The following is a 230,686-nucleotide window of genomic DNA, read 5'->3' on the forward strand; positions in this document are numbered from 1 at the left end:
GAGGCGACCACGCCCGGGGTCACGGGAATACGTCCGGCGACCTGGTCCATGACGATGTCCATGCATCGGCACTTTTCCTCGAAGCTCATGTGCAGACCTTCGCCGACGGAACTGACGGGAAAGAGGCCGTCAAGTCCCTTCTGGATGCAGAACTCCACTATGCGGCGCAATTCCGTTTCGTTGATTCGGTGGTCTTCGTCGAACGGGGTCAAGAGTGCGGGGTAAATCCCCTCGGGACGGAACATGATATGTAAATCTCCTTGTCGCTATTGTTGCGGAGCGGCGGACCGTTCCGCCAAGCCGAGCTTGTTGAGCAATTCTTCCGTGGGCCGCCCCTCGGAATCCCATTCGCGCAGGCAGTAATAGGCGCTGACGAGCTGCGCCACGTCGACGGTTTCCCCCTTGCAGGGGCCGTCGGGCAACGGGTCCGTGCGGAAGCGGTCGGGAATGGTGTCTTGGGCGGCGGTCAGACCTTCGCGTAGGTTGAACAGCCTGACGAGCGTGTTGATGCGTTCCCCGGCCGCGATCAGCTTGTCCGCGGAATTCAGTCCCGGCAGCCCCGTGGCGTACTCGATGAGCGGGGCGATCTGTTCCATGGTCAGGACGAAGGCCGCGAACAGGCAAAGGCCGCTGCTGTTTATCAGGCTGTAGAAATCCTGCTGGCCCTTCACCACTTCGGGCTTGAACTCAAGCGTGTGCTGGCCCAGCGGGTTCTGCACCATGACCTCTTCGGAGATGGGCCAGGAGCGCAGATGGCAGCCGCCCCGGTCGCTTGTGGCGTAGGCGAGCGCCATGGCCTTGCTGGCCCTGGGGTCGTAGGCGGGCAGCTCAAGCCCTTTGACGTGGCCGCCCAGTCCGGCGGCTCCGGGAATGATCTCTTCGAGGTGACGCACGCCCATGGACCAATCCATGCCGGGACCTTCCCGTTTGCCCATGAGATGGACCGCCTCAATCATGGCTTCCACGTTGCCCCATGTGAATTCGAGGCCCGCCGTATCGGCGGCGGTGATGAGGCCGCGCTCCCAGCAGTCCATGAGGAATCCGATGACGTTTCCGACGGACACGGCGTCCAGGCCGTAGGCGTCGCAGACATGCTCCGCCTCGATGATGGTCGGGATGTCCTTGTTGGCGCAGTGCCCGCCGAAGGCCCATACGGTTTCGTATTCCGGGCCTTCGGTGAAGGCTCCCTTGAAGCGGCCTTCCTTGACGCGGGCGATCTTGCTGCACCGGATGGGGCAGGCGAAACATGCCCTGCTTCTTTCAAAATACTTGCTGACCTGGAGTTCGTTTACCGGCTCGCCTTCAAGGGTGGACTGCTGGAAGTTCTTGTTGGGATGAATCCCGGTATACTCCATGAGGGACAGGAGCACGTTGGTGCCGAATTCAGGCCGCGCCGAGCCGGTGTCCGGCGAGTTGGCCAGCTCGTTGGCGGCCTCGCGGATCATCATGTCCAGCTTCTGGGTTTCCGCTGCGCGGAGGCCTCCCGATCCGCAGACCACGACGGCCTTGAGCTTCTTGCTGCCCATGACCGCGCCGGCTCCGCCCCTGCCGAAGGAACGGTATTCCGTCTGCACGGACGCCAGCGGGGAAAGCAGTTCTCCGGCCTGGCCGATGCAGGTCACGCGGTGGTCGTTGCTGAAATCGGCCTTGAGCCGTTGGCTGGTTTCCAGAGTGTCCAGGCCCCAATATTCGTTCGCCGCGACCAGCCGGACGTTTTCGTCCTCGATGACGAGCATGACCGGTTCGGCGGCGGCTCCGGTGACGATCAGCACGTCATAACCGGCGTATTTCAGCTCCGGGCCGAAACTGCCGCCCGCATTGCAGTCCAGCCAAAGGTTCGTGGCCGGTCCCTTGGTGCACAGCTCCAACCGCCCGGAAGCCGCGACGCTGGTGCCGGTCAGGGGGCCGGTGGCCAGGACAATGATGTTGTCAGGGGACAAGGGGTCGCATCCTGCGGGCAGCCTGTCGTACAGGATGCGCGCTCCGAATCCCTTGCCGCCCACGTACAGCTCGGCCATGTTTCTGTCGAGCTCGGTGGTGGTAATGGCACCTGAGGTCAGGTCCACTTCGAGCACTTTTCCGGCATATCCACTCCACTTCATGGCTATCTCCTCGAAATGGCCCCTGTGGGGCAGGCTTTGATGCAAGAGTAACGACCGTCACAGGTGTCGCACACCATGGGGTATCCGTCCGTGGGATGCCTGCGGACGCCGCCGAAGGGGCAAGCTTCGAAGCAGGCGCCGCAATCGGTGCACTTGTCCCTGTCGAGAACCACATGTCCGTCCCAGGACAGCGCCTCGCTCGGGCAGGCCTTGATACAGAATTGTTTGGTGCAGGAGACGCAAACGTGGATGGCCCCGATTTCGGGCCAGGCGTCCTCGATGTGGACGCGCGAAAATTTCGAGCTGTGAAGGCCGGGTTCATGGGCGGCCGTACATGCCAACATGCAGAGCCGGCAGTTGGTGCATTCCGTTTTTCGTGTCTTGAGCATGGTTCCTTTTCTCCGAGTAGCTTGTTCAATATACTGAACTGGAAGTTATATTATCAGATCAAACGCCTTATTCAAGGAGTTGAGTCAAAGTTTATTATATTGAACCAGCCTCGAATACGGTCGAAAAAAGTATCACATCTTCTTGATTTAATGAGTTTTATTTTGTGGTGAGGAGAGGCGAAAAATTAAGTTTCCAACCGGTATGATGCAAAAAACGAAAATTCTTTTTGCCCGGATGCAAATGTGCGCCGCCTTCAGAGGCGGGTGAACGGCGAGCGTCCAATACATATTATTATGGTGTGGGCTGCCGTAGACCGCCCGCGTATCCGGCTTCGTTTTTCCCCTGCTCCAAGGAATGGAGCAGGGGGGCGGGGTCGGGCAATGCGGCGGCGGGTTGGACCATGCTGCTCAATCCTGGATAAAGGGTGCCCATTCGGAGAAGGCGCGCCAGGGAACATTTCGTCTGCTGGGCGAGCTGCGGCAAAACAAAAAGCCGACCATTGCCGGTCGGCCTTTTGTTTTGCCGCATCAGGAATGCGCTCTGGGGCTATTCGCGTAACCCGCTTTCGCGGCAGCGGGGCGCGGAGTTGCCTTCCACGGCTGATTCCCTCTTCGGGGAATTGGAGGGGCGGTTCCTGATTTATCCTCCGAACCAACCGGGCGCGATAACCTCGAGCGCCTTCGTGTAATGTACCCGAAGGTCTTCGAGCTTGCCGCCGATGACCTTTTCCTGGTCGCCCAGACTGCTGGGGCAGGTGTCTTGCATTTGCTCTGCGATGGCTTGGATTTCCTTTACCGTCGATTTGATCAGGTTGATCTCATCGGCAAGGTCTCCGCTTTTGTCGGATGCCAGGACATCATAGAGGCGCGCCTTCCACGTGTTGAGTTCCATCTCCAGTCCCTTGCAGTAATGAGCCACCGCCTCCTGCTTGCCTGCATCGGTAGGGCAGCCGTCAATCCCCATACAACTTGGACACGGTCCGGGATAATCCATATTCGGCATAATGGTCTCCATATGGTTGAGGGTTTACGCTGCTCAAAACATATCATAACAAAATTATTTGTTATGTTATAATTTGAATAAAAAAGAGTCCAAAAATCTGGCAACACATATTGTTATTGCGGAAACGCACATGAACCGAACCTGCCCGTGATATGCCTCCGCACATGGGTTCTGAAGACCGGAACCAGGCTCCCAGGGAGACCTTTTCCGGCATGTTTCGAGCCGTGAAATGAAGGACCAGGTTGCCGTTCTTGAATTCCTGAATTTCCTGATCGTCGCTCCGTTTTCGTCCACGAATGGAAACTGCCGTCTGCTTGTCTAATTGAATCTTCCCCCGAATTTTTTCGCGAACCATAAAGCCGAACGGGTCGGCCTTTTTCCCGGGGCCATGGGAATGTTGAAGGCAGGGGTTGCTTTTGCGCGTGCCCATGCGCAAACCCCCGGCCCGCAGTCCATCGCCCGAAGGGGTATATCCGTTCGATATGGATTCGTGTTGCAAACAGTATTTTCATTTGCGGGGCGATTCTGGTCTATATCCGTAAATCTGGACCTGTGCATGTGAACAATATGTAGAATGGGGGTATTGATGGCCGAATCACAAGGAATGAATGAAAACATTGCCGCAAAGTCCGTTGCGGGCGGTGGCGAGACAATGCAACTGTTTGCGCAGGGGGCCGGAGCCTTTGCAATAATACTGGGTGTTGCTTTCCTGATTTTGTACGCTCTCGGACACGAGCTTCTCTCCACATGGGGGGCTTTCCTCTTCATGTGCGCCGTGCCTGTGCAGTTGGTCGTCTCGGTGCTGTGGGGCTGCGGCTACCCGGCCTCCATTGCGGCCCTGCCGCAACCGGCCAAAGGTGCGGCCCTGACCCTGATGACGGCTGGAGGGGCCATGCTCGCGGCATTGGCCGTCTTCACCCTGGTGGGGCGGAGCGTTGCCCCGCCCACGCCGATGCTGCTGCATTACTCGATCCTGAGCATTGTCGTGACCTTCTGGATGATCCTGCTCATGCGGGGCTGGCCGCTGAACCTGTTCCTCAGACACCCTCTGTGGCTGGGAGTCGGGACCCTGGCGACATGCTACGCCATCGCATACGCATTGTTCCGGCTCCTGTTCGACTATTCCTTTCTGATCGGCACGCACGTCTATGTGCAATCGCTGGACCCGCAAGGGCTGCTGGACGCCTGGTCCGCCATCTCGTTTTTCGTGACATTGGGCGGGGCGATTCTGATTCTGACCCTTTCGGACATGACCCTTGTGACCGGTTTGGTCGGCAGGGGGCAGCCCCATGTGGTGAAGCTCGTCGCGACCCTCATGGCCCTGCTCATGTCGCTGGTTTGCTGGGTCGTGTTCGTGAAGGGCCTGGGCATGGACACGGTGGTCTATCTGGTCAAGGTCCCGGTCGGTTTCACCTTCGGGGTCTTTCTGGTCGACAACCTCATGCAGCACCGGCTGTTCGTCGGGGTGGCCCAGCCTTTGCGGGGGATTCTGCTGACCCTGCTGGCCTCGGTCTACGCATATCTTATGTATTACGTATTCGCGGCCGCCGGTCCGTATCTGACCGGGATGGCCCTGTCGTCAGGCGCACCCGCCTACACTCTCGAATTGTGGCTGTCCAGTGCCCTGTTGTCCGTCACGTTCCCGGTGATCGTGACCATGACGGCGTATTTCGGATTCTGGCCGGTCCGGCGCTAGTTCCTGGGAGTCTTCCCCGACCTTCTGTTGCCCATGTCCGGCCATCGCCGGATGTGGGCATTTTCGTGTCCACGGGGTTTAACCGGTACTTTCCGGGGATGCGATTTCCAGTCCGGGGTCGGTCCGGCTGACGAAGGCGCACAATTCCTTCCAGGCGGTCCTGGAGGCGCGGGGCAGGTAGCGGTTATCGACCCGTGCCAGGCAGGGGTGAACCTTCGGGAAGAAGTCCGGCAGGTTGCATAGAACAAAGTTTTTGCGGATGTGTTCCGGTATTTCGCTGCCGGGGACCATGGCCATGGCCTCCAGCCCCTGTTCCAGCATGTCTAGGAGAATGCGCCCGTCCGGGCTGTCCATGATGATGCGCGGTTTGACCTCGTATTCATGGAAGAAGTCCATGGTCTTCATGTAGGTGCCGCCGCCGTCGAAACGCCGGAAGATGACGAGGGGCTTGTCGTGGAGTTCCCGGATGTCCAGCTGCGCGCCGGGAGCCGAAGCCCTCGTGAACGGTGGTTCGGCCATGGACGGGGGGACCACGAGCATGGACGGGGTGGGCTTGAGCGGTGCCAAGTGCAGCCGGGTTTCCGTGTACGGCAGGATGGTCACGCAGAAGTCGATGGCGTGCTCAAGCAGCTTGTGCTTCAGCACAGTGCTGTCGTCGATGAGCAACCGGGTGCGGATGCGGGGGTGGAGCTTGTTCAGATGGAGGATGAATTCGGTGAGCAGGGTGATGGACAGGGTGGTGCAGCCGATGGTGACCAGCCCCTCCACGCCCAGCCGCGATGCCTGGATTTCGTCGGGGATGCCGTTGACCAGGTCCAGGATGTCCAGGGCGCGCTGATACAGGGCCTTGCCCTCGCTGGTGACGGCCCAGTTGGTGCCCGAGCGTTCGATGAGTGTGACGTCCAGTTCCTCTTCCAGCTCCTTGAGGCGCTGGCTGAGCGGCGGTTGGGACATGTGCAGGACGCGGGCCGCGCGGCTGATCTGTCCCTGTTCAACGATCGTCTTGAAGTACAGCAGCTTGGTGAAGTTCATCGTCGTTCTTCCGGTGGTGTAGGTTCTGGCGCGCAATCGAATCCGAACGAAAAGAAACCGTACTATATCATTTTGATATAACCTATACGACAAATGGTATTTTACCCAAGGGATATTTTCTTCGTAGTTTCGGAAGCGGTGGAATGAACCCGGCCGCCGCAGGGCGGGAGAACCGGGCTGTTCCCGGAATGAAGAATGAAACACCCGGAGAGGGAGTATATGAAGACCGTACCTGTTCAAGACGCCGTGGGCATGGTCCTGTGCCATGACATGACCCGCATCGTGCCCGGTGAAACCAAAGGCCCGGCCTTTCGCAAGGGGCATGTGATCACCGAAGCGGATATCCCCGGTATGCTGGAGATCGGCAAGGAGCATGTCTACGTCCTCGATTTGAAGGAAGGGCAGGTCCACGAGGACGAGGCCGCCCGGCGCATCGCCGAAGCCGCCGCCGGGCCGGGCATCACCCTGTCCGGAGTCAGCGAGGGGCGCGTCAACTTCGAGGCGGCGCCGGGGCTGCTCAGCGTCAACGTGGAGGCGTTGAATCGGATCAACTCCATTGAGGAGGTCGTCCTGGCCACCATGCACGACGGTCAGCAGGTGACCGAACCGCGCGCCGTGGCCGGGACCCGCGTGGTGCCGCTGGTGGTTCGGGAAGAAAAGATACTCCGGGTGGAGGCCATTTGCGCCGAGTACGGCCACGTGGTGTCGGTCCGTCCGTTCCGGTCCCTCAAGGTCGGAGTGGTGACCACCGGAAACGAGGTCTTCAGCGGCAGGATCAAGGACCGTTTCGGCCCCGTCATCCGCAAGAAGTTTACCCGGCTCGGCTCTTCGGTCATGGGGCAGCGGCTGACCTCGGACGACCCGGCCATGACCCGCGACGCGATCCTGGCCTATGCCGCCGAAGGGGCGGAGATGATCGTGGTCACCGGCGGCATGTCCGTGGACCCCGACGACCAGACTCCGACGGCCATCCGGGCGACCGGGGCGGAGATAGTCACCTACGGCTCCCCCACCTTTCCGGGCGTGATGTTTCTTCTCGCCTACCTGGACGGCGTTCCCATTCTCGGGTTGCCGGGCTGCGTCATGTACTACCGCGCCTCGATCTTCGATCTGGTGGTCCCCCGTCTGCTGGCCGGGGAGACCGTCGCCAGGGAGGATATAGTGGCCTTGGGACACGGCGGCTTCTGCGCGGCCTGCGATGTCTGCCGCTACCCCGTCTGCCCCTTCGGCAAATAGGCCGGGAGGGCAGGGCAACGTATATCGGTTCGATATATGCGGGGCCGCCAAATGATATTTCCGGAAAGTCCCTTTTGTTGCCTACAGTATTCTAATGGTTCCGAGATCATGACCGGTCAAGCCCCGGCGGAAAGTGGTGTTGCGGACACTCTGCCGGTTGCATTCAAACATTATGGAGGAATTGGCTGATGTTGAAAAAAATGGTGCTTAACATCAACAACGTTGATCGCATGATCACCTTCGACCCGGAGGACACCCTGGCCAATACCCTGCGCAAGCTGGGGTTGACGGGTACCAAGGTCGGTTGCGAGGCCGGACAGTGCGGCATCTGTTCCGTGATTCTGAACGGCAAGGTGATCCGCTCCTGCGTCAAGAAGATGGACAAGGTGCCGGAGAACAGTCTCGTCACGACCATCGAGGGCGTGGGGACGCCCGGCCATCTGCATCCGCTGCAACTTTCCTGGATGGTGCATGGCGGCGCGCAGTGCGGCATCTGCACCCCCGGATTCATCGTTTCCGCCAAGGGATTGCTGGACACCAATCCCGATCCCACCCGGGAGGAGGTACGCGACTGGTTCCAGAAGCACCGCAACGCCTGCCGTTGCACGGGGTACAAGCCCCAGGTGGATTCGGTTATGGACGCGGCCAGGGTGTTGCGCGGTGAAATTTCCATGGACGATCTCGCCTTCAAGCTTCCCGAAGGCCAGACCCTCTACAACACGAAAAGCCCCAAGCCCACGGCTCTGGCCAAGGTTACCGGCCTGTGCGACTACGGCGCGGACATCAACATGAAGCTGCCCGACGGCGTGCTGCACCTGGGGCTGGCCCACGCCCGGATATCCCACGCCAACCTGCTCTCCGTGGACACCTCCGAGGCCGAGAAGATGCCGGGCGTGTACCGCGTGCTCACGGCCAGGGATATCGAAGGGACCAATCGGGTCAACGGGCTGACCTTTTCCCCGACCAACAAGAGCGACGGGCTGGAGCGCGCTCTGCTGGCCGACACCAAGATATGCCAGTACGGCGACGTGTTGGCTATCGTCGCGGCGGACACCGAGGCTCACGCCCGCGCCGCCGCCGACGCGGTCAAGGCGGAGTACGAACCGCTGTACGCCTACATGAACGGGCTGGAAGCCGTGGCCGAGGACGCCGTGGAAATCCATCCCGGCACCCCGAACCTGTATTGCGAGATGCCCTGCATCAAGGGCGGGGAGACCGGCGGGATCATGGAAAAGGCGGCCCATGTGGTCGAGGGCGGCTTCTACGTGCAGCGCCAGCCCCACCTCGTGCTCGAACCCGACGTCGGGCTGGCCTATCCCGACGCGGACGGCGGCTTCGTGGTCCAGTGCAAGCATCAGTTCCTTCAGGCCGTGCCGCTGATGGTCGCCGACGCCGTGGGCATCGAGCCGGACCGGATCAGGATGATTCTCAACCCGGCGGGCGGCAGCTTCGGCTCCAAGATGAGTCCCATCACCGAGGCCCTGCTTCTGGCCGCGGTCAAGGCCACCGGCAAGCCCGTGTGCCTGCACATGGACTACGCCCAGCAGTCCTTTTTCAGCGGCAAGCGTTCCACCGGCTTCTTCAACTGCCGGTTGGCCGCCGACGAGAAGGGATATCTCCAGGCCATGGAATACGACTTCCTGTTCGACCACGGAGCGTATCACGACGGCACCTCGGACCCGCTCATAGAAAAGGGCTTCCGCTGGTGCGGCGCGGGGCTGTATATTCCGAATATTCGCGGAGTGGGCCGCATCTGCGCGTCCAACCACGCCTGGGGTACGGCCTTCCGCGCCTTCGGTTCGCCCCAATCGTACATGGCCAGCGAATCTCTGGCCGACATGTTGGCCGAGAAGATCGGCATGGACCCCCTTGAGTTCCGTTACATAAACACCTACCGGCCCGGGACGACCATGACTTCCGGCTGCGAGATGGACGTGCACCCCTTCCCCACGCTCATCGACATGATGCGGCCCAAGTACAAGGCCGCGCTGGAACGGGCCAGGAAGGAGGACACCCCGGAGAAGCGTCGCGGCGTGGGCATTTCGCTCGGCATGTACGACTGCTCCTTCGCGGCCCACGATACGGCGGAGATCGACGTGGAGCTGAACTCCGACGGGTCCATCACCCACTATAGCGGCTGGCACGACATGGGACAGGGAGCCGACGCGGGCGCCATGGCCCTGGCGCACAAGGCGTTCGAGCCGCTGGGTCTCAAGCCGGAAAATATCCGCCTCGTCATGAACGACACGGCGATCACCCCCTTCACCGGGGCGGCGGCGGGCAGCCGGTCGCACTATATGGCGGGCAAGGCGACCATCGACGGCGCGAACAAACTCATGGACGCCATGCGCAAGCCCGACGGCACCTACCGTACCTACCAGGAGATGGTGGACGAGAACATCCCGGTGAAATACCGGGGCAATGCCTCCACAGTGGGCTATTCCGAAGCGTGCGACTACAACACCATGCAGGGCGACCCCAACCCGACCCATACCTACGGGGTGTTCATGTCCGAGGTCGAGGTGGACGCAGCCACGGGCAAGACCAAGGTGCTCAAGATGACCCTGACCGCCGACTTCGGCGTCATCGGCAACAAGCTGGCCGTGGACGGACAGGTTTACGGCGGCCTCGCCCAGGGTGTGGGGCTGGCCCTGTCCGAAGACTTCGTCGATCCGTCCCGGGACGTGACCCTCAAGGCCCAGGGCTTCCCCTACATCAAGGACGTCCCGGACGACATCGAGGTGGAGTATCTGGAAACGCCGCGTCCTTCGGGGCCTTTCGGTTCCGCCGGTTGCGCCGAACTCTCCCTGACTTCGCCGCATGTCTCCATCGTCAACGCCATCTACAACGCCACGGGCGTGCGCATTTTCGAGCTGCCCGCCACTCCGGACAAGGTGCTCGACGGCATCAAGGCGCTGGAGAGGGGCGAGAAACTGCCCGTGCATGAATGGTACTACCTCGGCAGCGAGATGAACGAGAAGCTGGAGGAATTGCGCAGCAACCCCGTCGTGGGTCCGGCGCATTAATCTTCCTCCATATTGAAAACCCATTGCAGGGGGCCGGTCCCCGGACCGGCCCCTTTTTTCTTGCGCGGCTTTCCGGATAGCCTTGACCCGGTTCCGGAAGAGCGGGAATGATGCGGGAGATTCACATGTTGAATCCCAACCCGCACTAAATCCGTCACACCCTCTTGTGGTTCCAGCCAAAGCCTTTGACGTTGCGCAAATACAAAAAGCATAATCCAACTCCCTAATTGCGCTGGTTATGCGTCAAACGTATCAGCCAATCGGCAACAAGTCCGTTTTCAGCCGGGAGCTTCGGCTCGTGGCGATAGCATGTCCGACTGATGTCGAATGTCGCGCAACCCATTTGGATATTGACTGTTTTCTCCTGTACGGCTCTTTTGGCGATCGCGGACGGGACGGCCTTATCAATTTTCGGCAAGAGCCTCAGCGGCGATTCCGGCCTTCATTTTTTCTTCGGCATACATCCGTTTGAGCAGCCTATTACGATCAAGCCCTTTCATGCGAGCCGTCAGCGAGGCGTGCCACCGTATTGGGGTCGCCACTTGTAAGACGTAGCGCTACTCATGCCGAGCTCTCGGCAAAGTCGGGCGACGGCAATTCCGAACTCGCCTGCTTCAAACGATTGAGGATCTGCGCGTCGCGGTGCCTTGACTCTCACCTGTAGAATCCCCCTGATCTGGCTAGTGGGAAATCCTACTTTTCAGAACAAGTTGTTTCGGGGGGATCACCGGCACGCTGCCTGAAATAAGAAATGCCGATCATTGCTGATCGGCATTTTTGTTAGCGATTGGCGGAAGCGTACAGGAGTCGAACCTGCCCGTGACATCACTGCCACACATTGGTTTTGAAGACCAAGCGACACACCGGTGCCGAAACGCTTCCTCTCTGGAAACAGACCCCTATCAAGTTTGTCCAGGCGGGACAAGGGGGTTGTGTTTGAGCGTGGTTTTGCACCGGGCTAGGGAAAGCTCGGGGGCGGCGGGGGCGGCAGGCGGAAAAAGCTGAACGGTTTCCGACGGTTTTGCCGGATGAGCGTATCGAGTTCGCTCCGTTGCGAGTCGTTCAGGTGGCTCTTCACCCGGGCTATGCCGTCGTCGATGATGGCTTGCGCCTTGGGGCGCAACTCGGCGTGAACGGTTTCAAGGCGGTCGAGGGTGACCTCCACTTCGCCACGTACCGCGTCGGCGGTTTCATCCGCCAGATTCAGTTCGCTTCTGAGGGTCTCCGACACCCGGGCCGTCATTCTCGCCCGAAAGTCCTCGCGATCGCGGGGCGGAGCGAAATGGAGCTTCAGGAACAGGCCGGTTCCGGCCACGCCGGTCAGGGCTCCGGCCAGAAACACCGCGAGAAAGGCGGTCCAGATCTTCCATTTTCGCATGGCGGCTCCTTAAAGGCCCAGGCCGGACGCCCCGAAGTGCAGGGCCTGGCTGGTCATGACCGAGAGTATTTGGGCGGACAGATCCCTGAGGGACCAGACGGCGGTAAGCAGGCTCACGCCGGATACGGCTGCGGCCGCCAGGGTGAATCGGGGGGCCAGCCTGTCCAGCTCCCCCGCTAAGGGGAGGCGCAACAGGATCGCCTCGCGGAGGACGGCGTCGCGCCAGTTACGGTCGGGCCGCCAGTCCGGGCGGGCCGCATGGATCTTGCCTAGCAGCGTGCGAAATGTATCGTCGATGGATTTACGCTTCATGCTCCTCTCCTTGGATGCCGTAGCGTTTGAGAAAGCCCTTGAGTTTACGTTTGGCCCGGAAGGCGCGCACCTTGACGTTGGGCACGCTGATGCCGAGCATCTCGGCCGTTTCCCTGGTCGGCCGTTCCTCCAAATAGCTTAAGGTCAGGACCATTCTGTCCAGGGGCGAAAGCATGGCCAGGACCGCTTCCAGGATTTCTCCGAGTTCTCGCCTCCGAGCCAGGGATTCGAACTCCTCACTGGATTTCGCGGCAAGGGCGGTGTCCAGCCAGCGTTGCCCGTCCTCACTCAATTCGCATACCGGAGCTTCCTTGTTTCGGTACGTTCTGCGCCAGAAATCCTTGCAGCAGCGCAGGGTCACAATGGTCAGCCAGTTGCGGAACGGCTTTACGGGGCGGTACCTGTGCAGCCCCTTGAAGGCCCGGATAAACGCCTCATGGGCAACTTCGGCCGCCTGCTCGGCGGGCACATGCGCGGCCACCAGCCGGGAGACAAGGCTCTCGTGCCGCTTGAGCAGGAGCGCGAAGGCGTCCCGGTCGCCATCGAGAATCCGCTCGATGACTTCTGTGTCGTCCATGTGTTCGGGCATTCGACCCTTTCATCGTTTGCGTGTCGTCAATGTCCGTAACATGCCTGATCCAATGCGCCGCCACAAGCGGGAGCGCATTGTCTTTCCCGTTGCGGGGCCGCGCAAGGCGCGGCCCCCGGGAGATCGATCCGCCCGTGCAGAGGCGGGAGACGGTGCCCTGCGTTTGGGCGATCGAAATACCGGCCATTGGGACGATTGGGGAAAGCGCCGCATTGACGTCGTGCCGTCCTATGGCCCGAGGACGGCATCAGGCTGCCCACAACAAGAGTATCGTGCGTTGCGCGGAAACGGTTACATGATTTGCGCTTCGAATAGACCTTCCCCGGCAGTTCGGTGCAGGGGCGGCAGTCGTCGGGGCGCGTGGTCATTTGCGGGTTGTCGGAAGGGCTGTTTGGACCTGGGCGAACACAGGCACCCGGCGAGGTTGGTCGGCGCTGGGCATGAAAAAAGGGAGGCGGTTGTCAGACAACCTCCTCCCGGTAATTCCTTGGCGTCCCCAAGGGGATTTGAACCCCTGTTAACGGCGTGAAAGGCCGTCGTCCTGGACCAGGCTAGACGATGGGGACGCATTTGCGGCGGTCGTTTCGGCCGGGGATGCTCCCCTGAGATCGATTTGAACCACTCGCGGAATGGAGCTTTTTACATAAAGCGAGGCTCAGGGCAAGTCTTTTTCGCATGGGATGACCGGTTGCGGAAGCTCCGTGGTCGGCGGCAAGGGGCGCTATATACGGTTTTCACAAATGAAAATGTCGATTTTTGGGCGAACCGCAAGGAAGGGTTAAAACATTGTGAAATTTTGGACAATATTAAACTTATGTGACTCAACTAGTTGTAACGTTAGGAGGGTATGTTACGCTAGAGAGAAGAGGTGTATCAATTGTCCTGAAACATGCCCCTGACACAGGGGGCGACTGTATGCAATTCGAGAGATGATTCATCGTGGGGAGTAAGGGAAAGATGAGTATCAAGTACAAGATTTTGTTGCCTTCGGCAGCTCTGGTGCTGCTGATAGGCTGCATAGGGGTTTATCTGCTGACTGGGCGGTTCGGTGAGTTGCGGACATCCTTCGCCGAGATGCTTGTGGGTAATGCGGCCAAGACCCTGACGTTAAACACTGAGGATGCGGCGCTTCGGGCTCAGGAAGAAGCCGCCCTGTTCGGCAGGATGCCTGCCGTGATCCGGGCTTTTTCCTTGGCGCATCAGGGGAATGTCGACGATGAAAGCGACCCGGTCGTGCAGAGCGCCCGCGAGGCCCTGCGAGCCGAACTCGGGCCTGTGCTCGACGGGTATGAGGCCGCGCTTGGCGAAAAGTTGAGGCTCCACTTCCATTTGCCCAATGGGCGCAGCCTGGCGCGCATGTGGCGTGACAAGCAGGCCAAGCGCAACGGCAAGTGGGTGGACGTTTCGGATGATATCTCCAGCTTCCGCAAGACGGTTCTGGACGTGAACCGGGACGGCAGGCCCCGGCGGGGCATAGAGCCCGGCCGCAGCGGTTTCGCCATCCGCGGATTGGTGGCGGTCAAGGACGAATCGGGCAGGCAGCTTGGTTCCGTCGAGGTCCTCAAGAGCTACGAGGATGTCTTCAAGCTTTTCGAGGGCGAGGCGGGCAGCTTCTATACATTATATATGGACGCCTCCCTGCTTTCGACCACCACCAACCTTCAGGATCCGAAAAAATATCCCCTGGTCGGCAAATCCTTTGTCCGCGTGGCGGGCAAGGAAAACGCCGATCTGGACGCCGGAGTCACGGCGGACCTGTTGCATAAGGCCGCGGGCGGGCGGTTCGTCACCCTCGTGGGGAACTATGCCGTGGTTTACCTGCCGGTGGAGGATTATCAAGGGCAGCCTATCGGAGTGATTACCCTGGCCCGCGATATTTCCGTGCAGAACGCCATTCTGGACAGTGCAGTGGTCCTGGTCCTGGTTCTTTTCGGCCTGGCCGTGCTCCTGCCCTTGCTTTCTCTGCTCGGAGTCATGCGCTACGCCGTTTTCCGGCCTTTGGAAAAAATCCGGGCCCTGTCCGAGCGGGTGGCCAGGGGAGATCTGAGTCAAGGCGAAGCCGTGACAAGCCGCGACGAGATCGGTTCCATTCATCGCTCCGTCAGCCGAATTCCGGTGACCCTCACCGAGCTTATCGACGACTGCGAGGCCGCCGCCCGCGAGGTGGCGCACGGCGTTGTTCGGTCCCGGGGTGACGCCAGCCGTTACGAGGGAGCCTATGCTCAGCTTATTCAGAGCATGAACCGCGTGGCCGACACTTATACGGCGACCTTTGACTCTTTCCCGTTCCCGATTTTCACTGTTGACCGCGACCATAATCTGCTTTTCGTCAACCGCAACGCCAGCGAGATCGCGGGGCGGGAGATGAGCGAGCTGTTGGGCAAGCCGTGCAGCGAGGTGTTCAATACCGACATTTGCCGGACAAAGGACTGCGTCTGCACCCGGGCCATGCAGGTCATGGAGCGGGTCGTGGGCTCCACCCGGGGCAAACTGACGTCGGGGGAGGTGGATATCAAGGGATACGCCAGCCCTCTTCGCGACGGGAACAACAGGGTTGTGGGCGCGCTTGAGGTCATCGTTGACCAGACGGACATTCTCGATTCCCAGCGCAAGATGCAGCGCGTGGCCGATCAGGCCGGCTTGCTGTCCGAGCGCATGACATCCGCTTCGGAACAGCTTTCCGTGAGCGTGGAGGAATCCCGCGACGGCGCCGAGGAACAGAGCGCCCGCGCCACCGAAACCGCGACGGCCATGGAGGAAATGAACGCCACGGTTCTGGAGGTGGCGCGCAACGCCAACGAGGCCGCCTTGAACGCGGAGCAGGCCGAGGGCCAGGCCATGGCCGGGCACGACGTCGTGACCAAGGTGGTCGCCTCGGTCAACGAGGTCAGCGAGCTGGCTTCCAGGCTCAAGGCCAACATGGGCGAGCTCGGCGGCCAGGTGGACGATATCGGCCGGGTCATGACCGTCATCAACGACATCGCCGACCAGACGAACCTCCTGGCGCTCAATGCGGCCATCGAGGCGGCCAGGGCGGGCGATGCCGGGCGCGGATTCGCCGTGGTTGCCGACGAGGTCAGGAAGCTGGCCGAGAAGACGATGGTGGCCACCACCGAGGTGGGCAGCGCCATCGGAGCGATCCAGACCATGTCCCAGCGAAACGTCGCCGAAACCGACAAAGTGGCGCAAGTGCTCGATACCTGCACATCCCTGGCCGAGGAGGCCGGTCAGTCCCTGGCCGAGATCGTCGAATTCTCGCGCGGTTCCGCCCGCCAGGTGCAGGGTATCGCCACGGCTGCGGAAGAGCAGTCGGCCACATCGGAACAGATAACCAGGGCCACAGAGGAGATGCATCGCATTTCCGAGAACACCAGCCGGGCCATGACGCAGTCGGCGCAGGCCTGCCATGAATTGAACGCCATCGCCCAGGAGCTCGACGGGCTCATCGGCGAACTCGGTTCCGCCTAGCGCTCCGGGGGGCGCTCCCCGCCCAAAAGGAAGGGGGCTATATGTTTAACTCTCTGCTTTCACAGCAGAATGCTGCGGAGCGAAAAAACCGCGCCGGAGGCGAAATCATCCGACTATTGCCGCAAAGCGGCTTTCAACGCCTGATTTTCGTCTCCAGGGAGTTGAAGGGATAGTGCCCATAAGAAAGGGGGAAGGAAAAGTCTTTCAAAACGGCTTTTCCTTCCCTTTTCCTTTTGTTGTACGCTTTCCCCCTGCATGATTGTGCATACGTATCGCGGTCGGCCCTTTGCGCATGTACTCCGGGCGGCCGCTGTGGTACGCATATCCAATGAAAATCATGCAAGGTGGGCCGCCATGGCGTTGCGGGTGATCGAAGTCGTCACGCCCCGTTCGGACAAGGACGAGGTCAAGAAGTCCCTGGAGGAGCGGCAGCCGGACGAGGGGTACGTATTCTGGGCCTCGCCCCTGGACGACGGGGAGTCCCTGTCCTTCCGCGTGGTCCTCGATATGGAGGAGACCGAGGACGTCCTGGACAGGCTGGAACGGCTCTTCGCCTGGACCGCCAAGTATCGCATCGTGGTGTATCCGGCCGAAGCGACGTTGCCCAGGCTCGACAAGCTGGCCCTGGAAGAGGGGCGGGAGAAGGACCCATTCGGCGACAACGGTAACCCCCGCAACGGTCGCATCAGCCGCGAGGAGTTGTATGCCGACGTTCTGGATACGACCCTTCTTTCAAGATATTATGTCCTGCTCGTGCTGCTTTCCACTCTGGTGGGCGTCATCGGCCTGTTGCGGGACAATGTGGCCATCATCATAGGGGCCATGGTTCTCGCCCCGTTGCTCGGTCCCAATGTGGGGCTGGCCCTGGCCACCACCCTCGGCGACGCCCGGCTCAGCCGGGAGTCCCTCAAGACGCTGGCCGTCGGTGTGGTTCTCTGCCTCGCCCTGTCGGCGTCCGCAGGGCTGCTCCTGGGCGTTCCCGAGCTGACTCCCGAGCTGGCCGCCCGCAGCGAGACCTCTTATTCGGATATCATTCTGGCGATGGTTTCCGGCGCGGCGGGCATCATTTCCGTCACTCTGGGTGTGCCCACTTCGCTCGTCGGGGTCATGGTCGCCTTGTCTCTGCTTCCTCCGCTCATCGCCTGCGGCCTGTTCCTGGGGGCTGGTTTGTTGCCCCAAGCGGGCGGAGCAGGGCTGCTCTTCGCGGTCAACGTCATTTGTCTCAACCTGGCCGGAGTCGGCACCTTCCTGGCCCAAGGCATCCGCCCCCTGTCCTGGTACGAGAAGGAACGCGCCCAAAAGGCCACCCTGCGCGCGGCCCTCATCTGGACCGCGCTCCTGGCCGTGCTCGTTGGGTTGATGTTCCTCAGGGCGCGATAACGGATAAGCGCGGTTGGGCCGCTTTTCGTCGTATGGGCGTTGGGGTGGTCCGGCAACGAACCTTCAGACACGGTTTAGCTGGAAGGTGTGGCCATCTCGTCGGGCCATGTCGGCCTTCATAAGAGGAAGATGGTGGGGTGAACCCGGTGGGGCATGAGGAAGGCCCGGCGGCTATTGCCTCCGGGCCTTCCTCATACCCTCCGTCGGGCAATGAAAAACGGGCTGCGGTGTACCGCAACCCGTTTAACTGTCTCTTGGCGTCCCCAAGGGGATTTGAACCCCTGTTAACGGCGTGAAAGGCCGTCGTCCTGGACCAGGCTAGACGATGGGGACATATGGTTGGCTGGGCTGCAAGGACTCGAACCTTGATTAACGGAGCCAGAACCCGTCGTCCTGCCAATTGAACGACAGCCCAGCAGCGAGAAGATGATTTAAGGGCAATGCCTCTTTATGTCAACTTCTTTTTTAAAGAAATTTACACAGCCCGGGCGAGACGGCGGGTGCGCTTCTTCAGTTTGTTGATTTTGCGGCGCAGACGGTCACGCTGGGCGCGGTCTTCGAGTTCGCCACGCAGCACGCGCATGGCGCGGATCTGCTTCTTGATCTCGTGGATCTGGCGCTTGTACGGGGAGACCTGCTCCTCGTCGACGATGCCGAAGACTTCCTTGATCTCCTGGACCAACTCGTCCTTTTCCTTGCCGGAAGCGCCGGTGATCATGGGGAGCTTCTCCATGCACAGGGCACGCAGCTCCTTGGAGGTCATCTTCTCAAGGGGCTTGGTCAGGCCAAGCTCGTCAAAGGAAATTTCTTTTACTTCTTCACTCACGGTGTACTCCTTAAAAAGGATCCTGAAGCGGATGTGGGTTACGAGTCGTCAAACAATCGCTGATAGGCCCGGTAACATTTGCCAACCGGCGAATCCGGGTCCAGCTTATCATTCAGGCTGCCTAACGTCTCAGGTTTTTTAAGTTTCCTCGGAGGCTCAGGGGCCTCCGGCCGGACTTCTCCGTCCAAAGGAACTCTGCCGTTTAGCAACTCGAACACCACTTTGTCAAAGACTTCTTTGCCTAAAAATCCATTTACCCGTTCAAGGATCATCGGGCCGAGGTAGTGGGCCTCCTGCATGACGATGGGATCGTCGGCCGCCAGGACAAGCCGTCCGCCCCGATGCCCCAGCGGCCGGGCCATCTGGGCCACGTCGCCGAGGAGTTCGTCCCAGGACCGCCACAGGCGGACCAGGTCGCGCCCGCCGCTCCTGTCCAGTCCGTTCAGGAAGCGGGGCAGGGCGTCGCTCACGCTCTTGGCCTTGTTCAGCCGTTTGGGCCGGTCGGTAGTACGCCGATATACCATGGATCAGATTCCCGCGCCCGCAGGCGTCAGTTTGATGGTCACGATGGGCGGGTCGAGTTCGTAGGCCTCGCCGCTGCGTTCCTGCTCGTCCACCTCCCGGGCCGTTTCCGAGGCGACGTCCTGAGGGTCCGCGCCCTTGATGATTCCGGAGATGACCCCGTCCCGAATGGCCCGGTCCGGTTTGAAACGGCGGCGGATCACGATCTCTTCCTGCTCGTACCCGTCCTTGACGATGGTCAGGAGGTGGTCGGACTGCTTGTCCAGGCTGACCGAGCAGGGTGTCGATGCGCACGCCTTCCCGCCGTCCGCGTACACGGTTGCGCCCAGCGGATCGGTGGATACGGCGATTCTTTGCTTGGGAACGCCGCAGGCGGAGACCAGCAACAGGCAGGCGAGGGCGCTCAGGGCGGCGGCCGTTCGAACCATATGTTCTCCTAAATGCATGTGCGCACGCGGTAGTTGACGAGAACGGCCGGGCAGCCCGGGGAAAGCGCCACTTGGATGGTGGTGGACCCCACCGAGGGCTTTGCGTGGTCCTCGCTCGACGAGTATTGGGCCATAACGACCATGTCCGCATTCTGTTGGCGGGCGTGCTTGAGAATTTCCACGTACGGCAGTCCCTCCCAGCAGTGGAATTCGTGACTGATACCGTCCAAGGCCTTGGCGTAGCGGGAACGCATACGGTTCAGGGCCTTGTCGATGAAGACGTCCATGGACTGCATATAGTATTCCGGGTTGGGCTTGGTCTGTCCAACGTCGAGCACATGGAAGATGTCCAGGTGCGCATTGAAGGAGGCCGCCATGTGGACGGCGTAGCACAGGGCGGAGTCCGAGGGGGTGGAGAAGTCCGTGGCCATGATGATGCGCTTGATGTCGGCTCCGTCGGGCATGGGATTGGTCACCACCATGACCGGGCAGAACACGTTTGCGCAGACCTTGCGGATGGTCGTGTCCACCAGTCCCCACATGCGGTCGCCACGGGGCGCCGGGTTGGTGTGATGACCCATGACGATGAGGTCGACTCTTTCGTCATGGATAATCCGCAGCATTTGCTCGTGTGCGACGCCCGTCGCCACCCGTATGGAATGCCGGACGCCTTCGAGATCCTTTTCGTAATACGCCGCGATCTTGGCCTTGGTTGATGCCAGCAGCTCTTCGCGGATCGCCGGGTCGTCGAAGGAGCACCAGTTGTCGCGGTCCAGGGGCAGCGTATGGAACAGGATCACTTCCGCATTTCGCGACCGGGCCAGGTCGAAGGCCGCCTTGGGCGCGGTCCGGGTGTCGATCTGGGGAGTCGCCGCCAACAGTATCTTATTGAACATGTCATGCTCCTTGTCAGCCGGTGGGGTTCGTGCAGTTCCGTCAATCGGCTTGGCGAATGCGCCTAGCATACTATCGCAAAAATCGTCCGGCCTCCGCAAGTATAATCCAAATCGCCCGCATTTCGCAAAAGAAGATCAGTCGGCCTTCCGTCAAATCTTGGGGCCTCGGCGGATGCAAGACACGCCGCCTGGATAAAAGTCATGTGGAAACAGCCGGTTCACGGGGATTCCCGCATGGCCCTATTTCCCCTGATGCGCGATGCGCGTCCCGCTTGCCGCCCGAATACGTGAAACGCGCGCTAGTCCGGGCTTGACGGGGACGGGGCGCATAAGCTAGGTAACGATTGTTCAGTATATCAAGATATCCTGATATAGGCGAAAGGCAATGGAAATAATAAAGTATTGCAAAGCGTTGTCGGATGAAACCCGTGCGCGGCTGGTCAATGTCCTGATGGAGTGCGAGCTCAACGTAGGTGAGATCGTCCAGGTCATGGAGATGGGGCAGTCGCGGATTTCGCGGCATCTCAAGATATTGTCCGAGTCGGGGCTGGTGGACGTGCGCCGGGAAGGGCTTTGGGCCTTTTACCGGGCGAACGAGGACGGCCAGGGCCGGGCGTTTCTGAACGGCGTGCGCGAGCTCATGTCCGGCGAGCCGGAGCTTGAGCGGGACCGCAACCGCGCTGAAAAGGTAATCCTCGAGCGCACGGCGGCCACCCGGCAGTTCTTCGACGACATCGCGCCCGAATGGGACCGCATGACCGCCGAGGTCCTGGGCGATCTGGACCTGGGCCGCGAGATTCAGGCCCGGCTGCCCGAATGCGACTGCGCCGCGGACATCGGCTGCGGCACCGGCGACATGCTTGAAATTCTGTCCCGCTCGTCGCGTTCCGTCATCGGCGTGGACAACTCGCCCAAGATGCTGGAGCTGGCCGAGGAGCGCTTCTCGGGCAACGGCAGCATGAGCCTGCGCATCGGCGAGATGACGCACCTGCCCCTTCGCGACTGGGAGGCGGACTGTACGGTCATGTCCCTGGTGCTGCACCATCTGGCCATGCCGCTGGACGCCATCCGCGAGGCGGGGAGGGTGCTCAAGGTCGGCGGCAGGCTGATTATCGCCGAATTCGACCAGCACGAAAACGAGCTCATGCGCACCGAGTACGGCGACCGCAGGCTCGGCATTCCCCGTGAAAGCATGTGCAGCTGGCTTGAGGAAGCCCGCTTCGACGTCCGCTCCGTTACTGAATTTGAGGTCAACATGGGCCTCGTCGTAGTCCTTTACGAGGCTGAAAAACGATAACAATCCAATCTGTTAGTTGGAGGTATTTATGTCCAAGAACGTCATGCCCGTCGATCCCGAATGCGAGATCAAAGTGGCCGACATGTCGCTGGCCGAATGGGGCCGCATGGAAATGCAGCTCTCCGAGCGCGAGATGCCGGGCCTCATGGCCATCATCGAGAAGTACGGCAAGGAAAAGCCGCTCAAGGGAATGAAAGTCACGGGATCCCTGCACATGACCATCCAGACCGCCATGCTCATCAAGTGCCTGTATGAGCTGGGCGCGGATATCCGCTGGGCGTCCTGCAACATCTTTTCCACCCAGGATCACGCCGCCGCGGCCATCGCGGATTCCGGCATGGCCAAGGTCTTCGCCTGGAAGGGTGAAACCCTTGAAGAATACTGGTGGTGCACCGAGCAGGCCCTGACCTGGCCCGACGGCTCCGGCCCGGACCTCATCGTGGACGACGGCGGCGACGCCACCCTGTTCATCCACCAGGGCGTCAAGGTCGAGGCCGATCCGTCCCTGGCGGACAAGGAATACGACGTCCACGAGTTCCAGATCATCATGGACCGCCTGGCCGCTTCGGTCAAAGCCAACCCCACCAAGTGGACCGAGATCGCCAAGAAGGTGCGCGGCGTTTCCGAGGAGACCACCACCGGCGTGCATCGTCTCTATGAGATGCAGCGCGCCGGCGAGCTGCTGTTCCCGGCCATCAACGTCAACGACTCCGTGACCAAGTCCAAGTTCGACAACCTCTACGGCTGCCGCGAGTCCCTGGCTGACGGCATCAAGCGCGCCACCGACGTCATGGTCGCGGGCAAGGTCGTGGTCGTGGTCGGTTACGGCGACGTGGGCAAGGGCTGCGCCCAGTCCATGCGCGGCTTCGGCGCCCGCGTTCTCATTACCGAGATCGACCCCATCTGCGCGCTCCAGGCCGCCATGGAGGGTTACGAAGTGACCACCATGGACGACGCCGCTTCCCGCGGCGACATCTTCGTCACCTGCACCGGCAACTATCACGTCGTCACCGGCGAGCACATGGAACGGATGAAGGACGAGGCCATTCTTTGCAACATCGGACACTTCGACTCCGAGATCGAGATGATCTACCTGGAGAAGAATCCGGCCTGCACCAAGAAGACCGTCAAGCCGCAGGTGGACAAGTGGACCATGGAGTCCGGCCGTTCCATCATCATCCTGGCCGAAGGCCGACTGGTCAACCTCGGCTGCGCCACCGGCCATCCGAGCTTCGTCATGTCCAACTCCTTCACCAACCAGGCCCTGGCCCAGATCGATCTGGCCAAGAACGACTACGAGCCCAAGGTCATGATCCTGCCCAAGAAGCTCGACGAGGAAGTGGCCCGTCTCCATCTGGCCCGCCTCGGCGTCAAGCTCGAAAAGCTCACCAAGGCGCAGGCGGATTACATCGGCGTGGATGTCGAGGGCCCCTACAAGCCCGATCATTACCGCTACTAAGCCCAACTGCATAAAAATGAAGAAGGGGAGTCCAAGGGACTCCCCTTCTTTTTTGGGGAACTCTCCCTTTAACTTTCTGAAGACGAAAATCAGGTGTTGAAAGCCGCTTCGCGGTAATAGTCGGGTGATTTCGCCTCCGGCGGGCAAGGGGTCGCACCCTTGCATCCCCTGTATGCGCCTTCGGCGCGGGCTGTTTTTCAGCCTGCGGCGGTTTCACGAGCTGTGTGTTCGGTTGCGGTTTGTCCATCCGTGGGGCGGCGAAGGGTGGTTTTTCTGCGGGACTGCGGGCGGGCGGGTATGGTATGGGGGCTTATGCCGCGATCCTGCCGACTATTCCTCCCGTCATTCGTTTTGCTTCTGGCCTTGTTCATGGGGCTTCTTTGGACCTGCCCCGCGTTCGCCCTGAACGTGAACGTGGCCGTATCCAGCTTCAAGGTGGACCTCGGGCTTGCGTATTTGCCCGAAAGGCTGATGGACGGCGACCCTTCCACGGCTTGGGCCGGAGGAAGCATATCCTCGGGCGAAGGGCAGTGGATGGAGTTCTCTTTCGACATGCCGGTGCGGGTCACGGGTCTGGGCGTGTACAACGGCAATCAGGGCGAGGGGCAGTTCGAAAAGTTCCGGCGCATCCGTTCGGGGAGAATCGTCTACCCCGACGGCTCGGAGTTCCCATTTTGGTTGCGCGATGAAAAAGGCGAACAGGTGATCCGTTGCCCGGGCAGGCCGTTCAAGTCCATTCGGATCGTGGTGGATTCCGTGTTCCCCCAGGGCGTGCCTCTGGCGCGCATGAAGCTGGCCGTGTCCGAGGTCAAGCTGTACCTGACGCTGATGACCGCGCCGGAGAGCGATGCCGCGACGGGGGAAGCGTTTGTGCCCCAGGTCCCTCCGGCGGACATGTCCAATCCGGTGCCTTCGGAGATGCAGGCGTTGCTCAGGGATTTCTACGTCAAGCAAGCGTCTCTGGACGACGACTACCGGTTTTTGTTCGCGCCGCACGTACGCGACAAGTTCGATTTCCAGTTCGAGGTGTTCAAGGAAATCCAACGGCAGCGCGGGACGTTCAGCATGTTCAGGGCGGCCAGGGTTGACCCGTCCGGGCTTGGTTTCGAACTGGTCTACATGGACAGGGACGTGGCCGAAATCCGGGTCTTCGGGACCTACCGGGTTCAGGTTGGCAAGCTCGACACGAACCTGGAAGAGGATTCCGTCTTCGTGCTTATGAAGGGAACGGAAGGCTGGAAGATTTACGAACTGGACGGACAGGAAGACAGTTTCTAATCAAAAGTCAACAACAGCAAGTTGTTAGACAATCCATACATCAATCAAATCATCGGCGTAGAGGCCTTCGGACTCGGCCGGGATCGTGGCGAGGCCATGGGCCTGGACAATGGTCCGCAGAAGGCCCGACTTGCCGAGCACGGGGTGTGCCAGGGGAAGTTCGCCGTCGCGTTCTTCCAGTCTGATGCGCACATAGTCCTCGCGGCCCGGCTTGGAGGCCACGTTGCGGGCGAGTTTCGCCTTGCGCAGGCAACGCCTGGAACGGGAAAAGGCGCTCGGATCGCCCTGAAGGTGGCGGATGAGCGGCAGGATCAGGACGTGGACCACCACCAGGGCCGATGTCACTTGGCCGGGCAGTCCCAGCACGGGCTTGCCGTTCACGTGGCCGAGAATGGTCGGCTTGCCGGGGCTTATGGCCACCCCGTGGGCCAGTATTTCGGCATCGTCCATGGCCTCGATGGCCTGGACCGTCAAATCCCGTACGCCGATGGAGCTTCCCCCGGACAGAAGAACCGCGTCGTTTTCGGCCAGGGCCGTTTCCAGGGCGCGGCTCAGGCTTTCCAGGTCATCCTTGATGATGCCGTAGGGCGCGGGAATGCCGCCCGCCTGTTCCACAAGGGCGGCCACGGTGTGGGTGTTCACATCGCGCACCTGGCCCGGTTCCGGAGTCCGGCTCACGGGAATCAGTTCGTCGCCCGTTGACAGGATGCCCACCCTGGGGCGTTTGCGCAGGGAAAGCTTTTCAAAGCCCAGGGCCGCTGCGAGGCCGACTTCCTGCGGGCGCAGGGGCGTTCCCGCGGGCAGGGCGACGGCATCCTTGCGGGCGTCTTCGCCCCGCTGCATGACGTTGTCGAATGGAGCGACGCTCTTCCTGATTTCAATGGTTCCGCCCTCGTGCCCGTCCTGCATGGCCTGGGTGTGCTCGACCATGACCACGGCGTCCGCGCCCTCGGGCAGCACGCCGCCCGTGGCGATGCGCGCGCATTCCCCGGGATTGAGGACGATGTCCGGCAACTTGTCGATAGGCAAGGCGGCCACGCATTCCAGGTAGCCCGGGTTGGACTCTCCGGCCCCGAACGCATCGCGGGCGTTCACCGCGTAGCCGTCCATGCACGAGCGGTCGAGCAGGGGCCAGTCGTGCGGCGCGATCAGATCGTCGGCCAGGACGCGCCCCGTCGCGTGGGCAAGGTCTACGGTCTCGGCCGCGAGCGCGGGGAAGCCTCGCAGCAGCGTCTCGAATTCGATGCGCGGGATAATGGTGAAGAATCCGTGTTGCATGATCTAGTAGATGATTTCCGTGCCGATGCCGGATTTGGTGAACAGTTCGAGCAGGATGCAGTTTTCCACCCGGCCGTCGATGATGGCCGATTTCTCCACCCCGGCCACGGCTTCCAAACAGCATTTGATCTTGGGAATCATGCCGCCCGTGACCACGCCGGAGCGGATGGCCTCGAAGGCCTCCTTGGCGGTCAGGGAAGTAACCAGCTCGCCGTTGGCATCGAGCAGGCCGGGCACGTCGGTCAGCAGATAGAGGCGCTTGGCGCGCAGGGCCGTGGCCACGGCTCCGGCCACGGAGTCGGCGTTGATGTTGTAGGTCTCACCCTGGTCGTCCACGCCTACGGGCGCGATGACCGGGATGAACCCGTCGCCGAGAAGGGATTCGATGAGCTTGGTGTTCACCGAAGTGACTTCGCCCACCTTGCCCAGATCGATGATCTCGGGCGGGGCGTCCTTTTTCTCGATCGCAAGCTCCTTGGGCTCGGCGGTGATGAGCCGCCCGTCCTTGCCGGACAGTCCCACAGCCTGGCCGCCGTTCAGGTTGATGAGGTTGACGATTTCCTTGTTGACCTTGCCCACCAGGACCATCTCGACCACGTCCATGGTGGCCTGGTCCGTGACTCGGTAGCCCTGGCGGAAGTGCGATTCGATGTTCAGGGCCTGGAGCATACGGCCGATCTGCGGTCCGCCGCCGTGTACGACCACCGGGTTGATGCCGATATATTTGAGAAGAAGGATGTTGAGGGCGAAGGCTCGTTTCAGGTGCTCGTCGATCATGGCGTTGCCGCCGTACTTGATGACGATGGTCTTGCCGTAGAATTCAGTGATGAACGGCAGGGTCTCAATGATGGATTTGGCCTGAAGCTGATACCGCTTCATGTCCCGTTTGCTGATGGACTCGTGTTTCATTAAAGGCTCCTGTATGCCGGAAAGGTGCCGGAATTGGGCCGAATTGTCGTGGAAAGAAGGCGGGAAGTCAACAGATTGCGGTTGCGTCCATTGTGCCGAGTCTGTTAAATCCTCCTAAAGTCCGAGGAAATAAACCGGGAGACTGGCTTATGAAAATTCGCTTCGACAGGATGGAATGGGCAGGGTCAATGGGCGACCTCGGCACGCTGCTGCCGCTGGCGTTCGGTATGATAATGATCAACGGGCTGTCGGCCACGGGATTGTTTCTGGCCGTGGGGCTCATGTATCTCGTGGGCGGGTCCTACTACCGCGTGCCCATAGCCGTACAGCCCATGAAGGTCATCTCGGCATACGGTATCGCCATGGCCCTTTCGCCCCAGGTCATCACCGCCTCGGGCATCCTTCTGGCCGTCATGCTTCTCTTTCTCGGCGGCACAGGCCTGGTCGACAAGGTGGCCCGCCTCGTGCCCAAGCCGGTCATCCGGGGCGTGCAGCTTGCCACCGGCATCCTGCTCCTCGCCAAGGGCGTCCATCTCATCGTGGGGCAGAATCCCCTCCAGGTCATGCGCGGCGCGGTTGAGCCTTTTCTCGCCGTCCAGTCCATCGGGCCGGTGCCCATGTCGGTGGTGACGGGCGTGATTTTCGGGCTGGCCGCGCTGTTGCTGTTGCGCAGCAGCCGTTTCCCGGCCGGGCTTGTGGTGGTCGTGGCCGGAGCCGTTTTCGGGGCCGTGTTCGGCGCATGGCGTGAACTGGCCGATATCCGGTTCGGTTTGCATTTCCCGGAAATTCTGCCTTTCGGCATCCCGGCTCTGCCGGACTTCAGTTTCGCGCTGCTCGCCCTGGTTGCGCCCCAGATTCCCATGACCATGGGCAACGCGGTCATCGCCAACCGGGATCTCAGCTTCGAATACTTCGGCAATGAGAGCCGCCGGGTCACGGATCGGGCCCTGTGCATCTCCATGGGGCTGGCCAACGTCGTCTCGGCCCTGGTGGGCGGGATGCCGCTTTGCCATGGAGCGGGCGGACTGGCCGCCCACTACGCCTTCGGGGCGCGCACTGCGGGTTCCAATCTCATCATCGGCGGGTTGTTCGTGGCCCTGGCCGTACTCCTCGGCTCCCAATCCATCAACGTCCTGCATCTGCTGCCCATGGGCGTACTCGGGATGCTCCTCTTCTTCGCCGGGGCGCAGTTGGCCCTGACCATTCAGGATGTCCAGACCCGTTCGGGCCTGTTCGTCATGATGGTCATGCTCGGCATCACCATGGCCTCCAATCTGGCCTGGGCGTTCGGCGTGGGGTTGTGCCTTACCTGGGTCATAGACCGGGGCAAGATCAACATCTAGGCATGATGCTCGATCGAGCCTGATTCCAGTTGGCTTGCCATTTTTCTCCCGGCAGGTACAATGGCTTGAAATCCATAAACAGATCTCGGAGGAAAACCGCATGGGCAAGCTGATAAAGGAACAGGATGAGAAGGGCAGGCTGCATATCGACACTCCGCTCATGGGCGAGTCGCTGGTGGACCGCAAACTGCTCAAAAGCACCGAGGCCGGCGAGTATTTTCGAATGCAGCCGGACGTGAACGTCATCAAGATTGGCGGCCAGTCCATCATGGACCGGGGCGCCAAGGCCCTGTTCCCCATCCTGGATGAACTGGTCAAGGCCAAGGAAAAACACAAGATTCTGCTCATGTGCGGCGGCGGCACCCGCGCCCGCCACGTCTACTCCATCGGCGTGGACCTGGGAATGCCCACCGGCGTACTGTCCAAGCTCGGCGACAAGGTCTCGGCCCAGAACGCGGAGATGCTTTCGGTGTTGCTCGCCAAGCACGGCGGGGCCATGATCGGGCACGGCGCGCACCTTGAGCAACTGCATATGTACTGCCAGCTCGGCTACCTGCCGATCACCACGGGCATTCCGCCCTACGGCTTCTTCGAGCACCCGGCCGAACACGGCTCCATCCCGCCCCATCGCACCGATTCCGGCGCGTTCCTGCTGGCGGAAAACATCGGGGCCAAGTCGCTCATTTATCTCAAGGACGAAAAGGGCATGTACGAGAGCGACCCCAAGAAGGCCAAGGATCGGGATGCTCTCAAATTCTACGACCGGATTCATGTGGACGACCTGCTCAAGCTCGATCTCGATGATCTCATCGTCGAACGTCCGGTCCTGACCTTCCTCAAGAACGCCAAGACCCTCAAGTCGTTCCAGATCATCGATGTGCTCAGGCATCCCGAACACCTTCACGCCGCCCTGGACGGCGAGCACGTGGGGACCATCGTGTACAAGGATTAGCTGTCGCCGAAGCACGGACGGAAAAGGAAGGAAAGCGCATCGGCGCAGGCCGGTCACGGACCGCGCCCGTTCCGGGGCGGCCTGGAACCGTTGCCGTGCGGACATGGCGAGCGGGCTTGATCGTCCGCCTCCCCCGCTTTTCGTTGCCGAATCTTCGACATGAAAAAGGCCCCGGCTCTATGATGAGCCGGGGCTTTTGCTTTTCGAAACCTTGGCGAATAGCCGGTCAAAGCGTCCCGGATGCGCGCATCGGAGTCCAGCCTTCAGCGTGGGGAGCGAGGTCCCCGAAACAAGCTGGCGCGTAGACGCCCCACGCCCCTAAGCGTTCTTGTTCGAGCCTTCTCCGTCGCGCGGGAGGTACACTATCTCGGCACCGGTCTGCTCGGCCAGCACGTTGAGCTCGCACTTGCGCACCCGCTTGGCGTAAATCTTGAGATCGCCGCCCTGGACGCCGACCACGCGGAATCTGGGCCTTCTGGTTCCTTCCTCGGACCTCGAACGTTCACGTACGAATATCTTCATGTTGGCCTCCTTGGCTTGTGCCTTGATGGATAATGATCTATACTGAACATATATCCTTTAAACACATATAGTCAAGAAGGACTTTACAATAATGTCGCAAAAAGTCGGCGGCTCCAAGCCGCAAAGATACGTGCAGCCTTCCCTGCTCATGGCGTTGCGGGGCGGGCCTTCCTATGGATACCAGCTTATCCAGTCCATTGGAGAGTATGGATTTTTACGGGAGGACGCGCCTCCGGGCATGATCTACCGGCACCTGCGCCAGATGGATGACGAGGGATTGGTTTCCTCCACCTGGGACGCGGAAGGGGACGGACCGGCCAAGCGGGTCTATTCGGTGACGGCGGAAGGCCTCGAAGTTTTGGAGGCGTGGATTCTGCACATGGAGCGTCAGCGCGGCAAGCTGGACGCCTTTATCCGGCGATACCGGGAGTCGTAGCCTCCATCTTGCGCATTCCCTGCCCATGGCCCGCCTTGGGGCGTTTGCCGTGGGCGGGTTCCCACACACCTGCTCCCGAGGCGCGAACCTGAAGCACGGGCCGTCCTCCCCACAGGGAGGGGCGCAGCCAGGCCGCGTTTTCAACGATGTCGCCGGGCCGGGGGACCAGCGGATCGCGGTCCACGGAAACAACGTCGATACCTGTCGCGAAGAGGTCCCCCACGGTCAGGGGATTCGGCAGGTCCCGCAATTTACCGTATTCGATGAACCGGCCGCACCAACCGAAACGGGTCAGGCCCACCGCGGCCAATGCGCCGATGATTCCGTCGTTGGTTCCGCCCAGCCCGAGCAGTTCCACGGAGTGAGCCGAGTGCATGGCCTCGCCTTGGGTCAGTTTGGCGGCTGTGGCTTGCTTACCGAATTCGACGATTTCCGGCGTGACGGCTTCTTCCCGCGCCAGACACAGGCCCGGGTCGCTGCCAGGCGCGCAATGCGTGACGAGATGCCGTGTCGCCAGCTCCAGCAAGGTTTCCGTGGACATGCCGTCGTGCATGTCGATCAGGGCACAGGCCGAGCTGTTGTTGGAGGTGAAGGGGATGTCGCGCAGCCGTGGAAGCTGGTGTCGGACGATGCCCCGCAGGTCGAATCCTTCGGGCAGCAGTTGGGCGAATTCACGTACCAGCCGCCCGGTTCCCATCGGCGAATCGTGATCGTCCGTGTCGTCGAAGCCTAAATATATCAGCATGTCCCTGTCCCTCTCTTATGCCGTTTAAAGCATAATGGCATGGGCTGTGGCGGCAGGCAAGGATTCGGAACCTACGGACGCATTGGCACCAGGAGGATCAGGAAAGGATATGGCGGTAGAGGGCGCGTTCCCAACAGTTTGAAACCAGGAAGGCGGTTTTATGGGCCATGCCCATGGAGCGGAGCCTGCAATAGACGTGCAGGGGGTTCAGGCGGTGTTGCAGGCGCGATCTGAATGAGGTCATGTTCTCTTATCGGTCTGAATTTACCGGAGGGTTAGAGGTCGGGACGGTGTTGACGATGCATAGCCTGGCCAGGACCAGAATGGCGACAGCGCAGACGAATCCGCCCCAGTAGACGGCGGACATGCCGGACAGGGCGTAGAGGCCGCCCATTATCATCGGCGCAATGGTTTGGGCGAGGCGCAGGAGCAGGCCGTTGGCGGCCATGAACGCTCCGCGCTGCTCCATGGGCGCGATGGTGGTCAGCATGGTCATGACGGTGGGGATGTTCAGCCCCTGGGCCAGGCCGAAGCAGATGACGGGCGGGATGGTCATGACGAGCGACGGGGCGTACGGCGTGAGCGCCATGGCCAATCCGTAGAGCACGGCGGCGGTCATGAGCAGGGAACGCTGGCCGAAACGCTGTGTCAGCTTGCCGAGTTGGAAAGAGGCGATGCCCGTGAAGCCCGAGGCGACCAGGAAGACCAGGCCGATGGTTGCGGGCGAGGCCGAGAACCTGTGGTTGAGCAGGATGGGCAGGTAGGTGACCAACGGCCCGTACAGGATGATGAAGGTCAGCAGGGTGGTGGCGAACAGGGCCATGGTCTCGCGCGTCTTCATCCGCCGGAAGGCGTCGGTGAAATATTCCTTGAGGCTGCCGGTCTTCTGGGGCTCGGGGGTGTTCATGAAAAAGAGGATGGACAGCCCGAGGGGAACGGCCAGCAGGGGAAGAAGGAAGGGGTAGTTCCAGCCGAGCAGGGCCAGGAATCCGCCCAGGGCGGGGTATCCGGCCGTGCCCATGGCCAGCACCGAGGCGTTGTACCCCATGGCCTGTCCGCGTTCCTGGCCGTGGTACAGGTCTCCGATCATGGTCGAATAGAGCACGCCCAGCGGAGCCGCGCCCACTCCCTGGAAGAAACGCAGGATCAGGAGCTGCTGCATGGTCTGGGCGAAGAAACAGGCGAAGCCGAAGCCGCTGAATATGAACAGCGAAGGCACCAGCAGCACCTTGCGGCCCATGCGGTCGGCCAGGATGCCGACAAGCGGGGAGAAGAGCACCCCCGGGAGGGTGAACGCGGAAATGACCAGGCCTATCTGCACCGGCCCGAGGTGGAGGCCCTTCATGATGTCCGGCAGCGCGGGGATGATGGACGACACCCCGAGCACGGCCATGAGCGTGACCCCGAATACGAATTGGAGGTTGCGGTCGAGATAGAGCCTGCGCATCAGATGGCCGCGTCAAGGAGCATGTTGTCGCGGTGAACGGCCTCGTCGGAGACCGTGGGACCGATGACGGCAGCCAGCTCGTCGGTGCGTTTGCCTTTGATGCGGTTCAGTTCGTCCGCGGAGTAGTTGGTTTGGCCCACGCCGAGTTCGTTCCCGTCCGTGGTCTTGATGAAAATGAGCGCCCCACGGTCGAAACAGCCTTCGACTGCGGTGATGCCGATGGGCAGGAGCGAGGTCCCCTTGGTCATCAGGGCGTTGGCCGCGCCAGCGTCGACCAGGACTGCTCCGCATGGGTTATCGTGGTAGGCCAGCCAGAATTTTTTGCTGGAGACCACCCGGTCGTCGGGCAGGACGAGGGTTCCGCCCTCGCCGCCGTTCAACACCGCGAGGATGTCGAATTGGCCCTTGCCGGAAACGATCAGGGTGGGGACGCCCAACTGGGCCGCCCGCCGCGCCGCGCGAAGTTTGGAGTACATGCCGCCCGTGCCCACGTTGGTCTTGCCGTCGCACATGGCTTCGAGGTCCATGGATGCGATGTCCTCGATGAGCGGGATGGGCCTGGCGTCCGGGTTGCCGTCCGGGTTCCTGTCGAAGACGCCGTCGGCGGAGGTCAGGTTGATGAAGATGTCGGCGCAGACAAGCCCCAGGCACATGGCGCCGAGGGTGTCGTTGTCGCCGAATTCCAGCTCCCGGGTGGACACGGTGTCGTTTTCGTTGACGATGGGGATGACGCCCCATTCCAGAAGCCGCTCCATGGTGTTGCGGGCGTTGAGGAACCGTTCGCGGAGCTTGAGTCCGCTACGGGTCAGCAAAACCTGGGCCGTGACCTTGCCGTGGCGGGCGAACGCCTCGTCGTAATCGTGCATCAGGCGTCCCTGGCCCACGGCGGAAGCGGCCTGCCGGGAGGCCATGTCCTTGCCGTTGTGCCGTTGCCTGCTGGTCCGTTCGAAGATGCGCTGCCTGCCTGCGGCCACCGCGCCCGACGTGACCAGGACCACGTCGAGGCCCCTGTCGGACAAGGCGGAAATCTGGTCCGCGAGCCGGTTGATTGCGGAATTGTTCAGGCCGTCGCCGGTAGTGACCACTGCGGAGCCGACCTTGATTACCACACGCCGGACGTCGTCGAGGAGATTATCTCTGGTTATGCGCGATTTTGTCATGGGGCGCACGGTACTCCAACTGGTTGCGGCCTGCAAGGAGGGACTTGCCGGGCCAGGACCCGTTCGGCGGCGGGAGGGCGTGTTTTTCCGGCCCATAAAAGGAAGCCCCGGCATATCCGGGGCTGTGTATCGTCGAAAAGCCGCCCGTGCGGGCGGGGGAGGGCTGAGCGTACCGGCGTGACGCCGGGGAGGACTAAGCTTCTTCGAGCAGGGCGAGTTGCCGCCACATTTCGGCAACCAGTTCGTCGATGCCTTCGCCGGTCAGGGCGGAGATGAAGAAGATGCGTTCGCCCGATGCTTCGACCTTGGCCTTCATGTCGGCAAGCTCTTCCTCGGACAGGGTGTCGATCTTGTTGATGACCTTGATCTGCGGCTTGTCTCCCATCTCGGCGTTGTACTGGCGCAGCTCCTGATTGAGCATGGCGTAACCGCCTGCGGGGTCGTCACGGTTGACGTCCTCGGCTGCCAGGATATGGACCAGGAAACGGGTGCGTTCCACATGCTTGAGGAAGGTGATGCCCAGGCCGCGTCCCTCGCTGGCCCCTTCGATGAGTCCGGGGATATCGGCGATGACCATGCGGGTGAAGTCGTCGTTTTCGATGACGCCGAGGTTGGGCACCAGCGTGGTGAACGGGTAGGCCGCGATCTTGGGCCGGGCCGCGGACACCTTGGAGATAAAGGTGGACTTGCCTGCCGAGGGCAGGCCAAGCAGGCCCACGTCGGCCAGGATCTTCAGTTCCAGGCGGATCTGTTTTTCCTCTCCGGGGAAGCCGGGTTCGGCATAGCGCGGAGTGCGGTTGACGGAGGATTTGAAGTGCAGGTTGCCGCGTCCGCCTCGTCCGCCTTCGCAGATGACGATTTCAGTGCCGTCCTCAACCAGGTCGGCAATGAGTTCTTCTCGGGTGGCGCCGTCCTCATCTTCGATGATCTCGAAGACGAGAGTGCCCACGGGCAGATCTACGATCAGGTCTTCGGCGGCTTTGCCGTAACGGTCGCGGCCCATGCCGGGCTGGCCGTTTCTGGCCGCGTAGTGGCGTTTCAGGCGGAAGTCGTAAAGGGAAATCAGCCGTTCGGAGCCGCGAAAAATCACGTCGCCGCCCTTGCCGCCGTCGCCGCCGTCAGGCCCGCCCTTGGGCAGGTTGGCTTCGCGCCGCAGGCTGGCGCAACCGTTGCCGCCCTTGCCGGACGCCACTTTGATGGTCGCTTCGTCTACGAATTTCATGATTTTCCTCTTGCAGCCCTCGATAGGATACGCGTCATTTCAGCACAAAAAACGGGCAGGGAGCAATTGAGCTCCCTGCCCGGCAACTATGCTTGCGCAATCGGGAACTATCCCTCGGCGGGCGTAACACTCACGCGAGTCTTGACGATCTTCTTGCGAGTGAACTTTTCAAATTTGACAACGCCGTCGACCAGGGCGAACAGGGTGTAGTCCTTGCCCATGCCGACACCATCGCCGGGATGAAATTTGGTTCCGAGCTGACGCACGAGGATGTTTCCGGCGAGGACTTCCTGTCCGCCGAAACGCTTCACACCGCGCCGTTGTCCGGCACTGTCGCGACCGTTTCTGGAGCTACCACCAGCTTTCTTATGAGCCATTTTATCCTCCCTTCCAGGCCTTAGGCCTTGATGGAATTGACTTTCAGTTTGGTGTAATCCTGGCGGTGACCCTGAGTCTTGCGAGCGTCTTTCTTGGACAGCTTGTGGAAGACCACGACTTTTTCGCCGCGGAGGTGGCCCAGAACTTCGCACTCGACCTTCGCGCCCTCGACATAGGGGGCGCCGATCATGGTGTCGCCGTCCTTGTCAACCAGGAGAACGGAATCGATGCTCAGCGCGTCGCCGGCATCAGCCTTCAGCAAATCTACATTGAGTTCAAGACCTTCCTCAACGCGGTACTGTTTTCCGCCGGTCTCGATGATAGCGAACATAATAAAAACCTCCAATTCGTAAGAGGAGGCAAACTAGCCGCAATCCTCGGAGGAAGTCAAGCCCCGCGTTGCATTATTTCGCAATTTTTTTATCGTATCACCGTGGGCCGCGTAATATCAACGCTATTCCCGGCTTGCGGAGTCGCGCTTTGTCCGGGCAAGGACAAGAACGTCCACTCCGGCGCAGCCCGCGTGCAGGAGGGTTCGGGCGCATTCCCGCAGGGTTGACCCGGTCGTGTAGACATCGTCCACCAGGAGCACCCGCCTGCCTTCGACCCTGTCCGGGTTGGCGGCGAAGGCTCCTTTGATGTTGGTTTGACGCTCCTTGAAACCGAAGCTGGTTTGGGGCGGGGTGTTCCGGGTGCGTTCAAGGCCGTCGAGCAGAAGGGGGCGTTTCAGCCGCCGGGCCAGCCCCCGCGCGATTTCGGCGCTCTGGTTGAAGCCGCGCCAGGCGAGCCGCCTGCCGTGCAGGGGCACGGGAACCACTGCGTCGGGAGTGCGCGCCCGGCGCGCCTCGAAGGCCTCGATTCCCAGCGTGGCCAGGAGCCGGTTGCGGTCGTACCTGTTTCCGAATTTGTAGCCGATGATGAGTTCGCGCATCCGCCCCGCATAGGGACCGTGAAAATAGAGTTCGTCCCAGGGCGGCGGTTCCAGCCGGCAATCCGGGCACTGACAGGGCGGGTCGCTTTCCCGGCCGGACATGGTGCCGCATGTCGGGCACAGGCCGCCGATGCGCAAGGGCAGTGCCCCGGCGCAGGTTTCGCACAGCGCGCGCGAGCCGTCCGCCATGACGGTGCCGCATACGGGGCAGCGTCCGGCCCCCAGGCCGAGTCCCCGGAAAAGGCGCAGGATTGTTTGGCGCATGGACTCGTCAGGCTTCTTCCAGGGCAGAAATCCAGGCCCGTTCGCCCAGCTCCGCGATGCGCCGTCCGGCGTCGGATTCGACGTGGAGGTCGTCGCGGGTGTCCAGTCCCCTGAACGTCAGGGGGGCGGCCAGGTCCATGTTGAAATTCTGCACGAAGTATTTGAGCGTCAGCCGCGCTCCCTCGAAGAGCTTTTCCCCGGAAGGCTGGCCTGCGACGAGGACAGCATGGGCCGTGCGCCGGGGCAGGTCCGCGATCCACGGCTCCTTGTCGAGTCTGGCCCGCCAGAACTGCTGGCCCCGGTCTATCCACACCTTGAGCCGGGACGGCAGGTGGTAGAAGTAGATGGGCGAGGCGAAGAGGATGGTCCGCGCGGTCAGACAGGGGGTGAACAGGTCCCAGGCCTGGTCCTTCGGTCCCAGGACGCATCGCTCGATTCCCTGCCGGTCGGCGACGTCGCAGTAGCCGCAGGCCAGGCAGGGAATGACCTCGTGGTTGCGTACATAGTAGACATCGGCCTCGCCCCCGGCCCGGCGCACGCCTTCGGCCAGAAGTTCGGCGGCCCTGTCGGAGTTCCCTCCTCGGCGGTGGGAGCAGGCGAAGACGGCGGCTCGGGGCATTTACGGCTCCTTGTCGTATACCGGGTTCTTTCTGGTCATGACCGCCCTGGCGTGGTCCTCGAATTCTTCGATCTCGAAGGCCCAGTCCGGGAAGACATGTTCCTCGTGGCGGACCTGGGAGACTCCCCTGAGGGATATCAGGGCTTCAATCCTGTCGGTCCGGGCAAAACGGAGGTACCAACCTACCTCCAGTCCCACCCCTCAACACTTGTCGCGGATGTCGATGCGTACGGGTTCGCTCATCGCTAGAATCCCCCGAAGAACGGGTTGTGGTTGCGCTCGTCCCCGACCGAGGTTTCCGGTCCGTGGCCGGACAGCAGCCGGGTCTCGGGCGGCATGGTGAATATGTGTTCGTTGACAGACCGCTTGAGCGCTTCGATGTCCCCGCCCGGGAAGTCGGTGCGGCCTATGGAGCGGTAGAAGATGAGGTCGCCCACGAAGGCGGCACCGGCGTCCGGGAAGTGGAATGTCAGGCTGCCCGGCGAATGCCCGGGCGTATGGAGGACGCGGCAGGCCGCTCCGGCGAAGACGGTTTCGCCCTGTTCGAGGTTTTGCCATTTGTAGGGAGCGATGGACGGCAGGCCCATGTCTCCGCCCGCGCCCAGCCAGTTGTCCAGAAGGTAGCCGTCCGCGTCGTTGGCCATGACGGGCGCGCCCGTGGCGTCGGAAAGAGCCTTGTTGCCCGCGGTGTGGTCGAAGTGCAGGTGCGTGTTCAGGATGACGGTCAGGGTCAGCCCCTCGTTTTCAAGGTGCCTGAGTACGGGCCCGGGATCGCCGCCGGGGTCCACGACCAGGGCTTCCTTGCCGTTGGCCAGCACGTAGCAGTTGGTTTGCAGGGGGCCCAGGGGGAAGGTGGCTATATTCATTAAAAGTCCTCCAGCATCAGTTCGGAGAGAGGTTTGCGGGTGGATTCGCCCTTCTGGTCGGGGCGTCCCAGGGCGATGACGGCCTGGAGTTCGAGTTCGGACTCGGAAAGCCCGAGGGCCGCCAGGGTCGTGGGCTGGTCGTTGACGATCTGGCCGAGCCAGACCGCGCCGAGCCCCAGGGCGTGAGCGGCGAGAAGCATGTTCTGGATGCACGCGCCCGCTCCCTGGTGGTCCTTCATCTCGCTGTACATGGCCGCCTTTTCGAGCAGCACGCATACGCAGGCGGCCGAAGAGCGGACGATGCGCGCGTATTTGGTGCATTCGGCCAGCTTATCATGGCGCGGGTCCTCGCGGGCGATTACCATGAATCGCCATGGCTGGTTGTTCAGGCCGCTGGGCGCCCACCGGCCCGCCTCAAGGATGGCTGCGAGCTCCTCACGGGCCACAGGATCGCCTGTGAACCGGCGGATGGAGCGGCGTTCGCGCATCGCATCGAGTACCGGGTTGTCATGTAAGTCCACGGTTGTTTTCTCCTTTGGTCTTCGTGTAGAGTTTTAGCCTAGTCCAAAACTCCGGGCAAGAGCCTGTGACTCGATGCGGCGCGGGGGCGTATATGAAGGTGCAGATGAGTTGCGGGCCGTACAGGACTCGCCGGAAAGGAAATGAAAGACAAGCGCGAAGCGGAAATCATACGGGAAATACTGCTGGGCGACGTTCATGCGTATGGCTCGCTGGTACGCGATTACCAGCGGCCTGTGTTTAATCTTATGCTTCGCATGACGGGCGACGAGGACATCGCCGCCGATCTCGCCCAGGATGCCTTTGTCCGGGCCTACGAGAAACTGGGCTCGTTCAATCAGCGTAGGCGGTTTTTCCCATGGCTGTACACGCTGGCGTTGAATGTGGCCCGGGACTGGCGCCGCCGGGAAGGCAGGGACAGGCATGTGTTCGTCGAGGATGCGGCGGTTCTCGTCCGCGAGCAGGACAGGCTTGACGAGCCGAAGGCCGTGAATGACCGAATCGACGGGGCCAAGGCCTTCGAGGCCGTGATGGACCTTGATCCGAAATACCGCGAGGCGCTCATTCTCAGGTTTCGCCATGATTTTTCCATGCAGGAGATCGCGGAGACCCTGGGAATCGGAATCAGCGCCGCGAAGATGCGCCTGAGCAGGGGATTGGACCTGGTCAGGCGGCAGTTCGACGGGGGAGTTCATGACTGAAAAACAAGACAAAACCCATATGGAAGACATTATCCTCAACGCCGTGCGGAACGGCCCCGAGGTCGATCCTCCGGCTGATCTGACCCGCCGGATCATGGGCAGACTGCACCCGAAGCGGCCGTCCGTTTGGACCCGGCTGCGGCTGTGGCTCCTGCAACCCTGGGTGGTGGCCGTCAGGCCCGTTACGGCCATTCCGGCCATGACGCTGGCGGTGGCCCTGCTTGTGCTGGGCTTCGCGGCCGTCCGCGAACCTGCGGGAAACGGCTTGCCCGGGCTCGCCCCGGTCAGGTTCATCCTGCATGATGCGGGGATGCACGCCCGCAACGTCTCGGTTGTAGGTTCTTTCAACCATTGGCAGGCCGATCGTTCGGTCATGTGGTACAGCCCGGAAGCACGGGCCTGGGTGCTCGAAGCCCAGCTCCCTCCGGGCGATTACGAGTACCTTTTCCTGGTGAACGGGAACCAGTTCGTGCCCGATCCCAACGCCCCCATGTCCAGCGACGACGGGTTCGGCCACAAGAATTCCATAGTGTTCGTGAACGGCAAAAATGAACAAGCTCTGTAGCCTCCGTACCCTGGCTCTCCTGCTGGCGCTGTGCCTGTCCTTCCCGGCACGCCCGGCAGGTGCCGGGGATGAATTCGTCGCCATGTCGGAACGCGCGCTCGAATGCGGCGTCCATGCCGAAACGGTCGAACGCGTTTACGCCGCCGTGGACTCCGGCGAGATCAACGGGCCTCAAGGAGCCGATCTGCTTCTGCCCCTCGTCGAGGCCTGCGACCTGGAACTTCCCCTGGCCCCCTTCGAGGACAAGCTGGAGGAAGGGCTGTCCAAACACGTCCGGCCCGAAGCCATCGCCCGCGCTCTTCAGGAGAAGGTCGAGGACTACGTCTTCGTCCGCAATCTCCTGCCCGAACCGAGGGAAAAGGTTGATCCCCGCGCTCTGGAGGCCCTGGCCGATGGAGTGGGCCGGGGAGTCCCGCGCGAGGACGTCGAGGCCTACGCCGCCGAGTTCGGCGGGGTTTCCGTGCAGCGGCGCATCCCGTTCCTGGTCGGAGCCGAGGTGGTTTCCCTGCTCGGCCAGGTCAGGTTCGATTACGATCTGACCCGAACCATGCTGGAGGCCGGGTTCGCTTCGGATTCCCTGACCCCGGAGTGGAAGTACCTCATCCGTCTTGTGCTTCTCGCCCGGGAGCGGGGCATTAGAGACAAGCACGTCGCGGCACACGCCGTCATCGTGCTGTCCGACCGAGGTTCCCTGAGTGATCTCTACGCCCGTCTCGGCCTCACCGGCCGCAGCCTGACCGGGAGTCCTGGTTCCAATTAACTTTTTTCGATTCGCATGTGACCTCGTGGTCACGTCCGCAGTATATCCGTTTGATGGGTCGCAAGGCCCGGAAACCCATGGGAGCCTTTGAGTGAAGAAGTTCATCGCGGTGCTGCTTGCCGCATCCGTTCTGGCCGCCGCCGGATGCGCCAAGGTGGTTGGGCCTTATTACCTGCAGCAGGAAGAGTACAAGGAAGGAGTCAGGGTTATGGGCGAGCGCCTCAGGGAGAACCCGGAGGATGCCGATTCGGCCTATTATACGGGGCGGTATTACCTGGCCCTGAACGAACCCCGGAAGGGCCTTGTCTATCTGGAAAAAGCGGTGGAGCTGGCCCCGGGCAACGCGGATTATGTCTTCTGGACCGGGGTGGCGTACTGGGCCTTGATGGATTTCGACCGGGAACGGGCCGCCTACGAAAAGGCCGTCAGCCTCGACCCGAATCATATTTCCGCCCACCTCTATCTGGGGCACGGCTACGTGGACCGGGGGCAGTGGGCGCAGGCGCTTAAGGAGTACGACGTGGTTCTCGGACTGGATCCGTACAACCCGGAAGCCCTGTACAACAGGGCGCGCGTCCTTGGCGAACTTGACAGGAAGAGCGGCGAGATTGCGGCATGGAAGCGGTTCCTTGAGTATTATCCCGACGGGAGCATGGCCATGACGGCCACGGAGCAACTCAATCTGCAAGGGGACTTCTCCTACCGCAATCACATAATCGGGCGGCGCAACGTCACGTTGAAAAGCTTGACGTTCAAGCCCGGAACCAGCGTCCCGGATGCCGGCGGCAGGGACTCGCTGGCGGTGCTCGGCGCGATGATGAAGGTCAACAGCGACCTGACGGTGCACATAGTCGCCTACGTGAAGGGCGACGCCACTCTCGCGAAGGCCCGCGCCGTGGCCTTGCGGGACTACATGCTCAACGGCAACCCGGGCATAGGCCGGGAAAGGCTGCCGCTGAGCTGGTTCGGAACGGCTGAAAAGGTCGAAGTGGGCGGCGGCGTGGTCGCCCTGGACCAGGCGGTGAACTTCATTACCGAGGTTCGGTAATCAATCGGAGTAGAATACTATGTCAATCATATGGAATAAAATTGGTTTTCTGGCCCTTATTTTGGTTCTCGCCCTTGCTGTCGCGGCTCCCCGCGCCATGGCGCAGACGGACGATCCGACCGCGGATACAGGCTCCCAGGTGACCGGCGACACGGGCGACACCGCTGATGCCGGCGACACTGGCGACACTGGCGATACTGCCGACACGGGCGATACCGGAGAAACCGGAGACGAGGCCGAGGCTCCGTCCTTCGCCAATCCGGCCCAGGCCGCCAAGGCCGAAGCGCTTGCCGAGGCCGTGGCCGAGGTTTCGGCCCGAAACGTGGCCGAGGCCGAACAGGGCGTGACCGATGCGCAGACCGCCGTGGACGAAGCCGCCGCCGCGGTTGAAGCGGCCCGTCAGGCCGAGGATGCGGAGGCCGAGGCCCAGGCGCAGGCCCAGCTCGATGCGGCCATGGCCGATCTCCAGAAGGCGCAGGAGAATGCCGAACAGGCCATCTCCGACGCGGCGTCCGTGTCCGTTGAATCCATCGCGTCCATGCGCGCCCAGGATATGGGCTGGGGCGTGATCGCCCAGGAACTGGGTGTGCACCCGAGCACGCTTGGCCTCGGACACAAGAACCGGCATCAGGACAAGACCCAGGCCCGGTCCAAAAACCGTGAGCACGGCCGGGCCATGACCGCCATGGCCGCCCAGCCCGACAACGCCACCGGCCGCAACCTCAAGGCCGGAGTGTCCCGGACCCCCGGCGTGAGCGGGGGCAAGGGCTCCAAGGCCGTGGGATTGAGTCGCGCCTCGGACAAGGCCAAGACCGGAGCCATGAATTCCCAGTCCGCCAAGGGCAAGGATTCTTCAGGCCGCGGCAATTCGGGCAACTCCAACGCGGGCGGCAACGGCAAGGGCAAGGGCAACTCCAATGCGGGCGGCAACGGCAAGGGCAAGAGCCATTAGTCTTTCTTGAAACGGAATGCGACGAGGCGGGCCCCGGTTATCGGGGCCCGCCTTTTTTTTTGGGGGGGGGACTTTCTCCTTATCTCCCTGAAGAGGGAAATCAAACGTTGAAAGCCGCTTTGCGGCGATAGTCGAGTGATTTCGCCTCCGGCGGGCAAGGGTTCGCACCCTTGCATCCCTTGTGAGCGCCTTCGGCGCTGGTTTTAACTTTGCGGTATTTTGCAGTAAAAGCGGTGGGTTAAATGTGGAGCTCTCCTTTTTGGGGGCCGCAGTCTTTCCTCGCTCTTCAAAACAGGGGGAAATCCGGGTATGGATCGGGTTCATGGCGAAACAAACCAAGGTGAATGCATGGCGGAAAACATCGATTCAGCTTCCCTGTCAGAGACCTATCTCCAGATAAGCCCGAATATCCTGGCGAGCTTTCCCAAGTTCAGGCCGCCGGTTGATCTATATTTCTACGATCCGGACGTGGCCCGCACCGGCCGTTTCCATCGTGCCGGGGAACGCCTCTCCCGGGAGGGACAGGATGAGGTCGCCCGTTTCGCCGAAGAGGGACGGCTCTATCTGCTGCGGGACGATTACCGCGTCTATGCCGAGCACTTGAGCCGGGAACTCGGTCTGCTGCTTGTAGAGGAGGGCTTTCTGCCCCTGGAGGTGGCGGAAATATTCTTCATCGCCTTTCGGAACCGCATGAATGAGTTTCTGAACCGGCCGACGGAGGACACCTACGAAGCCTTGTGCAAGGATGTGAGCATCCTGGCGGAATATATCTGGATCGACCCGAGCCGGGTGGATTTCCTGACCCATACCCTGGAGCGGGAGTATGACCTGTCGGTCCATTCGGTGAACACCATGTTCATCGGCCTCGCCCTGCACTTGCGCCGGACCGGCGGTCTGGTGGAAAAAGCCGGTCTCGTCAGCCTTGGCCTTGGCCTGTTGCTGCACGATCTCGGCATGGTCATGGTCCCGAAGTTCATCCGCGACAAGGAACAGTATCTGGTGCGCCGGGACCGCGAGTCCCTCGAACGGCATATAGAGGCCGGGCTGAACATGCTCAGGCGGCTCAAGATCCGCGATCAGGTCATCCTTGATTGCGCCGAGCAGCACCATGAGCGGTTGGACGGCTCGGGCTATCCCGCACGCCGGTTTGACAAGGATATCTCCGCAGCGGGCAGGCTCTGCGCCGTTGCGGACTCCTTTTCGGCCATCATAGGAGACAGGCCCCATCGCTCGGCCCGGGACATGGCCGAGGCCGTGCGGATGCTGACGGATGACGGCAGGCGCTACGATTCGGAGCTGACCGCGCTGCTGGCGGGGATCATGGCCGAGCGGGTCACAGAGTAATGTAGCCCTGCGCTGCCGACCGTTCGGGGTTTTCAAGGCGGGCCATGGCCGTGCGCATGGGGTTGAACCCGAAGCGGGCGTAGAACGGCTCCTTGCCCGGAACGGACCAGAGGACGACGTTGGGCGTGTTCAGCCGCTCCAGCATGGCCTCCATCATCCGCGTTCCCAGTCCTTGGCCCTGGCATTCCGGAATCATGCAAAGATCGTAGATCACCGAGTGCGCCACGCCGTCGCTCAGGGCGCGTCCCAGGCCCACGAGAGTCTCTCCCCGCCAGGCGAAGCAGGTAAGGCCGCTGTTCTCGAAAGTCCGGCGCAACACATCCGGTTCGCGGGTGCCCAGCGGAGCTTTTTCGAAGACTTCCGCGGCATTGGTCCAATCCACGCCTTCGGTGTCGAATCGGAGGGCTATATTCATGGTCACGGCTGTTTCCACCAGGAACGCATACGCACAATCTCCTTGTCGTCGGAAAGCCGGGTCAGGGTGTGCAGGAAGGTGTCCATTCCCTGGTCCGGGGCGTCCATGGTGCAGGCCGACACATACTCGTCGCCGGGAAAGGACTCGCTGCGGAACTGGATGTCCACTCCGTGGCAACGATTTTCGCGGAGCCATTCCATGGGCACGGCTTCAAAGCAGTATTCCAGATACTTCACATTGTTGACATGGCCATTGATATCCATGTCGGCGCGTCTGGCCGTCAGTTGCGCGGTGTGCTCGCCGTTTTTGAGCCGGGTCACGGATTTGGTCGGGAAGGCCAGGGCGTGCTCGCGTTCCGGAATATTCCTTTCATGGAGAACGGTGTCGGGCGGATCGGGACGGTGGGTCCGGGTGTTCAGCGTTACCCAGGATGTGGTGGCCGCTCCCATTTGCCCGTTCCCGTCGGAGATCACGAAGTCTCGCAGGGCCACCAGCCGTTCCTTGCCCGAAGGCCAGGTCAGGATAGAGGTGCGTTCGCCGAAGCCGGGCAGCCTGTCCACCATGAGGTGGAGGCGGGCGAGAATCCAGAAATGTCCGCTCTGCTCCAGGTCGTGGTAGCCGAAACCGAGCTTGTCGGCATGGCGCGAGGCGATGTCCTGGAGCTGGTCGCAAATGGCGGTGACGGACACGCGGCCGTCCGGGCGCGGCTCGTAGGAGCGGATGTCATAGCCGTGTTCGAAGGTGAATGCTGAATTGGTTGTCATGGCAACCAATTCCTATGGCAGATACGGCCCGGTGTAAAGGGGGGGCGAGCCCGCGCGTGTGGCGGGCGGCCCCATTACCCGGAGAAATCAGGACAGGAAGTTGCGTACGCCCGCGAAGATGATCTGGGCGGCCATGGCCGAGAGGACCAGACCGGTGATCTTGGTCAGCACGTTGATCCCCATCTTGCCGATGATGCGCATGGCCGTGGAGGCCATTATCAGAAGCAGGCCCACAGACAGGCAGGCGGAGATAAGGGCCGCCGCGCCGATCAGTTTCTGCTGGGTGGTGGACAGCTCCGCGCCGAGAATGAGCAGGGTACCGATGGACGCCGGGCCCACGGTGATGGGGATGGCCAGCGGCACCACGGCCACGTCCGATTCGTCGTCCGTTTCGGGCCGCTGGCGTTTGCCTGAGACCAGGGAGACGGCGGACAGGAACAGCAGCGCTCCGGCGCCCACCCGGAAGCCGTCCAGAGTGATGCCCAAGGTGGAGAAAATCGGGTTGCCTGCGAAATAGAGGGTCAACGCGATGACCAGCACCGCCGAGATGGTCCGCAAGGCCAGCTTGCGTTGCTCCTTTTTTTCCATGCCTTCGGTCATGGACAAGAACACGGAAAGCACGAAAAACGGCGTCAGGAGGAAGAAAAGTTTGATATACAGGGAGATAAACAGGTTGCTCACGACATACCCCGCGCGATGCGCGTACTAAAAAGTTTCGGAGGAAGAGGGGATGGGGGTATGGGAGCCCCCTCTACCTGCACAGTTTCTCGGCCAGGGCCGCACCCTGTTCGCCGCCGCCGGCCATACGGGCCAGCTCGCATTTGATTTCACCGCCTTCAAGCCGTTCGCAACGGGTGTAGGTGGCGTTGTCGACGACTTCCTTCTTGATGAGGAAGTGCCGGTCGGCCATGCGGGCGAGCTGCGGCCAGTGGGTGATGAGCAGCATTTGCTGGCGGTCGGCCAGCGCGCGCAGCTTGTTGCCCACAGAGTTGAGCGTCAGTCCGCCGATGCCCGCGTCCACTTCGTCGAAGATGAGCGAAGGAGCGGCGTCGGCCTCTCCGCCGTCCTGGCCGCGCATGGTCACGAGCGCCAGCAGGAACCGGGAGAGTTCGCCGCCCGAGGCTATCTTGTCCAGGGGCTGAGCGGGCTGGCCGGGGTTCGGAACCCACATGAGGCGGCCGCGCATGTCGTCACAGCCCGGATAGAGTTCCCGGGCGTCGAAATCGAAGTGGACCTTGACGTGTTCCGAGAAGCCCAGGTCGGTCAGCTCGTCCACGATGCGGATGGCAAGCTCCCCCGCGGCCTTCTTGCGGGCGTGGTTGAGCTTGGCCAGGGTTTCCTTGAGAGCCGCAGCGGCCTCGCTCTCCTCATGGCCCAGATTCTTCATGTCCAGGGCGCAGGCGTCGAGGAAGGAGAGGCTATCGTCGATTTCGGACTTCATGTCAACGATCTCGTCCAGGCCGCGCCTGAGTTTTCGCTTGAGCTTGGCCAGCTCGAAAAGGCGGGCCTCGATGTCGTCCAGGGACATGGGATCGTCGTCGTCGAAATCCGTTGGGCCGCGTCGCAGCCGGGAGTCCAGGTCATGCAGCCGCATCCGCAGTTCCCCGATGGCTTCGCGGTCCTCGTCGAAGCCCGGAAAGAGCCGGGCGATGATCTCCATCTCGCGGCTGAGCAGGGTCATGGCGTCCAGCAGACCGATCTCGCCGTGCAGGACGTTCAGGGCGTTTTGCAGGCACTCGCCCGCCTGTTCGCGGTCCTTGAGGATTTTCTTGCGCTCTTCGAGCTCGTTTTCCTCGTCCGGCTGCGGGTCGACGGTTTCGATCTCCTTCTTCTGGTATTCCAGAAATTCCCGCTGCTTTTGCAGATCATCGAATTTTTCGGAGAGCCGTTTCTTGCGTTCGAGCACGTCGTTGAGCGCGGCGAGCCGATCGTTTCGTTCCGCCGGGAGGGATTGGTCCGGCAGGAACGAGTCGAGAATTTCGGACTGGAAGGCCGGGGAGAGCAGCTTCTGCTGGCCGTGCTGCGACGTATGGATGACCAGCCTCGCGCCCATGTCGCGGATGGTCGGCTGGGAGGACAGGATATCGTTGACGTACACCCTGCTGCGCCCGGTTTCTGCGGAGAGCTCGCGCCGGATTACGGTTTCGCCTTCGGGCAGGACGAAGAGCGCCTCCACCGTGGCCTTGTCGGCGCCGGGGCGGACAAGCTTCTTGTCCATGCGCTCGCCCATGAGGAAGTCCACGGCCCGCAGGATGAAGGATTTGCCTGCGCCGGTTTCGCCGGTCAGAGTGTTCAGGCCGGGCGAGAATTCCAGTTCGGCGTCCTCAATGAGCGCCAGATTTCGGATGCGCAGCAGTTCGAGCATGTGATGCCTCCGGCGGCCGGGGAGAAGGCGGAAAAGGTTCGTCCTTCTCCCGACCTCCATTCCCTTCCCTCGTTTGTCTTTGGCTGCTTGTCAGGGGAAAGGGGCGGTCGGTTGGTTCGTGTCAGTACGCAATGAAACACGGCTGCCTGGCGAGGCGGCCTCGTCCGGGCGAGCCGGATAACGAGTGTCGTTATACACCAGAGCCGCGCGGCGGAAAAGGGGAACCTGCGCCCGGAAGGCGAAGCGTTCGGTTCAGGCGGCCGACAGCGATTTGACCAGACTGCATGTGTTTTCGCCGGGCATGTACTCGGCGGCATCGCGGGTCAGCGTCACACGAAAGCCCTTGCTTCGATAAAAGGCCAGCGCCTTTTTGTTCTTTTCGAAGCAGTCCAGGGTGAGCCTGTCGAATCCGTCTTTCGCGGCGCGTTCCTCCGCATGGGCGAGCAGCGCGGAACCGACGCCTTGTCCCATGAACTCGGGCCGGACCCACAAGTGGTCCACATAGTCGCCCTTGAGGAGCAGAATCCCGGCCGGGGTGCCGTTCGCCTCGGCCACGGTGAAGCGGGCCGCGTCGGTTCTCGCCACCTGGCCCGGCCTGTCCATGTCCAGAATCCTTTGGAAGCGGTGCGCGGGCAGGAACCGGGCGTAGCTGGCCAGCATGGAGGCGAGAATGATGTCCGCGACGAGTTGCTCGTCCGCGTGCGTGGCCGGGCGCAGAACGATCACTGTTTGAGCCTCGGGTCGAGGAGGTCGCGCAGGGATTCGCCGAGCAGGTTGTAGCCGAGGACGGTCAGCAGGATGGCCAGGCCCGGGAAAACGGAAAGCCACCAGGCGATGCCCAGCACTTCCTTTCCTTCCATCAGGATATTGCCCCAGGAGGCGTCCGGCGGCTGCACGCCCAGTCCCAGGAAGGAGAGGGATGATTCCGTCAGAATGGCCCCGGCCACGCCCAGGGTGGCGGATACCAGCACCGGGGCCAAGGCGTTGGGCATGATGTGGCGGAAGATGATCCTTCCGGGTCCGGCTCCGGCGGCCCTGGCGGCCAGGACGTAGTCCCGTTCGCGGATGGACAGGGTCTCGGCCCGTACCAGTCGCGCCACGCCCATCCAGCCGGTCAGCCCGATGACGATCATGATGTTCGTCAGGCTCGGTTCCAGAAAGGCGATGACCGCCAGGATGAGAAAGAAGGACGGGAAGCAGAGCATGACGTCCACGCCGCGCATGATGATTTCGTCCACTACGCGGCCGAAGTAGCCTGCGACGAGTCCCAGCACGAGGCCGATGGAGGTGGCGAGGCCCACGGCCACGAATCCGACCCAAAGGGATACGCGCCCGCCGAAGAGGATGCGTGAAAACACGTCGCGGCCCAGCGCATCCGTGCCCATGAGGTGGGCGGCGCTAGGCGGCAGGAGAAGGGCGTCCACGTTGATGAAATTCGGGTCGTAAGGCGCGATGAACGGGGCGAAGACGGCGCCGATGGACATGACGCCGACGATGAGCGTGCCGATCAGGAGCAGGGCGTGTCGCGCCCACGGCGGGACGCGTTTGAGCGGGCGGCGCTTCATCGGCTTCCTCCCTTGCCCAAGCGGATGCGCGGGTCGGCCAGGCCGTAGCCCACGTCGGCGAGCAGGTTGCCCGCCAGGGTCAAGACCGCGCCGAATACCAGGCTGCCCATTATCAGGGGGTAATCCCGGGCCATGACCGCCTGATAGAAAAGTTGTCCCAGGCCGGGCAGGGCGAAGATGGACTCGATGATGACCGAGCCGCCGATGAGGGCCGGGACCGACAGGCCGAGGATGGTGATGACCGGCATGAGCGCGTTGCGCAAGGCGTGCTTGAACAGGACGACCCGGCTGGGCAGCCCCTTGGCCCTCGCCGTCATGATGTAGTCCTGGCGCAGGACTTCGAGCATGGAGGAGCGCATGAACCGGGACATGCCCGCCCACGAGCCCGAAGTATAAATGAAGATGGGGAGGATCAGATGTTTGGTCACGTCCCACCACTGCTCCGGGCCGGACATGGATTCGAAGCCCATGGAGGTCAGCCCCGAGATGGGCAGAATCGGCCAGGCGATGCCGAGCCAGAGCATGAGCAGGAGCGCCAGCCAGAAACCGGGCATGGCGAATCCGATGAAGACGATGACAGTGGAAATCTTGTCGAAGGCGCCGCCCCGCCACCAGGCGGCGGCCACGCCTATGGGCACGGCGATGAGAAGGGTCAGGATCATGGAGGCCACGTTCATGCCGAAGGTGAGCGGCAGCCGTTCACGAATCTTGTCCCAGACGGGCCTGTGGTCGCCGGACATGGATTGGCCGAAGTCGAGATGGACAAGCCGGTTGAGCCAGTTCACGTATTGCACGTGCAGCGGCTGGTCGAGGCCGTAGAGCTTTTCGAGCTGCAACCGCGCCTCCACGCCCGCCTCGGGATTCAGCGTGGTCTGCAAATCCGTGGGCGACCCCGGAGCCAGATGAATGACCCAGAAACTGATGACCGTGATCCCCAGAAAGACCACGCATACCCACAACAGTTTGATGAATATTTTCTTGAGGACCTGCCCCATGGATTCTCCCAATGATTCCAACAGTCCTCATTTCTTACTGCAAGACCGCTCCCGAATCAATCAACAAGAGATTTCCATAATTTTTCCGGTTGACATCCATACGCCCCTTGGATAAATACCCCTCCACCCAACGACGTGGGGCTGTAGCTCAGTTGGGAGAGCGCTTGAATGGCATTCAAGAGGTCGTGGGTTCGATTCCCTCCAGCTCCACCAATGATTATAAAGGCTTAGAAGGTTTTCCTTCTAAGCTTTTTTTCGTGGAATATACAAAAGAGTATACAAATTGAATTGGGGTGATTTTCAAAGCTAATAGGCGTAAGTCCTACGCGGGCCGGGAGTTTGGGCCTCGCCCGCTTTGCCTCCCAGAGAACTAGAACATAACTCATTTAGCTCAATCTATTTTTTGAATTGATTCATAGGTTGTTGATTGTCACTACAAAGGTATATGGTTAATGGCGACTAATTATATTGTTTTAGACTCAACATGCTTTTTCAGCCAGCAACGGTTATTGTCATGCATAAATAACCCAACTGATGATGTGTTAGTCATGTTGTGTCATGCTAACGATCATGTTTGGTTTAAAAATCAGATTCAAGAATTTTCTATTGGAATGCACAAATTGTATCCACAGCTTGGGACTCCATCTGTGCGAGACTTGGTGTCTTTGAAAAGTCCTGTTGCACGTGTGATTCTTAAGGAAGAAGAAAAAGTTTATAAAACGATTGGTTACTTAAAAGAGCAAGGTCTGTTGAAGGTAATCGATTTTGATGGACTTTATGAGCCTCTAGAACCTCTAAGACGGTGTTTTGGCGACGCTGAACTTCTTGATTTTGTCGAAAGTGACGAACTCATAAGAGCCGTCTACTTTGACACCAAACCTTGTGATATAATAGATCGTTTTGCGTACAAAGTTGAAGAGAGAATGATAGAAGTGAGTGTGCGCAATCTGAAGATAAAGGCTTTGTCGTTGCCTAGGGATAAGCAAGAAGAGTTGAAAACAGTCAATGCTGATTTGGATGCAGTTGCATATGGAATTGCAAATAAGATTCCTTACAAATCATATAACGAAAAAATTGAAGATGGGACTTTGGCTCGTCTCATAGGGCATAACAAGGTAGATTTACTGTCATATGTTATGGAGTTCCCGTCTGATATATCAGAGAATGATTTGACAGAATACCTTTGCGATCCAGATGGATATATACAAAGTAAATCAAAATCTAATACAAAATTGGTTTGTAAATTAGCTGTTTCTGGCACAAACACAGCTCTTAATTTTGTGCCAGGCATAGGTCAGATTAAAGCAGGAATTGAAGGTGTACAGGATTTAGTGAAGATCTATAACGAGCATAAAAAAATGGAGGAACTTGCACTTATTCAAAATATGGGGAGGATGAATAAGGCCGCTAAAACTGTTATTGATTGTTTTAATGAGTACCGTATGAATCCCATTAAACACACTAGAGATATGTGATAAAGTGATGTGTTTAGAATTTACAAATGGGATTAAATAAGGTCCATTCGGTTAAAGCGTACTTGGATTCATGAATGCCCATGATCCTGAGCTTGAAAAACTCCGTATTCCGGTAACCGTTGCCTTCCGTTTCAGCGTTTTGATTTTGTTGTTTGTTTCTTCGATTGGTCCTGAATTAGGTGGACACCATACCAATTCAATGAATAACCCACCATATTATCCTATGGAATTCATCTGAGTTGATACTGAGTCCGATTCTGGCTATCTGTGAGGACTCCCTCACCATCCAACGAGACGAGACCAGGAATATGCCTTACATCGGATGTACTCAAAAGCTCTTAAATGAGATCAAGCCAGCACAAATCCTAGAGCCTATCAGTCAACGCGGGCTACAAGGTTGGCATGGCAACATCTTCCGATTCTTCCGTAGAAAATCCGTTCTTTTGGTCAACGATGAAACCCGGTTTGCCGTGTTCATGCCTGGATTGGTCAAGAAGGACTTCATGGACTTCGATAAGGTATTAATCAAATATTTCGAGATAGCTCTTCAGGGCATTGGGGCAACTTCAGCTCAAATAGCCCAAGCCAAATTGCTGCTTGGGCTATTCTCTTATGGCAAGACCCATAGTCGAAGTGTCCTTGGAACGATGAACGATATGAAGTTCAACATGGAGTACATGCTGAAAAATCGTCTTGGTCATTTACCGAGGACTCGTAGTGAGATCCAATGGATTTCGGGGTTGCTCAACGAAACACCCTATAGCGGCAAAGACATTGCTGGCTGTGTGTTTGCTGAGAGGGATATGTTGCGACTGATAGATGGAGCAGAGAAGTCGTGAGATGGGTTTTTGTCAGGCTAGAAGCCCAGTTGTCTCGGTAATTTCTCGGAAAATTCGCGGGAAGTAAGCTGAAAATATTGAAAAATGATCGCTTGGTTGCTTTTGGTCAACTACCCGTTAGGCGAGTAAATACGACAGGTCATATTCTTCGAGAATTGGCATCAGTGAATCAATTACTTCTCCTGAATTAATGGCTAGGCTGGCGAACTCGGCTACCCGAGTAAGCTCTTTTTTTAGCAGCGATCTTTCGTATTTGTTCGTTTCTTCGCTTGGATTAGGGAGTTTGACTATGAAGTCGTATATCTCAGCAAAATTTTTACCATGAGCCTTTCTTAAGATACGCCCCCTACGCTGTACCTGCTGGCGTGGATTTGTGCTGCTCGCCAAGATGTATGCTGTTCTGCAAGCCGGGACGTCGATGCCTTCATCAAGACACCTGATAGCGACTAAAGAGTCTATGACTCCAATTCTAAAATGGTTAAGCAATTGGCTTCTTGTCCAGTTTGGTTCATATGACGTAAAGCGCGATGTGCGCCAACCGTTCTTATATAGAAGCTCTGAGAGTTGCTCTATTTGGCGGTTCTCTTCGCCGGTTACTTCGTCTTCCACGGTCCCATCTCCGCAGTAGAAAAGGGAAAAGGGAGCGGCTGAGCCTTGTCCTTGGATAAGTTGTTCTAATTCTACAAATTTATTTTTTGCACTGCCTATGATCCGAGCACGTTGAAGTAAAAGGGACTGAAGCCTTTTCTCTTCTTTATCTTTCTTGTTTTTTTGTGAGAATAATTGTGCGATTTGAACGCTAACGTCCAGATATTTTTCCGTTTCGACCTCTGTAAATTCGACAGGTATCACGTGATACTTATATGGGGTAAGCACTTTGTCGCTTAGTGCCTGTTCCAACGTGTATTGGTATACTGAGTCGCTGTAATATTCAGTAAGCCTGGTATTGGCATCAAGATTCATGTGGTGCCAAGGTGTTGCGGATAGTCCTAGGCGAAGTCTCGCGTGTTTAGGTAAGCTCCCAAATGTGGAGGAAGACGAGTGATGGTGGCATTCATCACCAATGAACAACATGCTATCACCTGGCACATCATTTATCAGCCTTTGAAACACCTCAGTTGAAAGCGTTCGATTAACAACAACAGCGCATAGAAAGCTAACTGATCCTGTATTGAAAAGCGTTACTAGTTCACTAAAGCGTTGATGCCATTGAGAGCGACCACCATAGCATTTGTGGGCATGGATATTGAATTGCTTAAGATCCTGGATCCATTGGTCAGCTAGGTTTTGGTATGGAACTGCGATGATGCAAAACAGCCTGTGGGTTGCTTGGTAGGTCCTGACTGCTCCTGTTATGGCAGTCACAGTTTTACCCGCACCCGTAGCTAACTCAAGAATTCCTCTAAAATCATTCCCTTTCCACGCATACAGAGCTTCCCTTTGGTGCTTGTATAGATCAAATGGATTTCCTTTAAAAAATTTGGGGATAACCGGCTCAGTGTTGAACTTTGGAGATATGTCTTCCTCAATACTGGGAGGTAGAGAAGCAAGCTCTACTTCTTCATTAACGAAAAATGGTCGAGCATGTTTAGATATTTTGATTAAGTTGTCTCGCAAAGCGTCCGGGAAAGGGGCAACGTATACATTCTTAGTTTTGCCTTCCCATAAGCGTTCAAACCCGTCTAGGTATGGCTTAAAGTGATCTTCTAGCTCTGGCCGCCAAGAAGAAAATACGTTAATCGATTCAAAGTTATACTCTGGAAGGAGAGCAAACCGTGTTTCGTTTGCAGAACCTTGAAAGATGAGTTTGTTATCTTCTCTATCCGTTAAGATACCAATCTTCTCGTGATACATCCCAATTGGTTTATATGCGATTTTTACGTCTAGTCGATCTGAGGCCACTAGCAATGATAGTGCTTCAAGCCTTTTTTTGAAAAGATTATCGACTATTGAATCTATCTCCTTGACGATCATCTCTCCAAAGGCGTCTCCAAGATTTTTGACATTGTAGCCAGTCTCTATTGCCTCCATGTCTTCCAGGCTTAATTCTCCACCGACTACCAATCGCATTCGTCCGCCATTTTCAAGAAGGGCAGAGATCCCCTGAGCTGCTGAGAATAGTGAGGCGGCAGAAAAAAAACCAACTGCCCTGTCATAACTGATGGAGTGGGCAAGTGTTGGTAGATAGAAGTCTTCTAATATGTTGCAGCTGTCGGACCTGTATACAGCTTTTATTCCTAATTGTTTAAACATTAGAATTCGACTGATTCTGAAACGTCATCTATAGTGCTTGCTGCACGTTCATCAATGTAGCCAAGTGTTGCAAGGCCATTTAGAATTGATTGATCTCCATATAAATCGTCAGGACGAGCTTTAAGCCACCTTTCTAAAATTTCGAAACCAGCTTGAGCGTATTCTTCGAATATTGTTATGAGTTGTTCGTCATCATCTGACAAGAAAATGTCCGATGATTTTGTTTCTGCCAATGCAAGCAGCAGCATAAGGTCAAAAGTTTGGTCATGCCTAGCGAAGGGACGGCCATCGCTTTCGTTAATATCTGAGTCAAGAGACTTCCTTTCACCCTGATCATAACCGAGGGTTGCGGCGAAACGCATCAATCCTCGGATTGTTGCAAAAATTGGTTTCCCCGTGTCGTAATGAGGCTGTTGATATAGAGTCTTGACCATGTCCTCAAACCGCGCGCTACGCTTTATTGGTCTCATGCGTCTAACCTCACGATCTCCGTCATCTCAGTGTTTTGCGAGAAAAGTTTGGTCTGAATCGATTTCCCACCACGAATAAGCTCTGTGACTTTTTTGTTTCCTTGATCGCCCTCAGAATGAGATAATAAAACGTATTCGGCACCTATATATGGTTCTAATGCTTCAAGAACTTTTTCGTTACCTTGTGTGCTGGATAAGAATAAAACTAGTTGCGGAGCTAGTTTAGGCAAGTAGTTCGCCATTTCTGTTTGGTAAACCTTGTCCAATTGTCCAAAAGGAGAATCTAAAACTAGTGGGGCAACTGTGCCAGGTTTTAAGATTAAACTTTTGTCGTTCAATCGAGATGAAGCATACTTGATTAGAGATGCCATGAAGACTAAACTTAATAGTTGGCTTTCTCCGCTACTTTTTGGAGTCGGGGTGCCATCGTACTTTGTCAGAGCGATTGAGAAGTTCTCATTAAAATGACATACCCTGTGGTTGTGGGCTACATACGATAAAATGTCGTTGATTTCTTTTTCGATAGACTCTCTAGCTTCATCTTCGTAGCTTTTAAGGAGTTCACTCAATTGTTCCCTTGCCTCTACTACGAGGCTTCTGCGTGATAGTAGCTTGTTTGCCAGTTTGTTTTGGTGGCTTAACGTCCTGAATTCCCTCTCGGCTGCAGCTCTTTCATTTTTTGCGCGCTTTATCTCCGATTCATGCTCTCCAATTTTTTTGGTGTCAGAATGAATCTTTTGTTCCAGGTTTTTCCTGGCTCTTTCCTTGTCCTCAATCTCAGCGATCTTGCTGTTTTCGATCCGCTCCCCAAGAGAAGCGATTTCAGATTCTATTGATGCTAGCTGTCCTTTAAGGACCCCTAAGTCCTTCTGTAGGTCGACCAGGTCATCATGGGCATCTTTTGAAACTTCTATAATCGAATTAATACGAGAGCGCGCTCTAGATATTCTGTTAACTAGGTCACTAGTAGCAGCATCCTTCAACAAATTGGCTATGGTTTGCCATTCTGTTGAGCCTGGGGGGAGCTCTCGCCCACAAATGCAGACCTTATCCGCAAGCAAGGAATTGACCAAATCTTCATTGTAGGGGCTAGGAATTTTTCTTCTTGTTTCGTCATCGTCAATGAATGCTTTGGTTTGTTCAGCAAGTCGTCTGCCGAGAAGAGAGGTGCCTGATTTGGATAACCATTTTATAAGTTTTTCATTACACTTCTTAATTCGCAGTTCGAGATCTGCCTTTTCTCTTTCCTTATTTTCCCTTTTTTCTTGGATCTTCTTTACCGCCTTAGAATCTCTCAAAGATGCGATGATATTTGCGTTGAGGCGATCATTCGCTGAAATTTTAGCGCGAAGATTCTCAATTTTACCCTCAGTCTCTTCAATGAATTCATCAGCCTTTTCAATAAATTCTGCAAGATCCTTCAGCCTTTCGCCAGAAGCCTTGGAGCCAATTTCTCTTTTTAGATCTTTATCAATATCTCCGGTATTATGTAGTATTCACACAAAGCCCCCCTTGCCCCGCATTTCCGTCGCAGCGTAGACTGCGGACATGAGCAAAAAACCCCATTCCCACACCACCGCGGCCCTGGCCAAGCGCCGGGCGGAACTGATCGCCGACAACCAAGCCATGCGGGAACGCATCCGGCTGAACGACGGCTACATCAAGTCCCTGGACACGGCCATGGGCCTGATGGACCCCGCCTTCGATCCCGGCACGGTCCTGCCCAAGCGCCAGTACACCAAGAAGTTCGACCGGGGCGAATTGAAGTCCCTGATCATCCGGACGCTGAAGGCGGCCGACGGCGGCCCGCTGTCCACCAGGGCCATCACCGACCAGGTCATGGAACACAAGGGCATGACCGATGACTGCCGGACGGAAGTCCGCCGGGCGCTGCTTCACTACGATGTCGTGGAAAAGGTCGACGGCGATCCTGACGACCATATGGAATATTGGGCCTTGGTGGGCTACGCCGCCACGACGAAGCAAGCCAACGACAAAGGGGACGAAGCAACCGACCTGCGTTTATTGAAATAGGCCTGAATTAGCCAAGTCGGAAGGATCGTTGCCGATTGCGGAAAGTCGTCAACTGGTTGAAGTAAGGTTTTCTTTTGGCCTGATCGTAAGGAAAAACCCATTACAAGGGACGACGGCAAATAGGGTAAATCGGCCCCCATCCGAGATCTATGGCTTGGGTGTCCAAATCCGGGAAATATTCATATCCATCGGAAACGATGACGGCCGGACATTCTCCCGCGGAGCTATATGTCATCACGTTTATCCAGCTTGCGGTACACCCATTGCTGGAAGAGGCCCAAAGGGTAAACCCATACTGGAGGTCAAGGGAGATGGCCGCACACTCGGCACACGCCCCACATACGGCCAATTCGGTCGCGTCGCCCGCGCACAGGGCCGCGTCGGCCGTCTGCCCGTCGCTGCGCAGGCAATCCCTGGTCCTGGTCTTCATGCCCATGCCACAACCGCCGTCCGTGCCGCCGGTACAACCGTCCCAGGCCGACCAGTCGCCAAAGACGTACGTACACGCCTCGGTCGAGACGCACGGTTCGCTGGAGGCCGGTTTCCCGCCGGGACACAGGGAATCGTCGACCACCGACCCGCCGGCGTCCTCGCACGTCACCACCCTGACCCTGGTGGAGGCCATGCCGCACTCGCCCGGACAAAAACCCCAGATGGACGTTGACCACGAATACGCCCGGGGTTTGACCGAATCAAGCGACACGGAGCCATCAACCACGTCCTGGTTGTCCTTGATCGTAAATGCGATGTCCGCCGCAACACCATTCATTATGACATAACTCGGGGAATCGAGAGTTCCGAAATTGAAGGCCTCGTGGCGATGATTGAAAGCCTTGTCCGACCTGACGTCGATGAACAACCGGATTTGGTCCGAAGCCAAAGCGTACCCCGAAAGTAGACTAATCACGAGCAAGGTTGTAAAAAGATAGCGTATCATTGGATTTTCTCCTGCCGCCAAGGGTGACGGCGTATCATCTGATGACGATAACGGCATGGGTATACATGTCGAATCGTCCTTGACTACTTGAACGATATTCGCGTGTCGGATCACCGAGAGTCAAGATTGTGGAAAGGGATTTGCGTCAAGCCGCCGCGGCCAAGCCGGCCGGTTCGTCGTCGGTCGCTACGGCCGGACTGACGTTGGTCCGGGACCAGTAGCCCCTGAAGGGCGATTCGCCATCAAGGGTCAGCATCCGCCGCATCATGTCGAAGGCGATCCTGCCGTTGTCCCAACGTCGGGTATCTTCCCGGTAGGCCACTTCGTTGGCGTAGTAGTTCAGGTAATCCGGGCTGACCTTGTGGATTTGCCCCTTGAGCATGCGGCGGAACCTGGCGAAGAATGATTCGGCCTGGTTGGTGTTCTCGCCATTGGGGCCGCAATAGCAAATCTTGTGGTTGACCCGGGTGTGCTTGAAATTGATCGCAAGGTTCCCGTAGGCCGGATGCTCGTCCGTGACCACGTTGGCGCCTCGCTGGACATTGTCCTCGACGTGATGCCGGATGTCCTTGGCGTTTTCGGTCGGGATCTTGTAGGTGAGCGTCCTGTTCGCGCCGTCCCCCTCCTCGCCGATCTGTCTGATGACCAGGATGCAGACCTTCTGCATGGACGACTTGATGTCCTTTTCGGGCCTGTCCTCGGCCTTGTTGGCGGGCCTGCTATATGGGTTCAGGTATGCCCCGTCCGCCTGGACCTCGCCCTTCATGGCGGGCTGGTCGTGCCGGGTCGCCAGCAGGGCGCTGCGCAGCTTGTGGTAGAGGGTGAAGGCGGTCTTGTACTGGACCCCCAGGTAACGCATGAGCTGGCAGGCGGAAATCCCCTTGGCCCCGTCGGCCAGCAAGGTGATGGCGAACAGGATGGTCTTCAGGGGCAGGTTGGTGGAATGCAGCCAGGTGCCGCTGGTCACGGAATAGGTGTGGCCGCAGTCCTTGCACCGCCACTGCCGTCGCCGCTTGCTGAAATAATGGGCCACGCTACCGCACTGGGGGCAACACGGCTCCCCGCCCGTCTTCGCCCACCGCATGTCGCGGAAGGCCTTGAAGACGGTTTCCTCGTCCCATTCCGCGACTTGCGGAATGGACAGGCTGCGGGCTTTCGCCGAAAGCAGGAAGTGTTGTTCGTGCATGGTTCCCCTGGTCGAGGCGATGGGCGAGGAAGGGATTCCAGAACATCGCCGTGGCGGATTTCCCCTTCTGGGAAGGACCGCCGTGGTCAGTGACTCCGATGACCATCATATGACATAAAAGTTGAATAATGTCAAGATGATAGATTGCACAGGCACGCCGTTGTGCAAATGGCGACACAACATCCTGAAAACCTTGTCGAAAAAGTCGAAAAAAGAGGTTATCTATTTCTTTTTCAATGAGTTATGTGCAAAATATGTCCCATAGGGGGACGTGAAATATTCATGTTCCCTATCGGCGACGTTGACTTGAGGCTTATGCCAAGGGTACCACTCATGCAACCGCCTATAAAAGAATGAAAAGGACGCAAAGGAGACCTCGATGTCCACAACCATTCACGATATTTTGGAAGAGTTCAAAAACCGTTCCCTGAACATGCGGGACTTGGGCGACAAGTTCGAACGGCTGATGAAGGGATACTTCCGGACCGATCCCATGTATCGGGACAGATTCAGTGATGTCTGGATGTGGACGGAATGGCCCGATCACGACGGGGCGGATGACGGAATCGACTTGGTCGCCAAGGAAAAGGACGGAAGCGGCTATTGCGCCATCCAATGCAAGTTTTATAATCCGGATCACCAACTGGCCAAGGGCGACATAGATTCCTTCTTCACCGCATCGGGAAAAAAGCCGTTTACCTCCCGTATCATTGTTTCCACCACCGACAAATGGTCGAGTACGGCCGAGAAGGCCCTGAAAGACCAAATCGTCCCCGTATCCCGCATTCGGGTCGGCGACCTTGAAAACAGCCCTGTCGATTGGTCGAACTATCGCCTGGACAAGGATGTGGACTTGGGTCTGAAGGCCAAGAAACAACTTTTCAAACACCAGTCCAAGGCCCTTGATGAAGTCGAGAAAGGCTTCTCCGAATCGGACAGGGGCAAGATGATCATGGCCTGCGGAACGGGCAAGACCTACACGTCCCTGAAAATCGTCGAGCACATGCTTCCGGAAAGCGGCTTGGCCTTGTTCCTGGTCCCTTCCATCGCCTTGCTTTCCCAGACGTTGCGCGAATGGACAGCGGAAGCCGACAGGGATATTCACCCGTTCGCCGTGTGTTCCGACACCAAGGTCGGGAAACGCAAGACGTCGGAGGATATCGAGGTCCACGATCTGCCGTTTCCCGCCACCACGGATGGAGTGCGGCTGGTATCCCAGGTGTCGTCCATGTTGGACAAGCCGGGAATGACGATCGTCTTTTCGACATACCAGTCCATCCAGGCCATCCACGAAGCCCAGAAACTCGGATTGCCGAAGTTCGACATGATCATTTGCGACGAGGCTCACCGAACGACCGGGGTGACGCTTGTAGACGAGGACGAATCCCATTTCGTGAAGGTTCACGACAATGAATATGTCCAGGCTGACAGGCGCCTGTATATGACCGCCACCCCCAGGGTGTACGGGGATCAGTCCAAGACCAAGGCGCAAGATAACGATGCCTTGTTGTGCTCCATGGATGACGTTGACTTGTTTGGCCCGGAGTTCCATCGGCTGGGCTTCTCCAGCGCCGTGGGACAGGGTCTTCTTTGCGATTACAAGGTGCTGGTCCTGGCCGTGGACGAGGGGTCGGTGGATCGGGACTTCCAGTCCATGTTGGCCGACGAAAACCACGAGCTGCGGATGGAGGATGCCGCCAAGATCGTGGGGTGTTGGAACGGGCTTTCCAAGCGGTTCCTTTTCGATGACGAAACCGACGCGGCCAGCGAAGACGAAAACCCCATGCGTCGGGCGGTGGCCTTCTCCAACTCCATCAAGGATTCGGAACGCATCACGAAGCTGTTCGCTGACGTCGTGGACCAATACCGGGACGAGGACGGCCTTACGTGCGAAATCAAGCACGTGGATGGCACGCAAAGCGTTCTGGAACGCAACGAGAAGCTGGATTGGTTGAAGGCATCGGCAGGCGACAACATGTGCCGCATCCTGTCGAACGCTAGGTGTTTGTCCGAGGGGGTCGATGTACCGTCCCTTGATGCCGTCATGTTCCTGAACCCCCGAGGTTCCGAGGTGGATATCGTCCAGTCCGTCGGACGTGTCATGCGCCGTTCCCCTGGAAAGAAGTTCGGGTACATCATCTTGCCGGTCAGCATCGCCGCCAACCTTACGCCAGAAGAGGCTTTGAAGGATCACAAGCGGTATGACGTGGTCTGGAAAGTTCTTCAGGCGCTTCGGTCCCACGACGATCGTTTCAATTCGACTATCAACAAGATCGACTTGAACAAGAACCGTCCCAAGCAGATTCAGTTGATCGGTGTTGGAGACAAGGATTCCGGGGAGGGCGCGGTACAACTCAGTCTCATGTCCTACCTTGGGGAATGGAAAGATGCCATCTTCGCCAAGATCGTCAAGAAGTGCGGGGATCGAAGGTATTGGGACAGTTGGGCAAAGGATGTCGCCGACATCGCAGGCCGTCACAAAACCCGCATCGAGAATTTGCTGGAAGACGAGGGACACCGAAAGGATTTCGACAAATTCCTAAAAGGGCTTCACCAAAACATCAATCCGTCCATATCGGAGGAGGAGGCCATCGAGATGCTTTCTCAGCATCTCATCACCAAACCGGTTTTCGATGCCCTTTTCGAGGGGTACGAGTTCACCAAGCAAAATCCGGTTTCCAAATCCATGCAGGCCGTCTTGGACCTGTTGGAAAACCAAGCCTTGGAAAAGGAAACCGAATCCCTTGAAAAGTTCTATGCTTCGGTCCGCGAAAGGGCATCGGGGATCGACAACGCCGAGGGAAAGCAGAAAATCATCCTCGAGCTTTACGATACCTTCTTCAAGACGGCTTTTCCGAGGATGACCCAGCGTCTTGGTATCGTATATACGCCAGTTCAGGTTGTCGATTTTATCCTACACAGTGCCGACTACGCATTAAAAAAAGAGTTTGGTCGGGGGCTTACCGATGAGAATGTTCATATCTTGGACCCCTTCACCGGGACCGGCACGTTTATGACCAGGCTGTTGCAAAGCGGATTGATAAAACCGGAAGATCTGGAACGCAAATACAAGAAAGAACTTCACGCCAACGAAATCGTCCTGCTGGCATATTATATAGCAGCCATCAACATCGAAGAGACGTATCACGCTTTGGCACAGGCAGACTATGAATCGTTTGAGGGTATAGTCCTGACTGATACTTTCCAGATATATGAGGACCGTTCCGCAAAGACAAGCAAACAGGCCCCAGCCCTTGAAGGCATTTTCCCCGAGAACAGTGAACGGGTTAAGCGGCAACAACGGATGCCTATCGAAGTCATTATTGGCAACCCGCCGTATTCTGCTGGACAAACCAGCGAAAACGACGACAACCAAAACCTGAAATATCCTGTTTTGGATGCCAAGATAGAAAAGACCTATGTTGAACGGTCAACGGCCACCCTGCGTAAAAACCTTTATGATTCTTACGTTAGGGCAATCCGTTGGGCCAGTGATCGCATCAAGAATCAAGGCATTGTTTGTTACGTCACAAATGGATCATTCATAGACGGCAATGCTATGGATGGCTTGCGAAAATGCTTGGCCGATGATTTCTCTAGCATTTATTGCTTCAACCTTCGTGGTAATCAAAGGACTTCTGGCGAAATTTCCAGAAAAGAAGGTGGCAAAATATTCGGCTCTGGTAGCCGTGCTCCAATTGCCATCACGATCATGGTTAAGACCGGAGGCGTAGGGAAGTGTACTCTACATTACCATGATATCGGCGACTATCTTAGTCAAGAAGACAAGTTTTCCATCATTTCCGATTTTGCAAGTATTAGGGGAATCGAGGTGGCAAACGGCTGGACAATAATAAAGCCCAACAAGCATGGGGACTGGATCAATCAGCGGGATGCATCTTTTGAAAAATTCATACCAATGGGTGATAAGAAATCAAAAGGTAAAGAGGTGTTATTCACACTGTACTCCCAAGGAGTATTAACCTCCAGAGACGCATGGTCATACAATTTTTCAAAAAACGGCTTAGAATCGAACATGAGGAGCATGATAGATTTCTATTCTGCTCAAGTTCAAGAATACAAGGAAAAATCAAAGGCCAATCCCAGTTTAAAAATACAAGATGTTATCGACAATGATAAAACAAAAATATCTTGGTCAGGACTGCTAAAAAACGATGCTGCGAAGGGAAGACAAAAGATTTTTCATCCACTTCATATTGTAGAGTGTGTGTATAGGCCATTCTGCAAACAGTGGTTATATTTCGACCGCAGCTTGATTGAGAGGGTATATCAGATGCCATCTATTTTCCCTTACCATGATTCGGAAAATTTGGTTGTTGGCATGACTGGTCGAGGCGCAACGAAGGAGTTTTCTCCGTTTATAATGAATCGACTTCCTGATTATGAAAGTGTTTCCAAGGCACAATTTTTCCCATTATTCAGATACGAAAAAACATCTTCCAAGGGCCAGGGAAGTCTTATCCACACGGTGGAAAACGGCAACAAAGCGGTACGGAAAGACAATATATCTGATGAAATGTTGTCTAGGTTTAAGAATATCTATCCAAAGGATGATTCCGCTTCTATTAAGAAAGAAGATATTTTCTATTATGTATACGGGCTACTCCATTCAAAAGAATATCAAAGCAGGTTTGAAGCAGACTTAGGAAAAGGAATCCCCCGTATTCCTTTTGCCAAGGATTTTTGGGCATTTTCAAAGGCTGGCCGGGAGTTGGCCCATTGGCATCTGGACTACGAAGCCGTGGAGCCTTTCAACCTGGATGAAAGCGATGTGTCCAAGGATATCTCTGTTGATAAGGCTTACCGGGTCGAAAAGATGCGATACGGGAAAAAAGACAAGAAGACCGATACGGGGAAACTCGTTTACAACAAGCATGTAACCCTGTCCGGCATTCCCGAAGAAGCGCAACAATATATTGTCAACGGAAAGCCCGCCATTGACTGGCTGATTGACCGATACAAGGTTACTGTCGACAAACATTCCAAGATCAAGAACGACCCCAACACCTGGTCCGACGATCCTAGATACATCATTGATTTGGTGAAGCGTGTGGTTCGGGTCAGCGTCGAGACGGTCAGGATCGTAAACGGCCTCCCTGCCATCGAAGAGTTGGACGTATAAAAAACCAAGAAGGCCGCATCAAGCGGCCTCCTTTTTTGGTGGTCAAGAGTCCAATCCCGATCGCAAATCAGAGGTAACACCTCGGAATACAGAACCATTTGCCAAACAGATGGATCCGAGCGATGGTCCCTCCCAAACCAGGGAGAAACCATGGACGTGATATGCGGATGCAAGGGCGTGGTCGACCAAATGGACCTGCGATGGGCAAGCTCGCTCACCCTGCCCGACGTCTTGGAAGTACGGGGCAAGCTGGACGTGTCCGGCACCGACCTGGTTGCGTTGCCCGACGGGTTGGCGGCCGGCTATATCGATGCCCGGTATTGCGAGAACCTTTCAAGGATCGGTTCGGTCAAGGCCGGGAAACTGAACCTGCGGGGTTGCGTGAACCTGACCGGCCTGCCATCCGGCCTGAAGGTGGCCGGGGATCTCGATTTGTCCATGACCCGGATCGACCGGCTCCCGGACGATCTGGAGGTCGATGGAGACCTGTTCCTGCTCTGGATGCCCGGGCTGACCGCGATCCCGGACGGCGTGATCGTCCGCGGCACGGTCTACCTTGATCGCGCCCATGCCCTGACGCGCATCCCGAACCATATCAGGGTCGTGATCACCCGGTAATTGAATCGAACATTTGGGGTTGTAGGTGTTTGACTTTCGAATAGCTGAAGAGCGATCCCTGGGTATGAAAAATGACAGGCACCACTGAAAAAGAACCCCAAATAGGGATCCCCATGTCTATCGCCAAAAACACCATTTGCTGGTTGATCTTGCTCGCTTTGTTTGTCCCTTCCGCATCTGCCATGGGAGAGGCAAAAACACTGCCTGTAACGATTGTCCATAAGCAATGTTCACAGCTTAGTCGAACAGCCGGGTTGATAATGCAAGCCCGACAGTTGAACATCTCCATGTCTAAATCAATGGAAACGGCCTTGATGGTCGAGGATGAAACGATTCGAACCATTCAAATGGAACTGGTCAAAGAAGCTTACAAAAAACCTGTTTACCCATCCGAACAATCCCGGCAAAAAGCAATCCGTGATTTCGAAAACAAATGGTACCTGACTTGTACAGAAGTGATGGGTGAATAGGTTTTTATTTTTACTCGCTCGACTCTTTTTTCTGGCCGAGTTATGCTTGGTTCCAGGTGTGAAAATAGTACAAAAAAATACGGCAACCTGCCGTAATCATTGATTTGTGTTAATCCTACATAATACCGATAAATACGGTGAAGGTCACTGTGAGTGTATTCAAGGTAAACTTATCGATGGAGTGTTTGGAACGCTTCATGATCCAATGATGGATTTACTTGATATTTGACCATAGAATATCACTCCTTAGATTATTGTGGCCGAGACTTTTGTCTCGGCCTTTTTCGTTAGGCGACAGGATATGTTGGGAATATTTTCAAATTATCCATTTGAGGCGGTGTACACTTGAATTCTCTCCATATAAATAACTGTAACGTGGAGCAAAACATTGCTTCCAAAATCAAGGAGGACGTCTCTATGACGATTGAAAACCAAAATGTTGATGGCTTGAGCCGGATGCGTCAGTAGCACAGCGCAGAGGGCTCCTTATGGACGACAGATGATCCGAACGGAATATCTTAACCTCAAAAATGCAGCAGCATATTGCGGGTATGGTCCGCGACACTTCGCCAGGATTACCGAAGGCTACCAACTTCCCAAATATGGGCCGAAGCTCAATCGTTACAAGATAACAGACCTCGATGACTTTATGGCTTCACCATCCGAGTTCGCTGTGAGAGCAGAGCGCAGGAGGGCGGGATTCATCCCGGTTGAAGTATGAGTGTGGGCCAGATCAAATCAACGGGAGTTTGGTACTGTCAGTACAGGCTCCCCGGCAAGAAAAGCCCGGTTAAAGAATACTTCGGCAGGGGGGAAGAGGGTAAGAAGAACGCCAAGCTTAGGGACCTCGAAGTCAAGAAATCAAAAATCAAGCAGACGCCCATTAACAGAGCAGAGGTCCACCTGGACGAGTTGGCGCAACTTTATATCAACCACGAGAAGCGTAAGAAGCGAGACCCCAGTTACCTGAACCTAGTCCGCGACAAGCTGAACAAAGAGTGGCTGCCCATTCTGGCTCCAAAGCCGATCTTCAAGCTTGGTCCCAAAGATTTTGAGAAGGTACATGCCTTGTACGATGGCAAAGCCGTTGCCACTCAAAATCGCTATATGGACTACCTCAATATCATCCTGAACTTTGGTGTGAGGATGGAGTACATACCAAGGAACCCCATGAAAAAGTGGTGGTCCGAGGTAAAGAAGCAGGAAAAACCGAGAGAACTGAATATGTCTCTTGATGACTTCCGTAGGCTGTATGATAACTCGTCTCCCCATCTCCAATTCGCCTTAGATGTCATGTGGGAGCTTGGGGCGAGGCCTGGGCCAAGTGAGCTGTTTGGGTTGCTTTGGAGGGACGTTGATTGGGAACGAAACCAAATCCGAGTAAGGGGAACCAAAACTAAGTCTAGCGATAGATTTATTCCTATCAGCGATGAGTTTAAGGAAAGGCTTAAAGCGAAGTATACCGAAGCGAAGACAGACTATTTGATCGAGTATCGAGGCAAGCGAATTAAAAGCGCTAAGTCCGCATTTAGGGGAGCCAAGAAGAAAGCCAAGTTGGACAAGTCGGTCTGCATGTATACAATCAGGCATTTGTTTACATCGATGACTCTGGCAAATGGGGCTGACGCAAAGGCAGTAGCCAATATCCTCGGACATACATCCCTTAGGATGATCATGAACACCTACTACCATGAGACCGATGGAGAGAGACGAAGAGCTATCGAGTCCAAGCCGAAGCTGATTAAATAAGTCACCATAGGAAATGGTAAAAAGGCCTCTCAGAAAGCAACTGAGAGGCCTCTTTTTATGCGCTCTGAAATCCGACAAACCATTAGCCATAAGGGTGCGCTTGGTGTAGGGAAAAGTCATAAATACGCCATGTTGGAGGTGTCTATGGCTACAAAGAAAAAGAAGATCGACCCGAGTAAAATCCATGCAGATTATGTGATCGACATGCGGGAAAATGCGAGTTGGTTTGCCGAGTTGCAATACTCATCGACGTTGAGCGGCCCGAAAGGACACAAACAAGTTAAGATGAGCAGCATTCCAACCTTTAACATTCGAGGGCATTTGTCTTTCACGCAGAGTAAAAAGGTCAAGGTTGGTAATCCGGTCGATGTCCGAATCTATGTTGATGAAGAAGGGCGGGTGCAAGAATTCATTGGAATTATCGACAAGTACAAAGAGGTGCTTCAAGTCGTCATGTGGTTGCCATGGGAGATCGTGAACCATATGCACATGACTTTTATATCAGGGAAAGCCGAGATGGTGACTGTCTTTGGGACAGAGCTTTATCGTCGCAGTGCTTCAGTGTGGGGGATTGATACGAAAGCAGAGTATGATGTACAGGACTATTTGGGGTAGTGCATTTGTGTTGTAACTATCTGGATATACGTATGATATACAAGAAATATACAATCGGTCCCAGAGTATACACTGCGCGTATACGGGCATAGGTTTTAGGTAACAGATTTAAGAACTTAGACAGTGTGTTCAAAAATGGCATTCAAGAGGTCGTGGGTTCAATTCCCTCCAGCTCCACCACACGAAAGTTAAGGCTTAGAAGGTTTTCCTTCTAAGCCTTTTTTCGTGGGATACGCATAAGAAGATACAGATGATATTGGGTAACAATTAGTGAACTGAGTGGAACGGCTTTCTGCGCTGTCCCTGTGGGTATCCCCTAAATAATTTAGGGGATTGAGCATTTGCAATGTCCTAGGTTTATTTTATGTAGGTTTACTATCATCCCGGAATGACGTAATGTTTTTTGCTCACAATAATGATGGGACTTCGCATTGAGGATCCTGCTGGGAGTGTTTAACGCAATGAAATTTAGTCATTTAGGCGTACCGACATCTGACCATTTTGACGGTGAGATAGATTTACCTCATTTGAAAATGACCGTATCAGATCACAGAAATAATCCCTATGGAATCCAATGGATGCGGTTCTGGGAGGATGCGGAGTACCCCGATTTAGTAAAGAATGTTCCTCACGTTGCCTTTGAAGTAGAGGTCATGGCGAAGGCTCTTGAGGGTAAAAAGGTCATCATAGAACCCAACTCACCAAGCGAGGGATTGCTGGTTGCATTCATCGAAGTTAATGGTGTGCCTATTGAGTTGATGGAGTATAAGATTTGATATGCGAAAACGGCATGTCGATTGTTTCACATTAATTCCCTCCATCTCCACCAATGAATATTAAAGGCTTAGAAGGATTTCCTTCCAAGCCTTTTTTTGCGGAAGATACAAAAGAATATACAAATGAAATCGGGTGGATGGCGATATTTTTTGTCAGAAGGCGTAGCTCGTAACACGTTTCATCCCCCTAAAAAACATTGTTTAGAGGAGCAACAACGTGCTCCCACGCTTTTAGTTGTTTGCAGTGTGTATGCAGTGCGTTGTTTTTGTTGGGTAACTTGTTAAAAGGCAAAAAGCTTTACTTCTTGGTGCGAATAGCTGATTATTAACCAACTCAGCGTGACTGGACGCACGATTACTTCTTAGCCCCGCTTGGGCAACATACGTTCCACGTAAGTTCTAGATTTACTCCCCGTACCAGAGTCATCCAATTATCACCCCGGTGAACCCGGGATCGACCGCTGTCACGCGTCGTCGATTTGTTCCATTTTTTTCTCCAAGGTTAATATGACTTTTACAGATTTTTCTTTTGACCGCCGCATCGACGCCGGAATCAAGGCCTGTGGCTATGACACCCCGACCCCCATTCAACGTAAAGCCATTCCGCTGATCCGGAATGGGCATGATGTGATGGGATTGGCTCAGACGGGCACCGGCAAGACTGCCGCATTTGCACTGCCGATTTTGCAAAAGCTGCTTACCAGCACTTCTTCGAAACGGGGCGCGCGCGTGTTGGTTTTGGCGCCGACCCGGGAGTTGGCGATTCAGATCAACGAGAGTTTTACCTCTCTCGCCCGACAAACAGACATTACCAGCAGCGTCATCATCGGTGGCGTCGGTATGCAGCCGCAGATCAATGCGTTTCGCACCTCGAATGTCATCGTTGCCTGCCCTGGGCGGCTTGTCCGGCTCATCGCGAGGGGAGCCGTCGATTTCAAAGCTGTTGAGGTCTTAGTCCTCGATGAGGCGGACAGGATGCTTGATATGGGGTTTCTGCCCGACATTAAGCGGGTTCTCGCTCAACTCCCGGCAAAGAGGCAGAATCTGCTCTTTTCCGCTACCATGCCGAAATCCATTCTGGATTTGACGAAGCGCATTCTGGTGAACCCCAAAACGGTTCAGATTAACGCCACTTCTCCAGTCTCCAGTGTCGAACATGTTTTCTACAAGACGCAGCCGGGCGGGAAGACCGCTTTACTCAATGAGATTCTTTCCAGGTCAGAGCATCAGAGTATGCTGATCTTCACTCGGACCAAGCACAAGGCCAAGAATCTCTCCCGCACGCTGTGCAATAGCGGATACGATACGACGTTTCTGCAAGGCAACATGAGCCAGGCCCAGCGCGAAAGGGCTTTGAATGGTTTTCGCGACGGCCGCTTCTCGATTCTGGTGGCAACGGATATTGTCGCCCGCGGCATTGACTGTGATCGTATAACGCACGTTGTCAATTTCGATATGCCGGACTCTGTCGAGACCTACACGCATCGAATCGGCAGAACAGGCCGGGCAGGGCGGTCAGGCTGCGCAATAAGCCTGGTTACGGCCGATGACGTATCGCAACTGCGGGCCATTCAAAGAGTGATGGGCGTGTCGGTTGAACAAGAAGCTCACACCGATACCGGGGCAAAAATCAAAGAAGCGAAATCCGGAAGGCCGTCTTCGCTTTCCCCGGCGAAGAAAAATCCCCGGAGGCGGGGACGCAAACCTTCGGGGGCGGCGCGACAAGCGGCCTGATGAAATTCTATTCCCCGCCTGCCTTGTCAGGCGTTCCGGGATCGAATGGGGGGAGCTGCTCCCTGTGCGAACTGTGAGCTGACACTCAATCAGAGAAATTGGCCACGTAAGTTGAGAAAACTTGCGTGGCTCATTTCTAGCTTTCCCATGGCGGAGCTCGTGTGTCGCCTGGCGGGAATATTTGTGGTGGTATTCCCCGGAGGTCCCGCTTTTTCCTCGGAGCAGCATCGTTTTTTCGAGGCCGTTGCGATGAGCGGCTTGCCTGGCTGTCACCAGCTCTTTTTCCGGGCGAAAAAGGGACGGCCGAGCAGCCAGTCTTCCATGCAATTGCGCACGCCTTTTTCCGCGCCGCCCTCCAGAAGAAGGGAAACGGCGCGGGACATGAGAAGATAGCCCGCCTCCAGGCCCAAGTCGCTTGCTCCCCGCAGGACGCCTTTCTGCAGGCTGTCGGCTACCAGCCTCGTGACCGGATGATTTTCAATGAGCGTCAGGGCATTCTCGGACAGGTTGCTTTCCAGGCACATGTTCACATCCACCGAATTCCAGCCGCGGCACGCCCAGGGGCGGGCAGGGTAGACCGAACAGTTGCCGTTTTCCAGGAACAGGCAGGGCAGCCTGTGCCGAGCCATGCCGATGTCCTGCCAGCTTTTCCCATTCAGGCTGCCAACCAGGGCCTCGGTCTTGGCGCTCAAGTCGTCAAGACGTTTGCTGTCGCGCGTTTCCAGTAAATGAAGCCCGAGAACCAAGGCTTCCGGCTCGGTCAGGGCAACCTGGTTGTAGCAGCAGTGTATGCAGCCGCTTTTGCAGGCTATGGGCGGGTCGAGGTCCAATTCGTCCAGCACTGTGTCGAAAATCGCATAGGACTCATGCACGACCTCGCGCAACGCCTGGATCCTTCGGTCCGACACTTCTCCCTGGCCTGCGTCGTCTGCTGGCCGCAGGGCCTCCCTGAATGCCTCGGTTCGCTCCAGAGAGAGCGCCGTGAGGGCTTCGTCGTGAACGGTTGATGGTGGGGAAAGGGATGGGCCACCGCGAGCGGAGCATTTGGGGGAATGCTTTGCCCGACCCGCTTTGGAACGAGAACGAGCGGCCATTGAGTACCTCCGATGTCGATAGAGGGCATGAAGGGAGATCGTCCATTTGAACATTCCGATTTCGGTGCCTTCGTTGTCAAGACAATGTTCGCGGCTACCCGGAAGCGGATTCGTTTTTCGGTCTCCGCCGATGCGGGCGGGCCCAAGTCCGTACGGCGGGCGGATTTCGGCAGGGGGAGGGGAAGTCAAATCTTCGCGACTCGCAGGGATTTGTAACATTTGTTGGCATGTAACTTGCTAAAATGGCCTTCTGAATTGTGTGGCAAAACGCTTGGAATCTCGCCCGAATGCCGGGGAGGAATACCGCAAGCCGGAAGTTCAAAGCGCTGTTGCCGTGTCCCTTTGCAGGGAGCGCCATGGATAAACGCGTTTTGGCGCGGGCCGTCGCAAGTGTGCGGACGGTGCGCGTGCCGGCGATCCGAGAATGGCAGGAGGCTCCGTTGCTTGAAGCAGGCGGCGGAGCTGGATCATTTGAAAGGTTGTATTGTTACCGCTGTGACCCGGCGAGATTCAATGGGGAGACTATGATTGCCATCACCTTGTTCAACGGTCTTTACTGTAACGCTCATCAAGTTGTTGAGAGGATCATGCACACCACGGGGTACCGTTTGGTGACCGATGGTGACGTCGTGGCTGAAGCCGCCAAACTGTCCGGCATGGACGAAGAGCGTTTGGCGGGCGTCTTCCCGATGGGTGTTTCCTCTGCGAGAGGCCTTGGGCCGGATTACGGCGAGGCCGTCGGCTGGCTGCGTCTGGCCATGGCGCAAATGCTCTCCGAAAGGCGTGACCTGATATTTCACGGGTATTCATCGCTTCTGCTGCCTCCCGGGTTGCGGCACGTCCTGCGGGTGTGCCTCGTGTCCGAGATGCGGGAGCGGATGCTGGAAGGCTCCAGAGTGGGGGAATGCCCCGAACAGGAGTTGCGCAGCCATATTTTTGCGGACGATCAAGCGCGGGCCGAGTGGGTGATAGCCCATACCGACTACAATGATCCGTGGGACAGGCGTCTTTACGATCTCGTCCTTCCCGTGCCGTCGCTGGGAATCAAGCAAAGCGCCTGCCGCATCGTCGAGCAGTTGTGCAACGCGGCCGTGCAGCACCCCGGCTCTTGCCGGGAAAGCCTTGATGACTTCCTGCTGTCGGCCCGGGCCAGGGTGAAGTTGACCCGGTGGGGGAACTGCGTTTCCGTCTCCGCCAAACGAAAGGCGCTTACCCTGTGTCTTACCGATCACAGGAAGGCCCTTGAGATGATGGTCGACGACCTGCGCGGCCTCGTGTCCGGCATCGAAGGCGTGAAACACGTATATGCCGGAACCAGCCGGGCGTATAGCGAGGTTGATGTCCACCACAGGCCGGTACGTCGTCCTTCTTCTCGAAATGACGTGGGAAGCGCGTTCGACGGTGAACGGTTCGATTCGTTTCCGTGTGAGCCGTCCGGCAAGCGGGAAGATGATGCCGCGCTGGCCGGCAAAGTGCAGGCCGTGCTGTCGCAAGAGGGATATCCCGTTTCCGTCTACGTTGATAACGGGTCGGTTTCATTGTCCCTTCTGAATCACGCAGCGATGTTGCAAATCGTTGCGCGAAAATTGTGCGATTTGGTTTCCGGCGTCGACGGCGTTGAAAGCGTTGATGTCGGGGTCGCCCAGACATATCACCAGACGTCCGCGTATCTCAGATTGAGGCGGGACATGGCGTCCCGGATTCTGCGTGCGGACGACAGGGAATTCGTCCCGTTCACGTCCGAACGGCTGCGGAAGCGCGACAGTTTGTCCATCGCCGTTTATGACGGCGAAACGCCTCTTGAGGCCGAAACGGAACGCAAGTCTGAAGTCGTCCTGCTCGACACCGATCTGCCCGGACTCGACGAAGCCGAGGCCGTGCGGCGGGTGAGACGGGCCAACCCCGGAGCAAAGGTGCTCGTCCTTTTGGGCATCGGACTAGGGCGGGATCTCGTCGGCGATCAGGACATGGACGTTTCCGCCTACCTCCGCAAGCCCGTTACCGCCGCTGTGCTGGGGGCCGCCATCAGGGGCGCCACTGCGGATATCCCTTGCACCACATCCTGATGTAGTCGGCTACGGAGCCGCACGCACTCCGGAGTGGGGAGCCTTTGCCTCAGGGCATGGCTTCCCATGTCCGGGATAGGACATGCCCTGCGGCAAATCGCGGGCAGTCGATCCCGTGAATTGCGTGTGCCGGACAAGATCTGTCGCCATGCTTCTCAATCGTGTGGAAAAAGGAATTCAAGATGAAATCGTCTATGTATGATATGAAGATATTTCGCGGGGATGTCCTTGGAGGGTTGACCGCCGGGATCGTAGCGTTGCCCCTTGCCCTGGCTTTCGGCGTGGCGTCCGGAGCCGGACCTGCCGCCGGTCTGTATGGGGCTATCGCCCTTGGCTTTTTCTCGGCCGTGTTCGGAGGCACCCAGACGCAGGTGTCCGGACCGACCGGTCCCATGACCATTGTCGCCGCCTCGGCCATCGCCGCGTATTCGTCGGACTGGCACTCTGTCGTGGCCGTATTCATGGTGGCGGGCCTGGCGCAGGTCGTTCTCGGCGCAGCCCGCCTGGGCTCTTTTGTCCGTTTCATCCCGTACCCTGTGGTTTCGGGATTCATGAGCGGCATAGGCCTTATCATCATCCTTCTTCAGATACAGCCGTTGCTTGGGTTGCCGTCCGTCAATTCGCCCATGGCGGCGCTTCTCGGCCTGGCGGATGCCTTGGGCCAAGTCCATTGGCCCGCGCTGCTCTTGGGAGGGCTGACCATATGTGTGGTATTTCTTATTCCTCCCCAGGTGACGTGCATCATTCCGTCGCCTCTCGTCGCGCTGCTCCTCGGAACGGGGATTGCCTGGTGGTTCGGCCTGGACGTCGCCACGATCGGGGAGATTCCTTCGGCGCTTCCCGTTCCCATACTGCCGAGCTTCGCCACTTCCGAGGTCGGGCGGATCGTGGGGCTGGGGTTGGTCCTCGCCGTTCTGGGAACCATCGATTCGCTTCTCACATCCATTGTCGCGGACTCGCTGACGCGGAAAAAACATAATTCTAATCGGGAGCTTATAGGACAAGGCATCGGCAACATGGTGGCGGCGGTGTTCGGAGGGCTTCCGGGCGCGGGCGCGACCATGCGAACCGTCGTGAATATCAAGGCGGGCGGCTCCACGCGCGTTTCCGGCATGGTGCATTCCCTCTTTCTCCTGGCCGTATTGCTGGGCCTCGGTCCGCTGGCGTCGCGCATTCCCCTGGCCGTTCTTGCCGGTATTCTCGTGAAAGTGGGCGTGGATATCGTCGACTACAAGCTGCTTTCGCTGGCGAGGAAAGCGCCCCGCGCCGATTTGCTGATAATGGCCGTCGTCTTTTGCGTGACGGTTTTCGTGGACCTTATCGTCGCCGTCGGCGTCGGAATGACCCTCGCGGCGGTGATGGTCGCCGTGCGCACCGCCAAACAGTGCAGCGTGAGCATCACGGAAGTCGAGAACTGTTCCGGCGTTGTCGAAGCCGAGGACACCATCCAGCGCGAGACGGACTACCGCATCCAGGTCGTGACCATACGCGGGCCCTTCTTTTTCGGCACCACCGCCAACATGCAGGACAAGCTCGCTTCGATGCTTGGAACGCGGGTTGTGGTGGTCAACTGCCTGGATGTCCCGTTCATGGACCTTTCCGCGGTGTTCGCCCTGGGCGAGACTGTGGAGAAGTTGCAATCCGCGAATGTGCGCGTCCTGCTAGCCGTCAGGGACGAGCAGCGCGACAAGCTGCAACAGCTCGGAATGGGGAAGTACCTTGGCAGGGATGCCTATTACGGGAGCCACGAGTCGGTGCTGGCCGCCGCACGCTCCATTCTGGACCCGCAACGGCTGGGAGCCGTTATGGACGGCGACAACCGGCGTCAAACCGTCTGTTAAAAATAGTCAATAAAAACAAATTGAAAGCGCCAGTCGTGGCGCGCCTTGTCCTGGGGGGAAGGGTACATTCGGCGGCTTGAGAATCGTGCGGTACTTTTCTCCCCAGTGGCACCTTTTGTATCTTTTGCTGTTTTATATTTGAAAAACAGTGTGTTGTGACACTTATCCTGACGCGGAAGCGATAATGATGGGGTACTACGCCCCATTTGCGTCCTTGATTTTTGAGGCCGTTGTACGCCTTTTCCTCTGAAAAAGGGGGCCTGTTTCATTGAAGCAGGCGTGAAAAGCTGTTTTCAGCAAATCGATGAGAATTCCACTCGGCGCGAGGACGGGGACTCGGTTCCCGGAAGCGCTGTGGGTGCTTTCAGGAATAGCCGATTCAATTGCCCCACGCCTTCAGATTCGAATCTGAAGGCGTGAGGAGGGAAGTTCGTTGATACGCAAGGCAGGGGGACACTGCCGTCCTGGCTAAATGCCGCCTTCGTCCGGTTTCGCCCGGGCGGCCTTTTTCCCTGACAGGGCTGCCCCTATCGCTCCTTGAAGGCCATGGTCTTGGCGAGATGGATGGGCTTGAGGAGGCATCCCAGGAGGGTCTTGGTCCCGGTCTTGATGTCTGCGGTCAGCGTCATGCCGGAGAATATCTGGAATGTTTTCCCGCCCGCCTCGATGGTGTTGTTGTCGAGGTGGATGATGCCTTCGTAGTAGGGTTCCCGGTTCTCAGGGACGAAGGCCGACGGGGATATGTTGGTCAGTTCGCCCTTGACCACTCCGTAGCGTCGCGGGTCGTAGGTCGTGATACGCATAACGGCTTCCTGTCCTATCTGGACGTGCCCGATATCCTTGGAGGATATCTTGACCTTGGCGACGAGGGGACGTTCAATGGGGATCAGGGACAGAAGCACCTCGCCGGGTTGGACGATTTCACCCGCCGAATGGATGTTGATGTTCTGGACAATGCCGTCGACAGGGGCCTTCACGTCCAAATCCTCGATGCCGCTGCTTGAAATGCTGATTTTCTTTTCGAGGGCAAGCAGCCTGGTGTTCACCTCGGCCAGCTCATTCGTCCACTTGTTCAAGGCCTTTGCCTCAAGATTGGCGAGCGTGGTGGTCAACTCGGCCTTGCGCTCGACCAGTTTCGCAATGCTGGTCGGGACTTGCTGCAATCTGGACACCGCGTCGTTGTGTTCCTTCTCCAATTGAAGAAGGGTGATTCGCGTGTTGAGCCCCTTCTTTTCCAGCTTTCTCCGGATGGTCAGCTCCTCCTGAACCAGGTCCACGGTCCGCTTGAGGCTGCTTTGCGATTGCCGGAGCAGAACAATCTCGTTGTCCAACTGCTTCATCTGGCTGCGGATGACCAATTCCTCGGCTTCCAGCGCCTTTTTGATGTGCCCGTACACCCTGGCCTGGGTTTCCCGCACCAACGTATCCTGGACGGGTGAAAAGTCCGGCGTTTGGTTGGTTATGAGCGCTTCGAGGCGGATTCTTTCCGCTTCGGCGACGGTCTTCTCGACCTCTATGGATTCCAGCTCCAACTGCGAGACATCGGGGTCGAGGCGAATCAGCGGTTGGCCTTTTTTCACGATGGCGCTGTTCCTGACCAGGATCTGCGTCACGGTCCCGCCCACCATGTGCCTGAGCTTCACCTCATCGCCCTCATGGACCATTTCGCCGGTTGTGAAGGCGACCTCGTCCAGTTCCAGATAGTTCGCCCAGACCACGAATATGAGGAGGATCAGGACGATCGCCATGGCGATTTTTTTCAGGACGACGGAACTGCCTGCCTCTTTCAGCAGGATGGACCTGTCGATGTATCGGTTCTGCGGCTTTCCCGGATAATTTTGCGCGCTGTTTTCGTTCTTGCCTTTCATGCTGGATCTCCCTTCGACAGACAGGCTATTGCCGTCCGGCACTGCGGACTTCAGGGGTTTCGACCACGTCTTGCATCAGCTTCGCTCCTGCCGGTGCGTCTTCCTCCTCCGTTGCCGGGACGCTCACGTCGACGATCTTCCCCATGTCGAGGGTGACGATCTTGTCCGCAAGCGGCAGGAAAACGGAATTGTTGCTGACGAGGATGACGGTTTTCGATTGTTTGAAGGCCCGCAGCACGTCGAGGAGCTTCACGACGTCTTCCCGCTGGAGGCCTCTGGTTGGTTCGTCCAAGAGGACAACGTCCGCATCGTTCAGCAGTGCGCGGGCGAGGCAGAGGCGTCTGGTGAGGGAGACGTCGTCACCTTCGGCTCGTCCCTTCCATATTTCCGAATCGAGCTTGTCCGGCATCGCCTGGATTTCCTCCCACAGCCCCACCGCCCGCAAAGCCTTCTCCATGTCGTCGTCATCCGCGGTCGGAGAATAATATTGCAGGTTTTGCCGTATGCTGACGTGAAACAACGTGTCTTCCTGGGGCAGGTACATGATGGACCGGCGAAGCCGGGTCGGGGCGAGTTGCTGAATATTGAAGCTGTCGATGGCCACTTTCCCTGCCTGGGGTTTGTACATTCCGAGGATGAGCTTGAGCAGCGAGGATTTGCCCGCGCCGTCATGCCCCCTGATGACGGCGAATTCCCCTGTGTCGATGGTGAGGTCGATTCCGAGAAGGGCCGGGTGGTAGTCCTGCTTGTACTTGAGGGAGACTCCCTTGAACTCGATTGGTCCGCGAAGGCGGATTTCGGCCATATCCGAGGTCGTTTGTTCAAGCGGGATAACCATGAATCGGTTGAGCTGGTCGATTGACTTCCTGATGTGGATGGATTGGGAGAAAATGGAGAATCCCGATGTGAGCGGGGCCATTATCTTCCAGACCAGCAGCATTGCGGCGATGAGCACCGCGCTGCTGTACTGGCCGTTCAATACGCCGAGGACGCCCATGCCGATGGTCACTATCCCGGCGAGCTGGACAGCCCCCTGGGAAACGCAGGTGATGACGGTGGAGATGTTGGCGGACGCGAGGGACCCCAGCGCGGCGTTGGCCGACAGCGTCTCGAAGTGCCGTTTCCAGCGGTGGGCCAGCCCGCTCATCCTGATCGCTTGAAATTCCGTGAAGAATTCGATCATGAACGATTGCAGCTTGCTGACGTGTTCGCTGGCCTCCAAGGTGGCTTTTCGGGAAAAGGGCATGGCGATCACGGAAAAGATGATGAGCAGGATGGCCGCGACCAGCGGGATGTAGGCCAGTGAACCGCCCATGAGGACCAAACCGACGAAAAGGATGATGATGAAGGGAAGTTCCAGGAGCGCGACCAGGCCCGGCCCCTCGATGAAGTTCCTGACCGAGGCGAAATCACGCATCCGTATGATCTGCGTCCCGATGGGCGCGTTCTCGGTCGAGGTCGGGCTGAAATACAGTATTCTCCTGAAAACTTGCGTGGATATAAGGTAGTCCAGCCTTGCGCCGAGAAACGTCACTATCCGATAGCGGAACAGCCTGAAGAAGAAGTCGACGAGCAGGAGGCCCAGGACGCCGATGCCGATTCCCCAGAATCCGGTCAGTGATTCGGCCGTGTCTATCTGCGAGTAGATGCCCATGACGATGAACGGCACCATCAGCGTAGTGAAGGTCAACAGAAAGGAGATGAAGAGGGCGACGGCGCCGATTCCCTTGAATCGGGTCATGATGTTGGAGAACCAGTGTTGTTGCGGGTTCTCCAGATTGGATATGGAGTCTTCCATGGCCTCGAAGAAGAAAAAGGTCCCTTTCTCCGAGTTGGGCTGGATTTCCTTGAACTGGGCGGCCCAACTGTCGTAGCCGAGGAACCGGCCGTTTTCAAAATTGAGCAGCACAAGAGGATTCTGGTTCCGGTCGAGATAAAGGCAGGGCAGCATCCGCCCATCAAGTCCCCTGAGGGTGCCGGACGTCTTATTGACCTTGAATCCGAGCGAGGCGATGGTGTTAACCAAGTCGTCCAGCTCGAGCCGGTTCAGATCGTAGGGCATGGCGTTGAGGAACATCCGCTTGTCGCCCTTCCAGCCCAGGGCGTCCAGAAGCGGGAATATGACTCTGCCAAGCTTGCCCGCGGCCCGTTCTCTTTTCACTGATACGCTCATCTTTTTTTCCCCTGGATCAGCTCCTGTTCAGGATAAACGTCTCGTAATCCATGCCGTTGGTGTGGGACACCCACCAGTTCATCAGCCGTTTGCACAGCGAGGGGGACACCAGGGCCTTGCCCAGCACGGCATGGGTCATGCCGTCGCCTATGTTGGCCGAGATGCGGCGGTGAGCCTCCCGGTGTATTTCCAGCTCCCGGATGTCCATGTCCCGCATTATTTTCTCTTCATGAGCGAAGTGCAGGTTCACGAACTCCAGGAGATCTCCCAGGGCCTTGCGGGGATCGAACGATTTTTCGTCCTGTCGCTTTTGGGCGGGCATCTCCATCAGCATGTTGATCATCTGGGCATGTTCGGAATCGATCTGGTCGACGCCGGTCTTCCTGATGAGCCATGTGAAATCGTCGGACGTTTCGGCCTGTTTGAAGATGGGGGCCGCGAGCCGCGAGAAATGGAAGTCCAGATAGTCCCTTCCATTGATGTGCTTGACCCACCAGGAGAGCAGAAATTCGACCACTTCCTTCATGGATGAAAAGTCTCCCCGGCGCATCCTGCCGAGAATCCTGTCCATTTCTCCCGTGAAAAACGCATGGGGGGAGTCCTGGGTGTCCGTGGGGATGGCGTACCGCTTCAGGAAATCGATTTCATGGGCGAAGTGGTTCTTCGTGAAGTCCTGTATTCCCTCGGTCATCTCCAGGGTCTTTTCCTTTTTGCCCTGCGTGTCGGCCTCGAAATCCGTTTCGGAGAGGTAGGTGTTGAGGTCGATGATGAGCTGCGTCAGTATCTGGTGCTCCTCGTCGACAAAGGGAACTCCCGTGGACTTGATGATCTCTGAGATGTCCGCCCATGAACGGGCTCTCATCAGCGCCGGCAGGAAATTGTCCAGGGCGAAGGTCTTGGAATCGATGCCGTTGATGTGCTCTATGAGATGGGGCAGCACTTCCCCCTTCATCTCCTGGTAGAAGGACAGCACCCCGGAGTTGAAGTCCTCGATGATGGCCTCGGAGCCCGCCAGGAAGGATTCGTGGTGGGAGAGTTGTTCCTCCCGGCCCGGAAGGGCGTAGCGGCTCATGAAAGCCTCTTCCGTCTCATAGTGTCGTTTGAGCGTGTTGAGGAATCTTTCGAAGGTCAGTTTTTGGTTTTCGATGAGCCGCGAGGTGGAACGTCGGCCCGTATCGGCACGAGGCGACTCTTCCATGGCGAGAATGTATTCGAGCAGCCGCTGGTGGTCATGGTCGATCCTTTCGATTCCCGTCGCGCGGACGACGTCTTCGATGTCTTCCCATCTCGAAGCCGTCTGGATCACGTACTTTCCCCATTTCGACTTGTTCATATGCTTCCCCCGGCGGTCTGCTTCGAGGTTTGGACGGTCAGTTTGTCCGGCGCGCAGTGGATCACGTCGTCGACATCCATGAAGAACTCTCCGTAGTCCGCCACCAGGAAGATCGTGCATTTCCCTCTCAGTTTTTTCAGGACCTCCAGGGTGATTCCCAGGGTGTCATGGTCCAGGCTGTTGAAAAGCCGGTCCAATATGAGCACCCTCGGGCCGGTGACGAGAGCCCGCGCTATGCATGTCCGCTGGATCAGTCCCAACGGCAGCGAGTGGTTGGAGCGTTGGTCCACCTCGGTTTCGTAGCCGTTGGGCAGGTTGGCCACGAACTCGTCCATTCCCAGGAGCGAGGCCGCATTCAGCGCGCAGGCCTTTCGCGCGGGGTCGAACATGGCGATATTGTCCAGGATGGTCCCCTGGAAGAGCCGCCCCCTTTTGGGAAGGTAGACCACCCGCCCGTTGAAATGGGAGTGGTCCATGCTGGAAATGAGATATTCGTCGATGTGGACCGAGCCGGTTGTCGGCTTGTACATGCCGCACAGCAGCAGCATGAGCGACGTGGTCTGCCGGGGGTCCGGTCCGGCCACGCCGATGACGTCTCCGGCGGGGAAGACCGCGCTGAACTGCGGGATGACGGTGTTGCCGTCCGCGTCGGCGAGGCTTGTCTTTTCGAAAAAGACGTTTCCTTCCACATCCTTGATGGCGGGGATGTCCGCTTCCCGGGGCGAGGAACTGAGCCCGACGATTTTGCCGACGCCCTCACGGGCGATGTCGACTTCGGAAAACCGCAGGAAGAATCCGGCGAATCTGATGATGGGTTGTATTCCCCTGGTGGCCAGCATCGTGCAGGCGGTCATGGCGCCGATCGTCAGGTTTCCCCTGATGACGAGATCCGCCCCCAGAAAGATGATGCCCAGGGTGTTCAACTGCGTGATGAACTGGGCGCTGTTGGCCGGGACCGACTTCCAGCGGTTGGCCTTGAGGCTGTTCTCCGCGCTTCTGCCCTGGATGTTCTCGAATTTCCTTATGAGCCGGTCTTCCATGTTCAGGGATTTCAGCGTGTGGATGCCGCCCAGCGATTCGAGCAGGAAATCCAGCTTCTCGTTGTTCAAGGCCACCTGTTGCGTGTTCTGCCTTTTGAAGCGGGCCTTGTAGAAAAGGGTAATCGCGAAAAAAACGGCCAGGCACAGCAGGGAATAGTAGCACAGCGGTCCGCCTATGTAATACAGCAGGCCGAGATACAGGGCCGCGAAGGGCAGATCGAGCAGCACGGTGAGGACCTGTCCGGACAGATACGACTTGATGACCCCGATGGCGTTGAACCGTTCGAAATGAACGCCGGGCTTGTCTTTCTCATAGCTGTTCAATTGCGACGAAAGGAATCGGTCCATGGCCTCGTTCTTGAGGATGTGCTCCAACCGGGCCGAAAGCCAGTTCGATATGAACCCCCGGACGATCTTGAGGGCGGTCTCGAAGACTATGGCCGTGGATACGCCTATGACGAGCCATCCGAGGGTGGCGAAACTGGAATTGGGGATGATGCGGTCGTAGACCTGCATTAGGGCCAGGGGGAGAGCCAGGGCAAGCAGGTTTATGGCTATGGTCACGAACGCGAGGGTTCCCGCGTCGGGACCGAAGGCGGGGATCGAACGCATGAGGTCCGGCCAGCGCTCGGTACTGGTGGCCAGAGTCAGCGGGGAGTCACTCTTCACACCTTTTTGCGCCGATGCGCTCATAGTCCGGCCTCCGGAAGATTTAATTGGTGTTCACGGCATCCTCTACGGTTACGGGCAGTATACCTAGTGCGTATAGGTAATCCATTATAAATGTGAAACCTTCTTCCTGGACCACCGTGAGCTGGAGGCGCGCGTCAATCATCGCCGACTGCGCCAGGAAGACGTCCATGGAGGTCCGGGTGCCCAGCTTGAACTCCTCCTGCATCCATTCAAGAGTTCTTTCGGCGTATTCCACCTGAAGGCGCGCGGTTTCCATTTCATCCATGTTCACCGAGTAATTCGTCCGGGCGGTGTTAAGATCCCGCACCAGTCTGTCGTGTAGGTCCCTTATCCTCGCGAGCAGGCTGCCTTGCGCGGATTGCGCCCTGTCGGTGGAGTAGTAGACGCTCCCGCCGCTGAATATAGGGATCTCGACCACAAGCCCGATGGTGCTTTCGTTGTAGGGATATCTCGCGGAGGCGTATTCTCCGCTCGTCTGATGCGAAACCGAGGACTCCAGCCCCATGGTGGGCAAGTGCCCTGCCCGCTGCCGCTTGACGTCCATTTTGCTCGCTTCCAGTTGGTTCTTGAGGGGGCGGATGGACGGGTGGTCCGACACGGCCTGCTCGTCGTCGGGCAGTGAGTAGCTGTTGATGTCGATGTCGGGGAGGGCGATGTCGGGGGGCGCCGGAGCAAGCATTATCTGCCTGTAATTGTCCCGGGCGGCGGCGATGTTCCGAAGAAACCTGTTCCGTTGGGAGAGGGCCGCCTCGTATCGCGTCTTGGCCAGTTGCACGTCGGCCAAGGTCAGTTCTCCCGCTTCGTATCTGAGCTCCGTTCCCTCGACAAAGGAGGCCAGGATCGACACGTTTTCATCGTTGACTTCCAGTTGGCGCAGCGTTCTCCAATAAGCGCCCCATATTTTCGCGGCCGCGAGCAGGACGGTCTGCTTCCTGTTTTCCAGCTCGGCCTTGGCGACGTCCACTTCGGATTCGGCTTTCTTAATGCTGTAATACTTGGAAACGTCGACGATCTCCTGGGACAGGTGAAGGCTGGCGATCGTCTCCTCATACGTGTCCGAGGAGTCCGAGTAGTCTTCCGTGATGGAGCCGGTCCTGAGCAGGCCGGACAACTGGGGGAGGTATTCGGCGACGACGACCTTGAACTGGCTTTCGGCGATTTGTACGTCCTTGCGGGCGGCCTCGATCTCCGGCGACTCGTTCAGGGTGAGCTTTACGGCCGTTTGAAAGTCTGTCGCTCCCGCCATGGAGGGCAAAAGGGCGATGCAGAAAATACAGGCGCAGAATGCGCAACCGACGGAACTCCTGCCATGGAACATACAAAGCCTCCCATGTAGATAACTTGTTGGGCTATATGCGTACATGATTATTCCAACAAATCAATACAGCAAAGCAAGTTTTTAAATAAGTTTCCCGTTCCTGTGCGCATCTCGCCGCATGATTTCGCAACTCGTCCTGTCCGCTGACGATATCCGATCGGTTCCCGGCAGCAGGCGTTTTGACGGTTCGATGCCTGGGACAGGCCGCGGCAGGCTCAAGCGGATTCCTCAACCGTCTTTTCTAATCTGGTCGTGTAAAGCTTTATCGTTTTGCGTTGTTACAACCAATCATTCAATTATTTTTTTACGAACGCCCGTTCCCGCCGCAGCCATGCCGGATGCCGTCCGGCGGCCGTTGGGGAGCAAGCCGCCGTGTGGCGCGCCCTTTTCCGATTTCGAATCCTCCGGTGGCGCTTTTCGAGGGTGTCTGGCCGTTAATATGTTGTGTTCATTGGTGTTTTTGCGGCGTTCGGCGCCGGTCGCATATGGTTATAATTGACTGGTCGTTATCTCATTGTAATTTTTATAACGGATAACAAGCCTTGCGGCAAAGTGCCTCCGGCAACGGACCTACCATCGCGCAAGGCATCGCCAAGGAGTACGCCATGACCGAAGAATACGTCGACCAGACTGGGAACAATGCGCCTTTGTCCCCCGAAAGCCGGGACGAGTCGCTCTACAAGGCTAAGATTTTCGGAGTCATCGAACTTCCCGTTCACGATACGATCCATATCAAGGACGTGAACGCGATTGTGCCGGAAGCTGGCGCACTGGAGCAGGAAACCCAGGCCGCCCGGTCCGTGGCGGAACAGCGGATCGAGGAAAAGACTCCGCGTGAGACGGTGGAGCCTTCGCCGGACGCCGGGCTGCCTCAATTGGCCGCCAAGGCGTATTTCCATGCTCCGGACGCTCCCGCAGTCATCAGGGCGGAAGCTATCGAGCATGTCCTTTTTGCCGAGACTGGCGTGCGGTACAAAACCGTTGACGTCGATGTCGCCGAAGAGGTGGGTATTGTCGAGCGGCAGGATGACGGTTCGTTTCTGTTTATTCCGCGTCAACCTGGGGGGCGGGAAGTCGAGGTGCCGGTGGAGGTCACTGTCTCGGACGGGGATGGTGTCGAGGAAAAGCGGGTCAACCTTGTTCCGGAGATAACCGGGGCCGTCGAATTCGAGATGAATGAGGATGGCTCCATCCTGATCGGCCAGAAACAGCTCCTGGACAACGCCCTCGACGCCCAAGGGGACGCGCTGAACGTCCTCAACGTGCAGGCGGACGGCGGGACCCTGGTTCAAAACGGCGACGGGACATGGACGTTCATCCCGGACGAGCATTTCTACGGCGAGATAACGCTCCGTTATATGGTCACGGACGGCGTGCATACCGTTCCCGCAGTCGGCGTCATCCGCATTGCGGAGGTGAATGACGCCCCTGTGATGGCCGATCCGGCTGCGGCGGATGTCGTCGAAGGCGGCGTCCTTTTATCTGACCGGCTGGAATCCAGCGACGTGGACGACAACGAGGTCGCGGTCTTCAGCGTGTCGGAAGGGCATACGGCCCCTCCGGGCTTCGTCCTCGAAGCCGACGGCGCGTACAGTTTCGACGCGACGGTGTCCGCTTATGACCATCTGAACGTGGGGGACTCCGTTGTCCTGACCATCCCGGTGACGGTCACGGACAGGGCCGGGGCCACGGATGACACTTTGGTGCGCATCACGGTCAACGGGACCAACGATACGCCGGTGGCCGGGGCCGAGGTCCTGGCGGCCGCCGACGAAGGTGCGGCCGTGGTGAACGGGCGGCTCACAGCCTTTGACGCGGATGACGGCGCGGTCCTGATTTTCACGGTGAGCGAGGGGGCCGCAACGCCCGCCGGGTTCACCCTGAACCCTGACGGCTCTTTCTCGTTCGATCCTGCGGACGCGGCCTATGAACATTTGGCCGTGGGCGATTCCGCTACCCTGACCGTGCCGGTGACGGTCACGGACGAGCACGGTGCCACGGACGACACCCTGGTGCGCATCACAGTCAACGGGACCAACGATACGCCGGTGGCCGGGGCCGAGGTCCTGGCCGCTGCGGACGAGGGCGCGGCCGTTGTGAACGGGCGGCTCACGGCCGTTGACGCGGATGACGGCGCGATCCTGACCTTCTCGGTGAGCGAAGGCGTTGCCGCGCCCGCCGGGTTCACCCTGAACCCTGACGGCTCTTTCTCGTTCGATCCCGCGGACGCGGCCTACGAGCACCTGGCCGTGGGCGATTCCGTGACCCTGACCGTGCCGGTGACGGTCACGGACGAGCACGGTGCCGCCGACGTTTCTCAGGTGCGCATCACGGTCAACGGGACCAACGATACGCCGGTGGCCGGGGCCGAGGTCCTGGCCGCTGCGGACGAGGGCGCGGCCGTGGTGAACGGGCGGCTCACGGCCGTTGACGCGGACGACGGCGCGGCTCTGACCTTCACGGTGAGCGAAGGCGTTGCCGCACCCGCCGGGTTCACCCTGAACCCGGACGGCTCTTTTGTGTTCGATCCCGCGGACGCGGCCTATGAACATCTGGCCGTGGGCGATTCCGTGACCCTGACCGTGCCGGTGACGGTCACGGACGAGCATGGGGCCGTGGACGTTTCGCAGGTGCGCATCACGGTCAACGGGACCAACGACGCGCCGGTGGCGAGTGAATCCCTCGCCTTCGCCATCAGTGAAGATTCGACCCTGCTTCTTGTCGCAGATCAGCTTTTGGCCAACGTCACCGATATCGACGGGGATGATCTGAGCGTCAGGAATCTTGTCGTGGAAAACGGCACGGTTGCCGACAACGGCAACGGCACGTGGACCTATACTCCGGACGAACATTTCAGCGGAGAGGTCGCACTTTCCTTCGACGTGTTTGACGGAACAGCATCCACACGCGTCGGCGGGACGGTCTCCATCGAGGCCGTCGCCGACGGGGCGGCTATCATTCTCGAAGGCGTTTCCGGAGAGTCCCTAGCTTCCTTCGGCGATGAGAACATCATCGGAAGCGGCGGCCAGGCGACATTGAGCGGTTGGGAAACGGACAATGTCGGCGGTTACATCGAATCACACAACGACACGGTTTACGGGGTCGGGGACGGCAGGGGGATGGTGGTCGAGCTGGAGAGAAATTCCGGCGACGCCAGCAACATCTATCAGTACGTGGACGTCGAGGCGGGCGACACCGTAAGGTTGACGTTCGATTTGTCGGCCCGGGCGGGAAGGGGCGGAGAGGACTCCGCCGTGGACGTCATGTGGGAAGGTGTGGTGGTCGATACCATCGTTCCGGACGTGTCGTGGGAAAGTTACAGCTACACCTTCACCGCTACCACCGACAACCCCCGGCTCGAACTGAAGGCCACCGACAACAATTCCACGGGGGCCGTGCTGGACGTTATCCAGGTGAGCGAAGTCATCACCGACACCCTCGAAGACACGGCCGTCGCCCTCAAGCTCGACGCCCAACTGATCGATACGGATGGTTCGGAGACTCTCCAATCCCTTACCGTGGACAATCTTGCCGTCGGTTCGGTCGTGAGCGACGGCGTGAACGAAGTCGTCGTCACCGAAGCGGGACAGGCCGTCGACGTCAGGGATTGGGACTGGAACAACCTGACGATTCTGCCCGAACCGAATTTCAACGGGGAGTTGGCGGTCCATGTGTCCGCGACCACCCTGGAGGGCAACGGCGACGTCAAGACCACAACCGCGTCCACTTCTTTCGACATCGTCCCGGTTAACGACGCCACGGAAGTTTCCGGCCCTACCGCGTTTGCCACGGACGAGGATACCGCCATCATCCTTACGGAGGCCCAACTCCTGGCCAATGCCACGGATATCGACGGGGACGTGCTGATAGTCGGGAATCTCACGGCTGAAAACGGCTCCGTCATCGACAACGGCGACGGGACTTGGACCTTCCTTCCCGGCGAGGACTTCAACGGCGAGGCCAGGCTGGTATACGATATTTTCGACGGCGCGGGCTTTGTGTCCACATCCGGGACCATAGACGTCGCGGCCGTCAATGACGCGCCCGTGGCCGATGAAGCCGAGGCCGCCGCCGACGAGGGGGGCGCGGTCGTCCACGGACAGGTCGCGGCCGTTGACGCGGATGACGGCGCGGTCCTGACCTACGCCCTCGGCCAGGGGGCTGCCGCGCCCGCCGGGTTCACCCTGAACGCGGACGGCTCTTTCTCGTTTGATCCCACCGGCGAGGCCTACGAGCACCTCGGCGCGGGCGATTCCGTAACCCTGACCGTGCCGGTGACGGTCACGGACGAGCACGGGGCTGCGGACGACACCCTGATACGCATCACGGTCAACGGGACCAATGACGCGCCGGTGGCCGGGGCCGAGGTCCTGGCCGCCGCCGACGAAGGGGCGGCCGTCGTGAACGGGCGGCTCACGGCTGTTGACGCGGACGACGGCGCGGTCCTGACCTTCACGGTGAGCGAGGGCGTTGCCGCGCCCGCCGGGTTCACCCTGAACGCGGACGGCTCTTTCTCGTTCGATCCCACCGGCGAGGCTTACGGGCACCTTGGTACGGGCGATTCCGTGACCCTGACCGTGCCGGTGACGGTCACGGACGAACATGGGGCCGTGGATGTTTCGCAGGTGCGCATCACGGTCAACGGGACCAACGACGCGCCCGTGGCCGGGGCCGAGGTCCTGGCCGCCGCCGACGAGGGGGGCGCGGTCGTCCACGGACAGGTGGCGGCCGTTGACGCGGATGACGGCGCGGTCCTGACTTACGCCCTCGGCCAGGGGGCTGCCGCGCCCGCCGGGTTCATTCTGAACGCGGACGGCTCTTTCGCGTTTGATCCCTCCGGCGAGGTCTACGAGCACCTCGGCGCGGGCGATTCCGTGACCCTGACCGTGCCGGTGACGGTCACGGACGAGCACGGGGCTGCGGACGACACCCTGATACGCATCACGGTCAACGGGACCAACGACGCGCCCGTGGTGGTTGAGAGCGTGGCTTTCACAGGTCGGGAAGATACCGTTTTCGTCATCACCGAAGAGCAGCTTCTCACCACGGCCTCGGATGTGGACGGGGGCGCTTTGAGCGTCCGAAGCCTCGCCTCCGCGAACGGGACCGTTTTCGATAACGGCGACGGGACATGGACCTTTACTCCGGACGAGCATTTCAGCGGCCAGGCGGCCTTGAGTTATGAAGTCTTTGACGGCGTGGATTCCACTCCGGCCGAAGGCATAATCTCCCTGAGCGCCGTGGCGGATGCGCCCACCCTTTTCATCCAGGTGGCGAATCTGGACGTTCAGCCCAACGAGATAGCCGATTTCAGCACCTCCCCGACAGGGGTCCGGTTCGACCTGACGAACCATGACGCGCAGACCGTGGCGGGGACTACCGACCGTTGGGACGCGGCCGAGGCGACGGGATCGGATTTCGACGACGTTTTTTCCTTCAACGATTTGCAGGCGGGAGAGACATATACGGTCCACGGAGGAGGCGGCGTCAACACTATTGATCTGTCCGCTTTCCCCAGCGGACGCGTGGTGCTGGACAACGAGGCCCGCACCCTCACCGTTGATGTGGACGGCGAGGGAAATACGGCGGTCATCCATTACGACAACGTCACCAGGGTGGATTTCGATTCATCGGTATTCGACGGCTCTCCGCATTCCGTGGAGCTGGCGACGGATCATGACTGGCGTATCGAAGGCAAAGAGCTTGAAGTCTTCAGCCACGGAGGCAGCGATTGGGCCGTCACGCCGGTCGGATTCGAAGGAGCTTTGGATGAGAACTTCACGCTTCAAGCCACCGTCACGGCCCATAACGACGGCTCATGGGCCAACGGGGCCATTGTCTTCGACTATCAGGACGAAAACAATTTCAAGATGGCCGTCGCCAGGATCGGCGCGGACAACTGGGCTATCGAGCAATTCAGCGACGGCGTGCATACGACCGTGACCAACACCGGCTACATCCGGTTGGACCGCGAAGTGCCCAATACCATTGAACTGAGGGTCGAGGGCAGTGTCGCGTCGATTTATTCGAACGGCGTCCTGCAAGTGTCGCATGATTTCGGCGAGCCGTTGAACGACGGGCGGATCGGCGTGGCCACAAACAACTCCCATTCTTCCTTCGAACTCGATATGGCGCCGTCGAACTGGGCTCCTTCGGTGGAAGACTACGATCTGCGAATGCAGATTCAGGAAGGAGAGATCACCACGGAAAACGTGCTTCGCGACGCGGTCGATCCCGAAGGAGCGGAACTTGTCCTGGCCGGTTTCAGCCAGGGCGGGCACGGCACGGTCGTGGACAACGGCGATGGGACGTTTTCCTACCGCCCGGTCGAAGGCTGGGTCGGATCGGACAGCTTTACCTATCAAATCAGCGACGGCGAAAATGTCACGGAGGGCGTCGTCAATATCGATGTTCAGGGCAACGCAGCCGTTTCCGTCCTCCGGGGCGAATCCTTCAGTCTGGATCTCGGTGCGAGCCTGGTGGACGCCGACGGATCGGAAACCCTCACCGTGGGCCTTGAGGGCGTTCCCGAAGGCGTCGTGGTGACGGACGGCTCGGTCACGCGTACCGCCGGAGCGGACGGCAAGATCGATGCCACCGGTATGGACACCAACCTGATGACCATGACGCCGCCAGCCGGATACTCCGAAAGCTTCGACGTGACGGTCCGCGCCACGGCCACGGAAACGGACGGCGGTTCCATCGACGCGACCAGCGTCTTCAGCGTCTTCATCATCAACGACGCGCCGCTCGTAGCCGGTCCTGCCGAGTTTGCCCTGGCCGAGGATGGGACTCTCGTCATCAGCTCCGACGACCTGCTCGCCAACGCATCCGATTCCAATAATGACGTGTTGTCGGTAGTAAACCTCACTGCGACGGGCGGCGTTATTTCGGACAACGGCGACGGCACATGGACTTTCACGCCGGATGAGAACTTCAACGGCCGGATCGACCTGAGCTACGATGTCGACGACGGCATGGATTCGGTCCCGGCAACCGGAATTATCCTCGTTTCCGCAGTCAACGACGCGCCGGAAGCGTCCGTGCCCGCCGACCTGGCCACGGACGAGGATACCCCCGTCGTGCTCACTCGCGAGCAGCTTCTGGCTGATGCCTTCGACGTGGACGGGGATACGCTCAGCATCGAGAATCTGACCATAGGAAACGGCACGCTCACGGACAACGGCGACAACACCTGGACCTTTGTTCCTGATGAGCATTTCAGCGGGGATGCGGCCGTTTCCTACGACGTGTCCGACGGGACCGTGTTTGTCCATGTGGACGGCACGCTCGCCGTTGCCGGTGTGGCCGACGGCGCGGTCATAACCCTGGAAGGCGTCCCCGGCGAGACCCTTGCCGCCTTTGGCGACGAGAACATCTCCGGGCGCGGCGGCTCGGCGACGTTGAGCGGGTGGGAGACGGACAATACCGGCGGCTACATCGAATCCTACGAGGACTGGGTCTACGGGGTCGAGGACGGCAGGGGAATGGTGGTGGAGCTTGAGAGGAACGCGGGCGACGCCAGCAACATCTATCGTTACGTGGATGTCGAGGCGGGCGACACCGTCAGGTTGACGTTCGACCTTACGGCCCGGGCCGATGGCGCGGGCGAGGCTTCCGCCGTGGACGTCATGTGGGAAGGCGCGGTGGTCGACACCATCATTCCTGATGTGGCCTGGGAAAGCTACAGCTATACCTTCACCGCGACTGCCGACCAGCCCAGGCTGGAGCTCAAGGCGACGAATAACGACGGCTGGGGGGCCGTGCTGGACGTCATCCAGGTGAGCGAAGTCATCACCGACGTTCTCGAGGATTCGGCCGTGGCCATCAAGCTTGATGCCCAACTGATCGACACCGACGGTTCGGAAACCCTGCAATCTCTCACCGTCGACGATCTCGCGGTTGGTTCGGTCGTGAGCGACGGCGTGAACGAAATTGCCGTCACCGAAGCCGGACAGGCGGTGGACGTGAAGGATTGGGACTGGAACAACCTGACCGTCACCCCGCAGCCCGACTTCAACGGCGAACTGGTGATTCAAGTGTCCGCGACCACCCTGGACGCGGGCGGCGACGTCAAGACGACCACGGCGTCCACCTCCTTCGACATCATGGCGGTCAACGACGCGCCGAGGGTGACGGCCGTGGACAATCCGGTCGCCGCGGGCGTCACCCAGACCATAGCCGTGGTCTCCGACGTTGACGGGGTTGTCGAGAGCGACACCCTGTCCGCGGAACACGGCGTCGTGTCCATGGATGCGGACGGCAATATCCTCTACACGGCCGATGACGGGTACTCGGGAGCGGACACCGTGACCGTTTCGGTGGTCGATGATTCCGGGGCCGTCACCCTACAGACGCTGAACCTGGAAGTCATGAACGGCATTGTCGGCACGGCCATGGGCGACGCCCTGTTCGGAACGGCGGGGAACGACTACATCTCCGGTCTTGACGGAGGCGACCTGCTGACGGGCGGCGCGGGCAACGACTACCTGTCGGGAGGAGAGGGCGGCGACGCCATTTCGGATATATCCGGAAACGACACGCTGGACGGGGGCGGCGGTGACGACAACCTGTCGGCGGGAGAGGGGGAAGACCTTCTCTTGGGCGGCGACGGCAACGACTACATGACGGGCGGCGGTGGAAACGATGAACTGTACGGCGGTGCCGGAAGCGACACGGCCTCCTTTGCCGGGCTTCGGGATGAGTACGTGATCGAGGCGGGCGAGGACGGCGGTTTCCTTGTGACCGATACCGTTGCCGGGCGGGATGGCCAGGACCTTCTTTACGAAATGGAGCTACTGGAGTTCAACGATCGGACTCTGGAATACAACGGCGAGGATTGGGTTCAGCAGATCGAAGGCGGGGCGGAAGCGATGGCCGCGCAGGCCGAAGGCGACTGGGTCGCGGAGGTGGAAGAGCCCGTGGCGGCGGAAACCACGGCCACGACCGCCGAACCCGACATGGACCCCGGAGCGGAGGACGGCACGGCCGTCACGCCCCCGGATGCGACGGAGGAAAACACGCCCGTCATTTAACGCGGGGAAGAAATGCGGTCGCGTGCCGTATTCCCCGGCATCTTCCACTTGGATATCAGGCCCCGGACGCGCGTCCGGGGCCTTCGCTTTTTGTTGCGCGCATTCCGGGGCGGGCTTGACGCGGGCGGCATGGAATGGGGATGATGCGCTGCATGGCTGTCATCGGCCCGGCCGACCGCTTTGAGCCGGGCACAGGAAGAACACTGTATCCTTTGGAGAGAACATGTCCCTGATTCTGTTGCATTATCCAAGTTGAACCACGTCGCGCAAGGCCAAGGCTTGGCTTGAGGACAACGGCGTGGAGTTCGTGATCCGGCATATCGTCAACGAGACCCCGACCCGTGAGGAGTTCCTGGCGTGGAAAGGGATCGCCGGGGGGGACAAGAAACGGTTCGTCAACACGAACGGCAAGAAATACAAGGAACTCGGCTTGAAGGACACCATCGACGCCATGTCCGACGAGGCGTTGTTCACTTTGCTGGAGACGGACGGGATGCTCGTCAAACGTCCCATCCTCGTTGGCGGCGATATGGTCCTGATCGGTTTCAGGCAGGCCGAATGGGAAGCGGCCCTGCCGTAGCCGCGTGCCGGGAGCGCGGCAGGTTGCTATTGCGGCGCGGCTAGGAAAATGATTTGTCGCGGGACTTGTGCCGCCGGGAGATAGGATACATACTATGTCCAGGTGAATACAATCCAGCCCTGAAGGAGTTTTATTATGTGCAAGAACTGCGGTTGCAATTCCGGCAAGGACAAGGCTGCCCACCAGCACGCCCATGGCGGCAAGGACAGCCACGAACACGAGCATGAGCATCAGCATTCCCATGTGCATGAGCATACGCATGAGGACGGGACCACCCATACCCACGAACACAGCCATCTGCACAGCCATTCGCACACCCATGGCCATGAGCATGGGGTCGGGGAGGAGCATGAACACGGCCACGGCGCGCACAGCCACGATGGTGACCACGCCCACGACGGCGGCGACGGGCACGGCCACAGCCACGATTAGCCGACGGTTCGGCCGAACCTGCGGCCTCAGGCGCAAAAACGTCCGGCGCGAGGCTGGACGGTCACGGCTCGGCAGGTTTTCCCTCCGGGCCTTTTTGTTCGATGGCGATGAAAATTCCGGGCTCGCGTGCTGATTTTTCGGGCCGCGAGGCCGTTTTCGCCGTTGTGTTCGGCCGCCTGTCGGGCCACGGCAGGGAAACGCCTCCCCGGAGGGAAGCATGAAGGACGATATTGCACGATTGGCGGCCGAAACGGAGGGCAGGCTTGTTGCGCGACGGCGTGACCTGCACCGTTATCCCGAGACGGCCTGGACCGAGTTCCGAACCGCTTCCCTGGTGGCGGGCGCGCTTGCGGCCGCCGGGTATGAAGTGCGTCTCGGCGGGGAGGCCGTGCGCCGGGAGAGTATGTTGGGCGTGCCTCCGGCCGGGGAGCTCGAGGCTCACATGGAGCGGGCTGCGGGCCAGGGGGGCGACCCCTCGCTGATCGGGCGCATGGCGGGCGGACTGACCGGGGTGGTCGGGGAGCTCAAGTGCGGCGAGGGGCCGGTCGTGGCCCTGCGTTTCGACATGGACGCCAACGACATGGACGAGGCCCGCGACGACGCGCATCGGCCGCATCGCGAGGGATTCGGCTCGGTCAATCCGGGGGCGATGCACGCCTGCGGCCACGACGGGCATGTCGCCATCGGCTTGGGCGTGGCCGAGGTCCTGGCCGCGATCAGGGATCGGCTGAAGGGCACGGTCCGGCTGATCTTCCAGCCCGGAGAGGAGGGAGTTCGCGGGGCCGGTCCCATGGTGGACGCCGGAGCGCTCGACGGGGTGGACTATCTCTTGGGCGGCCATATCGGCTTTCAGGCGCGGAAGACCGGGCAACTTGTCTGCGGCACCGATAAATTCCTGGCGACCACCAAATTCGACGTGCATTTCACCGGGGTTCCGGCTCATGCCGGGGCCGCCCCGGAGCAGGGGCGCAACGCCTTGCTCACCGCCGCCTGCGCGGCCCTGAACCTGCACGCCATCCCCCGCCACGGACAAGGCGGTTCGCGGATTACCGTGGGCATCCTCAACGCGGGCCAGGGCCGAAACATCATCCCGCCCAACGCTCTGCTCAAGGCCGAGTCGCGGGGGGAAACCACCGAAATCAACGACTATGTCTACTCCTGCGCCCGGGATGTGGTGGCCGGAGCCGCCCGCATGTACGGCGTGGACTATTCCATCACCGAGGCGGGCCGCAGCGTGAGCGGCGGGAGCGATCCCGGCCTGGCGGCGCGCGTCAGGCGGATCGCCGAGGGGATGCCGTTCTTCCGTCCTTCCTGGATCGTCGATTCCGTGGATTTGCGCGGCAGCGAGGACTTCGCCGTCATGCTGGCCGAGGTCCGGCGGCAGGGCGGCGCGGGCACATACGTCATGATCGGCAGCGATCTCGCCTCCGGGCATCACAGCTTTCATTTCGATTTCGATGAGCGCAGCCTGGTCCCCGGCGTGGAGTTGTTCGTCCGCTGCGTTCTCGACTGCATGGCTCTGCCGACGCGGGTTCGAGGCTGATGGGGCCGGGGATGCCCGGAACTCGGTGCCGCCGCGCCGCCTACTTGCGCGGGATGCCGTACCGCTTGAGCAGGGCGTAGAGGCGCGCCCGCGACAGGCCCGACATGGAGCAGGAGGACGGGATGTCGCCGCCCGTGATCTCCATGAGGTTCTTGAGATACCGTTCCTCGCCCTGGGCGATCTGCTGGTCGCGATAGGTGCGCAGGCTCGGGAAGGCTCCCGGCGGGGCTATCTCGTGGTGATGGAGCGGTTTCGCGTCCGGCGACGCGGGTTCCATGGCGCGCCGGGCGATGCGGGCGCGGATGGCCTTGGGCAGATGGCGCGGGAAAAGCACCGCGTCGTTGCCCGCCCTGGACAGGGCCTGCTCCAGGGTGTGGATCAGTTCCCGGACGTTTCCCGGCCAGTCGTAGTGCATGAGTTCGTCCAGAAAGTCCGGCGAAAATCCCTTGGTGGACATGTTGAGTTTTTCGCAATGGCGCTGGATGAATTTGCAGGTCATCTCGTTGATGTCCTCGGCGATGTCCCGGAGCGCGGGCAGCCGGATGTGCATACCGCGCAGCCGGAAGTAGAGATCGCGCCGGAACTCCTCGTTTTCGACCATGCGTTCCAGGTCCCTGTTGGTGGCCGCCAGCAGCCGGAAGTCGCTGGTTATCTCCCTCGTCCCGCCCACGGGCCGGAAGCTGCGCCCTTCGAGCACCCGGAGGAAGACCTTCTGGAGGGACATGGGCAGCTCGCCCACCTCGTCCAGGAACAGGATGCCCTGGTCGGCCTGTTTGATTAATCCCACGGTGGGCGCGTCCGCGCTGGTGAAGGCCCCCCGTTCATGCCCGAAGAGCAGGCTCTCGGCCAGATTCTCGGGCATGGCGGCGCAGTCCACGACCACGAACGGTTTGTTCTTCCGTGTCGAATTCTTGTGGATGGATCGGGCGAACAGCTCCTTGCCGGTTCCGGTCTCGCCGATAAGCAGGACGTTGATGTCGCTGGTGGCGGCCTGGGCCACCGAATCGAGACAGGAAAGCATGGCCCGGCTGTTGCCGATGATTCCCTGGCGTCTCAGGGAAACGGGGCAGAAGCCCGAGTGGACCTTCGTGTGGTAGGTGATGACCCGTTCCAGAAGGACCAGGAGGCGTTGCAGGTTCAGGGGCTTGGTGATGTAGTTCCAGGCTCCGCCCTGTATGGCGCGTTCGGCTATATCCGGGTCCCGCCGGCGGGTGACGATGATGGTCTCGGGAAAGGAAGGCACTTCCCGGATGAGGGAAAGGTGCTTCACGGCGTCGCCTTCGGGCAGGTCGTCGCCGAGCAGGACCGCCTTGAACGCGCCCGTGTGCAGGATGCCCAGGGCTTTCGACAGCGAATCGCAGGAGTCCGACGGAAAGCCGTGCTCCAGGAGCGATTCGGCCAATTGCCCGGCAAAGGCCGTATCGCCGTCGACGATGAGAATGTCTGTCATGGGGGTGCCCCTCCCCTTGCAGCATGAATATATTCTCATGCGTAGCATTTTTTTCTGTCCATGGGCAATGTCTTTCGCCGACCGGGATTCCTGAAAAAAAATGAACCGATTTTAGCCTGCCTCGCCAGGCCGTCTTGCCGTGCGAGATTGTTTCGGACTGGGAAATGCCTGGAGACTAGGAGAGTGTTTCATGTCGCAACAGGCCTGAAACTCCCGATGAAATCTATTCTCAATTCTCCTCATCGGGATATCCCGTCTTGCAGGGCGAGAACCGTCTTGTGCGGCAAGACAAAAAATGCCCGAATTTTACAATGGTTATGCTGTCTTTGTGGACATGTCTCCACAGTATCATCCTCATATTCCTCTCTATGTTTCAAACGGCATGTATTTTGACTTGGAGAGAAAGTGAGTTGCCTGCGCGGGCTTGGAGTTCACCTCGATTCTCACTGATTTCGTCTTCCGATTCAGATGGTTGGCCAGAAAATGAATGGCCGGGCGACAGTTGGGCGGGGGAGTGCGTGAGTCACCAGCTCTCCCGGAGGAGGCGGCACCATTGGCGAGACCGGGAAGAGCGGCAGGAGGGTCTGCGGATGAGACGGAAGTGGGATGCGAAGACCAAGGCCAGGATCGTGCTGGCGGGGTTGATGGGCGAATGCGTCAACGACCTCTGTCGGGCTCACGATCTGCGCCCGGGCCAATACTACAAGTGGCGGGGGCATTTCCTGGAAAACAGCTACCGGGTGTTCGAGAAGCCGCCCATGGCGCCGAACGACATGGAGCTGGCGTCCGAGAACGAGGAACTCAAGAAGCTGGTGGGAGAGCTGACGCTGGAGCTGACCAGCGGCAAGCCCGCGCGTTGAGCACGGTTTTCACGGAGGATGGGACATGTCCAGAAAGATCGGTGTCTATGTCTGTCATTGCGGGTCCAACATCGCGGGCAAGGTCGACTGCCGGGAGGTGGCCGAGTTTGCGGGCGGCCTCAAGGACGTGGCCGTGGCCCGGGACTATCAGTTCATGTGTTCGGACCCCGGGCAGGAAATGATCATCCGGGACATCCGGGAGTACGGCCTTGATCGGGTCGTGGTCGCTTCCTGTTCGCCCCGGCTGCACGAGAAGACCTTCCAGCAGGCGTGCGCCAGGGCCGGACTCAATCCGTATCTCATGCAGCACTGCTGCATTCGCGAGCATTGTTCCTGGACCACGGCGGACCCGGTCGAGGCGACGGTCAAGGCGCGGCACATCGTGGAGGCGGCGGTGGAGCGGGTGGCCGACCACCAGAAGCTCTACTCCCGCGAGGTCGAGGTTCTTCCCGACGTCATGGTCGTGGGCGCGGGCATCGCGGGCATCCAGGCCGCCCTGGACATCGCCAAGTCCGGCCACAAGGTCCATCTGGTGGAGAAGAGCCCGTCCATCGGCGGGCATATGGCCCAGTTCGACAAGACCTTTCCCACCCTGGATTGCGCGGCCTGCATCTCCACGCCCAAGATGGTGGCCGTAAGCCAGGAGCCGAACATCAACCTGATGACCTGGTCCGAGGTGGAGGAGGTCACCGGGTTCGTGGGCAACTACACGGTCACGGTGCTGCACAAGCCGCGCTACGTCCGCGAGGACATTTGCACCGGCTGCGGCGCGTGTCTGGAGAAGTGCCCGACCAAGGCGATCAGCGAATTCAACGAGGGGCTGGGCGTCCGCAGGGCCATCTACCGCAATTCCCCGCAGGCGGTGCCCAACACCCCGGTCATCGACGGGACGGTCTGCAAGAAGATCACCAAGGACAAGTGCGGTGTCTGCCAGAAGATATGTCCCACCGGGGCCATCGACTACGACATGAAGGAGACCCGCGAGGTCTTCCACGTCGGCTCCATCGTGCTGGCCACGGGCTACGACACCATGGACCCGACCCCGATCAGGGAATACGGCTTCGGCAAGTACGACGAGGTCTACACCGCGCTCCAGTTCGAGCGGTTGAACAACGCGGTCGGCCCCACCGAGGGGCGCATCGTCATGAAGAACGGGGAGAAGCCGGAGAGCGTGGCCATCATCCACTGCGTGGGCAGCCGCGACAAAAACTATCACGAGTACTGTTCGCGGACCTGTTGCATGTACGCGCTCAAGTACGACCATCTCATCAAGGACAAGGTCGGCCACGACACCAGGGTCTACAATTTCTACATCGACATGCGCTGCTTCGGTAAGGGGTACGAGGAATTCTACCGCCGGGTCCAGGAAGAGGGCGTGACTTTTATTCGGGGCAGGCCCGCCGAGATCGTGGAGGAGGACGGCAAGCTCGTGGTGGTGGGCGAGGACACCCTGCTCGGGGTGAACGTGCGCCTGCCCGTGGACATGGTCATCCTGTGCACGGCCATGGAGCCGAGGCCGGACGCCGTCGAGGTGGCGCGCGTCTTCGGCATCGCCCAGGGCCAGGACGGGTTCTTCCTGGAAGAGCATCCCAAGCTCGGGCCGGTCTCCACGGCCACGGACGGGGTTTTCCTCGCCGGGACCTGCCAGGGGCCGAAGGACATACCGGACGCGGTCTCGCACGCCTCGGGCGGCGCGGCCCAGGCCCTGGCGCTCGCGGCCAAGGGCACGGTCTCCATCTCGCCGACCACGTCCTGGATCAACCCGGACGTCTGCGTGGGCTGCCGGGTCTGCGTCGGACTGTGCGCCTATTCGGCCATCGAGTTCGACGAACGGCGCAACGTGGCGGTCATCAACGAGGCCATGTGCAAGGGGTGCGGCTCCTGCGCAGGATACTGTCCGAGCGGCGCGGCCCAGATCAAGCACTTCAACGAGACACAGATATTCAACGAAATCGACGGGCTGCTAGGGATGGTTCCCGGCTGGCTGCCGCCCGAGGCGGGCGGAGAGCAGCCGGTGGAAATCCCGGTGGAGCGGGCGGTCCGGTCCGAGGAGGCACGTCATGAGTCATGAGTTCGAACCGACCATTCTGGCCTTTGTCTGCAACTGGTGCACCTTTACCGCGGCGGATCTGGCCGGGACTTCGCGGATGATCCAGCAGCCCAACCTGCGCATGGTGCGCATGATGTGCACCGGCATGGTGGACCCGAAGTACATCGTCAAATCCCTGCTTTCCGGGGCGGACGGCGTGCTTGTCTCGGGCTGCCATCCCGGCGACTGCCACTACATCAACGGCAATTACAAGGCCCGCCGGAGGGTCAAGCTGCTCAACGAGATCCTGCCCCAGTTCGGCATCGAGAAGGAACGGGTCAAGCTGACCTGGGTGGGGGCGAGCGAGGGCAATGAATTCGCCGCGACGGTCAATAACTTCATCAACGAAATCAGAGAACTCGGCCCCATGGAAGCGCGTTCCATGGCCGTGATCTAGGGGACGGGGAGGTGCGATATGGCGACCACGGCAAAGATCATGATCGACGGGGGCAATCCGATCGCCGCAGTGCAGGATTTCCTGCGCGGGCTGATGGAGAACGAGAGCATAGGCGGGGTGTTGGTGCCCATGCACCTGTTCGGCAAGGGCATTCCCATGCCCACGCTGGTCACGGACCCGAAGCAGCTCTCCGGGGCCGATCCGCTGGCTCCGGCCTTTCCCATGAACAGCGCCAAGCTGTTGGCCCGGCTCACCAGGGGGCAGTCGGGCGAGCGCATCGCGGCGGTCATGCGGCCGTGCGAGATCAGGGCCTTCGTCGAGCTGGTCAAGCTCAACCAGGGGAGCCTTGACGATGTCATCCTGGTCGGTCTGGACTGCATGGGGGCCTTCGACAACATGGGCTACAAGGCGTTCAGGGGCGACCGCGATCCGTTCGAGACGACTATGGACTTCCAGGGCCGGATCGGCAACGGCGGGGTGGATATCGCCCAGGCCTGCAAGGCGTGCGAGCATCCGGCCCCGGAGAATGCGGACCTGGTCCTGGGGCTGGCCGGGGCGGACCTGGCCGGGCATATCCCGGTCATGGCGTCCAGCCCGCGCGGCGAGTCCCTGCTCAACGGCCTGGGGCTGCCCGAGGCGGATTCGGCCGACGGGCGCGACAAGGCGCTCGAAGCCATGATCGAGACGCGCACGGCCAACCGGGACGAGATGTTCGAACGCACCCGCGCGGCCACCGGCACCCTGACCGACCTGTCCGAGTACCTGGCCTCCTGCGTCAACTGCTACAACTGCCGGGTGGCCTGTCCGGTCTGCTACTGCAAGGAGTGCGTCTTCAACACCGACGTGTTCGAGCACAAGCCTTGGCAGTACATGGGCTGGGCCAAGCGCAAGGGCTCGCTCAAGATGCCCACGGACACGGTCTTCTACCACCTGACGCGCATGGCGCACATGTCCATGGCCTGCGTGGGCTGCGGCCAGTGCTCCAACGCCTGCCCCAACGACATTCCGGTCATGGAGCTCTTCCGCACCGTGGCCGCGCGCACCCAGGAGAGCTTCGACTACGTGCCGGGCCGCAGCCTGGACGAGCCGCCGCCGCTGTCGGTGTTCAAGGAAGACGAGTTCCAGGACGCGGTTTCCCATATGGCCTGATCGCAGGGAGGACGACATGAGAAAGCAATACGGCGCATTGGTGGTCGGAGCCGGAATAGGCGGCATCCGCGCGGCCCTGGACCTGGCCGTCACCGGGCACAAGGTGGCCCTCATCGACCGCAGGCCCAGCCACGGCGGGATTCTCAGCCAACTGGACCATCAGTTCCCGACGGATCACTGCGGCATGTGCCGCATGTTGCCCCTGATGGCGCGGGATTCCTCCAGTCAGTACTGTCTGCGCAAGGGGCTGTTTCACGACAATATCGACATCATGCTCTCCACCGAGGTGGAGGAGATGGAAGGCGAGCCGGGCAAGTTCCTGATTTCTCTCAGGCGCAAGTCCACGCTCATCGACCCGGCCAAGTGCATAAGCTGCGGCAAGTGCTCCGAGGTTTGCCCCGTGCGCGTACCCAGCGAGTTCAACGCCGGTCTGACCGAGCGCACGGCGGTGTATCTGCCCGTGCCGCACGCCATCCCGAATCATTACGTGCTCGACCTGGACAATTGCATCCGTTGCTGGAAGTGCCATGAAGCGTGTCCCACCGGGGCCATCGACTTCAAGTTCGACGAGCGCAGGGACTTCCACATACTGGTGGCCGACGCGGACCCGGACCTCCGGGCCATGATGGAAGACGAACTCAAGGAACAGAACTTCCCGTTGCATTTCGCCGGGACCGGGCGCGAGGCCGTGGACCGGCTAGCCTCCGACGAACCTGTCGGGCTGCTCCTGCTGGGCATGAACCTGGACGACATGGATGCCGAAAGGGTCCTGACCCGCGCCGGCGAATTGCGGCCCGATCTGCCGGTGGTGGTGCTGGCCGAACCGGAGAGCGTGGAGCAGGCCGACGAACTGGTGGTGCAGGGCGCGCGGGAACGGCTGGTCAAGCCGATCACCGGCAAGGTCTTCGTGCCGTGGCTGGACAAGCTCTACGTGCGCATCCTGTCCGACGGCGTGGAGAAGCTGGAGGTCGGGGCCGTGATCCTGGCCGGGGGCTTCGACTGCTACAACCCGTCCATGGACCCGGAGGGCGGGGAGGACATCTGGGCTTACGCCCATCCCGGCGTGCTCACCGCCGTGGAGTTCGAGCGGCTGCTTTCGGGCACCGGACCGACCGGCGGAAAGCTGCTTCGGCCCGGGGACGGCGCGCCGGTGAAGCGCATCGCCTGGCTGCAATGCGTCGGCTCGCGCAACGTGCAAAAGAACGCGGACTTCTGTTCCGGTGTCTGCTGCATGTTTTCCATCAAGGAGGCTCTGCTGGCCAAGAAGGCCACGGGCGGCGAGGTGGAGACCTCCATATTTTATATGGATATGCGCACCTCGGGCAAGGAGTACCAGCGGTACCGGATCGGCGCAGAAAAGGAATACGGCGTGCGTTTTGTGCGCAGCCGCCCGCACACCGTCCTGCCTGTCGGCGAGGACGGAGGGCTCAGGCTCGAATACCTGAACGACTCCGGCGAAATGGTCTCGGAGGAATTCGATATGGTCGTTCTGGCCGTGGGGGCGCGGCCGCCGCGCGGGTCCGACAAGTTCGCCTTGACCATGGGCGTGGACCTGAACCGATGGGGGTTCGTGGACACCCAGTCCTACCGGCCCGAGCGGACCAGCAGGGTGGGCGTGTTCGCCGCCGGGGCCTGCGGCGAACCGCGCGACATCTCCGAATCGGTCATCCAGGCCGGGGCCGCGGCCCAGGCCGCCTCGCGCATCATCAAGGCGTATGACGTCCTGGCCGGGATCGAGGCCGAGCCGGAACCGAAATATCCCGACGTGTCCAGGGACCCGGCGCGGACCCTGGTGACCGTCTGCACTTCCTGCCCGACCCTGGAGCAGGCCGTTGACCTCGACGGGCTGGCCGAGCGTATGCAGCATGTCCATTCCGTCTGCAAGGTCATGCGGGTGGGCAGCGCCTGCACCCCGCAGGGGTGGAAGGACATCGAGCAGGCGGCCGCGGAGTTCAAGCCCAACCGCGTTCTCATCGGGGCGTGTATGCCGTACGCCTACATTCCCCGGCTCAAGGAGCTTGGACGGACCATCGGGCTCAACCCCGCGCTCATGGACGTGGTGGACATCTACACGCCCACGGTGGGCGGGGACGGCGGGGGCCGGACCGGGCGCGAGATATACGCTTCCCTGTCCACGGCCGTGGCCCGGTTGCAGGGCGCGGACCCGTCCGGCCCGGCCGTGACCGTGGACGTTATCCGCTCGGCCCTGGTGGTCGGCGGCGGCCTGGCGGGCATGACCGCGGCCATGGCCATCGCGGACCAGGGGTACGGGGTTTGTCTGGTGGAGAGCGAGGAGGAACTGGGCGGCACGGCCATGCGGCTGCACACCCAGTTGGACGGGTCGGACCCGCGCGCCTTCATGGAGGAGCTCATCGCCCAGGTGGAGAAGCACCCGAACATCAAGGTGTTCAAGGACTCGCGGGTGGTCCTTTCGCGCGGCAGCGCGGGCCATTTCCGGTCGGCCATCGCCAGCCCACGGGGCGTGTTCCCACTGGAGCACGGCGTGACCATCCTGGCCACCGGCGGGCATGAGGCTAAGGTCTACGAGTCGGGGTTGTGCGTGCACAAGCCGGTCATGACCCACCTGACCCTGGAGGAGCAGCTCGCCACCGGCCAACTCGATGCCAAGGCGCTTTCTTCCGTGGTCATGATCCAGTGCTGGCGCAACGGCGGCGAGGACCGGACCTATTGCAGCAAGGTGTGCTGCCCGGAGATGCTCAAGAACGTGCTTGCCCTCAAGGAGCGCAACCCGGACCTGCCCATCTATGTCTTCTACCGGGACATCATGACCCAGGGGTTCCTTGAGACCTACTACACGCAGGCGCGCAAGGCCGGGGTCATCTTCATCCGCTACGACGACCGGACCTCGCCCCAGGTGACCTTCGAGGACGGCAAGCCCGTGGTCCGGGGATACGATCCCATTCTGCGCGGCCAGGTCGAGCTGCGCCCGGACATCCTGTCCCTGGCCAGCGGCATCGAGCCCAACGACGTGGAGGACCTGCTCGAAGTGTTCGACGTGCAAGTCGACGGGGACGGATTCTACCGTGAGGCGGACTTCAAGTGGCGGCCCGTGGATTTCCTGAAGCAGGGCATCTACATGTGCGGCATCGCCCATTCGCCTCGGCGTATGCCCGAGACCGTGGCCTCGGCCAAGGCCGCGGCCCAGCGGTCCTTGCGCATTCTCAACGCCGAGAAGATTCCGCGCGAGACCGTGGTGGCCACGGTGCGCCACTCCCTGTGCTCCCTGTGCCAGGCCTGCGTGAGCGCCTGTCCCTACGGGGCCAGGAGTCTGGATATCACCGAGGAGAAGATCATCGTGGACGAGATCCTTTGCCAGGGGTGCGGCGCGTGCGCCGCGGTCTGCCCCAACAGCGCCACCGTGCTCAAGGGGTTCCATGACGGGCCCATGCTGTCCGTCATCGACGCGGCCCTGGAGGAACCGGCCTAGGCCGGGCAACACATTGCCAAGGAGATATCTCATGAACGGAGCAGTCAGGGAGACGTGGAGCCCGGCGTCGGAGGCCGATCAGATGGTGCTCAGGGAGCTCAGGGAAACCGTGGGCGCGTGTATGCAGTGCGGCACCTGCACGGCGTCCTGTCCCAACTGGCACGCCATGGACATCACCCCCCGGGCCATGTGGCGGATGATCCAGTTCGGAATGCTCGACCGGATACTTGAAAGCCGCACCTTCTGGATGTGCTCGGCCTGCTACATGTGCACGCTGCGCTGTCCGCGCGGCCTCAAGCTGACCTCGGCCATGGCCGGACTGAAGCGGCTGGCCGGAGTCGAGGGGAGCCGGGCCGCCCGGAAGAACCGGGCTTTCTACGCGGCTTTCATGGACGACGTGGAGGCCCACGGCCGGGTGCAGGAGACGAGCATGATGCAGCGGTACTTCCTCAAGAGCCGCGATCCCATGCTGCCGCTCTCCTTCCTTCCCCTGGGCGTGCGCATGATGGGCAAGGGCAAGGTGCACCTGCCGGGCAAGGGGCGGGGGGACGTGCTCAGGCCCATGTTCGACAAGGCCCGAGAAATGGAGGGGTTGTCATGAAGTACGCATACTATCCCGGATGCTCGCTGACGGAGAGCGCCCGCGAGTTCGACGTTTCCACCCGTCTGGTCATGGAGCGGCTCGGCTGCGAGCTGATCGAGATTCCGGATTGGACCTGCTGCGGGGCGAGCGCGGCCGAGCCGGTCAGCAAGCTCATGAACTACGCCCTGCCTGCCCGGAACCTGGCCATCGCGGAGCGGGAGATGAGGGGGCTGGACGTGCTCGCGCCGTGTTCGGCCTGTTATCTCAACCTGCTCAAGGTCAATCGTGAGGTGGTCGGCGACCGCCACCTGCACGGCAGGGTCAACGAGGTGCTGGCCGCCTCGGGCCTGCACTATCGGGGCGAGGTCCGTGTCCGCCACATCCTGGACGTGCTCAAGAACGACGTGGGGGCCAAGATCGTGGAGCAGAAGATAACCGATGGACTCAAGGGCATGAAGGTCGCGCCGTACTACGGGTGCCAGATTTTGCGGCCGTACCCGGTCTTCGACGAGCCTGGCAGGCCGGTCTCCATGGAGCCGTTCATCGAGGCCATGGGCGGCGAGGTCTATCGTTTCGACATGTCCAACCGCTGTTGCGGGGCCTCGTTGATGATGGGCCATCCCGAGGTGGCCATACGGTCCGTGGCCGAAATTCTGAACGACGCGGCCGGGGCGGACGCCATCGTCACGGTGTGCCCCCTGTGCCAGATGAATCTGGAGGCCTATCAGGCCAAGGCGCGCAAGGCGGGCGGGCGGCCCGTGCCGGTGCTGTACCTGACCCAGCTCCTGGGGCTGGCCATGGGGCTGGATGAAACGGACGTGCAACTGGCCGCCAATTTGACCATGACCCCGGCGGTCAGGCGGGGGATTGCAGACAGGGCGTGGGCTGTGCCCGCGCCCGGAGACGAGGACGAAAAGGCGGGTTTGAACGGATAAACCGGAAAGAAAAGGGGGCTAGTCATGTTCAAGGACATTATCGTGGGCGTCACGCCCACCGGCATTGATGCCTGTGCGGTCAAGGCGGCGGTCGAATTCGCCGTCAAGTTCGAGTCCAAGCTCTATCTGGCCCACGTGGCCGGGATGGCGCAGGGGTGGGGTTCCATCGAGCACCTGGCGCCTTCGGGCGAGACCGACCAGCTCGGCGGCAAGATTCGCGAAATGTACGATGAATACCTGGGAACCATTCCGAGCGCGCAGATCGTGGTCGTGCCCGGCATTCCGCACAATGAGCTGTTGCGCCTGGCGCGGCAGAAGAACACGGACCTCATCGTCATGGGGCCGCACACCAAGGAATACGAGGAGCGCCGCTCCAAGATGTGGGGTATGGCGGGCAGCACTCTTGAGCGCGTCAGCCAGCGCGCCCGGTGCCCGGTCATGATCGTGCACAAGGACGTGGAGTGCAAGGAGCCGCTGTTCGAGAACATCGTGGTGGCCACGGACTTCTCGGACCAGGCGGAGTGCGCCGTGTCCTACGGCGGGCAGATGGCCCGCCAGTACAAGGCCAATCTGGTGGTCATGCACGTCAGCGAGCCCGGCGGGCCGGGCAGGAGCGAATGCATGAACCGCCTGGAAAGCGAGTACGGCAAGCGGTTGGACGGCATCCCGAACTGCTCTTTCAACGCGGAGATGGGCGAGCCCGCCATGGAGATTCTGCGCACGGCTCGTCAGGGCGGCGCGGACCTGCTCATCATGGCCCACCATTCCAAGGAGCGCGACCCCGAGAAGGCCTTCCTGGGCTCCACCGTGACCCAGGTGGCCCTCAACGCGCCGTGTCCGACCATGAGCGTCAACCGCCACTTCGACCTGCGCTGTGGCCTTATGTACGACCAGGCGGGCGCGGTGGTCGAGGCCGAGGCCATGGTCTGATCCGGCCACGGACGGAATCTGTTCCGGGGACGGTCTTTCGTCCCCGGAACGTCACGCGGCACATGATGCGCCAGGGGGCGCGAAAGGAGTGAGCCATGGGCGAAGCTGCGGAACTGCTGATCGAGCCGAAGCGGTCGGCGTTGGTGGATAAGGTCAAGGAACTGTTGCCCGAGGGCGGCAATCTGAACATGTGCCTGGCCTGCGGCGCCTGCTCCTCGGGCTGCCCGGCCACGGGGATGCACGATATGGACCCGCGCAAGTTCCTGCGCCTGGCCCTGTACGGCCGGGAGGAGGAGATCAGGTCCACGCCGTGGGTCTGGCTCTGCACCATGTGCAGACGGTGCGTCCACGCCTGTCCCATGGACGTGGATATTCCTCAGTTGGTCTACCACTGCCGCCAGTCCTGGCCCCGCGAGGAGCGTCCCAAGGGGATTCGCGGGTCCTGCGAGCAGGCGTTGGCCACGCCGGGAAACAGCGCCATGGGCGCGTCCAGCGAGGACTTCAAGTTCGTGGTCGAGGACGTTCTCGAAGAGGTCCGCGAGACCCAGCCGGGCATGGAGAACCTGGAGGTGCCCATCGACAGGAAGGGGGCCTATTACTTCCTCAACCAGAACTCGCGCGAGCCGGTCACCGAGCCGGACGAGATGATCCCGCTGTGGAAGATTCTCAATCTGGTCGGCGCGGACTGGACCTACTCCACCAAGGGGTGGGCCGCCGAGAACTACTGCATGTTCCTGGCCGACGACGAGGCCTGGGAAAAGGTGGTCCGCAACAAGGCGCAGGCGGTGGAGGACCTGGGATGCAAGGTCTGGCTCAATACGGAGTGAGGACACGAATTCTACGCGGTCCGGGCCGGACTGCAAAAATTCAACGTCGAGCACAGCTTCGAAATGGAGTCCATCATCCGCCTGTACGCCCGATGGATTCGCGAGGGCAAACTGCCGGTCAATTCCGACTGGAACAAGGACCTGGGCGTGACCTTCACGGTCCAGGACCCCTGCCAGCTCGTCCGCAAGTCCCTGCGCGACCCGGTGGCCGAGGACCTGCGCTTCGTGGTCAAGTCCGTGGTGGGCGAGGAGAACTTCATCGACATGTGGCCGAACAAGTCGAACAACTACTGCTGCGGCGGCGGGGGCGGCTTCCTGCAATCCGGCTTCGCCGAGGAGCGGCGGGCCTACGGCAAGATCAAGCTGGAGCAGATTCTCAGGACCAAGGCCGACTACTGCATCGCCCCGTGCCACAACTGCCATTCCCAGATCCACGATCTGAGCGAGCACTATGAGGCCGGATTCCCCGTGGTTCACCTGTGGACGCTCATCTGCCTGTCCCTCGGCATCCTTGGCGAAAACGAGCGTGAATATCTGGGTGACGACCTCAAGGAGGTGAACCTTCCGCCGGAGGCATAGTCGACAAGTCCGGGCCTGTCCCGGCACTCGCCCGCCCGCCGCGATGCACCCCTGCGGCGGGCGGGCCTTTTTTACGTCCGGCAACGCCCGGGAGTGTGCGTGAGGTTAAACACACGCGGTTTTGGTGTGCGGTGAAGCGCACAGCCGGTTAGGGTGGCCTTGTCACCGTCTTTTTGTAACATTATGAAAAATATGAATAAATAGCGTTATAACCGAATTGGTACGCTTCTTGTTTCCAGGAAGGCAGGTTGTCCTCAGGACGTTGAACTCAGCTTTTCAGGAAACAGGGATATGCAACACACATTCAGAGTACTGGCCCTTGCCATGGCCCTGCTCCTCGCGCTTCCGGGCGCCGGGGCGGCCGCAACCGATCCGCACGGCCTGTCGCCGTCCGCGGACATGACTTTCCTGCCGCATCTGGCGGGTCTCCGGAACAAGGTCTTCAAGAACCAGTTCGGGCAGAAAAAGAGCCTGACCGAGGCGATCGTGCTGCGCGGCAGCGAGATCGCGGAAGGCAAGGCCACAGTGCAGCCCGGCGGGCTGTTCTATTTGTCCGAGACGTCCCACGACGCCAGGCCGCTCATGCGCGACCCGTTCCTGGTCCTGGGCGAACACACCTATCTGGTGGACCTCAAGACCTCCATGCGGACCTTCCGCGACGTGGCCCTGAACAAGGGCGACCGCACCCCGCTGGGCGACTCGGGCTACCGGCTGTGGTTCGACTATTCCACCGACCACTACGACGTGCCCTACGCGGAGTTTGCGGTCATTTCGCCTTCGGGCGGCTTCCCGCTGGAGTTCCCCATCGCCTCCAAGTTCCCCAAGCGGGAAGAGGTCCGGGAAATCAGCCTTGAGGAAGGGCTGAATCCCCAGTTGGAAAAGTTCTACCTGGACAACACGTATTACTTTGGGGCCAGCAAGTACGTCGCCCGGAACGTGGACTTCGACGAGGCCGAATTCGCCTCCATCGAGTTCCCGGAGATCACCGAGGCCACTTTCTCCCTTCAGCGGCCCATCATTCTTGAATTGCGCCAGGAAGACTACCGCTACTACTTCAACAAGCGGATTTACGCCTTCAGGCAGCCCGACGGGTTCCTGGTCCGTGTGACCAACTTCACCGGCAGCGAGGTGTTGGCCGAAAAGCTGGTCAAGCCCACCACCGCGCAGGAATACAAGACCCGCGATGGCGAGATGGACAAGTACCACCTGACCATTCCCGAGCTGGACATGCGCGTGGAGATCGTTATTGATCCCTCCTTCCTCAAGGACTCGGATTTCGTGCCCTGGTCCACCGGCAAGTCCCACGGTTATTCCTCCGGCCGCTTTTCCTTCGTGGTCTACCGCGACCTGGTCACTGTGAAGAACGGGCAGCCCTGGCCGCTGGACGACCGTTACAACGTGGTCCTGGAGCCGAATCTCAAGACCGGTATGCTGCATCGCCTGCTCCTCGAGAACAATCGCGAGATCGTTTTCGACAAGGACAACGACACCTATGCAGGTCCGGTCAAATACTCCGACATCTGGAACCGCAACGCCTTCAAGGTCGTGGCCGACGGTGTCGACGAAGGCGTGGTCCGCGACCTGTACGTGCGCGACTACTATTTCATGCGCACGGACAACATGGTCATGTGGCCCGAAGAGGGAAAGAACGACATCGACTTCTTCCTCGGCTCTTCGCCCGTGCTGGAGCCGATCATCGAGCGTTCCTTCCTGACCAGGCTGGCCGATTCCTCTTACGGCACCGTGGTCGAGGAATCGAAGTTCACCTCCTATCCCAAGGCCATTTCCGACGCGTCCTTCTACGAGCCGGATCATACCGCGCCCTTCGTGCCCAGGCTCAAGGGCCTCATGCGCAAGGTGACGCGCAACCGCAAGAAGGAACGCCTCCTGTCGGCCGAGGCCGTCATGATCCGCGGTTCCTACGTGGATTACCACAACAACAAGGTCGTCATCCCGCCCGCGGGCCTGTGCTACACCTCGCGCAACGCGCGCAACATCCGCACCCTGGCAGGGGAAAGCTTCTTCCTGCTGGGCAAGCGGGCCTACCTGACCACCTTCAGTTCCGGGACCTTCGTTCGCAAGAACTTCGACCTGGACTTCTGGAAGAACCAGCCCATGGGCGACGGCAACCTGATGTTCTGGCAGGACGAGCTGCTCGGCGTTCGCAACAAGGCGTTGCGTTACACCGGCAGGACCTACCTGGACGACCGTCCTGTGGCGTCCCTGTCGCTGATGAAGTACTCCGGCAACCGCTGGGGCGCGCACTTCTACCTGGCTCAGGGCCTGTCCCGGGACAAGGCGGCGCATGACCGTTACTTCATGCCCGACCTCTTCTCCGAGGGCGCGACCTACATCCAGCCCGAGTACATCGGTTCCAACTACGTAAAGATCAAGGAGTTCGGCACTCCTTCGCTGCAAAGCATCAGCTACACCTACAAGAAGCCCAAGGGCCTGGCCCTCGGTGTCGGCGAGACCACCCAGCTCGGCAAGTACACGCTGCGCTGCGACGGGCTCGACGAGCAGGCCGGGACCATCGCCCTCTCCCTGGCGGACAAGACCGGCAAGGTCGTCGCCGCCAAGACCGTGGGTCCGCTGAACGACGAGGCCCGCAAGCTTCTGCCCCAGCACATGGAAACCGCGCGCATGATGCAGTTCAAGGTCGGCTCGGTCCTGGCCGAGATGGATCTTGAGCAGCCCTACGCGGACGGCAAGGCCAACCTCTGGCTGTTCACGGGCATCCAGGAGTTGGAGCGCGACACTCCCTTCGAGTACGACCCGCGCTTCATGGTCCGTCCCGACGTGTGCGGTCACTGCTACCAGCTCAACGAAGTGCTCCTCGACAACCCCGAGGCGATCGTCTTGGACAAGGAACATCCCGTCTACGAAGGCCCGAAGAACGAAAAGGGCCAGCCCCTGTTCCGCATCGTGCTCGACAGCTTCGACGGCGAGATGATCCACGCCTGGCACATCGAGACCGAGGAAGACGGCGAAGTGGAGAAGACCGACAACCTGGCCTTCCGCCCCCGCAACAATGTGGATGTGCTGGTCGGCGTCAACGGAACCATCGAAGGCTTCCTGCGCCTGTCCATGCTCCCGCGTCTCGGCTTCATGGATCACTGGCGCGTCGGCTCCAAGGCTCCGCACGAAAAGGTCAGCGGCTCTGTGAACACCGGCGGTTCCGCCCACATCCGCCGCTAGCGGGTTGATAAGACATTACGAGGAAATGCAATGAATACCGATAGCATGGCAATAAACTACGAGCTGGGCCGCAAATCCTGGTTCAGCGCCCTCTACGGATTGAAGGCGGTGCTGCCCGGCCTGTTGGCGATGTTCTTCGTCGCCATCTTCAGCAACAACCTGGCGGGGGTGCCGAATCCGTTCACCCTGCAAAACCTGTTCGCCTGGCTCGACGGGGTCATCGGACCGGTGCACCATCAGTCCTTCTTCCAGGTGCTCAACTCCAACTTCGTCTGGAATCCGCTTCTGCTCGGCTTGATAATCGGCAACGTCTTCGGCGTGCCGGACTGCTGGAAGCGGGGCCTGTCCTACATCCACATGCTCATGCCCCTGGGCATCATCATGCTGGCCCCGCACTTCATGATCGGCCACGCCTTCAAGCTCGGCGCGGCCCCGATCCTGATCTGCACCGCGTTCCTGTTCCTGACCGCGACCATGACCCTGTGGATTTCGAAGCTGTTCAAGCTCGATGACCGCCACGGTTCCATCATCGCGGGCGGCCTGGCCACCGGCGACCCGCACGTGTGCGCCATTCTCATGCCGCTCATCAAGGCCAAGGGCGGCCAGGTCGTGCACTCCACGGCCTGCGTCATCGGCTTCGGGCTCGTCTCCATGTTCCTGCTGCCCGTGCTGGGCGAATGGATGGGGCTGACCCCCAAGGCCATGGGCCTGGCGTCCGTGGTGGGCGTGGGCAACAACGCCCAGTCCCTGTTCGCCGCCTTCGGCAGCAGCTACGAGGCCGGTCGCTGGGCCACCTGGTACGACGTCGGCCGCCACGTCATCATGCCCGCCGGCTTCCTGTACGTGTTCATCGTCATGTTCGTGCGCAAGCTCAGGCGGCGTGACGACGAGACCGTCATGGCCACCCGGGGCATCAAGAGCTTCCCGATCTGGCTCGGCGTGTTCGTCTTCCTGTGGGTCCTGGCCTGCCTGCACCTGTTCAAGGAGCCTGCCCATCACGCCATTTTCGAAATGGTCAAGTGGGACTTCTCCCTGGCTGCGGGCGCGCTCGGCCTGTCCATGTCCTTCCGCGAGATCACGCAGCACGGCCTCAAAGGCGTCGCAGTGACCGCAGTGGCGGGCGTCCTGCGCATCGTCCTGCTGCTCGCCGCCATCGCCCTGTGCGCCAAAACCGGCCTTCTTGCGGCCTAGTAGGAGTATCGAGATGACAAGACATACGCATACCACCGACGAGACCGGCTTCGACTACATGGCCAACAAGGGCGTGGAAGAGCAGGACCGGGACACCCTGGGCATCCTGTTCGCCGTGGCCGTCATGGCCTTCATCACCGTCAGCCAGTATCTGGGCCTGCTTTAGGAGGGCATCATGCACGGCATCTACTACGTCATCCTGCCCCTGTTTGCGGTCCTGCTGGTCGTCCTGACCACTGCGGCCCTGTACATGGGCGTGTTCAAGGCGGACCGCGAGTCGGCTTCGCCCTTCAGGAAAACCGTTTCCGGCATCGCCAGCGCAGCCGTCTCCTGCCTGGCCTGGTTCTTCATGTACAGCCATCACTACCTTGGCTGGTAACCCCTTAGGAGCAACGATCATGAAAAAGATCTGCATCGCTTTCGCACTGCTGCTGGCTCTGGCCCTGTCCGCTTCCACCGTCTTCGCCGCCGACAATGACGGCAAGATCAACCTCAACGTGGCGACCGTGGAGCAGCTCGAAGCCGTCGAAGGCATCAGCCATGAGCTGGCCCAGGAAATCGTCAAGGCCCGCGAGGAAAACGGCGAGTTCGTGGACATGTCCGAACTGCTCGACATCGAGGGCGTGGACAACGCCCTGCTTCGGAAGCTCGACAAGTTCATCTACATAGAGGCAGCTTCGGACTGCAACTGCTAGCCGGAGGTAGGTCATGAACCGTCTGCTGCTCATCATCGCCGTCGCCTGCTTCGCAGTTTCCCTGGCCGCTGCCGCCGCCCAAGCCGAGCTGTTCGGCGATTTCGTGGGCTACACCGCCTGTGGCGAGTGTCACCCGAAGATCGTCGAGGGGTGGAAGACCACCCCCCATGCCCGGGCCTTCGAGGACCTCAAGCATCAGGGCGAGGAAAAGCAGTCCGTTCCGGGGTGCGTGCGCTGCCATGTGGTGGCCATGGACGCGGAGGGCGGTTTTATCGACATGGACCTTACCCCCGAGCTCAAGGACGTGCAGTGCGAGTCCTGCCACGGCCCCGGGCTGGCGCATTCGCAGTCCGGCGACCCGGCCGATCTCAAGGTGCATCCCGACGAGGCCCTGTGCCGGACCTGCCATACCGAGGGGCAGGACAAGAACTTCGACTACAAAGTAAAATCCCGTTTCGTTCACGGGGGAGAATAAGGAGCGATCATGCGTTTGAAATCCATTGCCCTGGCCCTCGCCATGCTCGTCTGCATGGCGGGCGCGGCCTCGGCCCAACCGCTTGCCTTCAGCCAGACGACCGTGGACTTCGGGTCCATGACAGAAGGTCCGGTGGCCGGCAAGGCGATCACGGTGACCAACAGCACCGCAGAGGAAATCACCATCACGAACGTGGCCACGTCCTGAAGCTGCACCACCACTGCTCTTGGAAAGAGCAGCCTCAAGCCCGGTGAAGCGACCGAACTGGTCATCAAGTACAATACGTTCAAATATCCCGGTAAGTTCGACAAGACCGTCACGGTGTCCACCGGCGACGGCAAGGAGAACGCCCAGGTCGTCCATATCGTGGGCTACGTGGAACCGATCCCCATGGGAGTCATGGAGGTCAACCCGCGCAAGGTCGATCTCGGGACCCTGGCCGCCGACCGGCCCAACAAGGTGTCCCTGAAGGTGGCCAACGCGGGCGACGCGCCCATGAAGGTCACGGCCGTCAAATCCCAGAAGTTCGCGAAGACCTACTGGGAGGGCGAGCTGACCGTGCCCGCCGGACAGTCGGCGGACATCGCCGTCACCCTGGAAGGGCTGAAGGCCGGGCGGTTCCTGGACATGGTCCTGGTTTACTCCGACGCCCGCAACGACATCGGCAAGGGATACAAGGCCGTCCTCATAGGCAACGTGGAATAACTCCCGGCAGAACAGTGCCCGACACCGTGTTTCATGAGCTTTTCGCACGGCGTTGCCTCCCCGGCGCAATACGCGCCGGGGAGCCCCGGCCCCAAGGGTCGGAACTGTGAACGCCGGGGCCAACAAAGGAGATCATCATGAAACATCGTATCATTGCGCTGGCTTTCGCCCTCGTCGTCTGCCTGGCCGGAGCCGCATCGGCGGGCCAGCTCAGGATAAGCGACCTCAAGGTCGAATTCGGCAACATGCAGGAAGGCCCGGACGCGCAAAAGACCGTCACCCTGACCAATGCGTCCTCGACCGAAGCCGTGGTGGCGAACGTTTCCACCAGCTGCGCCTGCACCTCCACGAAACTGGACAAGACCCGGCTGGCTCCGGGCGAGACGGCGACCATGGTCATCACGTACCATACGCTGAAATACCCCGGTAAATTCGACAAGACCGTCCATGTATTCAGCGGCGGCGAAGGAAAGACCGAGGACGTCATCCACATTTTGGGGCACGTCGATCCGATTCCCATGGGGGTCATGGAGATCGATCCGCGCAAGGTCGATCTCGGAACCCTGGCCGCCGACCGGCCCAACAAGGTGTCCTTGAAGGTGGCCAACGCGGGCGACGCGCCCATGAAGGTCACGGCCGTCAAATCCCAGAAGTTCGGGAAGACCTACTGGGTGGGCGAGCTGACCGTGCCCGCCGGGCAGTCCGCGGACATCGCCGTCACCCTGGAAGGATTGAAGGCCGGACGGTTCCTGGACATGGTCATGGTTTACTCCGATGCCCGCAACGACATCGGCAAGGGATACAAGGCGGTGCTCATCGGCGCCGTGAAATAACGTTCAAAGAGAATAGGGCTAGATGAACCGACGCATCTTCGACCACCTCTCGTCGAGCTCCCCCGGCATTCCTCCTGCCGGGGGACTTCGGCGTTTTTCGGAACCCGTCCCTGCAAGGTGGCGCGTCGGGCTGCTTTGCTATAGGTTCCACATCATGCGACGCGCCGTTACCCTCTTTTTGTTTTTCCTGTTCCTGCTCCCGGTTATTTTCCAGGGACAGGCCTTTGCCCGTCCGGTCTATCATGTCGGCACCCGGGCCATCTCTCCGCCTTTTTCCTTTCTTGCCGTCAAGGACGGCAAACAGGGAGTGCGGGGCTATTCCGTGGACGAAATGGTCATGCTCGGCAAGCTGATGGGCGCCGACATGGAGTTCCGGGCCATCCATGACCTGGACAAGCGGCGCGAGCTGTTCACGAAGGGCACGGTGGACATCCTGGCCCACGATTCGGAGGAGACCGCCCGGGAATTGGACGCCGTCTGGATTCCCGTGGGCATAAGTCTGCGCCACCATCTCTACGTCAACCAGAACTGCCGTTCCGTGACCTGCCTGCGGGACCTCGACAACAAAAAGGTCGTGGCCATCACCTCCGCTCCCTACAGCCAGGAGATCCAGCTGGGCGACGACGTGATCTGGCTGAGTTCTCCCCTGGAAGCCCTTACCATGGTCAGCCAGGGAGTCATGGACGTGTTCGTGGCCCCATCCGAGCGGGTGGCCGACGATCTCATCGACCGCTACCAGATTCCCAACATCCTCAAGAAGGGCGTGGTCCTCGGGGAAAGTCCCCTGGGCATCCTCGTGTCCCGGAAAGACCCCGATCTGGCCCCGAAAATCCAGGCAGCCTTCCACCGACTTCAAGAGGTTGGGCTGGCAGATCAGTTGCAGGACAAGTGGTTCGGCAAGCCGACCATCACCGACGGCATCCGGCATTACGCCAAATACGTGGCCATCGTGTCAGCTGCGGCCGGGATCATTTTCATCGCCATCGTGGTCTGGAACGTGTCCCTCAAGCGCCGGGTCGATCGGGTGACGCAGGACCTGCGCCGTACAGAACAGCGCTACAGGGACCTGATCGAGTCTTCGCCGGACATGATTTTCCTCGTCAACGAGGAGGGGCATGTGCTTCATGCCAACGAACGCGCCCGGCACTCCCTTCGTTTCCCTTTGCCGCGGGACGAGGTCTATCTGCAGCAACTGACGACCCGCGAGTACTCCGACGAGATAGGGGCCTTCCTGAAGAAGGTCTTCAACGACGGCTGCGACAAGCACGAATTGGAAATGATCGGCGCGACGGGCCAGCCCATGGAGGTTGAGGTGGCTGGCCGGATCATTCAGGGACCGGTCAGGACTCAATTGCTCGCCTGCCTGTTCGCGCGCAACGTGACCGAGCGCAACCGCATGGAGGAAGAGCTCATCCAGTCCGAGCGGCTGGGCATCATCGGCAAGATGGCGGCTTCCCTGGCTCATGAGATCAATAATCCGCTGGGGGTCATTCAGGCCAATGCCGAGGACCTCATGTTCGAGGAGGGACTGACCCCCGATGTTAAGGACGGGCTTTTGGCCGTGCAGCGCAACGCCATCCGCGCGGGCGAGATCACCAAGGGGCTGCTTGAAGCGGCCACGCCCAAGCCCATGAGCATGGGCGTGGTGGAGGTGGGCAACCTGGTCCGCGATTCCCTGACCTTGCTGGGCAGCCGCCGCAAGCGGGAGCGGGTGGAGCTGGAACTGCCCGAGGAGTCCCTGCATATCCGGGGCGACGAGCGCGCCCTGCAACAGGTGCTTATGAACCTGATATTCAACTCGATGGCCGTGACCGGGGAGGATGAGCTTATTCGAATCCGCGCGGTCAAGGCCGGAGAGGATGGGGACGAGACCGTGCGCATAGTTGTCAGCGACAACGGCACGGGCATCGCGCGGCCCAATCTGACCCAGGTATTCGAGCCGTTCTTTTCCTCGCGCAAGGGCGGCTTCGGTCTGGGACTGTTCATCACCCGTCGCATGGTGGAGCGGCATGACGGTCTGATTTTCGCTGAATCCGAGCCCGGGAAGGGGACCTGCATGTATCTGGAATTCCCCTCGGTCCACGCCAAGGAGACATAAATCATGCCCGAAAAGATATTGTTGGTGGACGATGAGCAGGACCTGCTCAGCGCCCTGAAACGTTCCCTGGGACGCCAGGGATATGTGGTGGACACGGCCTCGTGCGGACCGGACGCCTGGAAGGCCCTGTCCGAAACGGCCTACGACCTTGTGGTCAGCGACCTGGCCATGGAGCCCATGAACGGCCTGGAGCTGCTTAAGCAGATCCGGTCCATCGACCACATCCTGCCGTTCATCATAATGACCGGGGCCGGAAGCATAGAGAGCGCGGTGGAGGCCATCAAGCTCGGCGCGTACCACTACATCACCAAGCCGTTCAAGACCCAGGAACTGGCGTTGCTGGCCTGCCGCGCCATCGAGTACGGAAAGCTGCACCGCAAACTGGAGACGTTCAGCCAGCGGGAGCAGAAGGCGGACTCCGAGTCCATGGTCATCGGCAACACCACGCTCGTGCAGCAGATGATGTCCATGATCGAGAAGGTCTCGGATTCGGACGTGTCCATCCTCATCCAGGGCGAGACCGGCACGGGCAAGTCCCTGTTTGCAAAGCGCATCCACAACTCCAGCTCCCGTTCCGAGAAGGCGTTTTTCACCATCGACTGCGGCTCGCTCTCCGAGAACCTGCTCGAAAGCGAGCTCTTCGGCCATGTGAAGGGCGCTTTCACCGGGGCCATCCGGGCCAAGCGCGGCCTGCTCGAAGAGGCCCAGGGCGGCACCGTGTTCCTGGACGAGATCGGCGAACTGACGCCGTCCACCCAGGTCAAGCTGCTGCGGGCCATCCAGGAGAAGGAGATCAAGCCTGTGGGCGGCAACATGCCCATCAAGGTGGACGTCCGTTTCCTGTCCGCCACGAGCCGCAACCTGGAGGAGGCCGTCGAATCCGGGGAGTTTCGCAAGGACCTCTATTACCGGCTGGCCGTCATACCCCTGCACCTGCCCCCCTTGCGCAACCGCCAGGAGGACATGGTCCTGTTCGTGGGGCATTTCGTGCGCAAGTTCAACGAACGCTACAACAAGTCGGTTCAGTCGCTGACGCCGGGAGCCATGCAGACCCTGCGCGACGCCCCGTGGAAGGGGAACATCCGGGAGTTGGAGAACGTCATCGAACGGGCCGTGCTCCTGGCCGATGGCGACGTCATCAGCGTGGAGGACCTGTGCGCCCACCCAATGTGTTTTCCGGATTCCGGGGGCGGGGTCGAGGACGGCGCCGTGTCGCTCAAGCAGGCGGTGGAAAAGGCCGAGATCAAGGCCATTCGGCAGGCGTTGGCCTCATCCGACGGCAACCGATCCAAGGCGGCCAAGATTTTGGGCATCGGACGCCGAACCTTGTACGACAAGATAGACGCTTACAAGCTTTAGGACGCAGATTCGTCCGGGAATGAAAAAAGGCCGGTCCGCGAGGAACCGGCCTTGGTCGTTTTGCGAGGCCGTTCGCCTAGTCGAACAGGGTGCCGAGGCTGAACACCTTGATGAGCTTGAGTTCCAGGCGGAAATCGTCGGAACCGACCTTGTTCCCTTCATACCAGCGGTGCACGGGGGCCTTGGCGATAAGACCCGTGAAGAGCTTCCAGGGAGCGTACTTGTAAACCACCTTGGGGCCGACGTACCACTCGATGGAGGCGTTGCGGTCGGCCAGGCCCAGGGTCCGGGATTCTTCGTTCATTTCCCAGGAGGATTCCGCGCCGATGTCCCAACGGTCGCTCAAGGCGTAGGCGTAGCCCAGGTTCCAGCGGTAGCGGTCGCCTTTTTCATAATCATGCGCGCCTTCGCTGAAGGTCGCGTAGTTGACTTCGGTGTCGAACCGGTTGGCGCCGTTGAACCATGTGGCTCCGATGCCGCCGATGAAACCCCAGGCGTCGTTGCCCGCAGCGTCGGACGAATGCGGGCTGACCGAGGCGGTGGGGACCACGCCGCCGAAATCCAGGGCCACGGAGAGCGGGTCTCCTGCCTTCTGGTTGAGAATGGTCTTGTGCAGCAGGATGGCGGTGTCGCCGATGCCGTATGATTCCCTGTTGGAGTCGTTGGGCTTTTCGATGTGCACGTTGTAGACGGGGGTGGCGGTACGGATATCAAGACCTTTCATGACACCGTAACGGGTTTTAAAGATTTCGTTGAGCTTGGTGGCCTTGGCGTTACCGTTTACGCGCTTGCTGCTTTCCCAGACACCGTTGCTTTTGCCGTAGTACACGTTGCCGCCCACGGCGAACGCGCCTGCGGGCATACCCAGGCCGCATGGGCCGAAGGTCGAGCCGACGCCTCCCCAGGCCACAGGCGTCTTTTCTTCAGCTTGGGCCGTCACCGCCGTGAGGGCGAGCATCAGCAAGCCCAGCAGCCCGATTTTGAACCAGTTCATCCATTCCTCCGTTTGTTCGGCGCGGTCGGGACAGCTCGGAGCGCGCCGGATTAATACATTTTACCCGTTGCGCGGACACTGCGACCGGCCTGCGGGACATCACCGCAGACGCTGTCGATCCCCGCGGTTGTGCCCGTTTTATCAAGAATTGTTCCAGCTACGTGACAACCCTCCGGCCGGACCGGCGGACTCCCGCAAAATCGGGCTTCCCGGGCCGCGGGGGACGTGTGCGCGCTGACGCTTGCGGAGGCGTTTTGTGCGGGGTGCGGCACAGTGTGTGCGCCGATACGCATTTCTAGAGGGGAAGTGCAACCGTTGTGAAAAAATAACTGCCTTGAATCATTGATAAAAAACATTGTGAAATCGTTGGCATGAAACTTGGTTACCCCTGTGTGCGCTGTGTGCGGAAACCGAAAGGTTCGCTGTTTCGAGAGAGTGATTCGGATTGAGCCGGGAGGCGAAGAACCGCGCAGGCGTTCCGTGTTGGCAACAAATGTATTTGTAACAGGTAAGGAGGAAAGAGTGCTTAAACTGCATCGCTGGCATATGGCTCTGATGCTCGGGATCTCCCTGATCGTCCTGAGTTCCGGGGCGTATGCCTATGAATCCATCACCGGTCCCACCGGTGTGTTGTGCTACGACCAGGCCAAGGCCTACCAGGGATACACCCTGTTCGACCCCACGGTGGCCAGCAAGACCACCTATCTCATCGACATGCGTGGCAACATTGTTCACACATGGAAAAGCGAGTACACTGCGGGCCTGCATTCCGTGCTGCTGCCCAACGGCCATCTGCTGCGCGCGGGCGCCGTTCCCAAGAAGCCGGAAGTCGGCTACTGCGGCATCGGCGGCGCGGGCGGCATCCTCGAGGAGTTCGACTGGAACGGAAAGAAGGTATGGGAGTACAAGATGTTCACTCCCAACAAGGAGATTCAGCATCACACCTTCTGCCGTATGCCCAACGGCAACACCCTGATCCTTGGTTGGGAAACCCTGACCAATGACGAAGCCCGCAAGCTGGGCCGCAATCCCCTGACCATCCCCACCAAGCCCGTGGTCACCAAGGGCGTCCCCCACGACCGCTTCTGGGTCGACTTCGTCCGTGAGGTCAACCGTGAAGGCGAGACCGTGTGGGAGTGGCACATCAAGGATCATATCGGCACCGGTCCCAAGCAGTTCGACATCAACTACACCCTGCCCATGCCCCTGGGCGAGATGTACGCCACCTATGACTGGTCCCACTTCAACACCGTCAACTACATTCCCGAGACCGACACTGTTGTGCTGAATTCGCGCAACCTGTCCGAGTTCTACTTCATCAACCACAAGACCGGCGAGATGGAATACCGCTGGGGCAACCCCTCCGCCTGGGATCCCAACGCCAAGAAGCCCGGCTACTGGGATGACGGTTCCCAGAAGATGTTCGGCAACCACTGCGCCACCCCGTTGAAGAACGGCCACATCCTCGTCTTCGACAACGGTTCCGAGCGTCCCCAGGATCGCCGGTCCCGCGCCGTGGAAGTCGATCCCAAGACCGGCAAGGTCGTTTGGGAATTCGCCACCCGTCACACCAACAGCTTCAACTCTCACCGCCAGGGCGCCGTGCAGCGTCTGAAGAACGGCAACACCCTGATTACCTCCACCCACGGCGGCCATCTCTTCGAGGTCACTCCCGAGGGTGAGGTTGTCTGGGAATTCATCAGCCCCATCTTCGGCGGCAAGACCAAGGCCGTGGTCAACAACGACGACGCCTTCCCGTTCAACGCCCACATCGACTCCATGACCAACATGGTGCATCGCTCCTATCGTTATGGCGAGGATTACCCGGCGTTCTACGGCAAGACCCTGACTCCCAAGGGCTACATCGCCGGTGACGACGCTCCGCGTTTCTTCCGCGATTACCATGCGGGCGCAGGCTTCGCCGCTCCCGCCGCCGCAGTCAAGGCCGCTCCGGCAGCCAAGGTTGCCGCTCCGGTGGAAGACGAAGGTGGCGAAGCGAGCATGGCCGGCTATTAGTTGACAGAATGATGGCCGGGTGAGACATCCCGGCCTCTTTCCCCCCGCCCTTGAGCAACGCTTTCGGCGGGAGTAATGAAAATAAGCTCTGGTCGTGATATGAACGCGACAAAGGAGATATGATGAAAAGACGTGAGTTTATCACCGGCGCGGCCGTGGCAGCCGCAGCGGCGCTGATAAATCCGATGAAGGCTCTGTCCTTCCCCACGGTTTTCCCCCATGGGACCACTATCTACAACCCCGAGAAGTGCTTTAACGGCTACACCGTGTTCGGCACCGAAGTCGAGTCCGAGGGAACCGTCCTCATCGACATGAACGGCAACGTGGTCCGCCAGTGGAAGGACGTCTGCCAGGCCGAACATCCGCCCAAGATGCTCAAGGGCGGCTTCCTGGCCGGTACCAAGCGCCCCTCTCCCGACAAGAAGGGCCGTGTCTGGCAGGATCCCTCTTCCACCGACCTGGTGGTTCTGGATTGGAACGGCAAGGTCGTCCGGTCCGTGCCCAGGGCGGGTATGCACCACGACTACCAGTTCGAGGGCAACCCGGTGGGCTACTATGTGCCGGGAATGCCGCTGGACAACTACCAGGGCAAGATGCTCATCCTGTCGCACAAGTTCACGCACAACCAGTTCATCTCCGACAAGGAGCTTTACGACGACTATATCGTCGAGCTGGACGCCAAGGGCAACGTGATCTGGGAGTGGCTCGGCGCCGAGCACTTCGACGAGATGGAATTCCCGCTGGAGTTCAAGAAGACCATGTACAAGTACCCGACCTACTCCATGACCCGTACCCCGGGCCGGAAGGGCGGCGACTGGATTCATGTCAACGCCGCTTCCTACCTCGGCCCGAACAAGTGGTGGGACGAGGACAAGGAGAAGTACTCGGTCTTCAATCCGGAGAACATCATCATCTCCTGCCGCCAGATCAACACCAGCTTCATCATCGAGAAGAAGACCGGCAAGATCGTCTGGCAGCTCGGCCCCGAATACTACCGCGATTCCATGTGGGAATTCGGCGGCAAGCAGTACAAGCGCGCCCTGTCCAAGCTCGGACAGATCATCGGCCAGCACCACACCCACATGATCCCCAAGGGTCTGCCGGGCGAGGGCAACATCCTGGTCTATGACAACGGCGGCTACGGCGGCTACGGCGAACGCAACCCGGGCGCGCCCCTGGGCTGGTCCGACGCCCGCCGGGACTACTCCCGCGTCATCGAGTTCGACCCGCGCACCCTCGAAGTGGTCTGGGAGCACTCGGCCAAGCAGATGGGTATGCGCAACAAGTACCAGTTCTACTCCGACTACGTGTCCTCGGCTCAGCGTCTGCCCAACGGCAACACGATGATCACCAACGGCGCGGTGGGTCAGTTCCAGGAAGTGACCCCGGATCACGAAATCGTCTGGGAATACATCAGCCCGTACTACACCAAGAACGGCAATTACAACCTGGTCTACCGTGCCATGCGCGTGCCGTATGACTACGTGCCGCAGCTCAAGACTCCCAAGGAGATCAAGGTCACGCCTCCGGACAACACCACCTTCCGGGTCCAGGCCGGCTAAACGAGTACCAAACCCCATGGGCGGGGCGGTCCGACTTGGGGCGGCCCCGCCCGCTCCAGCAACCATATAAAGGACAGAAACATGAAAAAGCTCATCATTACCCTCTGCCTGGCGGCCATGTGCATAGTCTTCGCCGGTACGGCCTTTGCCCAGGACGGCATTGTCAGCTTCAACACCGCCTCGGTCGAAGAGATCATGGCCATTGAGGACATCGACATTCCCGAGGATCTGGCCAAGGCCATTGTCGACTACCGCAAGGCCAACGGCGCTTTCAAGTCCGCCGAGGACATGCTCAAGGTTCCCGGCATGACGCAGGATTTCATGGAAGAACTCAACCCGCAGGTCACTGAAGACGGCGACGTGGTCTTCGACCCGGACGCCGAGCCCGCGCTCGCTCCGTCCAAGTGCTAACACGGCTCGGCCCTCGGGCCGCCGCCGTTCCCCATGCGGGGAAGCGCTCCGTCCGCCGGGTCGCCATAGGGCGGCCTTTGGCGGTTTTGGAGAATGAAAGCCAATAAAAAAGAAGGCTTGTACGTTTCGGCGTGCAAGCCTTCTTTTCGTCTGGATTCCCTGCGGGATACCATTTATTGTATAACAAGGGCAGGGGATGCCGGGCCGCAGCCCGGAACCGCATAATTCGAACACACGTTGGAAGGACCTGAGATGGGCTTGGCCACGGACATCATTCTCATCATTGTCTTCGCCTTTTTCTGCGGGCTTGCGGCCCAGCGGGTCGGGCAGCCGATCATTCTCGGCTACATCCTGGCCGGTGTCCTGCTCGGCCCGCACACCGGCGGGCTGACCGTTGCCGGGGTGCATGATATCGAGCTGCTGGCCGAAATAGGCATCGCGCTTCTTCTTTTCGCCCTGGGATTGGAATTTTCTTTTAAGGACCTGAGGCCGGTCAAACTGGTGGCCCTCATAGGGACGCCATTGCAGATGCTATTGACCATAGCGCTGGGGTTCGCGGCGGGGCAATACATGGACCTCGGCTGGAAAGCGTCCCTGTGGCTTGGCGCGCTGGCCTCCTTTTCGAGCACCATGGTCCTGCTCAAGACGCTCATGAACCAGGGGTGGCTGGGAACCCTGTCCTCCAAGGTCATGATCGGGATGCTCATCGTACAGGACCTGGCCGTCGTGCCCATGATGGTCATTTTGCCCGAACTCAACGACCCGGTGGTGGGACTGCCCAAGCTCGGCTTCGCGGCCCTCAAGGCCGGACTGTTCATCACGGCCATGATCGTTCTCGGTACGCGCCTGCTCCCGTGGCTCATGGCCCACATCGCCCGGCTCGGCTCGCGGGAGCTGTTCCTGCTGGCCATTGCGGCCATCGGCCTGGGCGTTGGCTACGTGACCTACCTGGCTGGGCTGTCTTTTGCTTTCGGAGCGTTCGTGGCGGGCATGGTCTTGAGCGAATCGGATTTCGGCCACCAGGCGTTGAGCGACATCATCCCGTTGCGCGACATCTTCGGACTGCTCTTCTTTTCCTCGGTGGGAATGCTCTTCGATCCCATGTTCCTGGTCGACAATTTCCGGCAGGTCTTCTGGCTGCTGATTTTCCTCTGCGTGGGCAAAGGGATCGTTTTCGCCATCCTTGCCCGGGTCTTCCGCTACCGCAACGTGGTCCCGCTGGCCGTGGGCCTTGGGCTTTTCCAGATCGGCGAATTTTCTTTCGTTCTGGCCCGTCTCGGAGTGTCCACAGGCTCCATCGACCAGGACCTCTACGCGCTGATCCTTACCGTGACCATCATCTCCATGGTCCTGACTCCCATCGTGTCCGGGCAGACCGCCCGGCTCTACGCCCTGCGCAAGCGGTGGTTCTCCCATGAGGAGCTCGAATCCACCAACATGCCCAAGGAGGGATTGGGCGGCCACGTCGTCATCCTCGGAGCGGGCCGCGTGGGGTTGCAGATCGCCCAGATTCTCAAGCGGTTCGACTTGACTCATGTGGTGGTGGAGCTGGATCACCGCCGGTTCGAGCAGGCCAAGAAGGCGGGCATTCCGGCCGTGTACGGCGACGCCAGCCAGGAGATCGTTCTCGAGGCAGCGGGGCTGCGCAACGCGGCCCAGCTCATCGTCACGATTCCCGATCTGGTGACGACGCGGGCCATCATCCAGAACGCAAAGCACGACAACCCCGACCTGGACATTATCGCCCGGTCCACCAATCGCGAGCATCTCCACGACATGAAGGAGCTTGGAGCAGACGAGGCCGTGCTCCCGGAACTGGAAGCGAGCCTGGAAATGTCCCGGCAGTCGCTCTTGCGCCTGAGCAAATCGCCCGTGGAAATTCAACGGCATACGGACCGCATCCGTCAGGAGTTCTATTCCGTGCTGGCCGATTCCAGCGACGATTATCGGGAGCTTATCCAGTTCCGCGGCGCGGAGCAGCAGTTCGACCTGCAATGGGTCAAGTTGCCCGCGTCCAGTTCCCTGGTCGGCAAATCCCTCGGCGAGAGCAATATCCGGAAGGCCACGGGCGCGTCCGTGGTGGGCGTGGTCCGCAAGGGACAGCTCAAGACCAATCCCGACGCCGCCTACATCCTCGAAGCCGGGGACCTTGTCGCGTTCATCGGCAGCGACGAGGACCGTTCGCGCTTCTGCGATCTGTCCCGTCCCGATGCGGCGGTAGCGGCCGATTGCGTGGCCTGACGCGATGCGGCGCGATAGGGCGCGGTCGATTTCGCAATAGCGGAAACAAGAAAGGGAACCTCCTTGAGAGAAGGATGTTCCCTTTTTTCGTGAATCCTCATCCCGATCCCCATGAATCGAGCGATCGTCCGTGCGCCTTGGGCGGCGCGAACAGTCTGAATAATCGCTGAAGAGACAAGAAAGAAGCCGGATGGAGGGGGAAAACGCCATTGCGTTTATCCCCCTTCACCCGGTTTTGGGAGGCGTTATTCGCCCGGCCGGAGGACCTTGCCGGGAGGAGTGGGATTGTCGGTCGCGCCGTCGCCGTGGACGATGACGCCGTTTATCATGACAAGGTCGATGCCGGTCGGATGTTGGCGAGGCTCGGTGTAGGTGCCCCGGTCGCGCACGGTGTCCGGATCGAAGAGGACGATGTCGGCGTGATGGCCCGGCTTGAGCAGGCCGCGCCTGTCGATGCCGAAGGTCTCGGCGGGTTTGCCGGTCATCTTGCGGACGGCGGTTTCGAGGGGCATGACCTGTTCCTCGCGCACATACTTTCCGAGCACCCTGGGGAACGCCCCATAGGTGCGCGGGTGGGGCGTGCCGCCGAGCAGACCGTCGGTGCAGACGTTCATTTCCGGACGGGCCATGAACGCCTTGACGTGTTCTTCAAGCCCGTAGAAGTCGACCATGCCCACCGCGTTTTCCTCCTGGAGCAGGAGGTCGAGGGCCGCTTCGAGGGGCGGCTTGCCGCGCATCTCGCCGAGCTCCACCAGGGTTTTGCCGACGGCGTCGCGGTTGGCCTCGGTGCGCACGCTGGTGACGAAGATGCCGTCCACGCCCGCGAATGCCACGAAGTTGTCCCAGCCGACAATGCCCTCGCGGATGTCGCGGAGCATTCCGGCGCGGGCCGATTCGTCGGCCAGCCGTTCCAGGAGCCTGTCCGTGCCCCCGGCGTGCGCCCAGGGGGGTAGGATGGCCCCGAGCATGGTGGACCCGGCCACATAGGGGTACTGGTCCATGGTGACCTTCAGCCCTTCGTCGGCGGCCTGGTCGAGCAACCCGAGTACGCGCTCGAACTTGTCCGCGTTGTTTTTGCCGCAGATCTTGAAGTGGGAGAAGTGGATGTGGACCCCGGTGTTTCGGGCGATGTCCAGCACTTCGGCCATGGATTCCAGGATGGTGTCGGCCTCGCTGCGCTGGTGGATGACCAGCGGGCGGCCGAACTCGGCGGCAACCGAGCAGAGGGCTTCCATCTCGGCCTTGTCCGCGTAGGTGCAGGGCGGATAGATGAGCCCGGTGGACAGGCCGAACGCGCCCGCCTCCAACTCGCGCCGAAGCACGGCCTGGAGACGGCGAAGGTCTTCCGGCCCGGCCTTGAGGTCGTCCAGTCCCATTGCCTCCATGCGCACGTTGCCGTGAGGGGCGAGATAGCAGACGTTGGTTCCCACGCCGCTTCGTTCGAGGCGGTTCAGGTAGCCTTCCGTCGTTTGCCAGCCCCAGTCCAGTGTGTCGGATTCGCCTTCGAGGCCGCCGAGGTTCCTGCGCCACGCCTGGATGTGCTCATGCGGCAGGGGGGCCATGGAGATGCCGTCCTGGCCGAGTATTTCGGTCGTCACGCCCTGCCGGATTTTGGGCAGGATGAAGGGAGCCTCCATGACCACCAGGTCCGAGTGGGAGTGGGTGTCGATGAAGCCCGGGCAGACCACGCGCCCCTTGGCGTCGATGGTTTCGTCCGCCTCGGGCAGGTCCGTTCCCACGTGGGTGATGAGGCCGTTCTCGACGCGGACGCCGCCCGGCGTCGACGGCTCGCCTGAGCCGTCGATGATGCGGGCGTTGTCTATGCGTATGCTCATGGTTGTTTCCGTATGGTTGCGGTCGGCCGTTGGATTACTCGCACCGAAGCAAGGCTTCGATGATGGCCTTGTAGCCTGCGGTCACCTTGTGCAGTTGGTCCACTTCGATGTGTTCGTCGATGGTGTGCGCCAGGTTTTCGCGGGAAGGGCCGTAGCCCAGCGTGCGGATTCCCGCCTCGCCCGCATAGTGGCTGCCGTTGGTGCAGAAGGAGTAATGGGACAATCCCGGAGCGAGGCCCGCCTCTTCGAGTCCGGCCAGGGCGGCGGCCACGAAGGGGGCGTCGGCGTCGTAGAGCCAGCCGGGGAAGAACCGTTCGCCCTGGATGTGCACGCCCGTGTAGCATTTCTCCTTGCCCTTGGCGAAGTAGACCTTGGCCTTGAAGTCCGGGTTGGCCTCGGAGAGCCTGCCGATGGCCTCGTTGAACGGGGCCAGGACCGATTCCGGGGTCTCGCCCACCAGGAGCCTGCGGTCGTAGGTGGCCCGGCAGCCGCTGGGCACCACGGACGAGCCGGGGTAGGGGGTGGACTTGATGTCCGTAAGCACGCAGATGCCCTTGCCGAGCACGGGTTGCTCGGGCGCTTCGATCTTGTCGATCTCTCGGATCAGGTCGGTCATCAGGTGGACGGCGTTGACGCCCTTGTCGGGGTTGGCCGAGTGGGCCGGGACGCCCATGGTCTCGACCACTATTTCGGCGCGGCCCCTTTGGCCGATCTTGAGGTTCAGCTCGGAAGCCTCGCCGATGATGACGAAGTCGGGCTTGACCTCGGCGGAGATTTCGCGGGCGGCGATGCCCTCGAAAAGCTCCTCTTGGACCACGCCCGCCACGCAGATTTCCCCTGCGAACTTGCCCTTGGTTTCCTTGGCGAACCATGCCGCGGCCCCGACCATGGCGGACAGGGCGCCCTTCATGTCGGACGTGCCCCGGCCGTAGACCTTGCCGTCCACGATGTCTCCGCCGAAGGGGGACTGGGTCCAGGCGGAAGGATCGGGCACGGGGACCACATCCATGTGTCCGTCGAAGAGGACGCACGGGCCGGGTTTGTCGCCCTTGATGCGGCCGACGACGTTGCCGTAGCGGTCCACCGTGACGCGGTGGAATCCGTTGGCCTCCATGGCGGCGGCCAGGGCCTTTGCGACGTCGCCTTCCTCGCCGGAGACGCTGGGCAGGGAGACCAGCTCCTGGCACAGCGCCACGCTCAGATTGCAGTACTTATCCTTGTTGGACATGTCGCCTCCCCCTAGCCTTCAAGCAGGCCGGTCCGGGCGTTGAATTCGTTGATGAGCCTGTCCACTTCGGGGGCGAGCTTCTGGATGTTCTCCCAGTAATGCTCGTCGTACCACTGGGCCTGGATGTCCTCGAAGGCCATGCCCTGCTGCTCGATCCAGGTGTAGTACTTGAGGTTGTGGATGCGCTTCCTGTCGTAGTAGCCCAGCTCCAGCATGTTGTCGATGGTGGTGGAGGCCAGCACTCCGCGCGAGTACGCGGCGTCGTCGGCGTCGTAATCACCGCGCTCGGCGGTCAGTTCGGCCAGGCGGCTCTGGTACATCTCCATGGAGTCCGTGGCCACGGACAGGACGATGTCGTCCTCGCCCAGTTCATAGTATTTGGCGAACTTGACGGCGGAGATCATGTTGGCGACCGAGGATATGCCGAGCATCTTCAGGTTTTCGGCGATCTCTGCCGGGACGCCCTGGGCCTTGAGGGTCTCGATGCCTGCCGGTTCGTTGAACAGGCGGATGAGGTCCATGGGGACTTCGTCGTCCACGGCTATGGCCATGTCGGTGTTGCGCACGTTGTGGACCCAGGGCACGTGCTTGTCGCCGATGCCCTCGATGCGGTGCGCGCCGAATCCGTTGTTGAGCAGGGTGGGGCATTGCAGCGCCTCGCAGGCGGCCACCTTGAGGTGGGGGAACTGCTGCTTGAGATAGTCGCCGCTGGCCAGGGTGCCGCCCGAGCCGGTAGACAGGACCACGCCCCTGAACCGCTTTTGGGCTTCGTCGGTCAGGCTGTCGATGAGTTCGGCCATGGCGCGGCCGGTGACGGTGTAGTGCCACAGGTAGTTGCCCATGTCGTCGAACTGGTTGAAGATCATGATATCGTCGCCGGAATTGCGCAGTTCCCAGCACTTGTCGAAGATTTCCTTGACGTTGGATTCGGAGCCGGGGGTCTTGATGGTCTCTCCGGCCACCTTGGAAAGCCAGTCGAACCGCTCCTGGCTCATGCCTTCGGGCAGGATGGCGATGGACTCGCAGCCGAGCAGGTTGGAGTCGTATGCGCCGCCCCGGCAGTAGTTGCCCGTGGAGGGCCAGACGGCCTTCTGCCTGCGCGGGTCGAACTGGCCGGTGACGAGGCGCGGGGCCAGGCAGCCGAAGGCCGCGCCGACCTTGTGAGCGCCGGTGGGGAACCACTTGCCCACCAGCATGACGATGCGCGCGGGCACGCCGGTCAGGGAGGAGGGCAGCTCGATGTGGTTGACGCCGCCGTATTCGCCTCCGCTGGCCGTGGGCTCGTTTTTCCAGGTGATGCGGAAGAGGTTGAGCGGATCAAGGTCCCACAGGCCGAGGTTGTCGAGCTTTTCCTTGATGGAGGCCGGAATTCTTTCGGGGTGGCACATCTGCTCCAGGGTGGGGATGATGATATTCTTTTCGCGGGCGCAGGCCACGGCGCTTTCCAGGCCCTGCGGGTTGATGGTCAGGTCAAGCATGGTTGTCTTTCCTTTATTTGTTAGGATTCTTGGTCGTTCAGTGCTGCTTCGAGAGCTTCCAGGGTCGGGGCGATGACCGCCGGTGCCGCGCCGCACGCCTTTATGGTCGAGTCCACGTCCTTCAGGCCGGAGCCGGTGACGAGGAGCACGCAGGCGGAGTCGCGGCCCGCCAGTCCCTGCTCCAGGGCGGCGTGCAGACCGGCCAGGGGCGCGGCCCCGGCGGGCTCGGCGAAAACGCCGGTGCTTCGGGCCAGTTCGGGTATGGCCGAGAGAATGGCCTCGTCGGACACGCGCAAGAACGCCCCGCCCGTCTCGGTCACGCTTCTCATGGCCTTCACCCGGTCGCGGGGCAGGCCCGCCGAGATGGAGTCGGCCACGGTGTTGGCCCGGATGGCCGGAAAGGTCGCCGGATCACCACCTTGCTCCCAGCACCGGAACAGAAAATCGCTGCCTTCGGCCTGGACGCCCATGAGCCGGGGCAGGCGGTCGATCCAGCCGAGCCGGTACATGTCCAGAAATCCCTTGTGCAGCCCGGAGATGATGCAGCCGTCGCCCACGCCCACGAACACGGCGTCCGGGCACTGCCAGTCCAATTGCTCGCAGATTTCGTAGGCCGCGGTTTTCTTGCCTTCGGCCATGTAGGGGTTGAAGCCGGTGTTGCGGTTGTACCAGCCGAACTCGGCGGCGGCGGAAAGGCAGAGCTCGAAGGCGTCGTCATAGGTGCCGTCCACCAGAAAGACCCTCGCCCCGTAGGCCAGGAGCTGCGCAACCTTGGCCCTGGGGGCCGAGCGGGGCACGAAGATGGTGCACGGCATACCGTCGGCGGCGCACATGCCCGCCAGGGCGGCGGCCGCGTTGCCGGTGGATGCGGTGGTTATCATGGAGGCCCCGGCCTCGCGCGCCTTCATCACGGCGAGCGAGCTGGCCCGGTCCTTGAGGGAGCCGGTGGGCTGGCGGGAGTCGTCCTTGACGTAGAGAGTGTCGAGGCCCAGGGAATCGGCCAGGCGGCGGGCTTCGTAGAGAGGGGTCCAGCCCACGGCGGCGGCCGGGGCCGGGGTATCGGGCAGAACCGGCAGAAGCGCGCGGTAGCGCCACTGCGTGCAGGTCTTGTCCTTGGCGAGGCTGTCCGGGGAAATTCGCCGCCCGATGGCGTCGTAGTCGTATTCGATGTCCAGGATGCCCTCGTTGCCGTGGTCCGGGCAGACGTAGCCGGTTTCTCCGGGGAGATAGGTCTTGCCGCAGAGGGTGCAGCGCATTCCCGTGACGTGATCGGGCCGTGTTGTCTTGTTCATGTCTTTTGCGTGTCGGGTTGAGACGCCGGGCGGCGGAAAGGCCGCGCCGCCCGGCTGTTCAGGCTTGTGGGAGGGTTATTTGGACGCTTCTTCGATGGCTTTCAGGAACGCGTTCAGCATTGCCTTGCCTTCTTCGCCGAAGGCCTCTTCGAGGTACTTTTCGACGACGGGCTGGGAAGCGGCGCGGAAGCGCTCCTTCTCGGCTTCGGGCAGGGTGTAGATTTCCATCTTGGCGGACAGGAAGGGCAGGCCGCGATCGGACGCCTCGATGGCGTTGGCGATGCTGCGGGAGACCACGATGGCGGTCTTGGCGGCGCTCTCGACGACCGTCCGTTCAGACGGGGTCAGGGAGTCGTAGAAAGCCTTGTTCATCATCCAGACGTGGGGCGCGAACAGGTGGTTGGAAATGGTCAGGTACTTCTGGACCTCGTACAGTTTGGCGAACTCGACGATGGGCACCGGGTTCATCTGGCCGTCGGCGACGCCGGTCTGAAGGGAGGTGTAGACCTCGGACCAGGCGATGGACACGGGCTGGCCGCCAAGGCTGGAGACGAGCATTTTGTGGGTGTCCAGGCCCATGGTGCGGATCTTGAGACCCTTCATGTCTTCGAGGGTCTTGATGGGGCGCTTGGAGTTGGAGAACTGGAAGAATCCGCCGGAGTCGGAGAAGCCGAGGCACTTCAGGCCGGTCTTGGCGGTGATGTCGTCACCCAGCTTCTCGCCGAAGGGACCGTCGAACACTTCGTAGGCAACGGCGTGGTTGGGGAAGGCGAAGGGCACGTCGAGCACGGAGATCATGGGGTAGATGCTGCCCACCGCGCCCACGGAGTGCACGCCGAGCTGGATGATGCCGGATTTAACCTGCTGGACCACTTCGGAGTCCTTGCCGAGCTGCCCGCTGGGGAAGATCTGGACCTTGATCTCGCCGTTGGTGCCGGATTCCACCAGGTTTTTGAAGACCACGGCGGCCGCGCCGGACGGGTTGTCGAAAGCGCCGTTCTTGTTCAGGTGGTGCATCTTGATGACCTTGGCGGCCAGGACGCTCTGGGCCGAGCACAGCATCAATGCCGCCACGGCGATCAGCACAGTCAGTTTCTTACCGATTCTCATAGGTTCCTCTCATGGTTTGTTCCGCTACATGTCGAGCAGAAGGTTGGGGAAAAACATGGCCAGGTCGGTCCAGAAGGTGGTGATGATGAGCACGCCCACCTCCACGAGTATGAACGGCCACAGGGCGGCGCTGATGCGCTCTATGCGTTCGCCTGTGACCGAGGAGAGCACGAATATGCAGGCCCCCACGGGCGGGGTCATGAGCGAGATGTTCAGGGTCAGGACGATCATCACGCCCGCGTGCACCGGGTTCATGCCGATGGCCTGGGTCAGGGTGCCGAGCATGGGGGTCAGGATGATGAGCGCCGCGTTGATGTCCATGAACATGCCGATGGCCAGCAGCATGAGCAGGATCATGGCCTTTATCATCCAGGGAGTGGTGGACAGGGACAGGAAGGCGTCCGCTATCTGCTGCGGGATCTGCATGAAGGTCATCCACCAGCTCAGGATGGAAGCCGAGGCGATGATGAGGAAGACCACGCCGGTGATCCGGGCCGTTCGAATGAGCATCGCCACGATGTCGTTGAAGGTCAGCGTGCGGTGGATGCACACGCCCACGAACAGGGCGTAAAACACCGCGATGGCTGCGGCCTCGGTGGGGGTGACGATGCCGCCGAGGATGCCGCCGAGAATGATGGCGGGCATGATGAGGGCGAGGATGCTGCCCCTGAATGCGTAGAGGATCTCCCGCAGGGACGGGCTTCCTTCCTTCTTGGGCAGGCCGAGCTTGCGGCCCAGGGCCACGATGAGCGCCATGCAGACCAGGCAGATGAGCAGTCCTGGCAGGATGCCCGCCGCGAATAGGCCTGCGATGGATACGCCCGCCAGGGAGCCGTAGATGACCATCAGGTTGGACGGCGGGATGGTCGGTCCGATGATCGAACCGGCGGCCGTCACGGCGCAGGCGAACGGGCGGGAGTAGCCCTGCTTGACCATGGCCGGGACCAGGGTGTTGCCGAAGGCGGCGGTATCGGACACGGCCGCACCGGTCATGCCTGCGAAGAGCACGGAGGCGAGCATGTTGGAGTGGGCCAGGCCGCCGCGCATGTAGCCGACCAGGGCGTCGGCCAGGTTGGCGATGCGCTGGGTCATGCCCACGCGGTTCATGATCTCGCCCGCGAGGATGAAGAAGGACATGGCCATGAAGGTGAACAGGTTGAGCCCTTCGAAGAACCGCTTGGGGGCCATGACCAGGAAATTGTCCCCGCCCACCTGGACGAGGCCGATTACGCCCGCGATGCCCAGGACGAAGCCGATGGGAACGCCTATGAGCAGCAGGCCGAAGAAGACGATGGCTACGGTAAGCATTAGGAAGCCTCCTTCCTTGTGAACAGGGGATCGACGCGGGCGGCGTCGCGGATCATGACGGCGACGATCTGGAAGGCCGTGAGGCCTGCGGCCACCGGCACGGAGGTAAAGGGCACGAGCATGGTCATGCCGAAAATGGTCGCGAACTGGTGCGCGCCCTGTCCTGCCATGGTCACTCCGTACCAGGCGAGGAACAGGAAGAAGGCCAGGCCGAGCAGGTCGAGGACCATGCGCGCGGGCATCTGCCAGTTCAGCGGGAGGCGCGAGAAGACCAGGTCCAGGCCGATGTGTTCTCGCCGGTAGGCGCAGCACGGCACGGCCAGGAGCGCGGCCCAGATCATGAGGTAACGGGCCATTTCCTCGGTCCAGGTGGCTCCCATGGCCAGGGCGTAGCGTTCGAGAATCCCGAACCAGACCACGCCGATCATGGCGGCCACCAGGAGGGCGCAAAGCCGTTCCAGGACGTAGTTCAGTCTGAAAGCGACGCGCTCTACGGCGCCGGCCAGGTCGAAGAGTGATGTTGTTTTTTGTGTTTGCATAGCGTGGTTGGTTAAAGTGATGCCCTCTTAAGAGCAGATACCGTGCCATTGTCGGCGTTGGTTTGGAATTTTTTACCCTTTTTGAAATTTTACAATAAACACCATAAAAACAGTGTCTTATGATGGATGCAAATTGCGAATCATTCATTGTGCCTGTTGAAGTAATTTCTTGAGCCTCTTCCAGTTTACGATTATGTCATAGGTGTTTTCATTTTGATACCAATGTCCGTTTCCTAGGACAGCGTGTCCTAACCCGGCGCGATGCGGGACAGTTCCTCCCCGGCTTGAACATGGAGGACTTGGCGGCGGTATCGTTTTGATACGGAAGAACGGCGTTTGACAGGAGGAATGAGCCTTGGAGTCGAATATGGGATATTTCCCCCAAAACCTGCGGGACATCAGCGGGGCGGCGGCCAAATACGCGGCGGTCATCTCCCGCGTGCTTCGGGTGGATGTGGAGATCGTGGACGGGGGGCTCTATCGCGTGGCCGGGACCGGACGGTTCGCCGGGCTGGTGGGCAAGCAGATGTCCTCGGCCAGCGGCGTGTATCGCCAGGTGCTCAAGACAGGACGGCCGCTGGTTATTCAGGAGCCGGGCTTTTCCGAGTTCTGCGTCGGATGCCCCAACTGGAGATCCTGCGATGAAACCTTCGAGATGAGCACGCCCATCATCTATAAGGATGCGGTTGTAGGCGTCATCGGATTCGTCTGCTTCACCAAGGAGCAAAAGGACCATATCCAGGATAATTTTGAAGTTTTTTTCGATTTTTTGACCCAAATGGGCGACATTTTGGCTTCCAAGGTGGTCGAATCAATGGAATTGACGCGGAGCAGGGCGCTGGGCGAGCTGCTTGAGACCGTTGTGGACAAGGTGGACGAGGGCGTGCTTCTGCTCTCCGGCGACGGGCGAATCGTCCGTTCCAACCGCGCTGCGCAACAGATTCTCGATTTTCCCGTCGAGGAGCAGGGCTCCATCACCGTGAACCTGGCGCGAGGCGAAAATCGACTTTTACAATATTCGGAATATTCGGTCGGTATCCTTGGGCGGTCGCATTACGTTGCCGGGAACGAATACAACCTCCAGCACGGCGAAAGCTCCTGCATGTTCATGTTCCGCGATGCCCAGCTCATGCACGACAACGCCCTGCGGCTGGCCTCCTCGCATGAACGGCTCGGACTTGACGCCATCCTCGGGACTTCGGAGGTCATCGCCGCGCTCAAGAAACAGGTGTCCAGGCTCGCGGACTCCATTTCCTCGGTGCTGGTCACCGGCGAATCCGGCACGGGCAAGGAGCTTGTGGCCCGCGCTCTCAACGAGGAGGGCGGCCGTCGCGAAGGACCTTTCGTGGCCATCAACTGCGGTGCGATTCCCGAAACGCTTCTCGAAAGCGAACTTTTCGGATACGTGGGCGGCGCTTTCACCGGAGCCAATCCCAAGGGAAAGATGGGCCGTTTCGAACAGGCCAACGGCGGAACCCTGTTTCTCGACGAGATAGGCGACATGCCGCTGCATCTTCAGGCCAAGCTCCTGCGAGCCCTGGAACAGCGCGAAGTGACGCGCCTCGGATCGACCCAGTCCACGGCCATCGATGTGCGCGTGGTCTCGGCCACCAACCGCAACCTGGAGGAGATGGTCCACAGCGGCACCTTCCGCGAAGATCTCTTCTACCGCCTCAACGTCATCCCCATCCATATTCCGCCCCTGAGGGAACGTCCGCGCGACATCCACCTTTTGTCCAAGGTCTTTCTCGAACAGAGCATGGCTCGTCTGGACAAGGAGATCCTGACCATCAAGGAGAGTTTCTGGACAACGGTGAGCGAATACCATTGGCCCGGAAACGTCCGCGAACTGCAAAACACCATGGAGTACGTGGCCAACGTCGTGGACTCACCAGCCGTAATCACCCGCGAGACCTTGCCCATCAAGGTCCGTTCGGGCGGGCAGGAGTTCGAATATGCCGACTACAACCTGGAAAACATGGAGCGCACCGTCATCCAGCAGGCGCTGAAGACCTTCGGCGACGAGGACTCTTCCAAGGCTGCCAAGGAGCGGGTCGCCCGGAAACTCGGCATCGGCATCGCCACCCTCTATCGCAAGATCAAGAAGTACGGTTTGGAGTAGTTGGGAGAGCTTCGCCCTCCTTTCCGCGCCACTCCGCCATGTTGGAGGCCGTATCAAGGCTGAGCTCCGCGCGGTCGCACAGCCATGTCGGGCCATGACAGTCTATCCGGCGAGAAGGAGGTCGGGCTAGGGATATGCGGGGCGGTTTCGTTGCGCACCGGGGCCGCAGTTGGATAAGGTCAATAAATTTGGTGGTAAACGGGAAAAGGAGTTTTGTCCTTGCGCAATATGCCACCGGGGGGTATGACGTTTTTTCGCCGTTCAGCCGGCAGACTAACGGGGCTGCCGCCCCGGATTCACACCGCTGACCGCCCTTGGGCGGGATGCGGTTTTTCGCTGGCTCGCGGCGGAGCGTCCCCTGCAAAAATCCTATCATCAACGTACAACCGAATCTGCTGCCGACATGAAAACCAATCTATCCGAACTCGCTCCGCTTTCCCCATTCGACATGGCCGCCCCCGATAACGGGGATTTCGAAGTCTTCAAGCCCGAAAACGTCTGTTCCAAGTTGATCCGCTACAGGGTTGAAGACGACCGCTTGACCGACCTCGAATTCACCGGAGGATGCGACGGCAACCTCAAGGCCATTTCCGCTCTGGTCGAGGGCATGAAGGTCGAGGACGTGGTGTCCAAGCTCAAGGGCATCACCTGCGGGAAGAAAAGCACTTCCTGCGCGGACCAACTCTGCATCGCGCTCCTTGGCGGCGCGCACTGATCCGAAGCCGCTTTCCATGTCCCGGCGGCCGGAAGGCCGTCGGGGTGTCTTGCTCCGCATCCCTTCATTTCCCGCATCCCTTCATTCCCCGCATCTCTTCATTTTCCGCATTTCCTCTTCCGCATTTCCTGCATTCTCCGCATTTTTCCCGCTTTAGATGTTTGCAGGAACGGATAGCCCCCATTCGACGCCATTTCCTCATTCTGCGAGATAATCAGCCGGCAGGTGTACAGGGCGTCGAAACTTCCTTCAAATTCGCATTCCTTCGTCCTCGCAGTAACAGTCTCTGGCGACAGCCGAGGATGAAGCCGGGGCCGAGATTCCCCAGCTTGCGCACAAGCAGTCCGTAGGGCGCATAAGGCGGAGAGTTTGGGCGCATCCATTCCTTCTCACCCCTTTCTTCCAGAAGGTTTGCGAGCCATCGCGGTTATCCCTGGGGAGTGGAAGTTCTCGCCGTGCGTGTTCCCGATATCTGAATGCATTATCTTTTGTCTTCCTGCGATCAGTGGTCTCCTGGACCGGTTTTCCGGGTCGTAGTCTTCCCCCTCCGTCCTTTTTCAAGGCGTCGGCGTTGGGCGGATTGTCTGGCCTTTGCGAATTTGTTTCGGCGTCAGCTTTGCGAATCCTTTCCATATCCTTGGCGAACCATGGCAAAATTGTCTTTTCTATATGTTAAAAACGCGCAAGGCGTCGCCATGGTCTCGCAATATCGCGCCAGCACATACAAAATCAGGCAAAGTATGTTTTTTGGGCGATCACGCAATAATAATTATTCAACTATTTAAGTGTATTAAGAAAGAGATAATCCGAAACGGCCGTGCGGCACACCCTATGCAAAGTGGGGAGGCAAGAAACGCGACCACCCAACAAGGAGTATGGATAATGGAAATAGTTTTCACAGCTCATGGGCATTCCTGTGACCTCGCCCTGCATCCGGTATCCGAAAAGACGGCACGTTCCATTGAGAAGTATGGCCCTGAGGTCTATTCCATGAAGGCTCTGGAATGGTGGCGGAAGGGCAAGACGGCCACCTGGGGGATGCGCATCGACGATTCGTGCAGCATACAGGTCAGGGTGGATGGCGAGCTCGTTGATTTCGATTATGGGAGCATCATCGCCAACCCGTTGCGCATTCGCCGACGCATGTACCTCGACAGCCGGGCCAAGTATCTCTGCGTGCTCGGCTTCGACAACGAAGTTTGCAAGTTTTCCTGGAAGTGGAGCGATGTCTCCGAGTACGACCCCTCCAAGTTCGAGTTCATGGTTCACCAGTGGGATCGCATCATGGGCGAAGAGGGATACTACATTCTGGACGAAATCCGGTACGGCAAGGAATTCGCCACCAGCCACGACTGGTGCGACGCCTCGGGTTTCACTCTGGTCCCTCCGCGCATAATCGATCTCGACGAGGTCAGGCGCGAACTGGCCGAGGGCGGTCCGGAGCACAACGGCCCCGCTTTCCCTTCCCCTCATCACACCATACCTTCTCCCAAGTCCCCGGAGTAATCCGGGCACTCCTCTTCCCGTCAGGGGCATCCGCAAGCCCCGCTGGGCAAGCCCCGCGCACTCCCCGTGCGTGGGGCTTCAATTTTGCGGTGTGCGGATGCGCGGTTCGATGGGCGCGCCTGCGGACAGGGCGGAAGAAGGCCCCGCCCCCCGCGCTCCTGGGCGCGGAGGGCTCAATCGTAGGCGGGGCTAGTTCGGGTCGGATTCGGCGTCGGACGGGTGGTCCACATCCATGGCGGGTTGCAGGCGCAGGATGACGGTCGTGCCCTGGCCCGGGCGGCTGGCCAGGGTCACGCTGCCCCCGGATTCTTCGATGATCTTCTTTATGAGGGGCAGGCCCAGGCCGTTGCCTTCGTCCTTGGTGGAATAAAAGGGGTTGAAGGCGCGGTCCAGCTCCGTTTCGGTCATGCCCTTGCCCTGGTCCTTGATCCGGGCGATCAGTTCGCCGCCGTCCATGGACAGGGAAATGACCACGTCGCCGCCGGAGGGCATGGCTTCGATGGAGTTCTTGACGATGTTCACGAGGCATTGCTTGAGGGAATCGGCGTCGCCTTCCACGGAGGGCAGGTGCTCGTCGGCCTCGACTCGGATGTCGTAGCCCTGGCGGCCGTAGCCCACGCCCATGAGTTCGGCCGCGTCGCGGCTGACGGCGACCATGTCGACCGTGCCTCCCCGGCCGCGGGATGGGCGGACGAAGTTGAGCATGTTGGTCAGGAGCTTGTCGAGCCGCTTGGTCTCTTCGACGATGATCTGGACCTTTTCCCGCTCCTGCGAGTCCAGCTTAGGGGAACGCAGCAGGGCGTTGGCGAAACCGCCGACCGCATAGAGCGGATTACGGATTTCATGGGCCAGGTAGGTGGATATTTCACCGATGATGGCGAACTTGTCCTGCTGCTGCTTGAACTTTTCGCGATGGGTGCGTTCGGTGATGTCACGATGCATGACCATAATGTGGGACATCTGTCCGCGCATGTCGAAAATGGGATAGGCGTACAGGCGGTAGTACTGGAGCAGCCCGCTGCCGTTGACCCTGGTGACCATGGCCTCTTCCTTGCGGCCGCTGAGCAGGGTCTTGTGGAAGGGGCAGACGGGGTCGAGCTGGTTGCAGAACGTCGAGCCGTCGCGCAGCCGCGCGGCCATCCAGCACGGCTCGCCCAGAAGCTCCTTGCGCGGCACGCCCGCCCGCTGCCAGACCGTGCGGTTCACATCCTGGATGTTGCCGCTCTTGTCCAGCAGGAAGATGTCTTCGCGGATTTCGTCGATGATGGACTGGATCAGGGTGCGCTGGTGGTCCAGGCTGGTCATGTAGTTGCCTTTGACCACGGCCATGTCGTGGAGGCCGCAAAGGAAGATGAGCTCCCGGTGGTCGATCAGGGAGATGGATTGGGGCAGCTCCTGCCTAAGCCGGGCGGCAAGCTCCCTGTCGCCGGTGATTTCCACCACAAGATTGATCTCGGGGTGGGCGTCGAGCATTTCCCGGTAGGTCGGATAGACGGGGCAGGTCTCGCAGTCCTCGGGCAACGGATTGGCCTGGGGGGCGTTGCTGATGGCCGCCAGGCACATCTCGGGCAGGAACTCGCGGAATGCCTCGTTGTAAATTATGTCCAGCATGACCTGGAGCATGGAGCCGGTTCCCACAACGCCAACGTTGAAGGGGCCGAGCGTGCCGTTCCAGTAGCAGATGCCGAGATTTTCGTATGCGAAGTCGTCCATGAACAGCCTCCGGGTCCGTCTTCAGGGCCGGCGTCCTAATCGTTCGCCGACCCGCCGATAAGTTCCGACATGCCGATCTCGCCGTGCCGCAACAGCTTGCGCTCCATGGCCCGCTGCACGGTTTCCACGATCTCCGGAAGGGAGGCGGGCTTGAGGAGATAGTCGAAGACCCCGTTGTGGAGCAGCTTCATGGCGTCGGTGATGGAGGTGTGCCCGGTCAGGCAGACGGTCTCCACGTCGAACCCCTGGAGCTGTATCTCGCTGAAGGTCTCCGCGCCGGACATGCCTGGCATTTTCATGTCAAGCAATACCACGTCGAACTGGTTCGTGGCCAGCTTGTTCAGGGCCTCGTGCCCGTTTTCCGCAGCTTCGACGGTGTACCCCTCGGCGCTCAGCAGGCGGCATAGTGATTTCCGGAAACGCTCTTCGTCGTCGACCACGAGGATCCTTGCCTTGTGGGTCATGATGCACCTCTTTATCGTGTTATGGGGATGCGCACGGTGAACGACGCTCCCCCGTCGGGGGGAGACGACACCAGGATGTCCCCGCCCAGTTCGTTGATGATTCGCAGGCTGACCGACAGGCCGAGCCCGGTGCCCTTGCCCGGAGCTTTGGTGGTGAAGAACGGGTTGAATATGCGCTCCCGGTTTTCCGCAGGAATGCCGGGTCCGTTGTCACGTATCTCCGAGCAGGCCAGCGTCCCTTCACGGTACGTGGTGATGAAGATGTCGCCGTCCCGGTCCACGGCCTGCACCGCGTTGATGAGCAGGTTCAGGAAGACCTGGCGCAACAGGGGCGGGTCCGAAGTCACCATGGGCAGGTCCGTGGCCATTTTGCGGTGAATCGTGATGTTTCTCGGGATGGTTTCGCGTTCCACCAGTTCGAGCATGTCTTCGACCAACTGGTTGATGTCCGCCGGTTGGGAGACGGGCTTGCGCTTTCGGGCCAGGTCCAGGAGCTTGTGGGTGATGTCCGAGCAGCGGGAGACCTGGGCGTAGATGACGTCCAGGCTGGCGCGGACCTCGTCCAGCGCCTCCCGTGTGACGGGCTCGGAAAGGTTGTAGCGCATGAGCTCGGCCTCCTGGAGGATGATGTTCAGGGGGTTGTTGATCTCATGGGCGATGCCGGTGGACAGCTCGCCCAGCGCCAGAATCCGCTGGGACTGGATGAGCTGGTCCCCCATTTCGGTCCGTTCGGCCTCGGCCTGGTTCAGCCAGCGCGTCGAGACCCAGAGCAGCAGCCACATGCCGCAGGATATGATGAGGGCCACGGCCAGGGCTATGGTGTCCCCGGTGTGCCCGTGAAACCAGGCTGCGCCGCCCACGGCCAGGCAGGACGCCGGGTAGGCGAACCGGCCGAGCATGACGACCTTCCGGGCGTTGGTCAGGCTCATTGACGGCTCCGGCGCTCGATGCGCAGCTTCGCGTGCTCATGGGCCGCGCGGATGCGTCCGAGAAGGTTGTCGATCGAGAACGGCTTGAGGATGTAATCGTAGGCTCCGAGGCTGATGCCCTCGATGCCCGATTGCAGGGAGCCGTGTCCGGTGAGCATGATGACCTCGGTGTCGCGGAACCGCTTGCGGATTTCCTTGAGCGTGTCGATGCCGGACAGCCCGGGCATCCGCACGTCGAGGATTATCACATCCACCGGGTTGTCCCGGAGAAAGGCCAGGGCCGCCTCGCCGTTGGTCACGGTGTCCACATGCACGTTGCGCTTGGTGAGTCTTCGCTGAATGAGCTTCAGGAAGTCCTGTTCGTCGTCCACCACGAGTACGCGAATCTGGTTCATTATTCCTCCTTGCCGCCGGGGAATTGCGGTCCGGTGAAGGGCAGGCGGATGGTGAACGTGGTTCCCTGTCCGGGGTCGCTGTTGACCCTGATGGTCCCGCCCAGCTTGCTCAGAGTGCTGTATACGATTGAGAGCCCCAACCCGGTTCCCTCGCCGGTGGGCTTGGTGGTGAAGAAGGGGTCGAATACCTTGGTCAGGTTTTCCTTGGGGATTCCGGCCCCGCTGTCGGCGATGTCGAGGGCGACGTTGTCGCCGTCCACCCGCGTGACCACGGTGATCTGCCCGTCCTGGTCGATGGCGTCGATGGCGTTTTCGAGCAGGTTCAGGATGACCTGCTGCACCTGGTTCGCGTCCGTCGTGATGAGCGGCAGTTCCGGATCGAGGTCCGTCTGCACCTGGATGTTGCGGTGCCGCGTTTCGTTTTCCAGGAACGAGGCAGTCTGGTTGGCCAGCATGTTCAGGTCCACATCCTCCTGAAGAGGCTCCATGCGCCGGGCGAAGCCGAGCATACGGTGCGTCACGGTGCGCGCCCGCTCCACATGCCGGTCGATATCGGAGACCGCCTCCTGCAATTCGTCCACGGCCGGGCCGTCGCCCAGCTCTCCGTCATTGATGATGTCCCGTATCCAGCCCGCGCTCTCGCGGATGATGGACAGGGGGTTGTTGACCTCGTGGGCCACCCCTGCGGCCAGCTTGCCCAGGGAGGCCATCTTGCTCGACTGCATGACCGCCGCGTCCATGGCCGCGCGTTCGCGGTCCGACGCCTTGAGCCTGGAAACGACGGAGGAAACGGTCGTGTATGCGCCGACGAAGATCATCAGGGCGCAGCTCCCGAACAGGGCGTAGATGAGCGACCGGGTACGCAGCAGGGGGGAGAGCTCCTCTTCGGGGTTCTCCATGATGACCAGCCGCCAGTTGGTGTCGGGAAGCCGTGTGAACCCGGCGATGACCGGCACGCCGTCCCTGCGCCATGTTTGGATATCCACGCCGTCGCCCGGGTCGCGGATGGGCAGGTCTACCTTGGTCAGGGCCTTGCCTCCGAACCTGGCGGGCGTCTGGAGTACGTTTTGGTTGTTGATGATGTAGGCGTCGCCCATCTGTCCGGTGCGGACATTGCGCACCAGCGAGGTGAACACTTCGGAGTCGATGGTCGCACGGAGTATCCAGGTTCTCCCTCCTTCCTGGCGCTTCACCGCGATGATGAAGTGCGGGAAATTGCGAAACCCCATGAACACGTCGCTGATGTAAAGTCCCTTGAGCATGACTTGGTGGAACCACGGCTCGTCGCGGTAGTTGACCTCCATGAGATCGAACGGCCCGCAGTACGCTTCGTGACTGCCGTTCTGGCCGATGACTCCGATGTCGAAGAAGGAGCTTGAAGTGCCGTGGATGGCGTCGAAAACCTTGTTAAGGTACGCCTGGTTGGACATCTCGGCGAAGGAGTGGATGTCCGCCAGCATTTGCAGTTGCACCACCCGTTCGTTGAGGAACATGGAGATGGCGTTTCTCCGGTTGGAAACCATGAGCCGGAGGTTGTCCGTGAGTTTTTCCTCGTAGGTCTTCCGGAATTCGTTGTGGATGACGTAGCCCAGCGCGAAAAGCGGAACCACGGAGAGCCCCAGGGTGATAAGCACCAGGTACCACTTGAGACGGGAGTAGGTGGAGGAGATCATGCGGCGCACCCCGCTTCCTTTAGTTCTGCGGCCAGTCCTTCCAGCAGTTCCTCGATTTCCGCCTCGAACTTGTCGCGATAGCGGATGACCATGGCCGGGTCAGCCATGGACATGTCGATCTGCCGGGTGTGCATGAGCAGGTAGCCGAGCACGGCCATGGCCTGCTCAACGGCCTCGCGGCTGACGCCTTCGAGCCGCGCGAACAGGGCGTCGTCGCGAATTTCGGCGATGAATCCGCGCTTTTCCAGGACTTCGGCCACCAGGCGCGCGCGAAGGTTTCGGCGGTCCAGGCTCGCCCCGCCTCCCTTGAACTGGAACAGGGCGTAGTTGGAATTGGGATCGTCGCCGGCGAAACCTTCGATGGTGCAGAAATGGAAGCCGAACCGCGATTGCAGGTTGCAGTAGCGGCTGCCCACGATGAAGTAGTTGCGTTCGCCCATGTCGTTCCGCGCGCCGGGGGCCAGCGCCGGGTTCTGGGCCGCGCTGGTCAGCACGGACATGAAGCCGTCCATGCGCGCGGGCGGCGGTCCTTCCCAGGGCACGGTCATCATGCCGAACCACAGGGCGCGCATGGGGCTCGACCGGATGGCCTCGACGGTGATGCTTTGGCGCGAATCCGAGGTTTCGGCCTCGTCCCCGGCCGTGCCGCCGCCGATGTCCACCAGCCAGTACTGCATGGTCTGCTGTCCGGTCAGCCTGCGGGCGCCGGAAACGGGCCTGTTGCCCTGCGTGAACATCTCGCTGACCGCCTTTTCGTGGCAGAATCGGGTGATGTCGTGCATGGACCGGCATCCTTCGGGACGGAAGTCCGGGGATTCCGGGTCGGTCAGGTTGAGCGGGGTGATGAACTTGAGCACCCGGCGCAGGGCCAGCCCCACGTCCGAGGTCCGAGCCACGGTAGCCGGACGGGCTTCCTGCTCGATCATCCGCTTGCGCCGTCCGAGGTAGATGGTCCCGTTGGTGCCGTTGACCGTTATCACGCCCACGCCGGACAGCCGTTCGACGGCTCCGGGCGCGCCGATGAGGGCCGGAATGCCGTATTCCCTGGCCACGTTGGCCAGGTGGCCCACGGAACTGCCGAATTCGGCCACAAGGGCGGAGGCGCGCGGCAGCAGGGCGGACAGTTGAGGACGGGCGTTGCGGGCCAGCAGGACCGCGCCGTCCGGGAATTGGAACATGTCCTCGTCGGATTCCACCTTGACCACGCAGCCCGAGGCCGCGCCGGGGCTGGCCGGGATGCACCCGGTCAGGATGGCCAGGCCGCGGCTTTCCTCGTCTTCCACCGGCGGCTGGGGCGCGTCCACGCACATGGTCAGAGGGCGGCATTGCAGGATGACGAGCAACCCCTCGCGGTCGCGCGCCCATTCGATGTCCTGCGGACGGCCGAAGTGATTCTCGATACGCATGGCCAGGTCGGCCAGCCGTTCGATGTCGTGGTCCGGAATGGCCGGTTCCAACTGCTTGCCGCCATAGAGCTTTTCCTTGCGGACCTGGCCGCCGGAGGTCATGACGAAGCGGACTTCCTTTTCCGCGATGTCCCGGCCGACGATCTTGCGGGTTTCGCGGTCCACGGTCCAGGAGTCGGCCAGGGAGCTGCCGTCGACCACGGCGCAGGGCAGGCCCGGCACCGCGTTGATTATCAGCGTGTTCTCGTCGCCCCCGACCGGGGGACGGGTGTAGATCACTCCGCCCGCCACGGCGTCTACCATCTCCATGCAGCCCACGGCCATGACCATTTCGTCTTCGCGCAGACCCCGGTTTCGGACATAGGTGATGGCCGTTGCGGAGTACATGCTGGAGACTACGGCGCGGTAGGCTTCCGTCACCTGGGCGGGCTTGACCCCGAGCTTGGAAATGAATTGCCCGGCGAACCCGGTCTGCTCCGAGTCCTCGCCCAGCGCGCTTGAGCGCACGGCGAAGCGGATGTCGCCAAGCCTCGCGCACTGCTCGCGCACGGCTTCTTCCAGCTCCTGGGGCATGGGGGCCAGGTCGATGGCGTTGCGGATGCTCCGCGCCAGGTCGTTGAGCTCCTCCAGGGAGGAACTGTCGTGAATCTGGATGAGCCGGTTGATCTCGTCGTCCAGGCCTGTGGATTCCATGAACAGATGGAAAGCCGAGGCCGTGATGGCGAAACCGTGCGGCACCACCGCGCCCAGTTCTGCCCGGATTTCACCGAGCATGGCCACCTTCGAACCGGTCTCGGGCAGGTCCGAGGCGCGCACGTCGCGCAAGCGCAGGACCGGCGGGCCGAGGGGGCCTCTTTCGGGACCGGCGAACGCCCTATCCATGTTCTGCACGATCTCGTTGAAGACGTCCCGCAGCCCGTCATATTTGCCGGGAGCCATGAGGCACAGACGTTCGATCATCTGGCGGACGCTCGAAGCGACCATGACGCTGTAGGCCCGCACCCGGGTAATGCCGGACGGGTGGCCGGACTGCGCGGCGCCGGTCATTTCGGACATGAGTTCCAAGGCCTTGCCGTTGGCTGAGAGCAGGAGGCGAAAGTCCTCTGACTTGTTGAGGAATTTTTCGACCGATTCCCGCTCACCCTCGGCGTTGCCGTGGATGAAGTTGAACAGGGTCTTGAGCGCGGTCTTCATGGCGAACCTCCGGGGCTACGGTTGGCCGCGATGGCGGGCGCGAACGGCGTCCAGCACCTTGAAATAGAGCTCGTCGGTTCCCACCGGCTTGAGCAGGAAGTCGAATGCGCCCATGTCCATGCCCTCGATGAGCGCGCGGGAGTCCGCGTGGCCGGTCAGGATGATGACCGGCAGTTCCGGTTCGATGGCCTTGATCCGTCTCAGGGTCTCGAGCCCGTTCATTCCGGGCATCATGACGTCGAGAATGACCACATCGAATTCGTCCTCGCGGATCTTGTCGATGGCCTCCTGGCCGCTGGTGGCCGAGGTGATCTCGACGTTTCGGCGTACGAAGCGGCGCGCATAGGCGTTCAGGAAATCCGTTTCGTCGTCGACCAGAAGCAGGCGTATCTTCTTCATGACTATCCTCCGGTGTGAAGTCTCCCTTCCGGAGCCGGGGGCGGGGGCATGCCCCCGGCCGGATGGGGAGGGTAAGGAATGTGTTCACGAGCGTTTCCGCTGCGTGGGGGGCATTCCTATTGGAACAATTGCTTCAGTTCGACGACCATGGGCGCGGCTGTCCAGAAGAAGAGGAGCATTACCGTGGCGGTCAGGACGATAAGCAGGGCGGCCCTGAGCTTGCTCACCCCGGCCCCCTTGTGCAGGCCCACGCCGATGAGCACGGCGCGCACGGGCTCCATGATGAAGGCCAGCCCCGGAATCCAGGAAATGACCATGACCGCTCCGCTGGCGTATGCGTAAATGTTGAAGATTCGGCCGAAGGGCAGGCGCTCCTGGCCGGTCATGCTGATGAGAATGAAGGTGATGACCGCTCCGAAGGCGGGCATGAGTATGGCGTTGGCCATCATTATTATTCCCATGGCCAGGGAGTTTTCAAAAAAGTAGGCCATGCTCACCGAGCAGTAGAACAGAGCCGATATCATCAGGAATATGAGCGCTCTGCGCGAGCCTGTTTCAGCCGCAGTCTGCTCGAAATGACGCGCGGGCGACCGCATGACGTCCATCAAGGTTTCGAAATATTCCCGGATCCCCATCCTGGTGCTTATTTCGCGAGTCGCTTCCATGTTGTGCCCCCTAATCTGCTAGAAAATGTTCGTTGCGTATTCGACGATGCCCCATCCGAGCATGGCCAGGGTCATGATGAACAGGACGCGGCGTTCGGTCCGCTTGCTGAAATAGGTCACGCCGCTTTCGTGGACGAATTTGCGTTCCTCGTTGTTCTGGTTCTGCATGTTTGGTCTCCTTGGTTGATCGGCGGCCCGCCCGAGAGCGGGCCGCCGGGTTGTGGATTTCAGGTCAGGGTCGTCAGAACGATGGCAGACTGCCGAAGCCGAGACCCGTCCAGTATATTGCCGTGAGCAGGACGATCATGATGTTGGCGATGAACCACATGGGGACGCCCACGCGCAGGTAGTCCTTGGGCTCCAGGTATCCGGAGGCGTAGACGATGGCGTTGGGCGGCGTCCCGATGATGAGGCAGTAGGCGAAGGACGACGCCACTGCGGTCGCCATGGCCATGAACGGCAGGAAGGTGGTGCCGGGGTGCACGATGCTGGCCATGTTCAGGGTGATGGGACCGACCGCGGCTGCTGCCGGGCCGTCGGCCATCAGGTTGGTCAGCACGGCGGTCAGGCCGTTGGAGGTCAGCATCAGCGGGATGCCCTGGCTCATGCCGAGCGGAGCCAGCATGTCGATGACGGACTGGGCCAGCCAGAATGCGGCGCCGGTCTTGTCCAGGGTGCGGCCGAAGATGATCGCGCCCGCGTACAGCCAGACAACGCCCCAGTCGACCTTTTCCTGGTAGTCGCGCCAGTTGACCACGCCGGCCAGGAGATAGGCCACCGCGCCTGCGACCGCGATAACGCCGATGCCGAGACGGATGGGGTAGATGCCCATGTTGTAGAATTCCTTCTCGGTGAACCATCCGAAGACCATGATGACGAAGATGACCATTGCCCAGATCTGGTTCTTGTTCCACTTGCCCATCTTGCTGATTTCGCCCTCAAGGTGATGCATGGCCGGAGCCAGAGAGCGAATGCGGGGCTTGAAGAGCATGTTGGTGGCGATCCAGGTGATGGGGATCATGACGATGACGAAGGGCATGCAGTACAGGATCCACTGGGCGTAGCCGATGTCCATGCCGAACATGTCGGTCAGGTAGGTCATCATGATGACGTTTCGTGCGCCGCCGGACGGAGCGCCGGGGCCGCCGATGTTACAGGCCATTGCGATGGTGATCATCAGCATCTTGGCCAATTCCTTGTCCTCGGGAATCTCATCGGTCAGGCTGTTCTGGTAGAGCAGCATACCGATGGGCAGGAACATGGCCGCCAGGGCGTGGTCGGAGATGAACGCCGCGAGTGGGGAGATGACGACGAAGAAGATCAATGTGATCCAACGTACGTTGGGCACTGCGAGTTTCTTGAACATGAGCAGGCACATGCGCTTGTCCACGCCTGTCTTGACGAAGGCGGTCGCGAACATGAGCGAACCCATGATAAACCAACACGCGTCATCCCAGTACAGCCCTGCCACCTCGCTTCGCGAGACGACGCCGGTGAAGACCAGGATCAGGCCGATGCAGAACGCCACGCCCGGCAGCGGCATGCATTCGGTCATGAAGCAGAAGACGACGAACACGACCATTGCGATGGAGACCTTGATGTTCCAGGCTCCCTTGTCCGCGCTGGATTGATCCCGCTTGGACAGGTCCGCGTAGTCGAGCCCCTTCATGCGCTTGTCAAAGGCGCTTTTCATGATGATCAGGTACTTGTCCGCGGGCACGTTATCCTTGATGAATTCGTACGCGCGCTTGAAGTTGGCCTGGTCAACGGGGATCTTGTACTTCTTGGCCCACTTCTCGTCGCGCTTCATCAGGCGTTCCTTGGACAGGGCGCCCATGCGCATGTTCTGTTCCATCATGCGGGCGGTCAGGATTTCCCACTGCTCGCAATCGGAACTCTTTTTCTGGAAAAGTTCTCCGCACAGGAAGTCGGTCACGACCTTGGGGCCGACCGAATACTGCATACCAACGTCTTTCATGCCCTGGGGGGTCGGAAGAAGCAGGATTGCAGTGAAAAGTACCACCGGAATTATGAGCAGCTTCCAATTGACGAACTTGTCGTAACCGGTTGCTTTCTTCTTTGCTTGAGCCATGATGTAACCTCGCAATCTGGCTTCGGGTTAGCTGGACGAAATGATCTTGGCGATTTCGTAGAAGACTTCCTGCTCGCGGACGATGCCCACATCCTCTTTCCCCGCTCTGACGAGCATACGCCGGGCCGGAAGGGTAATCATGGTGTTGGCCACTTCCATGAGGTTGGCGTCGGCGTCGATGACCGGGATGATGTCGGACATGATGTCGCGAACGGGATTGTTCATGATCTCCTTAACGCGCGAGGTGAACAGTCCCTGCCAGAACATGGTCGAATACTGCAGACTGTCGGCCATGGACGGTTTGGGGGCGGACAGGTAGCCCGGCCTGATGGCGTCCACGAGGTCGAGGGGACTGAGAATACCGGCCACGCTGCCGTCATGTTTGGTCACAACCACCGAGCGGTGGCCGGTGTCCATCAGGCGATCCGTAGCCATGAGGTGGCGCATGGATTTTTCCAAGGCCTTGATGGCGTCGCGGACGGTGCTGTCCAGCGGGATCTGCGTGTATTCGTCCAAGGGGATCATGATGCCCTTGGCCAGTTTCTCGACGTACGGTGCCTTGGTCGCGTAGTCGTATGCGTCCTGAATCTTGGTGCTCAGGAGATCCACGTCGCAGGGTTTGGCCAGGTAGTCGAAGGCCCCTGTGTCGAGGGCTTTCTTCGCTCCGGGCATGTCGCCGTGTCCGGTGAGCATAATCACGGGCAGATCCGGCATTCTCTTCTTGATGATCTTGAGTGTTTCGTGACCGTCCAGGCCGCCCATCTTGACGTCGAGAATGACGACGTCCGGCTTCGCATCCAGTTGCTCCAACGCCTCTTCCCCGCTGCCCGCGAGAATCGTCTCGTATCCTTTGCGGGCTAATATTTTCGCGGTGGTAGTCCGGAAGCGCTCCTCATCATCGACCATGAGGACCTTGATTTTAACCATTACAACCTCCTTGAGTTAGCTAGCGCAGTTCACCCTGACCGGTGGCGTCAGCCATCCGGGCGGAGCGTATCTTCTGTTTTTGGAGAGTGACCTTCTCGAAGGCTTCTTCGGCCTTGCTGAGAAAGTCCTTCATGCTCACGGGCTTGATCAGGTAGTCCAAAGCCCCGAGCTTGAGACCTTCAACAGCGGTCTCCATGGTGGCATGGCCGGTGAGGATGATGACCTCACTGATGGGATAGTCCTTCTTGATGTGCTGCAACGTCTCCATGCCGTCCATTCCGGGCATCTTGATGTCGAGAAAGATCACATGGGCCTCGTAGGACTTCAGCACCTCCAAGGCTTCGGTACCGGAGGTCGCGGTTCGCGCCTCGATGCCGAGCTTCTCGAAGAGTTTTTTCGTGGTGCTGAGCAGTCGCTCTTCATCGTCCACGAGCAGGATTTTCATCTGTTCCATGATGTCACCGTTGGGTTGATCGGTTTATTCCGCAAAAGCTGTCCTAACCTAGCAACTCGTGTGCCAAGCATAACATGCTTGTTTTTAAGTATATTTTTATGCAAAAATGTTTGCGCGATGATTTTGCCAGATAAGATTGCGCGCAAAATCGGGCTGAACGGTAAAAAGACGAGGGGCAGGGAGGAGTTGCGGGAAGACGGCTGAAAGCCTACAGCTTCCTGGGATTGCGGGGGAAAACCATGCGGCGCCCTGCATTCTTCATGACGAGAGGCATGGATACTGCTAGGATTTGTTACAGTTGTGTTACGATATTGGTCTTGGGGACCGAGGAGAAAATGAGATGAAGCCCTCGTTATATTATGACAAAAATGACTATAAGCTACTGGAAATAGTAGAAAATGTTTTAAATAGGGGTGTGGACAGGGCGCAGTTCAAGACCCTGCTTGAGCCATACCTTAAACCACATGGCATCAAGGAACTGGCAGCAGATAGGGGCTTGCGTATCGCCTATGCCATCATGCATTTGCTCGAATCCCTGAAGTCCGACCAGGCCTCGGAGCGGACCAAGGCGCTCATCGCCCTTCGGGACGAAACGCTGACCGCCGCCAAAGGGGGTATGCGCAACAACCGGGCGAGGGTATTGGTCCAGATCGGCAAAGAACTGGTTCGCGCAAAGGGCGACCGTTGCCGTCAATTGGCACTGGCGCACGATTTCAGAAGAGCCGCAGCCGGCAAGGTCGGTTTTCTGCGCGAGCAGTTGCGCCGTTACCATCTTCTCGAAATGCCCGAGGAGTGGAATCAGATAGCCTTCGACGACCGGGTGCATGACGCCAACAGCAAAGGGCGCAAATCCGCCACCCATTTGGTCATGGACGCCTGGATCAAAGGCATTCGCTACCTTACGGTTGTCTACTACGACTGCGTGGACCTGGCCGTTGCCAGGGAACTGCTTTCCTCGGCGGCTATCCTCGGCGTGAAGGTGCGCATCGGCATCGAATATCGCGCCCTGCATCGGGGCCGTTTCGTCAAGATAGTCTGGTGCCCGGGCGGATTGCGGGATGATTGCGACATTGAGGGATTGTTCCGTGTGGACGCCGTGCGCGAGCTCATGGAGCAGGGCAGGGAGGTCCGCTCCTCCCGGTCCGAATATGTGCGGGCCGTGGCCCAAGCCTTCAATGAGCGGCACCGCCAGTCCATATATAAGGAATTCGGGGTAATGCTCGCCCCGGTGGATTATGACGCGATGGTCGCCGATCTGGGCGTGGAGGAGCCTTCCGTCCTGCACCTCGGCAATTACATCCACGCCAGGGCCATGCCTTTGTTCCAGGAGCGGGTGGCCGCCCTGCGCCAGGGGTATTCCGAGGCCGATTACGACGCCAAGGCGGCCATAGCCATGCAGGTCGAATCCCTGGACGCCCTGGATGTGGACACCATCGCGGCACGGTATCTTTCTCCCGAAGAAAACCGGGATATCCCCGATCCGGATGAGCCGAGACCCGAGGGTATGCCCGAGCTCCTTTCCCTGAGTCCGGCCGATTTGACCGCCCGTTTGCGCAATGCTGCGCATTCCAGCCACCTGACCCTGATTCTGGCGGATCTCGAATTGGAGGATGTCCTGGAAATCCTGTTCGAGTGCCGGGGCCGGATATCCCATCTCGAAATATTCAACACCAAGCACCTGGAACCCGGCCAGAATCGGCAGCGGATGCCATTCAGCCAGTTGCAGAAGGCGCTTAACGAACAGAACGCCGTCAAGCTCAAGCATCTCATCCGGGAGTGCATGGATCATGTCCGCGAGATGGATGCGCCGGATCGCGACGACCGCCTGCGGTCGCTGGAAGACCTGCTGGAGCGCTTTTACCTGCTGCTTGAATTCTACAAGCGGTTTCCGCTGGGAACGAGCATCGGGTCCGGCTCCACGGGTCGTTCCACCCGGACCCACGGCATGGGGTTTGCCGTGATCGAAACCCTGCCCCTGCGTGCGCAACGCGAGATCGACCGGATGCGCGCCGACCGCATCCCGATGCAGGGGGCCGTGGTCAAATCCAACGAGTACTTCATGCCCGGGCGGGGGCGGGGATTGTGGAACGCCATGGTTCGTCTGGCGGCGCAGTTTTCCCTTTTGCGGCGGTTGGTCTGCCGCACGTCGAGCGGGTGGCGGGTCGAAGGATACGCCGTGACCGAGGCGGAAGGGAGCAATGTGGTCGCGCTGGGCGGAAAGCGTTGCGAAGGCAATGGGTTGAGCCTGTTTGAGCCCGAGGACTATTGCAAGCGTCGTCCGTCACCCGGTCACCTGAACACCGGGCTCAAGAACGTGCTCAAGGTCCTGGCAGGATTCATTCCGGCATTCCTGACCTTTTACCTGACCAAGGACTGGTGGGTGCTGGCCTATCTGGGCGGCGTTATCTGGTTTTCCATCACCGGCCTGCGCAACGTCATTCAGTCGGTGCTCGGAGGCGGCGGATTCCGCCGATCGCCGTTCCTCGCCTGGAACGACTATGTCAACTGGGAGCGCATTTCGGAATCACTGCTTTATACGGGTTTTTCCGTTCCGCTTCTGGACTGGTTGTGTAAATCCGTGGTCCTGGATCAGGGGTTGGGCGTGACGACAACCACCAACCCATTGCTTTTGTATACAATCATGGCGCTGACCAATGGAGTGTACATTTCAAGCCACAATGTAATTCGGGGCCTTCCGAGGGAAGCCGCCGCAGCCAACTTCTTCCGCAGCATCCTGTCCATCCCAATCGCCATGCTGTTCAACATGGCGGCCGAGGGAATCCTGTTCCTGTCCGGGGTGGCCAATCCCATGGTCGAATTGCAACTCTGGGCGGCGGTCATCTCCAAGCTCGCCTCGGACTGCGTGGCCGGCGTCATCGAAGGTTTCGCGGACCGCAGGCGGAATATCGCCATGCGCCGCTGGGACTACTCCGAGAAGTTGCGGCAGGTTTTCGAGATATATTCGCGCCTGGAGATCGCCTTTCCGACCAGGGATATGCTTGGAATGCTCAACAGGCCTGCTGAATTCCTGGCTTTCTCCAAGGAATCCGGCTTTGATCGCGTACCCGAGGTCATCGCCAATGCCCTGGATCTGCTATACATCATGGCGTACAAGCCGCGCGCCCGCGAGGCCCTGCGCCAGGCCCTGGAGGCCATGTCCGAAGACGAACGGGCGGTGTTCCTGTCCTCGCAGCAGATTTTGCGCGAGGAGCAGGCCGTGTCCATGCTCTTCGTGGACGGGCTGGTGGGGCGCAACTTCGCCAAGGGGCTTTCCTTCTATCTCATGCGTTATCCCGACTACTTGAAGCAGATCGAATTGATGACCGCCGAGGCCCGGGAAAAGTAGAGAGGGGACGGGACCCAAGTCCCGTCCCCTCATTCGGTGATCCGTCCAGGTCGGAAGACGAATCTACGCATCCTTGCCGGGGATACGGACGGTGAAGGTGGTCCCTTCGCCCTTTGCGCTTTCCACCGTCAGCTCCCCGCCCAGGGAGTCGATGATGGAGTGGCAGACGGAGAGGCCCAGACCCGTTCCCTGGCCGGGCGCCTTGGTGGTGAAGAACGGCATGAATATCTTGGACATGCTCTCCTGATTGATGCCGCATCCGTTGTCGCTCACGGTGACGACGGCCCAGCCGCGCTCGTCTCTGCGCGCCTCGACGTCTATGCGGCCGCCCTTTGCTCCGTGCCGGTCTACCACGGCGTGGATGGCATTGTTCAGGAGGTTTATCATGACCTGCTGCAACTGGCCGGGGTCCGCGAGAACGGCCGGGATATCCGGCTTCACTTCACAGGTCACTTCGATTCCGTTGACCGCCGCCTTGTTCCGGATCATTGACCCGACCTTGGGGAGAAAATCGGTCAGGTCCACATCCTGGACTTGCGGCGCGTCCTGCCTGCCGAAACGCAGGATTTCACGGGTGATGGCCGCGCAGCGACCAATCTGCACCTGGAATTGATCGGCGATTTCCTTGAGTTCGTCGCACGCCTCGCGGTTGGCGCAGACGTCGGTAACGTCCTTGAGGGTCAGCTCCAGCAGGGCGAGATCGGTCTTCATGATTTGGAGCGGGTTGTTGATTTCGTGAGCGAAACCTGCGGCCATCTCGCCCAATTCGGCAAGACGGGCGGCCTGGAGCAGTTGGGCCTCAAGCTTGCTGACGGCCTCTGCCTGGGTGCGCAGGGTCTCGGTCAGTCGGCGGCTGACGATCAGGGCTAGAACAATGATGACGCCTCCGCCGCAGAGCAGCACGACGATTACGGTGTAGCTCGCCATGAGCACCGGCTGGAAGGCCTCTTCCTTCTTCTGGCGGACAACGAGCCTCCAGTTGCCGTCGTTGAGCCGGGCCGAGGCGAACAGGTAATCCTCTCCGCCGTCGGAGCCGGTAAAGGAGACGAGGTTTTCCTCCTGCGCCGGATAGGGGTAGGCGTCCCGCTCAAGCAGCGCGCCGCCTGACCTGCGGCTGGTCTGCAACACGCCTTCCAGGTTCAGGATATAGGCCTCGCCGGAGTCGCCGATGCCCGGCGCATTGACCATGTTGCCGAAAAACGTGGGGTTGACGGTGGCCCTGAGGACCCATGCCTGGCCGTTGATACGTCTGACCACGGCGACGATGAAGTGGGGCACCTTGCGGTATCCGAGGAAAACGTCGCTGATGTAGAAGCCGTTATCCAGCGTCTCCTTGTACCAGTCCGCATCCTTGTAATTCTTGTCGGCCAAGCCAAAGGGGCCCACGTAAGCCGCGTGCCTGCCGTTCGGGTCGATGAGGCCCATGTCCTGGAAAACCTGTCCGCCGACCCGCAGCCATGCTGCAACTTCCTCCGCTGCGGCGCTTCCGGCCGGATTGTCGGCGGGGATCAGCGCGAGGAACGATTCCAGGTCGCTGCGCCGCTCGTGCAGGAATTCGTCGATGAGCTTGGCCCTGTCCACGGCGGCCTGCCGGATGGACGAGGTTGCGAACTGTTTGGACGCCCCGGCAAAGGAGTAAAAGCCGATAGCTGCCGATATGAGCAGGGGGATCGCAGGGATGACTATCATGGTGATGAGGAGCAATCTGTGAATCCCGCAAGACGATGTTTGCTTTGCCATAGCTGTTCTGCCTGATTAATTTGCAAGATGTGTTGAAAATTTATTTTTATTCCAAGTAGTTAAAAAATCGCGCAAAATATGTAGCTTACGTTATGGTGTCATGTGGTATTTAGCAACCATCATGCCGAAAATGGTTTGACAAAGAGGCTTCGGGCGGCATAACGGCAAATTAACGTAGGGCGGCGCTTGTCTTTTTTCAGGGGCCGCAAGCAAGCTCGGGAGGTTCCCATGCCGTCACGGATCGTCGCTGGCAACTGGCTGTCAAACTGGGTGCGCAAGCATTTTCCCTGGCTGGTGCGCAGGCTCGGCCTGCGGGGCAAGCTGCTCCTGGCAATGATGCCTTCCATCGTGGGGATATTGCTGTTCACGGGCTGGGCCTCCTACAAGGTCTCGGACGAATTCATCGAAATCGCGCTGAGCCGCACCGTGCGCCAGAATACCCTGGCCGTTGCCCACGAGATGGAGCAGTACCTCGAGGGATGCCGCACGGACCTGTTGTTTTTCGCGGGGGGGCGCACCGATGCCGACAGCCTGCGCGATGCGTTCAACCGACTGCTGAAAGCGGGCGGCAAGCCCTACTTCGAGCTATGCTATCTCCCGGCGACGGGCGGCAATCCCGTGATCCTGGTCCGGCAGGGCGACGCCGTTCGGGAAATTGCTCCGGAAGAGCTGGACCGCGTGCGGCCGTCCCTCTTTTCCGAACTGGACCGCCTGGAGTCGCTCAAGCCGGGCGGCGTGGCCGTTTCGGAGATATTCGAAGTAACCTATCCCATGCCCACCCAGGAGAGTGCCAACCGCTACAGGACGGCTAATGTTGTCCGATTCTACACCGCTTGTCCGGGAAACGGAACCGAGCCTCCCGGGGTTATGTTCATGTCGGTGGAGGCCACCAATCTGCGCAATCTCCTTTCCTGGTATAATTCGCGCAAATCACCGTTGTGGGCCTTTCCCCGCAGCGATGAACTCCGCTTCAGCTATTTTTTCAACAACGACGGATGGATTCTTTTCCAGTCTTCGGACTACGCCAAGGGGAACGGCAAGCTGACCACCTTTCTGGCCCGTGAAGGGTTCGACGGCTCCCTGGGCAAGCCGGGCAACGCGGCCGCGTTCCGGCCCAACGAGAAGCATACCCTGTATTGGGATGCCGTGGCCTCCGTGCGTGAGGGCGGAAGCGGCCTGAGCCGGGTCAAGGAAACGGCCTCGTTCGAATCCGGCGTGGATTCCCATTACTTCAGCTATGCTCCGGTTCTTTTCCGGGCCGACCCGTCAGGGCCGCCCACAATCTGCGGCGGGGTGGTCTTTGTGGACCGCAGCCAGTTACCGATCATCGCGGGTTACAAGAACATGGACGTCATGCTGTTCGTGACCATCGGCGGCATAGTGGTCATTTCCATCCTCATCTTCCTCTTCGGGCGCATCCTGACAAAGCCTGTGCGCGAATTGGCGATGTGCATGGACAGGTTGAATTCATTGGAGGAGATGGAAGAGATCGATCTGCCGTACAGGGGGTACGACATCACCGTGCTCCAGGAGTCCATCAACAATATCATCCGCCGGGTCAAACAGCAGGTGGTGGAGATTCAGGCCAAGGACGAGGCTATTCTCAACGTGAACAACCGCGAGCCTATCTCGCTGGAGCGCGAGCGGGAGTTGCTCATGGAGAATGAACTGAGCCGTATTCCTGAAATCGTCGGCGTTGGGGCGGCGACGGCCAACCTCAAGGTGAACATTCTCAAGGCGGCCCAGGTGGAGGTGGATGTGCTCATCGCGGGCGAGACCGGCACCGGCAAACAGCTCGTGGCCGAGGCCATCCACGCCCACTCCAGCCGGGCGGAAAAACCGTTCGTCTCCATCAACTGCGGCGCGTTGGACGAGAACCTGCTTCTCGACGCCTTGTTCGGCCACGTAAAGGGAGCTTTTTCTGAAGCCAAGGACGACCGTAATGGCGCCTTTATCGAGGCTGACGGCGGCATTCTCTTCCTGGACGAGGTCCAGTCCGCTTCGCCAAAGGTTCAGCAGTCGCTTCTCCGGGCGCTCGCCTCGCGCAAGATCAAACCGCTGGGCAGCGACAGGGAGGTCACGGTGGATGTGCGCATTCTGGCCGCCACCAACGTGGATATCCCGTCCCTCATCGAGGACAACACCTTCCGCGAGGACCTGTATTACCGGCTCAAGGTCATCTCCATCAACACGCCCGCTCTGCGCGACAACCGCGAGAACATCCCGCTGCTTTCGGTCTATTATCTCAAGCAGGCCGAGGCACTGGCCGGTCGCGAGCACCTGGACCTGAGCAAGGGCGCGCTGGCCAAGCTGGTTTCCCATGACTGGCCCGGCAACGTCCGCGAGCTGGTCAACTGCATCACCCGCGCCGCGGTCATGGCCGAAACGGACGTCATTCAGCCCGAGGAAATTCGGCTGGAAAGTGATTTCGGCACCTGGTCCGCGCCTTCGCAGTCCGACGATCCCGACAGGAACGGCAGTTCCAGGCCGGCTGTTTCGGAAAACACCTCGTCCGCAGCCGCGCAACCGGCTTCGCCCGAAGATTCCGGCCTCAACCCCCGGCAAAAGGAAGCCTGGGACGTCATTCGCAGGCAGGGCACCGTCACCCGCAAGCAATATCAGGATCTGGTGGGCGGCAACCTCCCCACCCGTACCGCCATTTATGATCTACAGGATTTCGTGAAGCGCGGGGTCCTGGTCAAAAAGGGCAAAGGTCCGTCCACACGTTATGAGGTGGTCAGCGACTAGGAGAGCGACTGTTTCGACAGCCGGAAGCCCAATGACAGTTCCATGAAAAAAAGAGACTTCGCCGACAATCGGCGAAGTCTCTTTCGTTTGAGGTCAGACGGTCATTGCGCGAGCGCACGGCCGTCGTCTTTGCGGCTTATTCAGCCGCTTTTCGGGCCGCTTCGAGCCAGCCGTTCCAGGTGTCCTGGTGGGCGGCGATCCACTCATCCACATGCTTGGCGATATCCTTGTCGGACTTTTCGCCTTCGTTCATGCGGGTGTTCTGCGCGCTGACGTCGTCGATGGTCAGTTTGAAGCTCTTGAGGAAGGCGGCGGCAGCCGGGTTCTTCTCCATGAATTTTTTGTTGGCCACGACGGTGATGTCGTAGACGATGAAGCCAGGCCGCAGGGGATCGGTGACCGCGCCGGTCACGCCGGAAACGGTGCTACCGACGTCGCCTTTCTCGGGCACGTTGATCCACATGACGTCTTCGCCCGGCTTGAGCTTGTACACCGTCCAGTTGGGCGTCCAGGTGTAGAAGAATACCGGCTTGCCGGACTTGTACGCGCCGATGGCCGAGGCCATGCCCGCTTCATAGGAGGCCTTGTTGGGCTTGATGTACTTGTCCAGGCCGTAGGTCTCCATGTGGTTGGCGATGACCTTTTCGCAGCCCCAGCCCGGAGGGCAGGCGGTCAGATCGGCTTTGCCGTCACCGTTCAGGTCGAACGCCTTGACCACCTCGGGACGCTTGAAATCGTCCAGGGACTTGATGCCGAATTCGTCCACTTCCTTTTTGGATACGAGATAGCCCTGCATACCGCCCGCCTTGATGATCGGATCGAGAATCACGGCCCTCTTGTCGAAGTTCTTGGGCAACTGGGGGTTGTGCAGCGGGAAGTTGCCGTTGCACCAGTAGTCGATGTCGCCAAGGTAGATGGACTTGTAGGCGATGGGGTTTTGCAGGTCTTTGGGCTTTTCCACGTCGTAGCCCAGTCCCTCCAGGCCTCGACGGGCCAGGGCTTCCTGGAAGAAGCCGGTGTTCCAGGTGGCGCGCGCGGGCCGGACGGTGACGCCCTTGCCGGGTTTCATGTCCATGGCCATGGCGGAAGTCGCGATCAGGACCGCGAACAGAGCGGCCAGTGTGCGATGCATAAGTTTCATGGAACCTCCTTGTATATCTGTTTATTTTCTTTTAGCCATTGATTGGGTGATGCGGTCCAGGACGATGGCCATGAGCACGATGCCCACGCCGCCGACCACGGCGCGGCCGATGTCCAGGGTGTTCAGCCCGAGGATTACCGGGGAGCCGAGTCCGCCCGCGCCGATGAGCGCGGCGATGACGACCATGGAAAGGGCCATCATGATGGTTTGGTTCAGGCCCGCCAGAATGGTCGGCATGGCCAGCGGGATCTGGACCTTGAAGAGCACCTGTCTGCGCGTCGCGCCGAATGCTTGGGCCGCTTCCACCAGTTCCGGGTGGACCTGGCGGATGCCCAGCCCGGTCAGCCGGATGATGGGCGGCAGGGCGAAGATGATGGTGGCCAGCACGCCCGCCACGTTGCCCACGGAGAAGAGCATGACGATGGGCACGAGGTAGACGAAGGCGGGAGTGGTCTGCATGGCGTCGAGCACGGGCCGCAGTCCGGCCTCGAACCTGTCGCTGCGGCCGGACATGATGCCGAGGGGAATGCCGATCAGGGCGCAGATGACCACGGACGACAGGACCATGGCCAGGGTTGTCATGGTGTCCTCCCACAGGCCGAGGAAGCCTACGAGCAACATGGACAGCAGGGAGAAGAAGGCCAGCCGCTTGCCCGAAAACTTCAGGGCCAGGAAGCAGACCGCGGTGATGACGATGAGCGGATGCAGGGTGGTCAGGCCGTGTTCAAAGCCGGTGAGCAGTTTGTCCACGGGCCATTTGAGCATTTGGAAGAAGTCGCGGTGGTAGTCCACCAGCCAGTCCACGGCGACAGAAACCCATTGATCGAGTGGTATTATCGCGTCTTGAAACATTATTGGGTGCCTCCTTCCGAAAGGACGCTTTCGGTCCGGTGCAGGGTCTTGAGGAATCGGTTCTTGGAGACGACGCCGAGGTAGCGGTTGTTGTCGTCCACCACCGGAATGGGCCAGATGGCGGCGGCCACCTGGGGCAGGATATCCTGCATGGAGTCGTCCTTGTGCGCGGTCCATGCCTCGGGCAGATAGACCTGGCTGAGGGGCTGCTCGGGCAGTCCGGCCTCAAGGGCGTTGCGAATGCCTTCCGAGGAAACCACGCCGAGGAAGTGGCGGTGCGAGTCCACGACGTAGGCGTATTCCAGTTCGCTGCCGCTCAGGATTTCGTGGGCGATGCGCAGGCTGCCCCCCTTTGTGACCACGATGGTGGGGTGCGAGTCGCGGACGATGTCGCCCGCGCTGATGACTCCGGTGGGGTCGACGCCCCGGAAGAAGGCGCGCACGTAATCGTTGGCTGGGTTTTGCAGGATGTCGTCGGGCGTGCCCACCTGGACGACGTTGCCACCTTCCATGATGGCGATGCGGTCGCCGATGCGCAGGGCTTCGTCCAGGTCGTGGGAAATGAACACGATGGTCCGCTGATGTTCCTCTTGGAGCTTGAGCAGCTCGTCCTGCATCTCGGTGCGGATGAGCGGGTCAAGAGCCGAGAAGGCTTCGTCCATAAGCAGAATTTCCGGGTCCACGGCCAACCCCCTGGCGAGCCCGACGCGCTGTTGCATTCCTCCGGACAGTTGCGAGGGGTACTGGTCCTCCCACCCCGTCAGGCCGACCTGATCCAGGGCCTCGCGGGCACGTTCGTGCCGCTTTGCCTTTTCCACCCCGGCCAGTTCCAGGCCGAAGGCTGCGTTGTCCAGGACCGTCTGGTGCGGCATGAGGGCGAACGACTGGAAAACCATGCTCATGTTGTGCAGCCGGAATTTGACCAATTCGTCGTCGTCCATGGCGGTCACGTCCTCGCCGTTGACCACCACGCGCCCGGCCGTGGGCTCGATGAGCCGGTTGAGCATCCTGACCATCGTGGACTTGCCGGAGCCGGACAGCCCCATGATGACGAATATCTCGCCCGATTCGATGGTGAAGGACGCGTTGTTCACGCCCACGGTCATGCCGGTCTTTTTCAGGACCGAGGCCTTGTCGTGTCCCTGCGTGAGCATCTCAAGGCCCTTCCTGGGCTTGCTCCCGTAAATTTTGTAAAGGTTTTCTACGTTGATTTGTCCCATGGTTACTCCGTTGAAAGTGGCGACAGGCTCCCCTTGCGCGAGAGCAGGGGGAGTGTCTGAAAAACAACTGTCGAAATGGAATCAGGAGAGGGGAACCCGGTCGCGGAGGCCGCAAGGCGTGACGACAAACGGTCGACGTGCGGACAGGGTTCCCGGTCCGCTATGGCATTTCGAGGTCGATGGCATGTAGTAACTTTGCTACGTCGATTTTAATGTTGTTTTGATTATGGTACAGTTAAGTTGTAATGCAATAGTGTTTTACACTAGTGTGAAGCTAATGCAGTAATTGATATATTACTGTATTGTCGCCGATTATTTTTGTTACAACTTAAAAACAACATTGAAGGATATGCATCGGCAAAATATGAAAAAGAAGGTTAACGGATTAACTTCATCATGTCAAAAATTGATTTTTTATTTGAGATGTTGTCATTTTGATTGGCATATAATCACGAATAACATGTGCTTTTAGGTGCGCTTATGCCGCATTGTTTTGAAAGAATTATCGGTGCTGCCGTGAGCGAAGTGGAGATGAGCCGGCGAGTTTTTTGGGGGGGCAATATCGTTAACTCTTCCGCTTTCGCGGCAGATCGCCGCGGAGCGGAAAAACCGCGCCGAAGGTGCTTGCGCGGACGCCGCAGGCGAAGCCGCCCGGCGATTGCCGCGAAGCGGTTCCGACACCTCATTTTTCTCTCCAGGGAGTTCAAAAGGTTGTATTTTTTTAAGGGTGGGGCTGTTGCGGGATTCTATTTTATACACACATGTGTTATGTGAATAGCCGTTGTTTCTATCTATAACGGGATCGGGGGGAGAATGCCGTCTGACGACGACAAATCCAGAGAGGAACTGATTGCGGAATTGCGGGACATGAGGACAAGGCTGGTCCGGTCGACGTTGGAAGAGAGCGGCCGCGTGCTCCCGGAAGGGGACGAGCTTTACCGGGCCTTGTCGGACGCCGCGTTCGAGGCCTTGCTGCTCTCCGATAACGGCGTGTGCGTCGGCCAGAACCGTGCCGCCAGGCGGTTGTTCGGCTACTCGGACGAGGAGGTCCTGGGGCGTCCGGACGTGGAATGGGTGCACGAAGATTGCCGCGAGCAAGTCCTGAGCGCGGTGCGCAGCGGGTCTGACGAACCCTGCGAGGCCGTGGCGCTGCGCAAGGACGGCACCACTTTTCCCTGCGAAATCCGGCCCACCATGGTCCAACGACGCGGCAAGACCTTTCGCGTGATAGCTCTGCGGGATATTTCCGCGCGCAAGGAGGCGCAAGCCATGCGCGAGGACTTCGACCGCATGTTCCGGCACGACATGCGCACGCCGTTGGCGGGCATTCTGGGCGCGCCCAAGGTGCTTCAGGCCGAAGGCAACCTGACCCCGTTCCAGGAGGAGCTCCTCGAAGCCGTGGAAGAGGCTTGCTACAAGATGCTCGGCATGTTGCGTATTTCCGTGGACCTGCCCCGTCTTGAGGACGGGACGTTCAAGCCCGAGATATCCACCTTCGACCTGGCCAGGCTCCTGCGCCGCATTCTCAGCCTGCAGGAGGCTTACGCCCGGTCCCGTGAGATCGGGACTCGTGTTGTGGCGGGCGGCGACCCGCCGTCCGTGGGATTCATGGACGGCGACGAAGTCCTCATTTTCAGCATGATGACCAACCTCTATCGCAACGCTCTCGAAGGGTCGCCTCGGGGCGGTGTCGTGTCCATCGGGCATGGCTGCCGCGACGGCGTTGTGACCATCGACATCCGTAATACGGGTGAAGTCCCCCTGGAGATACGGGATTCCTTTTTCGAGAAGTATTCAACCGCGGGCAAGCCGGGGGGGCAGGGGCTGGGCGCTTATTCGGCCATGCTCGTGGCCCGGGCGCACGGCGGAACGATTCGGCTGGACACATCCACGGAAGGCGTCACTTCCGTCCATGTGGTCCTGCCTCAATATGTGCGTTGAACGGATACCTTTTTCCCCCTGATGAAAGCGCGCGTCCGGCTGTCTTGAGCCGGACGCGCGTTTGCGTCATTTTGTCATTCCGCCGGGCCGGTTCCGGGCCGTTCTTCGGGCAAGTTACGGGGCGGTGTTCAGAGAATCCGGCAATCCCTCGACAAATTCCTTTATCTCGTCGCGGACGCGCCGATACACGGCCAGAATCTCGGCCTCGTCGGTCATGGGCCGGGCCAGGGTCGGCGGGTCGTCGAAGCCGACGTGGACCACTCGGGTCTTGGCCGGGAAGTAGGGGCAGTTCTCATTGGCGTGGCCGCAGACCGTGACCACGTAGTCGAACTCCGTGTCCTGGGGCAGGTCCGTGACCAGTTTTGACGTGTGCCCGGAGATGTCCACGCCCGCCTCGGCCATGACTTTCACGGCCAGGGGATTGAGCCCGTGCGTCTCCACGCCTGCGGACCATGCGGTGAATTCGCCGGATTTGAGCGTTTTGGCCCAGCCTTCGGCCATCTGGCTTCGGCAGGAGTTGCCGGTGCAAAGGAAAAGTATGTTCATTTCAAACTCCTAGCTGGTTTTTGACGGCGTTCGGCGAACATGGCAGACGCCCTCAAGGGTTTCCTTGGCATGGGGAAAGTAGCGGTGCTTGAAGCGCACGGCCACGTTGACCAGCCCGATGAGGACCGGGACTTCCACCAGGGGGCCGATGACCGCTGCGAACGCTTCGCCCGAGTCGATGCCGAAGACCGCGATGGCCACGGCGATGGCCAGTTCGAAGTTGTTGGAGGCCGCCGTGAAGCTCAGGGTGGCCGCCTGCTCGTAGGTGGCGTCCATCTTCCAGGACAGGTAGAAGGAAACCAGGAACATGGCCAGGAAGTAGATGGTCAGGGGGATGGCGATGCGGACGACGTCCAGGGGCAGGGCCACGACCCGGTCGCCCTTGAGGGAAAACATGACCAGGATGGTGAAGAGCAGAAAGATGAGGGTCAGCGGGCTGATTCTGGGAATGAAGACCGTTTCGTACCACTCCCGGCCCTTGGTCTTGAGGCCGATGAACCGCGAGACCATGCCCGCCACGAACGGAATGCCCAGGTAGATGGATACGCTTTCGGCTATCTGGCCCATGGACACGTCCACCACCACGCCTTCAAGTCCGAACCAGCCCGGCAGGATCGTGATGAAGACGTAGGCGTACAGGGAGAAGAAGAGGACCTGGAACAGGGAGTTGAAGGCCACCAGACCGGCGCAGTATTCGGAATCCCCGTCGGCGAGGTCGTTCCAGACGATGACCATGGCGATGCATCGTGCCAGGCCGATGAGGATAAGGCCGACCATATAGTCGTGGTGCCCGGACAAAAAGGTTACGGCCAGGCCGAACATGAGCACCGGCCCGATGATCCAGTTCTGGACAAGGGAAAGGGCGAGCAACCGGTAGTTGCGGAAGACCTTTCCCAGCTCCTCGTACCGGACCTTGGCCAGGGGCGGATACATCATCAGTATCAGGCCGATGGCGATGGGAATGTTGGTGGTCCCCACCTGGAAGGCGTTCACCACCCGCTTTACATCGGGAAAGAGGTAGCCGCTGCCCACGCCAATGAACATGGCCAGAAAAATCCACAGCGTCAGGTAGCGGTCCAGGAAGGAGAGCTTTTTGGTCGCGGTTTCGGTCATCCGGTCGTTCCTTTGCTGTTTACGAGCAGGTTTTATGGGTTTTGTTTGCCAGGTGCTTCATGAGCCGGGCGTGGTCCTGTTCAGCCTGTTGCAGGGCGGGAAGGTGCTGCTTCAACGCACGCAGCACCTCGGCCTGTATTTCGTTCTGCGGCTGGGCCAGCGTGTAATAGATCCATTTGCCCTTTCGGCGGCTGTTCACCCAGCCGCCGTTGCGCAGGAAGGCCATGTGCCGGGATACCGTGGACTGGGGCAGGTCCAGGGCGGCCGTCAGGTCGCAGACGCACAGTTCGCCGTGGTCGAGCAGCCGGATGACCCGCAGCCGTGTGGGGTCGCAGAGGCCCTTGAATCGTCTCGCCAGTTGTTCCATGAGAGAATTGATATCCGCTTATGCGGATATGTCAATAATGGTTTGGTGACGATTGTGTGTCGAAGCAGCGGGCGTTCAGGTGGAATTTCTGGGAAAATGTCTATATACGATGAGAGCAAGCGGGACGCGCACCGGCCGATGACGGCCGGATCGGGAAGCCCCGGCGACGTCCGGTTCTTGAGTTAGTATCCTTCCGGCCCAAGCGGCCGGGGTAAACGAGACAAGATCGATTGCCCGTCTCCACGGGCAGGGAGGAATAAAGATGAAGCCGATCACGCGGGAAGTGTTCAGGACCTATGACATTCGCGGTGTGGTGGACAAGGATTTCGACGAGGAATGGGTCGAGCGGCTGGGCCGCGCCTGCGGCCGGTATTTTCTGGAGCGCGGCTCCGGAACAGCCGTGGTCGGCCATGACTGCCGCCATTCCTCGCCGGGTTATGCCGAGGCCCTGGCGCGCGGTCTGAACGGGACGGGCGTGAACGTCATCACCATAGGCCAGGTCTCGTCCCCGGCCTTCTACTGGGCGGTGACCAAGTCCGGCGAGACTGCGGGCGTGATGATTACCGCCAGCCACAATCCTTCGGAATATAACGGGTTCAAGGTCTGGCAGGGCATCAGCACCATCCACTCCGAGGCCATTCAGGACATCTACGAGCTCATGGAGGAGGGGGATTTCCCCCAGGGCCAGGGTACCGTGCGCCATGAGGAAATTCTTGGCCGATACGTGGAAGAGCTGGCCGGAGACGTGACCTTCGCGCGGCCTGTCAAGGTCGTGGTGGACGGCGGCAACGGCACGGGCGGCAATCTCACCGCCGACGCTCTGGAAAAGGCCGGGGCCGAAGTCATTCGCCTGTTCTGCGAGCCGGACGGCGATTTCCCTAACCACCATCCCGACCCGGTGGTGGAGAAGAACATGACCGCGCTTCAGGAAGCCGTGCTCAGGGAGAAAGCCGATATCGGCATCGGCCTGGACGGCGACGGCGACCGCATCGGCGTGGTCACCGAAAAGGGCGGCCTGCTCTTCGGCGACCAGCTTGTGGCTATCTACGCGCGGGACATTCTCAAGACCTTTCCCGGCGCGTCCATCATCGGCGAGGTCAAGTGTTCCCATCTCATGTACGAGGACATCAAGGCCCACGGCGGCGACGCGGTCATGTGGAAGACCGGCCACTCCCTCATCAAGGCGCGGATGCGCGAGATCGGGGCCAAATTCGCGGGTGAGATGTCCGGCCACATGTTCTTCGCAGACCGCTATTACGGCTTTGACGACGCCACTTACGCGGCCCTGCGCATGGTCGAGATTCTCTCCAGGTCCGACAAGCCCATGAGCGAACAGCTCAATTGGCCCAAGACCTGGTCCACCCCGGAAATTCGAGTGGATTGCCCGGAAGCCCTCAAGGAGCGTGTGGTGGGCAAGGCCGTCGAATACTTCAGCTCCAAGTTCGACGCCATCGACATCGACGGCGTGCGGGCCGTATTTCCCGACGGATGGGGGCTCATTCGCGCCTCCAACACCCAGCCCGTTCTCGTGCTCCGTTTCGAAGCGGAAACGCCCGAGCGGCTTGAGGAGATCAGGACCATGTTCGAGGAAAAACTCCACGCCTGGATAGCCGAAGGCTAGGCACATCGCGGCGGCGAATTGAAAGAGGGGCGGTCCTGGCGGGCCGCCCCTTTTTCGCGTCTGCGGTCAGTTCCCCCGGCTCTCCGGGGCGAGGCCGATTCGCTGTCGGCGGGGAGGCTCGGGAAGGCGCCTCCCCGCCGAGGACAAGAAAAGACCGGCGGCGGGGGCTGCTGCCGGTCTCTTCAGGGTATGGGGGTGATGGCAGTTATGCCTTGGAGACGGATACGAAGTGTTCCTGCATGGCGACGGCTCCGCCGCAGCGGTCCCACTTCTTGATGCCCTTGGGCATCAGCATGTTGTCGGCGGCTCCCATGCCTTTGGCGCGGGATTCGCACGGCAGGTCGTGGCCGAAACCATGGATCATGAATACGGCCTCGGGATGGACGAAGTCCGTGACGAACGCCTTGATCCTGCCCGTGTAGCCGTTGCTGGACACGTTGACGTACTCGTCCTGCGCGATGCCGAGTTCTTCGGCGCGTTTGGTGTTGATCCACAAAACGTTCTCGGGCATCTGCTCGAAGAGCAGCGAGTTGTTCACGGTGTGGCCCTGGGTATGCAGGGCGCAACGGCCGAAGGTGATGCGGAACTTGTCCGCCGGCGGCCGCTCCGGAGCCTCATAGGGCTTGAGCGACGGGAAGCCGTCGGCTTCGAGCTTGGCGTCGATGATCTGGACCTTGCCGGACGGGGTCTTGAAGGAACCTTCCTTGACCGGCTTGTACAGAGGTTCGGCGGCCAGGGAGACGATGCCGGTTTTCTCGAAGTCCTCGATGGTCACGCCGGTGCCTTCGAGCTGGAATTTCCAGATGTCCTCGATGTCGGTGTAGTCGAGCTCCTTGAGACCCATGCGCTTGGCCAGTCCCGCGTAGATTTCCCAGATGGCCTTGGTGTCGTAAACCGGCTCCATGGCGCGTTTGCGGACCTGGAAGGCGGGCTTGGGGCCGTTCTTGGTCATGAGAATCTCGTCCCGTTCCAGATAGGGGGAGATGGGCAGGACCACGTCGGCGTTCCAGGCGGTGTCGGACCAGGAGAAGGTGACGGAGACCAGCAGTTCGATGTCGTCCCACATGGCTTTGACCTCGTCCTTGTCGGGGAAGGCCATGAGCGGGTCATGGCGCTGGGCGATGTAAGCCTTGATGGGGTAGGGGTCCTCGGTCGCTGCGGCCTCGTAGGCCAGGTGGACCAGGCCGGGGCCCTGGTCGAAGTGCTTGCGGCCGTCCATCCAGCCCACGCCGTCGGCGCGTTTGCCTTCGGGCTTGGGATAGATCTCCATGAAGCTCTTCAGCCCCTTGGCGCCCACGTCTCCGGGCTTGTTCATGAACGGCAGGCCGCCCTTGGCGCCGATCGCGCCGAGCAGGGCGTTGATGATGTATATGGTCCGGGTCATGTAGAATGAGTCGGTGTAGCGCGCAGTCATCCAGCCCGGATGCCAGAGGACGCTCGGAGCGGCCTCGGCCAGTTGGTTGCAGAAGTCGATCAGATCGGCCGCGGGGATGCCGGTTTCGGCCTCGGCCCATTCGGCGGTGTACGGCTTGACGAATTCGGCGAGCTTGTCGAAATCCTCGACCCAGTCGGCGACGAACTGCTTGTCGTACAATTCATTATTAATGATGACGTTGATGACGGCCAGGTTGAAAGCGTAGTCGGTGCCGGGCCGGATCATGAAGAAGTTGTCGGCCTTGGTGGCGGGGACGTTGGCGCGGATGTCGATGACCGACAGCTTGCAGCCCTTGCCCATGGCGTTGAGCAGGTTGTTGACTTCGGCCACGTTGATGGCTTCGAAGATGTTGCGCTGCTGGAGTATCACATGCTTGGCGTTCTTGAGATCGTAGGAAACGCCCTTGCGGCCGAAGCCGAATACGGACAGGGCCGCGTTCTGCACGTTGCGGGCGCAGGCCGAGTCATGGTTATTGTAGTTGGCCGTGCCTATGCCACGCAGAAAGGCCCGGTAGAAGTCGCGGAAGGGGCCGCCGCGATCGGAAAAGAGAACGGAATTCTTGCCGTAGATTTCCTGGATGCGGGTCAGCTCGTCGGCCACATAGTCCAGGGCTTCGTCCCAGGACACGCGTTTCCATTTGCCTTCACCGCGCTTGCCCGTGCGAACCATGGGGTATTGCGGACGGTCCTCGTCGTAGGTCAGAGCAGTCCCGGCGGCGCCGCGCGGACACAGGGCTCCCATGATGCCGGGGGCATCGGGATTGCCCTGGATGTACTCGGCCTTCCCGTCGATCACCTCGACTTCGATGGGACACCGTACCGAGCACATTCCGCAAATGCTCTTTACAAATTCCTTACCCATACACTCCTCCTGTACATACAGTGATGATTCTGCGCGCTTTTTTTAATTCGGTTGGAACATAGGCGTTCCCGTCAACCCTGGGCAACATATACCCGGAATGTGAAATTAATAACATGATTTTTGTTTCAATCGGAGATAAAAATCGGTTATGATCCGTTTTGTTTGGGAAAGATATCACAAGGTGGAACGTTGTTGACCAAGTCGGGATTTTTCTTCAGTTCCTGGACTACTAACAAAACTGCGCGCCCAAATCCAAGTCTGCAGAGGTGGAAAATGGCTGGTTACAGAATCAAATTCGACAAAAAGCGGTGCATTGCGTGCAACGCCTGTCTGGTTCACTGCAAGGTGAAAAACAAGGTGCCCGCTGGGATTTCCCTCAATCGGCTCGAAGTCGAGGGACCCATCGCCGACGAGGATGGTAAACCTTCGGCTAAGCTGAAGTACCTGAACTGTCGTCACTGTAAGAAGCCCGAATGCGTGTCCGCATGTCCCACCGGGGCCATGTACAAGCGCGCGGATGGGTTGGTTTTGGTCGATATGGACAAGTGCGACGGCTGCAAGGCCTGCATCGACGCCTGTCCGTGGACCGTGCCGGTGTTCAACGACGCCACCGGCAAGATTATGAAATGTGATTTCTGCGTGGACAGGGTGGATGCCGGTGGCACACCTGCCTGCGTTGTCGGCTGCACGGCGAATGCCCTGACCTTCGTGCGGCCGGAATAGACTGGGTAGCAACTCCGCGGCCTTGGGGGACGCGGGGTGACATTTTGGGGTCCTTTAACACCATTCTGAGGAGGAGGTAACTGTGTTACGTTCCAAAAAAACTTTCCTGATGCTGGCCCTGGTGGCCGCCGTGTGCTTCATGGCGGAACCCGCCCTGGCCGACCGCCTGGCCGACGCGATCGCCGAGGCCAAACCCACCGGTGAGCCCGGCTATCTCGGCATCCCCGGCGGTCCGCAACTGAACATCCTCATCGGCCTCCTGTGGGCGATCTGGGTAGGCTGGATCTTCTCCACCGTCGGCGCGTTCGGCGGCATCATGGCCGGTGTCGGTCATATCACCATCTACGGCCTCGGTGACTACGCCAGCTCCTTCGGCAAGGGCGCCAAGCTGAACAAGGTCGTCACCGACTCCATCCGCGTGTCCAACCAGTGGCTGGTCGGCTGCTCCGCCGCCCTGTCCTCCTTCAACTACTGGAAGGCCGGCCGCCTGGTGCTGCCGCTGGGCATCGCCCTGGCCATCGGCTCCGTTTCCGGTTCCTGGCTGGTGCCCTGGCTGACCGCCGGCAAGATCAGCCTGAAGGCCTACATCGGCTACTTCGGTCTGTTCGTCCTCTTCCTGGGCTGCTACCTCTTCTACGAAACCACCCCGAAGGGTCAGGAGAAGAAGAAGGCCGCCAAGAAGGCCGCCGAGGCTTTCCAGAAGTCCGTCAAGGATCAGCAGGCCGGCGGCACCGTCGACATGGCTGAGATGGGCGTCAAGGTCCAGAAGTTCACCGCCACTTCCTGCGAATTCACCTTCTTCGGCGTTGAATTCAGCTTCAATCCCCTGATCCCGGTTATCGGCGGTTTCTTCATCTCCGCCCTGGCTTCCTTCCTGGGCGTCGGCGGCGGCTTCCTGCTGGTGCCGTTCCTGACCTCCGTGGCCGGTCTGCCCATGTACCTGGTCGCCGGTACCTCCGCCATGGCCGTCTTCGTCGGTATGGCCAACTCCATCGCCTCCTACATGCTCCTGCGGTCCACTCCGGTTGAATGGACCCTGATCGGCGCCGAGTTGGTGGGTATCGTCATCGGTTCCATCATCGGACCCAAGACCTCCAAGTACATCCCGGACATCTGGCTGAAGCGCCTCTTCATCATCCTGGCGCTGTACGTCGGTTTGAAGTACACCCTCAGGGGCTTCTTCGGCATCGCGCTGCCCATCTAGCAGCAATATGAATAATTGGAGGCCGCCCGAACGGGCGGCCTCCATAAAACATCACGGATTTTGATATGACCGGCACCATGGTTTACGAATTTCTCGACCCCTGGCTGATCTGGGCTTTTCGCACCAGCGGCAACGCCTACGTGGGCTTTGTCGTCGGCCTTTTTTGGGTCTGCCTCGTCGCTACTGTTATCGGCGAGTTGTGCATGGCCGGGGTGTATTTCCTGAACAAACGTCATTTTGCATCCATCAACCGCGAGATGGTGGACCAGCACAACATGTCTGTCCGGGCGCTGGGCGCCAAGGACAAGACCGCCTGGAAGGCTTGCAACTCCATCGCAAACGACGCCTTCGGCAAGAATTTCTTCGCCCGCATCGCGCTTTTCGCTTCGTCCCTGTGGGTCGTCCCCTTCGGCATCGGCTGGCTGTACTACCGCTTCGGCGAGGTCGATTTCGCCGTCCCGTTCGTCGGTTCCGTGGGACCGTCCTTTATTTTCATTCCCGCCTATATTCTGGTCCGGTATCTTTTCAGCCTGTCCAAGCCATGGCTGCCGCTGTTCAAGACCATAAAGCGGCGGGTCAAGGAAAACGAGGCCGGGGACGAGATGATGACGTTTACCGACCTGCTCAGTGAAGAAGATCGGGAAGCCGTCATGAAGAAGCGGCCTCTGCCGGAGGGGTCCTAAAAGATTTCGCAAAAAGAAAGCCGCCCTTGGGCGGCTTTGTTCTTTAATAAGACCGGACTCCGACGTCTATGGGGCTGCTTTTTCCACGGCTTCGGTGAAGCCGGACAGGTCCGAGGGGCCGAGCAGGTAGAACCGTTCGGCGGTTTTGATGCAGAGCACGTCGTTGCGGTTGGAGACGATGACCGCCTCCTTGCCGTCCTTCACTTCGACGACGCCGGACTTGTAGCCGCCGAAGGTCATGTACTTGCGGGTCTTGCCGACTTTGAACGCCTCGTCGTTCTTCAGGTCGACGGGAAAGACCCGTTCCACCGAGGCCCAGGGGATGACCGCCGAGGCGAACGGCGGGGCAGCCAGGAGAATGCCCTCGTCGGCCACGGTGATGCTCGCCCGTTTGGGCGTGATGTAGAGCATGTACCAATAGAAAAGCGACAGCGGCCCGGCCACGGCGATCAGGCAGATGGCCGTCCAGGTCAGGCCGGAGTTGAAGCTCCAGGCCACGACCGCGGCCACGCTGGTCATGATAAGCAGAAAGAGGGCAAGCACGGTCTTGCTCATGGGGATGTGAAAGGTGGATGCCATGCATATCTCCTTGGTTTCGGGCGTCGATGCGATCCGCACTGTACATACTGTCTTGCGGGCGAGTTGCCAAGTGATATGAATTGTTGGAATGTGGTCCGGTTTTTTGTATTGTTTCAAGGGATGTCCGCAACACGGCGCAGATGCGTCATATGGCGAGAGAGATGATGAGAACCGGAATGAAGACCTGTGTGACCCTGATGGCGCTGCTTATCCTGGCGGCGCTGCATGGCGGCTGCTCGGACGAGAAGCCGGTCGAGGTGAATCTGTCCAAGCGCGAGGACCTTGTGGCCCCGCGCTTGGTCGACGCCATTACCTATGCCTACCTGCCGCAATATTCCCACACCATCTCCTATCAGCGCCATCGCCAGTTGCTGGAATACCTGCGCGAGACCACCGGGCTGCCGCTCAGGCAGATCTTCCCGGACACCTTCGAAGAGCACGTCAAGATGGTCGAACGCGGGGAGATCGACATTTCCTATTCCAACCCGTTCGTCTACGTGCGTCTGGCCAAGGCCGGGGCGCAGGCTTTCGCCAGGGTCATCGAACCGTCGGGCGAGCCGTTTTTCCGGGGACAGATCATCGCCCGCACGGACAACGCTGCGGTCTCGACCGTCGAGGATTGCCGGGACAAGCGATGGATCGCCGTGGACCCCAATTCGGCGGGCGGATATCTCTTTCCGCTCGGACTTTTTTACGATAACGGCATCAAGATCGAAGATTTCGAGACCGTGGACTTCGCGCCCGGCCCCGGAGGCAAGCAGGAGAAGGTCGTCCTCGCCGTGCACGCGGGCGTGTATGACATCGGCACCATCCGCAAGGGCACCCTGGACATCGTCGCCGGGAAGATCGATCTCGGGGCCATCCGCATCCTGGCCGAAACCCAGCCGTATCCCGGTTGGGTCTATGCGGCCCGGAAGGGGCTCGATCCGGCGGTGGTTGAGGCCGTGGCCAAGGCCATGTTCGCCCTGGACCGCGACATTCCCGGGCATAAGGCCATCCTGGATGCCGCTGGCATGAAGGGCATCATTCCGGCCCGCGATATCGACTATGATCCGGTCAGGGAACTGGCCGAAAAACTCCAATTGGATCGGTAGGCTTCATGCGCATTTTCCCCAGGCTCAAGTTCCGCACCAAGCTTAATCTGGGCATGTCCGCCATTCTGGTGGGCATGGCCGTGCTGCTGTTGCCGCTGGTGGGCACCATGAGCGCCAGTTCCCTGGTGGAGGAGAGCAAGAAGCGCGGCTCGGCCCTGGCCGAGGGGCTGTCGGTGCGGGCCGTGGACCCCATGCTCGCCCGCGATTTTCTCCGGCTCAAGAACATGGTCGACGAACAGTCCACCGTGGAGGACGTGATCTACGCCTTCGTGCAGGACAAGAACGGCTATGTCATGGTCCACACCTTCCAGAAGGGATTTCCTGTTGATCTCATCAACGCCAACAAGGTGGAGAAGGGCGAGCCCCTGAATATCCAGCTCCTGGCCGACGGCTCCCGCCGCATTTATGATTTCGCGGCTCCGGTTCTCGTTTCCGAGGGGCGGTTGGGCACCGTGCGCATCGGGCTGTCCCAGGCGCGCATCCAGTTGGCCGTGCAGCGTCAGATCACCCTCATGGCCGGACTCTTCGCCGGGGCCCTGCTCCTGGCCACCTCCCTGGGCACGGTCTTCGCCCGTCGCGTCACCGCGCGGCTGCACCGGCTGCGCAGCCATGCCGAGGAAATGCTCATGGGTAACCTCGACACCATTTCCGGCCCTTCCTGGGGCGTTCATTGCTGGGAAAAGCAGAACTGCAACACCCCGCAGTGCCCGGCTTACGGCGAGACCAAGCGGCGGTGCTGGTACATCGCCGGGACCATGTGCCCGGACTGCAACAACGAGGGAAATTTCCAGTGCCGCCTCCAGTCCTGTCGCCTCTGTCCCGTGTATCGCGAGAACGCGGGGGACGAGATTCAGGATCTGGCCGAGACCTTCGACGTCATGGCGCTGTCGCTCAAGAGCCACATCGAGGAGCTGCGCGGGGCCGAGCGCAACCTGCGCGATCAGCAGCGGCTGACCAGGACCATCCTGGACGTGACCCCGGACCGAGTTTCCCTGGTGGACGCCACCATGCGCTACCGGGGGTGCAACAAGAGCTTCGCCGAGTCCGTGGGCATGTCCCTGGCGGCGATCGAGGGCAAGACCGATTTCGATCTTTTCCCTGAAGCCGAGGCCGAGGAACGCCACATGGCGGCCCGCGACATTCTTCAGTCCGGGCGGCGTCTGGACACCCAGGTCATGGTCGAGGCGGGGGGCGGCGAACACTGGTTTCATGTGGTCTGCGTCCCGGTCTTCAACGACGAGGGTCGTATAGACGGGCTGCTTCGGACCGACCGCGACATCTCCGACATCAAGCGGTATGAGAACCAGCTCATCCAGGCCCAGAAGATGGAGTCCCTGGGGCTGCTCGCGGGCGGCGTGGCCCACGAGATCAACACTCCGCTCGGCATCATTTTGGGATACGCCCAGTTGTTGCAGGAGGATGTGGACGAGGACAGCCAGATTCACCAGGACCTGGCCATCATCGAAAAGCAGACCCAGGTGTGCAAGAAGATCGTCGCCGACCTGCTCGGATTCTCCCGCCAGACACAATCCGCCAAGCGCGAAATGTGCTTCAACAACTCGGTCATGGAAGCGGTCTCACTGGTGCGGCATACCCTGGAGCTGGACAAGGTGGCGATCCTCACCCAACTCGACGACCGCTATCCGATCATCTACGGTGATCCCGAGAAGCTCAAGCAGGTCTGGATCAACCTCCTGACCAACGCCCGCGACGCCATGGACGGCAACGGCGGCACCATTCTCATCCGCACTCGTCTGGATACCCCGGGCGGCATCGTCTCCTTGTGGGTGGCCGACAACGGCATGGGCATCGCCGAGGATGGACTCAAGAAGATTTTCGATCCGTTTTACAGCACCAAGGCCGTGGATAAAGGCACAGGTCTTGGGCTGTCCGTCTCTTTCGGCATCATCGAGGACCATGGCGGCGACATCCAAGCCATCAGCCCGGTCCCCGAGGGCTTCGGATTTCCTCCGGAGGCCAAGGGCGGCGCCGAAGGCGGCGGAACGGTCTTTGAAGTGAACCTCCCGCTGGACCATCAGGGATTGGACGGCGGGGAGCCTGAAAAGGAGTAGATGATGGCGAATATATTGGTACTCGACGATATTTCCGATGCCGGGATGCTGGTCAAGCGCATCCTGGAGCGGAAGGGCCACAAAGTCTGGAACTTCACCGAGGAGGAGGATGCCCTGAAACATTCGGCCTGCAACAGGATCGATCTGGCCATCCTCGACATCAAGCTCAAGAAGATGACTGGGGTGGAAGCCCTGGAGGAACTCAAGAAGGTCAACCCGGACATGAAGGCGATCATGCTCACCGGATACCCCACCTTGGAGACCGCCCGTGAGTCCCTGCGCCTCGGCGCGCAGGAATATTGCGTCAAGCCCATCAACAAGGAAGAACTGGAGGCCAAGGTGGCCGAGGTCCTCGGAACCGGGGAATAGCGGAGCGCGCCGGAGCGGCTGGCCGCAATCATCGTATAGCCAAGGAAGATTCATGTATCTCAAACAGCTCTTCAGGCACTGGACCTATCAGGTATTTGCTCCCGGCACCCTGCTCAGGCGCAAATACGAGGCGTTCAAATCCCTTCTGGCTCACGACGCCGTGGCCCTGGAACTGATCGCCGACCTGGAGGAGATGTTCTACGGCAAGCGGCTGGCCGACCGGCAGCGCGCGGTCTGGATGACCAACCGGCTGTCTTCGGCCGTGGCCACCATGGCCGGGCAGTTGGTGGAAATGAATCCGACCCGGTACATGGATTTGCCCGAATATTTCCGCAAGATCGACTTCTACGTGCGCATGGCGCTGGAGCTTGAGCAACCCGAAGTCGGCCCGCCGTACATCCTGTCCCTGGAAGAGGCCGGGGCACTTCCGAAACTGGCCGGCGGCAAGGCCTCCAACCTGGGCCGAGCAAAGGGGTTGGAGGGCATTCCCGTGCCTCCCGGCTTCGTGGTCACGGCCAACGCCTTCAACTACTTCGTCGATTTCAACGGCCTGGGCGAGGAGATCGACAAGCGGCTGCGGCAGATGGTCGTGGGAGACCGTGATCTGCTGGCGCGGCTGACCGCCGAGATGCAGGAGCTCATCCTGGCCGCCGAGGTCCCGGAGGAAATCGCCCGGGGCATCCGCTTCGGCGTGTCCGAGATCATCGAGGGCGACGATCTCATAGCCGTGCGGTCCAGCGCCCTGGCCGAGGACGGCGAGATATCCTTCGCCGGGCAGTACGCCTCGGAACTGAACGTCCAGCCTAACGACGTGCTTGAGGCGTACAAGCGGGTCCTGGCGGGCAAGTATTGCCCACGCGCCGTGGCCTACCGCATCTCCAACGGGCTGACCGACAGCGAGACGGCCATGGCCGTGCTGGTCATTCCCATGGTGGACGCCGACACCGCAGGCGTGCTCTACAGCCGCGACCCGGATTGCCGGGGACGCGAGGCCATGGGCGTGTACGGCGTGCGCGGGCTGGGGCATGGGCTGGTGGACGGCTCCACCTCCCCGGACAAGGCCGTGCTCACCCGGCACGCGGACCCGCGCCTGGACGCGGACTGCACTCCGGAAACGGGCGGACTGCCCTCCGAGGATTCCCTGGTCCGTCTGGGCAGGTTGGCCATGCGCCTGGAAGAAGCCTTCGGCAAGCCCCAGGACATCGAGTGGGCCGAGGACGTCACCGGCAAGCTCTATATTTTGCAGACCCGTCCTTTGCAGGAGGAACGCGAGGAGGCCCAGGCCGCCAAGGACCCCCTGCCCTTGTCGGCCCGGCCCATCGCCGAAGGACTGGAGCGCGCCTCCACCGGCGCGGGCTGCGGAACCGTTTATTTCGCTTCCACGGGCGAGCGTATCGCCCAGATTCCCGAGGGGGCAGTGGTGGTCACGCCCAGCCTGAAACCCTCCCTCCTGACCTTCATCGGCAAGATGAACGGGGTCATATCGACCACGGGCAGCCGGGCCAGCCACTTTGCCTCCGTGGCCCGCGAATCCGGCGTGCCGGTGGTCGTGGGCGACGTCAAGGCCAAGCTCGAACCGGGTCAGCTCGTGACCGTGGACGGCACGAACGGCGCCATTTATGACGGCTGCGTCGAGGCCATCATGACCCGCGCCCGCGATGGACAGCAGGTCTCGAAGCGGGTGGTGGAGCAGTACGCCAGGGTCGTGCCTCTGACCGTCAAGCTCAACCTGACCGACCCTCAGGCGGAGGATTTTACGCCCATGGGCTGCAAGTCCCTGCACGACGTGGTCCGCTTTTGCCACGAGAAGTCCGTGAACGAGATGTTTTCGGTCATGGACAAGAAGGGGCGGGGCATGAACTCGGCCAAACGGCTGGAGACCAGCCTGCCGCTGGTCATGTACATTCTTGACCTGGGCGGCGGCTTCTTCGCCAATGCGGGCGAAGGCAAGACCATTTCACCACAGGATATCAAGTGCGGACCCATGTGGGCATTGTGGTACGGGCTTTCCGACGAGCGGGTGCGATGGCCCTCGCGCCTGACCGCCATGGACTGGGAAGAGTTCGACAAGGTCTCGGGCGGTATTTTCAGCTTTGATTCCAAGCTGTTGGCGAGCTACGGGCTTATTTCCGAAGACTATCTGCACCTGATGGTCCGCTTCGGCTACCATTTCTCCGTGGTGGACGCCATCTGCGGGCCGGAGCAGGGGGCCAACTACATCAATTTCCGCTTCAAGGGAGGCGGGGCCGGGTTCGATCAGCGGCTGCTCCGGCTGGAGTTCATCCGCCGCGTCCTGGACCGCTACGGGTTCGAGACCTCGACGCGCGGCGACATGATCGACGCCAAGTGCGCCCGGCTGCCGGAGAACGACATCAGGCGGCTGCTTATGCGCCTGGGCTATCTCATGGCCGTGACCCGGCTCATGGATATGCGCATGGAGACCGAGGAGCAGGTGGCCGCGGAGGTCGAACGGTTCATCAAGGATGCGGAGTCTCGCGATGGCTGATAACACGCTTGCCTACAAGGTCACCTGGGTAACGGACCAGCTCGGCGTGGGCAACGCGCCCATGAGCTATCCTCAGCTTGAGGCCATCCGCGCGCAGGGGGTGGACGCCATTCTCAACCTGTGCGGGGAGTTCTGCGATCTTCACGACATCGAGAAGGGCGCGGGATTCGAGGTGCATTACCTGCCCCTGGAAGACGAGGAGGCGCCCGGCCTCATCGAGCTGGAGAAGACCCTGGAGTGGCTGGACGAGGCCATCTACCTGGGCAAGAAGGTGCTCATTCACTGCCGCCACGGCATAGGCCGGACCGGCACGGTCCTGAACGCCTATCTGCTTCGGCGGGGGCTGGGCCACAAGCTCGCGGGCAAGGCGCTCAAGAAGCTCAAGAGCAAGCCCGCCAACTTTGTCCAGTGGCGGACCATCCGCAAGTACGGCAAGCAGTCGGGGCAGCTCACCGTGCGTGAGCCGTCCCTGGAATTCAAGCGCCTGGTGGACCTTTCGCCCTTCTTCAACGACTACATGGAATTGGTCCAGCGTGTGGACGAGAGCGGCCAGGCCGTCGACGGGCTCGCCTGCGGCCTGGATCACAGCCAGTGTTGCTCCACTCCGGTCTCCCTGACCCTGGCGGAGGCCGTGTACATTTCCCACCGCATCAATCAGAAGCTGTCCGGCGAGGAGCGTCTCAGCGTCATTGAGCGGGCCGTGGCCACGGCCCAGGCCGAGCGCAAGGCCGCCAAAGATTTTGGGTCGGGGGAGGACGGCGAATACTGCCTGTCCGAGGCCGGGGCGGTCTGCCCGTTGCTCAAGGACGACAAGTGTCTGCTCTTCGAGCACCGACCCATCCAGTGCCGCGCCTTCGGACTGGACCAGCATGACGCCGGGGGGCTGTGGGAGACCCTCATCACTCCGGCCCTGAGCAAGATTTCCTCGGAAATATGGTTTGCCTACACCGGGTCCATGGTGTCCGGCGAGATGCCCTTTTTCGCCTTGCCGGACGTGGTTTCCGGAAAGTTCGTGGAAACCGTTTTCCGGTTCATGATGCGCCAGGGGCTGGAATAGTCCCTACACGGAACAGCGCAGCCCGGTGAACATGTCGGGCAACTGCGGCAGGAACGGTTCGGCGAAAAAGACGTACCCCTTTCCCCGGAGGACCGTGGCCGGTTGATCCGGGGCTGTGGCGATGCGCACCTCGTCCCTGTCGAATTCCACCCGCATGGGAACCACCTCCCGCTCGGCCTCGCTGCACAGGCTCTCCCTGTATTCGGGAACGTATCGGTGCGTGCGCCCGTCCGGGTGAACCGCAATGAGCGCGGTCAGCGTGGTGGCCACCCGGCAGACCTTCCCCTCATCGTCGAACGCCAGCGAGTTGGCGTCTCCGTTCACGCCCACGGCGTCGGGGTCGTATGCGGTAATCTCACCCGCCGGTGTGGACACGGCGACGGGTTTCGCCGGTTCCAGGGAGCGCACCCGGCCGTCGCGGGTGAAACTCACCCCGATGTGCGCCTCGATGGGACCTGCCGGAGTGGGGACCGACACGGTTTCCCCCGGCCACAGGGTCAGGCTGCGCAGGCTCTGGTTGTCGTAAAAGCTTGCGCTCAGCAGCCGGGCGCGGATCAGTCCCATGGGCGTGGTCAGCGCGACCGGCTCGGCCAGTCCGGCTTCGTCGTCCTGACTCCAATAGCCCGACAGCTTGCCGTTGAGCGGGAAGATGCGGTTGAGCGAGCCGTTCTCATGAAAGGACACCAGTTCGGCCGGGATGTCCCCCACCGGTGTGGAGATAACAGTCCGATTTTCCAGGGGAACAGATTTGACTCCGCCCGAGGCGTGGTGCTCCACGGGCAAAATCTCCCGTTTCCGCAAGTCGTCGGCCGTGTGCTGGGGAATCAATTCACCGTACTGCGTGGATATGGTCCGCATGAAAACCTCTCTTGGCGTTTTCAAAAGTGGCGTCGCGTGGAAACGTCCGACGAGCCGTGGCCCGCGGCGATGCGGCGCGTCCGGCGGCGTTGCACCGTCCGATGACGAGCAGGGCCGCATAGCTGACGATCAGCAGGGCCAGGGAGAGCAGGCCCGCCTGGCCGTATTCCAATGCCTCGGTGTGTTCGAAGATGGCGATGGAAGCCACCTTGGTGCGGCCCGGAATGGAGCCGCCGAGCATGAGCGCAACGCCGAACTCGCCTACGGTGTGCGCGAAGATCAGCGCGGCCGAGGCCGTGACGCCGCCCATGGCGTTGGGCAGGACCACGTGGCGAAAGGCCTGGAAGCCGGTCATGCCCGAGGAGCGCGCCGCTTCGATGATGCCGGGTTCGACCTTTTCGAAGGCCGCGCGCATGGGCAGCACGCCGAAGGGCAGGCTGTACGCCAGGGAGCCGAGGACCAGGCCGGTGAAGGAGAAGGGCAGGGGAAAACCGAAGGCGGCTTCCCAGGCCGCTCCGAAGGGCGATTTCGGGCTCATGAGCATGAGCAGGCCGAAGCCGAGCACCGTGGGCGGCAGGACCATGGGCAGGTTGCACGCCGCCTCGATGTACCGCTTGCCCGGGGCGTCGGACATGGCCAGCCAGTAGGCCAGGGGCATACACAGGGCGAGCAGGACCGGGGTGACCGCCAGGGCCAGGTTGCCGGTGACCAAAAGCGAGGAAACATCCATGGCGCGCCTACCGGACCGTGACGTGCGCGTGGGCCTCGTACGGGGTTGCGGGCCCGGGCGCGTCGCCGGTGGCGGCGGTGCCGGACAGGACGCAGAGCCACAGACAGATGAAGAGCAGCTTCCTGAACATGGTGTCTCCTAATTCTTGGCGAGTTCGGTCAATTCACTGCCGGTCAGGGGGCGTTCCAACTCCCAGGCCAGTTTCCTTACTTCGTGGACAAGGGCCGCAAGCCCCTGCTCCGGAAGGTCGAGGCCGTTGTCGGCGAGGGCGCGGGCCACTGCCGCTCGCCCACTTTTTCCGCCAACCGCGACCATCCGGTTCGCGCCGATGCGCTCGGGATCGAACGGTTCGAAAAGACCGGGTGATTTGCTGAGGGCGTGCGCGTGCAGGCCGGACTCGCAAGCGAAAATGTCCTTGCCCGCGATCGCCTTGGTTCGGGGAACCGGTACCCCGGCAGCTTCAGAAACGAAATGGCAGAGTCCGCCAAGGTTCTGAACATCATACGCATGGCTTTCCTCCTTGATTGCCAGATAGGCGGCCAGCTCCTCGATGGCCGCGATGCCCGACCGCTCGCCTATGCCGAGCAGGCTGGCGTCGGCGTAATCCGCCCCGGCGGACAGCGCGGTGACGGCATTGGCCGTGGCCATGCCGAAGTCGTCGTGGCAATGCACGGCCAGGTCGATATCGAGCTTGTCCCTGAATGCGGCAACGAGCTCCATGGTCGCGGCGGGGGTGAGCAGGCCGAGGGAGTCTGACAGGCGGACGCGGGACGCGCCCACATCCTGCGCCAGCCCGGCCGCCTTGATGGCGAAGTCCCGATCTGCCCTGGATACGTCCTCAAGTCCTACGGAAACGTATTCGATGCCCATGAGACGGGCCGCGAGCACGGTGCGGGCCAATCGCTCCAGAAGCCCCTCGCGGTTGGTGCGGAGCCGTTTTTCGATGTGCAGGTCGGAAACCGGGACGCCGATGCTGATGCGTTCGATTCCCAACCGCGCGGCTGTGCGGATGTCCGTCTCGCGGCAGGGCGACCAGACGGACAGGGCGGTGCGGCCGCGCCGTTTTTTCGCCCTTCGCAGAAGTTCGTCCAACCCTTCCTGGCCGACCCAGCCAAGCTCGATCTCTTCCACGCCGATGGCCAGCAGGCCGGATACGATCCGTTCCCTGGCCGCCATGGAAAAGTAGGCCCCGAAAAGCTGCGCTCCTTCCCTGAGTGTGGTGTCGATCAACATGTGCTTCGTCCTTGTGGATGGTTGCCGGTAATAATTCCTCCTTGAGCATGAACGGTGCCAAACATGGCTTGAATTGTAACATACTGAAATTGCAACAATAGTTGTTTAACAAAAAAAGGATGAACCAACCTACGTTTTTGTAGGTTCCTACAGTTGTGTCTGTTGCCGTGGTCGCGTCCTACACTTTTGGTAGGTGACGCAGTCGTTGTGTAATTTTATATTTCTCCATTAATAATAATATGTTGTTTGTATTTGAGTAGATTGGCACGGGCTTTGCCAAATGAGGCCATCAACGCAAACAAACCCTTTGGAGGAGAAATCATGCGGAAAGTAGCGATCTATGGAAAGGGCGGCATCGGAAAGTCCACCACCACACAGAACACTGTCGCCGGTCTGGCGGAAATGGGCCGCAAGGTCATGGTCGTCGGCTGTGACCCCAAGGCCGACTCCACCCGCTTGTTGCTCGGCGGTCTGGCCCAGAAGTCCGTTCTGGACACCCTGCGCGAGGAAGGCGAGGACGTGGAGCTGGACGATATCCGCAAGCCCGGTTTCGGCGGCACCTGGTGTGTCGAGTCCGGCGGCCCGGAACCCGGCGTCGGTTGCGCAGGCCGCGGCATCATTACTTCCATCAACATGCTCGAGTCTCTTGGAGCCTATGAGGAATCCGAGGGTCTGGACTACGCCTTCTACGACGTCCTCGGCGATGTCGTCTGTGGCGGCTTCGCCATGCCCATCCGCGACGGCAAGGCCCAGGAAATCTACATCGTCTGCTCCGGCGAGATGATGGCCATGTACGCGGCCAACAACATCTGCAAGGGCATCATGAAATACGCCGAATCCGGCGGCGTCCGCCTGGGCGGTCTTATCTGCAACTCCCGCAACACGGACCGCGAGGCCGATCTGATCACCGAACTGGCGGCCAAGCTCGGCACCCAGATGATCTACTTCGTTCCCCGCGACAACGACGTGCAGCGTGCCGAGATCAACCGCAAGACCGTCATCGAATGGGACGGCTCCGTGCCCCAGGCCGATGAATACCGCGGACTCGCCAAGGCCATCGACGAGAACCAGATGTTCGTCATCCCGACTCCCCTGGAGATCGAAGAGCTGGAGCAGCTCCTGCTCGATTACGGCATCATGGAAGCTGCTTAATTCATTCCGAAGCTGACGCCGTCCGGGCGGCACCGGCGGGCGCGGAATCGAGAGGAGTCCGCGCCCATGGGGGAAAAGCATCCCTGAAAAACGGCGTCATTGACAGCTTCAAACAATCAAAACCCAACAATAAAGAAGAGATAGGAGAGAGCTGAAATGATGATAATGGTACGAGCGATTGTACGGCCCGAAAAAGCGGATACGGTGTTGGCCTCCCTTATGGATAACGGATTTCCCGCTGTCACTAAATACTCCGTGGCCGGTCGCGGCAAGCAGCGCGGCATAAAGATAGGCGAAGTCACCTACGACGAGATTCCCAAGACAATGCTCATGTGCGTGGTCAAGGCGGCGGACAAGGATTTCGTCATCAACACCATCATGGACGCCGCCCGTTCCGGCACCAAGGGAGCCTTCGGCGACGGCAAGATTTTCGTGTCCGATGTCGAGGACGTCTACACCATCAGCTCCGGCGTGAACGAGACAGCCGCCGCCGAGGAGGCCGCGTAATGAAGGAAGTCATCGCAGTCGTGCGCATGAACATGATGAACCAGACCAAGGCTGCCCTGACCGAAGCCGGTGTCGATGCCTTCTTCGCGCACGCGGCGGAAGGCCGGGGCAAGGGGTTCGTCAACGCTGCCGTCGTCCAGGGCGTTGAGAGCGGCTACGAGGAAGCCGCCGAAGTGCTCGGCGAGAAAGGCAAGCTGTATCCCAAGCGCATGGTCACGGTCGTGGTCCCGGACGACATGGTTGAAGACGTGGTCGAGGCCGTCATGGCCGTCAACCGGACGGGCAAGCCCGGCGACGGAAAGATATTCGTCCTCCCCGTGGGCGACGCGGTCCGCGTAAGAACCGCTGAAACCGGTGCAAAGGCCATAGCCTAGGCAACCTGAAGGAGTATCGAGAATGGCCAAGACGAAGAAAGTGGTGCAGCTCATGCCCACCGACATCAAGGAAGAGCTTCTGAAGAAGTACCCTCCCAAGGTGGCCCGGAAGCGCGCACAGCAGATAATGATAAACGAGGCCACGGAGTCCGAGGCGCCGCCCGAGATCCTGGCGAACGTCCGCACCATCCCGGGCATCATCACCATGCGTGGGTGCACCTACGCGGGCTGCAAGGGCGTCATCATGGGCCCGACCCGCGACATCCTGAACATCACCCACGGCCCCATCGGCTGCGGGTTCTACTCCTGGCTCACCCGCCGCAACCAGACCGATGCCGGTACGGACGGCGACAACTACATGCCCTACTGTTTCTCTACGGACATGCAGGACCAGGACATCATCTTCGGCGGCGAGAAGAAGCTCGCGGCCGCCATCCAGGAGGCCTACGACACCTTCCATCCCAAGGGGATATGCATCTTTGCCACCTGTCCCGTCGGCCTCATCGGCGACGACATCCACGCGGTGGCCAAGAAAATGAAGGAGAAGCTGGGCGACTGCAACGTCTTCGCCTTTTCCTGCGAAGGCTACAAGGGCGTGTCCCAGTCCGCAGGCCACCACATCGCCAACAACCAGGTCTTCACCCACCTTGTCGGCGAGAACGCGGAGCCCAAGGAAGGGCGGTACAAGATCAACCTTCTCGGCGAGTACAACATCGGCGGCGACGGGTTCGAGATCGACCGCATCCTGAAGAAGTGCGGCATCACCAACATATCCACCTTCTCCGGCAACTCGACCTACGACCAGTTCGCCTCGGCGCAGCACGCCGACCTGGACTGCGTCATGTGCCACCGCTCCATCAACTACGTGGCCGACATGCTTGAGACCAAGTACGGCATACCCTGGATCAAGGTGAACTTCATCGGCGCCAAGTCCACGGCCAAGTCCCTGCGCAAGATCGCCGAGTATTTCGGCGACCAGGAACTCATCGACCGCGTCGAGCAGGTCATCGCCGAGGAAATGCCTGCTGTCGAGGCCGCGGCCGCGAAGGTCCTTCCGCACACCGAGGGCAAGACCGCCATGTTGTTCGTCGGCGGCTCCCGCGCCCACCACTACCAGGATCTGTTCGCCGAGATGGGCATGAAGACTCTGTCCGCCGGTTACGAGTTCGCGCACCGCGACGACTACGAAGGCCGCCATGTCCTTCCGGGCCTCAAGGTCGACGCCGACTCCCGCAATATCGAGGAGATCGAAGTCGAAGCGGACGAGAAGCTCTACAGCCCGCGCAAGTCGCCCGATGAGTTCAAGGTCCTGGAAGAGGCCGGTTTCGAGTTCAAGCACTATGAGGGCATGAACGCCCAGATGGACAAGGGCACCCTCATTATCGACGACCTCAACCAGTACGAGGCAGACAAGCTGGTCGAACTGCTCAAGCCCGATATCTTCTGCGCGGGCATCAAGGAGAAGTTCTCCATCCAGAAGCTCGGCGTGCCCATGAAGCAGTTGCACAGCTACGACTCCGGCGGCCCCTATGCGGGATTCAAGGGCGCGATCAACTTCTACAATGAAATAGATCGGCTCGTGACCTCCAAGGTGTGGTCCTACCTGAAGGCCCCCTGGCAGGAATCCCCCGAACTGACCGCCACCTTTGTTTGGGAATAGGAGAATACCATGGTTTTACTGAGACATACACCCGTAGAGATCAAGGAGCGCAAGGCGCTCACCGTCAATCCGGCCAAGACGTGCCAGCCCATCGGAGCCATGTACGCGGCCCTGGGCATCCACGGATGCCTCCCGCATTCGCACGGTTCGCAGGGCTGCTGCGCCTATCACCGCTCGGCCTTGACCCGGCATTACAAGGAGCCCATCTCCGCGGCCACCTCGTCCTTTACCGAAGGCGCGTCCGTGTTCGGCGGCCAGGCCAACCTGTTGCAGGCCATCAACAACATCTTCACGGTCTACGAGCCTGAAGTGATCGCCGTGCACACCACCTGCCTGTCCGAAACCATCGGCGACGATCTGAACCAGATCTTCGACAAGGCGGAGAAGACCGGGAAGATTCCGGAGGGCAAGACCTGCATCGGCGCGCCCACCCCGAGCTACGTGGGTTCCCATGTGACCGGCTTCTCCAACATGGTCAAGGCCATGGCCAAGCTGGCCGAGCCGTCCGGCAGGAAAACCCACAAGGTCAACGTCATCCCCGGCTGGGTCGAACCCGCCGACATGGCAGAAATCAAGAGGTTGTGCGCCATGGTCGGCGTGGACGTCACCCTGTTCCCGGACACCGACGGCGTGCTCAACGCCCCCCTGACCGGCGAATACAAGATGTTCCCGGACGGCGGCGTGACCGTCGCGCAGTTGAAGAAGACCGGCGACGCCATCGGCACCCTGGCTCTCGGCGAGTGGTGTTCCGCGGACGCGGCGCGTTGGCTCGACGCCAAGTGCAAGGTTCCCTGCACCGTGCTGGACATGCCCTTCGGACTGGCGGCCACCGACCGCTTCATCGACGTGCTGCGCACCGTGGCGGGTGTGTCCGTGCCCGAATCCGTGGCCTACGAGCGCGGCCAGCTCGTGGATATGATTTCCGACATGCACCAGTACTTCTACGGCAAGCGCGTGGCCATCTGGGGCGATCCCGACCAGCTCATCTCCATGTGCGAGTTCCTGGTCTCCCTGGACATGCAGCCCGTCTACGTCGTCACCGGCACCCCGGGCAAGAAGTTCGAGGCCCGCATCAAGGAAATCTGCGCGGACCAGCCTTTCGAGGTCAAGGTCAAGGCCAAGGGCGACATGTTCCTCATGCACCAGTGGATCAAGAATGAGCCGGTCGACCTGCTCATCGGCAATACCTACGGCAAGTACATCGCCCGCGACGAGGACATCCCGCTGCTGCGCTGGGGCTTCCCCATCCTGGACCGCCAGGGGCACCAGTACTTTCCCACCGTCGGCTACAAGGGCGGGCTCAGGCTCCTTGAAAAGATCCTGACCCTGCTGCTGGATCGCAAGGACCGAGACGATCCGGAGACGACCTTCGAGCTCGTCCTGTAGCATTCAGACCAGGTCCGGGGCGGAGACCTTCCCCCTCCGCCCCGGATCAAACCCCGAAATCGAGAAGGCCGTCATGTCAAAGAGCAACGCCGAAGAATACGTTTTCCATCCCTGTTTCGGCATGGCCGCGCGCAAGACCGTGGGCCGTCTGCATCTGCCCGTGGCTCCGCGCAGCAACGCCCGCATCCGCTTTGCGGGCGGCAACGGCCCCGCGCAGGTCATGATGCCCGAGGAGGCACTGGCCCGCCTCGACCGCATCATGGATGAGGGCGGACGGATAGTCGTGGTCGGCATCACCGGCCCCGGCGATCCTCTGGCCGTTCCCGAACCCGCTTTGCGCACCCTGCGTCTGGTCCGGGAAAAGTATCCGGCCATGGCCCTTTGCCTGACCACGCTGGGCCTGAACGGGGCCGAATGCGCCCGGGAGTTGGCGGATATGGGCGTGTCCCATGTCACCGTGCTCGTGGACGCCGTGGACGCCGAAGTGGCCGAAAAGCTCTACGCCTGGATTCGTCCGTCCACGCGGACCGTGCCGCTGAAGGAGGCCGCCCGGCTGCTGGTCGAGGGCCAGGCCCGGACCGTGTCCGCCTTCAAGGAGGCCGGGCTGACCGTGAAGATCAACACCACCGTCTATCCCGGCTGCAACGCCGGTCACGTGGAGAAGATCGCCTCGGTCATGGCCGGTCTGGGCGCGGATATCATGGCCCTGGTCCCGTTCACCCCTGAAGAGGGCGCGGCGGACGCGCCTCCGGCCGCCGGAGATGAATTGCTCGCAGAGGTCCGTGAACGCGCGGCCCGGCATATCGAGATCATGCCCGCATTCAGCGAATGCGGCGCGGACCTCGTCGGCCTGGACGCCCCGGATGCCCGGGAACCTGTTCTCCCCAAGCCTTCGAAGGAACGGCCCAACGTGGCGGTGGTCAGCTCCACCGGCATGGATGTGGACCTGCACCTGGGCCACGCCGTCAAGGCCATGGTCTACGGGCCTCGCGGCGACGGCCTGGCCTGTCTCCTGGGCGTCCGCGATCTTCCGGAACCGGGTTCCGGAAACGGGCGTTGGGAGTCTTTGGCGGACATCTTGAGCGATTGTTTCGTCCTCCTCGCCGCATCGGCCGGAGAAAACCCCCGGCGCGTCCTGAGCGCCAAAGGGTTGTCCGTGCTGGTCACCGACGGCGAAATCGAGGGGACAGTGGACGCGCTCTTCGGCGGCGGGGAAAAAGGCAAGAAAAACAAGCGTCAATAAGAAGGAGAGTGAGTAAATGGCTATCCCCGAGAGAATGATAATCTGTTGCCAGTCCTTCCGTGCGGCGGGCGATCCCAAGGGCATCTGCCACAAGCAGACCGACGGGTTCCTGCAATACGTGGAGGAGGAAATTCTTGATCGCGGCCTGGACGCGCTGGTGGTGGGTTCCACCTGCCTCAAGCAGTGCGAGTCCGGGCCCATGATGGTCATCCAGCCCGAGAACTGGTGGTTCAAGGGCGTGGATTCCGAAGAGGCGATCGACGCAATTCTGGACGGCCTGGAAGACGGCGAGCCCGCCGCCGAATACCTGGCCTCCTAGGAATCGAGAGTCCCATGCCGAAAGCCGTCGTCCGCCAGCATCATCCGCGTCGAACCGAACGGCCCAAGGCGGTCCCGCCGCCCCCATCAAAGATGTGGTTGTCCGTGAGGGGCGGCGGGGCCAGGGGAGCCGAAGGCTCTCCAGGGGATTGCAATCCAGCCACAGAGGGAAAAACAATGAGTACGATCAGCTCGACTCTTCTCGAAGAGAGAAAGGACCAGATACACCGGACCGGCGAAGGGGCCATCGACATCGCCTGCAACCGCGAATCCCTGGCGGGCGCGGTCAGCCAGCGCGCCTGCGTGTTCTGCGGCTCGCGCGTGGTCCTCTATCCCATCGCCGACGCCCTGCACCTGGTGCACGGCCCCATCGGCTGCGCGGTATACACCTGGGACATCCGCGGTTCCCTGTCCAGCGGTCCCGAACTCCATCGCCTGTCCTTTTCAACCGATCTCCAGGAGACCGACGTCATCTTCGGCGGCGAGAAGAAACTCGAAGCCGCTCTGGACGAGCTCATCGACCGCCATTCCCCCAAGGCCGCTTTCGTTTATTCCACTTGCATCGTGGGGCTCATCGGCGACGATCTGGAAGCGGTCTGCCGCAAGATGGCCGAGAAAAAGGGCATCCCGGTGCTGCCGGTCATGTCCGAGGGGTTCAAGGGCAACAAGCGGGCCGGATACCTGGCCGCGTGCAATGCCATGTTCAGGCTCGTCGGCACGGGCGACACTACCGACATATCGCCTGTTTCCATCAATATTTTCGGTGACTTCAACCTGGCCGGAGAAATCTGGATCATCCGCGAGTACTTCGAGAGGATGGGCGTCCAGGTGGTGGCCAACGTGACCGGCGACGGCCGCGTGGCCGATATCGGCCGGTGTCACAGCGCGGCCCTGAACCTGGTTCAGTGTTCCGGGGCCACCCAGGATCTGGCTAAGATGCTGGAAGAGAAATACGGCACGCCGTTCAAGCGCGTTTCCTACCTCGGCATCGAGGACATGGCCGAATCCCTTTACAAGGTAGCCGACTTCTTCAAGGACAGGGACCCCGGGATCGTGGAGAGGACGCAGACCCTGGTCCGCGACGAGCTGAGCAGGCTCATGCCCGAGCTGGCCCGCTATCGCAGGGACCTGGAGGGCAAGAAGGTCGCCATGTACGTGGGCGGTTCCTTCAAGGCGTTCTCCCTGGTCAAGGCCTTCCGGCACCTGGGCATGAAGGTCGTGATGGTCGGCTCCCAGACCGGCACCAGTGAGGACTACGCGGAGCTTGCCGAGATCACCGATCCCGGCACGGTCATCATCGACGACGCCAACCCGCTGGAACTGTCCCATTTCATCAAGGAAAAGGACGTGGACGTGTTCGTGGGCGGGGTCAAGGAACGGCCCATCGCCTTCAAGCTCGGCGTGGGGTTCTGCGATCACAACCACGAGCGCAAGGAAGCCCTGGAGGGATTCAGCGGGATGCTCAATTTCGCCCGGGAAATCCATTCATCCGTCATGTCCCCGGTCTGGCGGTTCGTCCCCCGGCGCGCCGGACGGGCGGAGGCAGTCCGCAAGGAGGCAGTCAATGAGTAAGGTCAAGGCTGCAAGGCCCAATTTCGTCTCCACCACCAACGCCTGCAAGCTGTGCACCCCGCTCGGAGCCTCCCTGGCATTCCGGGGCGTGGAGGGGGCCATCCCTTTCCTGCATGGCTCGCAGGGGTGCGCCACCTACATGCGCCGTTACATCATCTCCCATTTCCGCGAGCCGGTGGACATCGCCTCTTCGGCCTTGGGCGAGAAGAACGCCATCTATGGCGGCGGTCCGAATCTCAAGAAGGGCATCCTCAACGTCATGAAGAAGTACGAGCCGCAGCTCATCGGGGTGGCCACCACCTGCCTGACCGAGACCATCGGCGACGACGTTCCCATGTATTTCAATGAATTCTACAAGGAATTCGGAGACCTTGATCTTCCCGAATTGGTCCGGGTCTCGACCCCCAGCTACAACGGCACCCATACCGACGGCTGGCACGGCGCGGTCCGTTCCCTGGTGGAGCAGCTTTGCCTGGAAAAGGCGGCTCCAACCGGCCGGGTGAACATCCTGCCGAACATGGTTTCCTGCGAGGACGTGCGTCACCTGCGGGACATCTGCGACCACTTCGGCATCGGAGCCACCATCCTTCCGGACATATCCGAGACCTTGGATGGCCCGGCACTGGAGGACTACGTCAAGATCCCCGAGGGCGGCACGCCCATCAGGGACATCAAGGCCATGAGCGGGGCCGAGGCGACCATTGAGTTCGGCCGTTGCCTGCCCGCACGAACCGGCGGTTCCAGCCTGGAGGAGCGGTTCGGCGTGCCGAATCACCGTCTGGGCCTGCCCATGGGACTGCGCGAGTCGGACCGCTTTTTCGAGGCGTTGGAGGATATCTCCGGCACGCCCCTACCGCGCCGCTACGAGTTGGAGCGCGGCCGGTTGGTGGACGCCTACGTGGACGGCCACAAGTACGTCTTCGGCAAGCGCGCCGTAGTCTACGGCGAGGAGGATCTGGTGGTCGGCCTGTGCGCCTTCCTGTCCGAGATCGGCGTGGACGTGGTCCTGGCCGGGACCGGTTCGCGCGGCAAGGGGCTGGAAGAAGCCGTGGCCCGCGTCACCGACGGCGTGGCCCGGGTGGCTCCCGAGGTCCGCGAGGGCGTGGACTTCCACGATATCGCCGCCGAGGCGGGCGAACTCGCCCCGGATCTGCTCGTGGGCCATTCCAAGGGCTACCGTTACGCCAAGGAATGGGGCGTGCCGCTGGTGCGGGTGGGGTTCCCCATTCATGACCGGTTCGGCGGACAGCGTATCCGGACCGTCGGTTACGGGGGCGCCCAGGCTTTGTTCGATCGCGTGGTCAACGCGGTCATCGGCAAGAAGCAGTCGGACAGTAGCATCGGCTACGGTTACATATAGCGATGGAGGATTCGTCAATGAGCGCCAAGGACACCACCAGGCATCCCTGTTTCAATAAGGACAGCGCCGGAAGCTGCGGCCGCGTGCATCTGCCCGTGGCACCCAAGTGCAATATCCAGTGCAATTACTGCAATCGGAAATACGACTGTGTGAACGAGTCCCGTCCCGGCGTGACCAGCGGTGTGCTCAAGCCGTTCCAGGCCGCGGAATACATGGACAAGGTCCTGGAGAAGGAGCCGCGCATCACCGTTGCGGGCATCGCCGGTCCCGGCGATCCCTTCGCCAACGCCGCCGACACCCTGGAGACCATGCGCCTGCTGAACGAGCGCCATCCCGAGCTGCTTTTCTGCCTGTCCTCCAACGGCATGGGCATCCTGCCGTATCTGGACGACATCGCCGAGCTGGGCGTCTCCCACGTGACCATCACCATCTCGGCCGTGGACCCGGCCATAGGGGCGGAAATCTACGCCTGGGTCAAGGACGGCAATGTGGTCTATCGGGGAGAGAAGGGCGCGGCCATTCTTCTGGACCGCCAACTTGCGGCCATCAAGGGCCTCAAGGAGCGCGGCATTACCGTCAAGGTCAATTCCATCGTCATCCCCGGCGTCAACGATCATCATATCGTCGAGGTGGCCAAGGTATGCGCCTCGCTCGGGGCCGACATTCAGAACATGATCCCGCTCAAGCCGACGGCCGACACCCCGTTCGCGCACATTCCGGAACCGGGCCGCGAGACCGTCCTGCCCCTGCGCAAGGAGGCCGAGGTCCATATCAAGCAGATGACCCACTGCAAGCGGTGTCGCGCCGACGCCGTGGGGCTGCTCGGCAACGATCAGTCCGCGTCGCTGTGCGGCACGCTTCAGGCGTGTTCCCGGCTCAAGCCGCTGGAGGCGAAGATGGCCCGCCCGTATGTTGCCGTGGCCACCCGCGAGGGGCTGCTAGTCAACCAGCATTTGGGCGAGGCGGCGGCTTTCCAGATCTGGGGCGAGTCCGAGTCCGGCGGCTTCCGGCTCGTCGAGGAGCGCCAGGCCCCGCAGGCGGGATGCGGCCCCAAACGATGGGCTGAGCTCGCCGCCGTGCTCAAGGACTGCCGGGCGGTGCTGTGCGCCGCCGTGGGCGAGACCCCGCGTATGCTCCTTGAGGAGCACGGCGTCGGGTGCCACGCCGTGGACGGCTTCATCGAGGACGCCCTGCGCTACGTTTTCGAGGGCGGCGACATCAACGCGCTGAAAGTGCGCCGGAGCGGCATCGGCTCGGGGTGCGCCGGAGGCGGCGCGGGGTGCGGGTAGTCGCGCCGGATGACGTTTTTTCGGACTTCGGTCCGCAACCCTGAGGAAATCAAGGAGAAGCAGATGAACAAGGCGACGTTGGAAAAGGTTTTCGAGTACGCGTCCAGGCCCGTGCAGGGGACCATGTCCCGCAAGCTGCGCAAGGATGTGAAGATTCAGGTCAACGAGGGCGAGGTTTACGAGGGCGCGACTCTCTTCCTGGGCGAGGAGTTCGTTCGCGTGACCTGCGTCAGGGACGGCATGAACGTGAATACATATTATGATTGGGAAAAGATCGCTTCCGTGCGTACCCTGGGCGCGATCGAATAATGCCGCTCGGCATCGGAAGACGAGGCCTCGCCGGATTCCCGGCGGGGCCTTTTTCCGTGTTTCGGGCGCGGGCCGCCGCAACCGGGCCGGGAAAGGGTGTCTGCGCGGGAGGGGCGGCAAAAGCTCGGCGCCCCCCGCCGGAAGTCCGACGGAGGGCGCCTTGCGTAGGGTGGAGGTGGTATGCCGTAAATTTATGTCTGGCTTTCCTTGATGCGCCGGAGTTTGGCCCTGCCCTCGGCGATCATGGATTCGAGCCCGTATTTCTTGACCCGGTAGCCCATCTGGCGTGCTGACAGGCCGAGAGCTTCGGCCGCCTTGTACTGGACCCAGCCGTTGCGTTCCAGGGCGGCCATGACCTCGTTGCGTTCGAATTCCCTGAGCGAGGTGTGGCGAGGAACGTCCCCGGAGACGGGAATGACCTCCTGCACTGCGGCGGACTGGGCCGGTGCGAGGTATGATTTGAGAAATTCAAGGCTGATGCGGTCTTCCTCGGACATGATGACCAGCCGTTCGATGAGATTCTGCATCTCGCGCACGTTGCCGGGCCAGTCGTAGCGGATCAGCGCATCCAGGGCCGTTGAGGTCAGGTGGATGCTCCGTCCGTAGTTTTCGGCCATCTTGCGCAGGAAATGGTTGAGCAGCCCGGTGATGTCCTCCTTGCGCTCCCTGAGCGCGGGCACGCGGATGGGGAAGACGTTCAGCCGGTAGTACAGGTCCAGGCGGAACCGGCCGCGTTCCACCAGGTGGCCGAGGTCCCGGTTGGTGGCAGCGAGGATGCGCACGTCGACCGTTCGGGTCCGGCTGGACCCGAGCCGTTCCAGCTCCTTGTCCTGGAGCACGCGCAGGAGTTTGGCCTGGAGCTCCATGGGCAGTTCGCCGATTTCGTCCAGGAATATGGTTCCGGTGTCCGCTTCCTCGAACCGGCCGGGCCGGGTGGCCGAGGCACCTGTGAAGGCTCCTTTCTCGTGGCCGAAAAGTTCGGATTCCAGGAGGGTGCCCGGGATCGAAGCGCAATTGACCTTGATGAACGGGTTGCCCTTGCGTTCGGACAGCTCGTGGATGATGCGGGCGATGAGCGTCTTGCCCACGCCGGATTCGCCCAGCAGCAACACCGTGGCCCTGGTGGGGGATACCTTCTCCATCTGGCGCTGGACTTCGACCATGGCCGAGCTCTGGCCCACGATGTACGGTCCCTTGGTGTTCTTGGAAATCTGGTACTTGAGGGAGGTGTTCTCCCGTTTCAGGGCGGCTTCGCGGGCCATGATCTTTTCGTTCAGGCTGAGGAACTGGCTGATGAGCGTGGCCACCACCTTGAGAAAATCGACGTCCTCCTCGAAACCGATTTCGTCCTCGAAGAGACGGTCCACGTTGAGCACGCCGATGGGGTCGCCGTGCAGGAGGATCGGCACGCCGATGAAGGAGATCATGCCGCGCTTGACCCGGCGCGACCCGGTCTTGTCCAGGAAGAGCGGCTCGTTGTCGATGTCGGGAACGTAATATGGTTCGCCGGTCTGGAATATGCGTCCGGTGACGCCCTCGTCCAGGCGGTACACGCCGCGCCGCTTCTCCTCGGCCGTCAGTCCGTAGGAGGCGTTGATGGACAACTGACCCGTCTCGGGGTCGAAGAGGGTGACTGTCGCCCGCTGCATGGCCAACTGTTCGGACAGGATTTTCAAAACGCCGTCCAATGCCGTCTGCAGTTCGATGGTCTGGTCGATGACCTGGCAGATGGTCTGCAGGGCCGACAGTTTCAATCCGTGGACGCTCACATGCATGGGGCATGTCAAGCAAACTCAATGCCATGAACGAAATATGGCGGCAGTCCGGGCATTTCGCCGGAACCCGCATACGAAAAGGGAAGAAAATTTTTACAAAAAAGTAATTGCCAAATCGCGGATGTACATATCTGCAATATTCAGCGGCCCGGAACCTCGGCTATTTTCTGTGCCGCGTTCCGCCGCGCCGAGGCCGGTTTCGTCCGTTTCCGCGGGGCCCGGCTCCGGGCGGCCTGCCCGTGTCGGGCATGAGGATGGCGTGTTGGCGGAGCCGTTCGGCGTCCGTCTTGGCCACATGAATAGGCTTGCCCTGCATGTCGCATTCGGCGTGAAACATGGCCGCGGCGGCCGTGCCGGGCAGGGGGATGAAGCACTGGACCTGCTCGGGCCGCCAGCCTCGCGAATCGAGCCAGGACCGCAGCTCGCGCATGTCCTCCTCGGTGCAGCCGGGGAAGGCGGACATGAGGTACGGGATGACGTATTGCTTTTTGCCCGCCTTTTTCGACTCCTTGTCAAAGAGGTCGAGGAAGGTCTCGAAGGTCGAGAAGGACGGCTTGCGCATGAGCTTGAGCACGTGGTCCACCTGGTGTTCGGGAGCGACCTTGGCCTGGCCGCCCACGAATTCGCGGATCAGGGTGGTCAGGGCCCGCATGTCGGTTACGGCCAGGTCGATGCGCCAGCCCGAGGCCACGCGGACGTGCTCCACGGAGTTGACGTCGGACACGGACCGCAGCAGGCCGACGAAATCGCGCTGGGCCACGCGGTAGTGTTTGCAGATGCGCGGGGTGAGGCAACTGGGCCGTTCGCATTTCGACTGGTCCGAAGCGCAGTGCGCGCCCCACATGTTTGCGCTGGGGCCGCCCACGTCGGAGATGGACCCGGTCCATCCCTTGACCTCGGTGATGGCCTCGACTTCCTTGAGGATGGACTCGCTGCTCCTGGAGCGGATGGTCCGTCCCTGGTGCAGGGCTAGGGTGCAGAAGGAGCAGCCGCCCGAGCAGCCCCGGTGGGTGGTCACGCTGGTGCGGATCATGTCCGCCGCCGGGATGCGTTCGCGGTAGGCGGGGTGAGGCAGCCGGGTGAAGGGCAGCTCCGCCAGCTCATCCAATCCCTCGGAATCGAGAGGCGGGCCGGGCGGGGTAATCAGGACCAGCCGTCCGCCGGTCTCCTGTATGGCCGTGGCCTTGTTCTGGTGGACCTGCCTTTCGAGCAGCTTCGTGGCCTCGATGAGCTGTCTCGGGTCGGCCAGGATGGCTTCGTGAGAGGGCAGCTCCAGAATCTCCGCGCCCCCTGGAATGTCGTCCCTGGTCCCTGTCACGGCCAGGCCGGGGAGTCCCGCCAGTTGCGGGCGCAGGGCGCGGAGGTCCACCTCGCCTGTCTCGTCGAGGATGGTTTGGATGATCCTGGCCGTGGCTATGATGGAATTTTCGGCCATGCCGTAGGTGATGGCCGTGGCCTTGGAATCCAGGAGCACGGATTTGCGCACGGAATCGGACCAGAAATCGTAGTGGGAGACCCGCCGCAGGGACGCTTCGATGCCGCCCAGGATTACGGGCAGCCCCGGAAAAGCCCGCTGCACCGCGTTGGTGTAGGCTATGCACGCCCGGTTGGGACGTGCGCCCGCCTGGCCGCCCGGAGTGTAGGCGTCGTCGGATCGTTTCTTGCGGAAGGCCGTGTAGTGGGCCAGCATGGAATCCAGCGAACCGGCCGTGACGCCCGCAAACAGCCTCGGGCGGCCCATGCGCATGAGGTCGTCCGCCCCGTCCCGGGCGGGCTGGGCGCAGATGCCCGTGCGGAAGCCGTGACGGACCAGCCAGCGTCCGAGCAGCGGCGCGCCGAAAGAGGGGTGGTCCACATAGGCGTCGCCCGTGACCAGGAGAATATCCAGCTCCTCCCAGCCCAGTTCGTCCATCTCCCGGCGGGACATGGGCAGTACGCGGGGCTGGCGGAGGTGCCGTGCGTTTTCGTTGGATGCCATCTTACCATGATGACGTACTCGTCGGTTTTGGTCTACATCTTTTCCGTATTCGCCCCGCCGCTGTACAGGCCGGATGGATGCGGGTACCATGGGCACCCGGAGGAATTGTATGAAAGCCATGCTGCTTGAGGAATACGGCAGGGACTATCTCTTTGCCGAGCGCGACGTGCCTGCGCCCGAGCCGGGACCGGGCGAGGTGCTGGTCCGCGTAGCCGGATCGAGTCTCAACCCCATCGACAACAAGATCGCCACGTTGGGCGAGGCGTTGGCCTTCGCGCCCGAGCCGCCCGCTCTGCTGGGCATGGATGCGTCCGGCGTCGTCGAGGCCGTGGGGCCGGGCGTCACCCGTTTCAGGGAGGGCGACCGCGTATTCGGTTGCCCCGGCGGGATCAAGGGGATGCCTGGGGCGCTGGCGGAATATGTGGCTGCGGATGAGCGGCTGCTTGCGCGCGCTCCCGAGCACATGGACCTGGCCGATGCCGGGGCTGTGCCGCTGGTCGCTGTCACGGCCTGGATGGCCCTGTTCGACAAGGCCGGGCTCAAGCCCGGTGAGCGGCTCCTGGTGCATGGGGGAGCCGGAGGCGTGGGACATATGGCCGTGCAACTCGCCGCCCATGCGGGGGCGGAAGTCTTCGCCACGGTTTCCACCCCGGACAAGGCGGCCGTGGTCGAGGCCCTCGGAGGCACGCCCATCGACTATGCGGAGGCGAACGTGGCCGAGTATGTCCGCGACTGTACCGGCGGCGAGGGATTCGACGCGGTTTTCGACACCGTGGGCGGTACGGTCCTGGACAACTCCTTCCGGGCGGTCCGCAACAACGGCCGGGTGGTTTCCACCAATACCCGATCCACCCACGACCTGGGGCCGCTTCACGCCGGGGGGCTGTCGCTGCATGTGGTCTTCATGCTTTTGCCCTTGCTTACGGGCAGGGGAAGGGAGCGGGTCGGCGAGATTTTGGATCGCGTAGCCGCGCTGGTGGACGAGGATGCCCTGGCCGTGCTTCTGGACGAAGCCCGCTTTGATTTTCAGGATATCGCCCATGCCCACCGTTATTGGGAAGAGGGAAGGGCCATGGGCAAGATAGGCATAGCCGTCGCCGAATGAACCGCTGCCGGATCGCGCTCTTCATCGGACACCGTTTTATTCCTGAATGAACTGTCCGGGATAGCAGGGAATAATCCATTTGAAGCTTGACAAAAGCAGTCCGGCGGGAAAGATTGTGAAGGTACTACTGTAAGAAATGGACGGGGACTCCGAGCAACGTCTCCTTGTGCGAGCAAATCTTCATCCAAGTGAAATCTATGCCTCCCGAAAAAAAACCAACGTCGCCAGCGGCTTCGAAGTCCGCTCAGGATATGAAGAACGATCCCGAAGCCAATCCGGGCGCGCCGTCCGCCGAAGCGGGCAGGGCCAGGGAGGGTAAGTCCGGGGCGCAGCCGACTCGGATGGATACCGGCCCCATGCCGGGCGCGGCGGGCAGGGAAACCGGGCCCGCGCCGGCCGGGAAGCCCGCGCCGAAGTCCGCTCCGGCCTCCGGCAAGCCCGGAGTAACGGCAGGCAAAAGCGAAAGAAAAGTCGTTTCCGCCGCCGGGAAACCCCAGTCAGAAGCGGCTCAGGGGGCTCCGGAAGCCTCCGGTAATGCGCCGCAGCCGGGACAGGCGGGCAAGGAAGAGGGGGCCGCAGGGCCCATGCCCGGGATGCAGCAGCCCACGCGGGTAGAGACGGACGAGCGGCTCACCCCCAAGGACATCGATTTTCAGCCGCCCCTGGTCATCTGCCTTTCGATCATCAGCCGGTTGCTCGGCAAGCCGGTCTCGTCGGCCACCCTCAAGGCGGGCATTCCCCAAAAGGATAGCGTCATTACTGCGGCCTCAATCGTGCGCTCCGCCGAGCGCATCGGCATTTCCGCCAAGACCGTGTACCGCGAGAAGCTTCGCGCCATCACCAAGCTGGTCATGCCGTGCATTCTGTTGTTGCGCGGCGGCAACGCCTGCGTGTTGCTGGATTCCACCGACACTTCGGCTCGCGTCATCGTGCCGGGCCACGGTATGGACGAGACGGAAATCCCGCTGGCCAAGCTCGAAGAGGAGTACACCGGGTACGCCATCTTCTGCCATCGCAAATCCAAGCTGGACAAGCGGGCCAGCGAGCTCAAGCTGCTCAAGACCAAACGTTGGTTCTGGGGCGTCATCGCCAAGTTCTGGCCCATATACAAGCACGTCGTCGGCGCTTCGATCATGACCAACATCATCATCATCGCCTCGCCGCTGTTTGTGATGAACGTGTACGACCGGGTCATCCCGAACAATGCCGTGGAGACCCTCTGGGCCCTGGCGATCGGTATCGGCATCGCCTACTGCTTCGATTTTCTGCTCAAGAATCTGCGCAGCTACTTCGTGGATGTGGCCGGGCGCAACGCCGACGTGCTTCTCGGCTCCAAGATCATGAACCACCTCATGTCCGCCCGGCTCGACTATATGCCGGAGTCCGCCGGGGCCGTGGCCAACAATATCCGTGAGTTCGAGTCCCTGCGCGAGTTTTTCGGTTCGTCCTCCCTGGTGGCGCTCATCGACCTGCCGTTTCTCGTCCTGTTCATCTTCGTCATCTACTTCATCGGCGGACCCATCGCCTACCCGATTTTCATAGCCGTGCCCCTGGTCATCCTGGTCGGTGTGCTCCTTCAGATCCCGTTCCAGCGAATCATCGAGAACCACTACAAGGAATCCACCCAGAAGCACGCGCTCCTGTTCGAGATCGTCCAGGGGCTGGAGACCATCAAGACGAGCATGGCCGAGGGCCGTATGCAGGCCCGCTGGGAGAACGTCGTAGGCCTGTCCGCCCATTCCAACAGCCGCGCCAAGACCATGGCCAACATCTCCATCACCTTCTCGGTCTTCGTTACCCAGATGGTTTCCGTGGCCGTAATCATCACCGGCGTGTACCTCATCGCCAAGGGCGAACTGACCGTGGGCGGGCTTATCGCCTGCAACATCCTGTCGGGGCGGTCCATGGCCCCGCTTTCGGCCGTTGCCGGGCTTCTTTCCCGCTTCCAGCAATCGCGCATGGCCCTGAACGCCTTGGACATGCTCATGGAGATGCCGTCCGAACGGCCGGAGGATAAGGAGACCTTTCATTACGGCGTCATCGAGCCGTCCCTGGCCCTGACCGACGTGTCCTTCAGCTACCCCGGCACGGACCGCGCCGTGCTTCACGACGTCAACCTCAAGCTCAAGCCGGGCGAGAGGGTGGGCATCGTGGGCCGAACCGGCGCGGGCAAGAGTACGCTGGGCAAGCTCTGCGTGGGCCTGTATCAGCCGGTGAAGGGCTCGGTGCAGGTGGGCGACATCGACTTGCGCCAGATGGACGTGGCGGACCTTCGCCGCAAGGTGGGCTACATCTCCCAGGACAGCCTGCTTTTTTACGGCACTCTCAAGGACAACATAGCCTTCGGGCTGCCCGAGGCGGACGACCAGTCCATCAATGCTGCGGCCGAGATTTCCGGGGTCAACGACTTCGTCCGCGATCATCCCGCAGGCTTCGGCATGATGGTCGGCGAGCGGGGCACGTCCCTTTCCGGCGGCCAGCGCCAGGCCGTGACCATAGCCCGCGCCATCCTTCCCGATCCGGAAATTCTGATTATGGACGAGCCGTCGAGCAACATGGACAACCAGTCCGAATACCGTCTCAAGGAACGGCTCAAGAAATACATCGAAGGCAAGACGCTCATCGTCATCACCCATCGCCACTCCATGCTCGACCTCGTGGACCGGCTGGTAATCATGGATCGCGGCAGGATTGTCGTGGACGGTCCCAAGAAGGCCGTTCTGGACGGGCTGCGGTCTGGTCAAATCAAGGTTTCCATGTGAGGACGAAATGAGTCGGAAATACGATAGGGAAACGCTGCTGTTCATGAGCGAGGTGGACCAGGCCATGTACGGCAAGGGACACAAGCTCGCCTACCTCATATCCACGGCCATCCTGCTGCTGATCGTCTTTTTCATCGTCTGGGCGAAGCTGGCCATGCTCGACGAGCGGACCCGCGGGTTCGGCCGGGTTATCCCGTCCCAGCGCATCCAGGAGATTCAGAACCTGGAGGGCGGCATCATGAACGAGCTCTTCGTCCGGGAGGGCCAGACCGTGGAGAAGGGCGACATCCTCTGCCGCCTTTCCAACGAGCAGGCGGCCAGCTTTTACCGCGACGCCTACAGCAAGGCTCAGGAGCATAGGGTGGCCATCGCCAGGCTCACCGCCGAGGCCAACGGAACCGAGCCGATTTTCCCCAAGGAAGTGATCGAGAAGGACCCTCAGTTGATCGAGGACCAGAAGCGCATCTTCAAGGCCCAGCGCGACAAGCTGAACATCGAAATCAGCCTGCTTGAAGACCAGTACCTGCAACGCGAGCAGGAAGTGAACGAGATGATCGCCCGCCGCAACCAGCTCAAGCAGAGCCTGGACGTGGCCGAGAAGCAGCGCAACATCGCCAAGCCTCTGGTGGAGAAGCAGATTCATTCGGAGCTCGACTACCTGCGCCTGGAGCAGACCGTGGTCCAGTTGCGCGGCGACATGCAGGCGATCGCGCTGGGCATTCCCCGCGTACGGCGGGCCGCCAAGGAGGCCCACGGCCGTATCGAACAGGCCAAGGCCGAATACCGCACCAAGGCGTTGGAGGAGATCAACACCCGCAGGCAGGAACTCAACTCCATCCTTGAGAATCTGAGCTCCGGTCAGGACCGGGTGACGCGTACGGACGTCCGTTCGCCGGTCAGGGGCGTGGTCAAGCACATCATGATAAACACCATCGGCGGCGTGGTCCGGCCCGGCCAGTCCATCATGGAGGTCGTGCCTCTTGACGACACCTTGCTTATCGAAGCGGAGGTCAAGCCTTCGGATATAGCCTTCCTGCACCCCGGCCAGAAGGCCATGGTAAAGATCACGGCCTACGACTTTTCCATCTACGGCGGACTGGTCGGCGAGGTCGAGAATATTTCGGCGGACACCATCGAGGATGAAAAGGGCGAGAGCCATTATCTGGTCAAGGTGCGGACCAAGGAGAACGCCATCACCTACCGGAATCAGCATTTGCCCATCATTCCGGGGATGACCGCGAGCGTGGATATTCTGACCGGGCAGAAGTCCGTGCTGGATTATCTGCTCAAGCCCCTGCTCAAGGCGAAGCAGAACGCGCTCAGAGAACGATGAGGAGTGAATGAGGCCGGTGCGGGGGATATACTCGGCGTTGGCGGTCGCGCTTTGCGCGGCCTGTCTCGCGTCAATCCTTGTCCGGCCTGCGGACGCCCTGGCGGCCGACCCCGGCAAACGCCAATTGTTCGGGACCATGGAGTTCAAGGGCAAGTTGCAGAAGCTGCCCAAGTGGACGCGCGTGCTCGACAAAATGAAGGCATGGAAGGGGTACTTCAACGACGACCAAACGTCTGGCCATCCGTCCAAGAAGGCCTGGACGACCCTCAAGGCGCAGGTCGGCGACAAATCCGAGATGGATCGGCTCAAGGCCGTGACCAAATTCTTCAACAAATGGCCGTACCGGTTGGACAAGACCAACTGGGGGGTTAGCGAGTACTGGGCGACGCCCTGGGAATTCCTCAAAAAATCAGGTGATTGCGAGGACTACTCGATAGCCAAGTTCTATGCCCTCGAAGAGCTTGGCTTTACCGGCGATCAGTTGCGCATCGTGGCCGTCCGGGATTCCATTCGGGGCATCGGCCACGCTGTCCTGGCGGTTTACGCCTCGGACGACATCTATATCCTAGACAATCAGACCGATATGGTCCTGTCCCATTCGCGGTACAGGCATTACGTCCCGCAGTACTCGGTGAACGAGAAGTACCGCTGGATGCACGTGGCTCCCAAGAAACGGACCGCGTATGAAAAGGCGAAGAATTAAGGCCCGCCCCGTGGGGGCCATAAACCAGATGGAGAATGGAAATGTCTGAACACCTTATCAAGACCGCCGAGGTCCCCAAGCCTGTCGGGACGACCGGTCAGGGCGCCAGAATCGGCGTGGTCCTGGCCGTCGTGCTGCTCCTTTCGGCGGGCATCGTTCTGCTCGCCGCCCAGGCGGTGCGGGACAGGAAGGCCGAGGTGCTGGAGCATCAGCAGAAGCGGTTCGAACTGTTGACGCAGGGGCGAACCGAAGTCATCGCTTCCTGGCTTGAGAACCTGTCCCGCCAGGGCGACCGGCTTATCAAGTCCGACCTTTTCCGGCTGTATGCCGCCGAAGTGGACACCTACGCGGGCGACCTGTCCAACCTCTTCGGGACCTTGCATTCCAATCGGGCGACGGAAGACGGCGACGCCGCCACCCTGACCGAGCAACTGCCCATGATGGAGAACACGCTTCGCGAGTTTTCCACCTACTCGGGCTTCCTCAACGCCCGCATCCTCAGTCGGCAGGGCGAAGCGTACATCGCCACCGACGGGTATCTGCCGCCCATGAACCAAGAGCAGATAGCCCTGGCCTCGGCCGCCATCAAGGCGAACGGGCCGCAGTATTCCTCGGTGCGGAAGACCGCCCAAGGTGTAGAGATGGACGTTTTCGTGCCCATCTACCCGCCCGAGGCGGTGGGCCGTACCGACGGGAATTCCGATCGGGCCGCCGTGGGCGTGCTCATGATGACCCGGCAGGTGTCGGGCAAGATCACCGAGCTGCTGTCCAATTCACCCTTGGCCGCCGCGGGCGAGAAAACCCGGCTCATGCAGAAGAGCGGGTCTCTTTTCCGGGAGATAGCCCCCTGGACCGCCGACGGGTTCACGGACGTCTCCTTTCCCGTGGAGATCGACGAGACCGGGCACATCCCCTTCGGCGTCAGGCCGAGCATCGCGAACGACGACACCAAGGTATACTCCCTTGGGGTGCGCATCCCCGGGCCCGCCTGGTGGCTGGTCCAGGAGATCAGCTACGACGCGGCCATGCGACCCATCGTGGAGTATGAGCGCACGGTCTACATCGTCGCCGGGCTTGGCATCCTGACCGCGCTGCTCATCGCCGGGCTGGCATGGTGGATTCTTACCGGCGTGCAGAGTCAGCGCGTGGCCAAGCAGTTCCGGGCCCTGGCAACGCAGATCGAAGAGCAGAAGCTGTTCATCGATTCGGTCAACGCGAATATCGAAGAGTTCATCGTCCTCAAGGACCTCAACGGCAAGTTTACGTATGTCAACGAGGCCTTCGCCGCAGCGGCGGGGCGCCCCCGGGAGGAACTTCTCGGCATGGACACCGCGGCCGTCTTCGGCTTCGATACGGCCAAGCGGCTTGAGTCCATCGACGAAATGGTTCTCGGCGAGAAACGCAAAATGACCGTCAACGAGCCTATTTTCATCCGTTCCCGACGGCATCTGTTCCAGGTGGCCAAGTCCCCGTACCTCTGCGCGGACGGCTCCTGCCAGGGGATCGTCGAGGTGTATCGCGACATGACGGAGTTCGTGGCCGTGCAGGAGAAGAACAAGCGGCTCGTCAGGAACGCCATGGAGGCCCTGGGTTCCACCATCAAGGCTGCCGACCCGTACTTGGGCGGGCATACCAAGCTTCTGGCCGGGCTGGCCGTGGAAGTGGCCAAGGCCATGCATCTCTCCGCGCTTGAAGTCGCCGAGATAGAGACCGCCGCCAACCTGTCCCAGATCGGCAAGATGTTCGTGCCCAACGAGATTCTGACCAAGCCGGGCAAGCTTACTCCCGAGGAAAAGGGCGTCATGGAAAAGCATGTGGAATACGCCTACCGCATCCTCAAGGACATCGACATCGACGAGAGCGTGCTCATGGCCATCTATCAGATGAACGAGCGGCTCGACGGTTCGGGGTATCCTAAGAAACTCAAGGACGGCGAGATACTCATGCTTGCCCGCATCCTTGCGGTTCTCAACGTGTTCTGCGCCATGATCCGTCCGCGCTCCTATCGCGGTGCGGAGGAACCGGCGCAGGCCCTGAACATCCTGTCCGGCGACGTAGGCAAGTTCGACCCCGAAGTGGTCGCCGCGCTGGCCGATGTCATCCATACTCCCACCGGCGAGAAGCTTCTGGCTGACAAGGAATGATCCACGCTCCATCTGGTTTCCCAAAGGCCCCGGCGCATACCGCCGGGGCCTTTTTTCGTGGATTATCCCTATAACTCCTCAAGCTGAAAACGGCGTTTCAAACCGCTTCGCGGCAAAGTCGGGTGATTCCGTGTTGCCCCCGTCTCGATATCGCCCCCTGGGACGTCGGGCAATCAGGCGTTCGAACCCGCAACTATGCGGACTTGTCCAAGACCTTGTACGAGGTTTCGCGTCCCGAGTATGCGCCTTCGGGGCAACTTCTTTCCAGGTAATGATGTCCAAACGCGAGAGAGGAACTGAGCATTGTACTATTGGGGCGGGCCTGCTTTCGGCCGCACGCGGGGGCTATGTGCCGGAAGCTTCGCGCGTACTTGACCGTCTCTTGCCCAAAGAACAGCCCCTACCAGCATATCTTCCGTTTCCACGTCAGAACGCCGCAGAGTTAAAAGGCCCGCGCCGAAGGCGCATGTATGGGATGCAAGGGTGTGAACCCTTGCCCGCCGGAGGCGAAATCACCCGACAATTGCCGCGAAGCGGCTTTCAACACCTGATTTCCCCATTCAGGGAACAACGAATAATTTCCAATAAAAAAGGGCGCAGCCAATACGGCTGCGCCCCTTGCAGGCTGTTTTCGCGGTTGATCGCTGACTAGTTGGAAGCCGCCATGGGCATTTCTTCGTAGGTGTTGGAGGCGATTTCCAGGGTCTTCATGAGCTGGCCTTCGAGGGCCAGGAATTTGTAGACCGTAAAGTCGCGGTTCATGGTCGCGGTTTCGAGCTGTACACGGTTGGTGAACACCTCGTTGGTGGCGTCGAGCAGGTCGAGCAGGGAACGCTGTCCCACGTTGAACTGCATCAGGTACAGGTCCAGGGATTCGAGGCTGTATTGGAGGGCTTCCTGGTACTTCTCGATCTGGTTCAGGCTGGACTGGTAGTCGGCCCAGGTCGAAGCGACCTGGCGGATGACGTCGTCCGTGGTGTCCTGGAGGTTGTTCTGCGCCTCGCGGACACGGGCCGTGGCGGTGCGGATGTCGTTGTAGTCGCTGGTGCCGTTGAAGATGTTCCAACGGGCGCGCAGCATGGCCTTGTTGTCCTGGACCCAGGAGTCCACGCCGTCGAGATTGTCGGTGTGGCGGGAGGACAGATAGGCGTCGACGGTCGGATACATGGTCGATTCGAGCTGGCCCTTGGTCTGTTCGGCCACTTCGATTTCAGCCTTGTACACGGCGATCTTGGGGTTGTTTTCCAAGGCGATTTCCAGAATCTGGTCGGCCTTGGCGGGGATGTAGTTCGGCAGGTACTCGGGCTTGGCCAGAGAGGTCGGGGCCGTGCCCACGGTGCGGATGTATTCGGCCTCGGCGGAACGGAGTTCGCCGGTGTATGTGACCAGGGTGGTCTCGGCGCGCGCGACGCGGCCCTTGGCCTGCATTTCGTCGGCGCGGTTGCCTGCACCGCCCTGGACCCGTTCGGAAATGGAGTCGAGCAGGTGCTGGTGGGCGGCGATGTTGTCTTCGGCCAAGTTTATCAGCTTGCGCAGGCGGACTACGTCAACATGGGCGCGGACGGCGTCCAGGCCCACGGTTTCAACGTTGTCCACCAGGCGGCCTTCGGCCGAGGTCAGGCGGGCGCCTTCACGCTTGTAGTCGTGCCAGCGGTCGAAGCCGTCAAAGATGGGTTGGGTCAGGGTCGCCTGGAATTCCGTCGCATTACGCCAATGTTCATCGGTGTCGACGCTGCGGGTGGCGGCGCTGCTGTATTGCTGTGTTCCATATTCCCCCGTCAGGTCGAGGGACGGGAAGAAGCGGCCGAGAGCGGAAAGCTTCGCTTTGGCCACGGCGTCTTTGTTGTTCAGGAGAGACTTGATTTGCGGGTGCTGCTTGACCGCTGTGACGACGCTGTCCTTGAGCGACATGGTGCCGTTGTCGGCGAAGGCCGGAACGGACAACGCCAGCGATAGAATGAGAACCGCGATAAGTTGTTTTTTCATATAGAGCCTCATGGTTACACGAATTGCTTAATTTTTTTTCTTATAGCCTGGTGAATAAGTAGGGTCAAGGAAGATTGGTTTCAATTATAAGAAACCATACTTCTGAAAGGAAACAAGAATGTTAGTATAATAGGCATGTTCCGGATATCCGATTTCATCCGCGCTGGTTGGGGTGAATCGAGCCCGTCGTTCGGATGAAACCGGGCAGCCTCTGCGTTTGATTGTTGTCCGGCAAGCCCGAAATAGGTCGGGGCGGATTGTTTCACCGGTTTGCGTAAGTGATTTTGATGACGGCCTGGTCGGCTTGCGTGAGGCCTATGGGCGACGTTGTTTCCCTGTGAACGTAATTCTCGGATAGTCCTGGTCGTTTCCATCCCTATCCCCTGTCGGATACTGTTTTTTCGCGGCGGCGGCCTTAATCCACATCGCGGCCGGAATGAATGAGGTGGTTGATAAGGTCGTCGGCCGAGTGGTCCGTTTCGACATGGAAGCCATGTGCCGGGATATCCGGGTGGGAGACTCCCAAAAGCTTGACTACGATGTCGTCGCCCGCATGGTCGTTCTGGCTGAGAATTATCGAGGTCTGGTCGTTTTCGCTGTCCACCACCACGTCCTTCACGGAGAGAGCGTCGGCAAGTTCCAGGTGGTCACTGCCGAAATTGAAATTGGTGACCACGATCTCGCTTTGCCCGTCGCCCAGTACCGAGGGGTCGATGAACAGGCTGTTTGAATCCGCGTCGGCGTGGTGTCCCGTTCCTGCTTCCGCGGCTTCGACGCCGTTGCCGAAGATGTCGTCGTCGGGCATGTCCACGAGCAGCGCGCCATGCGCAGCGCCGTCGCCGGTGTCGATGAAATAGGACCCGTCGGCCAGGGGGGTGAGGGCAAAGGTCCCTTCGTGCCCGTTCGGATTGAAGCTCGCGTCGTCGAACAGAACGGAGTGGAGGGTGTTGTTGTTGGCCAGCACCCAGCTCCCGGCGTCCTTGACGAAGTGAAAGGCCGCGCCGAGGTCGACGGAAGTCCGGTCCACATCATGCACGATGAAGAATTTGACGTCCGGGTCGCCTTCGAACATGGCCACCAGGCGGCCGAGCATGGTTGTGTCGTGGCAATTGGCCAGGACGATCTCCGGCGAGACCGGAACGTTTCCGTCCAGTGTGTAGGTGCCAAGCATGGTTGTTTCGTTCATATCGCTTTCCTAGTTCGGGAGAAAAGCCTCATCCGGGAAAATCCCCCGGCCCGGCGGCATGGCCGGGCCGGGGGTGTCGGTTGGCTAGGAGTCGTGGCCCCCGGAGTTGATGATGTGCTGAATCACTGCGTTCAGATCGTCGCCGGCGGAAAGGTCCACCTGGTGGTCGAACGCATCGTGGGTCGCGGGCAGCACTCCGTGGAGCGTGATGGTGATGTCGTCTCCGGCGATGTCCGCGCCGTCGATGGACAGGATCAGGTCGTTGCTGTTGCCGGCGGAGGATATTTCCACAATGCCGCCGGGCAGGCCGCTGAGGTCGATCCGATCGCCTTCGTTGATGTTGAAGTCTTGGACGGACATGGAGTCGGCGTTGTTGTCGGACAGGTAGTTCGGGTCGATGGCGATCGTATCCGCGCCGGCGCCCAGGGTCACGGTGTCGTGGCCCCCGCCGAAGTACACGGTGTCGTTCCCGTCTCCCGCGTTGATGGTGTCGTCGCCGGTGCCGCCGAACAGGTGGTCGTTGCCGCTGCCGCCGAACAAGGTGTCGTCGCCGCTGCCGCCGTCCATGTAGTCGTGCCCCGCGCCGCCTGCAATGACGTCGTCGCCGGACCCGCCGAACAGCAGGTCGCTGCCGCTCAGGCCGGTGATGTTGTCGTCGCCGGAAGTGCCGTGGACCCAGTCGTTGCCCTCGGTGCCGTGGTCGGACTGGACGCTGCCGTACTGCACCGGCACATAGAGCGTGGCGGTATCGGTCTGGCCGTGCGCATCGGTCACCTGATAGGTGAATTGCTCCACTGTCGGGGCGTGCAGCCCGTTATCCGCATCGAGCACGATGTCCTTGTCGAGAGTGTAGACCCACTCGCCGGTGGAGGAATCGATGATTTGGAGCGTGCCCCATTGGCCTACGCCCGAACCGACGATGGCGGCTTCCATGGCCGCGTTGTCCGAGCTGTAATCGTTGGCCAGCAGGAATCCGGTCGCGGCCTGCAGGGCCGGTTCCCAAGTCCCCTCGCTGATGACGTCGACATTCGCGACACGGAATGCGGAGCCTGCTCCCGGAGTGATGGCGATGGTGTCGATGAGCTTGGCGTTGCTCTCGTCGTATCCGGCCATGGAGCCTCGGACTTCGTACTGCAGGTTGTTCGTCTTGAAGAGAGTGACGCCGCTGCCGTTTGTATCGGTGAGGAGCGTGCCGTCTCCGCCTGCGGAGGAATCGAAGGTGTAGGTGTTGCCGAGGGTGTCCGTGACGGTGAATATGACGGATTCGCCGTCGGAGACTCCATTCAAGGTGATCTCGACGGTTTGCGGCTCCTTGAAGCCGTTGTTGCCGAAATCGAGGATCATGGAGTCGGTGCCGGTCCCGCCCGGGTAGGCGCCGTGGCTGATCTCGAAAGACTCATCCACGTAACCGTCGGCGGAATAGGATATGATACCCAAGCCGTCGGCGTGGTTCACCAAAAGCGTTGATGCGCCGCTGGAGTTATCGCCGGTGACATTGAGGCCGATCAGGTTGTCGGCCTTGTTCCAACTGTCGTCGGAGTACGCGCTGGAGAAGTTGATGTGATGGGTCTCGCCGGGAATGACCTCGGTGGCGGCGGGGTCGATGATTGCTGCCTGTCCGAGGTCCATGTTGGCGGTCAGGGTCGGCTGGTCGATGGTCGCTGCGACGGTGATTACGCCGTAGTCCACCGCGTTGCCGGTGTCGCTCACCTGGTAGGTGAAAGTCTCGGTGTAGTCGCCCGCCGCCAGGCCGTCATGGGTGGTGTAAGTCCACTCGCCGTCCGCGGAGATGACCAGGTCGCCGTACTGGCCGTGGATGGGCGTGCCCATCGCGAAAGCGCCGTCTTCCAGGAGCTGTGCGTATTCGGCCGGGGTAAGGTTGTCCAGGTCCCCGGCGGCGGCTCCGGTGACGGTCAGTTCGGTGGAGCCGTCAGGGAAGCCCGGACCATCCGTAAAGTCGGTGTCCTCTGTGTCGTGGTCGTTGGCCAGTACGTTTCCCGTGATCTCGGCCGCTTCATACGCGCCGGACGGGTGCGTGGCCGCTATCGAGGAGTCGACTCCCTTCAAGGCCACCGAGGCGTTCGGGATGTCGGCGTCGGCCATGATTACCACCGTGCCGATGTCGGTTCCGCCGGAGCTGTAGATGAGATGGACGTCGCTTGTCAGGGTGACGACCAAATCAGTGATTTCATTGCCTTGCGCATCCCACGCGGTGATATGCTCCTGCCCGCTGCCGTCGCCCGTGAGCTTGATGCTGACAGACTGCTGCGGGTCGTCGAACTCGATGAGCAGGCGCTCGGGATCGCCGTTGTTCTCAATGCTGTTGGCGTCGGCGCCCGTACTGTCGTCGGGTGACTCCACGCCGTACTGCTTGCCGTCTCCGCTGCCCTTTTCGGACAGCGTGGCGGAAACCCAGTCGCCGCTGTCGGCGTCGTACCGCTCGGCGGTCAGGGTGTAGTTGGTGGAGCCGGAGACTTCGCCTGCCTGCCCTCCGTCTCCCGTGATCCAGCCGGAGCCGGAGCCGGAGTCGTCAACGGCGGTCGGCGGAGTGTTGTCGGCAAGTCCCGTTATATCGATCGTCAGGGTTGCGTCGTCCTGGGCGTTGCCGTCGGACACGGTGTAGGTGAAGGTTTCGGTCGGGTTGTCGCCCGGTTCCGGACTGTCGTCGGTGGCGGTGTAGGTATACACGCCGTCCGTGCCGATGGTCAGTTCGCCGTGTGCGCCCTGGATGGTCGCAGTGCCGTCGGCGTTGAAGACCGCGTCGCCGGTGATGGCGTTGTTGGCGAAGTCCACGGTGGTGTCACCGAAAGTTACCTTGGTCAGGTGCAACTCGCCCTGGGTATTGTCCGGGTCGAAGTCGTTGTCCAGCACGTTGGCCGTGACCGTATGGGCCAGGCCGAGCTCGTTGGGCTCATGCACCGAGGCGCTGTCGTCCACGGCGATCGGAGGCTCGGAGGAAGCGCCCGGAAGCATGTCGATGGTGACGGTGTACGCGTCGCCGTCGTTGACCAGCCCCTCGCTGTCGACGGGGCGGTATGTGAAGGAGTCGGTCTCGGCGAATTCCACGTCCATGTACTGCAACTCCCAGTTGGAGTACCAGTTTCGGGCCGTTGCTTCAGTGGTGCCGAATTCGATCTTGTCGAAGGACTGGCCGTCCAGAATACCCTGATCCAGGGTCAGGGACTGGAAGGTGTCGCCGTCCCCGCCGGTAATGACGCCGGACTGTCCGGTGACATGATTGTACCAGGTCATGACCGTGGTGTTGACGGTGCCGGAAGCCACCACTTCGCCGTTGTCGTATGCGGTCCAGGTGGCTTGCGCGCCCTGCTTCGAGCCTGCGTGGAAATAACTTCCAAGGCCGCCGAATCCGATCTCGGCATGGGAAACGTTCTTGCCCTCGAACGTGATGGTCAGGATTTCGCCGCGGTCGAGACCGTTATGGCTGGCGTTGGCCAGGCCATGGTCGATGTGGTTCTGCTGGTTGTGGAAGACCACGAGTTCGCCGGAGTTGATGCTCGCGGAAATGGTCACGTCCGGGTTGCCGTCGCCGTCGGTGTCCACCTGGCGGGGCATCCACTTGTCCAGGCTGGCGTCTTCGGCCAGACGGGAGCCGAGGAGCACTCCCTTGGTGGCGGGTGCGTCGCCCACGTAGTGGAAATTGTCGAGATCGTCGAAGCGGGTGCCGCTATCGATGTCTTCCTGGGTGACGGCCGTATCATTATAGTAAAGTGTGCCGTGCCCGGGCAGGCTGGTGATGACCACGCCGGTGTCCAGGCCGTCGCTTGCGCCGGCGTCGTCCTCGACGTCGGTGATGGGGGCCACGTCGAAATCTATGGCCACGGGGGCATCATAGGCGTTGCCTGTGACGGAAAAGTCCGCACCTTCGGGGGCGTCGTTCTCGCCGTTTACGGTCACGGTCACGGTGTGTTCAACGCCGCTCGCGGAGCGGACGGTGAAGTCGTTGGAAAAACCGCTGTTGACGCCGTCCACTTCGCCCAGGTCCTGAACGCTGTCGTTGCCGATCTGGTAGGTCCAGGAGCCGTCGGCCAGGATGGAGAAAGTGCCGCCATGGGAATCCAGGATGTCTTCGGGGACAAACGATTCGTTCGCATCCGAGGCGGAGAGCTGGCCGGAGTCGATCAGCAGACCGCTTTCGCTGACGTTGAAGTCTTCGGTCACGGCGCCCGCGTCGTCGCCGGAAATCCGGATGACGGGAGGCTCTGTCACCGCTGCCGCAGCAGATGCGCCGTCGCCAGCACCGCCGAGGGTTTCTTCGGCGGTTACGAGAACCGCTCCGCCAAAGGCGTTGCCTTGGCCACCCAGCGCTTCGATGCCGTCTGCAAGCACGCCGGGATCGTCGCTATACTGGCCCGCGCCTGAGCCCGTGTCGGCGTTGTCCGCCGCGGTTTCCAGGTCGGCGTTTCGGTCCACTCCGTCGAAGGCGTAAATGTAGACGTCGCCCGCGACCTGTTCTCCGTTGACCATTTCAAACAAGGGAAGGCTGCCCGCGTCGGCGAGGGCCTGATAATTTTCCAGGATGACTGTGCCGCCGCCCTCGACGGTGATGTCGAGGTTGCCGTCGATACCGCTGAACACCGCATCGGCCAAGTCGAAGTTGAACTTGACCGGGGTGTCGGCTTCGACTTGGTACGTTTGGGTTTTTCCTGCGCCGGGGAGAGACACCTGAAGCTGTTTTGATGTAGTGTTGGTCATAGCAATCTCTTTTGTCCGGTTATGAAAGTTAACTGGTGAGCAGCCTGTATTATGATATAGCCATTCGGCATTTTTTAGTCAAATTCGATAAAATATGTTAACACAATGGGTTGTGATGTGTAAAAGATGGCAACTATAGCCATTGTGCCTGGACTTTTAGGAGATATTCGCAATCGCGTTTATCGATGATTATGGGTGAATTATATTTTTTTCAACATGCATGTGTTGAAAAAAATATGCCCATGCTTCAGTTTTCCCCACCCGGTTTTGAGCCGGAGTGTTTTATAACCCTCTGCATTTGCGTGTTAAAAATGGAAATAAAAATTATTGCTGTTTCGGTAAGATGCCGTTGTGGTTTTTTGCGGACCTGCTTGGGATTGAGCAAGAATAGTCGATCCTCCACCACGTCGTATTCCGGTGCGCAGCCGCTATTTTTTGCTGGAGCAGGGGGGGCGGATCGGGTGCGCGCTGACTTTGAGCGGCCCATGTTCGAGCCGTAGCGACCGCCGTTGAACGTGGTGCGGGAAAGGGGGCTTGCTGTCATGCCGCTGTTGTCCGAGTGTCAGGCAACCCGGATTGTTTATTGGCAAGGCGTCGCTCCCGGGCCGCGACCGAAAAATAATTCCGAATCACCGAAATTTGTGCGTTTTTTCTGTTGACAACATCGGCCCCTTGAGACAAGTTGTCCTTCCCAACGACGTGGGGCTGTAGCTCAGTTGGGAGAGCGCTTGAATGGCATTCAAGAGGTCGTGGGTTCAATTCCCTCCAGCTCCACCACACGAAAGTTAAGGCTTAGAAGGTTTTCCTTCTAAGCCTTTTTTTTGTGGAATATACAAAAGAATATACAAATGAAAAGTAAGGCCCCCTGTAAAGTCCCCCATCTTAGGGCCAGCTAGTAGTAGAGACTTCCCGCCGATTTTTGGTGGGAGCCCAGAGGGCAGGGGGTACCCCCTGCCCTCTGGGCTGCAAATTCCACTGGCGTCATGTCGCCTAGCGATTCATGAGGCCGCTCTTCGTTGTACTCCCCGATGAATCTTTCTGTGCAATCGCGTACTTCGTTCAAACTGTCGAATATGTACAAGTCCAAAACTTCTTCCCGGTAGGTCCTGTTGAAGCGCTCAATATATGAGTTTTGTGTCGGCTTGCCTGGTTGTATGAACTCCAGGTCAACGCCGTGTTGATCAGCCCAGGCTGCCATGGCCGTACTGACGAATTCCGGCCCATTGTCCATTCTCAGCTTTCCGGATAACGCCCTCTTTCTTCGGCTACCCGATCTAGAACCCTGAGCACTCTCCCAGCCGGCAAGTTGGTATCCACCTCAACCGCCAGTACTTCACGGTTGAAATCATCCACAGCATTGAACGTCCTGAAGGCACGTCCGCTGTAGAGCGTATCCCGCATAAAATCGATCGACCAACAATGATTGACCAGCAGCGGTTGAGTCACGGCTTTCCTTGTCCTTTGGGGACGTCGTTTCTTCGCCTTGCGCTTCAAATTCATTTTTAGCAGGCAATACACACGCCAGACTCGTTTGTGATTCCAAATATTACCTTGCTTGCGGAGCACGGCAAAAAGCTTGCTGAAGCCTCATGTAGGCTTTTTCTCGGCCAGTTCAGTCAAAGCGACGATGACATCTCTGTCGTCACGCGGATGTGGCTTGTATGCGTAGTAGCTTCGGCTAACGCCGAGAGCGGCACAAGCCTTGCGAATGCTCATCTCGAACTCACTGATCATGTGCGTGACGAGCTGTTTTCGCTGAACCGGCCTTAGAGTTTTTTTTCTATAATGTCCTTGAGGGCCATGTTCTCTAGGCTCAAATCCGCAAACATTTGTTTGAGCTTGCGGTTTTCGGCTTCAAGATCTTTCATCCGCACGATGTCGGATGCTTCCATGCCACCGTACTTGGATTTCCATTTGTAGTACGTGGCGCTGCTCACGCCATGCTCCCGGCAGACGTCCTTGACCGTTCGTCCTCCTTCCACGAATTTCAGAATCCGAACGATCTGGTGCTCGCTGAATCTCGATTTGCGCATATGAAACTCCTACTCCCAGTTTGGGGCAGAAGTCTCTACTTTGCAATGGACCTAGTTTACGGGGACTTTACACCCCTATGTAGAGGTTGTTTTCTTTGGCCCTTCGATTTTTGACGCCCGCAGATTGTCAAACCAAACTGAACACCTCAGCAAGGCCTCGTTCTTCAATAATTTCCCAGGTTGTCCTGTAGCCAAATTTTTTCCTCGGCCGATGGTTTATAAGATCAACCGCCCACTTCAACTTGCTTGGATCGGCGAAGTTTGAAGACTTTCGTTTTGGATAGAACTGCCGCAACAAGCCGTTCGTCTGCTCGTTCAGAGCTCTCTCGTTGGGTGCCTGCGGATGGCAAAAATATACGTTGCAATCCAGCTCTTTCTCCAGTTTCGCATAGCCGGAAAATTCGGAGCCGCGATCAAGAGTAATAGTCTTCACACAGATCTCATCCACCCCACGAAAAGCGGCGAGGATTGATTCTGTAACACCTTCTTTTGTTTGCTTTTACAGTGAGCTGCCAACAGTAGTCCCGTGGACATCTCGACAAGGGTCGCCACATTGTCCTTCCCTTTGTAGCCCAGCACCAAGTCGCCTTCCCATTGGCCAAATGTTTTTGGGGCTGACATAGATAGCTATGCCATGTTGTGCCTCTTTATCCATTTTTTCAGGGTAGATAACTTCTCTTTTGGGGAGCCGTAATTAAACCTGAATTCACACTCTTTCAAATACAACCCAAAATGCTCACGGGGGATACCATTGTATTTCTTCAAGTGCCGCTTAGCTTGATTTCAAAAATTCTCAATGCCATTGATGTGGTTGTGACAATCGGCATACTTCTTCAAGTGATTGATTCGATAGTGTTTAAATTCAGACAGATTGAGTACTTTAAAAGACGACAACCCATCCGTATACACAACGCTATCTGGATGCACTTGGGAGTCGATGATTTCCTTCAAGGTCTTTGATTTCATGTTGGGCAAAATCTGCGCGTAGACTCTTCCGTTGCGCTTGAGGATGCCAAATACGGCGACCTTACCCGTAGCACCTCGGCCACGAATGCCGCGCCTGTACTCTCTAGAATAGCTTTCATCCACTTCGACTTCACCGGAAAATATATCCACTGGGGGCATTTGCTCTGCTATAATATTCCGTAACCTAGGGTAAAAACTTATAGCGGTGTTGCGGTTAACGTCGACCAACTCACTGGCGGTTCGGGCTGGGGTACCTGCCACGTAATGCTCAATGATCCGACCAGAAGTGCGCCCTGATAAACGCGATCTCTTTAACCTCATGGTTTCCCCTAATACGGAGAGATATCTATGTCAGCCCCAATAATTTTAGCAGCTGCTGGTGCATACTGGGTCTCTCAGACCAACGATTTCGCTGTCTGGTTTAATTCCGATGATTTCTACCCCCGATCTTCTCCTCCGAGCTGGATGTGTCAAAGAGTGGAAGTACCGTCTCAGCCGTTCTTAACGAACGGTATGATGTGCGCCATGCCTTTTCACTTGTAGTCCCGTATGATGACAATCGGTTTGACTTCCGCTCGACCAAGAGGAGTCAGTTTGGCATTTTGATGCATGTTCACTAGTTTGACGTTTGCTGGTTGTGACTTGGTAATCTCAACTTATGCAAATCTAGGACGAGTGAACAGTCTTTTGGAACTTCACATCTAGCCGGTTACGCAAACCGATACGGGGATTGTCTCATTTTGAGTGGTCTGTATTTGGGGAAGCAGGTCATTTGCCGAAACCGCAGGCTGGGTAGCGACAGGTTTTGCATCCCTCGCAGAAGCCCCCGTAGCCCAAGGAAAGGACGTCGTCGCGGGTTACGTCCATGCCGCAAAGCAGGCGCGGGACGACGATGTCGAAGATGCTGGCACGGTAGTACATGACGCAACCGGGAAGACCCAACACGGGCACGTCGCCCATGCGCGCCAGCATGAACATGGCTCCCGGGAAGATGGGGGCGCCGTAGGTCACCACCTCGGCCCCGGCGGCCCGAATGGCGGCGGGTGTGCGGTCGTCGGGGTCAACGGACATGCCGCCCGTGACCACGATGAGCTCTGCTCCGTCATCGAGGAAATCCAGAATGGCTTTGGCTGTCATGGCCTGGTCGTCTGAAACAAGCCGCTTGCCGATTATGGTGCTGCCGTAACTTCTGAATTTGTCGCGGACTACCGGGCCGAACTGATCCTCGATAAGGCCGTTGTAAACTTCACTGCCCGTGACCACGATGCCCACACGTGTCGGTTTGAGCGGCCGAACCCGGATGATCGGACCGGATTCTTCAAGCAGATGCTCGGCTTTCTGGATCAAAGCTTCGGGTACCACCAGAGGCAGGACCCGGACCCCGGCCAACTTTCGCCCTCGTGCCGTAAACTGATTGCCGTGGACCGTGGCGAAGAGAATGTCGCCCAGGCAATTGAGCGCGAGCAGCCGTTCGGCGTTGATTTCCACCACCCCGTCCACGGCGGCGGTGAAGGTGGTTTTGCCCTCCTCCGGATCGCTCAGCTTCAGACCGGAACCGGCGGCGGCTGAAGCTATTCTCCGGGCTGCATCGTCCTCATGCACGTAGCCGTCGGCGAGATCGAATACGTAGAGATGCTCCTTGCCGATTTTGCGCAGCTCGGCGATGTCCTCCTGCCGGACCACGTGGCCTCGGCGAAATCCCGGCCCTTTGCTTTGCCCAGGCACGATACGAGTGATGTCGTGGCACAGCACCGTGCCGACGGCATCTTCAACGTCAATGACTTTCATGGCCGTTCTCCTTTTCTTTTGTTGTCCACGGGGCGCAAGATGCGTCGATCGGCGCCGGTGCCCAGCCCGTGCGGTGATATTCGTTGAAAAAGGCAGCCACACCGAGCCAGAGTACGATGAGTACGGGCAGGCCGACCACGATGGATGCGGTTTGCAGCACCGAGAGAGGGCCGTCGATAAGCAGGATGCCCAGCGGAACCAGGGCCAGGCAGATCGCCCAGAAGAGGCGGTTCCAGCGGGTTGGCTCGTCTTCGGGCGTGAGAGTGGCGGTGGTGGTGGCGGCCAGTGCGAAGGACACCGCGTCGAAGGTGGTGGCCATGGAAATGGCCGTGACCAGGGAGAATATCAGTTTGAATGCGGCGGGAAACGGGATGAAGTCGGCTACGGCCATTATGGCGGTGGCTCCCTTTACGCTGTTGACCAGGGCCGCCACGTCGAGTTGCTTCGTGATTTGCAAGTGCAGCCCGAAGTTGCCGAACACCATGTAGAACAAACCGCATCCCAACGAAGCCAGGATTACGGGGCCGAGCACTACCTGGCGCACGGTGCGCCCCCGGGAAATTTTGGCGATAAACAAGCTCATGAATGGGGCGTACGCTACGAACCAGGCGTAGTAGAAGACGGTCCAGTCCTGGGTGAAGCTCGATCCGCCTAGGGGATCGGTAGCTGTGGCCATGCGCACGAAATGCGTGGCCAGCAGCCCCACGGCATTCAGCGAGGTTTTGGTCAGGAACAGGGTGGGCCCGACGAAAAAGACGTAAAGCAGCAGCCCCAAAGCGACATAGACATTGAAGTCGGAGAGCCGGTGCATCCCTTTCTTGAGGCCCAAGGACGAAGTGATTGAGAACAGCAGCGTGACCAGCGCGAGAATGACCATTTCCAGGCCGAAACCGTGGTTCAGGCCGAAGCACGACGCCACGCCCGCAGCCACGATGGGGATGCCCAACCCCAGCGCAGTGGCTGACCCGGCTACCAGCCCGACCATGAACAGGATGTCGATGACCTTGCCCGGCCAGGAGTGGACCCGGTCACCCAGCAGGCCGCTGCACGCCTGGGAGATATTTAGAATAGGCACTTTCTTGACATAGAAACTGTAGCCGATGGGCACGGCCAGGGTGGCGTAGATGGCCCAGCAGATGGGTCCCCAATGGAATAGGCCGTAGGCGCAGCTCAATTTCATTGCCTTGGGGGATCCCGCGGGCTCCCCGCCGAGGGGGTAGCCCAGGTAGTAGGCCCAGTCGATGGCTCCGCCGAACATGATGCCGGCGCCGACTCCTGCGCAGATCAGCATGCCGATCCAGGAAAAGGTGGAGTATTCCACGGTATCGCCCAGACGTTTGCCGCTCAGCGGGCCGAAGGCAAACCACAGGATCAGCACCAGGGAGCCGAGGCCCGCCAGCAGGTAGAGCCAGTCCATGTCACGGGTGATGAGGGTAAAGAGTCGGTTGATGATCCGCTCGCCTTCGGCCGGGTACAGGATGAGCGGGATACAGATGGCGAGCACTATGGCGAGAGTGCCGCCGAAACACGCGGTGCGAATGCCCCCGGACACATATGCGTGCGCGGCGTGCGTTGCGTTGGTTGGCTTATTGCGAGACATTGTCCAATCCTCTTTGCCTGTTTCTTCGGCAGGCGGTTCCGGTTTTTCCCCGGGGGGCCCGCCCCGGTGTCTGCCGGGGCGGGTGGTGCCTGACCTGCGTTGGTGTATCAGGGCCGGTCGACCTGGGCGGAGCACACAGCCTTTGCTGCCGATGGGTGGGCGTTTAAGGAGGTGTATCAGCCCGTTCAGGTTGGTGGCGCTCCGCCAACGGACGAAAAACCGATCCGATGTTTCGTACTCCGGTTATGTCGCTTGCAAGCCCTGCGCGGCTTCGTGGCGGCGGAGGAGCAGGCTATATTGGGTTGCTGTGTCGATGTCGATGAACGGCCCCGGATGGTCCACTTTCAACAAGCGCAGGGCGAGCCCGCGCGAGGCGATGAGTGCGCGCGCGGGCGTGTCGCCCCCCAGTTCTCTCAGCCGGGGGAACCAGGCCGCCGGAACCGTAATCGGATGGCCTTGCATGTCTTCGATCGTCGGTACGATCCAAAAATCCGGGTGTTGAGAAAATGCCCAGATCAAATGGTCGATGGTGGCGGGCGTCAGCAATGGCTGATCCGCCATGAGCTCCATACAACCGTCCGCGCCGTCGAGAGCTTGCAGCCCGCTTTTGAGCGCTTCGGCCTGCCCCAGGCACGCCGCCGGGTCCACTACCACGCGGCAGCCCGACAAATCCAGCTTCGGCAGCCGGGCCGGAGCTTCATCCAACACGACAATCACTTCATGCAGCCGCGAACCAAGGGCCGCGTTGACCGCATGCTGAAGCAGGGGGAGGCCCCGGAAGGGCAGGAACCGTTTGTCCCTGCCCATCCGGGTTGACTTTCCCGCAGCGAGCAGCACGCCGGAAACCTTGGCAATGATCTGTTTCATGACGTGTGCCTGCCGGTTATGCCTGTTTCAGACAATCCATGAGCGTATCGGCCACGACGGCCTTGGCCATGGGTACCTTGTAGGTGTTGAACAGCAGCGGTTTGGCCTTGGCCAGGGCCAATTCTCCCGCCTGCGTCGCGGATTCCCGGGTCAACGGCTGGCCTGCCAGATACTCCTCGGCCTCGATGCAGCGGTAGGGATTGTTGTGGACGCCGTTGAGGCAGATGCGAACGGTTGCAATCTTGCCGTTATCCAGAGTCAGGGCCGCGGCGCAGTTGACCAGGGCGAAGTCGATGGATTGGCGGAGGGCTATCTTGCGGAACGCGCTGCGCCCCGCCGCCCCGGGATGCGGGACGGAGATGCCGGTGACGATCTCCTCATGTTCCAGGACAGTGGAGACGGCACCCCTCTCGGCGGAGAAGAACTCGTCGATGGGGATGGTGCGCTTGTTGGTTTCCACCAGGGCGTCGAGCGCCACCAGGGCGGGAGCCGTGTCGCTGGGATTTACGGCAATGCATTTTTTTACCGCGCCGAAGATGGAGTGGTACCGATGGTCGCCGGGCACGGCCAGACAGCGCTTGCCGCCCTTGCGCACGCAGTCGATGCGTCCGCCCAGCTTATCGGGATAGCGGTAGTACCAGCAACGGTTCTGCTGGCAGATGTTGCCGGCTATGGTGCCGATGTTGCGCAACAGGGGAGATCCCGTTTTGCGTGCGGCCTCGGCCAGGCCCGGCCAGGTGTTTCGCACGACATCCGACTCGGCGATACGGGTCAGAGTGACCAGCGCACCCAAATGCAGGCCGTCTTCGTCCTGCCGGATACCGTCCAGACCGGGGATGGTTTTCAGGTTGATGATCGCCTCGGGGCTTTCCATCCACAGGTTGTCCTTGAGACACCCCATGAGATCGCTGCCGCCCCCGATGACGTGGGCGGAATCATACTGTTGCAGGGCTGCGGCGGCTTCGTCGACGCTCGTGGCTTCCAGGTGCTTGAACCGTTTCATTTACTTGCCCCCTTTTCCGGATTTGATCTTGCCGAGCCCGGAGAGGATTCTTGCCGGGGTGAAGGGCGTCTCGGTGAGCCGGACGCCGATGGCGTTGTAGATGGCGTTGGAGAACGCGGCCAATGACGGACAGGCGGCACCTTCGCCGCAGGCTGTGGCCCCGAAGGGGTGCGTCGGATCGCCGGGGATTTCCAGGACCATCGGCTCGATGGTGCAGTCCATGGCCGTGCACGGCTTGTATTCCACGAAGTTGGGCACCAGGAGCCTGCCGGTGCGTTTGTCCGAGATGCATTCACAGCCGAGCACCGCATGCTCCACGCCGTGGCGGGCGGTGAGCAACTGGCCTTCAACGATTTTCGGGTGCAGGGCGCGCCCCACGTTTTGGACCATGGTCACACGAACGTCGGAGACCATGCCGGTCTCGGTGTCCACGTCCAGGGAGATGAACTGAGCGCCTTTTTCCTTGGGGATATACAGTTCGTCCTTGTTACCGTTCCTGAGGCAATTCGGGTGGGGTGAATCGTTGACGTAGGAGCCGATGATCTCGTGACGGCCGCCGTAATGGCCGATGGGGCCGAATATTTCTTTGACGGTTACGCCCTTGTCCGGGGCGGCGGTCACATAGACCCCTTCCTTTCCCATGCTCAGAGCCTGGGGAGGCATACCGAGTTTTTGGGAGGCCAATCGAAGCAGTTGGTTCTTGGCGTCCATGGCGGCCTCGTATGTGGCCCATCCCTGAAGCCAGGTGCCGCAACTGTTGGAGACCAGCGTGGCAAACGGCGTGGAATCGGTGTCCGCGCAGACAAGTCCCACCTTTTCGTACGGGATGCCCAGCACTTCGGCCACGATCTGGCATTGCACGGTGTGCTGGCCTTGCCCGATGTCGGCCACGGCGCAGACCAAGGCGGCGGAGCCGTCGGGGAATATCTTGACCATGGCTTCGCTCGAATTGCCGGGGCCGGGGCGTCCCGCGCCCATGGCGAAGATGGCCACACCTATTCCGTGGCGAACACGTCCGGTCTTTTCGTTTGGATGCTGCCATTGATTGGCCCAGTCCAGGTGCTTTGCTCCCGCGTCCAGGCATTCATGAATGCCCGACGAGGAGATGATGGCCGATTTGTAGCTCAGCGGGTCCCATCCGGCGTCAATATCGCCCGTGCGCATGCAGTTCATCTTGCGCAGGGCAATGGGGTCCATGCCCAATTTTTCGGCCGCCATGTCCATGGTGACCTCCACCGGGAAAATACCCTCGGGCGCGCCGTATCCCTGCCAGCCCACGGCGGTGTAGCGGTTGGTGTACACGTAATGAATCTGGCCACGCATGTGTTTGCAATTATGCGAGTAGAGGACGGCTCCTGTGGCCAGCATGGCGTTTTTTGCCGGATACTTGTCGCCGCTGGCGCCAACTTCCTGCCAATGCTGAAAGTCCATCGAAGTCAGGGTACCGTCTTTTTTGAAGCCTATTTTGACGTCGTTCAGACTGCCGCGGGACCAGCCGCAGAGCATCTCTTCCTCGCGGGAATAGCCGCAGTGGACCGGTTTTTTCAAATGCAGGCAGGCCAAGCTGGCGATAAGCAGGTAATGGGAGGGCAGGTTGGGGTCCAGTACCGTGGCGTTCTTTCCGCCAAAGCTGGAACCGGTAAACGGCGAAACCAGATTGACATTGTGCGAACCGATGCCCAGTGCCTCGGCCAGGCGATATTTTTCGTCATGCAACCCCTGGGAGTGGGTGTGGACATGCAGCTTCACGCCGTCAAACCGGGCCGTGCAGCCCCGGGGCTCCATGGTGGGCGACTTGCAGTAGGCGTAGCGGAAACCCTTTTGTTCCACAATGACATCCGCTTCGGCAAAGCCCTGCTCCACGTCGCCGAAGCCGTTGTATTCCGCCGGAGTACTGGTCTTGTACAGGCCGGTTTCCGGATCGCGATCACTCAAATAGGCGTGGTACTCCCAGTCGTGGCTGTTGGGTTCTCCTTCGAACACCTGGGGCGATTCGGGATCCATGGCTTCCACCAGATCCATGACAAAGGGCTTAGTCTTGTATTCGACCTTGATGGCGTTCATGGCCTCCTCGGCCACGGTTTCGTCTGTCGCGATGACTGCGGCCACCAGGTCGCCCACATAATAGACCGATTTGCGAAAGGCCGTGGGGAAGTTGTCGGAGGTCATGACCAGATGAACGCCTTCCATGGCCTCGGCCTCGCTGGTGTCAATTCTCAGGATGTCCGCCGCGGGATGCGGGCTACGCAGAATCCGGGCTTCAAGCATACCCCGGAACTGGAAGTCGCCGTAATATTTCGCCTCTCCAGTAACGCGGGGGTTGCCGTCCTTTTGCCGTACATTGGAACCTACCGCTTTCGTATCAGCCATTGCTTCGTTCCTCGCTCATCTTTTTGGCAGCGCTTTTTACCGCATTGATGATGTGCTCGTAGTTGCTGCAAATGCAGATGTTGCCGCCCAATGCCTCTTTGATTTCTTCTTCGGAGGGGTCCGGGTTCTTGAGCAGCAGTCCCTTGGTGGACATAATCATCCCGGGAGAACAAAAGCCGCATTGGGCTCCATATTCCTCCAGCCAGGCCTCCTGGATGGGGTGCAGCTTTCCATTTTTGGACAACCCTTCGATGGTTTCGATTTCCTTGCCTTCCTGCTCCACGGCCAGGACCATGCACGAAGGCGTCGCTATCCCGTCGATGAGCACGGTACAGGCGCCGCATGCGCCTTCGCCGCACGCTTCCTTGGCCCCGGTCAGGCCGAGTTGGTTGCGCAGCACCTTGGAGAGGACGAGATGTGATTCCACCTGCAATTCGTGGGTTTCCCCGTTCACATGGAGGCTGATTCGCTTCATATCTTTCTGTTTCATGATCGGTTTCCTTGGTTTCACTTTGCCGCCCGGATCGGGCGGGGTTTGGCACCGGAATTTGGGCGTACTTCACCTGTTCGGCAGCAACGCTGCTGAAATAAACAAGCGAGATCGGTTAGTTGACGGTTGGGGTGTCGGCTATTGTGCTGCTTCGACTGAAGCCGCTTCGACTTTTGGCTTTCGTGAACTCCAGATGATGCCGCCGACGATCAGAATGCCGCTGACCAGATGGACCATGCCCATGGTTTCGCCGATGAACAGGTAGCCGAAGATGCCGCTGAGCAGGGGCAAGGCATAGTAGATCATGCCCGCACGGGCGGCTCCCGCATTCTCCAAAGCCAGATTCCATAGCCACCAGGCGATCAGGGAATTGCCGATGCCGGTGTAGAGGATGCTGAAGATCACCGTGCCGCTGAATTCGATGTGTGCCGAGGGCTGGGACCATTCCCAGATGAGGAAGGGGATGAGCATGATCAGGCCGAAAAAGACCATTAACGTCAAGATGGTGCTCTGGGAAAGTCCGGCGGGAATTTTCCGCAGCACGATGCTGTACACGGCAAAGCCGATGGCCGCGCCGAGCATGAGGATGTCGCCAAAGGCGAATTGGAGTCCCACCAGCCGGCTGAGCTGTCCGTCGGCCACCAGGTAGATGGAGCCGAGCAGGGCGATGGTACAGCCAATCCAAGTGTTGGTGGACTGTTTTTCACCGAGCAGAGAACAGATGATGACGATGAAGATGGGGGTTGTTACGGAGATCAGAGCCAGATTTATGGCTGAAGTGGTCGCAGCGCCGAGATAACACAGCGGGTTGTATAAGGTGACGGCCGTAAGCCCGGCCACCAGAATTTGGGGCATGAATTTTTTTGCCACAGGCCATTCGCGCTTCAATTTTGGAAGGGCGAAACAGGACAGCGCGCACAGAGCCACCAGCCAGCGGGCGGCACCGAGGCTCATGGGCGAGATCTTGCCCACGGCCATCCTGGCCACCACAAAGTTTCCGGACCATATAATGGTCGTCAACAATGCAAACACGGAACCACGAACGGCACGATTTTCGAGCATACAGCCTCCACATTGCGCACCGGGACCATGACCCCCGGCCTAAGCGGCCACGGCCGTCGATACGCTTGAAGTTACGGTTTCCATTCCCTAAGCCAATTCCAACAACTTCGTGTCCGGTGGTACCAATGCGGACATTTCGTATGGGCAAGAGGCGTGCCAAAAAAGAGTTCCATCCTTTTTTCGAAAAAATGTAATAAAAACAATTGATTGATCGATCAACCAAGAGCTGTGCTTTCTTTTCTGAAATGCAAAATCGAGTCATCTTTGACTCGGAATAATGAAAAAACCGCGCAACGAGCGGGTAAAATGCAGTGAGTCTGGATTGACTCGTGAGCCGCTTATGACTCAGTGGGTGGGCAATATTTTCGGATGAGCCGACTGGCCCGCGACTGACTTATCCCCAGCGCGCCGGCTACGTTGCGTGTACTGCCGTACGTCTGGCGCGCTTTTCGGATCAATTCACGCTCCGTTTTTTGCAGGGCATCGTCCAGGGAGTCGGCATGACTGGGCAGGGGGGTGTGGATGGGAGTTTGATACACCGAGGTGGGAAGGTGATCCAAGGTGAGCGTTTCGCCTTCGACCGTTACAACCATGCGCTCCACGAGATGGGCTAATTCTCGGACGTTGCCCGGCCATGAGTACTGAAGCAGAAATGATTGGGCTTCCGGGGTAAGAGTTTTGGTCCGGCCGTATTTGACTCCGAAGTAATGCAAAAAGTGATAGAGGAGCGGCAGGATGTCTTTGTCGCGTTCGCGAAGCGGAGGGATGGTGATGTCGAATACGTTAAGCCGAAAATACAGGTCCTGACGGAATGCGCGGCTTTGGACCATGCGTTCCAGGTTTTTGTTGGAGGCGGCGAGAAGGCGCACGTCGGCGCTAATTGTTTGCGAGCTGCCCACGGGGCGGTATTCCATTTCTTGAACGACATGCAGTAATTTGGCCTGCATGGCGGGCGGCAGTTCGGATATTTCATCCAGGAACAGCGTACCGCCCTCGGCTTTGGCGAAAAGGCCGCCTCGGGCGTGAGTCGCGCCGGAGAACGCGCCCTTGACGTGGCCGAAGAGCTCAGATTCGAACAATTCCCGGGGGATGGCCGCGCAATTGACCACGACAAACGGCTTGTCGGCACGGCACCCTTTGGAGTGGATGAATTTGGCCAGCAGGCTTTTGCCGCATCCGGACTCCCCCAGCAGCAGGCAGGGGGCGCTGAGGTCCGCCACTTTACGGGCGGCCTTCACTATCCAGGCCATGGCGGAACTGTGATAGATGAGGTCGTCAGGCTGTTCGTCGAGCTTGTCCTGCTGCTTGTCCACCAGTCCGTCTCTCCAGGCAATTTGGGATTCATTGCAGTCGTCGCGGATGTTGAGCAGCACGTATTCCACTTCGCCCTGTTTATCCAGAACAGGGACCGCGATGGTCAGGACGTCGTAGCCGAGATAGGTCTTTTGTTTTTGTTTGACGGGCCGTTTGTGCTCGTAGACAACCGGAAGTACGGAATTGTCCCAGCCCCGGTATTTTTTTACCATGTCCCAGTACGAGAGCCCGAGCATTTCCTCCTGCGTGAACCCGTAATGGCGTTCACATGCCTTGTTGACGTAAAGGAGCCGGTACTTGTTGTCGTAGATGAGTATTTCGTCGTGTAAATTGTCGATGAGATGGACGAATTGTCTGAAGTCCAAGCCCATTCTATCGAGGGGGGTCATTTTTCTTCCTCAATATCCGCAGTGGGAATCAGTCCAGAAGTTGCCGTCAGTAGTCGGAAGCGATGTAGGAAACAATCAGACGAGGCCATGCGCTCTAACCTACAGTGGCCGTTGATATATCCCGTATCGAAGCCTTTGAAAAGGGGGCCGGGGAAAGAATGCATTGTCGAAAGTGGGACACGCGGAGTCGCGCATTCTCTGTGGTGGGTTATCTGCATTGGTGCCGCAAATGGTTGGCCCATTAGGCGGGCCTTGAGGGGATAACTTCCATGTGTCCGCGTTTTTTGACGCCATGCGAACTCGGCGGCATTTCTCGCCTTCCGCACAGCATATCATAAAAAGTTCCGAATGGGCTTCGCGGAGGAATAAGTCCTGTTTTAGAAATAGGCAGCCCTGCTGTGGGAGTGCGGGGTGACCTTCTCCAACATCTTGATGAATATTTTCTTGAGGACCTGCCCGATGGATTCTCCCAATGATTTCAACAGTCCTCATTCCTTATTGCAAGATCGCTATGGCATTCAAGCGGTCGTGGGTTCAATTCCCTTCAGCTCCACCAAGAATTTTAAAGGCTTGGAAGGTTTCCCTTCCAAGCCTTTATTTATGGGGTAGACAGAATATACAAATTAAATCGGTGGGATATTGAGAGGTGTTCGGCTTAGTCTTTCGATAAACTGTTCACCTTAAAACGTTACTCCGTGGTCCCACATTTCTTCTGTTAATGGTCCTTACTGATTATTGTCCCTTATATTGTTCGATCTGTCCAAGCCGCCACGTTTGATCAAACCAGGGTTTCAGGGGGGCGTACAGCCTCAGGATGAGGAAAAAACCCTTGCCTGGGGCGGTCTGAATCCAGTTGTTTTCCTTGCCCTTTGGCGCGGTTGGCCCGAAATAGACGTCTACAGAGCCGTCGGCGTTGGCAGCGACATTTCCCTGTAGGCTATTGAGGCTCGGGTAGCGCTGATCCGTCTGCAACATGGATCTTGTTTGCGGATCATAGACAACGATCGACCAGAAGTCCTTGGCAGGGATACCGGTCGGCAGAGTGAGCTTGTACGTTTTTGACCCGTCCAGATATTTGCCATCGGCATCGCGACAGGCTGCTGCATACTGTGAACCGATGCCGGGCATGGCCACAGCCATGGCCGGAGTGATGCCTATTGCCCCATACATGAACATGGAGCGGGCATCGCGATTGAGTCCTTCGCCCTTGGTCATGAATTCGTGGTTGCCTATGGCAAACGGATTGAACCAGGTCGGATCACCAGGGTAGACCCAGGTGGATTCGTCTCTGGCGGCGAAGATTATGGATCGAGCTATGGTTGCGCCGAGCTGCGCCCCTTCGTTCAATATCTTGCGCATCCGATCATCGGGATTGAACGGCTGACCTTTGACAATTCCCAACAGGGCAAGCCTTCCGCGCGCTTCCGGTGAGATCGCGTCAATGGGTTCTTCCTGGATGACTTCGTTAATTTCTTCGAAAAACTTGAAGTTGTTGGCATGGATGGTGTTGTGGGATGCCCCCGATATTTCCAGGAATTCCATTGCCGGAGGGTTGGCGGACTCACTCAGTGGATAGACCTTGAGCTGCTTTTTCAGGCTGGCGACAGTCGGTCCGGTTTCGCCGTTTACCAGAAAGCCGCGGACTATCAAACAGACGCCATAGGTTCTGGACTCGAACACATGGTAGCCTTGCGGTTTTTTGCCATCATATCCGGGAGGCAGGACAAGGAACTTGCCCCCTCGGCCCTTGTCTGGACCGGCATTGCCGATGTCACCGACATACCGCATCCACATGTCGTCGAGAATGCCAAGAATCTTGGGCGGAGATTCGATGACAACGGGACCGTTTTTCAAATCCAGGAAGGAAATTGCGTATACCGTTTCCGTGTTGGCTGTGAGCCAGAGCGACTTGGAGTCCATCAGGTCCTGGAAAATGGCCACCTGGTTGACTTTGCGTACACCCAATTCCCGGAGCCCGGCGCGTATGGCCACCATGGACCCCGCCGACATTTCATCCAGGAAGACGTCCACGCCGCGTTGAAGATCGAGAAAGTCGTACGCCTTTTCCACGGTCTTGGCGGTCGGGTAGCCGTCGAAGAATCGAAGCGTTCCGATACTCGTAGGCAACCTGTCCGGAATGACAATTGATTCGGGCAGTTCCGTCGTCATCTTCATTCCCTGTTGAGCCTGTTTTGCAAGGCATCCGCATAACGAGCAAAGAGCCAGTAAAAGAGCTGCTAACGAATACACTCTCATTTTCATTGCCTCATAATATAAGTTTCAATGTCAGTATGTTCGCAGGCATAGCCCTTGTCGCCTTTTTGGCCGACAAGTCTACCTCATCTTCTGGACGTCCGGGAGTTTGAAACTTTTGTCAAAGTATCGTTCTTCCGGGCCATAAAATCTAAATAACAGGAAAAAATCTTCGCCTGCGGTCGGAATCCAGTTGGCCTCCAACCCCTTGGGAGGGGTTTTCCCGAAGTAGATGTCCACGCTGCCGTCGTCATTCAAGTGCATGGATTTCTTGTCATAAGAGGACAATCCGACTTGTTCCTCATCGTTGTAGATGAAGGATTTGGTTTTTTTGCTGTAGGCGATGACGGACCAGAAATCCTTGGCCGGGACATCGGCCGGGACCGTCAGCCGGTAGTTGCCTTTTGCGGACAACAGCGCTCCCTGATCGTCGCGCATGGTCATCAGGTAGGCGCTGGCCTTGCCCAGACGGCGGGGAACATAAGTCACCC

Annotated in this window: 184 protein-coding genes, 6 tRNA genes and 7 pseudogenes (2 of these 197 only partly in view); 91 read left to right on the top strand and 106 right to left on the bottom strand. The window is 60.1% G+C overall.

Annotated elements, in window-relative coordinates:
- The 5 genes from PSN43_RS03845 to PSN43_RS03865 all read right to left on the bottom strand — a co-directional run.
- Positions 1-245, bottom strand: the beginning of a protein-coding gene (locus PSN43_RS03845; protein ID WP_272699401.1) for a dihydrodipicolinate synthase family protein. 685 nt of this gene lie to the left of the window's left edge; only the first 245 of its 930 coding nucleotides appear in the window; it begins with the start codon at positions 243-245; the stop codon falls past the left edge of the window.
- Positions 246-266: 21 nt separating this feature from the next.
- Positions 267-2,102, bottom strand: a complete 1,836-nt coding sequence (locus PSN43_RS03850; protein WP_272699402.1) for an aldehyde ferredoxin oxidoreductase family protein — start codon at positions 2,100-2,102, stop codon at positions 267-269.
- A 2-nt stretch (positions 2,103-2,104) separates the two neighbouring features.
- A complete protein-coding gene (locus PSN43_RS03855) occupies positions 2,105-2,491 on the bottom strand; it encodes a 4Fe-4S dicluster domain-containing protein (protein ID WP_272699403.1) in 387 nt (128 codons plus the stop codon).
- Positions 2,492-3,131: 640 nt separating this feature from the next.
- Positions 3,132-3,494, bottom strand: a complete 363-nt coding sequence (locus PSN43_RS03860; RefSeq protein ID WP_272699404.1) for a hypothetical protein — start codon at positions 3,492-3,494, stop codon at positions 3,132-3,134.
- 61 nt (positions 3,495-3,555) lie between these two features.
- Entirely contained in the window at positions 3,556-3,924 is a 369-nt protein-coding gene (locus PSN43_RS03865) for a hypothetical protein (RefSeq protein ID WP_272699405.1), read from the bottom strand.
- A gap of 222 nt (positions 3,925-4,146) precedes the next feature.
- Between PSN43_RS03865 and PSN43_RS03870 the strand changes: the two genes are divergently transcribed.
- Positions 4,147-5,190 (top strand): hypothetical protein, encoded by a 1,044-nt coding sequence (locus PSN43_RS03870; RefSeq protein ID WP_272699406.1) that lies wholly within the window; start codon positions 4,147-4,149, stop codon positions 5,188-5,190.
- 78 nt (positions 5,191-5,268) lie between these two features.
- Here PSN43_RS03870 and PSN43_RS03875 read toward each other — a convergent pair whose 3' ends face one another.
- Positions 5,269-6,222 carry a LysR family transcriptional regulator gene (locus PSN43_RS03875; RefSeq protein WP_272699407.1) on the bottom strand — a complete coding sequence of 318 codons (954 nt, stop codon included), beginning with the start codon at positions 6,220-6,222 and terminating at the stop codon, positions 5,269-5,271.
- Positions 6,223-6,441: 219 nt separating this feature from the next.
- On the opposite strand from PSN43_RS03875, the gene PSN43_RS03880 reads away from it, so the two are divergent.
- Positions 6,442-7,458 (top strand): molybdopterin-binding protein, encoded by a 1,017-nt coding sequence (locus PSN43_RS03880; protein ID WP_272699408.1) that lies wholly within the window; start codon positions 6,442-6,444, stop codon positions 7,456-7,458.
- A gap of 188 nt (positions 7,459-7,646) precedes the next feature.
- Positions 7,647-10,484, top strand: a complete 2,838-nt coding sequence (locus PSN43_RS03885; protein ID WP_272699409.1) for a molybdopterin-dependent aldehyde oxidoreductase — start codon at positions 7,647-7,649, stop codon at positions 10,482-10,484.
- 157 nt (positions 10,485-10,641) lie between these two features.
- On the opposite strand, the pseudogene PSN43_RS03890 reads toward PSN43_RS03885, so the two are convergent.
- The 6 genes and pseudogenes from PSN43_RS03890 to PSN43_RS03915 all read right to left on the bottom strand — a co-directional run.
- A pseudogene (locus tag PSN43_RS03890) lies at positions 10,642-11,114 on the bottom strand (IS3 family transposase); the annotation flags it as partial.
- A gap of 158 nt (positions 11,115-11,272) precedes the next feature.
- Positions 11,273-11,366: transfer RNA gene (locus PSN43_RS03895), tRNA-Sec, on the bottom strand.
- 76 nt (positions 11,367-11,442) lie between these two features.
- Positions 11,443-11,862: a hypothetical protein gene (locus PSN43_RS03900; RefSeq protein ID WP_272699410.1), complete on the bottom strand. Its 420-nt coding sequence runs from the start codon at positions 11,860-11,862 to the stop codon at positions 11,443-11,445.
- 9 nt (positions 11,863-11,871) lie between these two features.
- Complete coding sequence (locus PSN43_RS03905; RefSeq protein ID WP_272699411.1) at positions 11,872-12,174, bottom strand: hypothetical protein; 303 nt, start codon at positions 12,172-12,174, stop codon at positions 11,872-11,874.
- On the bottom strand, positions 12,164-12,751 hold the full coding sequence (locus PSN43_RS03910; RefSeq protein ID WP_272699412.1) for an RNA polymerase sigma factor: 588 nt from the start codon (positions 12,749-12,751) through the stop codon (positions 12,164-12,166). Before PSN43_RS03910 ends, PSN43_RS03905 begins: the two co-directional genes overlap by 11 nt.
- Positions 12,752-13,251: 500 nt before the next feature.
- Positions 13,252-13,329: transfer RNA gene (locus PSN43_RS03915), tRNA-Glu, on the bottom strand.
- Positions 13,330-13,720: 391 nt separating this feature from the next.
- Between PSN43_RS03915 and PSN43_RS03920 the strand changes: the two genes are divergently transcribed.
- Both PSN43_RS03920 and PSN43_RS03925 read left to right on the top strand, forming a co-directional pair.
- On the top strand, positions 13,721-16,231 hold the full coding sequence (locus PSN43_RS03920; RefSeq protein ID WP_272699413.1) for a methyl-accepting chemotaxis protein: 2,511 nt from the start codon (positions 13,721-13,723) through the stop codon (positions 16,229-16,231).
- Between the two features lie 354 nt (positions 16,232-16,585).
- Positions 16,586-17,611 (top strand): TIGR00341 family protein, encoded by a 1,026-nt coding sequence (locus PSN43_RS03925; RefSeq protein ID WP_272699414.1) that lies wholly within the window; start codon positions 16,586-16,588, stop codon positions 17,609-17,611.
- 255 nt (positions 17,612-17,866) lie between these two features.
- Here the strand turns inward: PSN43_RS03925 and PSN43_RS03930 are convergent.
- The 6 genes from PSN43_RS03930 to PSN43_RS03955 form a co-directional block, all read right to left on the bottom strand.
- Positions 17,867-17,944, bottom strand: a tRNA-Glu gene (locus PSN43_RS03930).
- A gap of 7 nt (positions 17,945-17,951) precedes the next feature.
- A tRNA-Gln gene (locus PSN43_RS03935) sits at positions 17,952-18,026 on the bottom strand.
- A gap of 60 nt (positions 18,027-18,086) precedes the next feature.
- A complete protein-coding gene (locus tag PSN43_RS03940) occupies positions 18,087-18,437 on the bottom strand; it encodes a hypothetical protein (protein ID WP_272699415.1) in 351 nt (116 codons plus the stop codon).
- Between the two features lie 38 nt (positions 18,438-18,475).
- Complete coding sequence (locus PSN43_RS03945; protein ID WP_272699416.1) at positions 18,476-18,961, bottom strand: DUF721 domain-containing protein; 486 nt, start codon at positions 18,959-18,961, stop codon at positions 18,476-18,478.
- A 3-nt stretch (positions 18,962-18,964) separates the two neighbouring features.
- On the bottom strand, positions 18,965-19,387 hold the full coding sequence (locus PSN43_RS03950) for a PEGA domain-containing protein (RefSeq protein ID WP_272699417.1): 423 nt from the start codon (positions 19,385-19,387) through the stop codon (positions 18,965-18,967).
- An 8-nt stretch (positions 19,388-19,395) separates the two neighbouring features.
- Positions 19,396-20,283 (bottom strand): universal stress protein, encoded by an 888-nt coding sequence (locus tag PSN43_RS03955; protein ID WP_272699418.1) that lies wholly within the window; start codon positions 20,281-20,283, stop codon positions 19,396-19,398.
- 385 nt (positions 20,284-20,668) lie between these two features.
- Between PSN43_RS03955 and PSN43_RS03960 the strand changes: the two genes are divergently transcribed.
- From PSN43_RS03960 to PSN43_RS03970, 3 genes are all read left to right on the top strand, one after another.
- Positions 20,669-21,580: an ArsR/SmtB family transcription factor gene (locus tag PSN43_RS03960; RefSeq protein ID WP_272699419.1), complete on the top strand. Its 912-nt coding sequence runs from the start codon at positions 20,669-20,671 to the stop codon at positions 21,578-21,580.
- Between the two features lie 28 nt (positions 21,581-21,608).
- Positions 21,609-23,039, top strand: a complete 1,431-nt coding sequence (gene ahcY, locus PSN43_RS03965; protein ID WP_272699420.1) for an adenosylhomocysteinase — start codon at positions 21,609-21,611, stop codon at positions 23,037-23,039.
- A 369-nt stretch (positions 23,040-23,408) separates the two neighbouring features.
- Positions 23,409-24,317: a discoidin domain-containing protein gene (locus PSN43_RS03970; protein WP_272699421.1), complete on the top strand. Its 909-nt coding sequence runs from the start codon at positions 23,409-23,411 to the stop codon at positions 24,315-24,317.
- Between the two features lie 24 nt (positions 24,318-24,341).
- Here PSN43_RS03970 and PSN43_RS03975 read toward each other — a convergent pair whose 3' ends face one another.
- Together PSN43_RS03975 and argB are read right to left on the bottom strand one after the other, a co-directional pair.
- Positions 24,342-25,595 (bottom strand): molybdopterin molybdotransferase MoeA, encoded by a 1,254-nt coding sequence (locus PSN43_RS03975; RefSeq protein WP_272699422.1) that lies wholly within the window; start codon positions 25,593-25,595, stop codon positions 24,342-24,344.
- Between the two features lie 3 nt (positions 25,596-25,598).
- The gene (gene argB / locus PSN43_RS03980; protein ID WP_272699635.1) at positions 25,599-26,474 is read right to left on the bottom strand and encodes an acetylglutamate kinase; all 876 of its coding nucleotides are present in this window, start codon (positions 26,472-26,474) and stop codon (positions 25,599-25,601) included.
- A 179-nt stretch (positions 26,475-26,653) separates the two neighbouring features.
- On the opposite strand from argB, the gene PSN43_RS03985 reads away from it, so the two are divergent.
- Together PSN43_RS03985 and PSN43_RS03990 are read left to right on the top strand one after the other, a co-directional pair.
- The gene (locus PSN43_RS03985; protein WP_272699423.1) at positions 26,654-27,847 is read left to right on the top strand and encodes a putative sulfate/molybdate transporter; all 1,194 of its coding nucleotides are present in this window, start codon (positions 26,654-26,656) and stop codon (positions 27,845-27,847) included.
- A gap of 100 nt (positions 27,848-27,947) precedes the next feature.
- Positions 27,948-28,799: an amino acid kinase family protein gene (locus tag PSN43_RS03990; RefSeq protein WP_272699424.1), complete on the top strand. Its 852-nt coding sequence runs from the start codon at positions 27,948-27,950 to the stop codon at positions 28,797-28,799.
- Positions 28,800-29,117: 318 nt separating this feature from the next.
- On the opposite strand, the gene PSN43_RS03995 is transcribed toward PSN43_RS03990, so the two are convergent.
- On the bottom strand, positions 29,118-29,321 hold the full coding sequence (locus tag PSN43_RS03995; RefSeq protein WP_272699425.1) for a hypothetical protein: 204 nt from the start codon (positions 29,319-29,321) through the stop codon (positions 29,118-29,120).
- Positions 29,322-29,412: 91 nt separating this feature from the next.
- On the opposite strand from PSN43_RS03995, the gene PSN43_RS04000 reads away from it, so the two are divergent.
- A complete protein-coding gene (locus tag PSN43_RS04000) occupies positions 29,413-29,757 on the top strand; it encodes a helix-turn-helix transcriptional regulator (protein WP_272699426.1) in 345 nt (114 codons plus the stop codon).
- On the opposite strand, the gene PSN43_RS04005 is transcribed toward PSN43_RS04000, so the two are convergent.
- From PSN43_RS04005 to PSN43_RS04060, 12 genes are all read right to left on the bottom strand, one after another.
- Positions 29,732-30,502 carry a hypothetical protein gene (locus PSN43_RS04005; protein ID WP_272699427.1) on the bottom strand — a complete coding sequence of 257 codons (771 nt, stop codon included), beginning with the start codon at positions 30,500-30,502 and terminating at the stop codon, positions 29,732-29,734. The two genes, PSN43_RS04000 and PSN43_RS04005, sit on opposite strands and share 26 nt — an antisense overlap.
- A gap of 97 nt (positions 30,503-30,599) precedes the next feature.
- Positions 30,600-30,746: a hypothetical protein gene (locus tag PSN43_RS04010; RefSeq protein ID WP_272699428.1), complete on the bottom strand. Its 147-nt coding sequence runs from the start codon at positions 30,744-30,746 to the stop codon at positions 30,600-30,602.
- Positions 30,747-30,752: 6 nt separating this feature from the next.
- Complete coding sequence (locus tag PSN43_RS04015) at positions 30,753-31,949, bottom strand: MFS transporter (RefSeq protein WP_272699429.1); 1,197 nt, start codon at positions 31,947-31,949, stop codon at positions 30,753-30,755.
- On the bottom strand, positions 31,949-33,109 hold the full coding sequence (gene proB / locus PSN43_RS04020) for a glutamate 5-kinase (RefSeq protein ID WP_272699430.1): 1,161 nt from the start codon (positions 33,107-33,109) through the stop codon (positions 31,949-31,951). Before proB ends, PSN43_RS04015 begins: the two co-directional genes overlap by 1 nt.
- 193 nt (positions 33,110-33,302) lie before the next feature.
- Complete coding sequence (obgE, locus tag PSN43_RS04025) at positions 33,303-34,331, bottom strand: GTPase ObgE (RefSeq protein WP_272699431.1); 1,029 nt, start codon at positions 34,329-34,331, stop codon at positions 33,303-33,305.
- 107 nt (positions 34,332-34,438) lie between these two features.
- Positions 34,439-34,708, bottom strand: coding sequence for a 50S ribosomal protein L27 (gene rpmA / locus PSN43_RS04030; protein WP_272699432.1), 270 nt, complete (start codon positions 34,706-34,708; stop codon positions 34,439-34,441).
- 20 nt (positions 34,709-34,728) lie between these two features.
- Positions 34,729-35,040, bottom strand: coding sequence for a 50S ribosomal protein L21 (gene rplU, locus PSN43_RS04035; protein WP_272699433.1), 312 nt, complete (start codon positions 35,038-35,040; stop codon positions 34,729-34,731).
- 123 nt (positions 35,041-35,163) lie between these two features.
- Positions 35,164-35,904 carry a ComF family protein gene (locus tag PSN43_RS04040; protein WP_272699434.1) on the bottom strand — a complete coding sequence of 247 codons (741 nt, stop codon included), beginning with the start codon at positions 35,902-35,904 and terminating at the stop codon, positions 35,164-35,166.
- Positions 35,905-35,911: 7 nt separating this feature from the next.
- On the bottom strand, positions 35,912-36,523 hold the full coding sequence (locus PSN43_RS04045; RefSeq protein WP_272699435.1) for a flavodoxin family protein: 612 nt from the start codon (positions 36,521-36,523) through the stop codon (positions 35,912-35,914).
- Positions 36,524-36,721 carry a hypothetical protein gene (locus tag PSN43_RS04050; RefSeq protein WP_272699436.1) on the bottom strand — a complete coding sequence of 66 codons (198 nt, stop codon included), beginning with the start codon at positions 36,719-36,721 and terminating at the stop codon, positions 36,524-36,526.
- A gap of 47 nt (positions 36,722-36,768) precedes the next feature.
- On the bottom strand, positions 36,769-37,389 hold the full coding sequence (locus tag PSN43_RS04055; RefSeq protein ID WP_272699437.1) for an MBL fold metallo-hydrolase: 621 nt from the start codon (positions 37,387-37,389) through the stop codon (positions 36,769-36,771).
- Positions 37,389-37,877, bottom strand: a complete 489-nt coding sequence (locus PSN43_RS04060) for a nitroreductase family protein (RefSeq protein WP_272699636.1) — start codon at positions 37,875-37,877, stop codon at positions 37,389-37,391. Before PSN43_RS04060 ends, PSN43_RS04055 begins: the two co-directional genes overlap by 1 nt.
- A 174-nt stretch (positions 37,878-38,051) precedes the next feature.
- Here PSN43_RS04060 and PSN43_RS04065 point away from each other — a divergent pair, with 174 nt between their 5' ends.
- The 6 genes from PSN43_RS04065 (at position 38,052) to PSN43_RS04090 (ending at position 43,278) form a co-directional block, all read left to right on the top strand.
- Positions 38,052-38,609, top strand: a complete 558-nt coding sequence (locus PSN43_RS04065; RefSeq protein ID WP_272699438.1) for an RNA polymerase sigma factor — start codon at positions 38,052-38,054, stop codon at positions 38,607-38,609.
- Positions 38,602-39,174: a glycogen-binding domain-containing protein gene (locus tag PSN43_RS04070; protein ID WP_272699439.1), complete on the top strand. Its 573-nt coding sequence runs from the start codon at positions 38,602-38,604 to the stop codon at positions 39,172-39,174. Before PSN43_RS04065 ends, PSN43_RS04070 begins: the two co-directional genes overlap by 8 nt.
- Positions 39,158-39,934, top strand: a complete 777-nt coding sequence (locus PSN43_RS04075) for a hypothetical protein (RefSeq protein WP_272699440.1) — start codon at positions 39,158-39,160, stop codon at positions 39,932-39,934. The genes PSN43_RS04070 and PSN43_RS04075 overlap by 17 nt, the downstream gene beginning before the upstream one ends.
- 91 nt (positions 39,935-40,025) lie before the next feature.
- A complete protein-coding gene (locus PSN43_RS04080) occupies positions 40,026-40,982 on the top strand; it encodes a tetratricopeptide repeat protein (RefSeq protein WP_272699441.1) in 957 nt (318 codons plus the stop codon).
- A 19-nt stretch (positions 40,983-41,001) separates the two neighbouring features.
- The gene (locus PSN43_RS04085) at positions 41,002-41,934 is read left to right on the top strand and encodes a hypothetical protein (RefSeq protein WP_272699442.1); all 933 of its coding nucleotides are present in this window, start codon (positions 41,002-41,004) and stop codon (positions 41,932-41,934) included.
- Positions 41,935-42,282: 348 nt separating this feature from the next.
- On the top strand, positions 42,283-43,278 hold the full coding sequence (locus PSN43_RS04090) for an HD-GYP domain-containing protein (RefSeq protein ID WP_272699443.1): 996 nt from the start codon (positions 42,283-42,285) through the stop codon (positions 43,276-43,278).
- Here the strand turns inward: PSN43_RS04090 and PSN43_RS04095 are convergent.
- From PSN43_RS04095 to PSN43_RS04125, 7 genes are all read right to left on the bottom strand, one after another.
- Positions 43,268-43,711, bottom strand: coding sequence for a GNAT family N-acetyltransferase (locus tag PSN43_RS04095; protein ID WP_336314021.1), 444 nt, complete (start codon positions 43,709-43,711; stop codon positions 43,268-43,270). The two genes, PSN43_RS04090 and PSN43_RS04095, sit on opposite strands and share 11 nt — an antisense overlap.
- Positions 43,696-44,457 carry an acyl-[acyl-carrier-protein] thioesterase gene (locus PSN43_RS04100; protein ID WP_272699444.1) on the bottom strand — a complete coding sequence of 254 codons (762 nt, stop codon included), beginning with the start codon at positions 44,455-44,457 and terminating at the stop codon, positions 43,696-43,698. Before PSN43_RS04100 ends, PSN43_RS04095 begins: the two co-directional genes overlap by 16 nt.
- Before the next feature lie 87 nt (positions 44,458-44,544).
- On the bottom strand, positions 44,545-45,138 hold the full coding sequence (locus tag PSN43_RS04105) for a MarC family protein (protein WP_272699445.1): 594 nt from the start codon (positions 45,136-45,138) through the stop codon (positions 44,545-44,547).
- Positions 45,139-45,208: 70 nt separating this feature from the next.
- Positions 45,209-46,822: a DNA repair protein RecN gene (locus tag PSN43_RS04110; RefSeq protein ID WP_272699446.1), complete on the bottom strand. Its 1,614-nt coding sequence runs from the start codon at positions 46,820-46,822 to the stop codon at positions 45,209-45,211.
- 252 nt (positions 46,823-47,074) lie between these two features.
- A complete protein-coding gene (locus PSN43_RS04115) occupies positions 47,075-47,548 on the bottom strand; it encodes a GNAT family N-acetyltransferase (protein WP_272699447.1) in 474 nt (157 codons plus the stop codon).
- Positions 47,545-48,387 (bottom strand): ABC transporter permease, encoded by an 843-nt coding sequence (locus PSN43_RS04120; RefSeq protein WP_272699448.1) that lies wholly within the window; start codon positions 48,385-48,387, stop codon positions 47,545-47,547. The genes PSN43_RS04115 and PSN43_RS04120 overlap by 4 nt, the downstream gene beginning before the upstream one ends.
- The gene (locus PSN43_RS04125) at positions 48,384-49,382 is read right to left on the bottom strand and encodes an ABC transporter permease (RefSeq protein ID WP_272699638.1); all 999 of its coding nucleotides are present in this window, start codon (positions 49,380-49,382) and stop codon (positions 48,384-48,386) included. Before PSN43_RS04125 ends, PSN43_RS04120 begins: the two co-directional genes overlap by 4 nt.
- 137 nt (positions 49,383-49,519) lie before the next feature.
- Here PSN43_RS04125 and PSN43_RS04130 point away from each other — a divergent pair.
- Positions 49,520-49,595: transfer RNA gene (locus tag PSN43_RS04130), tRNA-Ala, on the top strand.
- A 239-nt stretch (positions 49,596-49,834) separates the two neighbouring features.
- Complete coding sequence (locus PSN43_RS04135) at positions 49,835-50,857, top strand: hypothetical protein (RefSeq protein ID WP_272699449.1); 1,023 nt, start codon at positions 49,835-49,837, stop codon at positions 50,855-50,857.
- A 13-nt stretch (positions 50,858-50,870) separates the two neighbouring features.
- Here the strand turns inward: PSN43_RS04135 and PSN43_RS15960 are convergent.
- Positions 50,871-51,040 (bottom strand): annotated as a pseudogene (locus PSN43_RS15960) (transposase); the annotation flags it as partial.
- Positions 51,041-51,165: 125 nt separating this feature from the next.
- On the opposite strand from PSN43_RS15960, the gene PSN43_RS04140 reads away from it, so the two are divergent.
- Positions 51,166-51,696, top strand: a complete 531-nt coding sequence (locus PSN43_RS04140; protein ID WP_272699450.1) for a DUF6933 domain-containing protein — start codon at positions 51,166-51,168, stop codon at positions 51,694-51,696.
- Positions 51,697-51,813: 117 nt separating this feature from the next.
- Here the strand turns inward: PSN43_RS04140 and PSN43_RS04145 are convergent, their stop codons facing one another.
- The 3 genes from PSN43_RS04145 to PSN43_RS04155 are packed head-to-tail and all read right to left on the bottom strand — an operon-like array spanning position 51,814 to position 55,717.
- Entirely contained in the window at positions 51,814-53,949 is a 2,136-nt protein-coding gene (locus tag PSN43_RS04145; RefSeq protein ID WP_272699451.1) for a DEAD/DEAH box helicase family protein, read from the bottom strand.
- On the bottom strand, positions 53,949-54,383 hold the full coding sequence (locus PSN43_RS04150) for a hypothetical protein (protein WP_272699452.1): 435 nt from the start codon (positions 54,381-54,383) through the stop codon (positions 53,949-53,951). The genes PSN43_RS04145 and PSN43_RS04150 overlap by 1 nt, the downstream gene beginning before the upstream one ends.
- A gap of 32 nt (positions 54,384-54,415) precedes the next feature.
- Positions 54,416-55,717 carry a hypothetical protein gene (locus PSN43_RS04155; protein ID WP_272699453.1) on the bottom strand — a complete coding sequence of 434 codons (1,302 nt, stop codon included), beginning with the start codon at positions 55,715-55,717 and terminating at the stop codon, positions 54,416-54,418.
- 250 nt (positions 55,718-55,967) lie between these two features.
- On the opposite strand from PSN43_RS04155, the gene PSN43_RS04160 reads away from it, so the two are divergent.
- Positions 55,968-56,453, top strand: coding sequence for a hypothetical protein (locus PSN43_RS04160; protein ID WP_272699454.1), 486 nt, complete (start codon positions 55,968-55,970; stop codon positions 56,451-56,453).
- 100 nt (positions 56,454-56,553) lie between these two features.
- Here the strand turns inward: PSN43_RS04160 and PSN43_RS04165 are convergent, their stop codons facing one another.
- Both PSN43_RS04165 and PSN43_RS04170 read right to left on the bottom strand, forming a co-directional pair.
- Positions 56,554-57,360 (bottom strand): hypothetical protein, encoded by an 807-nt coding sequence (locus PSN43_RS04165; protein WP_272699455.1) that lies wholly within the window; start codon positions 57,358-57,360, stop codon positions 56,554-56,556.
- Positions 57,361-57,535: 175 nt separating this feature from the next.
- On the bottom strand, positions 57,536-58,576 hold the full coding sequence (locus PSN43_RS04170; RefSeq protein ID WP_272699456.1) for an IS1595 family transposase: 1,041 nt from the start codon (positions 58,574-58,576) through the stop codon (positions 57,536-57,538).
- Between the two features lie 379 nt (positions 58,577-58,955).
- Here PSN43_RS04170 and PSN43_RS04175 point away from each other — a divergent pair, with 379 nt between their 5' ends.
- The 7 genes from PSN43_RS04175 (at position 58,956) to PSN43_RS04205 (ending at position 69,681) form a co-directional block, all read left to right on the top strand.
- Positions 58,956-63,719 (top strand): DEAD/DEAH box helicase, encoded by a 4,764-nt coding sequence (locus tag PSN43_RS04175; RefSeq protein ID WP_272699457.1) that lies wholly within the window; start codon positions 58,956-58,958, stop codon positions 63,717-63,719.
- Between the two features lie 150 nt (positions 63,720-63,869).
- Positions 63,870-64,337, top strand: coding sequence for a hypothetical protein (locus PSN43_RS04180; RefSeq protein WP_272699458.1), 468 nt, complete (start codon positions 63,870-63,872; stop codon positions 64,335-64,337).
- Positions 64,338-64,450: 113 nt separating this feature from the next.
- The gene (locus PSN43_RS04185; RefSeq protein ID WP_272699459.1) at positions 64,451-64,807 is read left to right on the top strand and encodes a hypothetical protein; all 357 of its coding nucleotides are present in this window, start codon (positions 64,451-64,453) and stop codon (positions 64,805-64,807) included.
- Positions 64,808-65,530: 723 nt separating this feature from the next.
- Positions 65,531-66,556, top strand: a complete 1,026-nt coding sequence (locus PSN43_RS04190) for a tyrosine-type recombinase/integrase (protein ID WP_272699460.1) — start codon at positions 65,531-65,533, stop codon at positions 66,554-66,556.
- A 144-nt stretch (positions 66,557-66,700) separates the two neighbouring features.
- The gene (locus tag PSN43_RS04195) at positions 66,701-67,171 is read left to right on the top strand and encodes a hypothetical protein (RefSeq protein ID WP_272699461.1); all 471 of its coding nucleotides are present in this window, start codon (positions 66,701-66,703) and stop codon (positions 67,169-67,171) included.
- A 461-nt stretch (positions 67,172-67,632) separates the two neighbouring features.
- On the top strand, positions 67,633-67,947 hold the full coding sequence (locus PSN43_RS04200) for a VOC family protein (RefSeq protein WP_272699462.1): 315 nt from the start codon (positions 67,633-67,635) through the stop codon (positions 67,945-67,947).
- Positions 67,948-68,454: 507 nt separating this feature from the next.
- Positions 68,455-69,681, top strand: a complete 1,227-nt coding sequence (locus tag PSN43_RS04205; protein WP_272699463.1) for a DEAD/DEAH box helicase — start codon at positions 68,455-68,457, stop codon at positions 69,679-69,681.
- A 269-nt stretch (positions 69,682-69,950) separates the two neighbouring features.
- Here the strand turns inward: PSN43_RS04205 and PSN43_RS04210 are convergent, their stop codons facing one another.
- Positions 69,951-70,589: a YkgJ family cysteine cluster protein gene (locus PSN43_RS04210; protein WP_272699464.1), complete on the bottom strand. Its 639-nt coding sequence runs from the start codon at positions 70,587-70,589 to the stop codon at positions 69,951-69,953.
- A gap of 710 nt (positions 70,590-71,299) precedes the next feature.
- Between PSN43_RS04210 and PSN43_RS04215 the strand changes: the two genes are divergently transcribed.
- Together PSN43_RS04215 and PSN43_RS04220 are read left to right on the top strand one after the other, a co-directional pair.
- A complete protein-coding gene (locus PSN43_RS04215) occupies positions 71,300-72,841 on the top strand; it encodes a cytidylate kinase family protein (protein WP_272699639.1) in 1,542 nt (513 codons plus the stop codon).
- Positions 72,842-73,023: 182 nt separating this feature from the next.
- Entirely contained in the window at positions 73,024-74,682 is a 1,659-nt protein-coding gene (locus PSN43_RS04220; RefSeq protein ID WP_272699465.1) for a SulP family inorganic anion transporter, read from the top strand.
- Here PSN43_RS04220 and PSN43_RS04225 read toward each other — a convergent pair.
- From PSN43_RS04225 to PSN43_RS04250, 6 genes are all read right to left on the bottom strand, one after another.
- A complete protein-coding gene (locus PSN43_RS04225; RefSeq protein WP_272699466.1) occupies positions 74,679-74,951 on the bottom strand; it encodes a hypothetical protein in 273 nt (90 codons plus the stop codon). The two genes, PSN43_RS04220 and PSN43_RS04225, sit on opposite strands and share 4 nt — an antisense overlap.
- A 258-nt stretch (positions 74,952-75,209) precedes the next feature.
- Positions 75,210-76,550, bottom strand: a complete 1,341-nt coding sequence (locus PSN43_RS04230; RefSeq protein WP_272699467.1) for an HlyD family type I secretion periplasmic adaptor subunit — start codon at positions 76,548-76,550, stop codon at positions 75,210-75,212.
- A gap of 25 nt (positions 76,551-76,575) precedes the next feature.
- A complete protein-coding gene (locus PSN43_RS04235) occupies positions 76,576-78,723 on the bottom strand; it encodes a peptidase domain-containing ABC transporter (protein WP_272699468.1) in 2,148 nt (715 codons plus the stop codon).
- Between the two features lie 16 nt (positions 78,724-78,739).
- Complete coding sequence (locus PSN43_RS04240) at positions 78,740-80,056, bottom strand: bacteriohemerythrin (RefSeq protein ID WP_272699469.1); 1,317 nt, start codon at positions 80,054-80,056, stop codon at positions 78,740-78,742.
- Positions 80,053-81,789, bottom strand: a complete 1,737-nt coding sequence (locus tag PSN43_RS04245; protein ID WP_272699470.1) for a peptidase domain-containing ABC transporter — start codon at positions 81,787-81,789, stop codon at positions 80,053-80,055. Before PSN43_RS04245 ends, PSN43_RS04240 begins: the two co-directional genes overlap by 4 nt.
- Positions 81,790-81,808: 19 nt before the next feature.
- A complete protein-coding gene (locus PSN43_RS04250; RefSeq protein ID WP_272699471.1) occupies positions 81,809-83,107 on the bottom strand; it encodes a TolC family protein in 1,299 nt (432 codons plus the stop codon).
- Positions 83,108-83,712: 605 nt separating this feature from the next.
- Here PSN43_RS04250 and PSN43_RS04255 point away from each other — a divergent pair.
- The 4 genes and pseudogenes from PSN43_RS04255 to PSN43_RS04270 all read left to right on the top strand — a co-directional run bounded on the left by PSN43_RS04255 (position 83,713) and on the right by PSN43_RS04270 (position 94,697).
- A complete protein-coding gene (locus tag PSN43_RS04255) occupies positions 83,713-92,142 on the top strand; it encodes a tandem-95 repeat protein (protein ID WP_272699472.1) in 8,430 nt (2,809 codons plus the stop codon).
- A 268-nt stretch (positions 92,143-92,410) separates the two neighbouring features.
- A pseudogene (locus PSN43_RS04260) lies at positions 92,411-92,722 on the top strand (Spx/MgsR family RNA polymerase-binding regulatory protein); the annotation flags it as partial.
- Between the two features lie 135 nt (positions 92,723-92,857).
- Positions 92,858-93,154, top strand: a complete 297-nt coding sequence (locus tag PSN43_RS04265) for a hypothetical protein (protein ID WP_272699473.1) — start codon at positions 92,858-92,860, stop codon at positions 93,152-93,154.
- Positions 93,155-93,371: 217 nt separating this feature from the next.
- Positions 93,372-94,697 carry an amidohydrolase gene (locus tag PSN43_RS04270; RefSeq protein ID WP_272699474.1) on the top strand — a complete coding sequence of 442 codons (1,326 nt, stop codon included), beginning with the start codon at positions 93,372-93,374 and terminating at the stop codon, positions 94,695-94,697.
- 40 nt (positions 94,698-94,737) lie between these two features.
- On the opposite strand, the gene PSN43_RS04275 is transcribed toward PSN43_RS04270, so the two are convergent.
- Positions 94,738-96,147 (bottom strand): sigma-54-dependent transcriptional regulator, encoded by a 1,410-nt coding sequence (locus PSN43_RS04275; protein ID WP_272699475.1) that lies wholly within the window; start codon positions 96,145-96,147, stop codon positions 94,738-94,740.
- Positions 96,148-96,737: 590 nt separating this feature from the next.
- Here PSN43_RS04275 and PSN43_RS04280 point away from each other — a divergent pair.
- From PSN43_RS04280 to PSN43_RS04380, 21 genes and pseudogenes are all read left to right on the top strand, one after another.
- Positions 96,738-97,007: a transposase gene (locus PSN43_RS04280; RefSeq protein WP_272699476.1), complete on the top strand. Its 270-nt coding sequence runs from the start codon at positions 96,738-96,740 to the stop codon at positions 97,005-97,007.
- Between the two features lie 25 nt (positions 97,008-97,032).
- Positions 97,033-99,078 carry a CoB--CoM heterodisulfide reductase iron-sulfur subunit A family protein gene (locus PSN43_RS04285; RefSeq protein WP_272699477.1) on the top strand — a complete coding sequence of 682 codons (2,046 nt, stop codon included), beginning with the start codon at positions 97,033-97,035 and terminating at the stop codon, positions 99,076-99,078.
- A complete protein-coding gene (locus tag PSN43_RS04290) occupies positions 99,068-99,493 on the top strand; it encodes a hydrogenase iron-sulfur subunit (protein ID WP_269943514.1) in 426 nt (141 codons plus the stop codon). Before PSN43_RS04285 ends, PSN43_RS04290 begins: the two co-directional genes overlap by 11 nt.
- 18 nt (positions 99,494-99,511) lie before the next feature.
- A complete protein-coding gene (locus PSN43_RS04295) occupies positions 99,512-100,642 on the top strand; it encodes a Coenzyme F420 hydrogenase/dehydrogenase, beta subunit C-terminal domain (protein ID WP_272699478.1) in 1,131 nt (376 codons plus the stop codon).
- A gap of 16 nt (positions 100,643-100,658) precedes the next feature.
- The gene (locus PSN43_RS04300; protein ID WP_272699479.1) at positions 100,659-104,090 is read left to right on the top strand and encodes a 4Fe-4S binding protein; all 3,432 of its coding nucleotides are present in this window, start codon (positions 100,659-100,661) and stop codon (positions 104,088-104,090) included.
- A 31-nt stretch (positions 104,091-104,121) separates the two neighbouring features.
- Entirely contained in the window at positions 104,122-104,691 is a 570-nt protein-coding gene (locus PSN43_RS04305; RefSeq protein WP_272699480.1) for a 4Fe-4S dicluster domain-containing protein, read from the top strand.
- Positions 104,688-105,608, top strand: a complete 921-nt coding sequence (locus PSN43_RS04310) for a CoB--CoM heterodisulfide reductase iron-sulfur subunit B family protein (RefSeq protein ID WP_272699481.1) — start codon at positions 104,688-104,690, stop codon at positions 105,606-105,608. The genes PSN43_RS04305 and PSN43_RS04310 overlap by 4 nt, the downstream gene beginning before the upstream one ends.
- Positions 105,609-105,632: 24 nt before the next feature.
- Complete coding sequence (locus PSN43_RS04315) at positions 105,633-106,538, top strand: universal stress protein (protein WP_272699482.1); 906 nt, start codon at positions 105,633-105,635, stop codon at positions 106,536-106,538.
- A gap of 95 nt (positions 106,539-106,633) precedes the next feature.
- Positions 106,634-107,944: a (Fe-S)-binding protein gene (locus tag PSN43_RS04320; protein ID WP_272699483.1), complete on the top strand. Its 1,311-nt coding sequence runs from the start codon at positions 106,634-106,636 to the stop codon at positions 107,942-107,944.
- Positions 107,945-108,235: 291 nt separating this feature from the next.
- Positions 108,236-111,142: a hypothetical protein gene (locus PSN43_RS04325; RefSeq protein WP_272699484.1), complete on the top strand. Its 2,907-nt coding sequence runs from the start codon at positions 108,236-108,238 to the stop codon at positions 111,140-111,142.
- 30 nt (positions 111,143-111,172) lie between these two features.
- The gene (locus tag PSN43_RS04330) at positions 111,173-112,333 is read left to right on the top strand and encodes a putative sulfate exporter family transporter (protein ID WP_272699485.1); all 1,161 of its coding nucleotides are present in this window, start codon (positions 111,173-111,175) and stop codon (positions 112,331-112,333) included.
- A 13-nt stretch (positions 112,334-112,346) separates the two neighbouring features.
- Positions 112,347-112,499, top strand: coding sequence for a hypothetical protein (locus tag PSN43_RS04335; RefSeq protein WP_272699486.1), 153 nt, complete (start codon positions 112,347-112,349; stop codon positions 112,497-112,499).
- 9 nt (positions 112,500-112,508) lie between these two features.
- Positions 112,509-112,712, top strand: a complete 204-nt coding sequence (locus PSN43_RS04340; RefSeq protein ID WP_272699487.1) for a hypothetical protein — start codon at positions 112,509-112,511, stop codon at positions 112,710-112,712.
- Between the two features lie 19 nt (positions 112,713-112,731).
- Positions 112,732-113,028: a ComEA family DNA-binding protein gene (locus tag PSN43_RS04345; RefSeq protein WP_272699488.1), complete on the top strand. Its 297-nt coding sequence runs from the start codon at positions 112,732-112,734 to the stop codon at positions 113,026-113,028.
- Between the two features lie 13 nt (positions 113,029-113,041).
- Positions 113,042-113,503 (top strand): cytochrome c family protein, encoded by a 462-nt coding sequence (locus PSN43_RS04350; protein WP_272699489.1) that lies wholly within the window; start codon positions 113,042-113,044, stop codon positions 113,501-113,503.
- A gap of 9 nt (positions 113,504-113,512) precedes the next feature.
- Entirely contained in the window at positions 113,513-113,710 is a 198-nt protein-coding gene (locus PSN43_RS04355; protein ID WP_272699490.1) for a hypothetical protein, read from the top strand.
- Positions 113,711-113,725: 15 nt separating this feature from the next.
- Positions 113,726-113,866 (top strand): annotated as a pseudogene (locus tag PSN43_RS04360) (hypothetical protein); the annotation flags it as partial.
- Positions 113,867-114,208: a DUF1573 domain-containing protein gene (locus PSN43_RS04365; protein ID WP_442874863.1), complete on the top strand. Its 342-nt coding sequence runs from the start codon at positions 113,867-113,869 to the stop codon at positions 114,206-114,208. It begins immediately after the preceding pseudogene.
- A gap of 137 nt (positions 114,209-114,345) precedes the next feature.
- Positions 114,346-115,041 carry a DUF1573 domain-containing protein gene (locus PSN43_RS04370; RefSeq protein ID WP_272699491.1) on the top strand — a complete coding sequence of 232 codons (696 nt, stop codon included), beginning with the start codon at positions 114,346-114,348 and terminating at the stop codon, positions 115,039-115,041.
- Between the two features lie 154 nt (positions 115,042-115,195).
- Entirely contained in the window at positions 115,196-117,139 is a 1,944-nt protein-coding gene (locus tag PSN43_RS04375; RefSeq protein ID WP_272699492.1) for an ATP-binding protein, read from the top strand.
- A 3-nt stretch (positions 117,140-117,142) separates the two neighbouring features.
- Positions 117,143-118,498, top strand: coding sequence for a sigma-54-dependent transcriptional regulator (locus tag PSN43_RS04380; protein ID WP_272699493.1), 1,356 nt, complete (start codon positions 117,143-117,145; stop codon positions 118,496-118,498).
- Between the two features lie 76 nt (positions 118,499-118,574).
- Here the strand turns inward: PSN43_RS04380 and PSN43_RS04385 are convergent, their stop codons facing one another.
- Positions 118,575-119,492 (bottom strand): transporter, encoded by a 918-nt coding sequence (locus PSN43_RS04385; protein ID WP_272699494.1) that lies wholly within the window; start codon positions 119,490-119,492, stop codon positions 118,575-118,577.
- Positions 119,493-120,014: 522 nt separating this feature from the next.
- On the opposite strand from PSN43_RS04385, the gene PSN43_RS04390 reads away from it, so the two are divergent.
- From PSN43_RS04390 to PSN43_RS04405, 4 genes are all read left to right on the top strand, one after another.
- Complete coding sequence (locus PSN43_RS04390; RefSeq protein ID WP_272699495.1) at positions 120,015-121,508, top strand: aryl-sulfate sulfotransferase; 1,494 nt, start codon at positions 120,015-120,017, stop codon at positions 121,506-121,508.
- Positions 121,509-121,630: 122 nt separating this feature from the next.
- The gene (locus PSN43_RS04395; protein ID WP_272699496.1) at positions 121,631-123,070 is read left to right on the top strand and encodes an aryl-sulfate sulfotransferase; all 1,440 of its coding nucleotides are present in this window, start codon (positions 121,631-121,633) and stop codon (positions 123,068-123,070) included.
- A gap of 81 nt (positions 123,071-123,151) precedes the next feature.
- A complete protein-coding gene (locus tag PSN43_RS04400; protein ID WP_272699497.1) occupies positions 123,152-123,481 on the top strand; it encodes a ComEA family DNA-binding protein in 330 nt (109 codons plus the stop codon).
- A 252-nt stretch (positions 123,482-123,733) separates the two neighbouring features.
- A complete protein-coding gene (locus tag PSN43_RS04405; protein WP_272699498.1) occupies positions 123,734-125,722 on the top strand; it encodes a cation:proton antiporter domain-containing protein in 1,989 nt (662 codons plus the stop codon).
- A 245-nt stretch (positions 125,723-125,967) separates the two neighbouring features.
- On the opposite strand, the gene PSN43_RS04410 is transcribed toward PSN43_RS04405, so the two are convergent.
- From PSN43_RS04410 to PSN43_RS04440, 7 genes are all read right to left on the bottom strand, one after another.
- Positions 125,968-127,557, bottom strand: a complete 1,590-nt coding sequence (locus tag PSN43_RS04410) for an N-acyl-D-amino-acid deacylase family protein (protein WP_272699499.1) — start codon at positions 127,555-127,557, stop codon at positions 125,968-125,970.
- Positions 127,558-127,591: 34 nt separating this feature from the next.
- Entirely contained in the window at positions 127,592-128,785 is a 1,194-nt protein-coding gene (locus tag PSN43_RS04415) for a YgeY family selenium metabolism-linked hydrolase (protein ID WP_272699500.1), read from the bottom strand.
- 11 nt (positions 128,786-128,796) lie between these two features.
- Positions 128,797-130,263 (bottom strand): pyridoxal-phosphate dependent enzyme, encoded by a 1,467-nt coding sequence (locus tag PSN43_RS04420; RefSeq protein ID WP_272699501.1) that lies wholly within the window; start codon positions 130,261-130,263, stop codon positions 128,797-128,799.
- A gap of 20 nt (positions 130,264-130,283) precedes the next feature.
- Positions 130,284-131,555, bottom strand: coding sequence for a threonine synthase (gene thrC / locus PSN43_RS04425; RefSeq protein ID WP_272699502.1), 1,272 nt, complete (start codon positions 131,553-131,555; stop codon positions 130,284-130,286).
- Positions 131,556-131,630: 75 nt separating this feature from the next.
- A complete protein-coding gene (locus PSN43_RS04430) occupies positions 131,631-132,665 on the bottom strand; it encodes a TRAP transporter substrate-binding protein (protein WP_272699503.1) in 1,035 nt (344 codons plus the stop codon).
- 24 nt (positions 132,666-132,689) lie between these two features.
- Positions 132,690-133,973: a TRAP transporter large permease gene (locus tag PSN43_RS04435; RefSeq protein ID WP_272699504.1), complete on the bottom strand. Its 1,284-nt coding sequence runs from the start codon at positions 133,971-133,973 to the stop codon at positions 132,690-132,692.
- Complete coding sequence (locus PSN43_RS04440) at positions 133,973-134,512, bottom strand: TRAP transporter small permease (protein WP_272699505.1); 540 nt, start codon at positions 134,510-134,512, stop codon at positions 133,973-133,975. The genes PSN43_RS04435 and PSN43_RS04440 overlap by 1 nt, the downstream gene beginning before the upstream one ends.
- A 367-nt stretch (positions 134,513-134,879) precedes the next feature.
- Here PSN43_RS04440 and PSN43_RS04445 point away from each other — a divergent pair, with 367 nt between their 5' ends.
- The 3 genes from PSN43_RS04445 to PSN43_RS04455 all read left to right on the top strand — a co-directional run bounded on the left by PSN43_RS04445 (position 134,880) and on the right by PSN43_RS04455 (position 138,855).
- Entirely contained in the window at positions 134,880-136,634 is a 1,755-nt protein-coding gene (locus PSN43_RS04445) for a sigma-54-dependent Fis family transcriptional regulator (RefSeq protein WP_272699506.1), read from the top strand.
- 403 nt (positions 136,635-137,037) lie between these two features.
- Positions 137,038-137,349 carry a TIGR03905 family TSCPD domain-containing protein gene (locus tag PSN43_RS04450; RefSeq protein ID WP_272699507.1) on the top strand — a complete coding sequence of 104 codons (312 nt, stop codon included), beginning with the start codon at positions 137,038-137,040 and terminating at the stop codon, positions 137,347-137,349.
- A gap of 882 nt (positions 137,350-138,231) precedes the next feature.
- Positions 138,232-138,855, top strand: coding sequence for a hypothetical protein (locus tag PSN43_RS04455; protein ID WP_272699508.1), 624 nt, complete (start codon positions 138,232-138,234; stop codon positions 138,853-138,855).
- A 189-nt stretch (positions 138,856-139,044) separates the two neighbouring features.
- On the opposite strand, the gene PSN43_RS04460 is transcribed toward PSN43_RS04455, so the two are convergent.
- From PSN43_RS04460 to PSN43_RS04515, 12 genes are all read right to left on the bottom strand, one after another.
- Positions 139,045-140,568: an ATP-binding protein gene (locus PSN43_RS04460; protein WP_272699509.1), complete on the bottom strand. Its 1,524-nt coding sequence runs from the start codon at positions 140,566-140,568 to the stop codon at positions 139,045-139,047.
- A gap of 35 nt (positions 140,569-140,603) precedes the next feature.
- Entirely contained in the window at positions 140,604-141,032 is a 429-nt protein-coding gene (locus PSN43_RS04465; protein ID WP_272699510.1) for a sigma-54-dependent transcriptional regulator, read from the bottom strand.
- An 11-nt stretch (positions 141,033-141,043) separates the two neighbouring features.
- Positions 141,044-141,961, bottom strand: coding sequence for a sensor histidine kinase (locus tag PSN43_RS04470; protein WP_272699511.1), 918 nt, complete (start codon positions 141,959-141,961; stop codon positions 141,044-141,046).
- Positions 141,958-142,356: a response regulator gene (locus PSN43_RS04475; protein WP_272699512.1), complete on the bottom strand. Its 399-nt coding sequence runs from the start codon at positions 142,354-142,356 to the stop codon at positions 141,958-141,960. The genes PSN43_RS04470 and PSN43_RS04475 overlap by 4 nt, the downstream gene beginning before the upstream one ends.
- Positions 142,356-144,029, bottom strand: coding sequence for a sensor histidine kinase (locus PSN43_RS04480; RefSeq protein WP_272699641.1), 1,674 nt, complete (start codon positions 144,027-144,029; stop codon positions 142,356-142,358). Before PSN43_RS04480 ends, PSN43_RS04475 begins: the two co-directional genes overlap by 1 nt.
- Positions 144,026-146,629 (bottom strand): PEP/pyruvate-binding domain-containing protein, encoded by a 2,604-nt coding sequence (locus tag PSN43_RS04485; RefSeq protein WP_272699513.1) that lies wholly within the window; start codon positions 146,627-146,629, stop codon positions 144,026-144,028. Before PSN43_RS04485 ends, PSN43_RS04480 begins: the two co-directional genes overlap by 4 nt.
- A 15-nt stretch (positions 146,630-146,644) precedes the next feature.
- A complete protein-coding gene (locus PSN43_RS04490; RefSeq protein ID WP_272699514.1) occupies positions 146,645-147,028 on the bottom strand; it encodes a response regulator in 384 nt (127 codons plus the stop codon).
- Between the two features lie 116 nt (positions 147,029-147,144).
- Positions 147,145-147,693, bottom strand: coding sequence for a YIP1 family protein (locus tag PSN43_RS04495; RefSeq protein WP_272699515.1), 549 nt, complete (start codon positions 147,691-147,693; stop codon positions 147,145-147,147).
- An 18-nt stretch (positions 147,694-147,711) separates the two neighbouring features.
- Complete coding sequence (locus PSN43_RS04500; protein WP_272699516.1) at positions 147,712-147,861, bottom strand: hypothetical protein; 150 nt, start codon at positions 147,859-147,861, stop codon at positions 147,712-147,714.
- Between the two features lie 73 nt (positions 147,862-147,934).
- Positions 147,935-149,785 carry an SLC13 family permease gene (locus tag PSN43_RS04505; RefSeq protein ID WP_272699517.1) on the bottom strand — a complete coding sequence of 617 codons (1,851 nt, stop codon included), beginning with the start codon at positions 149,783-149,785 and terminating at the stop codon, positions 147,935-147,937.
- Between the two features lie 27 nt (positions 149,786-149,812).
- Positions 149,813-150,712 carry a response regulator gene (locus PSN43_RS04510; RefSeq protein WP_272699518.1) on the bottom strand — a complete coding sequence of 300 codons (900 nt, stop codon included), beginning with the start codon at positions 150,710-150,712 and terminating at the stop codon, positions 149,813-149,815.
- Positions 150,713-150,731: 19 nt separating this feature from the next.
- The gene (locus PSN43_RS04515) at positions 150,732-151,166 is read right to left on the bottom strand and encodes a response regulator (protein WP_272699519.1); all 435 of its coding nucleotides are present in this window, start codon (positions 151,164-151,166) and stop codon (positions 150,732-150,734) included.
- A gap of 415 nt (positions 151,167-151,581) precedes the next feature.
- Here PSN43_RS04515 and PSN43_RS04520 point away from each other — a divergent pair, with 415 nt between their 5' ends.
- Positions 151,582-154,512, top strand: a complete 2,931-nt coding sequence (locus tag PSN43_RS04520) for a hypothetical protein (protein WP_272699520.1) — start codon at positions 151,582-151,584, stop codon at positions 154,510-154,512.
- Between the two features lie 63 nt (positions 154,513-154,575).
- Here PSN43_RS04520 and PSN43_RS04525 read toward each other — a convergent pair whose 3' ends face one another.
- The gene (locus PSN43_RS04525) at positions 154,576-156,201 is read right to left on the bottom strand and encodes a sensor histidine kinase (RefSeq protein WP_272699521.1); all 1,626 of its coding nucleotides are present in this window, start codon (positions 156,199-156,201) and stop codon (positions 154,576-154,578) included.
- A gap of 279 nt (positions 156,202-156,480) precedes the next feature.
- On the opposite strand from PSN43_RS04525, the gene PSN43_RS04530 reads away from it, so the two are divergent.
- Positions 156,481-159,000, top strand: coding sequence for a sigma-54-dependent transcriptional regulator (locus PSN43_RS04530; protein ID WP_272699522.1), 2,520 nt, complete (start codon positions 156,481-156,483; stop codon positions 158,998-159,000).
- A gap of 136 nt (positions 159,001-159,136) precedes the next feature.
- Here PSN43_RS04530 and proX read toward each other — a convergent pair whose 3' ends face one another.
- From proX to proV, 3 genes are read right to left on the bottom strand one after another with little or no spacing between them, the layout of a single operon-like run.
- Positions 159,137-160,141 (bottom strand): glycine betaine/L-proline ABC transporter substrate-binding protein ProX, encoded by a 1,005-nt coding sequence (proX, locus tag PSN43_RS04535; protein WP_272699523.1) that lies wholly within the window; start codon positions 160,139-160,141, stop codon positions 159,137-159,139.
- Positions 160,142-160,162: 21 nt separating this feature from the next.
- Complete coding sequence (locus tag PSN43_RS04540) at positions 160,163-160,993, bottom strand: ABC transporter permease (RefSeq protein ID WP_272699524.1); 831 nt, start codon at positions 160,991-160,993, stop codon at positions 160,163-160,165.
- Complete coding sequence (gene proV, locus PSN43_RS04545) at positions 160,993-162,213, bottom strand: glycine betaine/L-proline ABC transporter ATP-binding protein ProV (protein WP_272699525.1); 1,221 nt, start codon at positions 162,211-162,213, stop codon at positions 160,993-160,995. The genes PSN43_RS04540 and proV overlap by 1 nt, the downstream gene beginning before the upstream one ends.
- 813 nt (positions 162,214-163,026) lie before the next feature.
- Here proV and PSN43_RS04550 point away from each other — a divergent pair.
- Complete coding sequence (locus PSN43_RS04550) at positions 163,027-164,154, top strand: PAS domain S-box protein (protein WP_272699526.1); 1,128 nt, start codon at positions 163,027-163,029, stop codon at positions 164,152-164,154.
- Positions 164,155-164,268: 114 nt separating this feature from the next.
- Here PSN43_RS04550 and PSN43_RS04555 read toward each other — a convergent pair whose 3' ends face one another.
- From PSN43_RS04555 to PSN43_RS04565, 3 genes are read right to left on the bottom strand one after another with little or no spacing between them, the layout of a single operon-like run.
- The gene (locus tag PSN43_RS04555) at positions 164,269-164,700 is read right to left on the bottom strand and encodes an arsenate reductase ArsC (protein ID WP_272699527.1); all 432 of its coding nucleotides are present in this window, start codon (positions 164,698-164,700) and stop codon (positions 164,269-164,271) included.
- A gap of 9 nt (positions 164,701-164,709) precedes the next feature.
- A complete protein-coding gene (gene arsB / locus PSN43_RS04560) occupies positions 164,710-165,813 on the bottom strand; it encodes an ACR3 family arsenite efflux transporter (protein ID WP_272699528.1) in 1,104 nt (367 codons plus the stop codon).
- 19 nt (positions 165,814-165,832) lie between these two features.
- On the bottom strand, positions 165,833-166,180 hold the full coding sequence (locus PSN43_RS04565; protein WP_272699529.1) for an ArsR/SmtB family transcription factor: 348 nt from the start codon (positions 166,178-166,180) through the stop codon (positions 165,833-165,835).
- 262 nt (positions 166,181-166,442) lie between these two features.
- On the opposite strand from PSN43_RS04565, the gene PSN43_RS04570 reads away from it, so the two are divergent.
- A complete protein-coding gene (locus tag PSN43_RS04570) occupies positions 166,443-167,801 on the top strand; it encodes a phosphomannomutase/phosphoglucomutase (protein ID WP_272699530.1) in 1,359 nt (452 codons plus the stop codon).
- Between the two features lie 205 nt (positions 167,802-168,006).
- Here the strand turns inward: PSN43_RS04570 and PSN43_RS04575 are convergent, their stop codons facing one another.
- Complete coding sequence (locus PSN43_RS04575; protein ID WP_272699531.1) at positions 168,007-170,097, bottom strand: molybdopterin-containing oxidoreductase family protein; 2,091 nt, start codon at positions 170,095-170,097, stop codon at positions 168,007-168,009.
- A 273-nt stretch (positions 170,098-170,370) separates the two neighbouring features.
- Between PSN43_RS04575 and PSN43_RS04580 the strand changes: the two genes are divergently transcribed.
- The 3 genes from PSN43_RS04580 (at position 170,371) to PSN43_RS04590 (ending at position 172,707) form a co-directional block, all read left to right on the top strand.
- Positions 170,371-170,820: a 4Fe-4S dicluster domain-containing protein gene (locus PSN43_RS04580; RefSeq protein ID WP_272699532.1), complete on the top strand. Its 450-nt coding sequence runs from the start codon at positions 170,371-170,373 to the stop codon at positions 170,818-170,820.
- Positions 170,821-170,902: 82 nt separating this feature from the next.
- On the top strand, positions 170,903-172,024 hold the full coding sequence (locus PSN43_RS04585; RefSeq protein WP_272699533.1) for a sulfite exporter TauE/SafE family protein: 1,122 nt from the start codon (positions 170,903-170,905) through the stop codon (positions 172,022-172,024).
- Between the two features lie 65 nt (positions 172,025-172,089).
- A complete protein-coding gene (locus PSN43_RS04590; RefSeq protein WP_272699534.1) occupies positions 172,090-172,707 on the top strand; it encodes a hypothetical protein in 618 nt (205 codons plus the stop codon).
- Between the two features lie 66 nt (positions 172,708-172,773).
- On the opposite strand, the gene PSN43_RS04595 is transcribed toward PSN43_RS04590, so the two are convergent.
- On the bottom strand, positions 172,774-173,286 hold the full coding sequence (locus PSN43_RS04595; protein WP_272699535.1) for a PH domain-containing protein: 513 nt from the start codon (positions 173,284-173,286) through the stop codon (positions 172,774-172,776).
- 176 nt (positions 173,287-173,462) lie between these two features.
- On the opposite strand from PSN43_RS04595, the gene PSN43_RS04600 reads away from it, so the two are divergent.
- Genes PSN43_RS04600 through PSN43_RS04620 form a run of 5 tightly spaced genes read left to right on the top strand, consistent with a single transcriptional unit; the run spans position 173,463 to position 180,384 of the window.
- Positions 173,463-174,380, top strand: a complete 918-nt coding sequence (locus PSN43_RS04600; protein WP_272699536.1) for a phosphate/phosphite/phosphonate ABC transporter substrate-binding protein — start codon at positions 173,463-173,465, stop codon at positions 174,378-174,380.
- A 5-nt stretch (positions 174,381-174,385) separates the two neighbouring features.
- Positions 174,386-176,452 carry an ATP-binding protein gene (locus PSN43_RS04605; protein ID WP_272699537.1) on the top strand — a complete coding sequence of 689 codons (2,067 nt, stop codon included), beginning with the start codon at positions 174,386-174,388 and terminating at the stop codon, positions 176,450-176,452.
- Positions 176,453-176,455: 3 nt separating this feature from the next.
- Positions 176,456-176,821 (top strand): response regulator, encoded by a 366-nt coding sequence (locus PSN43_RS04610; protein WP_272699538.1) that lies wholly within the window; start codon positions 176,456-176,458, stop codon positions 176,819-176,821.
- A 52-nt stretch (positions 176,822-176,873) separates the two neighbouring features.
- Positions 176,874-179,327 carry a PEP/pyruvate-binding domain-containing protein gene (locus PSN43_RS04615; protein WP_272699539.1) on the top strand — a complete coding sequence of 818 codons (2,454 nt, stop codon included), beginning with the start codon at positions 176,874-176,876 and terminating at the stop codon, positions 179,325-179,327.
- Positions 179,320-180,384 carry a protein-tyrosine phosphatase family protein gene (locus PSN43_RS04620; RefSeq protein WP_272699540.1) on the top strand — a complete coding sequence of 355 codons (1,065 nt, stop codon included), beginning with the start codon at positions 179,320-179,322 and terminating at the stop codon, positions 180,382-180,384. Before PSN43_RS04615 ends, PSN43_RS04620 begins: the two co-directional genes overlap by 8 nt.
- Positions 180,385-180,387: 3 nt before the next feature.
- On the opposite strand, the gene PSN43_RS04625 is transcribed toward PSN43_RS04620, so the two are convergent.
- From PSN43_RS04625 to PSN43_RS04640, 4 genes are read right to left on the bottom strand one after another with little or no spacing between them, the layout of a single operon-like run.
- Positions 180,388-181,242 (bottom strand): hypothetical protein, encoded by an 855-nt coding sequence (locus PSN43_RS04625; protein ID WP_272699541.1) that lies wholly within the window; start codon positions 181,240-181,242, stop codon positions 180,388-180,390.
- A complete protein-coding gene (gene modB, locus PSN43_RS04630; RefSeq protein WP_272699542.1) occupies positions 181,214-181,972 on the bottom strand; it encodes a molybdate ABC transporter permease subunit in 759 nt (252 codons plus the stop codon). Before modB ends, PSN43_RS04625 begins: the two co-directional genes overlap by 29 nt.
- A gap of 7 nt (positions 181,973-181,979) precedes the next feature.
- Positions 181,980-182,102 carry a hypothetical protein gene (locus tag PSN43_RS04635; protein WP_272699543.1) on the bottom strand — a complete coding sequence of 41 codons (123 nt, stop codon included), beginning with the start codon at positions 182,100-182,102 and terminating at the stop codon, positions 181,980-181,982.
- 8 nt (positions 182,103-182,110) lie between these two features.
- Positions 182,111-183,205, bottom strand: a complete 1,095-nt coding sequence (locus tag PSN43_RS04640) for a LeuA family protein (RefSeq protein WP_272699544.1) — start codon at positions 183,203-183,205, stop codon at positions 182,111-182,113.
- Positions 183,206-183,526: 321 nt separating this feature from the next.
- On the opposite strand from PSN43_RS04640, the gene nifH reads away from it, so the two are divergent.
- The 11 genes from nifH (at position 183,527) to PSN43_RS04695 (ending at position 194,375) form a co-directional block, all read left to right on the top strand.
- On the top strand, positions 183,527-184,357 hold the full coding sequence (nifH, locus tag PSN43_RS04645; RefSeq protein ID WP_272699545.1) for a nitrogenase iron protein: 831 nt from the start codon (positions 183,527-183,529) through the stop codon (positions 184,355-184,357).
- 156 nt (positions 184,358-184,513) lie between these two features.
- Positions 184,514-184,864 carry a P-II family nitrogen regulator gene (locus tag PSN43_RS04650; RefSeq protein WP_272699546.1) on the top strand — a complete coding sequence of 117 codons (351 nt, stop codon included), beginning with the start codon at positions 184,514-184,516 and terminating at the stop codon, positions 184,862-184,864.
- Positions 184,864-185,238: a P-II family nitrogen regulator gene (locus PSN43_RS04655; RefSeq protein WP_272699547.1), complete on the top strand. Its 375-nt coding sequence runs from the start codon at positions 184,864-184,866 to the stop codon at positions 185,236-185,238. Before PSN43_RS04650 ends, PSN43_RS04655 begins: the two co-directional genes overlap by 1 nt.
- Before the next feature lie 22 nt (positions 185,239-185,260).
- The gene (nifD, locus tag PSN43_RS04660; RefSeq protein ID WP_272699548.1) at positions 185,261-186,898 is read left to right on the top strand and encodes a nitrogenase molybdenum-iron protein alpha chain; all 1,638 of its coding nucleotides are present in this window, start codon (positions 185,261-185,263) and stop codon (positions 186,896-186,898) included.
- 9 nt (positions 186,899-186,907) lie between these two features.
- The gene (gene nifK / locus PSN43_RS04665; protein WP_272699549.1) at positions 186,908-188,284 is read left to right on the top strand and encodes a nitrogenase molybdenum-iron protein subunit beta; all 1,377 of its coding nucleotides are present in this window, start codon (positions 186,908-186,910) and stop codon (positions 188,282-188,284) included.
- 73 nt (positions 188,285-188,357) lie between these two features.
- Entirely contained in the window at positions 188,358-189,527 is a 1,170-nt protein-coding gene (locus PSN43_RS04670) for a radical SAM protein (RefSeq protein WP_272699550.1), read from the top strand.
- Positions 189,528-189,543: 16 nt separating this feature from the next.
- Positions 189,544-189,846, top strand: a complete 303-nt coding sequence (locus tag PSN43_RS04675; protein WP_272699551.1) for a (2Fe-2S) ferredoxin domain-containing protein — start codon at positions 189,544-189,546, stop codon at positions 189,844-189,846.
- A gap of 176 nt (positions 189,847-190,022) precedes the next feature.
- Positions 190,023-191,417 (top strand): nitrogenase iron-molybdenum cofactor biosynthesis protein NifE, encoded by a 1,395-nt coding sequence (nifE, locus tag PSN43_RS04680; RefSeq protein WP_272699552.1) that lies wholly within the window; start codon positions 190,023-190,025, stop codon positions 191,415-191,417.
- A complete protein-coding gene (locus PSN43_RS04685) occupies positions 191,410-192,777 on the top strand; it encodes a nitrogenase component 1 (RefSeq protein WP_272699553.1) in 1,368 nt (455 codons plus the stop codon). The genes nifE and PSN43_RS04685 overlap by 8 nt, the downstream gene beginning before the upstream one ends.
- Positions 192,778-192,794: 17 nt before the next feature.
- Positions 192,795-194,066, top strand: a complete 1,272-nt coding sequence (locus PSN43_RS04690; protein ID WP_272699554.1) for a radical SAM protein — start codon at positions 192,795-192,797, stop codon at positions 194,064-194,066.
- A gap of 63 nt (positions 194,067-194,129) precedes the next feature.
- Complete coding sequence (locus tag PSN43_RS04695; RefSeq protein ID WP_272699555.1) at positions 194,130-194,375, top strand: hypothetical protein; 246 nt, start codon at positions 194,130-194,132, stop codon at positions 194,373-194,375.
- 191 nt (positions 194,376-194,566) lie between these two features.
- On the opposite strand, the gene PSN43_RS04700 is transcribed toward PSN43_RS04695, so the two are convergent.
- Together PSN43_RS04700 and PSN43_RS04705 are read right to left on the bottom strand one after the other, a co-directional pair.
- A complete protein-coding gene (locus PSN43_RS04700; RefSeq protein ID WP_272699556.1) occupies positions 194,567-196,150 on the bottom strand; it encodes a sigma 54-interacting transcriptional regulator in 1,584 nt (527 codons plus the stop codon).
- Positions 196,151-196,310: 160 nt separating this feature from the next.
- The gene (locus tag PSN43_RS04705) at positions 196,311-198,128 is read right to left on the bottom strand and encodes a YgiQ family radical SAM protein (protein ID WP_272699557.1); all 1,818 of its coding nucleotides are present in this window, start codon (positions 198,126-198,128) and stop codon (positions 196,311-196,313) included.
- A gap of 109 nt (positions 198,129-198,237) precedes the next feature.
- Here PSN43_RS04705 and PSN43_RS04710 point away from each other — a divergent pair, with 109 nt between their 5' ends.
- The 5 genes from PSN43_RS04710 to PSN43_RS04730 all read left to right on the top strand — a co-directional run bounded on the left by PSN43_RS04710 (position 198,238) and on the right by PSN43_RS04730 (position 206,175).
- Positions 198,238-199,233, top strand: a complete 996-nt coding sequence (locus tag PSN43_RS04710; protein WP_272699558.1) for a zinc-dependent alcohol dehydrogenase family protein — start codon at positions 198,238-198,240, stop codon at positions 199,231-199,233.
- A gap of 251 nt (positions 199,234-199,484) precedes the next feature.
- On the top strand, positions 199,485-201,995 hold the full coding sequence (locus PSN43_RS04715) for a type I secretion system permease/ATPase (RefSeq protein WP_272699559.1): 2,511 nt from the start codon (positions 199,485-199,487) through the stop codon (positions 201,993-201,995).
- A 7-nt stretch (positions 201,996-202,002) separates the two neighbouring features.
- Complete coding sequence (locus PSN43_RS04720) at positions 202,003-203,328, top strand: HlyD family type I secretion periplasmic adaptor subunit (protein ID WP_272699560.1); 1,326 nt, start codon at positions 202,003-202,005, stop codon at positions 203,326-203,328.
- A gap of 7 nt (positions 203,329-203,335) precedes the next feature.
- The gene (locus PSN43_RS04725; RefSeq protein WP_272699561.1) at positions 203,336-204,031 is read left to right on the top strand and encodes a transglutaminase-like cysteine peptidase; all 696 of its coding nucleotides are present in this window, start codon (positions 203,336-203,338) and stop codon (positions 204,029-204,031) included.
- Between the two features lie 41 nt (positions 204,032-204,072).
- Positions 204,073-206,175, top strand: coding sequence for an HD domain-containing phosphohydrolase (locus tag PSN43_RS04730; RefSeq protein WP_272699562.1), 2,103 nt, complete (start codon positions 204,073-204,075; stop codon positions 206,173-206,175).
- Positions 206,176-206,823: 648 nt separating this feature from the next.
- Here the strand turns inward: PSN43_RS04730 and PSN43_RS04735 are convergent.
- The 4 genes from PSN43_RS04735 to PSN43_RS04750 all read right to left on the bottom strand — a co-directional run bounded on the left by PSN43_RS04735 (position 206,824) and on the right by PSN43_RS04750 (position 214,604).
- The gene (locus tag PSN43_RS04735; protein WP_272699563.1) at positions 206,824-208,161 is read right to left on the bottom strand and encodes a TolC family outer membrane protein; all 1,338 of its coding nucleotides are present in this window, start codon (positions 208,159-208,161) and stop codon (positions 206,824-206,826) included.
- 415 nt (positions 208,162-208,576) lie between these two features.
- Positions 208,577-209,347, bottom strand: a complete 771-nt coding sequence (locus tag PSN43_RS04740; protein ID WP_272699564.1) for a hypothetical protein — start codon at positions 209,345-209,347, stop codon at positions 208,577-208,579.
- A gap of 84 nt (positions 209,348-209,431) precedes the next feature.
- Positions 209,432-214,060: a VCBS domain-containing protein gene (locus tag PSN43_RS04745; protein ID WP_272699565.1), complete on the bottom strand. Its 4,629-nt coding sequence runs from the start codon at positions 214,058-214,060 to the stop codon at positions 209,432-209,434.
- Between the two features lie 247 nt (positions 214,061-214,307).
- On the bottom strand, positions 214,308-214,604 hold the full coding sequence (locus tag PSN43_RS04750; protein ID WP_272699566.1) for a hypothetical protein: 297 nt from the start codon (positions 214,602-214,604) through the stop codon (positions 214,308-214,310).
- A gap of 157 nt (positions 214,605-214,761) precedes the next feature.
- Between PSN43_RS04750 and PSN43_RS04755 the strand changes: the two genes are divergently transcribed.
- Positions 214,762-214,837 (top strand) — tRNA-Ala (locus PSN43_RS04755).
- Positions 214,838-214,952: 115 nt separating this feature from the next.
- On the opposite strand, the pseudogene PSN43_RS04760 reads toward PSN43_RS04755, so the two are convergent.
- The 13 genes and pseudogenes from PSN43_RS04760 to PSN43_RS04820 form a co-directional block, all read right to left on the bottom strand.
- A pseudogene (locus tag PSN43_RS04760) lies at positions 214,953-216,093 on the bottom strand (IS3 family transposase).
- A 127-nt stretch (positions 216,094-216,220) separates the two neighbouring features.
- Positions 216,221-216,577: pseudogene (locus PSN43_RS04765) on the bottom strand (IS30 family transposase); the annotation flags it as partial.
- A gap of 143 nt (positions 216,578-216,720) precedes the next feature.
- Positions 216,721-217,380, bottom strand: a pseudogene (locus tag PSN43_RS04770) (IS1595 family transposase).
- Between the two features lie 447 nt (positions 217,381-217,827).
- The gene (locus PSN43_RS04775) at positions 217,828-218,847 is read right to left on the bottom strand and encodes a molybdopterin-binding protein (RefSeq protein WP_272699567.1); all 1,020 of its coding nucleotides are present in this window, start codon (positions 218,845-218,847) and stop codon (positions 217,828-217,830) included.
- A complete protein-coding gene (locus PSN43_RS04780; protein ID WP_272699568.1) occupies positions 218,834-220,447 on the bottom strand; it encodes a BCCT family transporter in 1,614 nt (537 codons plus the stop codon). Before PSN43_RS04780 ends, PSN43_RS04775 begins: the two co-directional genes overlap by 14 nt.
- Positions 220,448-220,690: 243 nt before the next feature.
- Entirely contained in the window at positions 220,691-221,314 is a 624-nt protein-coding gene (locus PSN43_RS04785) for a nucleotidyltransferase family protein (protein WP_272699569.1), read from the bottom strand.
- Between the two features lie 16 nt (positions 221,315-221,330).
- Positions 221,331-222,317, bottom strand: coding sequence for an FAD binding domain-containing protein (locus PSN43_RS04790; RefSeq protein ID WP_272699570.1), 987 nt, complete (start codon positions 222,315-222,317; stop codon positions 221,331-221,333).
- Entirely contained in the window at positions 222,318-224,687 is a 2,370-nt protein-coding gene (locus PSN43_RS04795) for a xanthine dehydrogenase family protein molybdopterin-binding subunit (RefSeq protein WP_272699571.1), read from the bottom strand.
- Positions 224,680-225,177: a (2Fe-2S)-binding protein gene (locus PSN43_RS04800; protein ID WP_272699572.1), complete on the bottom strand. Its 498-nt coding sequence runs from the start codon at positions 225,175-225,177 to the stop codon at positions 224,680-224,682. The genes PSN43_RS04795 and PSN43_RS04800 overlap by 8 nt, the downstream gene beginning before the upstream one ends.
- A gap of 138 nt (positions 225,178-225,315) precedes the next feature.
- Entirely contained in the window at positions 225,316-226,239 is a 924-nt protein-coding gene (locus tag PSN43_RS04805; protein WP_272699573.1) for a DMT family transporter, read from the bottom strand.
- A gap of 338 nt (positions 226,240-226,577) precedes the next feature.
- A complete protein-coding gene (locus PSN43_RS04810; protein WP_272699574.1) occupies positions 226,578-227,942 on the bottom strand; it encodes a sigma-54 interaction domain-containing protein in 1,365 nt (454 codons plus the stop codon).
- A 732-nt stretch (positions 227,943-228,674) separates the two neighbouring features.
- Positions 228,675-230,111 carry a DUF1254 domain-containing protein gene (locus tag PSN43_RS04815; RefSeq protein ID WP_272699575.1) on the bottom strand — a complete coding sequence of 479 codons (1,437 nt, stop codon included), beginning with the start codon at positions 230,109-230,111 and terminating at the stop codon, positions 228,675-228,677.
- Between the two features lie 165 nt (positions 230,112-230,276).
- A protein-coding gene (locus PSN43_RS04820; protein ID WP_272699576.1) for a DUF1254 domain-containing protein crosses the window boundary here: on the bottom strand, positions 230,277-230,686 show its final stretch. Its footprint extends 1,030 nt past the window's final position; 410 of the gene's 1,440 nt are visible here — the last part of the coding sequence; its start codon lies beyond the right edge, outside the window; it ends in the stop codon at positions 230,277-230,279.

This window comes from Desulfovibrio sp. Fe33, assembly GCF_028532725.1.
Classification (GTDB): domain Bacteria; phylum Desulfobacterota; class Desulfovibrionia; order Desulfovibrionales; family Desulfovibrionaceae; genus Pseudodesulfovibrio.

Excerpts from the sequence above, each read along its gene's own strand:
- PSN43_RS03920 (WP_272699413.1), top strand. The coding sequence starts at position 13,721 with ATGAGTATCAAGTACAAGATTTTGTTGCCTTCGGCAGCTCTGGTGCTG.
- PSN43_RS03970 (WP_272699421.1), top strand. The coding sequence starts at position 23,409 with ATGGGGCTTCTTTGGACCTGCCCCGCGTTCGCCCTGAACGTGAACGTG.
- PSN43_RS04135 (WP_272699449.1), top strand. The coding sequence starts at position 49,835 with ATGGCGACTAATTATATTGTTTTAGACTCAACATGCTTTTTCAGCCAG.
- PSN43_RS04620 (WP_272699540.1), top strand. The coding sequence starts at position 179,320 with ATGGCTGATAACACGCTTGCCTACAAGGTCACCTGGGTAACGGACCAG.
- PSN43_RS04000 (WP_272699426.1), top strand. The coding sequence starts at position 29,413 with ATGTCGCAAAAAGTCGGCGGCTCCAAGCCGCAAAGATACGTGCAGCCT.
- PSN43_RS04505 (WP_272699517.1), bottom strand. The coding sequence starts at position 149,785 with ATGGCTCAAGCAAAGAAGAAAGCAACCGGTTACGACAAGTTCGTCAAT.
- PSN43_RS04705 (WP_272699557.1), bottom strand. The coding sequence starts at position 198,128 with ATGGCATCCAACGAAAACGCACGGCACCTCCGCCAGCCCCGCGTACTG.
- PSN43_RS03960 (WP_272699419.1), top strand. The coding sequence starts at position 20,669 with ATGGAAATAATAAAGTATTGCAAAGCGTTGTCGGATGAAACCCGTGCG.
- PSN43_RS04045 (WP_272699435.1), bottom strand. The coding sequence starts at position 36,523 with ATGCCCCGAGCCGCCGTCTTCGCCTGCTCCCACCGCCGAGGAGGGAAC.
- PSN43_RS03955 (WP_272699418.1), bottom strand. The coding sequence starts at position 20,283 with ATGTTCAATAAGATACTGTTGGCGGCGACTCCCCAGATCGACACCCGG.
- PSN43_RS04065 (WP_272699438.1), top strand. The coding sequence starts at position 38,052 with ATGAAAGACAAGCGCGAAGCGGAAATCATACGGGAAATACTGCTGGGC.
- PSN43_RS03950 (WP_272699417.1), bottom strand. The coding sequence starts at position 19,387 with ATGGTTCGAACGGCCGCCGCCCTGAGCGCCCTCGCCTGCCTGTTGCTG.
- PSN43_RS03945 (WP_272699416.1), bottom strand. The coding sequence starts at position 18,961 with ATGGTATATCGGCGTACTACCGACCGGCCCAAACGGCTGAACAAGGCC.
- PSN43_RS04205 (WP_272699463.1), top strand. The coding sequence starts at position 68,455 with ATGACTTTTACAGATTTTTCTTTTGACCGCCGCATCGACGCCGGAATC.
- PSN43_RS04070 (WP_272699439.1), top strand. The coding sequence starts at position 38,602 with ATGACTGAAAAACAAGACAAAACCCATATGGAAGACATTATCCTCAAC.
- PSN43_RS04175 (WP_272699457.1), top strand. The coding sequence starts at position 58,956 with ATGTCCACAACCATTCACGATATTTTGGAAGAGTTCAAAAACCGTTCC.
- PSN43_RS04270 (WP_272699474.1), top strand. The coding sequence starts at position 93,372 with ATGAAGGACGATATTGCACGATTGGCGGCCGAAACGGAGGGCAGGCTT.
- PSN43_RS04350 (WP_272699489.1), top strand. The coding sequence starts at position 113,042 with ATGAACCGTCTGCTGCTCATCATCGCCGTCGCCTGCTTCGCAGTTTCC.
- PSN43_RS04085 (WP_272699442.1), top strand. The coding sequence starts at position 41,002 with ATGTCAATCATATGGAATAAAATTGGTTTTCTGGCCCTTATTTTGGTT.
- PSN43_RS03905 (WP_272699411.1), bottom strand. The coding sequence starts at position 12,174 with ATGAAGCGTAAATCCATCGACGATACATTTCGCACGCTGCTAGGCAAG.
- PSN43_RS04525 (WP_272699521.1), bottom strand. The coding sequence starts at position 156,201 with ATGATAGTCATCCCTGCGATCCCCCTGCTCATATCGGCAGCTATCGGC.
- PSN43_RS04315 (WP_272699482.1), top strand. The coding sequence starts at position 105,633 with ATGTTCAAGGACATTATCGTGGGCGTCACGCCCACCGGCATTGATGCC.
- PSN43_RS04740 (WP_272699564.1), bottom strand. The coding sequence starts at position 209,347 with ATGAACGAAACAACCATGCTTGGCACCTACACACTGGACGGAAACGTT.
- PSN43_RS04565 (WP_272699529.1), bottom strand. The coding sequence starts at position 166,180 with ATGGAACAACTGGCGAGACGATTCAAGGGCCTCTGCGACCCCACACGG.
- PSN43_RS04290 (WP_269943514.1), top strand. The coding sequence starts at position 99,068 with ATGAGTCATGAGTTCGAACCGACCATTCTGGCCTTTGTCTGCAACTGG.
- PSN43_RS03995 (WP_272699425.1), bottom strand. The coding sequence starts at position 29,321 with ATGAAGATATTCGTACGTGAACGTTCGAGGTCCGAGGAAGGAACCAGA.
- PSN43_RS04075 (WP_272699440.1), top strand. The coding sequence starts at position 39,158 with ATGAACAAGCTCTGTAGCCTCCGTACCCTGGCTCTCCTGCTGGCGCTG.
- PSN43_RS04110 (WP_272699446.1), bottom strand. The coding sequence starts at position 46,822 with ATGCTCGAACTGCTGCGCATCCGAAATCTGGCGCTCATTGAGGACGCC.
- PSN43_RS04275 (WP_272699475.1), bottom strand. The coding sequence starts at position 96,147 with ATGACAGACATTCTCATCGTCGACGGCGATACGGCCTTTGCCGGGCAA.
- PSN43_RS04385 (WP_272699494.1), bottom strand. The coding sequence starts at position 119,492 with ATGAACTGGTTCAAAATCGGGCTGCTGGGCTTGCTGATGCTCGCCCTC.
- PSN43_RS04780 (WP_272699568.1), bottom strand. The coding sequence starts at position 220,447 with ATGTCTCGCAATAAGCCAACCAACGCAACGCACGCCGCGCACGCATAT.
- PSN43_RS04575 (WP_272699531.1), bottom strand. The coding sequence starts at position 170,097 with ATGGGTAAGGAATTTGTAAAGAGCATTTGCGGAATGTGCTCGGTACGG.
- PSN43_RS04145 (WP_272699451.1), bottom strand. The coding sequence starts at position 53,949 with ATGTTTAAACAATTAGGAATAAAAGCTGTATACAGGTCCGACAGCTGC.
- PSN43_RS03900 (WP_272699410.1), bottom strand. The coding sequence starts at position 11,862 with ATGCGAAAATGGAAGATCTGGACCGCCTTTCTCGCGGTGTTTCTGGCC.
- PSN43_RS04790 (WP_272699570.1), bottom strand. The coding sequence starts at position 222,317 with ATGAAACGGTTCAAGCACCTGGAAGCCACGAGCGTCGACGAAGCCGCC.
- PSN43_RS04540 (WP_272699524.1), bottom strand. The coding sequence starts at position 160,993 with ATGTTTCAAGACGCGATAATACCACTCGATCAATGGGTTTCTGTCGCC.
- PSN43_RS04215 (WP_272699639.1), top strand. The coding sequence starts at position 71,300 with ATGATTGCCATCACCTTGTTCAACGGTCTTTACTGTAACGCTCATCAA.
- PSN43_RS04235 (WP_272699468.1), bottom strand. The coding sequence starts at position 78,723 with ATGAGCGTATCAGTGAAAAGAGAACGGGCCGCGGGCAAGCTTGGCAGA.
- modB (WP_272699542.1), bottom strand. The coding sequence starts at position 181,972 with ATGGATGTTTCCTCGCTTTTGGTCACCGGCAACCTGGCCCTGGCGGTC.
- rplU (WP_272699433.1), bottom strand. The coding sequence starts at position 35,040 with ATGTTCGCTATCATCGAGACCGGCGGAAAACAGTACCGCGTTGAGGAA.
- PSN43_RS04265 (WP_272699473.1), top strand. The coding sequence starts at position 92,858 with ATGTGCAAGAACTGCGGTTGCAATTCCGGCAAGGACAAGGCTGCCCAC.
- PSN43_RS04725 (WP_272699561.1), top strand. The coding sequence starts at position 203,336 with ATGAGGCCGGTGCGGGGGATATACTCGGCGTTGGCGGTCGCGCTTTGC.
- PSN43_RS04625 (WP_272699541.1), bottom strand. The coding sequence starts at position 181,242 with ATGCGGACCATATCCACGCAGTACGGTGAATTGATTCCCCAGCACACG.
- nifH (WP_272699545.1), top strand. The coding sequence starts at position 183,527 with ATGCGGAAAGTAGCGATCTATGGAAAGGGCGGCATCGGAAAGTCCACC.
- PSN43_RS04730 (WP_272699562.1), top strand. The coding sequence starts at position 204,073 with ATGTCTGAACACCTTATCAAGACCGCCGAGGTCCCCAAGCCTGTCGGG.
- PSN43_RS04380 (WP_272699493.1), top strand. The coding sequence starts at position 117,143 with ATGCCCGAAAAGATATTGTTGGTGGACGATGAGCAGGACCTGCTCAGC.
- thrC (WP_272699502.1), bottom strand. The coding sequence starts at position 131,555 with ATGAACAAGACAACACGGCCCGATCACGTCACGGGAATGCGCTGCACC.
- PSN43_RS04370 (WP_272699491.1), top strand. The coding sequence starts at position 114,346 with ATGAAACATCGTATCATTGCGCTGGCTTTCGCCCTCGTCGTCTGCCTG.
- PSN43_RS04445 (WP_272699506.1), top strand. The coding sequence starts at position 134,880 with ATGGGATATTTCCCCCAAAACCTGCGGGACATCAGCGGGGCGGCGGCC.
- PSN43_RS04700 (WP_272699556.1), bottom strand. The coding sequence starts at position 196,150 with ATGCATGTGAGCGTCCACGGATTGAAACTGTCGGCCCTGCAGACCATC.
- PSN43_RS04040 (WP_272699434.1), bottom strand. The coding sequence starts at position 35,904 with ATGCGCCAAACAATCCTGCGCCTTTTCCGGGGACTCGGCCTGGGGGCC.
- PSN43_RS04345 (WP_272699488.1), top strand. The coding sequence starts at position 112,732 with ATGAAAAAGATCTGCATCGCTTTCGCACTGCTGCTGGCTCTGGCCCTG.
- argB (WP_272699635.1), bottom strand. The coding sequence starts at position 26,474 with ATGAAGCGGTATCAGCTTCAGGCCAAATCCATCATTGAGACCCTGCCG.
- PSN43_RS04610 (WP_272699538.1), top strand. The coding sequence starts at position 176,456 with ATGGCGAATATATTGGTACTCGACGATATTTCCGATGCCGGGATGCTG.
- PSN43_RS04280 (WP_272699476.1), top strand. The coding sequence starts at position 96,738 with ATGAGACGGAAGTGGGATGCGAAGACCAAGGCCAGGATCGTGCTGGCG.
- PSN43_RS04195 (WP_272699461.1), top strand. The coding sequence starts at position 66,701 with ATGGCTACAAAGAAAAAGAAGATCGACCCGAGTAAAATCCATGCAGAT.
- proV (WP_272699525.1), bottom strand. The coding sequence starts at position 162,213 with ATGGGACAAATCAACGTAGAAAACCTTTACAAAATTTACGGGAGCAAG.
- PSN43_RS04530 (WP_272699522.1), top strand. The coding sequence starts at position 156,481 with ATGCCGTCACGGATCGTCGCTGGCAACTGGCTGTCAAACTGGGTGCGC.
- PSN43_RS04125 (WP_272699638.1), bottom strand. The coding sequence starts at position 49,382 with ATGGGGCAGGTCCTCAAGAAAATATTCATCAAACTGTTGTGGGTATGC.
- PSN43_RS04400 (WP_272699497.1), top strand. The coding sequence starts at position 123,152 with ATGAAAAAGCTCATCATTACCCTCTGCCTGGCGGCCATGTGCATAGTC.
- PSN43_RS03850 (WP_272699402.1), bottom strand. The coding sequence starts at position 2,102 with ATGAAGTGGAGTGGATATGCCGGAAAAGTGCTCGAAGTGGACCTGACC.
- PSN43_RS04355 (WP_272699490.1), top strand. The coding sequence starts at position 113,513 with ATGCGTTTGAAATCCATTGCCCTGGCCCTCGCCATGCTCGTCTGCATG.
- PSN43_RS04005 (WP_272699427.1), bottom strand. The coding sequence starts at position 30,502 with ATGCTGATATATTTAGGCTTCGACGACACGGACGATCACGATTCGCCG.
- rpmA (WP_272699432.1), bottom strand. The coding sequence starts at position 34,708 with ATGGCTCATAAGAAAGCTGGTGGTAGCTCCAGAAACGGTCGCGACAGT.
- PSN43_RS04430 (WP_272699503.1), bottom strand. The coding sequence starts at position 132,665 with ATGAGAATCGGTAAGAAACTGACTGTGCTGATCGCCGTGGCGGCATTG.
- PSN43_RS04375 (WP_272699492.1), top strand. The coding sequence starts at position 115,196 with ATGCGACGCGCCGTTACCCTCTTTTTGTTTTTCCTGTTCCTGCTCCCG.
- PSN43_RS04675 (WP_272699551.1), top strand. The coding sequence starts at position 189,544 with ATGGCTATCCCCGAGAGAATGATAATCTGTTGCCAGTCCTTCCGTGCG.
- PSN43_RS03885 (WP_272699409.1), top strand. The coding sequence starts at position 7,647 with ATGTTGAAAAAAATGGTGCTTAACATCAACAACGTTGATCGCATGATC.
- PSN43_RS03910 (WP_272699412.1), bottom strand. The coding sequence starts at position 12,751 with ATGGACGACACAGAAGTCATCGAGCGGATTCTCGATGGCGACCGGGAC.
- PSN43_RS04415 (WP_272699500.1), bottom strand. The coding sequence starts at position 128,785 with ATGTCCAACAAGGATAAGTACTGCAATCTGAGCGTGGCGCTGTGCCAG.
- PSN43_RS03860 (WP_272699404.1), bottom strand. The coding sequence starts at position 3,494 with ATGCCGAATATGGATTATCCCGGACCGTGTCCAAGTTGTATGGGGATT.
- PSN43_RS04750 (WP_272699566.1), bottom strand. The coding sequence starts at position 214,604 with ATGACAGCAAGCCCCCTTTCCCGCACCACGTTCAACGGCGGTCGCTAC.
- PSN43_RS04800 (WP_272699572.1), bottom strand. The coding sequence starts at position 225,177 with ATGAAACAGAAAGATATGAAGCGAATCAGCCTCCATGTGAACGGGGAA.
- PSN43_RS04490 (WP_272699514.1), bottom strand. The coding sequence starts at position 147,028 with ATGAAGAAGATACGCCTGCTTCTGGTCGACGACGAAACGGATTTCCTG.
- PSN43_RS04410 (WP_272699499.1), bottom strand. The coding sequence starts at position 127,557 with ATGAGCATACGCATAGACAACGCCCGCATCATCGACGGCTCAGGCGAG.
- PSN43_RS04435 (WP_272699504.1), bottom strand. The coding sequence starts at position 133,973 with ATGCTTACCGTAGCCATCGTCTTCTTCGGCCTGCTGCTCATAGGCGTT.
- PSN43_RS04395 (WP_272699496.1), top strand. The coding sequence starts at position 121,631 with ATGAAAAGACGTGAGTTTATCACCGGCGCGGCCGTGGCAGCCGCAGCG.
- PSN43_RS04305 (WP_272699480.1), top strand. The coding sequence starts at position 104,122 with ATGAACGGAGCAGTCAGGGAGACGTGGAGCCCGGCGTCGGAGGCCGAT.
- PSN43_RS04785 (WP_272699569.1), bottom strand. The coding sequence starts at position 221,314 with ATGAAACAGATCATTGCCAAGGTTTCCGGCGTGCTGCTCGCTGCGGGA.
- PSN43_RS04735 (WP_272699563.1), bottom strand. The coding sequence starts at position 208,161 with ATGAAAAAACAACTTATCGCGGTTCTCATTCTATCGCTGGCGTTGTCC.
- PSN43_RS04510 (WP_272699518.1), bottom strand. The coding sequence starts at position 150,712 with ATGGTTAAAATCAAGGTCCTCATGGTCGATGATGAGGAGCGCTTCCGG.
- PSN43_RS04595 (WP_272699535.1), bottom strand. The coding sequence starts at position 173,286 with ATGGCATCCACCTTTCACATCCCCATGAGCAAGACCGTGCTTGCCCTC.
- obgE (WP_272699431.1), bottom strand. The coding sequence starts at position 34,331 with ATGAAATTCGTAGACGAAGCGACCATCAAAGTGGCGTCCGGCAAGGGC.
- arsB (WP_272699528.1), bottom strand. The coding sequence starts at position 165,813 with ATGACCGAAACCGCGACCAAAAAGCTCTCCTTCCTGGACCGCTACCTG.
- PSN43_RS04485 (WP_272699513.1), bottom strand. The coding sequence starts at position 146,629 with ATGAAGACCGCGCTCAAGACCCTGTTCAACTTCATCCACGGCAACGCC.
- PSN43_RS04120 (WP_272699448.1), bottom strand. The coding sequence starts at position 48,387 with ATGAAGCGCCGCCCGCTCAAACGCGTCCCGCCGTGGGCGCGACACGCC.
- PSN43_RS04615 (WP_272699539.1), top strand. The coding sequence starts at position 176,874 with ATGTATCTCAAACAGCTCTTCAGGCACTGGACCTATCAGGTATTTGCT.
- PSN43_RS04140 (WP_272699450.1), top strand. The coding sequence starts at position 51,166 with ATGCCTTACATCGGATGTACTCAAAAGCTCTTAAATGAGATCAAGCCA.
- PSN43_RS04285 (WP_272699477.1), top strand. The coding sequence starts at position 97,033 with ATGTCCAGAAAGATCGGTGTCTATGTCTGTCATTGCGGGTCCAACATC.
- PSN43_RS04515 (WP_272699519.1), bottom strand. The coding sequence starts at position 151,166 with ATGGAACAGATGAAAATCCTGCTCGTGGACGATGAAGAGCGACTGCTC.
- PSN43_RS04670 (WP_272699550.1), top strand. The coding sequence starts at position 188,358 with ATGTCAAAGAGCAACGCCGAAGAATACGTTTTCCATCCCTGTTTCGGC.
- PSN43_RS04330 (WP_272699485.1), top strand. The coding sequence starts at position 111,173 with ATGAATACCGATAGCATGGCAATAAACTACGAGCTGGGCCGCAAATCC.
- PSN43_RS04720 (WP_272699560.1), top strand. The coding sequence starts at position 202,003 with ATGAGTCGGAAATACGATAGGGAAACGCTGCTGTTCATGAGCGAGGTG.
- PSN43_RS04460 (WP_272699509.1), bottom strand. The coding sequence starts at position 140,568 with ATGGACGACTTCGCATACGAAAATCTCGGCATCTGCTACTGGAACGGC.
- PSN43_RS04475 (WP_272699512.1), bottom strand. The coding sequence starts at position 142,356 with ATGAACCAGATTCGCGTACTCGTGGTGGACGACGAACAGGACTTCCTG.
- PSN43_RS04100 (WP_272699444.1), bottom strand. The coding sequence starts at position 44,457 with ATGACAACCAATTCAGCATTCACCTTCGAACACGGCTATGACATCCGC.
- PSN43_RS04310 (WP_272699481.1), top strand. The coding sequence starts at position 104,688 with ATGAAGTACGCATACTATCCCGGATGCTCGCTGACGGAGAGCGCCCGC.
- PSN43_RS04055 (WP_272699437.1), bottom strand. The coding sequence starts at position 37,389 with ATGAATATAGCCACCTTCCCCCTGGGCCCCCTGCAAACCAACTGCTAC.
- PSN43_RS04500 (WP_272699516.1), bottom strand. The coding sequence starts at position 147,861 with ATGCAGAACCAGAACAACGAGGAACGCAAATTCGTCCACGAAAGCGGC.
- PSN43_RS04550 (WP_272699526.1), top strand. The coding sequence starts at position 163,027 with ATGCCGTCTGACGACGACAAATCCAGAGAGGAACTGATTGCGGAATTG.
- PSN43_RS04580 (WP_272699532.1), top strand. The coding sequence starts at position 170,371 with ATGGCTGGTTACAGAATCAAATTCGACAAAAAGCGGTGCATTGCGTGC.
- PSN43_RS03990 (WP_272699424.1), top strand. The coding sequence starts at position 27,948 with ATGGGCAAGCTGATAAAGGAACAGGATGAGAAGGGCAGGCTGCATATC.
- PSN43_RS04405 (WP_272699498.1), top strand. The coding sequence starts at position 123,734 with ATGGGCTTGGCCACGGACATCATTCTCATCATTGTCTTCGCCTTTTTC.
- PSN43_RS04325 (WP_272699484.1), top strand. The coding sequence starts at position 108,236 with ATGCAACACACATTCAGAGTACTGGCCCTTGCCATGGCCCTGCTCCTC.
- PSN43_RS04060 (WP_272699636.1), bottom strand. The coding sequence starts at position 37,877 with ATGCGCGAACGCCGCTCCATCCGCCGGTTCACAGGCGATCCTGTGGCC.
- PSN43_RS04300 (WP_272699479.1), top strand. The coding sequence starts at position 100,659 with ATGAGAAAGCAATACGGCGCATTGGTGGTCGGAGCCGGAATAGGCGGC.
- PSN43_RS03865 (WP_272699405.1), bottom strand. The coding sequence starts at position 3,924 with ATGGGCACGCGCAAAAGCAACCCCTGCCTTCAACATTCCCATGGCCCC.
- PSN43_RS03985 (WP_272699423.1), top strand. The coding sequence starts at position 26,654 with ATGAAAATTCGCTTCGACAGGATGGAATGGGCAGGGTCAATGGGCGAC.
- PSN43_RS04295 (WP_272699478.1), top strand. The coding sequence starts at position 99,512 with ATGGCGACCACGGCAAAGATCATGATCGACGGGGGCAATCCGATCGCC.
- PSN43_RS04600 (WP_272699536.1), top strand. The coding sequence starts at position 173,463 with ATGAAGACCTGTGTGACCCTGATGGCGCTGCTTATCCTGGCGGCGCTG.
- PSN43_RS04795 (WP_272699571.1), bottom strand. The coding sequence starts at position 224,687 with ATGGCTGATACGAAAGCGGTAGGTTCCAATGTACGGCAAAAGGACGGC.
- PSN43_RS04590 (WP_272699534.1), top strand. The coding sequence starts at position 172,090 with ATGACCGGCACCATGGTTTACGAATTTCTCGACCCCTGGCTGATCTGG.
- PSN43_RS04715 (WP_272699559.1), top strand. The coding sequence starts at position 199,485 with ATGAAGAACGATCCCGAAGCCAATCCGGGCGCGCCGTCCGCCGAAGCG.
- PSN43_RS04200 (WP_272699462.1), top strand. The coding sequence starts at position 67,633 with ATGAAATTTAGTCATTTAGGCGTACCGACATCTGACCATTTTGACGGT.
- PSN43_RS04250 (WP_272699471.1), bottom strand. The coding sequence starts at position 83,107 with ATGTTCCATGGCAGGAGTTCCGTCGGTTGCGCATTCTGCGCCTGTATT.
- PSN43_RS03880 (WP_272699408.1), top strand. The coding sequence starts at position 6,442 with ATGAAGACCGTACCTGTTCAAGACGCCGTGGGCATGGTCCTGTGCCAT.
- PSN43_RS04810 (WP_272699574.1), bottom strand. The coding sequence starts at position 227,942 with ATGACCCCCCTCGATAGAATGGGCTTGGACTTCAGACAATTCGTCCAT.
- PSN43_RS04655 (WP_272699547.1), top strand. The coding sequence starts at position 184,864 with ATGAAGGAAGTCATCGCAGTCGTGCGCATGAACATGATGAACCAGACC.
- PSN43_RS04255 (WP_272699472.1), top strand. The coding sequence starts at position 83,713 with ATGACCGAAGAATACGTCGACCAGACTGGGAACAATGCGCCTTTGTCC.
- PSN43_RS03870 (WP_272699406.1), top strand. The coding sequence starts at position 4,147 with ATGCAACTGTTTGCGCAGGGGGCCGGAGCCTTTGCAATAATACTGGGT.
- PSN43_RS04335 (WP_272699486.1), top strand. The coding sequence starts at position 112,347 with ATGACAAGACATACGCATACCACCGACGAGACCGGCTTCGACTACATG.
- PSN43_RS04685 (WP_272699553.1), top strand. The coding sequence starts at position 191,410 with ATGAGTAAGGTCAAGGCTGCAAGGCCCAATTTCGTCTCCACCACCAAC.
- PSN43_RS04455 (WP_272699508.1), top strand. The coding sequence starts at position 138,232 with ATGGAAATAGTTTTCACAGCTCATGGGCATTCCTGTGACCTCGCCCTG.
- PSN43_RS03855 (WP_272699403.1), bottom strand. The coding sequence starts at position 2,491 with ATGCTCAAGACACGAAAAACGGAATGCACCAACTGCCGGCTCTGCATG.
- nifK (WP_272699549.1), top strand. The coding sequence starts at position 186,908 with ATGGTTTTACTGAGACATACACCCGTAGAGATCAAGGAGCGCAAGGCG.
- PSN43_RS03875 (WP_272699407.1), bottom strand. The coding sequence starts at position 6,222 with ATGAACTTCACCAAGCTGCTGTACTTCAAGACGATCGTTGAACAGGGA.
- PSN43_RS04220 (WP_272699465.1), top strand. The coding sequence starts at position 73,024 with ATGAAATCGTCTATGTATGATATGAAGATATTTCGCGGGGATGTCCTT.
- PSN43_RS04710 (WP_272699558.1), top strand. The coding sequence starts at position 198,238 with ATGAAAGCCATGCTGCTTGAGGAATACGGCAGGGACTATCTCTTTGCC.
- PSN43_RS04150 (WP_272699452.1), bottom strand. The coding sequence starts at position 54,383 with ATGGTCAAGACTCTATATCAACAGCCTCATTACGACACGGGGAAACCA.
- PSN43_RS04745 (WP_272699565.1), bottom strand. The coding sequence starts at position 214,060 with ATGACCAACACTACATCAAAACAGCTTCAGGTGTCTCTCCCCGGCGCA.
- PSN43_RS04245 (WP_272699470.1), bottom strand. The coding sequence starts at position 81,789 with ATGAGCGCATCGGCGCAAAAAGGTGTGAAGAGTGACTCCCCGCTGACT.
- PSN43_RS04495 (WP_272699515.1), bottom strand. The coding sequence starts at position 147,693 with ATGGAAGCGACTCGCGAAATAAGCACCAGGATGGGGATCCGGGAATAT.
- PSN43_RS04775 (WP_272699567.1), bottom strand. The coding sequence starts at position 218,847 with ATGAAAGTCATTGACGTTGAAGATGCCGTCGGCACGGTGCTGTGCCAC.
- PSN43_RS04465 (WP_272699510.1), bottom strand. The coding sequence starts at position 141,032 with ATGACCCACAAGGCAAGGATCCTCGTGGTCGACGACGAAGAGCGTTTC.
- proX (WP_272699523.1), bottom strand. The coding sequence starts at position 160,141 with ATGAAACTTATGCATCGCACACTGGCCGCTCTGTTCGCGGTCCTGATC.
- PSN43_RS04340 (WP_272699487.1), top strand. The coding sequence starts at position 112,509 with ATGCACGGCATCTACTACGTCATCCTGCCCCTGTTTGCGGTCCTGCTG.
- PSN43_RS04815 (WP_272699575.1), bottom strand. The coding sequence starts at position 230,111 with ATGACGACGGAACTGCCCGAATCAATTGTCATTCCGGACAGGTTGCCT.
- PSN43_RS04160 (WP_272699454.1), top strand. The coding sequence starts at position 55,968 with ATGAGCAAAAAACCCCATTCCCACACCACCGCGGCCCTGGCCAAGCGC.
- proB (WP_272699430.1), bottom strand. The coding sequence starts at position 33,109 with ATGACAAAATCGCGCATAACCAGAGATAATCTCCTCGACGACGTCCGG.
- PSN43_RS04480 (WP_272699641.1), bottom strand. The coding sequence starts at position 144,029 with ATGATCTCCTCCACCTACTCCCGTCTCAAGTGGTACCTGGTGCTTATC.
- PSN43_RS04015 (WP_272699429.1), bottom strand. The coding sequence starts at position 31,949 with ATGCGCAGGCTCTATCTCGACCGCAACCTCCAATTCGTATTCGGGGTC.
- PSN43_RS04010 (WP_272699428.1), bottom strand. The coding sequence starts at position 30,746 with ATGACCTCATTCAGATCGCGCCTGCAACACCGCCTGAACCCCCTGCAC.
- PSN43_RS04450 (WP_272699507.1), top strand. The coding sequence starts at position 137,038 with ATGAAAACCAATCTATCCGAACTCGCTCCGCTTTCCCCATTCGACATG.
- PSN43_RS04230 (WP_272699467.1), bottom strand. The coding sequence starts at position 76,550 with ATGAAAGGCAAGAACGAAAACAGCGCGCAAAATTATCCGGGAAAGCCG.
- PSN43_RS04440 (WP_272699505.1), bottom strand. The coding sequence starts at position 134,512 with ATGCAAACACAAAAAACAACATCACTCTTCGACCTGGCCGGCGCCGTA.
- nifE (WP_272699552.1), top strand. The coding sequence starts at position 190,023 with ATGAGTACGATCAGCTCGACTCTTCTCGAAGAGAGAAAGGACCAGATA.
- nifD (WP_272699548.1), top strand. The coding sequence starts at position 185,261 with ATGGCCAAGACGAAGAAAGTGGTGCAGCTCATGCCCACCGACATCAAG.
- PSN43_RS04555 (WP_272699527.1), bottom strand. The coding sequence starts at position 164,700 with ATGAACATACTTTTCCTTTGCACCGGCAACTCCTGCCGAAGCCAGATG.
- PSN43_RS04695 (WP_272699555.1), top strand. The coding sequence starts at position 194,130 with ATGAACAAGGCGACGTTGGAAAAGGTTTTCGAGTACGCGTCCAGGCCC.
- ahcY (WP_272699420.1), top strand. The coding sequence starts at position 21,609 with ATGTCCAAGAACGTCATGCCCGTCGATCCCGAATGCGAGATCAAAGTG.
- PSN43_RS04225 (WP_272699466.1), bottom strand. The coding sequence starts at position 74,951 with ATGAAACAGGCCCCCTTTTTCAGAGGAAAAGGCGTACAACGGCCTCAA.
- PSN43_RS04090 (WP_272699443.1), top strand. The coding sequence starts at position 42,283 with ATGGCGGAAAACATCGATTCAGCTTCCCTGTCAGAGACCTATCTCCAG.
- PSN43_RS04240 (WP_272699469.1), bottom strand. The coding sequence starts at position 80,056 with ATGAACAAGTCGAAATGGGGAAAGTACGTGATCCAGACGGCTTCGAGA.
- PSN43_RS04185 (WP_272699459.1), top strand. The coding sequence starts at position 64,451 with ATGTCTATCGCCAAAAACACCATTTGCTGGTTGATCTTGCTCGCTTTG.
- PSN43_RS04470 (WP_272699511.1), bottom strand. The coding sequence starts at position 141,961 with ATGAGCCTGACCAACGCCCGGAAGGTCGTCATGCTCGGCCGGTTCGCC.
- PSN43_RS03975 (WP_272699422.1), bottom strand. The coding sequence starts at position 25,595 with ATGCAACACGGATTCTTCACCATTATCCCGCGCATCGAATTCGAGACG.
- PSN43_RS04170 (WP_272699456.1), bottom strand. The coding sequence starts at position 58,576 with ATGCACGAACAACACTTCCTGCTTTCGGCGAAAGCCCGCAGCCTGTCC.
- PSN43_RS04650 (WP_272699546.1), top strand. The coding sequence starts at position 184,514 with ATGATGATAATGGTACGAGCGATTGTACGGCCCGAAAAAGCGGATACG.
- PSN43_RS04805 (WP_272699573.1), bottom strand. The coding sequence starts at position 226,239 with ATGCTCGAAAATCGTGCCGTTCGTGGTTCCGTGTTTGCATTGTTGACG.
- PSN43_RS04570 (WP_272699530.1), top strand. The coding sequence starts at position 166,443 with ATGAAGCCGATCACGCGGGAAGTGTTCAGGACCTATGACATTCGCGGT.
- PSN43_RS03925 (WP_272699414.1), top strand. The coding sequence starts at position 16,586 with ATGGCGTTGCGGGTGATCGAAGTCGTCACGCCCCGTTCGGACAAGGAC.
- PSN43_RS04635 (WP_272699543.1), bottom strand. The coding sequence starts at position 182,102 with ATGTTCAGGAAGCTGCTCTTCATCTGTCTGTGGCTCTGCGTCCTGTCC.
- PSN43_RS04640 (WP_272699544.1), bottom strand. The coding sequence starts at position 183,205 with ATGTTGATCGACACCACACTCAGGGAAGGAGCGCAGCTTTTCGGGGCC.
- PSN43_RS04180 (WP_272699458.1), top strand. The coding sequence starts at position 63,870 with ATGGACGTGATATGCGGATGCAAGGGCGTGGTCGACCAAATGGACCTG.
- PSN43_RS04690 (WP_272699554.1), top strand. The coding sequence starts at position 192,795 with ATGAGCGCCAAGGACACCACCAGGCATCCCTGTTTCAATAAGGACAGC.
- PSN43_RS04420 (WP_272699501.1), bottom strand. The coding sequence starts at position 130,263 with ATGCTTGACCTGACCATCAACCCGCAGGGCCTGGAAAGCGCCGTGGCC.
- PSN43_RS04605 (WP_272699537.1), top strand. The coding sequence starts at position 174,386 with ATGCGCATTTTCCCCAGGCTCAAGTTCCGCACCAAGCTTAATCTGGGC.